At 61.2% G+C, this 226848-nt stretch carries 215 protein-coding genes and 1 pseudogene (2 of these 216 running past the window's edge); 88 read left to right on the forward strand and 128 right to left on the reverse strand.

Translation table 11 applies throughout. The features are described 5' to 3' along the window. The 3 genes in view from A7317_RS06105 to plsB are tightly spaced (at most 51 nt apart) and all read right to left on the reverse strand, a layout consistent with a single transcriptional unit that may run on beyond the window. On the reverse strand, positions 1 to 356 hold the 5' portion of the coding sequence (locus tag A7317_RS06105) for a DUF4197 domain-containing protein (RefSeq protein ID WP_024073809.1). The gene continues 334 nt to the left of window position 1, outside the view; the window shows 356 of its 690 coding nt (coding positions 1-356); the start codon lies at positions 354 to 356; its stop codon lies off the left edge, out of view. A 25-nt stretch (positions 357 to 381) separates the two neighbouring features. Continuing rightward, on the reverse strand, positions 382 to 783 hold the full coding sequence (locus tag A7317_RS06110) for a YbaY family lipoprotein (protein ID WP_069075382.1): 402 nt from the start codon (positions 781 to 783) through the stop codon (positions 382 to 384). Between the two features lie 51 nt (positions 784 to 834). Beyond that, positions 835 to 3354, reverse strand: a complete 2520-nt coding sequence (plsB, locus tag A7317_RS06115) for a glycerol-3-phosphate 1-O-acyltransferase PlsB (protein WP_024073811.1) — start codon at positions 3352 to 3354, stop codon at positions 835 to 837. A gap of 180 nt (positions 3355 to 3534) precedes the next feature. On the opposite strand from plsB, the gene A7317_RS06120 reads away from it, so the two are divergent. After that, entirely contained in the window at positions 3535 to 3744 is a 210-nt protein-coding gene (locus tag A7317_RS06120) for a cold-shock protein (RefSeq protein ID WP_024073812.1), read from the forward strand. 81 nt (positions 3745 to 3825) lie between these two features. Here A7317_RS06120 and A7317_RS06125 read toward each other — a convergent pair whose 3' ends face one another. The 4 genes from A7317_RS06125 to A7317_RS06140 all read right to left on the reverse strand — a co-directional run bounded on the left by A7317_RS06125 (position 3826) and on the right by A7317_RS06140 (position 9050). Further along, positions 3826 to 4203, reverse strand: coding sequence for a hypothetical protein (locus A7317_RS06125; RefSeq protein ID WP_024073813.1), 378 nt, complete (start codon positions 4201 to 4203; stop codon positions 3826 to 3828). 54 nt (positions 4204 to 4257) lie between these two features. After that, positions 4258 to 5067, reverse strand: a complete 810-nt coding sequence (locus tag A7317_RS06130) for a putative RNA methyltransferase (RefSeq protein ID WP_024073814.1) — start codon at positions 5065 to 5067, stop codon at positions 4258 to 4260. Beyond that, complete coding sequence (gene dapE, locus A7317_RS06135; RefSeq protein WP_024073815.1) at positions 5067 to 6218, reverse strand: succinyl-diaminopimelate desuccinylase; 1152 nt, start codon at positions 6216 to 6218, stop codon at positions 5067 to 5069. Before dapE ends, A7317_RS06130 begins: the two co-directional genes overlap by 1 nt. Before the next feature lie 240 nt (positions 6219 to 6458). Then, entirely contained in the window at positions 6459 to 9050 is a 2592-nt protein-coding gene (locus tag A7317_RS06140; protein WP_024073816.1) for a glycosyltransferase, read from the reverse strand. A 218-nt stretch (positions 9051 to 9268) separates the two neighbouring features. On the opposite strand from A7317_RS06140, the gene tcdA reads away from it, so the two are divergent. From tcdA to pdeM, 11 genes are all read left to right on the forward strand, one after another. Continuing rightward, on the forward strand, positions 9269 to 10078 hold the full coding sequence (gene tcdA, locus A7317_RS06145) for a tRNA cyclic N6-threonylcarbamoyladenosine(37) synthase TcdA (protein WP_069081314.1): 810 nt from the start codon (positions 9269 to 9271) through the stop codon (positions 10076 to 10078). A gap of 549 nt (positions 10079 to 10627) precedes the next feature. Continuing rightward, entirely contained in the window at positions 10628 to 13069 is a 2442-nt protein-coding gene (locus tag A7317_RS06150; protein WP_069075383.1) for a penicillin acylase family protein, read from the forward strand. A gap of 135 nt (positions 13070 to 13204) precedes the next feature. Continuing rightward, a complete protein-coding gene (locus A7317_RS06155) occupies positions 13205 to 14209 on the forward strand; it encodes a ligase-associated DNA damage response exonuclease (protein ID WP_069075384.1) in 1005 nt (334 codons plus the stop codon). Next, on the forward strand, positions 14206 to 15840 hold the full coding sequence (locus A7317_RS06160) for an ATP-dependent DNA ligase (protein ID WP_024073858.1): 1635 nt from the start codon (positions 14206 to 14208) through the stop codon (positions 15838 to 15840). The genes A7317_RS06155 and A7317_RS06160 overlap by 4 nt, the downstream gene beginning before the upstream one ends. Positions 15841 to 16085: 245 nt before the next feature. Then, positions 16086 to 16865, forward strand: coding sequence for a transporter substrate-binding domain-containing protein (locus A7317_RS06165; RefSeq protein WP_024073857.1), 780 nt, complete (start codon positions 16086 to 16088; stop codon positions 16863 to 16865). Positions 16866 to 16922: 57 nt separating this feature from the next. Next, a complete protein-coding gene (locus A7317_RS06170) occupies positions 16923 to 17651 on the forward strand; it encodes an ABC transporter permease (RefSeq protein ID WP_024073856.1) in 729 nt (242 codons plus the stop codon). Further along, complete coding sequence (locus A7317_RS06175) at positions 17648 to 18358, forward strand: ABC transporter permease (protein ID WP_024073855.1); 711 nt, start codon at positions 17648 to 17650, stop codon at positions 18356 to 18358. Before A7317_RS06170 ends, A7317_RS06175 begins: the two co-directional genes overlap by 4 nt. A 9-nt stretch (positions 18359 to 18367) precedes the next feature. Further along, positions 18368 to 19486, forward strand: a complete 1119-nt coding sequence (locus tag A7317_RS06180; RefSeq protein WP_069075385.1) for a succinylglutamate desuccinylase/aspartoacylase family protein — start codon at positions 18368 to 18370, stop codon at positions 19484 to 19486. Positions 19487 to 19499: 13 nt separating this feature from the next. Continuing rightward, positions 19500 to 20264 carry an ABC transporter ATP-binding protein gene (locus A7317_RS06185; RefSeq protein ID WP_024073853.1) on the forward strand — a complete coding sequence of 255 codons (765 nt, stop codon included), beginning with the start codon at positions 19500 to 19502 and terminating at the stop codon, positions 20262 to 20264. 58 nt (positions 20265 to 20322) lie between these two features. After that, positions 20323 to 22803, forward strand: coding sequence for a ligase-associated DNA damage response DEXH box helicase (locus A7317_RS06190; RefSeq protein WP_069075386.1), 2481 nt, complete (start codon positions 20323 to 20325; stop codon positions 22801 to 22803). Then, positions 22803 to 23453, forward strand: coding sequence for a ligase-associated DNA damage response endonuclease PdeM (gene pdeM, locus A7317_RS06195; protein WP_024073851.1), 651 nt, complete (start codon positions 22803 to 22805; stop codon positions 23451 to 23453). The genes A7317_RS06190 and pdeM overlap by 1 nt, the downstream gene beginning before the upstream one ends. 3 nt (positions 23454 to 23456) lie before the next feature. Here the strand turns inward: pdeM and A7317_RS06200 are convergent, their stop codons facing one another. Together A7317_RS06200 and dcd are read right to left on the reverse strand one after the other, a co-directional pair. Next, the gene (locus A7317_RS06200) at positions 23457 to 23654 is read right to left on the reverse strand and encodes a hypothetical protein (protein WP_024073850.1); all 198 of its coding nucleotides are present in this window, start codon (positions 23652 to 23654) and stop codon (positions 23457 to 23459) included. A 107-nt stretch (positions 23655 to 23761) separates the two neighbouring features. After that, the gene (gene dcd, locus A7317_RS06205) at positions 23762 to 24328 is read right to left on the reverse strand and encodes a dCTP deaminase (protein WP_003189215.1); all 567 of its coding nucleotides are present in this window, start codon (positions 24326 to 24328) and stop codon (positions 23762 to 23764) included. A 388-nt stretch (positions 24329 to 24716) separates the two neighbouring features. On the opposite strand from dcd, the gene A7317_RS06210 reads away from it, so the two are divergent. Continuing rightward, complete coding sequence (locus tag A7317_RS06210; protein ID WP_002554837.1) at positions 24717 to 24926, forward strand: cold-shock protein; 210 nt, start codon at positions 24717 to 24719, stop codon at positions 24924 to 24926. Between the two features lie 209 nt (positions 24927 to 25135). Here the strand turns inward: A7317_RS06210 and rpoS are convergent, their stop codons facing one another. From rpoS to A7317_RS06250, 8 genes are all read right to left on the reverse strand, one after another. Next, a complete protein-coding gene (gene rpoS, locus A7317_RS06215) occupies positions 25136 to 26140 on the reverse strand; it encodes an RNA polymerase sigma factor RpoS (RefSeq protein WP_024073849.1) in 1005 nt (334 codons plus the stop codon). A 106-nt stretch (positions 26141 to 26246) separates the two neighbouring features. Then, the gene (locus tag A7317_RS06220; RefSeq protein ID WP_024073848.1) at positions 26247 to 27083 is read right to left on the reverse strand and encodes a peptidoglycan DD-metalloendopeptidase family protein; all 837 of its coding nucleotides are present in this window, start codon (positions 27081 to 27083) and stop codon (positions 26247 to 26249) included. A gap of 208 nt (positions 27084 to 27291) precedes the next feature. Then, on the reverse strand, positions 27292 to 27927 hold the full coding sequence (locus A7317_RS06225; protein ID WP_169850588.1) for a protein-L-isoaspartate(D-aspartate) O-methyltransferase: 636 nt from the start codon (positions 27925 to 27927) through the stop codon (positions 27292 to 27294). Positions 27928 to 27968: 41 nt separating this feature from the next. Beyond that, positions 27969 to 28718, reverse strand: coding sequence for a 5'/3'-nucleotidase SurE (surE, locus tag A7317_RS06230; protein WP_024073847.1), 750 nt, complete (start codon positions 28716 to 28718; stop codon positions 27969 to 27971). Beyond that, entirely contained in the window at positions 28706 to 29764 is a 1059-nt protein-coding gene (gene truD / locus A7317_RS06235) for a tRNA pseudouridine(13) synthase TruD (RefSeq protein WP_069075387.1), read from the reverse strand. The genes surE and truD overlap by 13 nt, the downstream gene beginning before the upstream one ends. Beyond that, on the reverse strand, positions 29761 to 30234 hold the full coding sequence (ispF, locus tag A7317_RS06240) for a 2-C-methyl-D-erythritol 2,4-cyclodiphosphate synthase (protein ID WP_024073845.1): 474 nt from the start codon (positions 30232 to 30234) through the stop codon (positions 29761 to 29763). The genes truD and ispF overlap by 4 nt, the downstream gene beginning before the upstream one ends. 54 nt (positions 30235 to 30288) lie before the next feature. Then, the gene (fghA, locus tag A7317_RS06245) at positions 30289 to 31134 is read right to left on the reverse strand and encodes an S-formylglutathione hydrolase (protein WP_069075388.1); all 846 of its coding nucleotides are present in this window, start codon (positions 31132 to 31134) and stop codon (positions 30289 to 30291) included. A gap of 8 nt (positions 31135 to 31142) precedes the next feature. Further along, positions 31143 to 32255 (reverse strand): S-(hydroxymethyl)glutathione dehydrogenase/class III alcohol dehydrogenase, encoded by a 1113-nt coding sequence (locus tag A7317_RS06250; RefSeq protein ID WP_017137160.1) that lies wholly within the window; start codon positions 32253 to 32255, stop codon positions 31143 to 31145. 109 nt (positions 32256 to 32364) lie between these two features. Between A7317_RS06250 and A7317_RS06255 the strand changes: the two genes are divergently transcribed. Further along, the gene (locus tag A7317_RS06255) at positions 32365 to 33267 is read left to right on the forward strand and encodes a LysR substrate-binding domain-containing protein (RefSeq protein WP_069075389.1); all 903 of its coding nucleotides are present in this window, start codon (positions 32365 to 32367) and stop codon (positions 33265 to 33267) included. 103 nt (positions 33268 to 33370) lie between these two features. On the opposite strand, the gene ispD is transcribed toward A7317_RS06255, so the two are convergent. From ispD to rpsB, 23 genes are all read right to left on the reverse strand, one after another. Next, on the reverse strand, positions 33371 to 34081 hold the full coding sequence (ispD, locus tag A7317_RS06260) for a 2-C-methyl-D-erythritol 4-phosphate cytidylyltransferase (protein WP_024073842.1): 711 nt from the start codon (positions 34079 to 34081) through the stop codon (positions 33371 to 33373). Next, entirely contained in the window at positions 34078 to 34356 is a 279-nt protein-coding gene (gene ftsB / locus A7317_RS06265; protein ID WP_003172294.1) for a cell division protein FtsB, read from the reverse strand. The genes ispD and ftsB overlap by 4 nt, the downstream gene beginning before the upstream one ends. Before the next feature lie 171 nt (positions 34357 to 34527). After that, entirely contained in the window at positions 34528 to 35817 is a 1290-nt protein-coding gene (eno, locus tag A7317_RS06270) for a phosphopyruvate hydratase (RefSeq protein ID WP_024073841.1), read from the reverse strand. 152 nt (positions 35818 to 35969) lie between these two features. Continuing rightward, positions 35970 to 36815: a 3-deoxy-8-phosphooctulonate synthase gene (gene kdsA / locus A7317_RS06275; RefSeq protein ID WP_024073840.1), complete on the reverse strand. Its 846-nt coding sequence runs from the start codon at positions 36813 to 36815 to the stop codon at positions 35970 to 35972. A 5-nt stretch (positions 36816 to 36820) separates the two neighbouring features. Next, the gene (locus A7317_RS06280; RefSeq protein WP_024073839.1) at positions 36821 to 38452 is read right to left on the reverse strand and encodes a CTP synthase; all 1632 of its coding nucleotides are present in this window, start codon (positions 38450 to 38452) and stop codon (positions 36821 to 36823) included. A 273-nt stretch (positions 38453 to 38725) separates the two neighbouring features. Next, on the reverse strand, positions 38726 to 40045 hold the full coding sequence (gene tilS, locus A7317_RS06285) for a tRNA lysidine(34) synthetase TilS (protein WP_069075390.1): 1320 nt from the start codon (positions 40043 to 40045) through the stop codon (positions 38726 to 38728). 162 nt (positions 40046 to 40207) lie between these two features. After that, a complete protein-coding gene (gene accA / locus A7317_RS06290) occupies positions 40208 to 41155 on the reverse strand; it encodes an acetyl-CoA carboxylase carboxyl transferase subunit alpha (protein ID WP_024073837.1) in 948 nt (315 codons plus the stop codon). 148 nt (positions 41156 to 41303) lie between these two features. Continuing rightward, complete coding sequence (gene dnaE, locus A7317_RS06295) at positions 41304 to 44825, reverse strand: DNA polymerase III subunit alpha (RefSeq protein ID WP_069075391.1); 3522 nt, start codon at positions 44823 to 44825, stop codon at positions 41304 to 41306. Between the two features lie 77 nt (positions 44826 to 44902). After that, the gene (gene rnhB / locus A7317_RS06300; protein ID WP_024073835.1) at positions 44903 to 45535 is read right to left on the reverse strand and encodes a ribonuclease HII; all 633 of its coding nucleotides are present in this window, start codon (positions 45533 to 45535) and stop codon (positions 44903 to 44905) included. Next, on the reverse strand, positions 45532 to 46671 hold the full coding sequence (gene lpxB, locus A7317_RS06305) for a lipid-A-disaccharide synthase (RefSeq protein WP_024073834.1): 1140 nt from the start codon (positions 46669 to 46671) through the stop codon (positions 45532 to 45534). Before lpxB ends, rnhB begins: the two co-directional genes overlap by 4 nt. 2 nt (positions 46672 to 46673) lie before the next feature. After that, positions 46674 to 47450: an acyl-ACP--UDP-N-acetylglucosamine O-acyltransferase gene (gene lpxA, locus A7317_RS06310; RefSeq protein ID WP_024073833.1), complete on the reverse strand. Its 777-nt coding sequence runs from the start codon at positions 47448 to 47450 to the stop codon at positions 46674 to 46676. Next, the gene (gene fabZ, locus A7317_RS06315) at positions 47447 to 47887 is read right to left on the reverse strand and encodes a 3-hydroxyacyl-ACP dehydratase FabZ (protein ID WP_016976866.1); all 441 of its coding nucleotides are present in this window, start codon (positions 47885 to 47887) and stop codon (positions 47447 to 47449) included. The genes lpxA and fabZ overlap by 4 nt, the downstream gene beginning before the upstream one ends. Before the next feature lie 111 nt (positions 47888 to 47998). After that, positions 47999 to 49054 (reverse strand): UDP-3-O-(3-hydroxymyristoyl)glucosamine N-acyltransferase, encoded by a 1056-nt coding sequence (gene lpxD / locus A7317_RS06320; protein WP_024073832.1) that lies wholly within the window; start codon positions 49052 to 49054, stop codon positions 47999 to 48001. A gap of 3 nt (positions 49055 to 49057) precedes the next feature. After that, the gene (locus tag A7317_RS06325; protein WP_003219314.1) at positions 49058 to 49561 is read right to left on the reverse strand and encodes an OmpH family outer membrane protein; all 504 of its coding nucleotides are present in this window, start codon (positions 49559 to 49561) and stop codon (positions 49058 to 49060) included. 45 nt (positions 49562 to 49606) lie between these two features. Further along, a complete protein-coding gene (bamA, locus tag A7317_RS06330) occupies positions 49607 to 51994 on the reverse strand; it encodes an outer membrane protein assembly factor BamA (RefSeq protein ID WP_024073831.1) in 2388 nt (795 codons plus the stop codon). A 74-nt stretch (positions 51995 to 52068) separates the two neighbouring features. Beyond that, positions 52069 to 53421 (reverse strand): sigma E protease regulator RseP, encoded by a 1353-nt coding sequence (gene rseP / locus A7317_RS06335; RefSeq protein WP_024073830.1) that lies wholly within the window; start codon positions 53419 to 53421, stop codon positions 52069 to 52071. A gap of 53 nt (positions 53422 to 53474) precedes the next feature. Beyond that, positions 53475 to 54665, reverse strand: coding sequence for a 1-deoxy-D-xylulose-5-phosphate reductoisomerase (gene ispC, locus A7317_RS06340; RefSeq protein WP_024073829.1), 1191 nt, complete (start codon positions 54663 to 54665; stop codon positions 53475 to 53477). After that, positions 54662 to 55468: a phosphatidate cytidylyltransferase gene (locus A7317_RS06345; protein ID WP_024073828.1), complete on the reverse strand. Its 807-nt coding sequence runs from the start codon at positions 55466 to 55468 to the stop codon at positions 54662 to 54664. Before A7317_RS06345 ends, ispC begins: the two co-directional genes overlap by 4 nt. After that, positions 55469 to 56224: a polyprenyl diphosphate synthase gene (gene uppS, locus A7317_RS06350; RefSeq protein WP_024073827.1), complete on the reverse strand. Its 756-nt coding sequence runs from the start codon at positions 56222 to 56224 to the stop codon at positions 55469 to 55471. A 17-nt stretch (positions 56225 to 56241) separates the two neighbouring features. Next, entirely contained in the window at positions 56242 to 56799 is a 558-nt protein-coding gene (frr, locus tag A7317_RS06355) for a ribosome recycling factor (protein ID WP_024073826.1), read from the reverse strand. Continuing rightward, the gene (gene pyrH, locus A7317_RS06360) at positions 56796 to 57539 is read right to left on the reverse strand and encodes a UMP kinase (RefSeq protein WP_003189161.1); all 744 of its coding nucleotides are present in this window, start codon (positions 57537 to 57539) and stop codon (positions 56796 to 56798) included. The genes frr and pyrH overlap by 4 nt, the downstream gene beginning before the upstream one ends. A gap of 210 nt (positions 57540 to 57749) precedes the next feature. Next, entirely contained in the window at positions 57750 to 58613 is an 864-nt protein-coding gene (tsf, locus tag A7317_RS06365; protein ID WP_024073825.1) for a translation elongation factor Ts, read from the reverse strand. Between the two features lie 191 nt (positions 58614 to 58804). Continuing rightward, entirely contained in the window at positions 58805 to 59542 is a 738-nt protein-coding gene (gene rpsB / locus A7317_RS06370; protein ID WP_003219330.1) for a 30S ribosomal protein S2, read from the reverse strand. Between the two features lie 386 nt (positions 59543 to 59928). Between rpsB and map the strand changes: the two genes are divergently transcribed. The 3 genes from map to dapC all read left to right on the forward strand — a co-directional run bounded on the left by map (position 59929) and on the right by dapC (position 64734). Beyond that, positions 59929 to 60723, forward strand: coding sequence for a type I methionyl aminopeptidase (map, locus tag A7317_RS06375; protein ID WP_024073824.1), 795 nt, complete (start codon positions 59929 to 59931; stop codon positions 60721 to 60723). Positions 60724 to 60787: 64 nt separating this feature from the next. Then, the gene (locus A7317_RS06380; protein ID WP_024073823.1) at positions 60788 to 63490 is read left to right on the forward strand and encodes a [protein-PII] uridylyltransferase; all 2703 of its coding nucleotides are present in this window, start codon (positions 60788 to 60790) and stop codon (positions 63488 to 63490) included. Between the two features lie 44 nt (positions 63491 to 63534). Continuing rightward, the gene (gene dapC, locus A7317_RS06385; RefSeq protein ID WP_069075392.1) at positions 63535 to 64734 is read left to right on the forward strand and encodes a succinyldiaminopimelate transaminase; all 1200 of its coding nucleotides are present in this window, start codon (positions 63535 to 63537) and stop codon (positions 64732 to 64734) included. Positions 64735 to 64746: 12 nt separating this feature from the next. Here dapC and A7317_RS06390 read toward each other — a convergent pair whose 3' ends face one another. Continuing rightward, complete coding sequence (locus A7317_RS06390; RefSeq protein ID WP_069075393.1) at positions 64747 to 66390, reverse strand: Na+/H+ antiporter; 1644 nt, start codon at positions 66388 to 66390, stop codon at positions 64747 to 64749. Positions 66391 to 66657: 267 nt separating this feature from the next. On the opposite strand from A7317_RS06390, the gene A7317_RS06395 reads away from it, so the two are divergent. The 6 genes from A7317_RS06395 (at position 66658) to A7317_RS06420 (ending at position 71529) form a co-directional block, all read left to right on the forward strand. After that, positions 66658 to 66966 (forward strand): arsenate reductase, encoded by a 309-nt coding sequence (locus A7317_RS06395; protein ID WP_229999207.1) that lies wholly within the window; start codon positions 66658 to 66660, stop codon positions 66964 to 66966. A gap of 32 nt (positions 66967 to 66998) precedes the next feature. After that, positions 66999 to 68033, forward strand: coding sequence for a 2,3,4,5-tetrahydropyridine-2,6-dicarboxylate N-succinyltransferase (gene dapD / locus A7317_RS06400; protein WP_024073820.1), 1035 nt, complete (start codon positions 66999 to 67001; stop codon positions 68031 to 68033). A gap of 68 nt (positions 68034 to 68101) precedes the next feature. Next, a complete protein-coding gene (locus tag A7317_RS06405; RefSeq protein WP_069075394.1) occupies positions 68102 to 69307 on the forward strand; it encodes an aminotransferase class V-fold PLP-dependent enzyme in 1206 nt (401 codons plus the stop codon). Then, positions 69304 to 69717, forward strand: a complete 414-nt coding sequence (locus tag A7317_RS06410; RefSeq protein ID WP_069075395.1) for a SufE family protein — start codon at positions 69304 to 69306, stop codon at positions 69715 to 69717. The genes A7317_RS06405 and A7317_RS06410 overlap by 4 nt, the downstream gene beginning before the upstream one ends. Positions 69718 to 70165: 448 nt before the next feature. Continuing rightward, positions 70166 to 70705, forward strand: a complete 540-nt coding sequence (locus A7317_RS06415; RefSeq protein WP_069075396.1) for a kinase inhibitor — start codon at positions 70166 to 70168, stop codon at positions 70703 to 70705. A 5-nt stretch (positions 70706 to 70710) separates the two neighbouring features. Beyond that, complete coding sequence (locus A7317_RS06420) at positions 70711 to 71529, forward strand: helix-turn-helix transcriptional regulator (RefSeq protein ID WP_069075397.1); 819 nt, start codon at positions 70711 to 70713, stop codon at positions 71527 to 71529. Between the two features lie 226 nt (positions 71530 to 71755). On the opposite strand, the gene A7317_RS06425 is transcribed toward A7317_RS06420, so the two are convergent. The 5 genes from A7317_RS06425 to A7317_RS06440 form a co-directional block, all read right to left on the reverse strand. Then, positions 71756 to 72400: a glutathione S-transferase N-terminal domain-containing protein gene (locus A7317_RS06425; RefSeq protein WP_069075398.1), complete on the reverse strand. Its 645-nt coding sequence runs from the start codon at positions 72398 to 72400 to the stop codon at positions 71756 to 71758. A gap of 361 nt (positions 72401 to 72761) precedes the next feature. Continuing rightward, complete coding sequence (locus tag A7317_RS29840) at positions 72762 to 72962, reverse strand: SEC-C metal-binding domain-containing protein (protein WP_003189235.1); 201 nt, start codon at positions 72960 to 72962, stop codon at positions 72762 to 72764. Beyond that, on the reverse strand, positions 72959 to 73441 hold the full coding sequence (locus tag A7317_RS06430; RefSeq protein WP_024073865.1) for an LEA type 2 family protein: 483 nt from the start codon (positions 73439 to 73441) through the stop codon (positions 72959 to 72961). Before A7317_RS06430 ends, A7317_RS29840 begins: the two co-directional genes overlap by 4 nt. 20 nt (positions 73442 to 73461) lie before the next feature. After that, positions 73462 to 73932 (reverse strand): YchJ family protein, encoded by a 471-nt coding sequence (locus tag A7317_RS06435; protein WP_024073866.1) that lies wholly within the window; start codon positions 73930 to 73932, stop codon positions 73462 to 73464. 4 nt (positions 73933 to 73936) lie between these two features. Continuing rightward, a complete protein-coding gene (locus tag A7317_RS06440) occupies positions 73937 to 74434 on the reverse strand; it encodes a DUF6231 family protein (RefSeq protein ID WP_024073867.1) in 498 nt (165 codons plus the stop codon). A 188-nt stretch (positions 74435 to 74622) separates the two neighbouring features. On the opposite strand from A7317_RS06440, the gene A7317_RS06445 reads away from it, so the two are divergent. Both A7317_RS06445 and A7317_RS06450 read left to right on the forward strand, forming a co-directional pair. Further along, on the forward strand, positions 74623 to 75318 hold the full coding sequence (locus A7317_RS06445; protein ID WP_069075399.1) for an OmpA family protein: 696 nt from the start codon (positions 74623 to 74625) through the stop codon (positions 75316 to 75318). Between the two features lie 157 nt (positions 75319 to 75475). Further along, complete coding sequence (locus tag A7317_RS06450; protein ID WP_041160858.1) at positions 75476 to 76234, forward strand: hypothetical protein; 759 nt, start codon at positions 75476 to 75478, stop codon at positions 76232 to 76234. Between the two features lie 68 nt (positions 76235 to 76302). On the opposite strand, the gene A7317_RS06455 is transcribed toward A7317_RS06450, so the two are convergent. Then, positions 76303 to 76767 (reverse strand): CopD family protein, encoded by a 465-nt coding sequence (locus tag A7317_RS06455; RefSeq protein ID WP_024073870.1) that lies wholly within the window; start codon positions 76765 to 76767, stop codon positions 76303 to 76305. A 99-nt stretch (positions 76768 to 76866) separates the two neighbouring features. Here A7317_RS06455 and dinG point away from each other — a divergent pair, with 99 nt between their 5' ends. The 5 genes from dinG (at position 76867) to pdxH (ending at position 84618) form a co-directional block, all read left to right on the forward strand. Continuing rightward, positions 76867 to 79011, forward strand: coding sequence for an ATP-dependent DNA helicase DinG (gene dinG, locus A7317_RS06460; RefSeq protein ID WP_024073871.1), 2145 nt, complete (start codon positions 76867 to 76869; stop codon positions 79009 to 79011). Positions 79012 to 79109: 98 nt separating this feature from the next. After that, positions 79110 to 81404 carry a beta-galactosidase gene (locus tag A7317_RS06465; protein ID WP_024073872.1) on the forward strand — a complete coding sequence of 765 codons (2295 nt, stop codon included), beginning with the start codon at positions 79110 to 79112 and terminating at the stop codon, positions 81402 to 81404. Positions 81405 to 81486: 82 nt separating this feature from the next. Further along, entirely contained in the window at positions 81487 to 82632 is a 1146-nt protein-coding gene (locus A7317_RS06470; RefSeq protein WP_024073873.1) for an EstA family serine hydrolase, read from the forward strand. Between the two features lie 144 nt (positions 82633 to 82776). Continuing rightward, a complete protein-coding gene (locus tag A7317_RS06475) occupies positions 82777 to 83943 on the forward strand; it encodes an OmpA family protein (RefSeq protein WP_081329158.1) in 1167 nt (388 codons plus the stop codon). Between the two features lie 27 nt (positions 83944 to 83970). Then, positions 83971 to 84618, forward strand: a complete 648-nt coding sequence (gene pdxH, locus A7317_RS06480; RefSeq protein WP_024073875.1) for a pyridoxamine 5'-phosphate oxidase — start codon at positions 83971 to 83973, stop codon at positions 84616 to 84618. A gap of 54 nt (positions 84619 to 84672) precedes the next feature. Here the strand turns inward: pdxH and A7317_RS06485 are convergent, their stop codons facing one another. Beyond that, positions 84673 to 84915, reverse strand: a complete 243-nt coding sequence (locus A7317_RS06485) for a hypothetical protein (protein ID WP_024073876.1) — start codon at positions 84913 to 84915, stop codon at positions 84673 to 84675. Between the two features lie 157 nt (positions 84916 to 85072). On the opposite strand from A7317_RS06485, the gene A7317_RS06490 reads away from it, so the two are divergent. Continuing rightward, on the forward strand, positions 85073 to 85537 hold the full coding sequence (locus tag A7317_RS06490; RefSeq protein WP_003189251.1) for a glycine zipper 2TM domain-containing protein: 465 nt from the start codon (positions 85073 to 85075) through the stop codon (positions 85535 to 85537). Between the two features lie 159 nt (positions 85538 to 85696). On the opposite strand, the gene nhaA is transcribed toward A7317_RS06490, so the two are convergent. Next, entirely contained in the window at positions 85697 to 86872 is a 1176-nt protein-coding gene (gene nhaA / locus A7317_RS06495; RefSeq protein ID WP_024073877.1) for a Na+/H+ antiporter NhaA, read from the reverse strand. Between the two features lie 217 nt (positions 86873 to 87089). On the opposite strand from nhaA, the gene A7317_RS06500 reads away from it, so the two are divergent. Then, on the forward strand, positions 87090 to 88184 hold the full coding sequence (locus A7317_RS06500) for a PLP-dependent cysteine synthase family protein (RefSeq protein ID WP_069075401.1): 1095 nt from the start codon (positions 87090 to 87092) through the stop codon (positions 88182 to 88184). Between the two features lie 267 nt (positions 88185 to 88451). Here A7317_RS06500 and A7317_RS06505 read toward each other — a convergent pair whose 3' ends face one another. The 3 genes from A7317_RS06505 to A7317_RS06515 all read right to left on the reverse strand — a co-directional run bounded on the left by A7317_RS06505 (position 88452) and on the right by A7317_RS06515 (position 91539). Beyond that, complete coding sequence (locus tag A7317_RS06505) at positions 88452 to 90065, reverse strand: NAD(P)/FAD-dependent oxidoreductase (RefSeq protein ID WP_069075402.1); 1614 nt, start codon at positions 90063 to 90065, stop codon at positions 88452 to 88454. Positions 90066 to 90171: 106 nt separating this feature from the next. Continuing rightward, complete coding sequence (locus A7317_RS06510) at positions 90172 to 90843, reverse strand: COG3650 family protein (RefSeq protein ID WP_024073880.1); 672 nt, start codon at positions 90841 to 90843, stop codon at positions 90172 to 90174. A 96-nt stretch (positions 90844 to 90939) separates the two neighbouring features. Then, positions 90940 to 91539: a short chain dehydrogenase gene (locus tag A7317_RS06515; protein ID WP_069075403.1), complete on the reverse strand. Its 600-nt coding sequence runs from the start codon at positions 91537 to 91539 to the stop codon at positions 90940 to 90942. Positions 91540 to 91643: 104 nt separating this feature from the next. Between A7317_RS06515 and A7317_RS06520 the strand changes: the two genes are divergently transcribed. Then, positions 91644 to 92552 (forward strand): LysR family transcriptional regulator, encoded by a 909-nt coding sequence (locus tag A7317_RS06520; protein WP_069075404.1) that lies wholly within the window; start codon positions 91644 to 91646, stop codon positions 92550 to 92552. On the opposite strand, the gene A7317_RS06525 is transcribed toward A7317_RS06520, so the two are convergent. The 9 genes from A7317_RS06525 to A7317_RS06565 all read right to left on the reverse strand — a co-directional run bounded on the left by A7317_RS06525 (position 92549) and on the right by A7317_RS06565 (position 100232). Next, positions 92549 to 93034: a DoxX family protein gene (locus A7317_RS06525; RefSeq protein ID WP_069075405.1), complete on the reverse strand. Its 486-nt coding sequence runs from the start codon at positions 93032 to 93034 to the stop codon at positions 92549 to 92551. The two genes, A7317_RS06520 and A7317_RS06525, sit on opposite strands and share 4 nt — an antisense overlap. After that, entirely contained in the window at positions 93031 to 93807 is a 777-nt protein-coding gene (locus A7317_RS06530; protein ID WP_069075406.1) for a DNA-binding domain-containing protein, read from the reverse strand. The genes A7317_RS06525 and A7317_RS06530 overlap by 4 nt, the downstream gene beginning before the upstream one ends. Then, on the reverse strand, positions 93804 to 94682 hold the full coding sequence (locus tag A7317_RS06535) for a DUF692 domain-containing protein (RefSeq protein ID WP_024073885.1): 879 nt from the start codon (positions 94680 to 94682) through the stop codon (positions 93804 to 93806). Before A7317_RS06535 ends, A7317_RS06530 begins: the two co-directional genes overlap by 4 nt. Positions 94683 to 94704: 22 nt before the next feature. Then, entirely contained in the window at positions 94705 to 95001 is a 297-nt protein-coding gene (locus tag A7317_RS06540; protein ID WP_024073886.1) for a DUF2282 domain-containing protein, read from the reverse strand. Between the two features lie 234 nt (positions 95002 to 95235). Then, on the reverse strand, positions 95236 to 95937 hold the full coding sequence (locus A7317_RS31355; protein ID WP_017844798.1) for an ABC transporter ATP-binding protein: 702 nt from the start codon (positions 95935 to 95937) through the stop codon (positions 95236 to 95238). 1 nt (position 95938) lies between these two features. Beyond that, the gene (livG, locus tag A7317_RS06550) at positions 95939 to 96706 is read right to left on the reverse strand and encodes a high-affinity branched-chain amino acid ABC transporter ATP-binding protein LivG (protein ID WP_016975067.1); all 768 of its coding nucleotides are present in this window, start codon (positions 96704 to 96706) and stop codon (positions 95939 to 95941) included. Further along, complete coding sequence (locus A7317_RS06555; RefSeq protein ID WP_024073887.1) at positions 96703 to 97956, reverse strand: high-affinity branched-chain amino acid ABC transporter permease LivM; 1254 nt, start codon at positions 97954 to 97956, stop codon at positions 96703 to 96705. Before A7317_RS06555 ends, livG begins: the two co-directional genes overlap by 4 nt. Continuing rightward, positions 97953 to 98876 (reverse strand): high-affinity branched-chain amino acid ABC transporter permease LivH, encoded by a 924-nt coding sequence (livH, locus tag A7317_RS06560; RefSeq protein ID WP_003172375.1) that lies wholly within the window; start codon positions 98874 to 98876, stop codon positions 97953 to 97955. The genes A7317_RS06555 and livH overlap by 4 nt, the downstream gene beginning before the upstream one ends. 228 nt (positions 98877 to 99104) lie before the next feature. After that, entirely contained in the window at positions 99105 to 100232 is a 1128-nt protein-coding gene (locus tag A7317_RS06565; protein WP_024073888.1) for a branched-chain amino acid ABC transporter substrate-binding protein, read from the reverse strand. A 340-nt stretch (positions 100233 to 100572) separates the two neighbouring features. Between A7317_RS06565 and A7317_RS06570 the strand changes: the two genes are divergently transcribed. Continuing rightward, on the forward strand, positions 100573 to 100875 hold the full coding sequence (locus tag A7317_RS06570) for a DUF2288 domain-containing protein (protein ID WP_024073889.1): 303 nt from the start codon (positions 100573 to 100575) through the stop codon (positions 100873 to 100875). Between the two features lie 221 nt (positions 100876 to 101096). Here A7317_RS06570 and A7317_RS06575 read toward each other — a convergent pair whose 3' ends face one another. The 3 genes from A7317_RS06575 to A7317_RS06590 all read right to left on the reverse strand — a co-directional run bounded on the left by A7317_RS06575 (position 101097) and on the right by A7317_RS06590 (position 106250). Then, positions 101097 to 103274, reverse strand: coding sequence for a hypothetical protein (locus tag A7317_RS06575; protein WP_069075407.1), 2178 nt, complete (start codon positions 103272 to 103274; stop codon positions 101097 to 101099). A 204-nt stretch (positions 103275 to 103478) separates the two neighbouring features. Beyond that, entirely contained in the window at positions 103479 to 105743 is a 2265-nt protein-coding gene (locus A7317_RS06585) for a putative bifunctional diguanylate cyclase/phosphodiesterase (protein WP_069075409.1), read from the reverse strand. 138 nt (positions 105744 to 105881) lie between these two features. After that, positions 105882 to 106250: a YkgJ family cysteine cluster protein gene (locus A7317_RS06590; RefSeq protein ID WP_024073893.1), complete on the reverse strand. Its 369-nt coding sequence runs from the start codon at positions 106248 to 106250 to the stop codon at positions 105882 to 105884. Between the two features lie 253 nt (positions 106251 to 106503). Between A7317_RS06590 and A7317_RS06595 the strand changes: the two genes are divergently transcribed. Next, on the forward strand, positions 106504 to 107850 hold the full coding sequence (locus A7317_RS06595) for a spinster family MFS transporter (protein ID WP_069075410.1): 1347 nt from the start codon (positions 106504 to 106506) through the stop codon (positions 107848 to 107850). A 171-nt stretch (positions 107851 to 108021) separates the two neighbouring features. On the opposite strand, the gene rapA is transcribed toward A7317_RS06595, so the two are convergent. Then, a complete protein-coding gene (gene rapA, locus A7317_RS06600) occupies positions 108022 to 110868 on the reverse strand; it encodes an RNA polymerase-associated protein RapA (RefSeq protein WP_024073895.1) in 2847 nt (948 codons plus the stop codon). 218 nt (positions 110869 to 111086) lie between these two features. On the opposite strand from rapA, the gene A7317_RS06605 reads away from it, so the two are divergent. Continuing rightward, positions 111087 to 111428, forward strand: a complete 342-nt coding sequence (locus tag A7317_RS06605; RefSeq protein WP_024073896.1) for a hypothetical protein — start codon at positions 111087 to 111089, stop codon at positions 111426 to 111428. Here A7317_RS06605 and A7317_RS06610 read toward each other — a convergent pair. The 3 genes from A7317_RS06610 to A7317_RS06620 all read right to left on the reverse strand — a co-directional run bounded on the left by A7317_RS06610 (position 111425) and on the right by A7317_RS06620 (position 114036). Further along, positions 111425 to 112606 (reverse strand): aminotransferase class V-fold PLP-dependent enzyme, encoded by a 1182-nt coding sequence (locus A7317_RS06610; RefSeq protein WP_069075411.1) that lies wholly within the window; start codon positions 112604 to 112606, stop codon positions 111425 to 111427. The genes A7317_RS06605 and A7317_RS06610 overlap by 4 nt on opposite strands. Beyond that, entirely contained in the window at positions 112603 to 113073 is a 471-nt protein-coding gene (locus A7317_RS06615) for a RidA family protein (protein WP_069075412.1), read from the reverse strand. Before A7317_RS06615 ends, A7317_RS06610 begins: the two co-directional genes overlap by 4 nt. A gap of 90 nt (positions 113074 to 113163) precedes the next feature. Then, positions 113164 to 114036, reverse strand: coding sequence for a LysR substrate-binding domain-containing protein (locus A7317_RS06620; protein WP_024073899.1), 873 nt, complete (start codon positions 114034 to 114036; stop codon positions 113164 to 113166). Positions 114037 to 114167: 131 nt separating this feature from the next. Here A7317_RS06620 and A7317_RS30810 point away from each other — a divergent pair, with 131 nt between their 5' ends. Together A7317_RS30810 and ccoM are read left to right on the forward strand one after the other, a co-directional pair. Next, positions 114168 to 114329: a hypothetical protein gene (locus tag A7317_RS30810; protein WP_017844811.1), complete on the forward strand. Its 162-nt coding sequence runs from the start codon at positions 114168 to 114170 to the stop codon at positions 114327 to 114329. Positions 114330 to 114472: 143 nt separating this feature from the next. After that, positions 114473 to 114589, forward strand: a complete 117-nt coding sequence (gene ccoM, locus A7317_RS31360; RefSeq protein WP_024073900.1) for a cytochrome c oxidase subunit CcoM — start codon at positions 114473 to 114475, stop codon at positions 114587 to 114589. Between the two features lie 187 nt (positions 114590 to 114776). Here ccoM and A7317_RS06625 read toward each other — a convergent pair whose 3' ends face one another. Beyond that, on the reverse strand, positions 114777 to 116252 hold the full coding sequence (locus A7317_RS06625) for an inorganic phosphate transporter (RefSeq protein WP_069075413.1): 1476 nt from the start codon (positions 116250 to 116252) through the stop codon (positions 114777 to 114779). Positions 116253 to 116584: 332 nt separating this feature from the next. After that, positions 116585 to 116785, reverse strand: coding sequence for a hypothetical protein (locus A7317_RS06630; RefSeq protein ID WP_003172389.1), 201 nt, complete (start codon positions 116783 to 116785; stop codon positions 116585 to 116587). Between the two features lie 525 nt (positions 116786 to 117310). Here A7317_RS06630 and pcaR point away from each other — a divergent pair. From pcaR to pcaC, 11 genes are all read left to right on the forward strand, one after another. Further along, entirely contained in the window at positions 117311 to 118153 is an 843-nt protein-coding gene (gene pcaR / locus A7317_RS06640) for a pca regulon transcriptional regulator PcaR (protein WP_024073903.1), read from the forward strand. 141 nt (positions 118154 to 118294) lie between these two features. Further along, positions 118295 to 119635, forward strand: a complete 1341-nt coding sequence (locus tag A7317_RS06645; protein ID WP_069075415.1) for an MFS transporter — start codon at positions 118295 to 118297, stop codon at positions 119633 to 119635. Positions 119636 to 119901: 266 nt separating this feature from the next. Beyond that, positions 119902 to 120759, forward strand: a complete 858-nt coding sequence (locus A7317_RS06650) for a CoA transferase subunit A (protein ID WP_024073905.1) — start codon at positions 119902 to 119904, stop codon at positions 120757 to 120759. Beyond that, positions 120759 to 121538, forward strand: a complete 780-nt coding sequence (locus A7317_RS06655; protein WP_069075416.1) for a CoA-transferase subunit beta — start codon at positions 120759 to 120761, stop codon at positions 121536 to 121538. Before A7317_RS06650 ends, A7317_RS06655 begins: the two co-directional genes overlap by 1 nt. Then, positions 121535 to 122740 carry a 3-oxoadipyl-CoA thiolase gene (pcaF, locus tag A7317_RS06660; protein WP_172831375.1) on the forward strand — a complete coding sequence of 402 codons (1206 nt, stop codon included), beginning with the start codon at positions 121535 to 121537 and terminating at the stop codon, positions 122738 to 122740. Before A7317_RS06655 ends, pcaF begins: the two co-directional genes overlap by 4 nt. A 17-nt stretch (positions 122741 to 122757) precedes the next feature. Continuing rightward, positions 122758 to 123462 (forward strand): protocatechuate 3,4-dioxygenase subunit beta, encoded by a 705-nt coding sequence (gene pcaH, locus A7317_RS06665; RefSeq protein WP_069075418.1) that lies wholly within the window; start codon positions 122758 to 122760, stop codon positions 123460 to 123462. Position 123463: 1 nt separating this feature from the next. Continuing rightward, entirely contained in the window at positions 123464 to 124030 is a 567-nt protein-coding gene (gene pcaG / locus A7317_RS06670) for a protocatechuate 3,4-dioxygenase subunit alpha (RefSeq protein WP_024073909.1), read from the forward strand. Between the two features lie 187 nt (positions 124031 to 124217). Beyond that, the gene (locus A7317_RS06675; protein WP_069075419.1) at positions 124218 to 125513 is read left to right on the forward strand and encodes an MFS family transporter; all 1296 of its coding nucleotides are present in this window, start codon (positions 124218 to 124220) and stop codon (positions 125511 to 125513) included. A 10-nt stretch (positions 125514 to 125523) separates the two neighbouring features. Beyond that, on the forward strand, positions 125524 to 126888 hold the full coding sequence (locus A7317_RS06680; protein ID WP_069075420.1) for a 3-carboxy-cis,cis-muconate cycloisomerase: 1365 nt from the start codon (positions 125524 to 125526) through the stop codon (positions 126886 to 126888). A gap of 10 nt (positions 126889 to 126898) precedes the next feature. Beyond that, entirely contained in the window at positions 126899 to 127690 is a 792-nt protein-coding gene (gene pcaD / locus A7317_RS06685) for a 3-oxoadipate enol-lactonase (RefSeq protein WP_024073912.1), read from the forward strand. Positions 127691 to 127804: 114 nt separating this feature from the next. Further along, positions 127805 to 128197, forward strand: a complete 393-nt coding sequence (gene pcaC, locus A7317_RS06690; RefSeq protein ID WP_024073913.1) for a 4-carboxymuconolactone decarboxylase — start codon at positions 127805 to 127807, stop codon at positions 128195 to 128197. On the opposite strand, the gene A7317_RS06695 is transcribed toward pcaC, so the two are convergent. The 7 genes from A7317_RS06695 to A7317_RS06725 form a co-directional block, all read right to left on the reverse strand. Next, positions 128198 to 129097, reverse strand: coding sequence for a polysaccharide deacetylase family protein (locus tag A7317_RS06695; RefSeq protein ID WP_024073914.1), 900 nt, complete (start codon positions 129095 to 129097; stop codon positions 128198 to 128200). Positions 129098 to 129181: 84 nt separating this feature from the next. Continuing rightward, the gene (locus tag A7317_RS06700; RefSeq protein ID WP_024073915.1) at positions 129182 to 130432 is read right to left on the reverse strand and encodes an OprD family porin; all 1251 of its coding nucleotides are present in this window, start codon (positions 130430 to 130432) and stop codon (positions 129182 to 129184) included. A gap of 143 nt (positions 130433 to 130575) precedes the next feature. Continuing rightward, positions 130576 to 132189 carry a J domain-containing protein gene (locus tag A7317_RS06705; protein WP_069075421.1) on the reverse strand — a complete coding sequence of 538 codons (1614 nt, stop codon included), beginning with the start codon at positions 132187 to 132189 and terminating at the stop codon, positions 130576 to 130578. Positions 132190 to 132199: 10 nt separating this feature from the next. Next, positions 132200 to 133897 (reverse strand): molecular chaperone HscC, encoded by a 1698-nt coding sequence (locus tag A7317_RS06710; protein WP_069075422.1) that lies wholly within the window; start codon positions 133895 to 133897, stop codon positions 132200 to 132202. Between the two features lie 236 nt (positions 133898 to 134133). After that, complete coding sequence (adeC, locus tag A7317_RS06715; RefSeq protein WP_024073918.1) at positions 134134 to 135591, reverse strand: AdeC/AdeK/OprM family multidrug efflux complex outer membrane factor; 1458 nt, start codon at positions 135589 to 135591, stop codon at positions 134134 to 134136. After that, positions 135588 to 138749, reverse strand: a complete 3162-nt coding sequence (locus tag A7317_RS06720) for an efflux RND transporter permease subunit (protein ID WP_024073919.1) — start codon at positions 138747 to 138749, stop codon at positions 135588 to 135590. The genes adeC and A7317_RS06720 overlap by 4 nt, the downstream gene beginning before the upstream one ends. 3 nt (positions 138750 to 138752) lie before the next feature. Next, complete coding sequence (locus A7317_RS06725) at positions 138753 to 139898, reverse strand: efflux RND transporter periplasmic adaptor subunit (protein WP_024073920.1); 1146 nt, start codon at positions 139896 to 139898, stop codon at positions 138753 to 138755. A gap of 287 nt (positions 139899 to 140185) precedes the next feature. On the opposite strand from A7317_RS06725, the gene A7317_RS06730 reads away from it, so the two are divergent. Beyond that, a complete protein-coding gene (locus tag A7317_RS06730; RefSeq protein ID WP_024073921.1) occupies positions 140186 to 140818 on the forward strand; it encodes a TetR family transcriptional regulator in 633 nt (210 codons plus the stop codon). Positions 140819 to 141123: 305 nt separating this feature from the next. Here the strand turns inward: A7317_RS06730 and A7317_RS06735 are convergent, their stop codons facing one another. From A7317_RS06735 to A7317_RS06745, 3 genes are read right to left on the reverse strand one after another with little or no spacing between them, the layout of a single operon-like run. Continuing rightward, positions 141124 to 142179 carry an alkene reductase gene (locus tag A7317_RS06735; RefSeq protein WP_024073922.1) on the reverse strand — a complete coding sequence of 352 codons (1056 nt, stop codon included), beginning with the start codon at positions 142177 to 142179 and terminating at the stop codon, positions 141124 to 141126. Between the two features lie 28 nt (positions 142180 to 142207). Next, a complete protein-coding gene (locus tag A7317_RS06740) occupies positions 142208 to 143374 on the reverse strand; it encodes an MFS transporter (RefSeq protein ID WP_069075423.1) in 1167 nt (388 codons plus the stop codon). A gap of 13 nt (positions 143375 to 143387) precedes the next feature. Further along, positions 143388 to 143726: an ArsR/SmtB family transcription factor gene (locus A7317_RS06745; RefSeq protein ID WP_024073924.1), complete on the reverse strand. Its 339-nt coding sequence runs from the start codon at positions 143724 to 143726 to the stop codon at positions 143388 to 143390. 154 nt (positions 143727 to 143880) lie between these two features. On the opposite strand from A7317_RS06745, the gene A7317_RS06750 reads away from it, so the two are divergent. Next, on the forward strand, positions 143881 to 144465 hold the full coding sequence (locus A7317_RS06750; protein WP_024073925.1) for an ACP phosphodiesterase: 585 nt from the start codon (positions 143881 to 143883) through the stop codon (positions 144463 to 144465). A gap of 109 nt (positions 144466 to 144574) precedes the next feature. On the opposite strand, the gene A7317_RS06755 is transcribed toward A7317_RS06750, so the two are convergent. Both A7317_RS06755 and olsB read right to left on the reverse strand, forming a co-directional pair. Then, on the reverse strand, positions 144575 to 145366 hold the full coding sequence (locus A7317_RS06755; RefSeq protein WP_041160860.1) for a lysophospholipid acyltransferase family protein: 792 nt from the start codon (positions 145364 to 145366) through the stop codon (positions 144575 to 144577). Beyond that, positions 145366 to 146121, reverse strand: coding sequence for an L-ornithine N(alpha)-acyltransferase (olsB, locus tag A7317_RS06760; protein ID WP_024073928.1), 756 nt, complete (start codon positions 146119 to 146121; stop codon positions 145366 to 145368). Before olsB ends, A7317_RS06755 begins: the two co-directional genes overlap by 1 nt. Before the next feature lie 185 nt (positions 146122 to 146306). On the opposite strand from olsB, the gene A7317_RS06765 reads away from it, so the two are divergent. From A7317_RS06765 to A7317_RS06780, 4 genes are all read left to right on the forward strand, one after another. Further along, positions 146307 to 147389 carry a serine hydrolase domain-containing protein gene (locus A7317_RS06765; protein ID WP_024073929.1) on the forward strand — a complete coding sequence of 361 codons (1083 nt, stop codon included), beginning with the start codon at positions 146307 to 146309 and terminating at the stop codon, positions 147387 to 147389. After that, positions 147386 to 147700: an amidase gene (locus A7317_RS06770; protein ID WP_069075424.1), complete on the forward strand. Its 315-nt coding sequence runs from the start codon at positions 147386 to 147388 to the stop codon at positions 147698 to 147700. Before A7317_RS06765 ends, A7317_RS06770 begins: the two co-directional genes overlap by 4 nt. A 99-nt stretch (positions 147701 to 147799) precedes the next feature. Then, positions 147800 to 148390: a YceI family protein gene (locus A7317_RS06775; protein ID WP_069075425.1), complete on the forward strand. Its 591-nt coding sequence runs from the start codon at positions 147800 to 147802 to the stop codon at positions 148388 to 148390. A gap of 1 nt (position 148391) precedes the next feature. After that, the gene (locus A7317_RS06780; protein WP_024073932.1) at positions 148392 to 149549 is read left to right on the forward strand and encodes a phospholipase D-like domain-containing protein; all 1158 of its coding nucleotides are present in this window, start codon (positions 148392 to 148394) and stop codon (positions 149547 to 149549) included. Positions 149550 to 149677: 128 nt separating this feature from the next. Here the strand turns inward: A7317_RS06780 and bglX are convergent, their stop codons facing one another. Further along, complete coding sequence (gene bglX / locus A7317_RS06785; RefSeq protein WP_069075426.1) at positions 149678 to 151969, reverse strand: beta-glucosidase BglX; 2292 nt, start codon at positions 151967 to 151969, stop codon at positions 149678 to 149680. Positions 151970 to 152207: 238 nt separating this feature from the next. On the opposite strand from bglX, the gene A7317_RS06790 reads away from it, so the two are divergent. The 4 genes from A7317_RS06790 to A7317_RS06805 all read left to right on the forward strand — a co-directional run bounded on the left by A7317_RS06790 (position 152208) and on the right by A7317_RS06805 (position 155588). Then, positions 152208 to 152819, forward strand: a complete 612-nt coding sequence (locus tag A7317_RS06790; RefSeq protein ID WP_041160861.1) for a LemA family protein — start codon at positions 152208 to 152210, stop codon at positions 152817 to 152819. Positions 152820 to 152837: 18 nt separating this feature from the next. Continuing rightward, positions 152838 to 153563, forward strand: coding sequence for a TPM domain-containing protein (locus A7317_RS06795; protein ID WP_069075427.1), 726 nt, complete (start codon positions 152838 to 152840; stop codon positions 153561 to 153563). Positions 153564 to 153594: 31 nt separating this feature from the next. Continuing rightward, on the forward strand, positions 153595 to 154212 hold the full coding sequence (locus A7317_RS06800) for a TPM domain-containing protein (protein ID WP_024073936.1): 618 nt from the start codon (positions 153595 to 153597) through the stop codon (positions 154210 to 154212). A 158-nt stretch (positions 154213 to 154370) separates the two neighbouring features. Further along, positions 154371 to 155588, forward strand: coding sequence for a class I SAM-dependent methyltransferase (locus A7317_RS06805; protein ID WP_069075428.1), 1218 nt, complete (start codon positions 154371 to 154373; stop codon positions 155586 to 155588). A gap of 78 nt (positions 155589 to 155666) precedes the next feature. On the opposite strand, the gene A7317_RS06810 is transcribed toward A7317_RS06805, so the two are convergent. The 6 genes from A7317_RS06810 to A7317_RS06835 all read right to left on the reverse strand — a co-directional run bounded on the left by A7317_RS06810 (position 155667) and on the right by A7317_RS06835 (position 163391). Next, positions 155667 to 156581 carry a DMT family transporter gene (locus tag A7317_RS06810; RefSeq protein WP_069075429.1) on the reverse strand — a complete coding sequence of 305 codons (915 nt, stop codon included), beginning with the start codon at positions 156579 to 156581 and terminating at the stop codon, positions 155667 to 155669. A gap of 458 nt (positions 156582 to 157039) precedes the next feature. Next, a complete protein-coding gene (locus tag A7317_RS06815) occupies positions 157040 to 159598 on the reverse strand; it encodes a TonB-dependent receptor (RefSeq protein WP_069075430.1) in 2559 nt (852 codons plus the stop codon). Positions 159599 to 159722: 124 nt separating this feature from the next. Further along, complete coding sequence (locus tag A7317_RS06820; RefSeq protein WP_069075431.1) at positions 159723 to 160691, reverse strand: FecR family protein; 969 nt, start codon at positions 160689 to 160691, stop codon at positions 159723 to 159725. Next, positions 160688 to 161227, reverse strand: a complete 540-nt coding sequence (locus A7317_RS06825) for an RNA polymerase sigma factor (RefSeq protein ID WP_024073941.1) — start codon at positions 161225 to 161227, stop codon at positions 160688 to 160690. The genes A7317_RS06820 and A7317_RS06825 overlap by 4 nt, the downstream gene beginning before the upstream one ends. A 481-nt stretch (positions 161228 to 161708) precedes the next feature. Continuing rightward, a complete protein-coding gene (locus tag A7317_RS06830; RefSeq protein ID WP_069075432.1) occupies positions 161709 to 162581 on the reverse strand; it encodes a dihydrodipicolinate synthase family protein in 873 nt (290 codons plus the stop codon). 27 nt (positions 162582 to 162608) lie between these two features. Then, positions 162609 to 163391, reverse strand: coding sequence for an aldolase (locus A7317_RS06835; protein ID WP_069075433.1), 783 nt, complete (start codon positions 163389 to 163391; stop codon positions 162609 to 162611). Positions 163392 to 163550: 159 nt separating this feature from the next. Here A7317_RS06835 and A7317_RS06840 point away from each other — a divergent pair, with 159 nt between their 5' ends. Further along, complete coding sequence (locus tag A7317_RS06840; protein WP_069075434.1) at positions 163551 to 164078, forward strand: helix-turn-helix domain-containing protein; 528 nt, start codon at positions 163551 to 163553, stop codon at positions 164076 to 164078. A gap of 63 nt (positions 164079 to 164141) precedes the next feature. On the opposite strand, the gene A7317_RS06845 is transcribed toward A7317_RS06840, so the two are convergent. Further along, positions 164142 to 165158 carry a DUF4917 family protein gene (locus A7317_RS06845; protein WP_069075435.1) on the reverse strand — a complete coding sequence of 339 codons (1017 nt, stop codon included), beginning with the start codon at positions 165156 to 165158 and terminating at the stop codon, positions 164142 to 164144. Between the two features lie 123 nt (positions 165159 to 165281). On the opposite strand from A7317_RS06845, the gene yiaY reads away from it, so the two are divergent. Then, complete coding sequence (yiaY, locus tag A7317_RS06850; RefSeq protein ID WP_024073946.1) at positions 165282 to 166430, forward strand: L-threonine dehydrogenase; 1149 nt, start codon at positions 165282 to 165284, stop codon at positions 166428 to 166430. A gap of 350 nt (positions 166431 to 166780) precedes the next feature. Here yiaY and cysK read toward each other — a convergent pair whose 3' ends face one another. Beyond that, positions 166781 to 167755, reverse strand: a complete 975-nt coding sequence (gene cysK / locus A7317_RS06855; protein WP_024074066.1) for a cysteine synthase A — start codon at positions 167753 to 167755, stop codon at positions 166781 to 166783. A gap of 126 nt (positions 167756 to 167881) precedes the next feature. Between cysK and A7317_RS06860 the strand changes: the two genes are divergently transcribed. From A7317_RS06860 to A7317_RS06870, 3 genes are all read left to right on the forward strand, one after another. Continuing rightward, on the forward strand, positions 167882 to 168958 hold the full coding sequence (locus A7317_RS06860; RefSeq protein WP_024074065.1) for a DUF748 domain-containing protein: 1077 nt from the start codon (positions 167882 to 167884) through the stop codon (positions 168956 to 168958). Positions 168959 to 169075: 117 nt separating this feature from the next. Next, a complete protein-coding gene (locus A7317_RS06865; RefSeq protein ID WP_003210690.1) occupies positions 169076 to 169921 on the forward strand; it encodes an AAA family ATPase in 846 nt (281 codons plus the stop codon). Continuing rightward, the gene (locus A7317_RS06870; RefSeq protein ID WP_069075436.1) at positions 169921 to 171099 is read left to right on the forward strand and encodes a vWA domain-containing protein; all 1179 of its coding nucleotides are present in this window, start codon (positions 169921 to 169923) and stop codon (positions 171097 to 171099) included. Before A7317_RS06865 ends, A7317_RS06870 begins: the two co-directional genes overlap by 1 nt. Before the next feature lie 36 nt (positions 171100 to 171135). On the opposite strand, the gene A7317_RS06875 is transcribed toward A7317_RS06870, so the two are convergent. The 4 genes from A7317_RS06875 to A7317_RS06890 form a co-directional block, all read right to left on the reverse strand. Continuing rightward, the gene (locus A7317_RS06875) at positions 171136 to 171675 is read right to left on the reverse strand and encodes a hypothetical protein (RefSeq protein ID WP_069075437.1); all 540 of its coding nucleotides are present in this window, start codon (positions 171673 to 171675) and stop codon (positions 171136 to 171138) included. 120 nt (positions 171676 to 171795) lie between these two features. Next, positions 171796 to 172704: a biotin-dependent carboxyltransferase family protein gene (locus tag A7317_RS06880; RefSeq protein ID WP_069075438.1), complete on the reverse strand. Its 909-nt coding sequence runs from the start codon at positions 172702 to 172704 to the stop codon at positions 171796 to 171798. Continuing rightward, on the reverse strand, positions 172701 to 173405 hold the full coding sequence (locus tag A7317_RS06885; protein WP_024074061.1) for a 5-oxoprolinase subunit B family protein: 705 nt from the start codon (positions 173403 to 173405) through the stop codon (positions 172701 to 172703). The genes A7317_RS06880 and A7317_RS06885 overlap by 4 nt, the downstream gene beginning before the upstream one ends. Next, the gene (locus A7317_RS06890) at positions 173402 to 174142 is read right to left on the reverse strand and encodes a 5-oxoprolinase subunit PxpA (protein ID WP_024074060.1); all 741 of its coding nucleotides are present in this window, start codon (positions 174140 to 174142) and stop codon (positions 173402 to 173404) included. The genes A7317_RS06885 and A7317_RS06890 overlap by 4 nt, the downstream gene beginning before the upstream one ends. A 175-nt stretch (positions 174143 to 174317) precedes the next feature. Between A7317_RS06890 and A7317_RS06895 the strand changes: the two genes are divergently transcribed. Then, positions 174318 to 175232: a LysR family transcriptional regulator gene (locus tag A7317_RS06895; RefSeq protein ID WP_024074059.1), complete on the forward strand. Its 915-nt coding sequence runs from the start codon at positions 174318 to 174320 to the stop codon at positions 175230 to 175232. Positions 175233 to 175353: 121 nt separating this feature from the next. Here the strand turns inward: A7317_RS06895 and A7317_RS06900 are convergent, their stop codons facing one another. From A7317_RS06900 to A7317_RS06910, 3 genes are read right to left on the reverse strand one after another with little or no spacing between them, the layout of a single operon-like run. Further along, positions 175354 to 175896: a DUF2937 family protein gene (locus A7317_RS06900; protein ID WP_024074058.1), complete on the reverse strand. Its 543-nt coding sequence runs from the start codon at positions 175894 to 175896 to the stop codon at positions 175354 to 175356. A gap of 11 nt (positions 175897 to 175907) precedes the next feature. After that, positions 175908 to 176684, reverse strand: coding sequence for a class II glutamine amidotransferase (locus A7317_RS06905; RefSeq protein WP_024074057.1), 777 nt, complete (start codon positions 176682 to 176684; stop codon positions 175908 to 175910). 30 nt (positions 176685 to 176714) lie between these two features. Then, the gene (locus A7317_RS06910; RefSeq protein ID WP_024074056.1) at positions 176715 to 177251 is read right to left on the reverse strand and encodes a hypothetical protein; all 537 of its coding nucleotides are present in this window, start codon (positions 177249 to 177251) and stop codon (positions 176715 to 176717) included. A 21-nt stretch (positions 177252 to 177272) separates the two neighbouring features. Here A7317_RS06910 and A7317_RS06915 point away from each other — a divergent pair, with 21 nt between their 5' ends. Together A7317_RS06915 and A7317_RS06920 are read left to right on the forward strand one after the other, a co-directional pair. Beyond that, on the forward strand, positions 177273 to 179327 hold the full coding sequence (locus A7317_RS06915) for a S9 family peptidase (protein ID WP_069075439.1): 2055 nt from the start codon (positions 177273 to 177275) through the stop codon (positions 179325 to 179327). 66 nt (positions 179328 to 179393) lie between these two features. Then, positions 179394 to 179867: a cyclic nucleotide-binding domain-containing protein gene (locus A7317_RS06920; RefSeq protein WP_024074054.1), complete on the forward strand. Its 474-nt coding sequence runs from the start codon at positions 179394 to 179396 to the stop codon at positions 179865 to 179867. Here A7317_RS06920 and A7317_RS06925 read toward each other — a convergent pair. Further along, positions 179864 to 180142: a hypothetical protein gene (locus tag A7317_RS06925; RefSeq protein WP_041160864.1), complete on the reverse strand. Its 279-nt coding sequence runs from the start codon at positions 180140 to 180142 to the stop codon at positions 179864 to 179866. The two genes, A7317_RS06920 and A7317_RS06925, sit on opposite strands and share 4 nt — an antisense overlap. A gap of 78 nt (positions 180143 to 180220) precedes the next feature. Here A7317_RS06925 and A7317_RS06930 point away from each other — a divergent pair, with 78 nt between their 5' ends. After that, positions 180221 to 180907: a spermidine synthase gene (locus tag A7317_RS06930; RefSeq protein ID WP_024074052.1), complete on the forward strand. Its 687-nt coding sequence runs from the start codon at positions 180221 to 180223 to the stop codon at positions 180905 to 180907. 71 nt (positions 180908 to 180978) lie between these two features. Here A7317_RS06930 and A7317_RS06935 read toward each other — a convergent pair whose 3' ends face one another. Continuing rightward, entirely contained in the window at positions 180979 to 181899 is a 921-nt protein-coding gene (locus tag A7317_RS06935) for a ParB/Srx family N-terminal domain-containing protein (protein WP_069075440.1), read from the reverse strand. Between the two features lie 151 nt (positions 181900 to 182050). Between A7317_RS06935 and A7317_RS06940 the strand changes: the two genes are divergently transcribed. From A7317_RS06940 to A7317_RS06950, 3 genes are all read left to right on the forward strand, one after another. Beyond that, the gene (locus A7317_RS06940; protein WP_003210675.1) at positions 182051 to 182425 is read left to right on the forward strand and encodes a YajD family HNH nuclease; all 375 of its coding nucleotides are present in this window, start codon (positions 182051 to 182053) and stop codon (positions 182423 to 182425) included. 293 nt (positions 182426 to 182718) lie between these two features. Beyond that, the gene (locus tag A7317_RS06945; protein WP_003210674.1) at positions 182719 to 183186 is read left to right on the forward strand and encodes an RNA methyltransferase; all 468 of its coding nucleotides are present in this window, start codon (positions 182719 to 182721) and stop codon (positions 183184 to 183186) included. 68 nt (positions 183187 to 183254) lie between these two features. Beyond that, complete coding sequence (locus A7317_RS06950) at positions 183255 to 183605, forward strand: YgaP family membrane protein (RefSeq protein ID WP_024074050.1); 351 nt, start codon at positions 183255 to 183257, stop codon at positions 183603 to 183605. An 86-nt stretch (positions 183606 to 183691) separates the two neighbouring features. Here A7317_RS06950 and A7317_RS06955 read toward each other — a convergent pair whose 3' ends face one another. Next, positions 183692 to 184912, reverse strand: a complete 1221-nt coding sequence (locus tag A7317_RS06955; RefSeq protein WP_069075441.1) for a hypothetical protein — start codon at positions 184910 to 184912, stop codon at positions 183692 to 183694. Between the two features lie 13 nt (positions 184913 to 184925). Continuing rightward, positions 184926 to 185375 (reverse strand): YcgN family cysteine cluster protein, encoded by a 450-nt coding sequence (locus A7317_RS06960; protein WP_024074048.1) that lies wholly within the window; start codon positions 185373 to 185375, stop codon positions 184926 to 184928. 289 nt (positions 185376 to 185664) lie between these two features. On the opposite strand from A7317_RS06960, the gene A7317_RS06965 reads away from it, so the two are divergent. After that, positions 185665 to 186258 carry a nitroreductase family protein gene (locus tag A7317_RS06965; protein ID WP_069075442.1) on the forward strand — a complete coding sequence of 198 codons (594 nt, stop codon included), beginning with the start codon at positions 185665 to 185667 and terminating at the stop codon, positions 186256 to 186258. 48 nt (positions 186259 to 186306) lie between these two features. Here A7317_RS06965 and A7317_RS06970 read toward each other — a convergent pair whose 3' ends face one another. From A7317_RS06970 to A7317_RS06990, 5 genes are all read right to left on the reverse strand, one after another. Beyond that, the gene (locus A7317_RS06970) at positions 186307 to 187239 is read right to left on the reverse strand and encodes a D-2-hydroxyacid dehydrogenase (RefSeq protein ID WP_069075443.1); all 933 of its coding nucleotides are present in this window, start codon (positions 187237 to 187239) and stop codon (positions 186307 to 186309) included. Positions 187240 to 187346: 107 nt separating this feature from the next. Then, entirely contained in the window at positions 187347 to 187640 is a 294-nt protein-coding gene (locus A7317_RS06975; protein WP_024074045.1) for a YcgL domain-containing protein, read from the reverse strand. Then, a complete protein-coding gene (gene rnd, locus A7317_RS06980; RefSeq protein WP_069075444.1) occupies positions 187637 to 188770 on the reverse strand; it encodes a ribonuclease D in 1134 nt (377 codons plus the stop codon). Before rnd ends, A7317_RS06975 begins: the two co-directional genes overlap by 4 nt. Positions 188771 to 188892: 122 nt before the next feature. Beyond that, positions 188893 to 189492, reverse strand: coding sequence for a class I SAM-dependent methyltransferase (locus tag A7317_RS06985; protein ID WP_024074043.1), 600 nt, complete (start codon positions 189490 to 189492; stop codon positions 188893 to 188895). A 101-nt stretch (positions 189493 to 189593) separates the two neighbouring features. Further along, positions 189594 to 190964: a glutamine synthetase family protein gene (locus A7317_RS06990; protein WP_069075445.1), complete on the reverse strand. Its 1371-nt coding sequence runs from the start codon at positions 190962 to 190964 to the stop codon at positions 189594 to 189596. Between the two features lie 491 nt (positions 190965 to 191455). Between A7317_RS06990 and A7317_RS06995 the strand changes: the two genes are divergently transcribed. Beyond that, complete coding sequence (locus tag A7317_RS06995; RefSeq protein ID WP_024074041.1) at positions 191456 to 192229, forward strand: transporter substrate-binding domain-containing protein; 774 nt, start codon at positions 191456 to 191458, stop codon at positions 192227 to 192229. Between the two features lie 50 nt (positions 192230 to 192279). Next, positions 192280 to 193119: a cache domain-containing protein gene (locus A7317_RS07000; RefSeq protein ID WP_024074040.1), complete on the forward strand. Its 840-nt coding sequence runs from the start codon at positions 192280 to 192282 to the stop codon at positions 193117 to 193119. A gap of 324 nt (positions 193120 to 193443) precedes the next feature. On the opposite strand, the gene A7317_RS07005 is transcribed toward A7317_RS07000, so the two are convergent. Both A7317_RS07005 and pobA read right to left on the reverse strand, forming a co-directional pair. Continuing rightward, positions 193444 to 194961 (reverse strand): MDR family MFS transporter, encoded by a 1518-nt coding sequence (locus A7317_RS07005; RefSeq protein WP_069075446.1) that lies wholly within the window; start codon positions 194959 to 194961, stop codon positions 193444 to 193446. Positions 194962 to 195027: 66 nt separating this feature from the next. Then, the gene (gene pobA, locus A7317_RS07010) at positions 195028 to 196212 is read right to left on the reverse strand and encodes a 4-hydroxybenzoate 3-monooxygenase (protein WP_172831376.1); all 1185 of its coding nucleotides are present in this window, start codon (positions 196210 to 196212) and stop codon (positions 195028 to 195030) included. Between the two features lie 189 nt (positions 196213 to 196401). On the opposite strand from pobA, the gene A7317_RS07015 reads away from it, so the two are divergent. Beyond that, complete coding sequence (locus A7317_RS07015; protein ID WP_024074037.1) at positions 196402 to 197289, forward strand: helix-turn-helix domain-containing protein; 888 nt, start codon at positions 196402 to 196404, stop codon at positions 197287 to 197289. 74 nt (positions 197290 to 197363) lie between these two features. On the opposite strand, the gene A7317_RS30815 is transcribed toward A7317_RS07015, so the two are convergent. Both A7317_RS30815 and A7317_RS07020 read right to left on the reverse strand, forming a co-directional pair. After that, entirely contained in the window at positions 197364 to 197540 is a 177-nt protein-coding gene (locus A7317_RS30815) for a hypothetical protein (protein WP_168232272.1), read from the reverse strand. Positions 197541 to 197640: 100 nt separating this feature from the next. Then, positions 197641 to 198546 (reverse strand): LysR family transcriptional regulator, encoded by a 906-nt coding sequence (locus tag A7317_RS07020; protein ID WP_024074035.1) that lies wholly within the window; start codon positions 198544 to 198546, stop codon positions 197641 to 197643. A 104-nt stretch (positions 198547 to 198650) separates the two neighbouring features. On the opposite strand from A7317_RS07020, the gene A7317_RS07025 reads away from it, so the two are divergent. Further along, positions 198651 to 199517: an MBL fold metallo-hydrolase gene (locus A7317_RS07025; RefSeq protein ID WP_024074034.1), complete on the forward strand. Its 867-nt coding sequence runs from the start codon at positions 198651 to 198653 to the stop codon at positions 199515 to 199517. Between the two features lie 34 nt (positions 199518 to 199551). Next, positions 199552 to 200166, forward strand: a complete 615-nt coding sequence (locus tag A7317_RS07030) for an NAD(P)-dependent oxidoreductase (protein WP_069075447.1) — start codon at positions 199552 to 199554, stop codon at positions 200164 to 200166. A 53-nt stretch (positions 200167 to 200219) separates the two neighbouring features. Here A7317_RS07030 and A7317_RS07035 read toward each other — a convergent pair whose 3' ends face one another. Next, entirely contained in the window at positions 200220 to 201098 is an 879-nt protein-coding gene (locus tag A7317_RS07035; protein WP_024074032.1) for a LysR substrate-binding domain-containing protein, read from the reverse strand. Positions 201099 to 201209: 111 nt separating this feature from the next. Between A7317_RS07035 and A7317_RS07040 the strand changes: the two genes are divergently transcribed. The 4 genes from A7317_RS07040 (at position 201210) to A7317_RS07055 (ending at position 206888) form a co-directional block, all read left to right on the forward strand. Then, positions 201210 to 202835 (forward strand): 5-guanidino-2-oxopentanoate decarboxylase, encoded by a 1626-nt coding sequence (locus tag A7317_RS07040; protein WP_069075448.1) that lies wholly within the window; start codon positions 201210 to 201212, stop codon positions 202833 to 202835. After that, a complete protein-coding gene (locus tag A7317_RS07045) occupies positions 202832 to 204274 on the forward strand; it encodes an aldehyde dehydrogenase family protein (protein ID WP_069075449.1) in 1443 nt (480 codons plus the stop codon). The genes A7317_RS07040 and A7317_RS07045 overlap by 4 nt, the downstream gene beginning before the upstream one ends. Positions 204275 to 204627: 353 nt before the next feature. Then, positions 204628 to 205815 (forward strand): cyanate transporter, encoded by a 1188-nt coding sequence (locus tag A7317_RS07050; protein ID WP_024074029.1) that lies wholly within the window; start codon positions 204628 to 204630, stop codon positions 205813 to 205815. Positions 205816 to 205952: 137 nt separating this feature from the next. Then, complete coding sequence (locus tag A7317_RS07055; protein WP_041161118.1) at positions 205953 to 206888, forward strand: LysR family transcriptional regulator; 936 nt, start codon at positions 205953 to 205955, stop codon at positions 206886 to 206888. Positions 206889 to 206903: 15 nt separating this feature from the next. Here the strand turns inward: A7317_RS07055 and A7317_RS07060 are convergent, their stop codons facing one another. Next, positions 206904 to 207266, reverse strand: a complete 363-nt coding sequence (locus A7317_RS07060; RefSeq protein ID WP_024074027.1) for a 5-carboxymethyl-2-hydroxymuconate Delta-isomerase — start codon at positions 207264 to 207266, stop codon at positions 206904 to 206906. 55 nt (positions 207267 to 207321) lie between these two features. After that, positions 207322 to 208245 carry a LysR substrate-binding domain-containing protein gene (locus A7317_RS07065; protein WP_024074026.1) on the reverse strand — a complete coding sequence of 308 codons (924 nt, stop codon included), beginning with the start codon at positions 208243 to 208245 and terminating at the stop codon, positions 207322 to 207324. 59 nt (positions 208246 to 208304) lie between these two features. On the opposite strand from A7317_RS07065, the gene A7317_RS07070 reads away from it, so the two are divergent. Beyond that, complete coding sequence (locus A7317_RS07070) at positions 208305 to 208550, forward strand: hypothetical protein (RefSeq protein ID WP_069075450.1); 246 nt, start codon at positions 208305 to 208307, stop codon at positions 208548 to 208550. On the opposite strand, the gene A7317_RS07075 is transcribed toward A7317_RS07070, so the two are convergent. The 6 genes from A7317_RS07075 to A7317_RS07100 form a co-directional block, all read right to left on the reverse strand. Continuing rightward, the gene (locus tag A7317_RS07075) at positions 208505 to 209830 is read right to left on the reverse strand and encodes an MFS transporter (RefSeq protein WP_024074025.1); all 1326 of its coding nucleotides are present in this window, start codon (positions 209828 to 209830) and stop codon (positions 208505 to 208507) included. The two genes, A7317_RS07070 and A7317_RS07075, sit on opposite strands and share 46 nt — an antisense overlap. Before the next feature lie 56 nt (positions 209831 to 209886). Continuing rightward, positions 209887 to 211209, reverse strand: a complete 1323-nt coding sequence (locus A7317_RS07080) for an MFS transporter (protein ID WP_024074024.1) — start codon at positions 211207 to 211209, stop codon at positions 209887 to 209889. 74 nt (positions 211210 to 211283) lie between these two features. Then, entirely contained in the window at positions 211284 to 212162 is an 879-nt protein-coding gene (locus A7317_RS07085) for an SMP-30/gluconolactonase/LRE family protein (RefSeq protein WP_069075451.1), read from the reverse strand. Positions 212163 to 212364: 202 nt separating this feature from the next. Further along, entirely contained in the window at positions 212365 to 213297 is a 933-nt protein-coding gene (locus A7317_RS07090; RefSeq protein WP_024074022.1) for a 3-keto-5-aminohexanoate cleavage protein, read from the reverse strand. A 79-nt stretch (positions 213298 to 213376) separates the two neighbouring features. Then, positions 213377 to 214165: an SDR family oxidoreductase gene (locus A7317_RS07095; protein WP_069075452.1), complete on the reverse strand. Its 789-nt coding sequence runs from the start codon at positions 214163 to 214165 to the stop codon at positions 213377 to 213379. Continuing rightward, complete coding sequence (locus A7317_RS07100; RefSeq protein ID WP_069075453.1) at positions 214162 to 214884, reverse strand: GntR family transcriptional regulator; 723 nt, start codon at positions 214882 to 214884, stop codon at positions 214162 to 214164. Before A7317_RS07100 ends, A7317_RS07095 begins: the two co-directional genes overlap by 4 nt. Before the next feature lie 133 nt (positions 214885 to 215017). On the opposite strand from A7317_RS07100, the gene A7317_RS07105 reads away from it, so the two are divergent. Beyond that, positions 215018 to 215584, forward strand: a complete 567-nt coding sequence (locus A7317_RS07105) for a hypothetical protein (RefSeq protein WP_069075454.1) — start codon at positions 215018 to 215020, stop codon at positions 215582 to 215584. Here the strand turns inward: A7317_RS07105 and A7317_RS30820 are convergent, their stop codons facing one another. After that, complete coding sequence (locus tag A7317_RS30820; protein ID WP_168232276.1) at positions 215585 to 215728, reverse strand: hypothetical protein; 144 nt, start codon at positions 215726 to 215728, stop codon at positions 215585 to 215587. It abuts the gene before it with no gap. Between the two features lie 197 nt (positions 215729 to 215925). On the opposite strand from A7317_RS30820, the gene A7317_RS07115 reads away from it, so the two are divergent. Together A7317_RS07115 and A7317_RS07120 are read left to right on the forward strand one after the other, a co-directional pair. Next, entirely contained in the window at positions 215926 to 217230 is a 1305-nt protein-coding gene (locus tag A7317_RS07115; RefSeq protein ID WP_024074017.1) for an MFS transporter, read from the forward strand. Then, positions 217230 to 217988, forward strand: a complete 759-nt coding sequence (locus tag A7317_RS07120) for a substrate-binding domain-containing protein (RefSeq protein WP_069075456.1) — start codon at positions 217230 to 217232, stop codon at positions 217986 to 217988. The genes A7317_RS07115 and A7317_RS07120 overlap by 1 nt, the downstream gene beginning before the upstream one ends. Here the strand turns inward: A7317_RS07120 and A7317_RS07125 are convergent. Next, positions 217980 to 218882, reverse strand: coding sequence for a LysR family transcriptional regulator (locus A7317_RS07125; RefSeq protein WP_024074015.1), 903 nt, complete (start codon positions 218880 to 218882; stop codon positions 217980 to 217982). The two genes, A7317_RS07120 and A7317_RS07125, sit on opposite strands and share 9 nt — an antisense overlap. A 268-nt stretch (positions 218883 to 219150) precedes the next feature. Here A7317_RS07125 and A7317_RS07130 point away from each other — a divergent pair, with 268 nt between their 5' ends. Next, positions 219151 to 219363, forward strand: coding sequence for a cold-shock protein (locus tag A7317_RS07130; RefSeq protein ID WP_024074014.1), 213 nt, complete (start codon positions 219151 to 219153; stop codon positions 219361 to 219363). Positions 219364 to 219433: 70 nt separating this feature from the next. Further along, positions 219434 to 219643 carry a cold-shock protein gene (locus A7317_RS07135; protein WP_024074013.1) on the forward strand — a complete coding sequence of 70 codons (210 nt, stop codon included), beginning with the start codon at positions 219434 to 219436 and terminating at the stop codon, positions 219641 to 219643. Between the two features lie 36 nt (positions 219644 to 219679). Here A7317_RS07135 and A7317_RS31455 read toward each other — a convergent pair whose 3' ends face one another. The 5 genes and pseudogenes from A7317_RS31455 to A7317_RS07155 form a co-directional block, all read right to left on the reverse strand. After that, complete coding sequence (locus tag A7317_RS31455) at positions 219680 to 220543, reverse strand: methyl-accepting chemotaxis protein (RefSeq protein ID WP_370531108.1); 864 nt, start codon at positions 220541 to 220543, stop codon at positions 219680 to 219682. Next, a pseudogene (locus A7317_RS31460) lies at positions 220538 to 221305 on the reverse strand (MCP four helix bundle domain-containing protein); the annotation flags it as partial. The pseudogene A7317_RS31460 and the gene A7317_RS31455, both read right to left, overlap by 6 nt. A gap of 185 nt (positions 221306 to 221490) precedes the next feature. Beyond that, positions 221491 to 222516 (reverse strand): histone deacetylase family protein, encoded by a 1026-nt coding sequence (locus A7317_RS07145; protein WP_069075458.1) that lies wholly within the window; start codon positions 222514 to 222516, stop codon positions 221491 to 221493. A 68-nt stretch (positions 222517 to 222584) separates the two neighbouring features. Further along, complete coding sequence (locus tag A7317_RS07150) at positions 222585 to 223814, reverse strand: Zn-dependent hydrolase (protein ID WP_024074010.1); 1230 nt, start codon at positions 223812 to 223814, stop codon at positions 222585 to 222587. A 13-nt stretch (positions 223815 to 223827) separates the two neighbouring features. Further along, complete coding sequence (locus tag A7317_RS07155) at positions 223828 to 225147, reverse strand: MFS transporter (RefSeq protein WP_024074009.1); 1320 nt, start codon at positions 225145 to 225147, stop codon at positions 223828 to 223830. Between the two features lie 158 nt (positions 225148 to 225305). On the opposite strand from A7317_RS07155, the gene A7317_RS07160 reads away from it, so the two are divergent. After that, on the forward strand, positions 225306 to 226280 hold the full coding sequence (locus A7317_RS07160) for a LysR family transcriptional regulator (protein ID WP_069075459.1): 975 nt from the start codon (positions 225306 to 225308) through the stop codon (positions 226278 to 226280). On the opposite strand, the gene A7317_RS07165 is transcribed toward A7317_RS07160, so the two are convergent. Continuing rightward, positions 226269 to 226848, reverse strand: partial view of an anti-sigma factor family protein gene (locus A7317_RS07165; RefSeq protein WP_069075460.1) — the 3' portion only. Its footprint extends 188 nt past the window's final position; the window shows 580 of its 768 coding nt (coding positions 189-768); the start codon falls outside the window, past its right edge; its stop codon occupies positions 226269 to 226271. The two genes, A7317_RS07160 and A7317_RS07165, sit on opposite strands and share 12 nt — an antisense overlap.

A 226848-nucleotide genomic window follows, 5' to 3' on the forward strand; every position in this document is an offset into this window, starting at 1 on the left:
CTCATGTTTTTCACGGCGTTCACCAGGATCGGCTGGGCTTGGGTCACGGCCGTTTCAGCCGCTTTGTTCATGCTGTCTTCCAGTTGAGTGACCTGATCACCCAGCCCGAACATTTTCAGCTTGTCGGCGACTTTGCCCAGCTTGCCCGGCAAGCCGATCTTCACTTCGGGGTTGTTGCTGAAGCCACCGGGCACGCCCAGCTGTTTCACGGCAATCTGTGCGCCTTGGGTCAGTGCGTCCTTGAGGCCGCCGCTGGCGTCGCCCTGGGACAGGCTGCCAAGGTCCAAGGCCATGGCGTTGGCGCCGAGCAGCAGGCCGGCGCACAGGGCAGTGAGGCGAAGGGAGTTACGGAGCATGGGCGCTTCCTTATGTTCGATGAATTCAGTGAGCGACCGCGTCAACCCGCAGGCGCAGCGGTTGTGGGGCCTGGCCGTTGAGCTGCACGGCGTGCCGTTCGGTGGTGATAAACAGTAGCTTGCCATCCAGTTCGATGCGAGCGCTGAGCGAATAACTGTGGCCGGGCTTGACCTGGGCGGGGTCGTAGCTCAGGTGAAACGGCAACGGCACCTGGCCTTTGACCGGGCCTTTTTGCTCGGCCAGGGTCACGGCGGGCGCATCCGCCAGGGACGCGTCCTGCAGGCTGACACTCAAGGTCGCGGTCGGCGGCAGGGCGATGCGTTGCAGGTAGAAGACCTCGCCGTCGAGGCTGGCCTTGGGCGCAGGGTGCATGGATTGGCAGGCTCCGAGCAGGGCGGTGAGGCCCAGGAGAATGATTTTTTTCATGGTGCGGCTCCTTGTAAGCGGCACCGGAATCCTTCCGGCACCTTATTCAATCTAGCGGCTTTCTTCAGGCTTGAGCGGGGCAGGTTCGACTGGCGCCTCCCCAGCACCATCCACGCGATGCAAGGCCACCTGGCGGATCGACAAGCGAATTTCGGCCGGCAGCACGCGCTTGGCGGCGCCTTCAGCCAGTTCGCCGAGCAGGTCGTGATAGCTCAATTTGCCGGCTTCATCGCGGCGCAGCACATCTTGCTCCAGCAGCGTCTGGATAAAATGTCGGAAAAGGCTCTTGTCGAAGAACTCCGGAGCATTGAGGCCATGCAGGATCGACAAGCGCTGGGCCATGATCGTGCACAGGTCTTCCAGCTCTTCGGCGCTGATACTGTTCTGGCCACTGTTGAGCAACAGCGAGATCGCCATGTAGAAGCGTTGCAGGGTCTGGGCGATGCTCTTGGACAGCAGCGTCAGCAATACAAAGTGCCGTGAACTCGGTGCCGGGCGCAGGTATACGTCGTTTTCGAAGCGCAGCAGCCCTTGCTCGATGAACGCTTCCAGCCACTGGTCGATCACCGTATCCAACTCTTCCAGCGACCAGCGGATAAACAGCTCCGATTGCAGGTACGGATACAGCGCGTGGGTGTAGCGCAGGATCTGCTCGCGGCTCATGCGCGAACTGCTCTGGAAGAAGCTCGCCAGCAGCGCCGGCAGGGCGAAGATGTGCAGTACGTTGTTGCGGTAGTAGGTCATCAGGACAGCATTCTGCTCGTCCAGGTACAGGATTTTGCCCAGGGCATCGCTCTGTTCCGACAACAGGTCCATGTCCTTGACGTGCTTGATCAGCGCCATGCCGTCGCCTTCGGGCAGCGTGGTATGGGGCGAGTAGGGCACGCGGCGCAACAGCGCCAGGTACAGGTCCAACTGACGGGCCATGGCCTGTTCGTCCAGGGCCAGGCGCGTGGTGGACAGCAACGCCAGGGCCACCAGGTTCACCGGGTTGACTGCCGCGGCTTCGTTCAAATGCCGCGCTACCTGTTCGCCGAGGCGGTTGGTGGTTTCGTTGAGCCACGCCGGCTTGTAGTTCGGGCCGAGCTCCTGGGCGCGCCAGTCGGGTTGCTCGGCATCGAGGAATTCCGCCAGCTTGATCGGCTCGCCAAAGTTGACCGCGACTTGGCCAAAACGCTGCTTGAGCGCGCCGACCACTTTGAAAATATCGAAGATCGATTCTTTCTTTTTGCTCGCGCCACGCAGTTCGCCGAGGTAAGTGCGGCCTTCGAGTACGCGCTCATAGCCGATATACACCGGCACGAACACAATCGGCATGCGCGAGGAGCGCAGGAAGCTGCGCAGGGTGATTGCCAGCATGCCGGTTTTCGGTTGCAGCATGCGCCCGGTGCGCGAGCGCCCGCCTTCGACGAAGTACTCCACCGGGAAGCCCTTGGTGAACAGGGTGTGCAGGTATTCGTTGAACACCGAGGTGTACAGCGGGTTGCCCTTGAAGGTGCGGCGCATGAAAAACGCACCGCCACGGCGCAGCAGGCTGCCGATCACCGGCATGTTCAGGTTGATCCCGGCGGCGATGTGCGGCGGGGTCAGGCCGTTCTTGAACAGCAGGTAGGACAGCAGCAGGTAGTCGATATGGCTGCGGTGGCATGGGACATAGATAACTTCGTAGCCCTGGGCAACTTTTTGCACGCCTTCGATGTTATTGACCTTGATGCCGTCGTAGATCTTGTTCCAGAACCAACTCAGCACCACTTCCAGGAAGCGGATCGCGGTGTAGGTGTAGTCCGAGGCAATCTCGTTGCCATAGCGCAACGCCTGGGCCTTGGCCTTTTCGGGGCTGATCTTTTCGCGCTCGGCTTCGTCGGCGATGGCTTGGCGCACCAGCGGCATATTCACCAGGCCCTTCACCAGGTTGCGGCGGTGGGACAGGTCGGGGCCGATGACAGCGGTTTTCAGGTTACGAAAGTGCACACGCAGGATGCGCTGGGCCATTCGCACGGTGCGTTCGTGACCTTTATTGTGCTCGATCAATTCACGCAGGTTGATGGGCGCGGAGAATTGCACGCGGGTCTTGCGCCCGAGGATCAGGATGCTCAACAAACGACGCAGACGCCCGGTGACCGCCCAACTGTCGGCAAACAGCAGTTTCCACGGGCTGGACTCGCTCTCGGGTGACTGCCCCCAGAACACGCTGACCGGAATGATTTGTGCATTCTCTTCGGCGTGCGCGGTGAGGGTGTCGACCAGGCGGGTCAGGGTTGGCGGCGCGCCGCGCTTGTCCTGGCGGCCGAGCCAATCGGGCTCGGGCGTGAGGTAGAAGAATGCCGCGGGCTCCATCAGCGGGCCCACCGACACCGGCAACACCGGGCGCGGCAGGCCGGCCTTGGTGCACTCGGCGTCGACTACGGCCAGTTCGGTCAGGGAGGGCGATTGCAGGACATAGAACACCGGTCGGCTGCGGTCGAGGTTAAGGGTTAGGGACGACTGGTTGATCGTCTCCGAGCGAACCCAGAGGTACAGCAGTCGGCGCAAGGTGCCAAACACCAGACGGCGGAACGGGGAGCGGGTCATAGGCGAGCTGCTTCAAGTGGGAAAAACCGAGCAGGTGCTCGGGCGGGTAGTGTGCCGTATTCGCCGAAAATCGGCAAAAAAGCAGCGATGTAAACTTGAGTTGATCGTTTTTGAGCCTGTCTTATACTCGGCAGTTCAACGCGACCGACTCAACAATAACAATCAAGTGGGGGTGAACAGATGGCAACGCGTGAAACCGGTAATGTGAAGTGGTTCAACGACGCCAAGGGCTATGGCTTTATCCAGCGTGAAGATGGCAAGGATGTGTTTGTGCACTACCGCGCCATTCGTGGCGAGGGCCATCGTTCCCTGGCCGAGGGCCAGCAGGTGGAATACGCCGTGGTGAGCGGCGAGAAGGGCTTGCAGGCAGAGGATGTGGTCGGTTTGTAATGCGGATTTGTTACACCGCAGGACCCATGTGGGAGGGGGCAAGCCCCCTCCCACATGTTGATTGTGGTTTACCGCTCAGGCTCAGGCAGTTTTCCAGGTGATCTGCTCTTCACCGTCTGTGCTGATGCGAATCCAGGTGTCGGCGCTTTCCTCACCTTCCTCCTCGACCCAGCTCCCTGGCGCGCAGCGCACTTCCACATTCAGCGCAGCAAACGCAGCGCGGGCGCAGGCAATGTCGTCTTCCCACGGCGTCTGGTCACTTTCCAGATACAGGCTGTTCCACTTGCCTACGGCTTTCGGCAGCCAGGTCACGGGCACGTTGCCGGCCTTGCACTTGTAGGTCTGACCCTTCTGCACCCAGTCGCTGCACGGGCCGAGGGCGGCGCCCAGCCAGGCGGCAATGGCCTTGTGGTCGACGTCGGCGTCCTTCAGGTAAATCTCGATATCGGGTTGGCGCATGGATGTTCCTCGTTGCGGGATTCGAAAATCCATTCGCGGATGTTTAAAAGTCGGTTATTGAAGCACGAAATAATCGTAACGCATCGATACGGTGACCCGCAGCGGTTCGACGGCCTCAATCACCTCGCTACGGCGCTCGGCACTGGCGCGCCAGCCGTGGGGCGTCATGGCCAGCAGGTTAGCGCGGTCCTTGGGCTCAGCCAGGCTAAGGGTGAACTCCAGGGTCTCGCTGTGCGCCAGGCTCATGCCGTCCGGTACCAGGGCCAGGTGCTTGTCGTCGGTGTATTCGCGCACTTCGTCGTACAGACGCTCGCGCAGTTCCATCAGGTGGCCGCGGGTGGGGCCGACTTTCATCAAGCCGCCGCCGGGGCTGAGCAGGCGTTTGGCCTCTTGCCAGTCCAACGGGCTGAACACACTGGCGAGAAACTGGCAGCTGGCATCGGCCAAGGGTACGCGGGCCATGCTGGCGATCAACCAGGTCAGCGCCGGGTTGCGCTTGCACGCACGCTTGACCGCTTCCTTGGAGATATCCAGGGCGTAGCCGTCGGCGTGGGGCAGGGCGTCGGCGATCTGTGCGGTGTAGTAACCCTCGCCACAGCCGATATCCACCCAGCGTTGCGGCGCGCGTTCGGCGGCCAGTTCGGCCAGGCGCTTGGCCACCGGGGCGTAGTGCCCGGCGTTGAGGAAGTCGCGGCGCGCCTCGACCATCGCCAGGTTATCGCCCGGGTCGCGGCTGTTCTTGTGCTGCACCGGCAACAGGTTCAGATAACCCTGGCGCGCACGGTCAAAACGGTGCCCGGCGGGGCACGCCACGCCATTGTCCACCGCGTTGAGCGGTGCGCTGCAAATGGGGCAGGCCAGCATCAGGCGAGCAACTTGATCAGGGTCTGGTAGTAGATTTCGGTGAGCACGTCGAGGTCGCTGGCCAGGATGCGTTCGTTGACCTGGTGGATCGTCGCGTTCACCGGGCCCAGTTCGACCACCTGGGTACCCAGCGTGGCGATGAACCGTCCATCGGAGGTCCCGCCGCTGGTGGACGCCTGGGTCTCACGGCCGGTGATCGCCTTGATGCTCGCCGACACGGCGTCGAGCAGCGCGCCTGGCTCGGTGAGGAACGGCAGGCCCGACAGCGCCCATTCCACATGCCAGTCCAGGCCATGCTTGTCGAGAATCGCCGCGACCCGTTGTTGCAGGCCTTCGACGGTGGATTCGGTGGAGAAGCGGAAATTGAACACCGCCGTCAGGTCACCCGGGATCACGTTGGTGGCGCCAGTGCCGGAGTTGAGGTTGGAGATCTGGAAGCTGGTCGGCGGAAAGAAGGCGTTGCCGTTGTCCCAATGCTCGGCGGCCAGTTCAGCCAGGGCTGGCGCGGCCAGGTGAATCGGGTTCTTTGCCAGGTGCGGGTAGGCCACGTGGCCTTGTACGCCGCGCACGGTCAGGGTGGCGCCGAGGGAGCCGCGACGGCCGTTCTTGACCACGTCGCCCACCAGAGCAGTGCTCGACGGTTCGCCGACGATGCACCAGTCCAGGCGTTCCTTGCGTGCCGCCAGGCGCTCGATCACGGCCTTGGTTCCGTGGTGCGCCGGGCCTTCTTCATCGCTGGTGATCAGGAAGGCGACCGAGCCCTTGTGGTCCGGGTAGTCCTTCACAAAGCGCTCGGAGGCAACCAGCATCGCGGCCAGGCTGCCTTTCATATCCGCCGCGCCGCGCCCGCAGAGCATGCCGTTTTCGTCGATCAGTGCGTCGAACGGGTCGTTTTGCCACGCCTGTACCGGGCCGGTCGGCACCACGTCGGTGTGGCCGGCAAAGCACAATACCGGGCCGTCATGCTTGCCGTGGGTGGCCCAGAAGTTGTCCACGTCTTCGATGCGCATCGGCTCCAGCGCAAAACCGGCGTCGCCCAGGCGCTGCATCATCAGCTTCTGGCAATCGGCGTCGATCGGCGTCACCGAGGGGCGACGGATCAGGTCGATGGCAAGTTGAAGGGTCGGCGAAAGATCGGCATGGGCCGTCATGGTAAAACTCCGGAAAGCGTGTAATGGGCGCAGGACGTAGGGTGGCGCAGATTCAGTGTGGGAGGGGGCTTGCCCCCGATGGCTGAGTGTCAGTCACTGCATCTGTTGACTGGCCCACCGCCATCGGGGGCAAGCCCCCTCCCACACAAAGCATTGGCCAAGGCCAAGACTCATAAAACGGCCGTTATCTTATAGCAAAACGGCGGCCAGAGGCCGCCGTTTAGTGCATTGCGCAAGTTTTTACGCGACGGTGACAGGCTCCACCTTCGGCGCCGGTTTCGGCAGCGACGACAGGAACGCCATGATCAATGCCGCCACGTACGGCAGCGATTGCACCAGCAGCATCACCACCCAGAAACGCATGTCATTGCTCGGCAGGCCCTGCACCAGGTAGATCCCCAGCGCCGCGCCCCACAACAGCAGCATGATGAACATTTCTTCGCGCGCTTCGGAAATCGCGACCCAAAAGCCGTGGTTATCCGCGTTTTTCGGTGTGCGAAAGAACGGAATGCTGGTGGTGAAGAAGCCATACAACACCGCCTTGGCGATGGTGTGGGACAACGCCAGGCCAGCCAGCGCGGCGCAGAACGCATCCTTGAGGTTCACCCCTACCGCACGGCGATACAGGAAAATGATCTTGCCAACCTTGAACACAAACAACGCCAACGGCGGGATCGCGAAAATCAACAGCGGCGGGTCGACCCGCGTCGGCACGATGATCATCGCCGCCGACCACAACAGTGCGCCGACGGTGAAGAAGATATTCATGCCATCTGCCACCCACGGCAACCAGCCCGCGAGGAAGTGGTAGCGCTGGCCACGGGTCAGCTCAGTGTCCTTGCCGCGCAACAGGCTGGCGGTGTGACGCTTGATGATCTGGATCGCGCCATAGGCCCAGCGGAAGCGCTGTTTCTTGAAGTCGATAAAGGTATCCGGCATCAGGCCCTTGCCGTAGCTGTCGTGGTAGTACGCCGCCGACAGGCCTTTCTCGAATACCCGCAGGCCCAGTTCGGCGTCTTCGCAGATGCACCAGTCGGCCCAGCCCAGTTCTTCGAGCACCGAGCGTCGGGTCATGGTCATGGTGCCGTGCTGGATGATCGCGTCGCGGTCGTTACGGGTGACCATGCCGATATGGAAGAAGCCTTTGTACTCGGCGTAGCAGAGCTTCTTGAAGGTGCTTTCGTTCTGGTCGCGGTAATCCTGCGGCGACTGCACCACGGCGATTTTCGGGTCAGCGAAGTGCGGCACCATGTGCTTGAGCCAGTTCGGCGACACGCAGTAGTCCGAGTCGATCACGGCGATCACTTCGGCATCCTTGGCGGTGTGCGGGATCAGGTAGTTCAGCGCGCCGCCCTTGAAGCCGGCCAGTGGGGCCACGTGGAAGAACTTGAAGCGCGGGCCGAGGGTGGCGCAATAGTCGCGCACCGGTTCCCACACGGCCGGGTCCTTGGTGTTGTTGTCGATGATCAGGACTTCGTAGTCCGGGTAATCGAGGGCGGCCAGGGCGTCGAGGGTCTGTTTGACCATATCCGGCGGCTCGTTGTAGCACGGCACATGGATCGACACTTTCGGGCGGTAGTCCGAATCCCCCACTACCGGCAGGAATTCACGCCGACGCTTGTGGGTCCATACCGCTTCCGCCAACTCGTGGGCTTCGGTCAGCAACACGATGAACACGCCCAGCGCGCCCAGGGCCAACAAGATGCCGACGGTCACGCTGAACCAGGTGCTGTATTGCTGGCTGTAGTCGTAGCCGATCCACACCAATACCGAACCGCAGAGGAACGCGATAAAGGTCAGGAAGGTGCGGCCACGCTGGCGCAGGGCCGAGCCGTCGATCATCAATAGGGTCAGGGACAGCAGTGCAAGCACCACCGATCCGATCGCCAGGACGCGCCATTGCGGGATCGCAACTACCGGCCCTTCGAAGTTGAACTTCTGCTGGCGCGCGGCGTTGTACACGCCCCAGTAAGCGCCGGCCGAACCTTCGTCGCTGACTTTCCAAGGCTGGTCGAAAGCCTCGATCACGAAGTAGTTATAGCCCTGGCGGTTCAGCTTGTTCACCAGCGTACGCAGGTAAATCGCCTGGTCTGCCGGGGACGATTCATTACCTCCGCGCATACGGCCGTTGCTTGGCCAGCCAACTTCCGACAATAGCAGCGGTTTTTTCGGGAACAATTTCTTCAGATCCCTGGCGCGGTCGAGTACGTACTGGCCGGCCTTGTCCATCGGGATGTATTCCCAGAACGGCAGGATGTGCGCTGCAATCAGGTCGACGTGCTTGGCCAGTTGCGGGTTCTTTTCCCAGATATGCCATTGCTCGGAAGTGGTCACCGGTACTTTTACGGCGGCGCGCACCCGATCCAGCAGCACAATCAGCGCCTCGGGGGTGATCTCTTCACGGAACAACGCTTCGTTACCCACGACAACCCGCACGACGCTGCGCGAGCTGTTGGCGATCTCGATAGCCCGCTGGATTTCACGCTCGTTGCGTTCCAGGTCCGGGCTGATCCAGATCCCCAGGGTTACCCGCAGGCCGAACTCTTCCGCCAGCTTGGGGATGTCCCCCAGGGTGCCGTCGACCGAGTAGGTACGGATGTTGTCCGTCAGCTTGCTCATGATCTCCAGATCGCGACGCATCTGGTCGTCGGTCGGGTATTGGTCTTTCTGCGGGTACTGGCCTTGTTGAAACGGCGAGTAAGAAAAACCGGAGATCTGTTCAGGCCAGTTGGGGGTAGTGACCGGGCGGTTGATCAGCGCCCAGAAGCCGGTGAATAGCGCTGCAATTGCCAGCACCACCACCAGGTTGAGTCCAAATTTACGCGATGACATGGCGATTTCGGGTTCCAAAGGGTGTGGAACGAAAAGAGGTGTCGGCCTGCGCCGAACGGCGCGCATCCTACACCGGCGTCTCACTGAGCGTATAGCGGACAGCGAAAAGCCGGACGTTAGTCCGCGAATGTTCACCTAAGTTCTTTACTTGTAGCTTGAAGCTTAGAACTTGTCGCGGTGTGGCCCTATAATGCGCGCCGGTTTTTGGGGTAATGGTCATGAGCACAGAAGATCCGCGGTTTGCAGGCGTCGCCCGTTTGTATGGCATTGAAGGCCTGGACCGCTTGAAGGCGGCCCATGTGGCGATCGTCGGCGTCGGCGGTGTCGGCTCTTGGGCGGCGGAAGCCATCGCCCGTTGCGGCGTAGGGGAGATATCGCTGTTCGACCTGGACGATGTCTGCGTCAGCAACAGCAATCGCCAGTTGCACGCTCTCGACAGTACCGTGGGCAAGCCCAAGGTCGAGGTCATGGCCGAGCGCCTGCGCGGCATCAACCCGGACTGCACCGTGCATGCGGTAGCAGACTTCGTGACCCGTGACACCATGGCCGAGTACATCACGCCGAACATTGATTGCGTGATCGACTGCATCGACGCGGTCAACGCCAAGGCCGCACTGATTGCCTGGTGCAAGCGCCGCAAGATCCAGATCATCACTACCGGTGGCGCCGGCGGGCAGATCGACCCGACGCTGATCCAGGTGTGCGACTTGAACCGTACCTTCAACGATCCCCTGGCCTCGAAAGTGCGCTCGACCCTGCGCCGTGACTATGGTTTCTCGCGTACCGTGACTCGTCATTACAGCGTGCCGTGCGTGTTTTCCACCGAGCAACTGCGCTATCCGAAGCCGGACGGCAGCATTTGTTTGCAGAAGAGCTTTGTCGGTGATGGCGTGAAACTGGACTGCGCCGGCGGGTTTGGCGCGGTGATGATGGTGACCGCGACCTTCGGCATGGTCGCGGCGACCAAGGCGGTGGACAAGATCGTGGCCGGGGTGCGTAGGCCCTCGGAGCGGGTCAAACCCAGCTGAATCTCAGAACTTTACACCGCTCAAAATGTGGGAGGGGCGGTGCGACGATTCGACTTGCCCCCGATGAGCATGGGTATCTACGCAACTTTTCAGCCCCTGACAAATCTCCCTGTGGCGAGCGGGCTTGTCCCGCGTTGGGCTGCGAAGCAGCCCCAAAACCAGTTAGCCGTCCTGGGCCAGGGATGGCCCATGACGGCGGCCCACGGATTCAAGCCTGCGTTCGGGCACACCGAGCCTAGGCGAGGTGCCGAGTGGTGGGGCAAGAGCCCTTTTGGTTACTTTTGGGGCTCTTTTCCAAAAGTGACCCGCTGTAAGAGCGGAACCCTAAGTCGCCGTTACCGCAGCAATGGATATGTCCCCATTCCCCCAACATCCTGGTCGGCCCAGAGGCCGCCATCGGGTGCAAGTCGAATCGTCACACCGCCCCTCCCACATTTGATTTGAACAGACTCAAGATCTGACGCTTTCCCCAAACTCCCGCTTGCGTCGTATCGCCGCGCTCACTAACGTAGCGCCTTTACTGACGCTACCCCCCGCAGGAGCTTTGCCATGGCCTCGCCAGCCCTCTCACATTTTCTTCCCCGGTTCGGCGTTGCCGCGGCAGTGGCCAGTGCCTTGGGCCTGGCCGGTTGCCAGCTCCAGAGCACCCAGGACACCCTGCCCCCCGTTGCCGGCGTGCAGCCGCTCAAGGGCCTCGCGCAGAACGTTTCGATACGCCGCAATGCCCAGGGCATGCCGCTGATTGAAAGCAACACCTTCCACGACGCACTGTTCAGCCTCGGCTATGTACACGCCAGCGACCGGATCACCCAGATGGTCACGCTGCGCCTGCTGGCCCAAGGCCGCCTGGCGGAAATGTCCGGTGCAGACGTGCTGGATGTCGACCGCTTCATGCGCGCGGTCAACCTCAAGAAAAGTGCGGGCGAGCTGTATAACGCCTCGTCGCCGCGCCTCAAGCGTTTCTTTGAAGTGTATGCCCGTGGCGTCAACGCCTACCTGTTCCGCTACCGCGACAAGCTGCCGCCGGACCTGGCCCAGACCGGCTACAAGCCCGAGTACTGGAAACCGGAAGATTCGGCGCTGTTGTTCTGCCTGCTGAATTTCAGCGAGGCAACCAACCTGCAGGAAGAACTGGCGTCCCTGGTACTCGCCCAGAAAGTCGGCGCCGACAAGCTCGCCTGGCTCACCCCAAGCGCACCGGATGAACCGATCCCCCTGGCCGAAGCGGAGAAGCTCAAGGGCGTGAACCTCAGCCAGATCACCGGCCTGGCCGGGCTGGACACGGTCAGCCAGCAATTGAGCACACTCAATTCCCTGGCGGTGACGACTTCAAGCAACTGGGCCATCGGCCCGCAACGCAGCCGCAGCGGTAAAAGCCTGCTGGCCAACGACCTCGCGGCCCAGCCGCAAGCGCCTTCGCCGTGGAACTACGTGCAGATCCGCGCCCCGAAATACCAGGCGGTCGGCGCCTCGATCGCCGGTCTGCCAACTCTGTTGTCGGGGTTCAACGGCAAAGTCGCGTGGAGCATGAGCGCCGTCAAGGGCGACACCCAGGACCTGTTCCTGGAGAAGGTCAAACGCCAAGGCAGCGCGCTGTACTACGAGAACAACGGCAAATGGCTACCGGCTGGGGTGCGTAACGAAACCTTCTTCATCAAGGGCCAACGTTCGATTCGCGAAGTGGTGTACGAAACCCGCCACGGCGCCCTGCTTAACAGCAGCCAGGCACTGACCAGTGGTTTTGGCCTGGCCTTGCAAACCGCCGACTTCAAGGACGACAAAAGCCTGGACGCGTTCTTCGACCTGTCCCGTGCACAAAATGCCGGCAAAGCCTCGGACGCGACCCGCGAGATTCGCGCCATCGCCTTGAACATGGTGTTCGCCGACGCCAGCAACATTGGCTGGCAGGTCACTGGCCGCTTCCCCAACCGTCGCGAAGGCGAAGGCCTGTTGCCCTCGCCGGGCTGGGATGCGCGCTTCGACTGGGACGGTTACGCCGACGCCATGCTGCACCCGTACGACCAGGATCCGGCCCAGGGCTGGATCGGCACCGCCAACCAGCGCACCGCGCCGCGTGGCTATGGCATGCAATTGTCGAACTCGTGGGATGCGCCGGAGCGCAGCGAGCGCCTGGCGCAACTGGCCAATGCCGGCAAGCATGACAGCCGCAGCATGATTGCCATGCAATACGACCAGACCACCACGTTCGCCGCCAAGCTCAAGAACATGTTCCAGGCACCGGGCATGGCCCAGCCCCTGAAACAGGCGATCGATGCATTGCCAGCCGCTGAACAGGCCAAGGCGCGGGAAGCGCTGAATCGCCTGATGGCCTTTGACGGTCGCCTGGCCCCCACCTCCACCGACGCGGCGATCTACGAGCTGTTCCTGCAGGAAAGCAGCAAACAGATCTTCCTCGACGAACTCGGCCCGGAAAACAGCGCAAGCTGGAAAGCCTTTGTCAGTAACGCCAGCTTGTCCTACGCCGCCCAGGCCGACCACCTGCTGGGCCGCGAAGACAGCCCGTTCTGGGATGACGTGCGCACCGCGCAAAAAGAAGACAAACCGGCGATCCTCGCCCGCAGCCTGGCCGCCGCGATCACGGCCGGCGACAGCCAGTTGGGTAGTGATCACAAGGCCTGGCAATGGGGCAAGCTGCACAGCACCACCTGGAAAAACACCAGCGGCCAAGTGATTCGCGGACCACTGGCGTCCGGTGGCGACCACACCACCTTGAACCCGGCACCGTACAGCTGGGGCCAGGATTTCAACACCACCCAGGTGCCGGCATTGCGCATGATCGTCGATTTCGGCCAGGCGGAACCGATGATGGGCCAGGGTGGCATTGGCCAGTCCGGCAACCCCGCCAGCCCCCACTACGCCAACGGCATCGACGCCGCGCTCAAGGCGCAATACCTGAGCTTCCCGATGCAGCCGCAGAACTTCGATAAGGTGTACGGGAAGGCCAGGTTGACCCTGACCCCAGGCAAGTAAACGCTTCAAAATGTGGGAGGGGCGGTGCGACGATGCGACTTGCCCCCTCCCACATTTGCCCCCCATGCATTCAGATAGAACTTCTGCGCTGCCCCCTGCCTCCTACTGATAAGCCCATTGCCCCCGGCACGCCCCATGGACCTTGTCATCGCCCGGCCCGAAGGCCTCTACTGCCCCGCCGGTGATTTCTACATCGACCCGTGGCGCCCGGTGGAACGCTCGGTCATTACCCACGCCCACGGCGACCACGCCCGAACCGGTAACCAGCACTACCTCGCCGCAGGTCCCGGCGAAGGTATCCTGCGCTCGCGCCTGGGCCAGGACATCAACCTGCAAACCCTGGCCTATGGCGAGCCACTGGTGCATCACGGCGTCACCTTGAGCTTCCACCCGGCCGGGCATGTGCTTGGGTCCGCCCAGGTACGCCTGGAATACCAGGGCGAAGTCTGGGTGGCGTCCGGTGACTATAAAGTCGAACCCGATGGCACCTGCGCGCCATTCGAGCCAGTGCGCTGCCACACCTTTATCACCGAATCCACTTTTGGCCTGCCGATCTACCGCTGGCAGCCCCAGGCGCAGATCTTTGCCGGCATCAATGATTGGTGGCAGGCCAATATCGCGGCCGGCAAGGCCAGCGTGTTGTTCTGTTATTCCTTCGGCAAGGCCCAACGCATCCTGCACGGCATCGACGCCAGCATCGGTCCGATCCTCAGCCACGGCGCAGTCGAACCGCTGAACCGGGTGTACCGCGAAGCCGGTATCTACATTCCCGAAACCCTTTACGCCGGCGACTTCAAAAAGACCGACCCGTTGCTGCGCCAAGCCCTGATCATCGCGCCGCCCTCCGCCGGCGGCAGTAGCTGGATACGCCGTTTTAGCGAATACAGCGATGCCTTCGCCAGCGGTTGGATGCGCCTGCGTGGTACACGGCGGCGGCGCGGGGTGGACCGGGGTTTTGTGCTGTCGGACCACGCCGACTGGCCCGGACTGTTGTGGGCCATTGAACAAACCGGCGCCGAACGGGTAATGGTCACCCATGGCTCCGTCGGCGTTCTGGTGCGCCACCTGCGGGAAAAAGGCCTGGACGCCCAGAGCTTCAGCACCGAATACGGAGATGACGAAGAAGAGACCACGCCATGAAAGCCTTTGCCGAGCTGTACGCCAACCTCGACGCCACCACCTCCAGCAACGCCAAGCTTGCCGCATTACAAGCCTACTTCCTGCAGGCCCCGCCCGAAGACGCCGCGTGGGCGGTGTATTTCCTGTCCGGCGGGCGTCCTCGGCAATTGGTACCCACCCGCCTGCTGCGAGACATGGCCACCGAAGCCTCAGGGATCGCCCCGTGGCTGTTTGAGGAAAGCTACCAATCGGTGGGTGACCTGGCCGAGACGATTTCGCTGTTATTGCCAGAATCGGCCTACACCTCCCATGACGGCCTGGCGGTGTGGATCGAAGAAAAGCTCCTGCCGCTGCGTGGCCTGTCGCCCCAGGACCTGGCCGAACGCTTACCCGCGTTGTGGGCGCAACTGGATCAACCGAGCCTGATGGTGTGCGTCAAGTTGATCACCGGCAGCTTTCGCGTGGGGGTGTCCAAGTTGCTGGTCACCCGCGCCCTCGCCGCCCTGGCTGATCTGGACAGCAAGCGCGTGGCCCAGCGCCTGGTGGGCTACACCGACCTGTCCAACCGGCCGACGGCCGAAGGCTACCTCAAGCTGATCGCCGCCGAATCGTCCGACGAACATGCCCAACGGGGCGGACAGCCCTATCCGTTTTTTCTCGCCCACGGACTGTCTCAGCCGGTCGAGCAATTCGACACCCTGCTCGGTTCGCCCGCCGACTGGCAGGTGGAATGGAAGTGGGACGGCATTCGCGCGCAACTGGTCAAGCGTGAGGGCCGCCTGTGGATCTGGTCCCGGGGTGAAGAACTGGTGACCGAGCGTTTTCCCGAACTGCACAGCCTGGCCAGCGGCCTGCCCGATGGCACGGTGATCGATGGTGAGATCGTGGTGTGGAAGGACGCGGTGCAACCGTTCGCGCTGCTGCAACAGCGCATTGGCCGCAAGACCTTGAGCAAAAAAGTGCTCGACGATGCTCCGGTCGCGGTCCTGGCCTACGACCTGCTGGAGCATCAGGGCGACGACTGGCGCAACCAACCCCAGGCGGCACGCCGCACCCAACTTGAACGGCTGATTACCCAGTGCAACCAACCCGTGCTGCTGGCATCGCCCTTGCTGACGGGTACCACCTGGCAGGACCTCGCCCAGCAACGCGAAGCCTCCCGCCAGCTTGGGGTGGAAGGCATGATGCTCAAGGCGCGCGAAGGCCTGTACGGAGTAGGCCGCACCAAGGACATGGGCGTGTGGTGGAAGTGGAAAGTCGACCCGTTCAGCGTCGATGCGGTGTTGATCTATGCCCAGCGCGGCCATGGTCGACGCGCCAGCCTGTACAGCGACTACACCTTTGCAGTATGGGACGGCCCGGCCGGCAGCGAACGCACCTTGGTACCGTTCGCCAAGGCGTATTCAGGATTGACCGATGAAGAAATGCGCAAGGTCGACGCCATCGTGCGCAAGACCACTGTGGAGAAGTTCGGCCCGGTCAGCAGCGTAACGCCAAGCATGGTGTTCGAGTTGGGGTTCGAAGGCATTGCCCTGTCCAAGCGGCATAAGAGCGGGATAGCAGTGCGGTTCCCGCGGATGTTGCGCTGGCGCCAGGACAAGGCGGTGGATGAGGCGGATAACCTTGCCACCCTGCAGGACTTACTGGCCTGACGCAGAACACCTGTGGGAGCTAGCGGCCACCCACAATGGGATCTGCAAATGTTCCGAAATGGTGCGCTCAGTTTTCAATGCCCATTTTCGGGCATCTCCTATACTTATAACTCCCTCTTCCCACCTTTTAAAACGATCATTCGGAACTATGGTGCAGAAATTGCTACTTGTGATCCGTCTGACACCGTTCAGTAACAGTCCTAAACGCGCCACAAGCGCTTATCTTGGTTTCCAGGGATTACATAATGAAAAAAGCATTGCTGACCCTTTCTGCACTGGCTCTGTGCATGGCCGCCGGTACCGCGCTGGCCAAGGAATACAAGGAACTGCGTTTTGGTGTCGATCCTTCCTACGCGCCGTTCGAGTCCAAAGCTGCCGACGGCAGCCTGGTGGGCTTCGATATCGACCTGGGTAACGCGATCTGCGCCGAACTGAAAGTGAAGTGCAAGTGGGTCGAAAGTGATTTCGACGGCATGATTCCGGGCCTCAAAGCCAACAAGTTCGACGGTGTGATTTCCTCGATGACCGTCACCGAGGCCCGTATGAAGGCCATCGACTTCTCCAACGAGCTGTTCTCCGGCCCGACTTCGCTGGTCTTCAAGAAAGGCGCCGGCTACTCGACACCAGAGTCGCTCAAAGGCAAATCCGTGGGCTACGAGCAAGGCACCATCCAGGAAGCCTACGCCAAGGCCGTGCTGGATAAAGCCGGTGTAACCACCAAGGCCTACGCCAATCAGGACCAGGTTTACGCCGACCTGACCTCCGGTCGCCTCGACGCGTCCGTGCAGGACATGCTGCAAGCCGAACTGGGCTTCCTGAAGTCACCAGCCGGGGCGGGCTACGAAGTCAGCGCAGCCATCGATGACCCGTTGCTGCCGTCGAAAACCGCGGTCGGTATCAAAAAAGGTAACACTGAACTGAAGGCCCTTTTGGATAAAGGTATCAAAGCGTTACACGATGATGGCACCTACGCCACCATCCAGAAGAAACACTTTGGCGATCTGAACCTGTACAGCGGCAAATAATGCCTGGGGCGCCCCTTCGTTGAAGGGGCGCTTTTTTATCGCCATAGGTCCTGATTTATGTTCGAAGATCTGTTGCAAACCCTCGGGCTGAGCGCATTCAGCTTGAAGGGTTTCGGCCCGCTGTTGCTGCAAGGCACCTGGATGACCCTGAAGCTATCGGTGCTGTCGTTGGCCGTCAGCGTGTTGCTGGGCTTGCTCGGTGCCAGTGCCAAACTCTCCAGCCTGCCCTTCCTGCGCATCCCCGCCCAGCTCTACACCACCCTGATTCGCGGTGTACCCGACCTGGTCCTGATGCTGCTGATTTTCTACAGCCTGCAAACCTGGCTGACCGGTCTTACCGACTTCATGGAATGGGAATACATCGAGATCGACCCTTTCAGCGCCGGGGTGATCACCCTGGGCTTTATCTACGGTGCCTACTTCACCGAGACGTTTCGCGGTGCGATCCTCGCCGTCCCCCGCGGCCAATTGGAAGCCGCCACGGCTTATGGCCTCAAGCGCGGGCAACGTTTCCGCTATGTGACCTTCCCGCAGATGATGCGCTTTGCCCTGCCGGGTATCGGTAATAACTGGATGGTGATGCTCAAGGCCACCGCGCTGGTGTCGATCATCGGCCTGGCCGACCTGGTCAAGGCTGCCCAGGATGCCGGCAAGAGCACCTATCAACTGTTTTACTTCCTGGTGCTCGCTGCGCTGATCTACTTGCTGATCACCAGCGCATCGAACTTTGTCCTGCGTCGTCTTGAACGTCGCTACTCCGCAGGCTCACGGGAGGCCGTGCGATGATCGAACTCTTGCAGCAATACTGGCGCCCCTTCCTTTACAGCGACGGCCAGCACATTACCGGCCTGGCCATGACCATGTGGCTGCTCAGCGCCTCGCTGGTCATCGGCTTCCTGGTGTCGATCCCGCTGTCCATCGCCCGGGTATCGCGCAACCCGCTGGTGCGCTGGCCGGTGCAGTTCTATACCTACCTGTTTCGGGGCACGCCGCTGTATATCCAACTGCTGATTTGCTACACCGGCATCTACAGCATTGCCGCCGTGCGCGCGCAACCGGTCCTCGATGCGTTCTTTCGCGATGCAATGAACTGCACCGTCCTGGCCTTTGCCCTCAACACCTGCGCCTACACCACGGAGATCTTCGCCGGGGCGATCCGCAGCATGGCCCACGGCGAAGTCGAAGCGGCCAAGGCTTATGGCCTCAGCGGCTGGAAGCTGTACGCCTATGTGATCATGCCGTCAGCGTTGCGTCGCTCGCTGCCCTACTACAGCAACGAAGTGATCCTGATGTTGCACTCGACCACAGTGGCCTTTACCGCGACGATCCCGGACATCCTGAAAGTCGCGCGGGACGCCAACTCGGCCACCTTCATGACCTTTCAATCTTTCGGCATCGCTGCGCTGATCTACCTGACCGTGACCTTTGCCCTGGTCGGTCTGTTTCGTCTGGCGGAGCGCCGCTGGCTGGCGTTTCTCGGGCCGAGTCACTAAGGAGCCTTCATGCGTCATCAGATTCATGAGCTGATCGCGCCAGTACCCGGCACGGCGCGGCAGATTCACAGCTTTCATTTCGGCCCGGAGCAGGCCGAAGGCAAGATCTACATTCAGTCGTCGCTGCATGCCGACGAGCTGCCAGGCATGCTGGTGGCCTGGCACCTCAAGGTGCGCCTGGCGCAGCTGGCGGCGGCCGGCCGCTTGCGCAGCGAAGTCGTACTGGTGCCCATCGCCAACCCGGTGGGCCTGGAACAAGTGCTGATGGATATCCCGTTGGGCCGTTATGAACTGGAAAGCGGGCAGAACTTCAATCGCCTGTTCGTCGATCTCAGCGAAGACGTGGGCAACCAGGTCGAGGCCTTGCTGGGCGATGACCCGCGGCACAACGTCGAACTGATCCGCACTGCGCTGTCCACCGCGTTGGCCGCGCAAAACGCCGAGACCCAATTGCAATCCCAGCGCCTCGCGCTGCAACGCCTGGCCTGCGATGCGGACATGGTGCTGGACCTGCATTGCGACTTCGAAGCCGTGGCACACCTGTACACCACGCCAGAAGCCTGGCCACGGGTGGAGCCGCTGGCGCGCTATATCGGCTCAGAAGCCAATTTGCTGGCCACTGACTCCGGCGGACAGTCCTTCGATGAGTGTTTCACCCTGGTGTGGTGGCAGTTGCAGCAACGCTTTGGCGAACGCTTCCCGATTCCCATGGGCAGCTTTTCGGTGACGGTCGAGTTGCGCGGCCAAGGTGACGTCAACCACGGCCTGGCCCGCCTCGATTGCCAGGCGATCATCGACTACCTGATTCACTTCGGTGCGATCGACGGCGACGTCGCCCCGCTGCCCGACCTGCCCTACCCGGCCACGCCGCTGGCGGGCGTCGAGCCTGTGGCGACGCCGGTGGGCGGCTTGCTGGTGTTCAGTGCCTTGCCGGGCGAATACCTGGAGGCCGGGCAACTGATTGCCGAAATCATCGACCCCATCACTGACCGCGTAACGCCGGTGCACTGCCAGCAGGCCGGCCTGCTTTACGCCCGTTCGCTGCGACGCATGGCCACTGCGGGGATGGTCATCGGCCATGTCGCAGGCTCAGAGGCCTACCGCAGCGGCTACCTACTTTCGCCTTGAGGATGCATGCCCCATGTACAAACTGACCGTTGAAGGCCTGCATAAAAGCTATGGCGACAATGAAGTGCTCAAAGGTGTCTCGCTCAAGGCCAAGACCGGTGACGTGATCAGCCTGATCGGCGCCAGCGGCTCGGGCAAGAGCACCTTCCTGCGCTGCATCAACTTTCTGGAAACCCCCAACGACGGCGCCATGACCCTCGATGGCAAGCAAATCCGCATGGTCAGCGACCGCCACGGCATGCGCGTGGCCGACGATGCTGAGCTGCAACGCCTGCGCACGCGGCTGGCAATGGTGTTCCAACACTTCAACCTGTGGAGCCATATGAGCGTGCTGGAGAACATCACCATGGCCCCGCGCCGGGTGCTGGGTTGCAGCAAGAAGGACGCCGAAGACCGCGCCCGCCGCTACCTGGACAAAGTCGGCCTGCCGGCGCGCGTGGCCGATCAATACCCGGCGTTCCTCTCCGGCGGCCAGCAACAGCGGGTAGCGATCGCCCGTGCGCTGGCGATGGAGCCGGAGGTGATGCTGTTCGACGAACCCACCTCGGCCCTCGACCCCGAGCTGGTGGGCGAAGTGCTGAAGGTGATCCAGGGCCTGGCCGAGGAAGGCCGCACCATGATCATGGTCACCCACGAGATGAGCTTTGCGCGCAAGGTGTCGAGCCAGGTGCTGTTCCTGCACAAGGGCCTGGTGGAGGAGGAAGGCGCCCCGGAGGATGTGCTGGGCAATCCAAAGAGTGAGCGCCTGCAGCAGTTCTTGAGTGGCAATTTGAAGTAAACCTTTGCGATGCCTGGAGGGTCTGTGGAAATAGACCCTCCGGAATATCAGCCGCCGCATGGCAAAACCCATCGACTTCGCCAAGAAATGGTTTGCCGCCAAAGGCTGGAAGCCGTTCGACTTTCAAAAACACGTGTGGGCGGCGGTCAAGCATGGGCAGTCGGGGCTGCTGCATGCCAGCACCGGTGCCGGTAAAACCTACGCCCTGTGGTTTGCCGCGCTCAATCGCTTCGCCATCACCCGCCCGCCAACCAACGGCAAGCGCAAAGCCCCGGCTGAACCGTTGACGGTGTTGTGGATCACGCCCATGCGCGCCCTGGCCGCCGACACGGCGCGTGCCCTGGAAGCACCGCTGGAGGCGTTGCAGATTCCCTGGAGCGTTGGCCTGCGCACCGGCGACACCAGCAGCAACGAGCGCGCGCGCCAAACGCGGCGTCAGCCCACCGCCCTGGTCACCACCCCGGAAAGCCTGACCCTCATGCTGGCGCGCGCCGACAGCGAGGCGAGCCTGGCGCAGTTGCGCCTGGTGGTGGTGGACGAATGGCATGAATTGATCGGCAACAAGCGCGGCGTGCAGTTGCAACTCGCGTTGGCACGGTTGCGGCGCTGGCACCCTGAGCTGATGGTATGGGGGATTTCAGCGACCCTGGGCAACCAGGCCCACGCCTTGGAGGTCTTGGTCCCACAAGGCGGTGGCATCAACGTCCAGGGGCAAACCAGCAAGCCCTTGCAGGTCGACACCTTGCTGCCGCCCGTCGCTGAGCGCTTCCCCTGGGCCGGGCATATTGGCTTGAAGATGCTGCCGCAGGTGGTGGCCGAGGTAGATGCCTGCAGCAGTTGCCTGGTGTTTACCAATACGCGGGCGCAGTCAGAAATCTGGTATCAGGCCATTCTGGATGCGCGTCCGAATTGGGCCGGTTTGATTGCCCTGCACCACGGCTCGCTAGCACGGGAAACCCGAGACTGGGTGGAGCGCGCGCTGAAAGATGGGCAACTCAAGGCCGTGGTGTGCACGTCGAGCCTGGACCTGGGCGTGGATTTCCTGCCGGTGGAGCGCGTGTTGCAGATTGGCTCCGCCAAAGGCGTCGCGCGCCTGATGCAGCGCGCCGGACGCTCGGGGCATGCGCCAGGGCGACCATCACGGGTGACACTGGTGCCGACCCATACCCTGGAATTGGTAGAAGCGGCAGCGGCCCAGGATGCGATTGCCCAGCGACGCATCGAAGCGCGCGAATCGCCGTACAAACCATTGGATGTCCTCGTACAGCACCTGGTGAGCATGGCCCTGGGCGGTGGTTTTACGCCCGACGCGCTGCTGGCGGAAGTCCGCGGGGCCTGGGCCTATCGCGACCTCACGGACGCCGATTGGGCGTGGGCACTGGGGTTTGTTCGCCATGGCGGCCTATCGCTGACCGCCTACCCGGATTACCGCCGTGTCGAGCCGGACGAGCACGGTATCTGGCGCGTCCCGGATGCCCGGCTGGCGCGTCGTCACCGCATGAGCGTAGGTACCATCGTCAGCGACGCCAGTATCCAGCTGAAGTTCTGGAGCAAGGGCGGCGGCGGCAAGCACTTGGGCAGTGTCGAGGAAGGTTTTATCGCGCGGCTCAAGCCGGGTGATGGCTTCCTGTTTGCCGGGCGCTTGCTGGAGCTGGTGCGCGTGGAAAACATGACCGCCTATGTGCGCCGCGGCACCGCGAAAAAAGCCGCTGTGCCACGCTGGAATGGCGGGCGCATGCCGCTCTCCAATGAGCTGGCGCAGGCCGTCGTCGAGCGTTTTGATGCGGCGGCACAGGGCCACTTCCAAGGCCCGGAGATGCAGGCGGTGCGCCCCCTGCTGCAGACACAGTTGCGCTGGTCCGGGCTGCCGACCCGTGAGCATCTGCTGGCCGAAGCCCTCAGGTCGCGGGAGGGGTGGCACCTGTTTCTTTACCCGTTTGCCGGGCGTCAGGTGCACCTGGGATTGGCAAGCTTGCTGGCGTGGCGGGTCAGCCAAGAGCAGGCTGTGACGTTTTCGATTGCCGTCAATGATTACGGGCTGGAGCTATTGAGCGCCACTGAAGTGGATTGGCCATTGAGGCTGAACGAAGCATTACTGAGCCCCGCGGACTTACTGACGGACGTTATCGCCAGCCTGAACGCCGGGGAACTGGCTCTGCGCCGCTTTCGCGAAATCGCGCGCATCGCCGGGCTGGTATTCGCAGGTTACCCCGGCGCGCCGAAAAGCACGCGCCAGGTCCAGGCTTCCAGTGGTTTGTTTTTTGAAGTGTTCAAGCAATATGACCCGCAAAACCTGCTGCTGGCCCAGGCTGGGGAAGAAGTCCTGCGTGATGAGTTGGATATTCGCCGACTCGAAGAAACGTTGCTTCATCTGTCGGCGCTGAAACTGGACCTGCACCTGATCGAACGGCCTACGCCGCTGGCCTTTCCCCTGCTGGTGGAACGGATGCGCGAGAGCCTGAGTTCGGAAAAACTCTCGGAGCGCATTGCGCGGATGGTCAGGGACCTGGAAAAAGTCGCGGATAACGGGAAGCGCTGATGGTTTGCTCGGTGACACTTGAGGGAGAAGAACTGTGGTTGCTGGCGGACAGGGCTGTCTTTTGGCCTGCACACCGGTGCCTGTTAATTGCCGATGCGCATTTCGGCAAAGCCTCAGCCTATCGCAGCCTGGGGCAGCCGGTACCGCAGGGAACCACCACCGAGAACCTGCGGCGCCTGGATCGACTGCTATCAACACTACCGTGCGTGCAAGTAATCTTTCTTGGCGATTTCCTGCACGGCCCCGGATCCCACGCCAGTGGCACGCTGGAGGCGCTGAGGGCATGGCGCGTGCGCCATGCGGGTATGAGCCTGACGTTGATTCGTGGCAATCACGACAAACGCGCCGGCGACCCGCCAGCCGACCTGGGAATGGAGGTGGTCCCCGAGCCGTTGCTGATGGGTCCGTTCGCCCTGCAACACGAACCGCACGCCCACCCCAGCCACCACGTGTTGGCTGGGCATGTGCATCCGGTGTATCGCTTGCGCGGCAAGGGCCGCCAGAGTCTGCGCCTGCCGTGCTTCCAGCTTGGCGCACGCGTCAGCCTGCTGCCGGCATTTGGCGCGTTTACCGGTGGCTTTGCAGTGGAACGGGCGAATGACCGCCGAACATTTGTTATCGGCGATCATGAGGTCTGGCCAGTCGGTTAGATCTCAGGCAACTGGCGCGGGTGGTGGCTCGTCCGGCAGTGTCGGTTCACCGGGTTCGCTGGGCTGCGGGTAATCCGGATCGGGTTGACCGGGGATGCCGCCCGCATAAGCAGGATCGGCCATCAGGGACCAGGCCAGAACGCCAATCTGGTTGGGTTCAAGCCGGGCAAGTTCGGCGCTGATTCGCGGATTGATCTTCATAAGGTACTCCTCAAGCGTGGCTCGGTACGTTTTGCACGTACCGAGGCAGTACACCCAATAGAGTCACTTCCCTCAGACTAATTCCCTAGACGTGTAAGACCTTTCGATCAAGCGCGTGGCAAGGTGACGCCGCGCTGGCCCTGGTACTTGCCGGCGCGGTCTTTGTAGGACACTTCACAGGCCTCGTCAGACTGCAGGAACAGCATCTGCGCCACGCCTTCGTTGGCGTAGATCTTCGCAGGCAGGGTGGTGGTGTTGGAGAACTCCAGGGTCACGTGGCCTTCCCACTCTGGCTCAAGTGGCGTCACGTTTACGATAATGCCGCAGCGAGCGTAGGTACTTTTACCCAGGCAAATGGTCAGCACGTCGCGGGGAATACGGAAGAACTCCACGGTGCGCGCCAGGGCGAAGGAGTTTGGCGGGATGATGCATACGTCGCTCTTGACGTCGACAAAGCTCTTTTCGTCGAAGTTCTTCGGATCGACGATCGCCGAATTGATATTGGTGAACACCTTGAACTCATCGGCGCAGCGCACATCGTAGCCGTAGCTGGACACACCGTACGAAATCACGCGCTCATCGCCTTCACCGCGAATCTGGCGCTCAACGAACGGTTCGATCATGCCGTGCTCTTGCGCCATGCGGCGAATCCACTTGTCCGATTTGATGCTCATGGCGGTGTCCTGAATAGCGAGGTGGAAAAATTCTGTGGGGCATCTTACCGGGGCCGGCGTTGGGGTTCAAAGGGCGCAGGTTTTTTGTTGATGAATGTGCGCCCTGCAATAAGCCGCAACCCGCGGGGCCGGCGCCCGGCGTACCGCATCAGGCGACTGTAAATACCACCGCCAGTCACGAAAATAGAGAAACCTTCGGAAATACCATTGGCACGTTCCGGAAAAAGGGTTAAGGTGGCGCCACTGTGCTGCTTGTGTCACTGAGAATCTCTACACGATATGTTGAATTTCGATCCAACCATCTCCAAGAATTTTTCCTGCTCTTTGCACTCAGTCTCGGCCAGGGCTTTTCCTGAGTCGCAGTTAACTTTGTCCAAGGAGATACACCATGTCTAATCGCCAAACTGGTACCGTTAAGTGGTTCAACGATGAAAAAGGCTTCGGCTTCATCACTCCACAATCCGGTGACGACCTGTTCGTTCACTTCAAAGCTATCCAATCCGACGGCTTCAAAAGCCTGAAAGAAGGCCAACAGGTTTCTTTCATCGCTACCCGCGGTCAGAAAGGCATGCAAGCTGAAGAAGTTCAAGTTATCTAACTTGTACTGACTTAGTCGAAAGAACCCCGCCCTTAAAAGCGGGGTTTTTTTATGCCTGGGATTTGGTACTGGTGCCAACCTGATGCCTGGCACAAAAAAATGTGGGAGGGGGCTTGCCCCGATTGCAGTGTGCCAGTCAATCCAGAGTTGACCGAACCATCGCCATCGGGGCAAGCCCCTTCCCACATTCAAGCATTCAAGCTGCGTCGTTACTGAAACAACGACTCACTCGACAAGCCATTTTTCTCCAGGATCTCACGCAGGCGCTTGAGCCCTTCCACCTGGATCTGCCGCACCCGCTCACGGGTCAGGCCGATCTCCAGGCCTACGTCCTCCAGGGTACTGCTCTCATGACCACGCAGGCCGAAGCGACGTATCACCACTTCACGCTGCTTGTCCGTGAGCTCAGAGAGCCACTGGTCAATGCTTTGGGAAAGATCATCGTCCTGCAACAGTTCGCAAGGATCTGTCGGACGATCATCCGTCAGGGTATCCAGCAGGGTTTTATCCGAATCCGGACCCAGCGAGACATCGACCGAAGACACGCGCTCGTTAAGTCCGAGCATACGCTTGACCTCCCCTACCGGCTTCTCCAGCAGGTTGGCGATTTCTTCGGGTGAAGGTTCATGATCGAGTTTTTGTGTGAGCTCACGCGCCGCCCGAAGGTAGACGTTGAGCTCCTTGACCACGTGGATCGGCAACCGGATCGTTCGGGTCTGATTCATGATCGCCCGTTCGATGGTCTGACGAATCCACCAGGTGGCGTAGGTCGAAAAGCGGAAGCCCCGCTCAGGGTCGAACTTCTCCACGGCCCGGATCAAGCCCAGGTTGCCCTCCTCGATCAGGTCCAACAGGGACAGTCCACGATTGACGTAGCGTCGGGCGATTTTCACCACCAGACGCAGGTTGCTTTCAATCATGCGCTTGCGCCCAGCCGGATCACCCTTTTGCGACAAGCGCGCAAAATGGACTTCTTCTTCGGGAGTCAGCAAAGGGGAAAAGCCGATTTCATTGAGATACAGCTGGGTGGCGTCTAGCGCCCGCGTGTAGTCAATGTACTTGTGTTGCTTTAACGCAGCGGAGTTCTTGGATTTGGTGCGAACTGAAGGTACAGCAGGTCCCTCATTCGACATCGATTCCGTAGCGATGCCGGTCTCCATAAGGAGAACCTCATCGTCGATGTCAAACTCCGGCGCTTCTTTACTGAGAGCCATTGTTATAGTCCTTTGGTGAGTTCGACCTCAAGCTCAAGCGGCGCCTTTATCCTTGGCAACGCTGGAGCCTGTTCCTTCTACGTGAGGGAACAGGCTGTGCAACATATCAACGACGGGGTAGGAATTGCAGCGGATCTACAGGCTTCCCTTGACGGCGAATCTCAAAGTGCAGTTTCACCCGGTCCGTACCAGTTGATCCCATTTCGGCAATTGTCTGTCCGACTTTGACCTGCTGCCCCTCCCGAACCAACAGCCTGCGGTTGTGACCGTAGGCACTGACGTAGGTATCGCTGTGCTTGATGATGACCAGCTCGCCGTAGCCCCGTAAACCACTCCCGGCGTACACCACTGTCCCATCAGACGCAGCTAAAACAGGCTGTCCCAAATCCCCGGCGATATCAATGCCTTTATTCAAACTACCGTTTGAAGAGAATTTTCCAATTAACACTCCGTTTGAGGGCCATCCCCAACCGGTCGGCGCAGGCCCCGCAGGCGGCAACGGCGCGGGCGCCGGCTTGCTCGCAACTGTAGGCGTGGCGCTGCCTGCAGGCCGAGTGATGATCGTGGTTTTGCTCGAAGACGACGGCGAGGATCCGGAGCTTGTCACAACTGTCGTAGGCGTTGAACCGGTGCGTCCATCGAAACGAATGGTCTGACCCGGATGTATCGTGTAGGGCACAGGGATGTTGTTGCGGGCGGCAAGCGCCTTGTAATCCCAGCCGTAGCGAAAGGCGATCGAGAACATCGTGTCCCCCTTTCGTACTACATACTGACCAGTGGTAACCGTCGGTTTTTGCGGCACCGCGTTATTACGGTCTACCACGCGCGCGCCACCGGATGGCGCGCTCGAGCAGGCTGCCAATAAGGAACTAAAGACAAGGCCAAGCACCAGTCGCTGAAAGCTTGTTTTACTCATACGCTGCGCAAGACCTGTGAGACTCACCCGCCGCTCCCTTTATGGTGGCTGAACATGAACGCCTGTATCAGGCTGGAAATATGACGCAAGTATAACTGGGCATTGGCTTTTTACCGGCACACGACCGAAACGAAAAACGCATCATGTTTAAGGCCGCTGCCGATGATGTTGACTCAATAGACCCCGCCGTAAGACACATCCCCGCCAACAGAATTCACTGCTCGCGCACAAATGATCAGGCCAGCGGGCCATTGAGCAGCGGCACAAAACGTACCGCCCCGAGCACATGCCGGGAGAAGCCTTCGTCCTCACGGATAATGAGCATCAATTGTTGCACTTCGCCGGAACCCACCGGGATCACCAAGCGGCCGCCAGGAGCCAGCTGGTCGAGCAACGCCTGCGGCACATCCGTGGCCACCGCCGTGACGATAATGCCGTTGTAAGGCGCCAGCGCCGGCCAACCTTCCCAGCCATCGCCCCAGCGGAACACCACATTGCGCAGGTTGAGTTCCACCAGGCGCTCCTTGGCGCGATCCTGCAACACCTTGATCCGCTCCACCGAGAAGACGCGCTCCACCAACTGTGACAGCACGGCCGTCTGGTAGCCGGAGCCGGTGCCGATCTCCAGCACCTTGTCCAGCGGGCCCGCCGCCAGCAACAGTTCGCTCATGCGCGCGACCATGTACGGCTGGGAGATCGTCTGGTTATGGCCGATCGGCAGCGCCGTGTCTTCATAAGCACGATGGGCCAGGGCTTCATCGACAAACAGGTGCCGAGGCGTGCGCCGGATCACTTCGAGTACCTGGGCGTTGGACAAGCCCTCTTCGTACAGACGCTGGATCAAACGCTCACGAGTACGCTGGGAAGTCATCCCGATGCCACGACGCAGCAGGTCGTCTTGTTCACGAGCCATCAGCGCAGGCCCTCCAGCCAGCCATCGAGACTACTGAAGGCATCACTGAAGGTGCGATCGAGTTGCAACGGGGTAATCGAGACATAGCCTTGCATCACCGCATGAAAGTCCGTGCCGGGGCCGCCATCTTCGGCGTCGCCTGCGGCGGCGATCCAGTACCCCTCCTTGCCACGCGGGTCGACCACTTTCAACGGCGCCGCCGCGCGGGCGCGGTGACCCAGGCGCGTCAGCTGGATGCCGCGAATATGCTCGAGGGGCAGGTTGGGAATATTGACGTTGAGCACCGTACGCGGTGGCAAGTCCAGGGAGCCGTGGGCTTCCACCAGTTTGCGCGCGAAATAGGCCGCGGTCGGCAAATTGCTCAGTTGGCGCGAGGCCAACGAGAACGCGAACGAGGTACGCCCGAGGAAGCGGCCTTCAAGGGCCGCCGCCACGGTACCGGAATACAGCACGTCGTCGCCCAGGTTCGCACCGAGGTTGATGCCCGACACAACCAGGTCAGGCTCTTGTTCCAACAGGCTGTTGATGGCCAGGTGCACGCAGTCGGTGGGGGTACCGTTCACGCTGATAAAGCCATTGGCCAGGATCTGCGGGTGCAGCGGACGATCGAGCGTCAGCGAACTGCTGGCGCCACTCTTGTCCTGGTCCGGGGCGACCACCACGCACTCGGCATAATCCACCAGCGCAGCATGAAGCGCGGCAAGACCGGGTGCGGTGGCACCGTCATCGTTTGATATCAGAATACGCATGGGCTGTCCGTCTGCCCCACCGGCACCAGATCAACAAGCTCGCGCACCAAGACAGTGGCGAAGCATCCGGCCGGCAGGACGAATTCCAATTGCAGAATGTCAGGCCCGGGATAATGCCACGTCAACCCGCCAATGGGCAGTCGCAGAATGCGACGTTCCTGGCTCATGCCGGCATTCACCAGCCAATCGCGCAGGTCGGGTTCACTGGCGGCGACGGCCTGTTCCAGTTCATGGGTTGCGCCGGTCGTCGGTGAGTCACCCTCGCCCCACTGTGGCCCTGTCGGGTGCAGGTCGAGGATCGCCAGGCGCGGGTCGCTGCATTCAGCCTCCCCCGCCGGGAAAAAACTGCGACTGTCGGTAAAGGCCAGCAAATCACCCACCTGGGCGCGTTGCCAGGAGCCATCCGCGACACGGGCAGCCAACACTTTGTTGAACAGGAAACTGCGCGCAGTGGACAGCAGGCGCGAACGCACATTGCGCTGCTCCGGCAAGGCCTTGCGGACCGCCCACTCACGCGCGTCCACCACATTGCCCCCGTTGTGGCCAAACCGTTGCGCACCGAAATAGTTGGGAATGCCGTGCTGGGCGATCAGTTGCAAGCGTGCGTCGATAGCCGCATGATCACCTGCCAACTGCGTCAGGCGCAGGGTAAAGCCGTTGGCCGAATGCGCACCGCGTTGCAGCTTGCGTTTATGGCGAGCGGTTTTCAGGATCTTGAGGGTGTCGTTTTCCGCCGCGCTCATATCCGGATCAGCCTTGCCCGGCAACTGCACGCTGAACCATTGGCGGGTGAGCGCCTGGCGATCCTTGAGCCCGGCGTAGCTGACGGTACGCAACGGGACGCCAGCGGCCTTGGCGATACGCCGTGCAGCTTCTTCAGTATTGAGGCCGCGTTTCTCCACCCACAACCACAGGTGTTCGCCCTCGCCGGTCAATGGGATATCCAGCACTTCGTCGACCTGGAAATCTTCGGCCGTCGCCTTCAGTACCGCGCGGCCCAAGGCCTCGCCGTAGGCCCGTGGGCCCAGCAGTTGCAGGTCATTCATGCGCGCAGCAACAAGGCGACGGAGTGCACCGCAATGCCCTCTTCACGACCGGTAAACCCGAGCTTCTCGGTGGTGGTGGCTTTCACGTTCACTTGATCCAGTTCAATGTGCAGATCCGCAGCAATCAGTGCGCGCATCGCTTCAATATGGGGGGCCATTTTTGGCGCCTGGGCGACGATGGTGTTATCGACGTTGCCGACCTTCCAGCCCTTGGCATGGATCAGTCCGACCACATGGCGCAACAGGACACGGCTGTCCGCGCCCTTGAACGTCGGGTCGGTGTCCGGAAAATGCTTGCCGATATCACCCAGTGCAGCCGCGCCGAGCAAAGCATCGCTCAAGGCATGCAGCACGACATCGCCGTCGGAATGAGCCAGCAACCCATGGTGATGTGCGATGCGCACGCCGCCCAGGGTGATGAAATCGCCTTCAGCGAAACGGTGCACATCATAGCCGTGGCCAATACGCATAAAAAAACGCCCCGATTTAATTCAGGGCGTGATTCTACCTACTTTTGCCTCACATTAACCGAGCAAAGCACGACCATGATGTCGCAAATGATCTTCGATGAAGCTGGCGATAAAGAAGTAGCTGTGGTCATAGCCAGGCTGCAGGCGTAGTTCTAGCGGGTGGCTGGCCGCTTTCGCCGCCTGCAGCAAGGCCTCAGGCTTGAGCTGCACCTCGAGGAAGTCGTCGCGGTCGCCCTGGTCAACCAGCAGAGGCAGCTTTTCCGAGGCTTCGCTGATCAGTGCGCAGGCATCCCATTCCCGCCACTTGGAGCGCTCTTCGCCCAGGTAGCGGGAAAAGGCTTTCTGACCCCACGGGCAATCCATTGGGTTGTTGATCGGCGAAAACGCCGACACCGAGAGGTACCGCCCAGGGTTGCGCAAGGCGCACACCAGCGCACCGTGGCCACCCATGGAGTGACCGCTGATCCCGCGCTTGCCCGAAGCCGGGAAATGCGCTTCAACCAATGCGGGCAATTCCTGCACCACGTAGTCATGCATCCGATAGTGCTTGGCCCAGGGTTCCTGGGTGGCATTCAGATAGAAGCCGGCGCCCAGGCCGAAATCCCAGGCGTTGTCCGGATCACCCGGCACCCCAGGGCCACGAGGGCTGGTGTCGGGCGCAACGATGATCAGCCCCAGCTCGGCCGCCATGCGCTGGGCGCCGGCTTTCTGCATGAAGTTCTCATCGGTGCAGGTCAATCCGGACAGCCAATACAGCACCGGCAGCTTGCCGCCCTGCTCCGCCTGCGGCGGCAGGTAGACGGCGAAGGTCATGTCGCAACCGAGCACGTCGGAGTGATGCTTATAGCGTTTATGCCAGCCACCGAAGCTTTTCTGGCACGACAGGTTTTCCAGACTCATGGCCGACCTCAGAAGTGGATGACGGTACGAATACTCTTGCCTTCATGCATCAGGTCAAACGCTTTGTTGATGTCTTCCAGGCCCATGGTATGGGTGATGAACGTGTCCAGCGGGATCTCGCCGGTCTGCGCCATTTCCACGTAGCTTGGCAATTCCGTCCGGCCGCGCACGCCACCGAAGGCCGAACCGCGCCAGACGCGCCCGGTCACCAGCTGGAATGGACGCGTGGAAATTTCCTGGCCGGCGCCGGCCACGCCGATGATCACCGACTCGCCCCAGCCTTTGTGGCAGCACTCAAGGGCGGCACGCATCAGCTGTACGTTGCCGATGCACTCAAAGGAAAAGTCCACGCCACCGTCCGTCAAATCGACAATCACGTCCTGGATCGGGCGGTCATAGTCTTTCGGGTTGATGCAGTCGGTGGCGCCCAATTGCTTGGCGATTTCGAATTTGGCGGGGTTGATGTCGATGGCAATGATACGACCGGCCTTGGCCTTTACCGCACCAATCACCGCTGACAGGCCAATACCGCCCAGGCCGAAAATGGCCACGGTGTCGCCCGGCTTGACCTTGGCGGTGTTGATCACCGCGCCAATGCCGGTGGTGACGCCGCAACCGAGCAGGCAAACTTTTTCCAGCGGTGCTTCTTTAGGAATCTTGGCCACGGAAATTTCCGGCAGCACGGTGTACTCCGAGAAGGTCGAGGTGCCCATGTAGTGGAAAATCGGCTGGCCCTTGTAGGAAAAACGCGTGGTGCCATCGGGCATCAGGCCCTTGCCCTGGGTCGAACGGATGGCCTGGCACAGGTTGGTCTTGCCCGAGAGGCAGAATTTGCATTTGCCGCATTCCGGGGTGTACAGCGGGATCACGTGATCGCCGACCGCGACCGAGGTGACGCCCTCGCCGATGGCTTCAACCACCGCGCCACCTTCGTGCCCCAGGATCGACGGGAAAATGCCTTCAGGGTCAGCCCCCGACAGGGTGTAGGCATCGGTATGGCAAACGCCGGACGCGACCACGCGCAACAGCACTTCGCCGGCCTTGGGCATGGCGACATCCACTTCAACGATCTCAAGGGGTTTCTTGGCTTCGAAGGCCACGGCGGCACGGGACTTGATCATCCGGGTTTCTCCTGGGAGTTAAAAACTTAGACGGTGAGTGTAAAACATGCTCCGCTGATTAATAATCCAAGCGAAAGCAAAACTTTATTGCTGTACAGGGACAATCACCATGCTGGAGAACCGCTGGGAAGGCATCGATGAGTTCGTCGCCGTCGCTGAATGCAGCCAATTCACTGCGGCAGCCGAGCGACTGGGGGTGTCCTCGTCCCATATCAGCCGGCAAGTGGCGCGCCTGGAAGAACGCCTGCAAACGCGGTTGCTGTATCGCAGCACGCGCAAGGTCACCCTGACCGAAGCCGGCCAGACCTTCCTGCAACATTGCCAGCGCTTGCAGGACGGTCGCGAAGAAGCCCTGCGCGCGGTCGGCGACCTGGGTAGCGAACCCAAGGGCATGCTGCGCATGACGTGCGCCGTGGCCTATGGCGAACGCTTTATCGTGCCGCTGGTGACACGGTTCATGGCGCTCTATCCGCAACTGCGGGTGGATATCGAATTGAGCAATCGGCAACTGGACCTGGTGCACGAAGGCCTTGACCTGGCGATCCGCCTGGGACGCCTGCAAGACTCACGCATGGTCGCCAGCCGGCTGGCCCCGAGGCGTATGTACCTGTGCGCGTCGCCGTCTTACCTGGCGCGGTATGGTCGGCCACATAGCCTGTCGGAATTGAGTCGGCATAACTGCCTGATTGGCAGCTCGGATATCTGGCAACTGGCCCAGGATGGGCGGGAATTTTCCCAACGCGTGCAGGGCAACTGGCGCTGCAACAGTGGCCAGGCAGTGCTGGATGCGGCGCTGCAAGGGGCGGGGCTGTGCCAACTGCCGGATTATTACGTGCTGGAGCATCTGCACAGCGGCGCGCTGGTGTCGTTGCTGGAGGCGCATCAACCGCCGAATACGGCGGTGTGGGCGCTGTATCCACAGCAGCGGCATTTGTCGCCGAAGGTCAGGAAGCTGGTGGATTTCTTGAAGGAGGGGCTGGCCGAGCGGCCGGAGTACAGCGTAGAGGCTTAGCAAAACCCTGTAGGAGCGAGCTTGCTCGCGAAAATCCTGAGAGCGCCGCGTTAATCCAGGCATCCTGCGTTATCGTTGACGTTTTTCGCGAGCAAGCTCGCTCCTACAGTGAACGATTCACCCACCGCAACCGCAGCCACTCCAGGTCTTCCGGCCGGGTCACCTTGATATTGTCCGAGCGCCCTTCGATCAGGCGCGGCGCCTGGCCGGACCATTCCATGGCCGAGGCTTCGTCGGTGATCAGCGCATCGGCGACCAGGCTGTCAGCCAACGCACGGTGCAAGGCCCCCAGACGGAACATCTGTGGCGTATAGGCTTGCCAGATCAGGCTACGGTCGACGGTTTCCACCACACGGCCGTGCTTATCCACGCGCTTGAGGGTGTCGCGGGCTGGCACGGCGAGTAAGCCACCCACCGGGTCGTCCGCGAGCTCGCCCAGCAGTTTGTCGAGATCATCACGGCTCAGGTTGGGCCGCGCGGCATCGTGCACCAGTACCCAATCGTCATCGCTGGCACCCAAGGCATTGAGGTGCAGCAGTGCATTGAGTACCGAACCCGAGCGCTCAGAGCCACCGTCCGCGCGATGAATACGCGGGTCGGCGGCACACGCCAGGTTGGGCCAATAAGGGTCATCAACAGCAAGACTGACCACCAGGCCCTTGAGCGATGGGTGGTCGAGGAAACAGCCAAGGCTGTGTTCGAGAATAGTGCGCCCGCCCAATTGCAGATATTGCTTGGGACGGTCCGCGGCCATACGGGCACCGACGCCCGCGGCAGGAATCACGGCCCAGAAGGCCGGCAAGCGGTTGTTCATTGGGCCAACTGGTAGAGGGTTTCGCCCTCCTTGACCATGCCCAATTCATGACGAGCCCGCTCTTCAACGGTCTCCGTGCCTTTTTTCAGCTCAAGCACTTCGGCATCGAGCACGCGATTACGCTCCAGCAGGCGTTCATTTTCGGCGTGCTGGTCGGCAATTTGCTGGGTCAGGTCTTTTACCTGCGCAAAGCTGCCATTACCCACCCATAGGCGGTACTGCAGGCCAGCCAGCAACAAGAGCAAGACGAGGAACAACCAATTGGGACTGCGCATCGAATATCGGGTATCCAGTGAAAAAAGACCGCCATGCAAAACTTTTACAGCAACTGATAGCACGAAGCCTGGAAGAACCAGGCTTGTGCTTGATAGCCACCAGATTAGCGTTGAAATTCACACTGTCGTGATCTTTCCGACGCAACCCGACGACTTTTTACCATTTACTGATCAGCCGCGAAACTCACCGCGACCGTTGTACTTGGCTTTACCTGCCAGTTGCTCTTCGATACGCAGCAATTGGTTGTACTTGGACACGCGGTCGGAACGGCACAGGGAACCGGTCTTGATCTGGCCCGCCGAGGTGCCCACGGCCAGGTCGGCAATGGTCGAGTCTTCGGTTTCGCCGGAGCGGTGGGAGATCACGGCGGTGTAGCCCGCAGCCTTGGCCATCTGGATGGCTTCCAGGGTTTCGGTCAGGGTGCCGATCTGGTTGAACTTGATCAGGATCGAGTTGGCGATCTTCTTGTCGATGCCTTCTTTCAGGATCTTGGTGTTGGTCACGAACAGGTCGTCGCCCACCAGCTGGATTTTCTCGCCGATCTTGTCGGTGAGGATTTTCCAGCCATCCCAGTCGGACTCGTCCAGGCCGTCTTCGATCGAGATGATCGGGTAGCGTTGGGTCAGGCCCTTCAGGTATTCAGCGAAACCTTCGGAGTTGAACACCTGGCCTTCGCCGGACAGGTTGTACTTGCCGTCTTCATAGAACTCGCTGGCCGCGCAGTCCAGGGCCAGGGTCACGTCGGTGCCCAGCTTGTAGCCTGCGTTGGCCACGGCTTCGGAGATCACTTTGAGTGCATCTTCGTTGGACGCCAGGTTCGGTGCGAAACCACCTTCGTCACCCACCGCCGTGCTCAGGCCACGGGCCTTCAGTACAGCCTTGAGGTGATGGAAAATCTCGGTGCCCATGCGCAGGCCTTCGGAGAAGGTCTTGGCGCCAACCGGCTGCACCATGAATTCCTGGATATCAACGTTGTTATCCGCGTGCTCGCCGCCGTTGATGATGTTCATCATCGGCACCGGCATGGAGTACACGCCTGGAGTACCGTTGAGGTTGGCGATGTGGGCGTACAACGGCAGGTCCTGGTCCTGGGCGGCGGCCTTGGCAGCGGCCAGGGACACGGCGAGGATGGCGTTGGCGCCCAGGCTGCCTTTGTTTTCAGTGCCGTCGAGCTTGATCATCGCGTGGTCCAGGGCTTTCTGGTCCAGCGGGTCCTTGCCCAGCAACAGGTCACGGATCGGGCCGTTGATGTTGGCTACCGCTTTCAGTACACCTTTGCCCAGGTAACGGCTCTTGTCGCCATCACGCAGTTCCAGCGCTTCGCGCGAACCGGTGGAAGCACCGGACGGCGCGCAGGCGCTGCCGATGATGCCGTTATCGAGAAGCACGTCGGCTTCGACGGTGGGGTTGCCACGGGAGTCGAGAACTTCACGACCTTTGATGTCGACGATTTTTGCCATTGTTGTAAACACTCCAAAGTTGACGAAAACGCTCTATACCGCTCGATTTAACTTGTCGCGCACATTGCAATACTTGGAACAAACTTGCCAGTAATAGTGCCCTATCGGGCCTCATCGCGAGCAAGCTCGGCTCCTACACGGAGAAATGGCGCTTACGCGGTCTCTACCGTCGGAAAACTCTTGACCAGTTCGTCCAACTGCTTGAGTTGGGCCAGGAATGGCTCCAGCTTGTCCAGGCGCAGGGCGCAGGGGCCGTCGCACTTGGCGTTGTCCGGGTCCGGGTGGGCTTCCAGGAACAGCCCGGCCAGGGACTGGCTGATGCCCGCCTTGGCCAGGTCCAATACCTGGGCACGACGCCCACCCGCGGAATCGGCGCGGCCACCTGGCATTTGCAGCGCATGGGTCACGTCGAAGAACACCGGGTATTCAAACTGTTTCATGATGCCGAAACCGAGCATGTCCACCACGAGGTTGTTGTAGCCGAAGCTCGAACCGCGCTCACAGAGGATCAACTGGTCGTTACCTGCTTCCACGCACTTGTTCAGGATGTGTTTCATCTCCTGAGGCGCGAGGAACTGGGCTTTCTTGATATTGATCACAGCGCCGGTCCTGGCCATGGCGACCACGAGGTCGGTCTGGCGCGACAGGAAGGCCGGCAACTGGATGATGTCACACACCTCGGCGACCACGGCAGCCTGTTCAGGCTCGTGGACGTCGGTGATGATCGGCACGCCGAAGGCTTGCTTGATGTCCTGGAAGATCCGCATGCCTTCTTCAAGGCCCGGGCCCCGGTAGGAGGTCACGGACGAGCGGTTGGCCTTGTCGAAGCTGGCCTTGAACACGTAAGGGATACCCAGTTTCTGGGTCACCTTTACGTACTCTTCACAGACCTGCATCGCCATGTCGCGGCTTTCCAGCACGTTCATGCCGCCGAACAGCACCATGGGCTTGTCGTTGGCAATCTCGATATCGCCAACGCGAATGATCTTCTGGGCCATCAGGTTTACGCCTTCTTCTGATGTTGCGTCAGTGCTGCTTTGACGAAACCGCTGAACAACGGGTGACCGTCGCGCGGTGTCGAGGTGAACTCAGGGTGGAACTGGCAGGCCACGAACCACGGATGATCCGGCGCCTCGACCACTTCAACCAGCTTGCCATCACCCGAGCGACCGGAGATTTTCAGGCCGGCGGCTTTGATCTGCGGCAGCAGGTTGTTGTTCACTTCGTAGCGATGACGGTGACGCTCGACGATCACATCCTTGCCGTAGCAGTCGTGAACCAACGAACCCGCTTCCAGCAGGCAGTCCTGTGCGCCAAGGCGCATGGTGCCGCCCAGGTCGGAGGTTTCGGTACGGGTTTCAACGGCGCCGGTGGCGTCTTCCCACTCGGTGATCAGACCCACGACCGGGTGGCCGCTGGAGTGATCGAACTCAGTGGAGTTGGCGTCCTTCCAGCCCAGCACGTTACGGGCGAACTCGATAACGGCCACCTGCATGCCCAGGCAGATCCCCAGGTACGGCACCTTGTTCTCACGGGCGTACTGCACGGCGGTGATCTTGCCTTCCACGCCACGCAGGCCGAAACCACCGGGAACGAGGATCGCATCAACGCCTTCGAGCAGCGCGGTGCCTTGGTTCTCGATGTCTTCGGAATCGATATAGCGCAGGTTGACCTTGGTACGGTTGCTGATGCCGGCGTGGCTCATCGCTTCGATCAGCGACTTGTAAGCATCCAGCAGCTCCATGTACTTACCGACCATGGCGATGGTGACTTCGTGCTCAGGGTTGAGCTTGGCGTCGACCACGGCTTCCCACTCGGACAGGTCCGCACCGCTGCATTGCAGGCCGAAACGTTCGACCACAAAATCGTCCAGGCCCTGGGAATGCAGGATGCCTGGGATCTTGTAGATGGTGTCGGCGTCTTCCAGGGCAATCACCGCACGTTCTTCAACGTTGGTGAACTGCGCGATCTTGCGACGCGAGGAGATATCGATCGGGTGATCGGAGCGGCACACCAGCACGTCCGGCTGCAAGCCGATGGAACGCAGTTCCTTGACCGAGTGCTGGGTTGGCTTGGTTTTGGTCTCGCCCGCGGTGGCGATGTACGGCACCAGGGTCAGGTGCATCAGCATCGCGCGCTTGGCGCCGACTTCGAAACGCAACTGGCGGATGGCTTCGAGGAACGGTTGGGATTCGATGTCACCCACGGTGCCACCGATCTCGACCATCGCCACGTCGGCATCGCCCGCACCCTTGATGATACGGCGCTTGATTTCGTCGGTGATGTGCGGGATCACCTGGATGGTTGCACCCAGGTAGTCACCACGACGCTCCTTGCGCAGCACGTGTTCGTAGACACGGCCGGTGGTGAAGTTGTTGTTCTGGGTCATGGTCGTGCGGATGAACCGCTCGTAGTGGCCCAGGTCCAGGTCGGTCTCGGCGCCGTCGTGGGTGACGAACACTTCACCGTGCTGGAACGGGCTCATGGTGCCCGGGTCAACGTTGATGTATGGGTCCAGCTTGAGCATGGTGACCTTAAGTCCCCGCGCCTCCAGGATGGCCGCCAATGAAGCGGAGGCAATGCCTTTCCCCAATGAAGAAACAACACCGCCCGTGACGAATATGTAGCGCGTCATGAAAAACCCTAGAAGTCTGCGTTAAAGCGGTCCGAGCCGCCGGGGAAAGCGAAGGAAGGCCGAAGCCCCCGATCACCTGCATTAATCACAGTGCACCTTTCAAAAAAACCGCCGCGTGGTGACAGACCAGCAATGAAACACCGGTACGTTGATCGCTACACATTTTTTGGAATCGCCCAGCAAAGACTGCTTGGTAATCGGCAACTGCTGCGATTCAGGCGAATCCACAGAAGTTGTATCAAGAAGGGAGCGTAGTCTACCGGAAAGGCTCTATCAGCTCAAACCTTGATCGCAGGTCTGTGGCATCCAGTGCAATTGCCAGCTATCACTCGGTACTGGCCAGAGCCCCGCGAGGCTGGGCACACCCAGCAATTGCTCGCCCTGGTACAGCAGCGGCAATCTGCCACGGACAAAGCCTGGCAGCCCGCTTTCGTTAAGCAGACGCTTCAAGTCACGCCGGCCACGCCCCGGCACCTCAAGCATTTCACCGCCGCGGCGATAACGGACCTCCAGAGGACCGTCGGGCGCCTTGCCGATAAATTCCAGCCGCCCATTGCCGGGTAACACCAGCGGGTTTTGCGGCAGCGACCAGCTCACCGATGCGTCGGAAAAATCCGACCAAGTGGAGGGCAGCCACCAAATGCGCTCGCCGCAACGGTGTAATTCACCGTCGGCCAGGCGCCAAAGGGGCTGAGCGTCGGCCTTGGCATCTCGCAGAGAGAACCAACTTGCCCAGTGGTCGCTGTCTGGCAAGCGCGTCAGCGGTGTCAGCCAGTGGCGCAGGGCATTGCGCTGGCGGGCATCGGAAAGTTCGCGCAGTGGGCCGAGGTCCAATGACGGCAAAACCAGCCAAGGAAACGCTGAAGGCTGATCGGCGGCTCGCAGATCCATGCAGGCCAACTCGCCCAGCAACGCCTGGGCTTCACTGAGGTGTTCGGCCGTGCGGGCCAGATTGGAGACGGCTTGAGGCCAACGTTCGGTCAGCGTTGGGATCACGCGGTGACGCAGGTAATTACGGGAGAAGCGTGGGTCGGCGTTGGAAGGATCGTCAATCCACTTGAGCTGATGATCACTGGCATAGGCTTCCAACTCGGCGCGCGAGACATCCAGCAATGGCCGCGCCAGATAACCACCTGCCAACGGGCGATGCGCAGGCATTGCGGCAAGCCCTCGCACCCCCGCGCCGCGCAGCAGGCGAAACAGCAGCGTTTCGGCTTGATCATCGCGATGTTGGCCGGTGAGTACCACCTCCCCCACCCCAGTCACCTCGGTAAACGCCTGGTAACGCGCCTCACGGGCGGCACGCTCAAGGCTGGCGCCGGACTGCACCTGCACGCGCATGACCCGCAAGGGTACGCCCAGGCTGTCGCACACCGACTGGCAATGAATTGGCCAGGCGTCGGCGACAGCCTGCAGGCCATGGTGGACATGGATAGCATTGAGGGGCGGCAATGTTTCGGATTTTGCCAGGGTGGCCAAAAGGTGCAGCAGGACAGTGGAATCAAGGCCACCGGAGAATGCGATATGCCAGGCCGGAGCGTTGCGCCAGGGTGCCAGGGCTTGCAAGAGTCTGGCGGGCAGAGCCGGCTTCATAACAGGTTACCGCCTCTGATCTGGAATACATTCGCCAAGCATACACAAAGCAAATGTGGGAGAGGGCTTGCCCCGATAGCGGTGAGTCAGTCACTGGCTACATTGACTGACACTCTGCAATCGGAGGCAAGCCCCCTCCCACATGTTGGTATTGCGGCGGTCTTAGAGACCGTAGCTCATCAAACGCTCGTAACGACGGGCCAGCAGCGCTTCGTTATCCAGCTTCTTGAGCATCGCCAGTTGCGAGCCCAGCTCGGCGCGGATGGTCGCGGCAGCGGCAACTGGGTCACGGTGAGCACCGCCCAATGGCTCGGCGATCACTTTGTCGACAATCCCCAGGCCCTTGAGGCGATCAGCGGTAATGCCCATCGCTTCAGCGGCGTCCGGCGCTTTCTCGGCGGTTTTCCACAGGATCGACGCGCAACCTTCTGGCGAGATCACCGCGTAGGTCGAATATTGCAGCATGTTCAGCTGATCGCAGACACCAATGGCCAGCGCACCGCCGGAACCGCCTTCACCAATCACAGTGGCAATGATCGGGGTTTTCAGGCGGGCCATGACCCGCAGGTTCCAGGCGATCGCTTCACTCTGGTTGCGCTCTTCAGCGTCAATACCCGGGTAGGCACCCGGGGTGTCGATGAAGGTCAGGATCGGCATCTTGAAGCGTTCAGCCATCTCCATCAGGCGGCAGGCCTTGCGGTAGCCCTCCGGACGCGGCATACCGAAGTTGCGACGCACTTTCTCGCGCACTTCACGGCCTTTCTGGTGACCGATCACCATCACCGGCTGGCCGTCCAGGCGGGCGATACCGCCCACGATGGCCGCGTCGTCGGAGAAGTGGCGGTCGCCATGCAGCTCGTCGAATTCGGTAAAGATGTGCTGAATGTAGTCCAGGGTGTAGGGACGGCGCGGGTGGCGGGCCAGGCGCGCGATCTGCCAGCTGGTCAGCTTGCCGAAGATGTCTTCGGTGAGCGTGCTGCTCTTGTCTTGCAGGCGAGCGATCTCATCGCCGATATTCAGCGAATTGTCATTGCCGACCAGGCGCAGTTCTTCGATCTTGGCTTGCAGGTCAGCGATCGGCTGTTCGAAATCAAGAAAATTCGGGTTCATAAGCGTCCGTCTTGGGTCGACGGCCAAGGGGTGCCTGGCCAGCCGGTTATCTATTCGCGCCCTACCTTAAGGGAGAGGCGCGTCTAGGTCGAGATTAAATGTTTCGTCAATCAGGCTCATTGCCAGCAACTGGCTATCTACCGAGCCATCAACGGTATTGGAGGAAGACGTTGTCTCGCCCAAACTGGTCACGCAAAGCTTGAATCAAGCCATCAGCGGGATCAATTCGCCAGGTCTCGCCGAACTGCAACATCGCCTTCGCGTCGTTACCGGTGTACTCCATGGTCACCGGGCACGCGCCACGGTGACGTTTTAGCAGGTCACCCAACCAGCGTAGCTGATCGCCCTTGAGAGCCTCGGTTTTCACCTTCAGGCGCAGGCTTTCGGCCAGGTTGGTGCGCGCATCCTCCATGCTCATCACCCGCTTGATCCGCAGGCGCAGGCCACCGGAGAAGTCGTCGTTGCTGACCTCCCCTTCCACCACCACCATGGCGTCGGTCTGCAACAGCGACTGGGCGGAGTGGAAGGCATCGGCAAACAGCGACGCTTCAATCCGGCCCGAGCGGTCGTCGAGGGTGATAAAGCCCATCTTGTCGCCCTTTTTATTTTTCATCACGCGCAGCGCGATGATCATGCCGGCGACGGTCTGGGTGTCGCGCGCCGGTTTCAGGTCGATGATGCGCTGACGGGCGAAACGACGGATTTCACCTTCGTATTCGTCAATCGGGTGACCGGTCAAGTACAGGCCCAGGGTGTCTTTTTCACCCTTGAGGCGCTCCTTGAGGGTCAGCTCCTTGGCCTTGCGATGGTTGGCATAGACATCCGCGTCTTCTTCGACGAACAGCCCGCCAAACAGGTCGGCGTGGCCGCTGTCGTGGGTACGGGCGGTCTGCTCGGCGGCCTTGATCGCTTCTTCCATGGCGGTCAACAGCACCGCGCGGTTACGGTCGATATTGGCCTGGTAGGCCTTCGGCTCATCATGGAAGTACGGCCCAAGACGGTCGAGTGCGCCGCTGCGGATCAAGCCATCGAGGGTACGTTTATTGATGCGCTTGAGGTCGACCCGGGCACAGAAGTCGAACAGGTCCTTGAACGGGCCGTCTTGGCGCGCTTCGGTAATGGCTTCCACCGGGCCTTCGCCGACGCCCTTGATCGCGCCCAGGCCATAGATGATACGGCCCTCGTCGTTGACCGTGAACTTGAACTCCGAGGCGTTCACGTCCGGCGCGTCGAGACGCAGCTTCATGGTGCGCACTTCCTCGATCAAGGTCACGACCTTGTCGGTGTTGTGCATATCCGCCGAGAGTACCGCCGCCATGAAGGGCGCCGGGTAGTGGGCTTTCAGCCAGGCGGTCTGGTATGAGACCAGGCCGTAGGCGGCGGAGTGGGATTTGTTAAAACCGTAACCGGCGAATTTTTCCACCAGGTCGAAGATGTTACCGGCCAGGTCCGCGTCGATATTGTTGGTGGCGCAACCTTCAATGAAACCACCGCGCTGCTTGGCCATTTCCTCGGGTTTTTTCTTACCCATGGCGCGACGCAGCATGTCCGCACCACCCAGGGTGTAGCCGGCCATCACCTGGGCGATCTGCATCACCTGTTCCTGATACAGGATGATGCCGTACGTCGGCGCCAATACCGGCTTGAGGCCTTCGTACTGGTAGTCGGAGTGCGGGTAGGCCAGTTCGGCGCGACCGTGCTTACGGTTGATGAAGTCGTCCACCATGCCCGATTGCAGCGGGCCCGGACGGAACAGGGCGACCAGTGCGATCAAGTCTTCCAGGCAGTCGGGCTTGAGCTTTTTGATCAGCTCCTTCATGCCACGGGATTCCAGCTGGAATACCGCCGTGGTTTCGGCTTTTTGCAGCAGTGAATAGGTCGGTTTGTCGTCCAGCGGGATAAACGCGATATCCAGCGGTTCTTCACCGACCTTGGCACGGTCACGGTTGATGGTCTTGAGCGCCCAGTCGATGATCGTCAGCGTTCGCAGGCCGAGGAAGTCGAACTTCACCAGGCCGGCAGCCTCGACGTCGTCCTTGTCGAACTGGGTGACCAGGCCGCCGCCTTCTTCATCGCAATAGATCGGCGAAAAGTCGGTCAGCTTGGTCGGTGCGATCACCACACCACCGGCGTGCTTACCGACGTTACGGACGACGCCTTCGAGCTTGCGCGCCATTTCCCAGATTTCGGCAGCCTCTTCATCGACCTTGATGAAGTCGCGCAGGATTTCTTCCTGTTCGTAGGCTTTTTCCAGGGTCATGCCGACTTCGAACGGGATCATCTTGGACAGGCGATCCGCCAGGCCGTAGGACTTGCCCTGTACCCGCGCAACGTCGCGGATTACCGCCTTGGCGGCCATCGAACCGAAGGTGATGATCTGGCTGACCGCGTTGCGGCCGTATTTTTCGGCCACGTACTCGATCACACGGTCGCGACCGTCCATGCAGAAGTCGACGTCGAAGTCGGGCATGGAGACCCGTTCCGGGTTGAGGAACCGCTCGAACAGCAGGTCATACTCCAACGGATCGAGGTCGGTGATCTTCTGCACATAGGCCACCAGCGAGCCGGCACCTGACCCCCGGCCCGGACCTACCGGCACGCCGTTGTTCTTGGCCCACTGGATAAAGTCCATCACGATCAGGAAGTAACCGGGGAACCCCATCTGGATGATGATATCCAGCTCGAAATTCAGGCGGTCGACGTAGACCTGGCGCTTGGCTTCGTAATCTTCGGTGGTGTCCTTGGGCAACAGGACCGAGAGCCGCTCCTCAAGCCCATCGAACGAGACTTTGCGGAAGTATTCGTCGATGGTCATGCCATCGGGAATCGGGAAGTTGGGCAGGAAGTGCTTGCCCAGCTTCACCTCGATATTGCAGCGCTTGGCAATCTCGACGGAGTTTTCCAGGGCCTCGGGCAGGTCGCTGAACAGCTCGGCCATTTCCTCGGCGCTCTTGAGGTACTGCTCTTCGCTGTAGTTCTTCGAGCGACGCGGGTCATCCAGGGCCCGGCCTTCACCGATGCACACACGGGTTTCGTGGGCTTCGAAATCTTCCTTCTTGATAAAGCGCACATCGTTGGTCGCCACCAACGGTGCACCCAGCTTGTCGGCCAGCGCCACGGCGGCGTGCAGATGCTCTTCATCGTTGGGACGGTTGGTACGCTGGACTTCCAGGTAGAAACGGTCGGGGAAGACAGCCATCCACTCGCGGGCCAGCACTTCAGCTTCCTGCGGGTTGCCGCCAAGCAGCGCGATACCGATTTCGCCCTCTTTGGCCGCCGAGAGCATGATCAAGCCCTCGCTGGCTTCGGCTACCCACTCACGCTCGATGATGATCGAGCCGTTGCGCTGACCGTCGATAAAGCCGCGGGAGATCAATTCGGTGAGGTTGCGATAACCCACGCCATTCATCGCCAACAGGCTGATGCGGCTCAGGGGGTTATCCGGGTCTTTGTTGGACAGCCACAGGTCGGCGCCGCAGATCGGCTTGATACCAGCGCCCATGGCGTTCTTGTAGAACTTGACCAGGGAGCACATGTTGTTCTGATCGGTAACCGCCACCGCGGGCATATTCATGCCCACCAGGGTTTTGACCAGGGGTTTGATCCGTACCAGGCCGTCGACCAGGGAGTATTCAGTGTGCAGGCGCAGGTGAACGAATGAAGCCGGCATAGTGATCCTGTCCAGAAACTTAGAAACAACAAGGCCCGGGATTGTACCGGGCCTGGGCAAAAACATCAGCCTCGCGACTAAACCTCGCTGGGGCTCTCGCGCAGCTCGTAGGCCTGGCGCACCGGGGCGAACGAGCGCCGGTGGATCGGGGTGGGACCGAGGCGAGCCAGGGCTTCCAGATGAACGGGGGTCGGGTAGCCTTTATGACCACCGATGCCATAACCGGGGTAGATCAATTCGAACGCGGCCATTTCACGGTCGCGGCTGACCTTGGCCAGGATCGAAGCTGCGGCAATCGCCGGCACCTTGCTATCCCCCTTGACCACCGCTTCGGCCGGCATCGCCAGTTTCGGGCAGCGGTTGCCGTCGATCATCGCCAGTTTGGGCGTGATATGCAGGCCCTCGACAGCGCGCTGCATGGCCAGCATGGTGGCGTGGAGGATATTCAGTTCGTCGATCTCTTCGACTTCGGCCCGGGCAATATGCCAGCTCAAGGCTTTTTCACAGATCTCGTCGTAGAGTTTTTCACGGCGCGCTTCGGTGAGCTTTTTCGAATCGTTGAGACCCAGGATCGGGCGACTCGGATCTAGGATCACCGCCGCGGTGACCACCGCGCCACACAGCGGGCCACGCCCGACTTCATCAACGCCAGCCACCAGCGCATGGGCTTCGGCAACCAGACTGAAATCCAGGCCCATTTGCGTGCTCATAAGGCTTCCTGTTGTTGGCCAATCAAGGTCAGCACGGCATCAGCCGCCTGGTTCGAAGCATCACGGCGCAGGGTGCGGTGGATGTCATCGAAACCACGGGTCTGCTCTTCGCCGCCGTCGATCAAGGGTAGTAGCGTTTGTGCCAACGCCTCGGGCGTTGCATCGTCCTGCAACAACTCCGGCACCAACAGGCGCTGGGCCAGGAGGTTGGGCAAGGAGATATAGGGGCTCTTGACCATGCGCTTGAGAATCCAATAGGTCAGCGGCGCCAGGCGATAGGCCACGACCATCGGACGCTTGTAGAGCAAGGCTTCCAGGGTCGCGGTGCCCGAGGCAATCAGCACCGCGTCACACGCCGCAAGGGCCAGGTGCGACTGGCCGTCAAGCAGCGTCAGCGGCAGGTTGCGCCCCTCCAGCAGTGTTTCGATCTGCGCACGACGTTGCGGGCTGGCACACGGCAATACGAAGCGTATGCCAGGCTTCAGCGCCTGAAGGCGCTCGGCCGCATCGAAAAACACACTGGCCAGGCGACCGACTTCGCCACCGCGACTGCCGGGCATCAAGGCAACGAGCGGACCGTCGGCCAAGCCCAGTTCGGCACGCGCTGCGGCGCGATCTGCCTGCAGGGGGATGGTATCGGCCAACGTGTGGCCAACAAACCGTACCGGCACGCCCTTCTCTTCGTAGAACCTGGCTTCGAACGGTAGCAAGGTCAACATCAGGTCGCAGCCTTCACGGATCTTCAGTACACGTTTCTGCCGCCACGCCCACACCGACGGACTGACGTAATGCACGGTCTTGATCCCGGCCTGACGCAGCTTGAGTTCGATATTGAGGGTGAAGTCCGGTGCATCGATACCGATAAAGACGTCGGGCTTTTCTTCGATCAGCGTCTGAATCAACAGCTTGCGTCGAGCCAGCAGCTCGCGCAGACGGCCCAGCACTTCCACCAGCCCCATGACCGACAGGCGCTCCATGGGGAAGTATGACGTGAGCCCTTCGGCCTGCATCAGCGGGCCTCCCACACCGATGAACTCCACCGCTGGATGCTGGGCCTTCAACGCCCGCATAAGGCCCGCACCCAGGATGTCGCCGGAAGCTTCTCCGGCGACCAACGCAATACGCAGATTGGCCATGATCAGCGGGTAATGCCGCGAGTCGACGCCTGGATCGAGTCACGGAACACCGCGACTTCCGGGAATAACGCAGCCGGCTCGGTCAGTTCATTCAAGGCCTGTTCGACCGTCAACCCCTGGCGGTAAACCACCTTGTAGGCGCGGCGCAGGGCGTGGATCGCCTCCTCGCTGAAACCACGACGGCGCATGCCTTCGAAGTTCATGCTGCGGGCTTCGGCCGGGTTGCCGAAGACCGTGACGAATGCCGGGACGTCCTTGCCGATGGCTGTGCCCATACCGGAAAAGCTGTGGGCGCCGATATGGCAGTACTGATGCACCAGGGTGAAGCCGGACAGGATCGCCCAGTCATCAACATGCACATGGCCCGCCAACGCAGTGTTGTTGACCAGGATGCAGTGGTTGCCGATAACGCTGTCATGGCCGATGTGGGCATAGGCCATGACCAGGTTGTGATCACCCAGCGTGGTTTCGGCACGATCCTGCACGGTGCCACGGTGAATGGTCACGCCTTCACGGATGATGTTGTGATCACCGATTACCAGGCGCGTCTCTTCACCTTTGTACTTCATGTCCGGGGTGTCTTCGCCTACCGAGGAGAACTGGTAGATGCGATTGTGTTTGCCAATGCGGGTCGGACCTTTGAGGATCACGTGCGGCCCGATGACAGTCCCCTCGCCGATTTCCACACCTGCGCCGATGATCGACCAGGGGCCGACCTCAACGTCGGCGGCCAGAACGGCCGACGGATCGATGATTGCGCGAGGGTCAATCAAACTCATAGTTTGCGTTCCGCACAGATGATCTCTGCGGAGCACACCGGCTTGCCATCCACCGAGGCCTGGCATTCGAACTTCCAGATCTGGCGCTTGCAGCTGATGAACTTGGCTTCCAGGATCAGCTGGTCACCCGGGGTGACGGGGTTGCGGAAACGCAACTTGTCGGAGCCCACGAAATAGTAAAGCGTGCCGTCGGCAGGCTTGAGGTCGAGCATTTTAAAACCAAGGATACCGGCAGCCTGGGCCATTGCTTCGATGATCAACACGCCGGGCATGATCGGATGCGCGGGAAAGTGACCATTGAAGAATGGTTCGTTGATGCTGACATTCTTGTAGGCACGAATGCGCTTTTCCTCAATGTTCAGGTCCACTACACGGTCCACCAGCAGGAACGGGTAACGGTGAGGCAGGTATTCGCGAATCTCGTTGATGTCCATCATTTCGGGGGGAAGCCTGTAATAAAGATTGGGGGCGAGCGAACTAAACGCACGCCCCGCTAGCAAATCAAGGAGGCAGTCTAGCGGCTGTGCACACTTGATATGGAAATGGTATCAGCCTTCTGATGAAGCATTACCGCCAGGGGTCACGTCCCCAACACGCTTTTCCAGCTGCTTGAGGCGTCGAGCCATGTCGTCGAGCTGCCTCAAACGTGCTGCACTCTTGCGCCATTCAGCCGCAGGCTGCATGGCAGTACCGGAAGAATAGGCACCGGGCTCGGTAATCGAGTGGGTGACCATGGTCATGCCGGTGATGAAGACGTTGTCGCAAATATCGATATGCCCTACCAGCCCTACACCACCCGCGAGCATGCAATGCTTACCGATCTTGGTGCTGCCGGAAATCCCCACGCAGGCTGCCATGGCGGTGTGATCGCCAATCTGCACGTTGTGGGCAATCTGGATCTGGTTGTCGAGCTTCACGCCGTTACCGATCACGGTATCGGCCAGGGCCCCGCGATCGACAGCCGTGTTGACGCCGATTTCCACGTCATCGCCAATCAATACACCGCCAACCTGGGCAATCTTGTGCCAGACACCTTTGGCGTTGGCAAAACCAAAACCTTCGCCACCGATCACGGCGCCCGACTGGATCACTACGCGCTGCCCGATACGCACATCGTGGTACAGGGTAACGCGCGGAGCCAACCAGCCATCGGCGCCGATTTCGCAGCGTGCACCGATAAAGCAGTGTGCGCCGACCGTCACACCGGCAGCGATGCGTGCACCACTCTCGATCACTGCAAACGCGCCAATACTGGCGGCAGGGTCGACTTGGGCATCATCGGCGATCACCGCCGACGGATGGATACCGCCAGCGGCCTTGGGCTTCGGATCGAACAGATGCGATGCTTTCGCGTACGACAGGTATGGGTCGGCTACTACCAGCGCATCCCCGGCATAACCCTCGGCGTCAGCGGCCTTCAGCAACACGGCTGCGGCCTGGCAGTCGACCAGGTATTTACGGTATTGGGGATTTGCGAGGAAGCTCAACTGAGCTGGGCCAGCCTCCTGCAAGGTGGCTAGCCCAGTGATTTCTTTCTCCGGGGAGCCACGCAAGGTAGCTCCCAGGAACTCGGCCAACTCGCCGAGCTTGATAGTCGCGGTCATGGCTTACTTCAGCTGATTCATGCGCTCGATCACCTGGCGGGTGATGTCGTATTGAGGCTTGACGTCAATCACGGCGCCACGCTCGAACACCAGGTCAAAGGCACCTTTCTTGATAACTTCTTCCACGGCGCTGTCGAGCTTGGGCTTGAGCTGCTTGAGCATTTCGCGGTCGGCAACAGCCTTGGCTTCGTTCAGCTCCTTGGACTGGAACTGGTAGTCACGAGCCTTTTGCTTGAATTCAAGCTCCAGACGCTCGCGCTCGCCTTGCTGCATTTTGTCACCGCCGGCTACCAGACGATCCTGGATGCCCTTGGCGCTGCTTTCCAGCGTTTTCAGCTTGGTCAGTTGCGGACCGAATTTTTTCTCTGCATCCACTGCGTACTTCTTGGCCGCATCGGATTCCAGGAGGGCCATCTGATAGTTCAGGACGGCAATTTTCATTTCGGCGAAGGCCGGGGTGGCTACCAGCACAGTTGCCAGCAGAACCAATTGAGTCAACTTACGCACGATGTACTCCTACAGAATCCGTTGTCGTTATCTTGGGTCAGACGCTTAGAACGTCTGGCCGAGGGAGAATTGGAAAATCTGGGTTTCAGCGTTATCCGGTTTCTTGATCGGCATGGCCAGAGCAAAGCTCAACGGACCAAGCGCAGTCACCCATGTCACGCCGACACCCACGGAGCTCGCCATGTTACTCAGGCTCACATCGTTACATTGGGTGTTGGACTTCACGCCCGTTGGGTTGGTGACCTGCTCGCACTTGGAATCGAACACGTTACCCACATCCCAGAAAACCGAAGTACGCAGGGACCGCTGATCTTTGACGAACGGCAGAGGGAAGAGAATTTCCGCACCACCCTGGATCAACACGTTACCACCGAATGGCAGCGCACTAGTATCGGTGTCCGCCACGGTTCCGGTGTTACCGGTCACGGCAGCGCCACGGCTCGGGGTACCACGCGGGCCCAGTGTGCTGTCCTTGAAGCCACGCACCGAGTTGAAACCACCGGCATAGTAGTTCTCATAGAACGGCAGGCCGTTGGTCGAACCATAGCCGTCGCCATAACCCAGCTCAGTGTGCAGGCGCATGGTGTAGTTATCGCTCAGCGGCTGGAACAACTGGCCACGGTAGTCGAGCTTGAAAAACGAGAGGTCGCTGCCAGGCGTAGTGGTTTCCAGGGTCAGGCTCTGGGAGTGACCTCGGGTTGCCAGTACACCTTTGTTCAGGGTCGACTCGGACCAGCCGGCAGAGGCCTTGAAGTTCAGGAACTTATCGCCTTCACGACGGGTAAAGTCAAAGATCTCATCCACGGTGTACACACCGGTCTTGATCTCATCCTGCTGCGCGGTAAGGCCGAAGGTCAGGCGCGAGGTCTCGCTGATCGGGTAGCCGATGTTGACACCCGCCCCCAGGCTGTCGATCGCATAGCTTGCTACGTTAACGTCGAGGTCTTTGTAGTCGGTGGTGCGATAGAAGGCGTTGTAGCCCAGGCTCACACCGTCAGCTGTCCAGTAGGGGTCGACATAACCGAAGTTATAGCGGCTCTGGTATTCGCTTCGGGTCAGGCCAATGGAAACCTTGTTACCGGTACCGAGGAAGTTGTTCTGGGTGATCGAACCGCCCAGGATCAGACCGGCACTCTGAGCAAAACCGACACTGGCGGTAATCGAGCCCGATGCTTGTTCCTCTACGGCGTAGTTCACGTCAACCTGGTCGTCTACACCCGGTACGGCCGGGGTTTCAACGTTCACTTCCTTGAAGAAGCCCAGGCGCTCAAGACGGGTCTTGGACTGGTCGATCAGGTAAGTCGACGCCCAGCCACCTTCCATCTGGCGCATTTCACGACGCAGCACTTCGTCCGCTGACTTGGTATTGCCACGGAAGTTGATGCGGTTCACATAGGCACGCTTGCCCGGGTCGACCACGAAGGTGATATCCACGGTGTGGTCATCATCGTGCGGGGTCGGTACACCGTTGACGTTGGCGAAGGTATAGCCTTCGTTACCCAGGCGACGGGTGATCAGCTCGGAGGTGGTGGTCATCAGCTTGCGCGAGAACACCTGGTCCTTCTGCACCAGCAACAGCGCCTTGACCTGGTCTTCAGGCACTTTCAAGTCGCCGCTGAGCTTGACGTCACGAACCTTGTACTTCTCGCCTTCGTTGACGTTGACTGTGATGTAGACGTGCTTCTTGTCCGGGGTGATGGACACCTGGGTCGAAGCGATATCCATGTTGATATAGCCGCGGTCCAGGTAGTAGGAGCGCAGGCGTTCCAGGTCACCGGAGAGTTTTTCACGAGCGTACTTGTCGTCGTTCTTGAAGAACGACAACCAGTTGGTGGTCTTGAGTTCGAACAGGTCGATCAGGTCTTCATCAGCGAACTTGGTGTTACCCACCACGTTGATGTGCTGAATGGCCGCCACGGTGCCTTCGTTGATGTTGACCTTCAGGCCCACACGGTTACGAGGCTGCGGGATCACTTCGGTTTCAACGGTTGCGGAGTAGCGACCCTGGGCAACGTACTGGCGTTGCAGCTCGTTACGCACACCTTCAAGCGTCGCGCGCTGGAAGATCTCGCCCTCGGCCAGGCCGGATTGCTTGAGGCCCTTCATCAGGTCTTCAGTGGAGATCGCCTTGTTGCCTTCGATCTCGATACTGGCGACGGAGGGTCGCTCGACGACGGTGATGACCAGGACGTTGCCTTCGCGACCCAGTTGGATGTCTTGAAAGAACCCGGTTTTGAACAGCGCACGAGTGGATTCCACCAGGCGACGGTCATCAGCCTGTTCCCCGACGTTCAACGGCAAGGCACCAAAGACGCTACCCGCGGAAACCCGCTGGAGGCCGTTGACGCGAATATCGGAGATGGTGAAGGACTCGGCGTGAACTTCGGCGATCATCAATACGGTGAGAACCGCAGTTAGCAGCAGACGTTTCATGAAGTCCTTTCTTATTCCAACTGGCAATAAACAAACTGCCGCAAAATGCGGCAGATTCGCAATTCAGCGAAGCGTTACAGACGTCCCAGATCGTTGACCAAGGCTAACAACATCACCCCGACCACCAAACTGATACCAATCTGTATCCCCCAACCCTGCACCCGATCCGACAAGGGGCGACCACGCGCCCACTCGACCAGATAAAACAACAGATGCCCCCCATCCAATACCGGAATGGGCAGCAAATTCAGAACCCCAAGACTAATACTCAGATAAGCCAGGAAATTCAGGAAATCCGCGACACCCGACTGGGCAGAAGCGCCCGCCACTTTAGCAATGGTTATCGGCCCACTCAAGTTTTTTACCGAGAGCTCGCCGAACAACATTTTCTTGAGGGACTCGAGGGTCAGCACACTCATGGTCCAAGTACGTTTTGCACCCTCGCCAATCGCGGCCACTGGCCCGAAACTGACCTCGCGCACCATCGATGGCGGCCAGTCCGGACTTTTCACGCCGGCACCGAGGTAACCCCCGGCCGCCTTGGCTTCGCCCCGCACCGCCAGGGTGACAGGGACGTCGATTTGAGCACCATCGCGCTCAATTTTCAGCACAATTTTGGTATCAGGGCGTACACGTACCAGGTCGACCACTTGCTGCCATTCACCCAGCGCCTGACCATCAAGGGCCAACAGGCGATCACCGGTTTTCAGACCTGCGGCCTGGGCGGGACCTTTCGGGTCCAGCTCGGCCAGGACCGGCGGCAAGGCCGGGCGCCAGGGTCGAATCCCCAGGGACTTGATCGGATCCGGCTCGTCGGCCCCCTTGAGCCAATGGTCCAGGGCCAGCTCACGCGGGGACTCGGCAGTGGAATCCTGCTCGCGTACCACCACCTTGACGGTGCCGCTCTCACCCAAGCGACGCACCAGCTGCAAATTGACCGCGCCCCAACCAGTGGTCGGCTCGCCATCAATGGAAACTATTTCCTGCCCGGCGACCAATCCAGCCTTGGCGGCGATGCTGTCCGACTCAACCGCACCGATGACCGGGCGAATCTGCTCGCTACCGAGCATGGCCAGGACCCAGAAGAACACCATGGCCAGCAGGAAATTGGCGATCGGGCCAGCAGCGACAATCGCAATACGCTGACGAACCGTCTTGCGATTGAAGGATTGATCGAGCTGATCCGCCGGCACTTCGCCTTCGCGCTCATCGAGCATCTTGACGTAGCCACCCAGGGGGATCGCCGCAATCACGAATTCGGTGCCACGGCGGTCGTGCCAGCGCAGCAGCGGCATGCCGAAACCAACGGAAAAGCGCAGTACCTTGACGCCGCAACGACGCGCCACCCAGAAGTGGCCGAATTCGTGGAAGGTAACCAGCACACCCAGAGCAACCAGGGTGCCGACAATCATGTAAAGCGCACTCATCTAATTTCTCCGCATTCCAATCCAGTGCCTGAAGGCTAAAACGCGCCCAAAGACTAACGCGCGTTGCGGTTCAACCATTGTTCGGCCAGGGTCCGGGCCTTGGTATCCGCCTCGAACACTGCCCCCAAATCATTCACTGCCACCACGGGTTCAAGACTTAGAACATCCTCGATGATACTCGCGATCTGCGGAAAGCGGATGCGCCGTTCGAGAAACGCCGCCACCGCAACTTCATTGGCCGCATTGAGCATTGCCGGTGCGCTGTTACCCGCCTCGGCCGCCAGCCGCGCCAAACGCAGGCAGGGAAAGCGCTGCTCGTCCGGCGCCTCGAAGTCCAGGCGGGCAATAGCGAACAGGTCCAGAGGCGCGACACCCGAGTCGATACGCTCCGGCCAAGCCAGGGCGTTGGCGATCGGCGTACGCATATCGGGGTTGCCCAACTGCGCCAATACTGAACCGTCCACGTAGTCGACCAGGGAATGAATCACACTTTGCGGGTGAATCACCACCTCGACCTGCTCAGGCCGCGCGTCGAACAGCCAGCATGCCTCGATCAACTCCAGGCCTTTGTTCATCATGCTCGCCGAGTCGACGGAAATTTTGCGCCCCATGGACCAGTTCGGATGGGCGCAAGCCTGGTCCGGAGAGACATGCTCCAGCTCAGTCAACGGCGTCTGCCGGAAAGGACCACCCGAGGCCGTCAGCAAGATCCGACGCACGCCGACCTGGCTCAAGCCGCGAGCAAAGTCGCCCGGCATGCATTGGAAGATCGCGTTGTGCTCACTGTCGAGGGGCAGCAGCACCGCCCCGCTCTTACGCACCGCTTGCATAAACAATGCGCCGGACATCACCAGCGCTTCTTTATTAGCCAGCAGGATCTTCTTGCCGGCGTCGACAGCCGCCAGGGTCGGGCGCAAGCCAGCAGCGCCGACGATAGCAGCGACAACGGTATCCACCTCGGCATCGGCCGAGACCTGGCACAAACCTTCCTCCCCCACCAGCACCTGGGTAGCCAAACCCGCGGCGCGCAGATCATCCTGCAAACCCCGCGCAGCCGTAGCCTCGGGTACGACGGCAAAGCGCGGCGCATGGCGCACGCACAGGGCCAGCAACTCACTCAAGCGGCTGAAGCCGGTCAGCGCGAAGACTTGATAGCGCTCCGGGTGACGAGCAATCACGTCCAGGGCGCTCAACCCTACCGAACCGGTCGCGCCCAGCACGGTGACCTGTTGCAGGCGGCTCACGAGGCGCTCATCCACAACAGCACGGCAAAGATCGGGATCGCGGCCGTGAGGCTGTCGATGCGATCCAGCACGCCACCATGACCCGGCAACAGGTTGCTGCTGTCCTTGATCCCGGCCTGGCGCTTGAACATGCTTTCAGTGAGGTCACCCACCACCGAGATGAATACGACAATGGCCGTACCCAGCAGGGCCAGGAAGACTTCCTTCATCGACCATTCGCGCACGACACCAACAACAAGCGTGATCACCAGTGTCAACGCCAGGCCGCCATACACGCCTTCCCAGCTTTTGCCCGGGCTGACGGCGGGTGCCAGCTTGCGCTTGCCAAAGGCCCGGCCGGAAAAGTAGGCGCCAATATCAGCCCCCCAGACCAGCACCATTACCGCGAGGATCAGCTCATTACCAATCGGGTAGCGCTTGATCTCCACCAGCCCTTGCCAGGCCGGCAGCAGGATCAGCAAGCCAATCACCAATTTGCAGGCGACACTGGACCACTGGGCACTGGTGCGCGGATAGGTCAGCACCAGGAACGTCGCCAGCGCCCACCACAATACCGCCGCCCCCAATACCCAGGGCGCGATGTCCGGCAGGATGTACATCAGGAACAGCAACAGCGCTACCACCGCCGCATAGACCAGGCGTGGCAACTGCGTACTGAACCCTGCCAGGCGCGCCCATTCCCAGGCCCCGAGAATTACAACCAAGCCAATAAACAGCGCAAAGCCGGAACCGTCGAGCAGGAAAAATCCACACAAGGCAATCGGCAGCAGGATCAGTGCTGTGATGATTCGTTGTTTAAGCATTTAAACCCGGGCTCCAGCTTCGATCTGCTCGCTCGTTTTACCGAAGCGACGCTGACGGGAAGCGAAATCGGCCAGCGCTTTACGCATGGCATCGTGTTTGAAGTCCGGCCAGAACAGGTCGGAGAAGTACAACTCGGTGTAGGCCAATTGCCACAATAGAAAGTTACTGATGCGGTGCTCACCACCGGTGCGGATACACAGGTCCGGCAACGGCAGGTCGCCGGTCACCAGACAGGTTTGCAACAGTTCGGGCGTGATGTCGTCCGGGCGCAGATGGCCGGCCTGCACTTCGCGAGCCAGCCGCTGCGCAGCCTGGGCGATATCCCACTGGCCGCCATAGTTGGCGGCGATCTGCAATACAAAGCGGTCGCTGCCAGCCGTGATCGCCTCGGCTTCGCGCATGGCGGCCTGCAAATCCGGATGGAATCGCGAACGATCACCGATGATGCGCAGGCTGATCTTATTGTCGTTGAGACGCTTGGCCTCACGACGCAAGGCCTTGAAGAACAGGTCCATCAGGGCACTGACTTCCTCGGCAGGCCGCTGCCAGTTTTCACTGGAGAAGGCGAACAGGGTCAACACTTCGACCTTGGCCTCGGCACACACCTCAATCACCGCCCGCACCGCATCGACACCCGCTTTATGCCCGGCGACACCAGGCAGAAAGCGTTTCTTCGCCCAGCGATTATTCCCATCCATGATGATCGCGACATGGCGCGGCACCACAGAGGGCACAGTCTGCTTGGTCTTTTCCATGAAGGCGTCCTGACCCCTTATACGGCCATCAGGTCCTTTTCTTTTTCTTCGGTAGCCTTGGTAATCTGGGCCTCGGCTTCTTTAGTCAGCTTGTCGATATCGGCAATAGCGCGACGTTCTTCGTCTTCGCTGATTTCCTTGTCCTTGACCAGCTTCTTCAGGTCACCCAACGCATCACGACGGATGTTGCGCACGGCAACACGCGCGTCTTCAGCAGCACTGCGCGCCTGCTTGGTGAAGCCCTTGCGGGTTTCTTCGGTCAGTGCCGGCATGGAGATCAGCAACAACTCGCCCAGGTTGGTCGGGTTGAGGTTCAGGCCGGCACTTTGGATGGCTTTGTCGACAGCAGCGAGCATGTTGCGCTCGAAAGCCACGACTTGCAGGGTGCGCGAATCTTTTACGGTTACGTTGGCCACACCGCTCAGGGGGGTGTCGGCGCCGTAATACGGCACCATCACGCTACCCAGGATGCTCGGGTGCGCCTTGCCGGTACGAATCTGGCCGAATGCGTGGCTCAGAGACTCCAGGGATTTCTGCATACGCGCTTGGGCGTCTTTCTTGATGTCATTGATCATTGTTGGCCTTCCTCGATCAGAGTCCCTTCCGCGCCGCCGTGTACGATATTCAGCAGGGCGCCGGGCTTGTTCATGTTAAATACGCGCAGCGGCATCTTATGGTCGCGGCACAGGCAAATAGCCGTCAGGTCCATCACGCCCAGCTTGCGATCCAGCACTTCATCGTAGGTCAGATGATCGAACTTCTCGGCATGCGGGTCTTTGAATGGGTCTGCGGTGTATACGCCATCCACCTTGGTGGCCTTGAGCACTACGTCAGCATCGATTTCGATGGCGCGCAAGCAAGCAGCCGAATCCGTGGTAAAGAATGGATTGCCAGTACCGGCGGCGAAGATCACCACTTCCTTGGAGTTCAAGTGACGCATGGCTTTGCGGCGATCATAGTGATCGGTCACACCAACCATGGAAATAGCCGACATCACGATTGCCGAGATATTGGCACGCTCCAGGGCGTCGCGCATGGCCAGGGCGTTCATCACAGTGGCCAGCATGCCCATGTGGTCACCCGTGACCCGATCCATACCGGCCGCACTCAGTGCCGCGCCGCGGAACAGGTTACCACCCCCGATCACCAGGCCGACCTGGACACCGATGCCGACCAGTTGGCCGACTTCCAGCGCCATGCGATCGAGCACCTTGGGATCGATCCCGAACTCTTCCGAGCCCATCAGGGCCTCGCCGCTAAGCTTGAGTAGAATGCGTTTATAGCGAGCCTGATAACCACTGCCCTGCTGAGCCATTGCGAATCTCTCCTGCGGCGTATTTTTAAAAATTCTTGGCGAGCCGTTTACGGCTTGCGTTCACTCTAGCTGGACGCTATCACAGCGCCATCGGATCACGGCTTTGTAAGCCAGTTCCGAGGGGAAGCCAAATAAAATTAGCCTTCCCATTTGAAAAGAGGCTGCGCGCGTGAGCGGGCAGCCTCTTTCGGGCGACAGTTGGAACCTGTCTTATTGCTTGGCGGCAGCCAGCTGGGCAGCAACTTCTTCAGCGAAGTTGTCGACCGGCTTCTCGATGCCTTCGCCTACTTTGAAGTAAGTGAAGGAAACGATTTCAGCACCGGCTTTCTTGGCCAGCTCGCCAACCTTGATTTCAGGGTTCTTGACGAACGCCTGCTCAACCAGGCTTGCTTCAGCCAGGAACTTGCTGATACGGCCTTTGATCATGTTTTCAACGATGTTCTCTGGCTTGCCAGCGATTTTGTCAGCGTTGAGGCTCAGGAACACAGCTTTTTCGCGCTCGATTGCGTCAGCAGACACTTCCGATGGCAGCAGGAACTCAGGATTGCTGGCCGCTACGTGCATAGCGATGTCTTTGGCCAGCTCAACAGTGCCGCCCTTCAGAACAACAGCTACACCGATCTTGTTGCCGTGCAGGTAACCACCAACAACATCACCTTCAACGCGAACCAGGCGACGAATGTTGACGTTTTCGCCAACCTTGCCGACCAGTACCAGACGGTCTGCTTCTTGAGCTTCGATCAGCGGAGCGGCGTCAGTCAGTTTGTCGGCGAACGCTTTCTCAACGCTGGCAGCAACAAATGCCTTGAAGTCGTCCTGCAGGGCCAGGAAGTCAGTCTGCGAGTTCACTTCCAGCAGGACTGCGGATTTACCGTCTTCCTTCAGGGCGATAGCGCCTTCAGCAGCAACGTTGCCTGCTTTCTTGGCAGCCTTGATGGCGCCGGAAGCACGCATGTCATCAATGGCTTTTTCGATGTCGCCGCCGGCCTTGGTCAAGGCCTTTTTGCAATCCATCATGCCTTCGCCGGTACGCTCACGCAGTTCTTTGACCAACGCTGCAGTAATCTCTGCCATTTCAAAATCCTCTTGGATAGGTTTTCAACCATTCCACCCGATCAAACGGGCGATCAATTCTTCCCGAATCTCCCTTGTAGGCCGCTGCACGTTACAGATGATGTAGCTGCGCTGCCGACAAATGGTTTTCGAGGTGGCAAAAAGGGGGCCAAGCCCCCTTTTTGCTTACTGAGTCAACGCCAGGGCGTCAATTACTCAGCTGCGGCTACCGGAGCTTCTTCAACGAACTGCTCGGTGCCACCAGCAACGTGGTTGCGACCACGGATAACAGCGTCAGCCATCGAACCCATGTACAGCTGGATAGCGCGGATGGCGTCATCGTTGCCTGGGATGATGTAGTCAACGCCTTCCGGGCTGCTGTTGGTATCGACTACGCCGATAACAGGGATGCCCAGCTTGTTGGCTTCGGTGATCGCGATGCGCTCGTGATCAACGTCGATAACGAACAGTGCGTCAGGCAGACCGCCCATGTCCTTGATACCACCCAGGGAACGATCGAGCTTTTCCAGGTCGCGAGTGCGCATCAGCGCCTCTTTCTTGGTCAGCTTGGCGAAAGTACCGTCTTCGGCTTGCACTTCAAGGTCACGCAGACGCTTGATGGAAGCACGGATGGTTTTGAAGTTGGTCAGCATGCCGCCCAACCAGCGGTGATCGACGTACGGCGAACCGCAACGTGCTGCTTCTTCAGCAACGATCTTGCCAGCGGAACGCTTGGTGCCAACGAACAGAATCTTGTTTTTGCCCTGGGCCAGGCGCTCTACGAAAGTCAGCGCTTCGTTGAACATTGGCAGGGTTTTTTCAAGGTTGATGATGTGGATCTTGTTACGCGCGCCGAAAATGTACTTACCCATTTTCGGGTTCCAGTAACGGGTCTGGTGACCGAAGTGCACACCGGCCTTCAGCATATCGCGCATGTTGACTTGGGACATGATAGTTCCTTAATAAGTCGGGTTTGGCCTCCACGTATCCCAATGACCAACCAGCGGCATCAAGGCCTCCGGCACCCAGGTCATCGTGTCGACACGTGTGTGGATTTAAGCTTTGCGGGGTATCCCCGGAAAGCGGCGCATTTTATACCACAGCAAGGGCGAAAACGAAACCCGCAATCACATTTGCCAACGACGTCTTTTGCGCAAGCCTTTGAATAGAGCCAATATAGCCCCACCTTATAGAGAGAACCGATCACCAGACGCTCATGATTTGCCACCCGCGTCTGGTAGAATCGCGTTTTTTGGGCTTGTGCGAATTCTGTAACCTTTTGTCGCACGCCCGCAAACCGTATTGATTTCAGCGCGTCGCGCTAGAGAGAGCCTGTATGACCGTCACTTTGAAAACCGCCGAAGACATCGCAGGCATGCGCGTTGCCGGCAAACTGGCTGCCGACGTGCTGGAAATGATCGCCGAACACGTCAAGCCAGGCGTCACTACTGAAGCGCTGGACCGTATCTGCCACGACTATATCGTCAACGTGCAAAAGGCCATCCCTGCGCCGCTGAACTACAAGGGCTTCCCCAAGTCGATCTGCACCTCGATCAACCACGTGGTATGCCACGGGATTCCCGGCGATAAGCCGTTGAAAGACGGGGACACCCTGAACATCGACGTCACCGTGATCAAGGATGGCTACCACGGCGACACCAGCCGCATGTTCCACGTCGGCACCGTACCGGTCTGGGCTGAGCGCCTGTCCCAGGTCACCCAGGAATGCATGTACAAGGCCATCGAGATCGTCAAGCCTGGCTGCCGCCTGGGCGACATCGGTGAAGTGATCCAGAAGCACGCGGAAAAGAACGGTTTCTCGGTCGTCCGCGAATTCTGCGGCCACGGTATCGGCAAGGTGTTCCACGAAGAACCGCAGATCCTGCACTACGGCCGCGCCGGCACCGGCATGGAACTCAAGGCAGGCATGACCTTCACCATCGAGCCGATGATCAACCAGGGCAAGGCCGACACCAAGGTTCTGGGCGACGGCTGGACCGCCATCACCAAGGACCGCAAGCTCTCGGCCCAGTGGGAACACACCCTGCTGGTCACCGACACCGGCTACGAAATCTTCACCCTGCGTGCGGACGACACGATCCCACGCATTTCGGGTGCGGCTTCGGCGTAACGGCTGCCCAGGTTTTCCCCCACTGTGTTCTGACTGACTGATAGATAGAAAGGAAAGCCGATCAATGCCCCAGGTGGATCCCGAACTCTTCGACCGTGGCCAGTTCCAGGCCGAACTGGCGCTGAAGGCGAGCCCTATCGCCGCCTTCAAGAAGGCTATCCGCCAGGCCCGCGAGGTGCTCGACGAGCGCTTTCGCAGCGGCCGGGACATTCGCCGGCTGATCGAGGACCGCGCCTGGTTCATCGATAACATCCTGCAAAAGGCCTGGGAACAGTTCACCTGGAGCGAAGACGCCGATATCGCCCTGGTCGCGGTCGGCGGCTATGGCCGTGGTGAACTGCACCCCTACTCCGACATCGATTTGCTGATCCTGCTGGACAGTGCCGATCATGAGATCTTTCGCGATTCCATCGAGCGTTTTCTGACGCTGTTGTGGGATATCGGCCTTGAGGTCGGCCAGAGCGTGCGCTCGGTCGACGAATGCGCCGAAGAAGCCCGTGCCGACCTGACCGTCATCACCAACCTGATGGAAAGCCGCACCATCGCCGGCCCCGAGCGCCTGCGCCAGCGCATGCTCGAAGTCACGAGCACCGCACACATGTGGCCCAGCAAGGATTTCTTCCTGGCCAAGCGTGCCGAGCAGAAAGCCCGGCACCACAAGTACAACGACACCGAATACAACCTGGAACCCAACGTCAAAGGCTCGCCGGGCGGGCTGCGGGACATCCAGACCATCCTGTGGGTCGCCCGCCGCCAGTACGGCACCCTGAACCTGCGCGCCCTGGCCGGCGAGGGTTTTCTGGTGGAAAGCGAAAACGCCCTGCTGGCCTCGTCCCAGGAATTCCTGTGGAAAGTGCGCTACGCCCTGCACATGCTCGCCGGGCGCTCCGAAGACCGCCTGCTGTTCGACCACCAGCGGTCCATCGCCACCCTGCTCGGTTTTGAAGGCGAAGACGCGAAGACCAGCATCGAAAGCTTCATGCAGCAGTACTACCGGGTGGTCATGAGCATTGCCCAGCTCAGCGACCTGATCATCCAGCACTTCGAAGAAGTGATCCTGGCCCCGGAAGACGAAGCACCGCCGCAGCCGATCAACGCGCGTTTCCAGCTGCACGACGGCTATATCGAGGCGCGTAGCGACAACGTGTTCCGCCGCACCCCGTTCGCCATGCTGGAAATCTTCGTGCTGATGGCCCAGCAGCCGGAAATCAAAGGCGTGCGTGCCGATACGATCCGCCTGTTGCGGGAAAACCGTCACCTGATCGACGATGATTTTCGCAATGACATCCGCAACACCAGCCTGTTTATCGAACTGTTCAAATGCAAGATCGGCATCCACCGCAACCTGCGGCGGATGAACCGCTACGGGATCCTCGGGCGTTACCTGCCGGAGTTCGGTTTTATCGTCGGGCAGATGCAGCACGACCTCTTCCACATCTACACGGTGGACGCCCACACCCTGAACCTGATCAAGCACCTGCGTAAGTTGCAGTACACCCAGGTCTCAGAAAAATTCCCGCTGGCCAGCAAGCTCATGGCCAAGCTGCCCAAGCCCGAGCTGATCTACCTGGCCGGCCTGTATCACGACATTGGCAAAGGCCGGCATGGCGATCACTCGGAAATCGGTGCGGTTGACGCCGAGGCCTTCTGCCAGCGCCATCAGTTGCCGTTGTGGGACAGCCGCCTGATTGTCTGGCTGGTGCAGAACCACCTGATAATGTCGACCACCGCCCAGCGCAAGGACTTATCCGACCCGCAGGTGATCCACGATTTCGCACAGATCGTCGGCGATGAAACCCGCCTCGACTACCTGTACGTACTGACCGTCTCCGATATCAACGCCACCAACCCGACGCTGTGGAACTCCTGGCGCGCCAGCCTGTTGCGCCAACTCTACACCGAGACCAAGCGCGCCCTGCGTCGCGGCCTGGAAAACCCGGTGGACCGCGAAGAACAGATCCGCCGTACCCAAAGCGCGGCCTTGGATATCCTGGTGCGCGGCGGCAACGACCCGGACGACGTCGAACAGCTCTGGTCGCAACTGGGTGATGATTATTTCCTGCGCCACACTGCCGGCGATGTGGCCTGGCACAGCGACGCCATCCTCCAGCAACCCGCCGATGGCGGCCCGCTGGTCTTGATCAAAGAAACCACCCAGCGCGAATTCGAGGGCGGCACGCAGATCTTCATCTACGCGCCCGACCAGCACGACTTCTTCGCCGTGACCGTGGCCGCCATGGACCAGCTCAACCTGAACATCCATGACGCCCGTGTGATCACCTCCAGCAGCCAGTTCACCCTCGACACCTACATCGTGCTCGACACCGAAGGCGAGTCGATTGGCGACAACCCGGCGCGGGTCAAAAAGATTCGCGAAGGGCTCACTGAAGCGCTGCGCAACCCGGATGACTACCCGACCATCATCCAGCGCCGGGTACCTCGCCAGCTCAAGCATTTTGCCTTCGCCCCCCAGGTGACCATCTCCAACGATGCACAGCGCCCGGTGACCGTGCTGGAGCTCAGCGCGCCGGACCGTCCGGGCCTGTTGGCACGGATCGGCGGCATCTTTTTGGAGTTCGACCTGTCGTTGCAGAATGCCAAGATTGCGACCCTGGGCGAGCGCGTGGAAGACGTGTTCTTCATCACCGACGCCGATAACCAGCCGCTGTCCGACCCGGAGCTGTGCCGTCGCCTGCAGGACGCGATCGTCCAGCAGCTGAGCGTGACCCAGGAACCCGGTGTCGAACTGACACGACTGACCATTTAATCAGCGCCGCCCCCAGTTTTTAACGCCTTGCACGAGATCCACCGATGAACAACGCCCTGAACCAGCTGCAGCCCTACCCGTTCGAGAAACTGCGCGCCCTGCTCGGCAGCGTCACGCCCAACCCAAGCAAACGCCCGATCGCGCTGTCCATCGGCGAACCGAAGCATAAATCCCCGGAATTCGTGGCCAAGGCGCTGGCAGATAACCTCGACCAGATGGCGGTCTACCCAACCACCCTGGGCCTCCCGGCATTGCGCGAGGCCATCGGTGCCTGGTGCGAACGTCGCTTCAATGTACCCAAGGGCTGGCTCGACCCGGCGCGCAATATCCTGCCGGTCAACGGCACCCGCGAAGCACTGTTCGCCTTCACCCAGACCGTGGTCAACCGCGGCGACGATGCCCTGGTGGTCAGCCCCAACCCGTTCTATCAGATCTACGAAGGCGCCGCGTTCCTGGCCGGGGCCAAGCCGCACTACCTGCCATGCCTGGATGCGAACGGTTTCAACCCGGATTTCGACGCCGTGTCGCCGGACATCTGGAAACGCTGCCAGATCCTGTTCCTGTGCTCCCCCGGCAACCCGACCGGCGCGCTGATCCCGGTTGAAACCCTGAAAAAACTGATCGCGCTGGCCGACGAGTATGACTTCGTCATTGCCGCCGACGAATGCTACAGCGAGCTCTACTTCGACGAACAAACCCCGCCGCCAGGCCTGCTCAGCGCCTGCGTGGAACTGGGCCGCGAGGACTTCAAGCGTTGCGTGGTGTTCCACAGCCTGTCCAAACGCTCCAACCTGCCAGGCCTGCGCTCCGGCTTTGTCGCCGGCGACGCCGATATCCTCAAGGCATTCCTGCTTTACCGCACCTACCACGGCTGTGCAATGCCGGTGCAGACCCAATTGGCCAGCATTGCCGCCTGGCACGACGAAGCTCACGTAAAAGCCAACCGTGACCTGTACCGCGAGAAATTCGACGCGGTGCTGGCAATCCTCAAGCCGGTACTGGACGTGCAAAGCCCGGACGGTGGTTTCTACCTGTGGCCGAACGTGGAAGGCGACGATGCTGCATTCTGCCGCGACCTGTTCGTGGAAGAACACGTCACCGTGGTGCCGGGCTCGTACCTGTCACGCGAAGTGGATGGCTTCAACCCCGGCGCCGGCCGTGTGCGCCTGGCACTGGTTGCGCCATTGGCCGAGTGCGTGGAAGCGGCCGAGCGGATTCGGGATTTCATTCAGCGTCGCCGGTAAGCCCCTCACGGGTCATTTCACTTGACCCAGGTTTGCCTCACTCATATCCAGACCCGCCAATACCTCCCTCAAGACGTCATCACCAATCTGGTGATGACGGCTCAAGCTGTACAACTCCAAGCGCTGCGCACGCAGCGCCTTGAGCCGAAGCTTGCGCTCAAGCAGATCCATTTGCTGAGCGAGCGCCTGGGCCTCGGCCGAATCGTTGAACACCTCCAATTGATGACGGTATTCCGACATCAACCGCGCCTTGAGTTCAGTGGCGAGCGCGGCCTGGGCGGCATCCTGGGTTTCGGTTTCAGAGGGTTCATCTGCCTCCAGGGCATGGATGGCCGCGACGGCGGTTTTTTTCCAGGCCTCACGCACTTCGTTGTGGCGCTTTTCATCCGGGCTCTTTTCGATGCCGCGCAGCAACAGCGGCAAGGCGATGCAGGCGGCGATCAGCGAGAGCAGGATCACCCCGGCGGCGATGAAAATCAGCAGGTCACGCTCCGGGAAGTCCTGCCCCGGCGCCAACAGCAAAGGCACCGACATCACACCGGCCAAGGTCACCGCCCCGCGCACACCGCCGATGGTCAACAGCCAACAGGAACGGGCAGTAGGCACCAACGTCAGCTCGCTTTTCCCCCGTAGCCGCCGCAACAGGCCCGACAGCCGCCATATGCTCTGTACCCAGATAAATCGCAACACCAGCAGCACCAGGAAAATCGCGATCACGTCCAGGCAGCGGTACAACAACGTCGGCCAGAGCGTGGCTTCATGGCTTACCACGGCCTTGATGATGTCTGGCAGTTGCAGGCCGAGCAGCAGGAAGATCAGGCCGTTGAAGGCAAATTCCAGCAACGACCATACACTGCGGTTGAGCAAGCGCGTGCTGGTCTGGCGCGGCAGCAGATCAAGCCAGCTTTGCATCATGCCCGCCGCCACCGCCGACAAAATCCCCGAAGCCCCCAAGCGTTCGGCCAGCACATACGCGGCAAACGGTAGCAGCAGCATGAAAACCACGTGGGTGGCCGGATCATCCCAACCGCGGGCGATCATCCAGGCGCGCAATCGGCCAACCAGCCAGCTCAACGCCACCCCGACCGCCAGCCCACCCATGGCCACCAGGACAAAGGTGAGGCTGGCATCCGCCAGTGAAAACACGCCGGTCAACGCTGCCGCCAGGGCGAACTTGAAGGTCACCAGGCCCGAGGCATCATTCATCAGCGCCTCGCCCTGGAGCATATGCATCAGGGGTGTAGGTAAACGGTTCTGGGAAATGGCCGACACCGCCACGGCGTCCGTCGGCGACAACACCGCCGCCAGGGCGAAGGCCACCGGCAACGGAATCGCAGGCAACAGCCAGTGAATGAAGTAGCCAGCACCGACCACGGTGAACAGCACCAGCCCCACCGCCAACGTCAGGATCGGGCCGCGCAGGCGCCACAACTCACGCTTGGGCATGCGCCAGCCATCCGAGAACAACAACGGTGGCAGGAACAGAAACAGGAACAACTCCGGGTCCAGCGCCACATGCAGCCCCAGCGTGGGCCAGGCCAGCAAGGCACCCGCCGCAATCTGCACCAGGGGTAACGGCAGCGGGATGATGCGCCCCACCAGACGCGAAACGCTGACCAGCATCAGCAGGATAAGAACGGTGTAGGCGGTTTGCATAACGCGGGTTTCCCGGACGATCGACTTGCAACGACACACATCAGGCAACAACTGGCCGTTGAAGTGCCATATTACCTGGGTATGTTACCCACCTATGCTGCGTGCTGGCTTTTGCACAATAGTCGCACGGTGCTGACGAGCGGCACCCAAAGCCGCTGGTCGTGGCATAATCCGTGACCTTTCAGTTTCATTTGTCCAAAAGGGGGCAATTCCTTGACCGCTTCAAGCAAAACGTTGCACCTTTTCGGCATCAAAGCCTGCGACACCATGAAAAAGGCGCGCACCTGGCTCGATGAGCACGGTGTCAGCTATGAGTTCCACGACTACAAAACGGCCGGCATCGATCGCGAACACTTGACCCAATGGTGCAACGAGCACGGTTGGCAGGTGGTTTTGAACCGTGCGGGCACCACCTTTCGCAAACTCGAAGACGAACGCAAAGCCGATCTCGATCAGTCGAAAGCCATTGAACTGATGCTCGCACAACCCTCGATGATCAAGCGCCCGGTGCTTGATCTCGGTGACAGAACCCTGATTGGCTTCAAGCCAGATAGTTATTCGGCGGCCCTCAAGTAGGCCAGCCCTTCCATTTTTGTAGAGGTAACAGCATGTCCAATTCCCTGTTCAGCCTGGGCTTCGGCGTCGGCACTCAGAACCGCCAAGGTGCTTGGCTGGAAGTGTTTTACGCACAACCCTTGCTCAACCCATCGGCTGAAATCGTTGCCGCCATCGCGCCGATCCTTGGCTACAGCGAAGGCAACCAGGCGATCACCTTCACCGTCGCCCAGGCCCTGCAACTGGCGGATGCGCTCAAAGGCGTCGATGCCACCCAGGCAGCCTTGCTGAGCCGCCTGGCGGAAAGCCACAACCCGCTGGTCGCCACCGTGCTGGCCGAAGACGCCGCGTTGACCTCCACGCCTGAGGCCTACCTCAAGCTGCACCTGCTGTCCCATCGCCTGGTCAAGCCTCACGGCCTGAGCCTGGCCGGTGTGTTCCCACAGTTGCCGAACGTGGCCTGGACCAGCCAGGGCGCAATCGACATCAATGAACTGGCCGAACGCCAGTTGGAAGCGCGCCTGCGCGGCGAAGTGCTGGAAGTGTTCTCGGTGGACAAGTTCCCGAAAATGACCGACTACGTAGTGCCGAGCGGCGTGCGTATCGCTGACGCCGCGCGTATCCGCCTGGGCGCCTATGTGGGCGAAGGCACCACCGTGATGCACGAAGGTTTCGTCAACTTCAATGCCGGCACCGAAGGCCCGGGCATGATCGAAGGCCGTGTGTCGGCGGGTGTGTTCGTCGGCAAGGGTTCGGACCTGGGCGGCGGTTGCTCCACCATGGGCACCCTGTCGGGCGGCGGCAATATCGTGATCAAGGTCGGCGAAGGCTGCCTGATCGGCGCCAACGCCGGTATCGGTATCCCGTTGGGCGACCGTAATACCGTGGAATCTGGCCTGTACGTGACCGCCGGCACCAAGGTTGCGCTGCTCGACGAGAAGAACCAACTGGTCAAGGTGGTCAAGGCGCGCGAACTGGCCGGCCAACCGGACCTGCTGTTCCGCCGTAACTCCGAGACCGGTGCCGTGGAATGCAAAACCCACAAATCGGCCATCGAACTGAACGAAGCGCTGCACGCTCACAACTAAGCAGCCACTCGATGCCACTAGCGGGCCGCGCCTTCGAGGCGCGGTTCGCTTATACGAGTCTTGACCCCATGCTTGTGCCCTCTCCCTGGCGCGCCGACTTTCCGGCCATCGCCACCCTGCAACGGCAAGACCAGACCTATCTGGATAACGCCGCCACCACGCAAAAACCTCAAGCCCTGCTGGATGCCATCGGCCATTACTACGTCAATGGCGCTGCCAACGTGCACCGTGCCCAGCATTTGCCGGGGGCCCATGCAACACAGGCGTTCGAGGACAGCCGCAGCAAGGTCGCGCAATGGCTGAATGCAGGCGACAGCGGGCAAATTATCTTTACCCACGGCGCAACCTCTGCGCTGAACCTCCTGGCCTATGGCCTTGAGCACTTATTCAACGCGGGCGATGAAATTGTCATCAGCGCCCTGGAACACCACGCCAACCTGCTGCCCTGGCAGCAGTTGGCCAAACGCCGCGCGCTCACACTGTTGGTATTGCCGCTGGGCGATGATGGCGTGATTGACCTTGAAGCCGCCGCCGCACTGATCGGCCCGCGCACGCGACTGCTGGCGGTGAGCCAGTTATCCAACGTCCTCGGTGCCTGGCAGCCGCTGGAAACCCTGCTACCGCTGGCCCGCGCCCACGGTGCCCTTACGGTGGTGGACGGGGCACAGGGCATCGTCCATGGCCGGCATGATGTGCAGGCCCTGGGTTGCGACTTCTATGTATTTTCCAGCCACAAGCTGTATGGCCCGGATGGCGTCGGCGTGCTGTATGGCCGCAACGAAGCCCTGCATCACCTGCGCCACTGGCAATTCGGCGGCGAAATGGTGCAACAGGCCGACTACCACAGCGCCAGCTTTCGCCCTGCCCCGTTGGGTTTCGAGGCCGGAACCCCGCCGATTGCCGGCGTGATTGGCCTGGGCGCGACCCTGGACTACCTGAACTCCCTGGATCTGCCGGCGGTGGTCGCCCATGAAGCGGCCCTGCATGACTACCTGCTGCGCGGGCTGAAAGCTCGCAACGGCGTACGCGTACTGGGAGCGCCACAGGTGGCGTTGGTCAGCTTTGTAGTCGAAGGCGTGCACAACGCCGACCTTGCCCACCTGCTGACTGAGCAAGGCATTGCAGTGCGCGCCGGCCATCATTGCGCAATGCCGCTGCTCAAGGCGATGCATTTGTCGGGAGCGATCCGTGTATCCCTGGCGCTGTATAACGACTCCGATGACCTGGAACGCTTCTTTGAAGCCCTGGACCAGGCGCTGGATATGTTGCGGTGAGCCTGCCAGTGGATGCGCTGGCTGCGCTGGAAGCCTTCCAGTCTGTCGGCAGCTGGGAACAACGCGCGCGAATGTTGATGCAGTGGGGTGAACGTCTGCCCGCATTGGCGAATGAAGATAAGGTCGATGCCAACCTGGTGCAGGGCTGTGAGAGCCTGGTGTGGTTGGTGGGGCGCCTGGAGCAGGGTCATTGGCAATTCGCCGCGAGCAGCGATGCGCGGATGATTCGTGGCTTGGTGGCGTTGCTGCTGGCGCGGGTCAACGGATTATCGACGGCTGAATTGCAGGCGGTCGACTTGCCCGACTGGTTCAATCAGTTGGGGCTTTCCCGCCAGTTGTCGCCGTCGCGCAGCAATGGTCTGAATGCTGTCTTGCAGCGCATGCGCGAACTCAGCCATACACACAACTGAATGTGGGAGGGGGCTTGCCCCCGATGAGCATGGGTATCTACACAACTTTGGCTCAACGCTGAACGCGCGGCAGATAGGGCTGTTGTGGCGAGCGGGCTTGTCCCGCGTTGGGCTGCGAAGCAGCCCCAGTCAAGAAGAACGCGGTGTATCAGACACTCTGTAGAGGCTGGTTTTGGGGCTGCTGCGCAGGTCCTGCCGGGTTACCCACGGATTCAAGCCTGCGTTCGGCCAGCGTGGTTTAACGGGGCGCCTAAGATCAAGATCAAGATCAAAAGCCAAAGCCAAAGCCAAAGCCAAAGCCAAAGCCAAAGCCAGAGCCAGAGCCAGAGCCAAAGCCAGAGCCTGAGCTATTGAGCATTTCGGCACTGTTATCGAGCGTTTCGGCACAGTAACCACGCTTTGCTCAACCTAGAATCGAGCTTCACTTTAGGACTCAGATGGAGTCGCGATGAAAATCAGATTAATCCTGCCTGCACTTTCCATGGCAGTGACATTCAGTGGATACGCTGCCGATTTCGTACTGACCAGCCGGGATATTGCTGACAATCGTCCGCTGACCAGTCGCGAAGTGTTCCAGGGCTTCGGGTGCGAAGGTGGCAACACGTCTCCTGAGCTTTCCTGGAAAGACGCCCCTGCGGGGACTAAAAGCTACGCGATCACTGTTTACGATCCCGATGCACCCACCGGTAGCGGTTGGTGGCATTGGACGGTGGTTAACCTGCCAGCTTCCACCCATAGCTTGCCAAGAGGTGTAGGGGCGAACTTGCCCGCAGGTGCCGTACAAGGGCGAACCGATTATGGCCAGCCGGGGTTCGGTGGCGCTTGCCCACCTGTCGGAGATAAACCCCATCGCTATCAATTCACCGTATGGGCATTGAAAGCCGATAAGCTACCGCTCGACAACCAGGCCAGCGGAGCCTTGGTAGGTTACATGCTCAACGCCAACGTCCTGGCCAAAGCGACCATTACTTCAACGTACGGACGTTAAGAACGATGCGCCCTTGTGACGGCATACAGCACCGGGAAAACATTATCGATGCATGTGTCATACGGGCGCGACAACCCCTCACCTTGCCAAGGGTGCCGGTGTTCGTGACCACCTTGTGTCGAGTGCGGCAGGGGGAAAAACTGTTGCAATGGGATGACCGGGAGATGCGCGCGGGGCCTCAGCATCTGATTCTGATGCCGGCCGGGCGCGAGCTTGGTATCTCCAACTTTCCTGGCCCTCACGGTCACTACATCGCCGATGCGGTGACCTTTCCCGTCTCGACATTACGTAACTTCAGCACCCGATATAGCCAGCAGATTGTGAGCGGTCGCGGTGCACTGAAGACCGATCTCTGCGTTCCTCTGGACAGGCACACAACCCAGGCATGGGAGCAGTTGTTGGCCGCCATCAATGGGAACGCCCCACAGGCACTATGCACACATTATGGGGAAGCGGTTCTTCTGAGCCTATGCCTTGGCGGCCAGGTCGGGCCTCTGCTGATGGGGCGCAACGATCCACTGTGTGAACGTGTGCAGCAACTGGTAATGGCCAGGCCGGAGAGAGACTGGACGGTCGCGAGCATCGCACAACACATGAACCTGGGTATGTCGACATTGCGCCGCCAACTGGCGAAAGAGGGTAATAGTTTCAGGAATATTTTGGAGGGCGTTCGACTGTCGGCAGCATTGCAACGGTTGCAAACGACTTCTCGCCCGATCGGTGAAATTGCCGGCGCCTGCGGTTATGCCTCGGCCTCACGTTTTGCTGTGCGCTTTCGCTCACACTATGGCCTGTCACCGCGTGAATTGCGGGCGGCGATTTGAGCATTTTCCTTCCCCTGCTTCGTACAGCCCGCCAATCGAGTGAAGCGCCTGCTCAGCTTGCCGTTCCAACTGCACCGATTCGTTGCCAGGGCAATCCAAGTACCCGTGCCTGAAGTGGCAAAACTTTGTAGCAGCTTACCGTCGGCTGCTACAAAGCTTTCGTGGATACCCATGGTTATCCGGGGCAGGCCCCCACATGTGACCGGGTGGGTTTCAAGAATAATGCTCAGGACTTGGGCGGGTTGACCTTTTGCACCAGTTCGTAAGTGCGCAGGGTTGCCGGGCGTTCCTTGATACTGTTGAACCAGCGATGAACGTGTGGGAAATCTTCCAACCGCTGGCTCTGCCACTTGTGGGAAACGATCCAGGGGTAAATGGCCATGTCGGCAATGCTGTAGGCCTCACCCGCCACGAACGGACGATCCGCCAGGCGTCGATCCAGTACCCCATACAAACGCGCGGTTTCATCCACATAACGCTTGATCGCGTAGGGGAGCTTCTCCGGTGCAAATTGGCTGAAGTGATGGTTCTGGCCCGCCATCGGCCCCAACCCGCCCATTTGCCAGAACAGCCATTGCAGTACTTCCTGGCGACCGCGCAGGTCCTGGGGAATGAACTGGCCGGTTTTTTCCGCGAGGTACAGCAGGATTGCACCGGATTCAAACAGTGAAATCGGCGCGCCGCCGTCGTTCGGGTTCTGGTCGACGATGGCCGGGATGCGGTTGTTGGGAGCGATCTTCAGGAAGTCAGGCTTGAACTGGTCGCCCTGGCCGATGTTGATCGGGTGCACCTTGTAGGGCAGCCCGGCTTCTTCCAGGAACAGCGATACTTTGTGACCGTTAGGGGTGGTCCAGTAATACAGGTCGATCATGAAGCTCTCCAAATGAGCGAATGCCTGCATGTATAGGTGATGATCGACGGGTCATAATTCAATGAAACATTTACGTCTAAGGTTAGAAGCCTTTCAGGCTGCGCTGTCTGCCCACGCCCGCAGTGGCGGTTGCGCGTAGCACACCATAGCCTTCGGCTGAAAGCGTGGGGGCGCCTCCATTGCCTGGGCACATGGGGGGGAGCTTGATTCGTCGGGAGACGGGGGGAGGGGGTTGCAGTGCCAGCGCAAGTCCTGGACTTGGAGCGCCGTCAAGCATGTGGGAGTTTTGCTGCCCCTCGCAGGGAGTGACTCTCTAAAGCCACCAGGACAGTTGCTCCCACATTTGGGGCTACCGCGCGGCTTACGCCCCGTGGCACTTCTTGAATTTTTTCTCACTGCCGCATGGGCACGGATCGTTGCGACCAACGTCCTTCAACGCATTGCGCACTGGCTCCTGGTGAGCGTGGCCGCAGTTCGGGCCGTGGACATGGCCGTGGTCGTGATCATGATGATCGTGATCGTGGTTGCAGTCAGGACCATGGACATGGGGTTGCTGAGTCATCGATGTCGCTCCGGAATAAAATCGCCGGGTATTATCTCGCCATTGTGGGCCACCTGCACGTCATACTCGATGAATAATCCGGTTTTCAGCTCGCCGTCCAGGCGATAAGGCACGGGCTGGTCGGGTTTTTTCAGCATCTGCACCACATCGCGTATCTGCGGCCATAGGTTGGTGCGCACCGACACCTTGAAGAACGCGTGGCCGCGCGGCGGTACGGTGAGCCACTCATTGGACTCGCCCTCGGTCAGCACAAAGTCGCCCAGGGTGACCTTGTAGATCAGGCCGCGCACGGTCAGGTCTGCGTCGTCGCGGTTGTCCACGCGGAAATACAGCTTGAATTTCTGCTCAAGCAACTTGGCCCGTACCACCTCCACTTTCACCAGGGAGACGTGGGGCGGCGGCGAGTCGTCTTCAAACCAGGAGGCGCAGCCCGTCAGAGTGAGGGTCAACGCCAGCATTAAGCTGTACATCCGGTGCATGGCGCTGTCCTGTCATGGGGTTAGAGGTAGCTGGCGCAGCACTTCTTGAACTTCTGCCCGCTGCCGCACGGGCAGGCATCATTGCGCCCGGCCTTCACGTCCACGGTCGGGTCGATGAAGTACCAGCGCCCCTCATTCTGTACGAAAGAAGACTGCTCGCGGTGGCTATGTTCGCCGGTGCTGTCATGCCAGCGCGCGGTAAACGTCACAAAGGCGTGCTCCGGCTGGCCGCCGAATACCTCGGAGCTTTCGACCTCAAGGCCCAGCCAGGTGCTCTGCAAGCTCCAGGCACTGATGGCGTCGCGGTCCAGGCCGGCCTGTTGCGCAGGCAATGTGGTGCTCACCAGGTAGTCGACCAGGCCCAGCACGTAGGCGCTGTAGCGCGAGCGCATCAGGGCGCTCGCGCAGGGCGCCGGGTGGCCAGCGTGATAATGGCCGCAGCAGGCATCCAGCAGGTTACCGCTGCCGCAGGGACATATGGATGTACTCATCGGGTTACCACCAATACTTTCCGAAGTTTTCCGGGTTGGCCCAGAAGCGTGCGTTGAGCCAGTCCGGCACCTGTTTATAGTCAAGCAGATCATAGGTGAACAACGTCAGGACCTGATCAAGGCGCTGGAAGCGCTCGCCGGCCTGCAGGGCCAGGGAGAAAAAGTCGGTGTCCTTCCAGTCGCAGGCGGCCAGGTCTACCAGTACCGCGATGCGGCTTGCGTTGAGGTTACGAATGCCGCCAAGCAAGGTCAGTCCTTGAGGTTTTGACAGGTGCTCCAGGCAGTCGACCACCAGTGCCAGGTCAAAACGCTGCGCTGCCAGTTCCGCGGGCAATGCCCCAGGCTGTGCGATGAACACCTGGGTGTCTGGGTGCGCCGCCTCAAAGGCCTCCAGTGCCGGGAATTGGCTGGAGCCCAACAGCAGCAGGCGTTTGGGCTGGTGCAGATCGAGCAAAGCGGCCAGCGCTTGCTGGGGCGTACGGGAAGAAATACCAGCGGTCATCAGAGATCCTCACATCATGACCCTAGAGACTAGCGCGGCTGAGCGTGCGGGCCTAGAGCGGGCGGTAGCGAAAAGTCCTACAAGTGCGGCGATCCTCAATGAATACGGGGCGTGGCGTAGTGGCGCAGTTGAAAAGAGCCGTCTTTACTCCACCCATCGGCCCCCGCCGATCCCTCAGGAGAAATCAGATGAGCATCATGCGGACAGTTCTACCTTTGGTTCTGCTAACCGGAGTATTGACAGGTTGCGCAGGCTTGCAAAAAACCGATTGGCCCACCTGTGCCGCTGCCGGCGGCGTGACCGGCGCGGCGATTGGCGCGACGGAAAGCTCGGCCTACGCCGGTTATGGCGCATTGCTGGTCGGCGGCATGGCCGGCGCGTATTGCTGGGTTCATGGCGACGCGGATGAAGACGGCGATGGCGTGCCGGACAGCCGTGACAAGTGCCCGGGTACTCCGAAGGGCGTGCAGGTCGACGCCAATGGCTGCCCACCTGCGCCGCCAGCGGCGGTGGTAGAGGAAGTGGTGGTGGTCAAGGAAGAAACCATCGTGATTCGCGATGTGCACTTCCAGTTCGACTCGGCCAAATTGACGGCTGCGGACAAGACCAAGCTCGACACCATCGCCACTCGCCTGAAAAAGGAGGCCCCAAGTGCCCAACTGCGGGTCAGCGGCCATACCGACAGCGTCGGCAAAGACGCCTACAACCAGAAACTCTCGGAAAAACGCGCGCGCTCGGTCACCGACTACCTGATCAGTGCCGGCGTGCCTCGCAGCAACTTTGTGTCCGTGACCGGCGCGGGTGAAAGCCACCCGGTGGCCGACAACAAAACCGCTGAAGGCCGCGCATTGAACCGCCGCGTGGAAATCCAGATCAACCGCTGACAGCCCTTGCCCCTGTGGGATTCCACAGGGGCATTGTTGGCGATCTTCGTTGAAATCGCTCCTTTCTCAAGTTTTTTGATCCTTCACTGGCAAATCGCCTGTAGAAGTCGTTACTGTGCGCCCAAAGAAAAATTTGAAAACACTCAGGAGCCCCATGATGCGTAAGGTTTTTCTGTTGGCCCTGTTGGTCAGCCCCGTTGCCCTGGCCCAGAGCGTCAGTGTTGAAACCAATTCGTTGATGCGCCTGCCTTCCAGCACCAGCGTGTTGCAACTGGAGCGCCTGGACGTGGCGGATTACGGCACCTTGCTGATCCCGGCCACGATCAGCCAGGTCACGGTGGATCAACTGCACCTGGGCCGTGAGGCGCGCATTACCATCGCGCCGGGCAACACAGGGTTGCAGTTGCAAGTGCGCCAGGCGCAGTTGGAACACGGCAGCCAGATCACCTCGCGCGGTGCCCCTGGCACCCATGAAAAACCGGCCAAGGCCGGGCGCGACCTGACCTTGCGTATCAATGCACTGGCCGCTGAAACATTGTCGGTGGATGCCCGTGGCGGCGCGGGTGCACAAGGGTATGCCGGCCTGGATGGCGCCAACGGTGAAGACCCGGGTTGTACCTGGGGTTCGGCCGGGCGGGGGGCCAATGGAGATAATGGCGGCGACGGCCTTCCCGGTGCAGCGGGAGCGCAAGTACGCCTCGAGCTGCCGCAGGACTTTCCGAGCGAGCGGATCAAGGTCTGGGTCGATGGTGGCCCGGGCGGCTTGGCCGGTACGGCGGGTAAACCTGGCAAGGGCGGGCAATCCAAAGGCTGCCTGGTGTACCGCGCTGATGGCGGCGAAAAAGGCCGCCCAGGTTTGGAAGGCCAGCCGGGGCCAGCTGGGCCTGCGGGCTCTGTGACCATCCAACGACTTTGAGTCGTCGGGTCTGACGCCCTCGGGAGCACGTCGCACCGACCTGCTCCCGAGCCAGGTTGAAGGTCGCCTCAGAACATCGGCCGCGCCGAAGCAATCGCCACCAGCAACAACCCCACGATCAAATTGATCCCTACCAACTTGCGAATCTGCCCCAGCGCCGCCGCGCCCGCCGGCCAGTCTTCAGCCGCTACCGCCGTGCGCAGTTCCGGGAACTTCAACGCCTGGATGCGGATAAACAGCGCGGTCATCACCACATACAAGCCCATCATCACCTGCACATAGCGCGGTGCGGTCTCGAACCCGCTGAAGCGCAGGTGCAGCAGGCCAACGCCGCTGATCGGCAAAACCAGCACCGCCACCCAGACCCACACGAAAAAACGTTGAAACACATTTGCCCACAACTTGAGTCGGGCAGGGCCCTCAAGGGCCGCCACAGCGGCGGGGCGCAGGATCATCCAGGCGAAAAACATGCCGCCGACCCAGATCAGGGCGGCCAATACATGCAGGGTGTAGACGAGGCTGAAGACGGTCATTGTGGTACTCCGTTCTGCGCGGGATTAATTAGCGGGGTATGATAGCGGCCGATTCGAACCACTGAAAATTTATCCAGCGTTTTTTGCGCCCGACTATCCATGATCAGCACTGAACTCAAAACCACGATCCAGGGCGCCTATACGCGTTTTCTCGAAGCCAAGAGCTTGAAACCGCGCTATGGCCAACGCCTGATGATCGCCGAAGTGGCCAAGGTCCTCGGGGATATCGACACCGACGACGAAGGTCGCCGCGAAGGTGAGCCTGCGGTCGTGGCCGTCGAAGCCGGCACCGGTACCGGCAAGACCGTGGCCTACAGCCTGGCCGCGATCCCGACCGCCAAGGCCGCCGGCAAGCGCCTGGTGATCGCCACCGCCACCGTCGCCCTGCAGGAGCAGATTGTCTACAAAGACCTGCCCGACCTGATGCGCAACAGCGGCCTGAACTTCACCTTCGCCCTGGCCAAGGGGCGTGGCCGCTATATGTGCCTGTCCAAGCTCGACGTGCTGTTGCAGGAAGGCCATGCGCAAACCGCCACGGCGTCGCTGTTTGAAGAAGAAGGCTTCAAGATCGAGGTTGATGAAGTCAGCCAGAAGCTGTTTACCAGCATGATCGAGAAATTGGCTGGCAATAAATGGGACGGCGACCGCGACAGCTGGCCCACCGCCCTGGAAGATGCCGATTGGGCGCGCCTGACCACCGACCATAGCCAGTGCACCAACCGCCATTGCCCGAACTTCGGCCAGTGCGCCTTCTATAAGGCACGGGAAGGCATGGGCAAGGTCGATGTGATCGTCACCAACCACGACATGGTCCTGGCCGACCTGGCCCTGGGCGGCGGCGCTGTACTGCCGGACCCACGCGACACGCTCTACGTCTTCGACGAAGGCCACCACCTGCCCGATAAGGCCATCGGCCACTTCGCCCACTACACGCGCCTGCGCTCCACCGCCGACTGGCTGGAGACCACCGCCAAGAACCTCACCAAGTTGCTCGCCCAGCACCCCTTGCCCGGCGACCTGGGCAAGCTGATCGAACAGGTGCCGGAGCTGGCGCGCGAGATCAAAACCCAGCAGCAGTTCATGTTCAGCGCCTGTGAACAGGTGGCCGACTTTAAACCTGGCGAAGACGTGGAGGGCCGAGAGCGCCCGCGCCATCGTTTTGTGGGTGGGCTGATCCCCGAGCACATGCGCGAAATGGGCGTTGAGCTCAAGAAAGGCTTTTCGCGCCTGACCGACCTGTTCACCCGCCTGACCGACCTGCTCAAGGAGGGCATGGACGGCGAGGTGAATATCGGCATCGCCAGCAACCAGGCCGAGGAATGGTACCCGCTGTTCGGTAGCCTGCTGTCCCGTTCCCAGGGCAACTGGGAGTTGTGGACCGCGTTTACCGCCGAAGACCCGGAAGACAACCCGCCCATGGCGCGTTGGCTGACCCTGTCGGAAAGCGGCGCGCTGTTCGATATCGAGGTCAATGCCAGCCCGATCCTGGCTGCCGAAATGCTGCGCCGCAACTTGTGGAATGTCGCGTATGGCTGCCTGGTAACCTCGGCCACGCTGACCGCCCTGGGCACCTTCGACCGCTTCCGCATGCGCGCCGGCCTGCCGAAAAAGGCGGTGACTGCTGTGGTGCCGAGCCCGTTTCATCATGCCGACGCCGGCGTGCTGCGCGTGCCCGACCTCAAGGCCGACCCTCGGGATGCGCCGGCTCACACGGCCGCCATCATCCGTGACCTGCCGTCCCTGGTGGAAGGTTCACGCGGCACCCTGGTATTGTTTTCCTCACGCAAACAGATGCAGGACGTGTTCGATGGCCTCGACCGTGACTGGCGCAAGCAAGTGTTTATCCAGGGCAACCTGTCCAAGCAGGAAACCCTGAACAAGCACAAGGCGCGGGTCGATGGCGGGGATTCCAGCGTGCTGTTCGGCCTGGCCAGTTTTGCCGAAGGCGTGGACTTGCCCGGTGCCTACTGTGAGCACGTGGTCATCGCCAAGATTCCGTTCTCGGTGCCGGATGACCCGGTCGAGGCTGCCTTGGCCGAGTGGATCGAGGCGCGGGGCGGCAACCCGTTCATGGAAATCTCGGTACCGGATGCTTCACTGAAGCTGGTGCAGGCCTGCGGGCGCTTGCTGCGTACCGAAGAAGACCGCGGCACCATCACGTTGCTCGATCGGCGCTTGGTTACCCAGCGCTATGGCAAAGCCATCCTGAATGCGTTGCCGCCATTCAGGCGCGAAATTTCTTAAGCCACCGTGGGCGAATTCGCCCACTTCGTGGTCTATCTCACTGCTATCGCTTTATGTCATCAGGCCATTCACCGGCCGTTTGGGAGAACCTTGCTCGTATGATTCGCACGCTGCCCGCCCTTTTTGCCCTGCTGTTCGCCGCGCCCTTGATGGCCGCGCCCAGCGGGCAACAAACATTGTTCAACTTCGTCCGGCCTGCCGATGTGGTCAAGGTGGCGACCCAGGACGCCAGCCTGCCGCAATACAACGCCGAACAAACCCCGGAAGGCGAGGTGCTGCGCCGCATCACGTTCAACCCGGCCGCCGAACCGAGCCTGGTGCTGAGCCCGCAAAGCGGCGTGTGGGACTGGTCGCAGTCCGGCGCCATGAGCCTGCGTATCCAGAGTGCCATGGACTGGGCGTTGACCCTGTACGTCAAGGTGCAGAGCAACGACGGCAAGACCCTGGTCAGTCGCATCGACCTGCCTGCGGGCCCGGCCCAGACCCTGCTGGTTCCGTTGCAAGCCAACTCGCCGCTGAGCCAGGGCATGAAGGCGGGCCCGCCGATGCCGATCACCGTCGACGGCCAGCGCGTGTTGCTGGCCAGCAGCGCCGGGGAGATCGACCGCAGCCAGGTGGTCTCGGTGACCCTGTCGATGATCAAGCCCAATGTTGCGCAAAGCATCCTGCTGGAGCGCTTCGGCGTGCAGGACAGCGAGCCAGCGTTCAAGGCTGCCTACAGCAACCTGGTGGACGCCTATGGTCAATCCACGCGTGCGCGCTGGCCGGAAAAGGTCAGCAGCGACGAACAACTCAAGGCCGCCGCTGCCAAGGAGCAGCAACAGCTCAAGACGTGGCTGGCCGAGCGGGATAAGTCCGCACTGGATCAATACGGCGGTTGGAACAAAGGGCCGGCGTTCGATGCCAGCGGCTTTTTCCGCACCGAGAAACGTGACGGTCGCTGGTACCTGGTGACGCCGGAAGGCCACCCGTTCTACTCCCTGGGCGTGAACACCGTGGCGTCGGATAACAACCAGACCTACGTGGCGGGGCGTGAATGGATGTTCGGGGCGTTGCCCCAGGCTGGTGAACCCTTCGACAAGTACTATGGCAGCAGCGATCATCGCACCGGCAATGGCGCAGGCGAAGGCCGCAGCTTTGCGGCGGGGCGCTGGTACGATTTCTACCGCGCCAACCTGCAGCGTACCTACGACACTGATGGTTACGACCAGAAGCGCTGGATCAGCCACACCCTCGACCGCCTGCAGGCCTGGGGCTTCAACACCATCGGCAACTGGAGCGCGGCGGACCTGGCCACCGCCGACCGCGTACCGTACACCTTGCCGCTATCGATCGTCGGCGATTACGCCAGCATCAGCACCGGTACCGATTGGTGGGGCGGCATGCCCGACCCGTTCGACCCTCGCTTCGCCATGGCCACTGAGCGCGCCGTAGCCATCGCTGCCCGCGATCACCGCGATGACCCGTGGCTGATCGGCTTCTTTGCCGACAACGAACTGGCCTGGGCCGGCCCCGGTGATGATCCCAAGTCACGCTATGCCCTGGCCTATGGCACGTTGCGCATGACCACCGACGTCCCGGCCAAACGTGCGTTCCTCAAGCAATTGCGCGACAAGTACCGCAATGAAGAAGGCCTCTCCAGGGCCTGGGGTATCCACCTGGCGGGCTGGGAGTTGATGGAAGACCCAGGCTTCGAACCGCCGATGCCGAGTCCTGAGCACCCAGAAATCGAAGCCGACTTCAAATATTTCCAGAAAACCTTCGCCGACACCTATTTCAAGACCATTTCCGATTCGTTGAAGTGGCATGCCCCCAACCAGTTGCTGCTGGGTGGCCGTTACGCCGTGAGTACGCCGGAAGCCGTGGCCTCCTGTGCGCAGTATTGCGACGTGTTGAGCTTCAACATGTACACGCTCAAGCCTCAGGACGGTTATGACTTCGCTGCGTTGCGCGCATTGGACAAGCCCGTGTTGATCACCGAATTCAACTTCGGCTCTGCAGACCGTGGCCCGTTCTGGGGCGGTGTGACGCAGTTGGCCAGGGAAGAAGACCGGGGGGCGGCGTATGCGACCTTCCTCAAGCAGGCCATGGCCGAGCCGTCGATCGTCGGCGTGCATTGGTTCCAGTACCTGGACCAACCGGTTACCGGTCGCCTGCTGGACGGTGAAAACGGCCACTTCGGCTTGGTTGGCATTACCGATATCCCATTCCAGGGGTTTGTCGACAGCGTGCGCAAGAGCAACCTGGCGGCGGTCGACCAACTGGGCAAGGAAGCCGAAAAGGCCAAGGCGGCCAGTGCAGTGCATGAGCACGAAGGCGGTAACGCGCATGATGGCAAAGGTGCGGGGCAGGGCGCTGGGCACGCCGGCGGGCACTCTGGAAATGGTCATTGATTCAGTGGTGACGGGTTCACAAATCCTACAAGGGCTGGAACAATGTCAGCCACTTTTTATGGCGTTTTCCGAGGGGGCTTAGGTGCAGGTTCAGGGTCATTACGAACTTCAGTTCGAAGCGGTACGTGAAGCGTTCGCCGCCTTGTTCGATGACCCGCAGGAGCGTGGTGCCGGGCTTTGCATCCAGATCGGCGGGGAAACGGTAGTCGACCTGTGGGCCGGTACCGCCGACAAGGATGGTGCCGAGGCCTGGCACAGCGACACCCTCGTCAACCTGTTCTCGTGCACCAAGACGTTTACTGCGGTCACGGCCCTGCAATTGGTCGCCGAAGGCAAACTGAAGCTGGATGCGCCAGTGGCCGATTATTGGCCGGCGTTTGCGGCGGCGGGGAAGGAAACCATCACCCTGCGCCAGTTGCTCTGCCACCAGGCCGGATTGCCGGCGATCCGCGAAATGCTGCCCGCCGAAGCGCTATACGACTGGCAACGCATGGTCGACACCCTGGCGGCCGAAGCGCCGTGGTGGACACCGGGCCAAGGCCATGGCTACGAGGCAATCACCTATGGTTGGCTGGTCGGCGAATTGCTGCGCCGTGCCGACGGGCGCGGCCCGGGTGAATCCATCGTGGCGCGGGTTGCGCGGCCGTTGGGATTGGACTTCCATGTAGGGCTGGCGGATGAAGAGTTTTATCGCGTGGCTCATATAGCGCGCAGTAAAGGCAATATGGGCGATGAAGCCGCACAACGTTTACTGCAAGTAATGATGCGTGAACCGAACGCCATGACGACGCGGGCATTTGCCAACCCACCTTCTATTCTGACCAGCACCAATAAACCCGAATGGCGACGCATGCAGCAGCCGGCGGCAAATGGTCACGGTAATGCGCGCAGCCTGGCGGGTTTTTATAGCGGTTTGTTGGACGGTAGTTTGCTGGAAAGCGACATGCTCGAACAATTGACTCGTGAACACAGTATTGGGCCGGATAAAACCTTATTGACTCAGACCCGTTTTGGCCTGGGCTGCATGTTGGATCAACCGCAGTTGCCCAATGCAACCTTCGGCCTTGGCCCGCGTGCGTTTGGGCACCCTGGCGCGGGTGGTTCGGTGGGGTTTGCCGACCCTGAACATGATGTTGCGTTCGGTTTTGTGACTAATACGTTGGGGCCGTATGTACTTATGGACCCTCGTGCGCAGAAGTTGGTCGGAATATTGGCCGGTTGTCTGTAAACCCCTTGCTGTTTCACGTTTTTTTGTTACAAATGCAAGTATAAGAAGACGCTGAGCGAAATGTTGTAACTTTAATGTTCTGGAAGCGTCTGTTTAACGGGTCATCCAGACCCCCCGGTTTTTTTCTCATTTTGTGGATATCTCATGTTATCGAACAAGTCCTTGGCACTGGCGCTGTGCCTCACTATTACTGGTTGCGCACAAACTCCACAAAATGATGCCGAAGGGGGGCATTGGTGGTCATTTGGATCTGATAAGGCTGCCACCAAGGACGCAGTGAGCCAAACCGACGCCAAGCCGGACGCTAAACCTGCCGCTGGCGCCAAGCCTGCTGCCCCGGTCGCTGCTGCTGCTGCCCCAGCTCCAGCCCCAGCCCCAGCGCCGGTTGCCAAGGCTGACACCGGCTCCAGCTGGTGGCCGTTCTCCTCCAAGAGTGCCGACGAAAAGGCCGCCGATGCCAAGGCTGACCTGACGGCCGACCTCAAGGCCGCGACGCCGGCACCCGCCGCCGCGCCAGCTGTCGCCAAGAATGACACCGAAACCCACTGGTGGTGGCCGTTCGAAAGCAAGCCCAAGCCACTGGCCAAGGTCGACGTGACCAACGTACCGATGCCCGACCCGAAAATCACCCAGGCCTGGCTGGACGACTATGAACCGCGCCTGCGCGCCGCTATCAAGGACAGCAACCTGCAACTGGAGCGCCGCGATAACGTATTGGTGGTGATTGCCCCGGTAGACGGCTCCTACAACCCGAAACGCCCGGCGATGTTGTTGCCGGTTACCCTGGGCCCGTTCACCCGCGTTGCCAAGGCTGTTGAAGCCGATCCGAAAACCGCCGTACTGGTGCTGGGCCACGTGGATGCCACCGGTTCCGCTCCGGCCAGCCAGGCGTTGACCAAGGAGCGCGCGCAGTCCATCGCTTCGATTTTCAGCCTCAGCGGCCTGAAGCAAGACCGCTTGATGCTGCGTGGCATGGGCGACCTTATGCCGCGTGCCGCCAACGACAGCAATCAGGGGCGTGCGCTGAATCGTCGCATGGAAATCATGTTCACTCAGCGTACAACGATGTTGGCCTTGCTGAGTAAGTACAACTCCGGCAAGACGCCACCTGTCGCTGAAATGGTTGCCGTGCAGGATGTTCCAGCGCCGGCACCGGCTGCCAAGACTGCGGCGAAAAAGGCGCCTGTCGCCAAGAAAGCCGCCGCCAAGCCAGCTGCCAAAAAGGCCCCAGCCAAGCCGGCTGCGAAGAAACCGGCTCCGGCCAAAGCCAAGGCTGCTACGCCGGCGGCGAACGACCAGGCGAAAAACTGATCCGTTGAACCAGAAGGATAAAGTCGCATGACCCAGGCACTGGCCGATATGCGCCGTGACTACACACGGGACGGTTTGAGCGAGGCCCAGGCCCCGGATGAGCCGTTTGCCTTGTTTCACCAGTGGTTTGCCGATGCGGTGAAAACCGAGCAGCCACCGGTGGAGGCCAATGCCATGACCCTGGCCACGGTAGACCAGGACGGTCGTCCGCACTGTCGCATCCTGTTGCTCAAGGGCCTGGATGCACAGGGCTTTACCTTCTTTACCAACTATCAGAGCGCCAAGGGCGAACAGCTCGCGGCGCGGCCGTTCGCGGCCATGACCTTTTTCTGGCCGACCCTGGAGCGCCAGGTGCGCATTGAAGGGCGGGTCGTCAAGGTGACGCCCGAAGAGTCGGACGCCTATTACCAGGTCCGCCCCCTGGGCAGTCGCCTGGGCGCGTGGGCTTCCCCGCAGAGCCAGGTCATTCGTGATCGCGAGGCGCTGCAGGAACTGCTCAAGGCTACCGAACAGCGTTTCAGCGACACCCAGCCCGACTGCCCCGAGCACTGGGGTGGCTACCGTTTGCTGCCCGAGCGTATTGAGTTCTGGCAAGGCCGCGCCAGCCGCCTGCATGACCGCCTGAACTATCGCCTGCAAGGCGCGGACTGGACCCGCGAGCGCCTGGCGCCCTGAGCGGCACCTTTCGTCATCTCTCCTGAATCAAGCCGATCACACCGAAGTCTCTGTTCAAGAGTCTTCGGGCGTGTAGTGCTGTGCGGCGTTCTTTAGCCAGAGCGGCAGGTCGTTCCGCTTGATCTTCAAGGCCCGGGCCTTCTCTAGCTGTTGCAGCATAAAGGCGCGCTTGTGCAGGTCGTTGCCCGCCAGGGACAGCGCCAGGTCGCGGTCTATCCAACGCCTGATGCGCACGTACAACCAACCATGGAAGTACAGACCAGCGGCGGTAATGACTACAATGATGAAATAATCCATGAAGTTCCTGGTTATGTTGAGCGTGCTACCGTTCGTCGGTATTTTGGGTACTGGCAGTCTGTACTCAGGCTGAATGAAAGCAATTTTCTGCCGGGCTTGCCGTGACAGGCGTCAAGCTGCAGCGTCTAATGAATACCTGTCCTTTGGAGTTGATGCTATGCGTAAGTCCGTTTTACTGGTTGCCTGCTTTACCACCCTGTCGCTGCTGCTGGGTGGCTGCGCTTCGAGTCTGACCGGCGACTCGTACTCCCGTGACGAAGCGCGTCGTGTGCAGACCGTTCGCATGGGGACCATTGAATCCCTGCGTCCGGTGAAAATCGAAGGCACCAAGACCCCAATCGGCGGCGCAGCGGGTGCAGTCATCGGCGGTGTCGGCGGCAGCGCCATCGGCGGCGGCCGTGGCAGTATCGTTACCGCAGTCATCGGCGCCGTTGCTGGCGGCCTGCTGGGTTCGGCCACTGAAGAAGGCCTGACCCGTACCCAGGGCGTGGAAATCACCGTTCGTGAAGACGACGGCAGCATGCGCGCCTACGTACAGGCCGTGCAGGAAAATGAAATCTTCCGCATCGGCGACCGCGTGCGCATCATGACCGTTGATGGCACCAGCCGCGTGACTCGCTAAACGTCAGTCGTAGAAACACAAAACCCCAACCGGGTGACTGGTTGGGGTTTTTTTATGGGGGCGGCCAGTGCGCGGCTGGCGTTGTGTCTGTCCAGGTACGCACGACCTGTGACGAGGGAGCAAGCTCCCTCGCTACAATGATGCGCGTCGCCGAACCTCTCAGGCCTTCTTGCGACTTGCCATCGCCGTCACGCCATACCCAATACATGCCGCCAATATCGACCCGGTCAGGATCCCCATTCGATCTTCCCCGGCAAACTCGCTGGCGCCCGGCACAAAGGCCAGTGAGCCGACAAACAGGCTCATGGTGAAGCCGATACCGCACAGGATCGCCACGCCAAATACCTGGCCCCAGTTGGCACCGCTGGGCAGGGCAGCGAGGCCGGTCTTGATGGCCAGCCAGGTGAGGCCGAACACGCCGATGGTCTTGCCGATCAGCAGGCCTAGGGCGATGCCCATGGGCACATGGTGGGTAAAGCTTTCCAGGCTGACGCCGTTGAGGGACACGCCGGCGTTGGCGAAGGCGAACAGCGGCAGGATGCCGTAGGCCACCCATGGGTGAAGCGCGTGTTCCAGGGTCAGCAGCGGCGAAGGTTCGGCATTCTTGGTACGCATCGGGATGCAGAACGCCAATGTCACGCCGGCCAAGGTGGCATGCACGCCACTTTTCAGCACGCACACCCATAGGATCAACCCGATGATCAGGTAAGGCGCGAGCTTGATCACACCTAGGCGGTTCATGGCAATCAAGGCGATCAAGCACATCCCCGCGCCGGCCAGGGCGGCACCGGAGAGGTCGGCGGAATAGAACACGGCAATCACGATGATCGCGCCAAGGTCGTCAATAATTGCCAGGGTCATCAGGAACAGCTTCAGCGACACCGGCACACGCTTGCCCAGCAGGGCCAGCACGCCCAATGCGAAAGCGATGTCGGTGGCCATGGGGATGGCCCAGCCGGAGAGCGCCGCCGGGTAATCCTTGTTGATCGCCCAGTAGATCAGCGCCGGTACCACCATGCCGCCGATGGCCGCAGCGCCCGGCAGGACCACTTGCGATGGCTTGGACAAGTGGCCGTCCAGCAGCTCGCGCTTGACCTCCAGGCCGATCAGCAGGAAAAACAAGGCCATCAGGCCGTCGTTGATCCACAACAGCGCGGGCTTGGCGATGTTCAACGCGCCAATCTGGGCCACCACCGGTACCTCGAGAAAGGCCCCGTAGAGGTGGGACAGCGGTGAGTTGTTGATGATCAGCGCCAAGGCGGCCGCCGCGATCAATAACAGACCGCTGGCGGCTTCCAGCTGGAAGAAACGGGTAAAAGTGCTACGCAGAGCCAAGGGGTGCTCTCCAATCCAGATTCAATAGGTGGGTACCCTAACCCGTACTGTTAGTTGTTAAAACAAAAGTTATATTCTTATTTGTTATAAGGGATGGGGTACCCTGGCATTGCGCCAAAGCCTAGCAATTGTGTGTCCAATTGAGTCGTCACTGTATCTGTGTGCAGTGTAGGAAACATCCTAAGATTGGGGCTGAAATTCTTAGAGATCTTCCCTTATGAGTGACCATCGTCCCTGGGCCCGCGAAGCCATTCGCATCATTGAAGCGGACTTCCAGCGCAGCGCTGACACGCACTTGATACCTCTGCCGCTGCCGGGCTTTCCGGGTATCGAGTTGTACTTCAAGGACGAGTCCAGCCATCCCACCGGGAGCCTGAAGCATCGCCTGGCCCGCTCGCTGTTTCTGTATGCGCTGTGCAATGGCTGGCTGAAGCCGGGAGCACCGGTGATCGAAGCATCCAGCGGTTCGACGGCGATTTCGGAAGCCTACTTTGCGCGCCTGCTCGGCCTGCCGTTTATTGCGGTGATGCCTGCCACCACCTCCCAGGAAAAGATCGCCCAGATCGCTTTCTATGGTGGCAAGAGCCATCTGGTACAGGATCCGACGCAGATCTATGCCGAGTCCGAACGCCTGGCGAAGGAAAGTGGTGGTCACTTCATGGACCAGTTCACCTACGCCGAGCGCGCGACCGATTGGCGGGCAAACAACAACATCGCCGAGTCGATCTTCCAGCAGCTGCGCTTTGAGCGACATCCGGAACCGAGCTGGCTGATTTCCAGCCCCGGCACTGGCGGTACCACTGCGACCCTAGGGCGCTACGTGCGCTATCGCCAGCATTGCACCCGCGTATTGTGTGCCGATGCCGAGCGCTCGGTGTTTTTTGACTACTACCTCAGCGGTGACGCCGGCCTGCGCCTGGACTGCGGCTCGCGGATCGAAGGGATTGGTCGCCCACGGGTCGAGGCGTCGTTCCTGCCCAAGGTGATTGATGCGATGGTCAAGGTGCCGGACGCACTGTCGTTGGCGGCCATGCATTACCTGGCCGAGCGTTTGGGGCGGCGGGTCGGGGGTTCCAGCGGGACCAACCTGATTGGCGCATTGGTGGCGGCGCAGCAGATGAAGGCGGCAGGGGAGTCAGGTTCGATCGTGGCGATCTTGTGTGATGGGGGCGAGCGCTATGCCACCACCTATTACGACCAGGCGTGGCTGCTGGGGCAGGGATATGAATTGGATGGCTTGATTACGGCCGTTGCGGCCAGTGTGGAGCGGGGCGAGCTGTTGCCGGCCAACATCCTGCGCGCAAATATCTGATCCGACGCAAAGCCTGATGTGGGAGGGGGTAGGTCCCTCCGGCATGAAATAACTTATTGATTATTAAGGATTAAATATTTACTTTGATGACCGGTTTTTTGTGGTGATCGGGATTGTTGTGGGGGGCGGGTTTGTTGTGGGGGCTGGCTTGGTGTGGCGGGGCTGGCCCCAACGCGGGGCAAGCCCGCTCGCCACAACAAGCCAGCCCCCCACAACAAGCCCCTTGCCACAGGGGCCAGTTTGCTAGAGGTCGTGGGTGCGGTGTTCTCAGGCTTCGATGCCGAGCATATCCCGCGCCAACGCCTCGGCAATCCGAATCCCATCAACCCCTGCCGACAGAATCCCGCCCGCATAGCCAGCGCCTTCACCGGCCGGGAACAGGCCTTTGACGTTCAAGCTCTGCATCGATTCGTTACGGGTAATCCGCAGCGGCGATGAGGTGCGGGTCTCGATGCCGGTCAGGACTGCATCGTGCAGCGAATAGCCCTTGATCTGCTTTTCAAAGGCTGGCAACGCTTCGCGGATCGCTTCGATGGCGAAGTCCGGCAAGGCCATGGCCAGGTCGCCCAGGCGCACGCCTGGCTTGTAGGAGGGTTCCACACTGCCAAGCGTGGTGGACGGCTTGCCAGCGATGAAATCACCCACCAGTTGTGCCGGTGCCTCGTAGTTGCTGCCGCCCAGGATGTAGGCGTGGGACTCCAGGCGCTCCTGCAACTCGATACCGGCCAGCGGGCCACCGGGGTAGTCCACCTCCGGCGTGATACCGACGACGATGCCGGAGTTGGCATTGCGCTCGTTACGCGAGTACTGGCTCATGCCATTGGTGACCACGCGATTCGGCTCGGAGGTGGCGGCCACCACCGTACCCCCCGGGCACATGCAGAAGCTGTAGACCGAGCGGCCGTTCCTGGCGTGGTGCACCAGTTTGTAGTCGGCGGCGCCGAGTTTCGGATGCCCGGCGTATTTGCCCAGGCGTGCGGCGTCGATCAACGATTGCGGGTGTTCGATACGGAAGCCGACCGAGAACGGCTTGGCCTCCATATACACGCCCCGGTCATGCAGCATGCGGAAGGTGTCACGGGCGCTGTGGCCAAGGGCGAGAATCACATGCTTGGACAGGATCTGTTCGCCGCCATCGATGACCACCCCGTTCAGCTGGCCGTCTTCGATCAGCACGTCGGTGACCCGCTGTTCGAAGCGCACCTCACCGCCAAGGGCAATGATCTGCTCACGCATGTTTTCCACGACGCCGGTCAGGCGGAAGGTGCCGATATGCGGCTTGCTGACATAGAGGATTTCTTCCGGGGCACCGGCCTTGACGAACTCGTGCAGTACCTTGCGACCGTGGAATTTCGGGTCCTTGATCTGGCTGTAGAGCTTGCCATCGGAAAAGGTCCCGGCGCCGCCTTCGCCGAACTGCACGTTGGACTCAGGGTTGAGCACGCTTTTACGCCACAGACCCCAGGTGTCCTTGGTGCGTTGGCGCACTTCCTTGCCGCGTTCGAGGATGATCGGCTTGAAGCCCATCTGCGCCAGCAACAGCCCGGCGAAGATACCGCACGGGCCGAAGCCGACGACGATAGGACGCTCGCTCAAGCCTTCCGGCGCACGGCCCACCACCTTGTAGCTGACGTCCGGCGCCGGGTTGACGTTGCGGTCATCGGCGAACTTGAGCAGCAGGGCTGCTTCGCCCTTTACGTTCAGGTCGATGGTGTAGATGAAGCACAGCTCCGACGATTTCTTGCGGGCGTCGTAGCTGCGCTTGAACAGGGTGAAATCGAGCAGGTCATCACTGGCGATGCCCAGGCGCTGCACGATGGCGGGCCGCAGGTCTTCTTCGGGATGGTCGATGGGCAGCTTGAGTTCGGTGATTCGTAACATGACAGGATCCGGTGTGCGGCGTTTGGTGGGGCCGGCGGTTTTGCAAACCGGCGATTATAAGCCCCAACCGAGGTTTCCCGTCATGTTAAAACAGCGCAGGCGCCAATCAATCGTCGCGCGAACCGCCGAAAGCCGCGCAGCCGCGCTGCACTTGACCGTTGATCCGCAATTCGGCGGTCATGTGTTGCAGGCTGCCGCTGACGCTGTCGATACAGCGTTGCGGGGCGACCCACAGTTCGATGTGTTGGTTATTGGCTTCGGTCATCAGGTTGAAACGGCCGTCCCCCAATTGCTCTTCGACATAAGGCACCGCGAGAGGCGGCTGGCCTTCGCGCTCCAGCACCATGCCCTTGGCCGTGACGTTCATTGCCCAGGCCGGCTTATGGCCGTTTGCCCGCAGGATCATGCGCTTGAAGTCCGGGTCGTTGCAGGCCGATGTCGAGCGCTCGACGCGATACAACTGTTGCAGGTCCACCGAGCCCTGGGTGCCGCTGGCGACGCCGGAGAACTTGCCGCGCAAATCGGCAAACAGTGCGCCTTGCTGGCCGGCCAGGGAAGCGGCTTCCTGCAGGACACTGGTGCCGCCGGTGTCGTTGACGACGTAATCGCGTTGGTCGTTGCAAGGCTTGAACAGCAGTTTGCCGCCGACGGCGGTCAATTCGCCCTGCATACGGGTCAGCCCGGCGGTAGAGGGCTTGGCGGGCTCGCTTTCGAACATCTGGCAGGCGGCAAACAGGGGGAGCAAGGCAAATAAAGCAAAGGTACGGGCGGCACGCATTATCGGGTCTCCTGACAAGTGCCGCCACGTTACGCAGGCTGGCGATGCATCACAAGCCCGCGGCCCAGGTTCAGGCAATTCTTACAACGTGCCGATTCAGCCCACGATAAAGGTTTGGCCGGTCTGTAACCCTTCAACGCTTTTCGCGTAGGCCAACGCCACATCCGCGCCCGGCGCCGGTTTATAGCCACGGAAATACGGCGCGTAGCTGCCCATGGCTTCCAGCAGTACGGTCGGGCTGACGGAATTGATGCGCAGGCCCCGCGGCAACTCGATGGCTGCCGCTTTGACAAAGGCGTCGATGGCACCGTTGACCAGCGCCGCCGAGGCGCCCGTGCGGATCGGATCGCGGTTGAGAATGCCGCTGGTAAAGGTGAATGAGGCGCCATCGTTGGCGTACTCGCGGCCGATCAGCAGCAGGTTGACCTGCCCCATCAGCTTGTCGCGCAGGCCCAGTTCAAAATCGGTTTCGCTCATCTCGCCCAGCGCTGCAAAGGTGACGCTGCCTGCGGCACATACCAGGGCGTCGAACTTGCCGGTCTGTTTGAACAGCGCGCGGATCGAGGCGCTGTCGCTGATGTCCACCCGGAAGTCACCGCTGTTGCGACCGATGCTGATCACCTCGTGTCGCTGCGCCAGCTCTGCCTTGATTGCTGAGCCGACCGTGCCGCTGGCACCAATCAATAGGATTTTCATCGTGCGGTTCCTCCAGGGGGTAAGTGAAGGTTCAGTCTAGGCTGGCTTTTGAGGTGGATAAACGTGCTAATAGGCAACCTTTGGTTTTCAAATGGAAACAATCCATGAGTGAGATGGATGACCTGGCCGCCTTTGCGGCGTTGATCGAGGCCGGCAGTTTCACCGTGGCGGCGGAGCAGTTGGGTTGCAGCAAGGGGCAACTGTCCAAGCGCATCAGCCAGTTGGAAGCGCAGTTTGCGGTGATATTGCTGCACCGCACCACGCGCAAGCTGAGCCTCACTGCCGCCGGCGCAGCGTTGTTGCCCCAGGCCCAGGCATTAGTGGTACAGGTGGATCGCGCCCGCCAGGCGCTGGCCCGGCTCAAGGACGATCTGTCGGGGCCTGTGCGTATGACGGTGCCGGTGTCGTTGGGCGAAACGTTCTTCGATGGCCTGTTATTGGAGTTTTCCAAGCAGTACCCACAGGTGCAGATTGAGCTGGAACTCAACAATAGCTACCGGGATTTGGCGCGGGACGGTTTTGACCTGGGCGTGCGCTCGGGGGCGATCGAACATGAGCGCCTGGTGGCCAAGCCGCTGCTGGCCTGGCATGAGATGACCTGCGCGAGCCCGGCCTACCTGGAGCAGCACGGCGAACCCCTGACCCCGGCGGACCTGGCCGCGCACAGCTGTTTGCTCAACAGTCACTACAGTGGCCGTGAAGAGTGGTTGTACCACCAGCAGCACGAATTGCTGCGGGTCCGCGTGAGCGGCACCTTTGCCTCCAATCATTACAACCTGCTGAAAAAGGCCGCACTGGTGGGGGCCGGTATCGCCCGCCTGCCGTCCTATGTATTACCCGCGGAACTGGCTGACGGCCGATTGCGCTGGCTCCTGCGCGATTATCAGACACGCAGCCTGCCGATGTACCTGGTCCACCCCTACCAAGGTGGCCTGCCACGCCGAACCCAGGTCTTGGCCGACTACCTGGTGGACTGGTTCAAGCGCAGTGGCGAGGCCCTGGATCGCCTCTAGCGATAGCGACGGGCGACCAGGTGATCGATGGACAGTCTGCCTGGCCCTTTGGCGACCAACAGTAGCAGCAGCGCGAGCCAGGTGCCGTGGGTGGGGTAGGCGTCGGGGTAGACGAACAGTTGGATGGTCAGGGTCATGCCGATCAGGGCCAGGGCCGAGAAGCGTGTGGCGAACCCGACCAGGATCAGCACCGGGAAGAAGTGCTCGGCAAATGCCGCCAGATGCGCCGCCACTTCCGGCGACAACAGGGGCAGTGCGTATTCAGTGCGAAACAGCGGCAATGTCGAGGCTGCCAGTTTCGGTGCACCGAATTGAAAAGTGCCGCTGACCAGGTCAATGGCAAAGCCTTCGACCTTGGTTTGCCCCGACTTCCAGAACACCGCTGCTATGGAGAAACGCGCGATAAAGGCGATCAGGCTGTAGGGGATTTGTTCGAACAGATGGACGGCCTGTTTGATCAGGCGCGCAGCGCTGGTGTTCATGGCGATACCTTGTGTTCTATGTGCAGGTGAGTGATGGCCTGGTGGCTGATCAGCAGCGACAGGCATTGGTGCAGGTCGAATTCGGCCGAGGCATCGAGGGCCTCTGCCACGGCCCTTTGCAGTCCTGTGCCGTGCTGCAGGCTGTTGATAAATGCCACCGAGCCGCTGTCGATGGCGAAGACCTTGACCTCCAGCCCTTGGCGCAGGACCAGGGCGCTTTGGGCATGCCAGGGGTTCAAGGAGGCGATGGCGCCCTCGGCCTGGTGCGCCGCCCATACCGCCACGACGGCGTAGGGGGAGGTCAACGTGGAGACGGACGGGTGCAGTTGCAGGCGTAACTGCCCCAGGTCTGTTCGTCCCTGCAGTTGCCCGATAACTGCCTGTGAGTCCAACGGTTCGGTGTCTGCCGCGTGATAAGCGCGAACCCGCAGGCGTTCCAGTCGCGCGATATCCGCCAGGTAAGGCACGCTCGCCGCAGGTTCGAAACCCTCGATAAAACCGGCCAGTGTGCCGCCATATTCGCTGATCAGCGGACTGTCGGGAGGGCATGCCTGGACGTAGAGGCCCGCCATGGCACGGAAAAAAGCATCGCCCACCAGTTGCGCCGTCACCGGATACGCGGTGGCCAATGCCTGGATCAATGAGCTGTGGACGTTGTTGCGATACACCGCAAAACGGCTGCCCGGGTCGGCGCCGTTGCTGCTGAACAGGCCGTCAGGGCAGGCAGGCTCAGGTGCCAGCAGGGCGGTGGTGAATGCATCGTGGAGGCTCATGGGGTCACCTGCGACAGATGCCATTGGGCCTGTTGCGCTTCAGCCATCAGCCTGTTGAAGGCCGGTACCTGGTGGTCCCGCTCGATCAACGTGGCGACCGGGCCGGTGCGTGCCAGTACCTGTTCGTACAACTGCCAAACGGCGTTATCGATGGGAGCGCCGTGATCATCGATCAGCAGTCGGTCACCCAGGCTGTCGGTGTCTTCGGCAAAACCGGCCAGGTGAATCTCGCCAACCGCCTGCAAGGGCAGGGCGTCGATATAGGCTTGCGGGTCCCGTTGATGGTTGATGCACGACACGTAGGCGTTGTTGACGTCGAGCAGCAGGCCGCAACCGGTGCGGCGGATGATTTCGCTGATGAAGTCCGTCTCGTCCAGGGTTGAGCGCTGGAACTGCAGGTAGGTCGACGGATTCTCCAGCAACATCGGGCGCTTGAGCGCACTTTGCACGTGGTCCACGTGTTCGCACACCCTGTTCAAGGTCGCGACGTCGTAGGCCAGGGGCAGCAGGTCATTGAGAAACACCGGACCGTGGCTGGACCAGGCCAGGTGTTCGGAGAACGAGTGGGGTTGATAGCGTTCGATCAGTTTGGCCAACCGCGCCAGGTGTTCACGGTTGAGTGGGCTTTCGCCGCCAATGGACAGACCCACGCCATGCAGCGACAACGGGTAACGCTCGCGGATCAGGCCCAGGTAGTGATGAAAAGGACCGCCGGCCACCATGTAGTTTTCGGCGTGTACTTCAAAAAAACCGATATCGGGAGAGGTCTCGAGCACTTCGATGAAATGCTCGTTTTTCAGCCCCAGCCCGACCCGCGGCGGAAGGCCGGGCACCTGAGCCAGTGAGACCGTTTGCAAGGATGAAAGCGTCATCATCAGTACTCAGGCTGGGCGGGGATCAGGACTTGGCGGTGAAGGCGGCTTCCTGGCCGAAACCGGTCGGCGAGGTGGAGCTGGGGGTTTGGGTGCAGGTACCGGCGGGGACCAGTTTCCAGGCGTTGGCCTGGTCCTTGGTTTTTGAAGTGCCGGCGCAGGAAGTACCGGCGCCGGCGGCGCAATCGTTCTTGCCGGCTTCGGCGACGCCGAAGCATTTCTGCATGTCGTCGGCAGCGTGGGCGGTGGTGGTCAGGGCAGACAGGCTCAAGGCCGAGCCCAGGGCGAGGACGAGGGTAGCGGCGGACAGTTTGGTCGTCATGGTGGATCTCCAGCAGTAGGTTGAGGAGCGGGCTTGAATGCCTGCTTGCACCACTAGAGACGGGAGGGCGATGTTCGTTACAAGGCCAGAGGAAATAATTTCAAACACTGCAAAAAAATGTGGGAGGGGCGGTGCGACGATTCGACTTGCTCCCGATGGCGGCACATCAGTCACATTCTCTGTGCCTGACACACTGCTATCGGGAGCAAGCCCCTCCCACATTGCAACCGGGTGTTAACCGCCCAGGTACGCCTCGCGAACCTTCGGATCGGTCAGCAACTGTTCACCCGTGCCTTGCATCACTACCCGACCGTTTTCCAGCACATAGGCGCGGTCAGCGATTTTCAGCGCCTGGTTGGCGTTCTGTTCCACCAGGAACACCGTCACTCCGTCCTTGCGCAGCTGTTCGATGATGTCGAAGATCTGCTGGATGATGATCGGGGCCAGGCCGAGGGAGGGCTCGTCGAGCAGCAACAGCTTGGGTTTGCTCATCAGCGCCCGGCCGATGGCAAGCATTTGCTGCTCGCCGCCGGACATGGTGCCGCCACGCTGGCTGAAACGCTCCTTGAGCCGGGGGAACAGGTGCAGCACCTTGTCCATCTGCTCCTGGTAGTCGCCCTTGTCGGTAAAGAACCCGCCCATGGCCAGGTTTTCCTCCACGGTCAGGCGCGAAAACACCCGTCGGCCTTCCGGCACCACGGCAATGCTCTTGCGCATGATGTGTGACGACTGCTGGCCCACCAGTTCCTCACCCATGTAGCGGATGCTGCCGCTATGGGCCTGGGGCGAACCGCACAGGGTCATCAGCAAGGTCGACTTGCCAGCACCGTTGGCGCCGATCAGCGTCACGATCTCACCCTGTCGCACTTCCACGTTGACGCTGTGCAGGGCCTGGATCTTGCCGTAGAAAGTGGAAACGTTTTCGAATTGCAGCATTTTACGCTTCCCCCAGATAGGCTTTGATCACTTCAGGATTGTCGCGGATCTGCTCCGGCGTCCCGTCGGCCAGGGGCGTGCCCTGGTTGATCACCACGATATGGTCGGAAATGCTCATGACCAGTTTCATGTCGTGTTCGATCAACAGCACCGTGGCGTTGTTTTCCTCACGCAACACGCTGATCAGCGCCTTGAGGTCTTCGGTTTCCTTGGGGTTCAGGCCGGCGGCCGGTTCGTCGAGCATGAGGATCCGCGGGCGGGTCATCATGCAGCGGGCGATTTCCAGGCGACGTTGCTGACCATAGGCCAGGGTGCCGGCAGGCCGGTTGGCGAACTCGGTGAGGTTGACCTTGTCCAGCCAGTACTCGGCGTACTCCATGGCCTCGCGCTCGCTCTTGCGGAACGCCGGGGTCTTGAACAGGCCTGCGAAGAAGTTGGTGTTCAGGTGACGGTGCTGGGCGATCAACAGGTTCTCGACCGCCGTCATGTCCTTGAACAACCGCACGTTCTGGAACGTGCGCACCACACCCTTGCGGGCAATTTCGTGACCGGCCAGGCCCTGGATCGGCTGGCCGTCCAGTAGGATGCTGCCACCACTGGGCTTGTAGAAGCCGGTGAGGCAGTTGAACACCGTGGTCTTGCCGGCACCGTTGGGGCCGATCAACGCCACGACCTGTTTCTCTTTCACGGTCAGGGCGACGCCATTGACCGCCAGCAAGCCGCCGAAGCGCATGCTCAAGTTTTCGACTTTCAGGATCTCGCGGCTCATTTGCGCAGCTCCATGTGTGGACGTTGCATGGGCAGCAGACCCTGAGGGCGCCAGATCATCATCAGCACCATCAAGGCGCCGAACATCAACATGCGGTATTCGCTGAACTCACGCATCATTTCCGGCAGCAGGATCATCACGATCGCGGCCAGGATCACGCCCAACTGCGAGCCCATGCCACCCAATACCACGATGGCGAGGATGATCGCCGACTCGATAAAGGTGAATGACTCCGGGGTCACCAGGCCTTGGCGAGCGGCGAAGAAACTGCCGGCGAAACCGGCGAATGCAGCGCCCAGGGTGAACGCGGAGAGCTTGATGATGGTTGGGTTCAGGCCCAGGGCACGACAGGCGATTTCATCTTCGCGCAGGGCTTCCCAGGCGCGGCCGATCGGCATGCGCAGCAGGCGGTTGATCACGAACAGCGCAGCCAGGGCCAGCAACAGGGCAACCAGGTACAGGAATACCACCTTGCTCACCGGGTTGTAGTCGATCCCGAAGTACTCATGGAAGGTCTGCATGCCTTCGGCGGCGGTACGGTCGAACGACAACCCGAAGAACGTTGGCTTGGGGATGCTGCTGATACCGTTGGGGCCACCGGTGATGTCGGTGAGGTTACGCAGGAACAGACGGATGATTTCCCCGAAACCCAGGGTCACGATGGCCAGGTAGTCACCGCGCAGGCGCAACACCGGGAAACCCAGCAGGAAGCCGAACGTCGCGGCCGCCATGCCGGCCAGGGGCAGGCAGATCCAGAAGCTCCAGCCCAGGTAGTGCGACAGCAGCGCGTAGGTGTAGGCACCCACGGCATAGAAGCCTACATAACCCAGGTCGAGCAGGCCGGCGAGCCCCACCACGATATTCAGGCCCAGGCCCAGCAACACGTAGATCAGGATCAGCGTGGCGATGTCGACCGCACCGCGTGAACCGAAGAACGGCCAGATCAACGCGGCCACGATCAGGCCGATGATGATGTAGCGCTGGGTGCGCGGCAGGGTGAGGAACTGGCTGACCTTGGGTGAAACCAACGGGCCACGGTTGCCTTTGAACAGGGCGCCGACTTGCTGGGTAAACAGCACGCGCAGGAACATCAGCACCGAGCACAGGGCGATGATGGTCAGGGTCACGGGGCCAGTGCCATGCACTTCCAGGTTGATGCCGACAATGCTCAGCTTGAGGCCGAGTACCGGAAAGGCAACCGCCCATACCAACAAGGCGCTGAAAAACGCCGATTTAAGATATCTGCTCATACTTTCTCAACCTCCGGACGGCCCAGGATGCCGGTCGGACGGAACAACAGCACCAGAACCAACAGGCCGAACGCCACGACGTCCTTGTACTGGTCGCCGAAGATATCGGCGCCAAACGCTTCGGCCACACCCAGCACCAGGCCACCGAGCATCGCGCCCGGGATACTGCCGATGCCGCCCAGGACCGCCGCGGTGAAGGCCTTGAGGCCCACCAGGAAACCGGCGTTGGGGTTGATCACGCCGTACTGCATGCTCAGCAACACGGCCGCGACAGCTGCCAGCGCGGCACCGATCACGAAGGTCAGGGCAATGATGTTGTTGGTGTTGATGCCCAGCAGGTTGGCCATCTTGATGTCTTCGGCACAGGCCCGGCAGGCGCGCCCCAGACGGGAGCGAGAGATGAACAGGGTCAGGCCCAGCATGGCCACCAGGGTGACCACGAAGACCAGGATCTGCATGTAGGAAATCAGGACTTCTTCCGCGCCACCCGGGCCGAAGGAGAAGCTCCCCGGGATCAGGTTGGGGATGGATTTATCCTTGGAGTCCTGGGACAGCAATACGGTGTTTTGCAGGAAAATCGACATGCCGATGGCGGAAATCAACGGGATCAAACGGTTGCTGCCCCGCAAGGGACGGTAGGCGACCCGCTCGATACTGTAGCCATAGGCACTGGTTACGACGATCGACGCAAGGAATGCAGCGGTCATCAACAGCGGCAGTGAGTGGATACCCATCATGGCCAGCCCGGCAAGGGCGATGAAGGCCACGTAGGAGCCAATCATGTATACCTCGCCATGGGCGAAGTTGATCATTCCAATGATGCCGTAAACCATTGTGTAGCCAATGGCTATCAAGGCATAGGTGCTGCCAATGGTCAGGCCATTAACCAGCTGTTGGAAAAAATGATAGATCTCAGGCATTACAACGCTCCTAAAAACCCGATACGCATTTCACTGGTGGAGTCATGTTCCGGCCCTGTGCTGTGTTCTGTGAGCACATTTGCACAAAGCGTTTGCCAGCGAACCGCTGGTGACGGTTTTAAGATTTTCAGGTGAGCCAGCGCCCGGATCGCGGGTGACAGGCCCATAAACCTCGTAAAACAAAGCCCACTGCTCTCACAGTGGGCTTGTTGACCAGTAACGCCTGGCTTACTGAGGGGAAACTTCGGTTTTTGGTTTACCGAAGTGCCATTCGTAGACCACGAACTTGAAGTCCTTCAGGTCGCCCTTGGCGTCGAAGCTCAGGTCGCCGGTAGGGGTCTTGAAGGTGCCCGCGTGGATGGCGGCTGCCACTTTGGCGGTGTCTTCGCTCTTCGCGGCAGCGATACCGCCAGCGATGACTTCAACAGCGGAGTAGGCCGGGAACACGAATGGGCCACTCGGGTCCTGCTTCTTCTCGGTGAACTTCTCGACGATGGCTTTGTTGGCCGGGTCGGCGTCGAAGGATTTCGGCAGGGTGACCAGCAGGCCTTCGGAGGCGCCTTGGGCGATTTGCGAGATGGAGTCGTTGCCGACGCCTTCTGGGCCCATGAACTTGGCGTTCAGGCCTTTTTCCTTGGACTGGCGCAGGATCAGGCCCAGCTCTGGGTGGTAGCCGCCGTAGTAGACGAAGTCGACGTTGGCTTGCTTGAGCTTCTGGATGATCGAGGAGAAGTCTTTGTCGCCGGCGTTCAGGCCTTCGAAGACGGCAACTTTTACGCCTTTCTTCTCGAGGGTCTGTTTGACGGCGGTGGCGATGCCTTCACCGTATTGCTGCTTGTCGTGCAGCACGGCAACGATTTTCGGCTTCACGTGGTCGGCGATGTAGTTGCCAGCCGCTGGGCCTTGGGCGCTGTCCAGGCCGATGGTGCGGAAGATCAGCTTGTAGCCACGGGCGGTGATTTCCGGGCTGGTGGCAGCCGGGGTAATCATGATCACGCCTTCATCTTCATAGATGTCGGACGCTGGTTGAGTGGAGCTGGAGCAAAGGTGGCCGACCACGAACTTGACGCCGTCGTTGACCACTTTGTTGGCTACGGCAACGGCTTGTTTAGGGTCGCAGGCGTCGTCGTATTCCTTGGCTTCCAGCAATTTGCCGTCTACACCGCCTTTGGCGTTGATGTCTTCGATGGCTTGTTTGGCGCCCATGAACTGCATGTCGCCGTACTGGGTCACAGGGCCGGTTTTAGGGCCGGCAATACCGATCTTGATGGTGTCAGCTGCGAACGAATGGCCGGCAACCCCAGCCAGGACCATAGCGGCAAACAGTTTGGAAATCTGCTTAGTAGCCTTATTCATAGTGCTCCACTCTTACTGTTGTATTTTTTATAGTTCTAGCGGCCTTGTGAGCTGCTGAACCGGATCAGATATCTCGGATATCCCCCCGGCAGTGCCCTGGCAACTGTACCGGTACAGTGTAGAGCGCCGGTTGATCGCTTGAAAAGCTGGCTGCTGGGGGCAAAACCCGGACGTGTCGCTTAAATGAAAGAAAAAGACAGAATTGCGGCGGGGTGATGCCAGAGTCTCGGGCAATCCTTGGCTTTCCTGACAGTTTCAATCGTTGACTCATTTGCAACTGGGTTTTTCTACAAGAGCCGCGACGTTATGATTGCGCCGATTTTTACTCAGGTGAACTCCCATGACGCAAGAACCTAGCACCCTCTATGCCAAGCTGCTCGGTGAAACCGCCGAAATTTCCTGGAAGGAGCTTGAACCGTTCTTTGCCAAGGGTGCCCTATTGTGGGTCGACGCCAGCGTGGATTTGATCGAGGCGGCCGAAGGCATGGCCGAGGATAATCGTGACAAAGTCGCTGCCTGGCTGGCCTCGGGGAGCCTGGGCGAGGTGTCTGCGACGCGGGCACTGGACCTGGTGGAACGTGATCCGAGCCTGTGGGCCGTGGTGGTATCGCCGTGGATTCTGATCCAGGAAAGGGCGGCGTAAGAAAAGGTTGCACTGAAAAGGTGCATCTTTTGTGCCCGCCTAAGTGTGTAGCGGAGTAACCGCCGGGCCGGTGATGGCATCTTGCCGTAGAGAAAGGTCACAGGTGAGGGTGACGTGCGCGTCATGGGAACAGTTTTGCGGGGGCTGAAACGCCGTAGGAATTGTTTCCGGGTGTGAGTCGATCAGGGTGGCGAGGGAGCAGGCTCCCTCGCCACACCAGCCTAGCCCGTCTTGCCGGTATGGTTATTCAGCGAGATCACCTTGGTCTTGCCGATCCGGTGACGGTAGATCTCACGCAAATACTTGATCGCCTTCTTCACGCAATCCCGTGACAGGCGAATGTCATTGATCGAGACAAACTTGTCTTTGTCATTGATCAGCTCCCGGTACTTCTTCTCGTACATCGGCTTGATCGCGTACCAGTTGGTATCGAGGATCTTCGCCGGGTTTTCAAACTCGTTGAGCAGTTGATCGATCCGGTCTTCGTCGAAATCCTCGTGGATGATGAAGTCCAGGATCGAGTTGTCCAGCGTGTCATCGAAACGGTACGGGTTACGCGCAAAGCAGCGTTTGATAAACGCCACGATCAGCGTCAGGAAGTCATCCGACAGGCACGGGCTCTTGGCGATCAGGGTGGTCAGCGACAGGTTCGCCGAGGCGCCGATTACCAGTGCGTAGCGTTTCAGGGTGGTGTTGGGGAACAGGCTGTTGAGGTGGGTCTTGAGCCGGTTCAGGTCCATGTAGGACAGCTTGTAGTCCTTGGGCAGCGAGACGATGGACACCACCGACGAGCAGTTCTTGAAGAAGTGCAGGTCATGCAGCGCCGCCGCGTCGTAGCCGGAGTTCTTGTACTGCTCCAAGGAGGCCTTGTAGCGCTTGGACTCGATCGGCAGCAGGCTGATGCCTTCGATGGCCTGGGTGACCTTGTTGAAGTGCGGCAGGTCGATCGAGCGGAAGAACAGGTCGTCGATGTTCAGGCGCTGCGGCTCTTTTTCGAAGACCTTGAACTTGTCATTCGACGGCGCCGGCGTTTCCGGGACCACCGATTCGGCGTAGGCAATCGCCACCGGCCCGGCCAGGCTCATGAACAGGTCGTTGGCGTCGAGGCGGATAGTCTCGCCAATGTCGATGCCGGCACGACGGAAGTAGTTCTGGTCGTAGTCGGTGGTCACCGCCTGGGCGGTCAGGATGTTGAAGATCTGCTGGGAGATGTACTGGTTGGCGTGTTTTTCCATGGCATTGACGTCAATGTTCTGGATATTGCCGTCGTCGCTCTCTTCAGCGTAACGCATGATGTCGTTGGAGATCAGCATCATCGCGTTCCAAGGGCGAATACGCCCCTTCACACTGGCTTCGCTGCTGTCTTCATTGTCGAAGTTGTATGAGAAGTCCCATTCTTCCGACAGGTACTTGCACAGCAGTCGCCCAGCGTTGATATGCAGCGCCTCGGACATTTCGCTGCGGTGGTCGGAAATATTCGGCAGCACACAGATGCCGCTGGTGAAGATCGGCTCGAAGACAAAGGCGTGGCCGCTCTTGCTGTCGTGTTCGTCGGCAGGCTTGGTGTCGAACGTCTTGTTCATGTACGAGTGTTGCTGGGCCAGGCCGAATTCGGACGCCATGCCCGAGCCGGTACCGCCGCCGGCACTGAAGATCGAGAAGTACAGGCGCGATTGGTTGGCCTTGATGCCACAGGAGTCGATGAGGTACGAGTGGATCATCTTCCAATCGGGGCTGGAAAAGCGCTGGGTGTCTTTATTAAGGATGATCTTGGCCAGGTATTGGCCAAGGATCGGCGCGTTACCGGCGCCACCGGCATGGACTTCCGAGAGGTCCATGATTTTCATCTTGCTGTAGTCGCGCAGAAAGCCGCTTTTCTCGCCCTTGCGTGAGAAACGGATGCGCCCGGCGATGTCCTTGTCCAAGTCACCCAGCATCACCAGCGGCTCCACCAGGAACACGGGTTTGCTGGCCTTGCCGCCGCCCAGGCGCAGGTTGTTGCGGATCCATTGGGCCGGGCTGTAGCCCTTGTCGAGGGTTTTATCTTCGGTACTGAATTCGTTCAGGTAGAACTTGCGCGCGTTGTACACCAGTTCCGCCACGTCCAATGCGATGTTCGAACCGCAGCGGCCCAGGCCGATCAGGCACACCGACGGGAATTCCTGCTCGCTGTGTGGCTCGCCGTCGCCTTCCAGGTGGGGTGGCCGCGGGAACACCATGTCGCGCAGGCCATCGAGGTTATCGAGGATGCGGTCGGTATTGGTTTCGGTGAAGTACAAGTATTGCTGGGCGGCCAGCGGGCGGGCGCTGCTCAATGACTTTGAGCCTGGGTTTTTTTCCGCAGGGGCTGTCGGCAACACGTCGGAGACCACGGTGGCAGGGTTATTTTTAGAAGTCATTGGGCGCCATGTACCTGGACGGACGGCTGAAAAATATCAAATAGCCATCAATGAATGAGAGTTCGCGACTTTGCAGTGCGTCCTTATCCGGTGTAGTCGGGTTTAACCCTAGTTTTTTAAGGGAAATCCTGGCCGGACTCTGATTAATCGGCCGTTTGTCGGCGTTCTTTAGGTAAGTGATGGCGAATTGCCAAAGAATCGGCGTCATCGGATTGGCCTGATGACCGAGGTGGAGCCGGTACGAGCGGTGGCGGGATCCTTCGGCGATGGCGTGTCCTTGGCGCCGGCCACACTGAAGGGGGAGAGCGGAGTGCGCCTGTGGATACCTTGGATGACCCCGATGATATCGCGGGCAGGCACCGCCGGACTCAGCAGGTAGCCTTGGATGAAGTCACAGCCATGCTTGAGCAGCAGTTCGAATTGCGCCTGGGTTTCCACCCCTTCGGTCACGACCTGCAGGTGCAGGGTGTGGGCCATGCCGATAATGGCCTGGACGATTTCGATATCGGCGTTGGACTTGGGGATGTCCTGGATGAACGAGCGGTCAATCTTCAAGGTGTTGAGCGGCAGGCGCTTGAGATAGGCGAGGGAAGAATAGCCGGTGCCGAAGTCATCGATGGCCAGGGACACACCCAGGGAGCGGATCTGTCGCAACAGTGCCAGGGTGCTGCTGATATTGCCCATCAATGCATTTTCGGTGACTTCCAGTTCCAGGCGGTTGGCGGCGATCCCGCTGAACCGCAGGGCATCTTCGATTTCATCGGCCAGCTCATCACGTGTCAGGTTCAAGGCTGAGCAGTTCACGGCCATGGTCAGCTCGGCGTAACCCTTGTCCGACAACAGGCTCAAGTCGTGGCAGGCCTGGCGCAGTACCCAGTGGTCCAGTTCGGCAATCAGCCCGTTGCTTTCGGCAATGCCGATAAAGCGCTCGGGTGTCAGCAAACCGTGTTGTGGGTGCTGCCAGCGTACCAAGGCTTCCAGGCGGGTGACCTTGCCCCGTTTCATGTCGAAAATCGGTTGGTAGAACAGCACCAGTTCGTTGCGGGCACGCAGGGCAGCGCGCAACTGTTCTTCCAGTTGCAGTTCGAGGAAGGCGCGGGTCTTCAGGTTGGAGCTGAAGAAGTTCAGGCTGTTACGGCCTGAATCCTTGGATTGGTACAGCGCCAGGTCGGCGGTTTTCAGCAGTTCTTCGCAGGTCAGTCCGTCGTCGGGAAACAGGCTGATACCGATGCTGGTGGTCATCACCATGCGCCTGCCGGCGAGTTCGACGGGCTCTTTCATTTTTTGCATGATGCGCTGGGCCAAATGCTGCGCTTCGTCGCGGTGGTGGATGTTGATGAGGATGCAGAACTCATCGCCGCCAAACCGCGCGACCACATCGGCGTGGCTGCGCACCGAGCTCTTGATATGCCCGGCCAGTACGCTGAGCAACTGGTCGCCCGCGTCATGCCCGAGGCTGTCATTGATGCGCTTGAAATGGTCGATATCGAGGAAAATTACCGCCAACATGCCGTCGTGAGCGGTTTTTTCCGCGAGTTTCTCCGCGAAAATCTGATTGAAGCCGCGGCGATTGAGCAGGCTGGTCAGCGCATCGTAATGGGCCACCTGTTGCAGCGAGGCGCGGGCCTGGTCCAGTTCGTCGAGCAGGGCGTTGACCCGGCGCAGGTCACGTTCCTTGTGTTGCAACTTCTTGTCCGCCAGGGCCGCGCTGATGCTGCTACCAATCACCAGCAGTGTGATCACCGCCACTGACAAGCCCAATTGGATGGGGTTATTGTCCAGCGGCAACGAAAGGTCGGCCCCGGCGGGTACCAGCATTTGCATGGCCGCCATGCCGGTGAAATGCATGCTCAGGATACCGGTGCCCAGCATCAGGCTGGCGGCGTATTTGAGCAGTTGATGGAAGGTGCCCATGCCATTGCGCAGGCAGATCGACAGCAGCAACGCCGCGAGGCTCGCGGCAATGGCGATCCCTACCGAAGCCATGAACAGTCCCGGTTTGAAGTACAACTTGGCCTCGGAATCCATGGCCGACATGCCCACGTAGTGCATCAGCGCGATGCCCAGGCCCATCCAGACCGATGCCAGCAGGTACTGGTGAAGGCGCAGTTGCGCGTGACTGAGGGTTTGCATGGCGAACAGCGAGGCGATCAGGGCGATCACCAACGAGGCGAACGTCATGATCAGTTCGTAATGAATGGCAATGGGCGCCTGGAACGCCAGCATGCTGATGTAATGGGTAGACCAGATACCGCCCGCCAGGCAACCCGCGCCCAGCCAGCGCCAGTGGCGGCGGGCGGTGGGGTCTTCGACATGGCTGACACGTTCTGCCATGTCCAAGGTGCCGAAACCGGCCGCACAGGCGACCAGGTAGGCCAACAGCACCAGAAAGGGGTTATGGCTGCAATTGAGTAGTAGGTGCCCGTTCCCTGGAAGATCGATAAAAAAGTGCAGACCCAGCCATTCCATAGCGTGTCCCGTCATAGCGTCTCGTCACTGCCTACGGCGATGACCTATGAGGTCGAGTATAGAAGCCTCGCGGAATTTGCCATCAATAATGGCACTTTGCTTTGAATGATTTTGGCATGCCGTCCATAGCGTTTGATGCTAAGCGCTGATGGGCAACTCCAGCTCGAAGGGCGGTGCCTCCAGTGGTGCCAGACCAAACGCGGCGCGGGCGGCGTCGCAATCGAGGTTTTGCACGCCTTGGTTCCACGACGAATCGAACTCACGGCACACGCTGGAGCGCTGCTCGTAGATCGTGCAACGGGTGGCCTGGCCCACTTCGCCCTCAAGGCTGCAGCAGCGTGCGGGTTTCTGGTCGGTACCGATCATCGCCACGCGCGTGGGGTTGATCTGGACCACCAGGTCATCGGGCACGGTGCCTCCTGACGAGGCGCACTCCCCCCAGAAGAAAGACACACGAAAGTGTGAACAACAGGCACCGCAATTCAGACACGGACTGGCTTCGGACATGGGCGTCATCGATTAGAAAGGGAAGTGGGGTTGTGACAGGAAGGCTCGCCATTCTAATCGTGCCGTGGCCATTGGGAAGAGGGGAGCGCGCTTATATTTTCCGTAGGGAAAGTCCCGTAGTTCCGGGTGAAATCATGCCCTATCAGCTTTACGAATCATTACAGACAACCGTGACGTGTCTGACTATGTTGCAGGGACCTGAGCAGGATGCATCGGGCATCGCAGCTCTCATAACAATAAAAGAGACGGACCCATGCAGAACTCGACCCAAGCGGAGAATGCCTGGCGCATTCTGTTCCTGCTGTTCCTCGCCAACCTGTTCAATTTCTTCGACCGCACCATTCCTGCGATCATCATCGAGCCGATCCGCATGGAATGGCACCTGAGCGACTTTCAGCTCGGCATCATCGGCACCGCCTTCACCATCGTCTACGCCATTGCCGGCCTGCCGCTCGGGCGCCTGGCCGACACCGGTTCACGCAGCAAACTCATGGGCTGGGGCCTGTTCGCCTGGAGTGGGCTGACGGCGATCAATGGCATGGTCGGCAGTTTTTGGACCTTCCTGCTGGTGCGCATGGGCATCGGTATCGGCGAAGCCAGTTATGCGCCGGCGGCCAACTCGCTGATTGGTGACCTGTTCCCGGCCCACCGCCGCGCACGGGCCATGGGGATCTTCATGCTGGGCCTGCCCTTGGGCCTGCTGCTGGCGTTCTTTACCATTGGCGCGATGGTCAAGGCGTTCGACAGTTGGCGTGCGCCGTTCTTTATCGCGGCGGTGCCGGGGCTGATCCTGGCGGTGTTCATGTTCTATATCAAGGAGCCCAAGCGCGGCGCGGCAGAAACCGTGCAGGTCTCCCAGGAACGCGTCGACCGCCCGATCCGCCGCGTGTTGGCGGTGCCGACCTTCCTCTGGCTGGTGCTGGCCGGGCTGTGCTTCAACTTCGCCACCTATGCCTGTAACTCATTCCTGGTGCCGATGCTGCAGCGCTATTTCCTCATGCCATTGCAGGAAGCGGCCGTTGCCACAGGGGTGATTGTCGGCGTCACCGGCTTGGTGGGCCTGACCTTGGGCGGCTGGATTGCCGACAAGATCCATCAGCGCATTGCCAATGGTCGCCTGCTGTTTGCCGCGTTCAGTTTGATCATCTCCACCGTCACCACCGCCTGGGCCTTGCATGCCGGGCGTATTGAAATCGGTGTGTTCGTCGCACTGTTCAGCGTGGGCTGGCTGTTTGCCTACAACTTCTATACCTGCGTGTACACGGCGATCCAGGACGTGGTCGAACCGCGCCTGCGGGCCACGGCGATGGCGCTGTTTTTCGCTGGGTTGTACCTGCTGGGCGGCGGCATGGGGCCGATTGTGGTGGGGGGCTTGTCCGATCACTTTGCGCATTCGGCGATGTATGCGGCGGGGGCTGAGCAGATGACTGAGGCTTACAAAGCGGTGGGGTTGCATGACGCCATGTATCTGATCCCGGTGGCGCTGTTCCTGACCATGCTGTTTCTGTTCCAGGCCTCGCGCAGTTTTGTGCGCGATGCCAAGCGGATGAAGGAGGGGTTGGCGGCGGTGGAGGTGCCGGCTGCTGCTGCGACGGCGTGAAACCGTGGTGACTCTATCGGGGGCAAGCCCCCTCCCACATTGATCAGTCAACTCGGTCAACTGTGGGAGGGGGCTTGCCCCCGATGAGGCCCGCAAAGCCAAAGCTGTTCTCAAGTGAATAAAAAAGGCCCGCATTGCGCGGGCCTTCTATTTAGCAGGGCAGGGCAGCAATCAACCTGCCACCAACACCCGAATCGCTTCCAGTCGCAGCGCCGCCTTGTCGAGCATGGCCAGGCCTTGTTCGCGTTGCTGGCGCAGGGCAACCAGTTCGCTGTCACGCACGGTCGGGTTGACCGCTTGCAACGCGGTCAGGCGCGCCAGTTCTTCGTCGGTGTCCGCTGCCAGGCGGCGCTTGGCCTCGGCCACACGCTCGGCGTGGCGCGGGGTGATTTTCTCTTCACCGGCATTGATGCGTGGTGTGAGTTGGTCGCGCTGGGCCTGGACGAACTTGTTGGCGCTGGCTCGTGGCACGCTTTCGAGCTGGTCGTTCAGGGTTTCGAACGAGACGCGACCGGACAGGTCATTGCCGTTGGCGTCCAGCAGGCAGCGCAGCGCGGCCGGTGGCAGGTAGCGGCCCAGTTGCAGCGAGCGCGGGGCAACCACTTCGCTGACGTAGAGCAGCTCCAGCAGTACGGTGCCCGGCTTGAGCGCCTTGTTCTTGATCAGCGCCACGGCGGTGTTGCCCATGGAGCCGGACAGCACCAGGTCCATGCCGCCCTGCACCATCGGATGTTCCCAGGTGATGAATTGCATGTCTTCGCGTGACAGCGCCTGGTTGCGATCGTAGGTGATGGTCACGCCTTCGTCGTCGCCCAGGGGGAAGCTGGCGTCGAGCATTTTTTCGCTGGGCTTGAGGATCAGCGCGTTTTCCGAATGGTCTTCGCTGTCGATGCCGAACGCGTCGAACAGGGTTTCCATGTAGATCGGCAGGGCGAACTGGTCGTCTTGCTCAAGAATGGCCTCCACCAACGCATCGCCTTCACCCGCACCGCCGGAGTTGAGCTCCAGCAAGCGGTCGCGGCCGGTATGCAGTTCCTGCTCCAGGCGCTCGCGTTCGGCACGGGCCTCGTCGACCAGGGATTGCCATTCGCCATCGTCGGCGTTTTCCAGCAGCGGCAGCAGGCGCGGGCCGAACTGATGCTGCAAGGCGTTGCCGGTCGGGCAGGTGTTGAGGAAGGCGTTCAGTGCTTCGTGGTACCACTGGAACAGGCGCTCTTGCGGGCTGGTTTCCAGGTAGGGCACGTGCAACTCGATCACATGCTTCTGGCCGATCCGGTCCAGGCGGCCGATGCGCTGTTCGAGCAGGTCGGGGTGGGACGGCAGGTCGAACAGCACCAGGTGGTGGGAGAACTGGAAGTTGCGGCCTTCACTGCCGATCTCCGAGCAGATCAGCACCTGGGCGCCAAACTCTTCATCGGCGAAGTAGGCGGCGGCACGGTCACGCTCGAGGATGTTCATGCCCTCGTGGAACACCGTGGCCGGGATGCCGGAGCGCACACGCAGGGCGTCTTCCAGGTCCATGGCGGTTTCGGCGTGGGCGCAGATCACCAGGACCTTGGTGCGCTTGAGCATTTTCAGTTGGTCGATCAGCCACTCGACCCGTGGGTCGAAACGCCACCAGCGGTTTTCTTCCTCGACGTCCGGCTGCGACTGGAAGCTGACTTCCGGGTACAGCTCGGCGTGTTCGCCCAGTGGCAATTCGAGGTATTCGTCCGGGTTCGGCAGCGGGTAGGCGTGCAGCTTGCGCTCCGGGAAACCTTGTACGGCGGCGCGGGTGTTGCGGAACAACACGCGACCGGTGCCGTGGCGGTCGAGCAACTCGCGCACCAGGCGCGCGCTGGCTTCGGTGTCGCCATCGTTGACGGCGGTCAGCAGCGCTTCGCCTTCATTGCCGAGGAACCCCTGGATAGTCGTGTGCGCGGCCGGGGAGAGGCGGCCCTTGTCGAGCAGCTCCTGCACGGCTTCGGCCACCGGGCGATAGTTCTCGCTCTCGGCGCGGAAGGCCTGCAGGTCGTGGAAACGGTTCGGGTCGAGCAGGCGCAGGCGCGCGAAGTGGCTGTCCTGGCCCAGTTGTTCCGGGGTGGCGGTGAGCAGCAGCACACCGGGAATCACTTCGGCCAGTTGCTCGACCAGGCTGTATTCCGGGCTGGCCTTGTCTTCATGCCACACCAGGTGGTGGGCTTCGTCGACTACCAGCAGGTCCCAGCCGGCGGCGAACAGCGCGTCCTGGGCTTTCTCGTCGTCCACCAGCCACTCAAGGGCGACCAGGGCCAGTTGGGTGTCTTCGAACGGGTTGGCGGCATCGCTTTCGATAAAGCGTTCTTCGTCGAACAGCGCAACCTGCAGGTTGAAGCGGCGGCGCATTTCCACCAGCCACTGGTGCTGCAGGTTTTCCGGGACCAGGATCAGCACACGGTTGGCGCGGCCGGACAGCAGTTGGCGATGGATCACCAGGCCGGCTTCGATGGTCTTGCCCAGGCCCACTTCGTCGGCCAGCAGTACCCGCGGCGCGATACGGTCGGCGACTTCGCGGGCGATGTGCAATTGGTGGGCAATCGGCTGTGCACGTACGCCACCCAAGCCCCACAGGGAGGATTGCAGCTGGCGGCTGGTGTGTTCCAGGGTGTGGTAGCGCAGCGAGAACCAGGCCAGTGGGTCGATCTGCCCGGCGAACAGGCGATCGCTGGCCAGACGGAACTGGATGAAGTTCGACAGCTGGGTCTCCGGCAGGGTGACCTGTTCGTTGTGCCCATTGAGGCCGTGGTAGACCAGCAGGCCGTCGACGTCGTCGACTTCTTGCACGGTCATTTTCCAGCCTTCGAAATGGGTGATGCTGTCGCCCGGCGAGAACCTCACGCGGGTGAGGGGCGCATTCCGTAGCGCATACTGGCGCGTATCGCCAGTGGCCGGATAGAGCACGGTCAACAAGCGGCCGTCCTGTGCCAGAACGGTGCCTAACCCCAGCTCTGCTTCGCTGTCACTAATCCAGCGTTGCCCCGGTTGATACTGCTGCGCCATGCTGCCTGACTCCCGCCGTGAAAAAGCCGACTATCTTAACGGAACAAGGCCCTCATCCAAAGGACTCTGACAAAAACTACTGCGTTTGCACGGTGGTCCGCTGCTGAATCGACGGGTGGCGGGCACTTGCGAGTGTCGACTGGGTCACAGGTTGGCGTGCTTGAGCTCAAGTCGCCCTGCAACCCGCCGACAGCCTGTTGATCAGGAGAATAATCACTATGCTGCCACCCATGCTGCCCGTCAGTGTTGTGCCGGTCACGTCACAACTCGACCCGGTGCGCCAGAAGCCGGACATCCCGCCCGTGGTGCCCGTGCAGGCGGGCTCGAACGAAAGCACCATCGACCTGAAAAAGGGCGATGCCGAGCAGTCGACCTTTTTGCTGCGCGAAGAACAGCGCCGCCAGCAAGAGCAGCAAAAGCGCCGGCGTGAAGCCGACGCGGACGCGGAGCAGCACCTGGCCATTCCTGGTGATGTGCTCAACGCCGACAACACCGTACCGGTGGTGCCGCTGATTGAAGACGCGCCGCGCCAGGGGCTGTGGGTGGACGTCGAGGTTTAATCGCGCAACTCGCGCAAGGCTGTCAGCAGCACCTCGATATCGTGGTCGTTGTTGAAGGGGCTGACGGAGATGCGCGCGATGCTGCTCAGGCCGCGCGCCTGCATATCCAGCGGGGTGTAGGCCACACTGTTGGCGCCGATGTTGATTCGCTTCAATCCCAGCCGCCGCTTGAGTTCGAAGGCGTCCCAGCCGGCGAGGTTGAAGGCGATCAAGCCTGAGTGCGTAGCGCCCAAGTCATGCAAAGAAATGCCCGGTATCTGGCGCAGTGCTTCACGGATCCGCGCGCTGGTCTGCCTGACGCGTTCCCAGGCCCGCTCGATCCCCAGTCGATTGATCTCCTGCAGTGCGTTACCCAGCCCCGCCAACAAGGCGGCGGACACTTCGCTGGTTTCAAAGCGCCGGGCGTCGTTACGCAAGTCGTAGCCGTTGGCGTTCCAGGGGGCCGAGAACACATCGCGCTGGGCCGGGTTCAGGTGCTGGAGAAACGCCGGCCGCACATACAGCAGCGCCGTGCCGCGCGGCCCGCGCAGGTGCTTGCGGCCGGCCGATTTGAGCACATCGCAGTGCAGCGCCTGCACATCTACCGGTACCTGACCGACAGCTTGACCCGCGTCGACAAAGTAGGGAATGCCATGGCGTCTGGCGACGGCGCCGATGGCTTGGGCGGGATTGATCAGGCCGCCATTGGCCGGGAGCCAGGTCAGGTCGATCAGCTTCACGTTTTTATCGATCGTCGCTTCCAGGGCCAGCGGGCAGACCGCGCCGGTTTCATCGCAGGGGATGACCTCGACCCGTGCGCCGGCGTGCACCGCCAGTTCCATGCTCGCCAGGTTACCGCCCCATTCGTGGCGGCCCACCAAAATGCGCTCGCCCGGCTGCCAAGGGCCGAGTGCCTGGAACGCCATGCTCCAGGCCGTCGAGCCGCTGCTGGCAAAGGCAATCGACGAGGCGGGCGCATTGAGCAATTGCCCGGCGGCGCGGCGGGCTTGCTCTATCAGGGCCGCACCGTGTTCGCCGGCTTCCATGGGGCCGTCGCGAGCTTCACGCTGTAATTGTTCGATGATGGCATCGAGGGTTGCCTGGCTGGGTAAGGACGCGCCGGCGTGATTGAAATGCACGATGCCGGATAGGCAGCCAGGGGTGTTGTCCCGCAGTTGCTGGACTTCAAGCGGGCTCACGGTTGCAACTCGAAAATGGCGTCCACTTCCACCGCCACGCCGGCGGGCAGGCTGGAAACGCCGACGGCGGTGCGTACATGCCGGCCTTTTTCGCCAAGGGCATTGACCAGCAGGTTGGATGCGCCGTTGGCGACGCCACTCTGCTGCTTGAAGTCGGCGCTGCTGGCGATAAACACACCCAGGCGCACTATGCGCACCAGGCGCGACAGGTCGTCTTCCAGCGCCGCGCTCAATTGCCCCAGCAGGCCCAGCGCCGCCAGTTCTGCCGCCTGGGCGCCTTCCTCATCGCTGAGGGATTCGCCCAGCCGGCCCACATAGGCAGGTTTGCCCTCCACCAGAGGAATCTGTCCGGAGATGAACAGCTGGTTGTGGCTGATGACATGATTGATGTAGTTGGCCGCCGGTTGGCTGGGGGAAGGCAGCGTCAAGCCAAGGGCGTGCACACATTGGCGGATGGAAGTGCTCATGTTGAATCCTCTTGGGTCGGGAGGATTCAGCATGGTGGCCGTGGTGTTCGGCGACAAACGGATAGATCTCATGGGACGTATCGAAATAACTCACGCGTCGGTGCAGGCTTGCTGCAACCACTCGCTGAAACAGCGGGCGGCCTCATTGGCAGGGCCCTGGGGGGTAATCAGCCAGTAACCGATCGCGCTGTGATAGGGCGGCCAGTCGAACGCCTCCACCAGGCTGCCGTCCTGGAGCCTGCGCTCGATCAAACGGTGACGCCCCATGGCGATGCCCTGGCCGGACACGGCGGCTTCGACCACGATGTTGTAGTCGTGCAGCATCACGCGGGGGTGTTGATCGAGGTCGACTCGATAATGCGCGGACCAATCCGTCCATTCGAATGGCCGGTGCGAGGTGGCCATCAGCAAGGGACCGTGATGCAGTTGGCTGGCTTTGAATGCCGGGCTGCATACCGGTGAGAGTATTTCAGGCATCAGCCGTATGGCCTGCACGTCGGGCCAATCGCCCTTGCCGTAACGGATGGCCAGGTCGATCGTTGTTCCGTCTACGTTCGCCAATTGAATCGCTGGCAACAGTTCCACCTGGATATGCGGGTAACGGTTGAGAAACCCGGCCAGGCGCGGTGCCAGCCATAAGGTGGCAAAGGATGCGAGCAGGCCAATGCGCAACACTGTGGCGCCAGGGGCGACCCGTTGGGTGCGGGTGGCGGCCGCGATGGCATCGAGGGCGGGGCGGATTTCGTCGTAATAACGCTGGCCGTCGGCTGTCAGGTCGATCGCGCGGGTACGCCGGATAAACAGCGGCTTGCCCAGGTGCTGTTCGAGTTTTTGCACCTGGTGGCTCAAGGCGCTCTGGGTGACCGACAACTCATTGGCCGCCTTGATAAAACTCAAGTGCCGTGCCACCGCTTCAAAGGCGCGCAGGGCGAGCAATGGGGGAAGGTCCTTGAACAGTGCCACCTGGGGGGCCTCCGGGTGCGGGCTTAAAGTGCCGATTTTGGGCGATGCCTCGCCTTTTGTCGCTCGCTGATTTGCCGCCGGACGGGGGAGGCCGCATTATTGAGGCACTCCCGCCATAACGTAGCCAAGCCATGAGTGATGACGACAAGCTGATCGACCTGAATGCCGAACGTGCCAAACGTGTGCATGACCTCAATGACAAACGCCTGAATGAAGTGCGCCAGGCATTTGAACAGGCGATGCCCTTGGGGAAAGTTAAGAAAAAGCCGAAGAACAAACCGAAAAAGCGTTGAAAGGGCCTGCATTTATTGATGCAGGTCAGTTATTACCCTTCTTTACACCCCGTTGAGGGCGACATTGATCCTCGTCAATTTTCCAGAGTGCCTTCTCCATTAACTTAGCCCTATCGCAACAGGGCAAGTGCAGGAGGCCGGTCATGTTTTTCGATAATGTGGTGTTCGCCGGGGTGCTGACTGTAAGCCTCATGGTGATGTTTTTTGTAGGGTTTGGATTTTTTATCTGGAAAGACGCACATAAGCGTAAAAAACCATAAGTTTTTCCGGATTACATGAGCACGCAAGGCATTTTGGGCGACTTCGGTCGCCCTTTTTTTTGCCTGCGATTTAATCAACACCCCATTTGAACTGAGTCCGGTGGCGCAGCAGTTTAAGGACGGGACACACGCATAAAAAAAGGTGCGACCCTCGCAGGTCGCACCTTTATTTTTTGCGGGTTGGCTATCAGCTACCCAATGCCTTGGACGCCAACCAGAACAACCCGGCCGACAGGCCTACGGTGGCTGGCAGGGTCAACACCCAGGCCATCAGGATGGTCTTTACGGTACCGCCTTGCAGGCCGCTCTTGTTGGCAACCATGGTACCGGCGACACCGGAAGACAGTACGTGCGTGGTCGAAACCGGCAGGCTGAAGATGTTGGCCAGGCCGATCATGCTGGCGGTGGTGATCTGCGCCGACATGCCCTGGGCGTAGGTCATGCCCTGCTTGCCGATCTTCTCACCGATGGTCAGTACCACACGCTTCCAACCCACCATGGTGCCGAGGCCCAATGCCAGGGCGACCGCGAGGATTACCCAGAACGGCGCGTACTCGGTCGTGGCGGTCAGGTCTTTGCGCAGCTTGTCGAGGTCGGACTTCTCACGCGCATCCAGGCCCGGCAGCTTGCCGACTTTCTTCGCGGTGTCATCCAGGCATAGCAGGTAGCGACGTACCTCAATGCGCTGGTCGGCATTCAGCGCGTGGTAATCGGAAACGCCTTTCAAGGTGTCCACGAGCGCGTTGATGGTCGGCTCGGTCTGCTGCGGGTTGCAGCGGAACTTGCCCGGCAAGTCATCCTTCACGCTTTTCCCCAAGGCCAGGAACTCGCCCAGGGTTTCGTGGTTGCGCTGGTAGAACTGATTCAAGTGCACGGTGGCGTCGCGGGTGCGCTCGATCTGGTAGGTGGTGCTGCCCAGGTCGAGGACGAACTGTGCCGGTACGATGCCGATCAGCACCAGCATGATCAAGCCGATACCTTTCTGCCCATCGTTGGAGCCGTGCACGAAACTCACGGCCATGGCGGAAATCACCAGGACCAGGCGGTTCCAGAACGGCGGGTGTTTCTTGTCGTCGAGCTTGCGGCGCTGGTCCGGGGTCTTGTGCATCTTCGACAGCGGGCGCCACCACTTCAGGCCGAGCAGCACCAGGGCGGCAACCAGGAAGCCGGCCATCGGCGAGAACACCAGGGACGCGCCGATATCGATCGCTTTCTGCCAGTTCACCCCGTCAGCCAGGGGAATGTCATTGATCAGGGCGTTGGCCAGGCCGACACCAAGGATCGAACCGATCAGGGTGTGGGAGCTGGAGGCGGGGATACCGAAGTACCAGGTGCCCAGGTTCCAGGTGATCGCCGCCGCCAATAAAGAGAAGACCATCGCCAAACCATGGCCGGTGTTCACATTGATCAGCAACTCCACCGGCAGCAAGTGCACGATGGCGTAGGCGACACCGACACCACCGAGCAACACGCCGAGGAAGTTGAACACCCCGGAGAAGAACACGGCCAGGTGCGGCGGCATGGCTTTGGTATAGATGACTGTGGCCACCGCATTAGCGGTGTCATGAAAGCCATTGATGAACTCGAAGGCGAGGACAAAGGCCAGGGCGAGCAACAGGCTCACGAGAACCCAAGCATCCAGTCCGCTGAATAAATCGATCATGAAGGTTTTCTGACCCGGTCGTAAGGGGGCGCGATTATGCCAGAAAACCTCGGTAATCGATGCACTAGCTGCTCATTGGTAACAATCTTCATTGAAAAAACACGGGCAAAAGGTGCTCATCCCAGGCTTTTCGGGGCTTTGGCAAGTCTTTGATTTATAAAGCGCACAGCTGAAAAGGTGCGGTTTTGTCACCTTATCGTCATGTCTGAAACATTTGTACGAAATTTCCCTGGGGCGGCAGGGTGCTGAGCCGTGGAGGCTCATGCAAGGTGCCCTCCGCCGGCAATAAGCCGGCAGAGACAGCAAGACCCTGAGGACTCGAACCGAAGTGCTTATGGCTCTTCGGCCTTGAGTTCCTGTTCAATCTTTTGGATTTCCTGGGCAAAGGCCTGATCGAGCAGACTGGCTCGTTTGCGCCATGGCTTGCGTTCTGGCTCAGGCTGGGCGGCGTAGGTGGTGACTTCCCCGCCGTAAACGTCCTTGTAACGTTGCTCCTGGCGCTCAAGTTCCGCGCGCAGTTCATCTTTCGTCACAGTGCTACCTAATTGAGTTGAGTTTAATTACCGTGCAGCGGTGGAGCTGAAAATTGCCCTCGGCGTATTTCAATGTTGAACAGTCAAACTGTTCAAGTTTGAATAATTGACCAAAGGTGACTTCGTTAAACCGGTAGTGATAACCGGCGACGCGTTCCGCATGCACCGCCTGCGAGCTCCGATCCCGATAGTGATACCGGGCTGACCTCTGCACAGGTTGCATTATAGCGGCGCATTTGAATAACTCTATCACCATAAAGTTAAAAAACGTCAACTTGCTGTGAGAGTTTTGTTACATGTACGCGTCAGTATTTCGCTGGAAAACCGGCGCCATCATTTTTGCGCTCTTGTAAAAGTTGTCGCGGCCTGTCCGATATTTCTCTACGTCCAGGTTGATTGCGATAATCGAATGATCGTCCGATAATCGCCCAATGTTGTTGGCCCAAGCTTGTGCCTCGCGTCTGGCACGGCTTTCAATAGTGACCAACCCTTCCAGCGGTTGAAAATAAGAGAAAGGATCCGGAAATGAACGATCAATTGCGCAACTCCTTCGCGTCAGCGGCGCCGCCGATCGTGGCTTCGCCCGCCAAGCGCATCCAGGCGTTTACCGGTGATCCAGACTTCATGACCTCCCTGGCCCGTGGCCTGGCCGTGGTGCAAGCGTTTCAGGAGCGCAAGCGGCACCTCACCATCGCCCAGATCAGTCACCGCACCGAAATCCCCCGCGCCGCCGTGCGACGTTGCCTGCACACCCTGATCAAGCTCGGCTACGCCACCACCGATGGGCGTACTTATTCGCTGCTGCCCAAAGTCCTGACCCTGGGTCATGCCTATTTGTCCTCCACGCCCCTGGCGGTCTCTGCGCAACCTTACCTGGACCGTATGAGCGAGCAGCTTCACGAAGCCTGCAACATGGCGACCCTTGAGGGCGACGACATCCTCTATATAGCCCGTTCCGCCACGACCCAGCGCCTGATTTCCGTGGACCTGTCGGTGGGCGGGCGCTTGCCGGCATATTGCACGTCCATGGGCCGCATCCTGCTTGCCGCGTTGGATGACGCCTCGCTGCAGGACTACCTCGACCACGCCGACCTGCAAACCAAGACCAGCCGCACCCTGACCACCCCCGAAGCCTTGCTCGAATGCCTGCAACAAGTACGGCAGCAGGGCTGGTGCATCGTCGACCAGGAGCTGGAGCAGGGCCTGCGCTCCATCGCCGTACCGGTGTACGACGCCTCGGGCCAGGTATTGGCCGCGTTGAACGTCAGTACCCACGCCGGGCGGGTCAGCCGCAGCGAGTTGGAGCAGCGCTTCCTGCCGAGCATGCTCAGCGCCAGCCGCGAGTTGAGTGCGCAATTGTTTGCTTAAGCTGTTCGGTGACCGCACAGATCCCGGTTTGATGAATTGACGGTGTTTCCCCTGGCTTATTACTGTGCGGCAGCGCTCTAGCGCCACAATAATAACGACGACCCCAGGTCGTCAGCCCGCCATCGGTGTGGAATAAAAACAATGAATCAACCTTCTGTCGGCACCACACTGGACGTCCAGGCCTTTATCAATGCCCAACCCTTGTCACGTTATCAGTGGCGCGTGGTGATCCTGTGTTTCCTGATTGTCTTCCTCGATGGCCTCGACACGGCTGCCATGGGGTTTATCGCGCCTGCATTGTCCCAGGACTGGGGCATCGACCGCGCCAGTCTCGGTCCGGTGATGAGTGCCGCATTGATCGGCATGGTGTTCGGCGCCTTGGGCTCCGGGCCACTGGCTGACCGCTTCGGGCGCAAAGTGGTGCTGGTGGGGGCCGTGCTGGTGTTTGGCGCCTTCAGTCTGGCCTCGGCCTACAGCACCGATGTCGATCAATTACTGGTGCTGCGCTTCCTGACCGGGCTGGGCCTGGGGGCCGGCATGCCGAACGCCACGACCCTGCTCTCGGAATACACCCCGGAGCGCCATAAATCGCTGCTGGTCACCAGCATGTTCTGCGGCTTCAACCTGGGCATGGCCGGCGGCGGGTTTATCTCCGCCAAGCTGATTCCGGCATTCGGCTGGCATAGCCTGTTGATGATCGGCGGAATCTTGCCGTTGATCCTGGCGCTGGTGCTACTGGTGTGGCTGCCGGAATCGGCGCGTTACCTGGTGGTGCGCAATCGCGGCACCGACAAGGTGCGCAAGACCCTGTCACCCATTGAACCCAGCCTTGTCGCCCAGGCCATGGCCTTCAGTGTCCCCGAGCAAAAAACCGTCAAGGCGCGCAACGTGTTTGCGGTGATCTTCTCCGGCACCTACAGCGCTGGCACCTTGTTGCTGTGGCTCACCTATTTCATGGGCCTGGTGATCGTGTACCTGCTGACCAGTTGGCTGCCGACCCTGATGCGCGACAGCGGCGCCAGCATGGAACAGGCAGCGTTTATCGGTGCGTTGTTCCAGTTTGGTGGTGTATTGAGCGCGGTGGGCGTGGGCTGGGCGATGGACCGCTTCAATCCCCACAAGGTCATTGGCACTTTCTACTTGCTGGCCGGAGTGTTTGCCTACGCGGTAGGGCAGAGCCTGGGCAATATCACGTTGCTCGCGACCCTGGTGCTGATCGCCGGGATGTGCGTCAACGGCGCGCAGTCGGCAATGCCGTCCCTGGCTGCGCGCTTCTACCCGACCCAGGGCCGCGCCACCGGTGTGTCCTGGATGCTCGGCATCGGCCGCTTCGGTGCGATCCTCGGTGCCTGGATGGGCGCCACCTTGCTGGGCCTGGGCTGGAATTTCGAGCAGGTACTCACGGCGCTGGTGATCCCGGCGGCATTGGCCACGGCTGCGGTGGTGATCAAGGGCATGGTCAGCCACGCCGACGCAACCTGAGGCCTGGCACGCTCAAATGTGGGAGTGGGCTTGCCCAGGCAGCAGTGGGGCGGCCAATACATCGGGTGGCGGATACACCGCTCTTTGGGGCAAGCCTCCTCCCACATTGACCGCGTTTGGCTGAATGATTAGCGAGGTAACAATCTGTTCGATAATCGAACGCTGAGTCGATTATCGGATTGTTTGGCCCATTTCCCCGGCTTAATCTTCAAGCACTTCGGCGCCACCTCAGCGCCTTTTACGATCAACACCGGGAGCCCAACCCCATGGCTGAAATTCTCACCTTGCGTGATGCGGTCAAGCGCTTCGTGAATGACGGCGATACCGTCGCCCTCGAAGGCTTTACCCATCTGATCCCTACGGCGGCAGGTCATGAAATCATTCGTCAGGGCAAGAAAGACCTGACGCTGGTACGCATGACGCCTGACCTGATCTATGACCAGTTGATCGGTGCCGGCTGCGCACGCAAGTTGATTTTCTCCTGGGGTGGCAACCCCGGCGTGGGGTCCTTGCACCGCCTGCGTGACGCGGTCGAGAAGCAATGGCCGCAGCCGCTGGAAATCGAAGAACACAGCCACGCCGACCTGGCCAATGCCTACGTCGCCGGTGCCTCTGGCCTGCCGTTCGCGGTACTGCGCGCCTACGCCGGTTCCGACCTGCCCAAGGTCAACCCGCTGATCAAGACCGTCACCTGCCCCTTTACTGGCGAAGTGCTGGCGGCGGTGCCATCGGTGCGTCCGGACATCACCGTGATCCACGCGCAAAAGGCTGACCGCAAGGGCAACGTATTGCTCTGGGGCATTCTCGGCGTGCAGAAGGAAGCGGCCCTGGCCGCCAAGCGCTGCATCGTCACCGTGGAAGAGATCGTCGACGACTTGAACGCGCCGATGAACAGCTGCGTGTTGCCGACCTGGGCCCTGACCGCGGTGTGCCATGTGCCCGGTGGTGCGCATCCGTCCTACGCCCACGGCTACAACGAGCGTGACAACCGTTTCTACCAAGCGTGGGATCCAATCGCCCGCGATCGTGGGACCTTTACCGCCTGGATCGATGAATACATCCATGGCACTGCCGACTTCAGTGAATTCCAGACCAAGCTGGCTACCGCGCAGGAGGCCAAGTAATGGCTTACTCGACCAACGAAATGATGACCGTCGCCGCCGCCCGCCGCCTCAAGAACGGCTCGGTATGCTTTGTGGGCATCGGCCTGCCATCCAAGGCGGCCAACCTGGCGCGCCTGACCTCGTCGCCGGACGTGGTGCTGATCTACGAGTCCGGTCCGATTGGCGCCAAGCCCAGCGTACTGCCCCTGTCTATCGGTGATGGCGAGCTGGCGGAAACCGCTGACACGGTCGTGCCGACCGGTGAGATTTTCCGCTACTGGCTGCAAGGTGGGCGCATTGACGTGGGCTTTCTCGGTGCAGCCCAGGTCGACCGCTTCGGCAATATCAACACCACCGTGGTCGGTGACTACCACCAGCCTAAGGTACGCCTGCCGGGTGCCGGTGGCGCGCCGGAAATCGCCGGCTCGGCCAAGAGCGTGCTGATCATCCTCAAGCAGTCGTCGCGTTCGTTTGTCGACAAGTTGGACTTCATCACCTCCGTCGGCCACGGCGAAGGCGGCGATTCGCGCAAACGCCTGGGCCTGCCGGGTGCCGGCCCCGTCGGAATTATCACCGACCTGTGCATCATGGAGCCGGAAGAGGGCACCCATGAGTTCGTGGTCACTGCACTGCACCCTGGCGTTACCCGCGAGCAAGTGGTGGCGGCCACCGGTTGGGCCATCCGCTTTGCCGACCGGGTGGATACCACCGAGGAACCCACCGAGGTCGAACTGACCGCGCTGCGTGATCTGGAAACTCGCACCGCCGCCGCCCACGGCCAAGCACCGGGAGAAGCCTGATGCGTGACGTCTTTATCTGTGATGCGATTCGTACCCCTATCGGCCGGTTTGGCGGGGGCTTGGCCACGGTGCGTGCCGATGACCTGGCGGCGCTGCCGATCAAGGCACTGATCGAACGCAACCCTTCGGTGGACTGGAGCGCGGTCGACGAAGTATTCCTCGGCTGCGCCAACCAGGCGGGTGAGGATAATCGCAACGTCGCACGTATGGCGCTATTGCTGGCGGGCCTGCCTTCAAGCATTCCCGGTGTGACCCTCAATCGGCTGTGCGCCTCGGGCATGGATGCGATCGGCACCGCGTTTCGTGCGATTGCCAGCGGTGAAATGGAGTTGGCGATTGCCGGCGGCGTCGAGTCGATGTCCCGTGCGCCCTTCGTGATGGGCAAGGCCGATGCAGCGTTCTCGCGCAGCATGAAGCTGGAAGACACCACCATTGGCTGGCGCTTTATCAACCCATTGATGAAGGCCCAGTACGGTGTCGACGCGATGCCGCAGACCGCCGATAACGTCGCCGATGATTACCACGTGTCCCGCGCCGACCAGGACGCCTTTGCCCTGCGCAGCCAGCAACGTACCGCTGCCGCCCAGGCGGCCGGGTACTTCGCTGAAGAAATCGTGCCGGTGCGGGTCGCCCATAAAAAAGGCGAAACCGTGGTCGATCAGGATGAGCACCCACGCGCAGACACCACCCTGGAAACCCTGGCGCGGCTCAAACCGGTGAACGGCCCGGACAAGACCGTCACCGCCGGTAATGCTTCTGGCGTCAACGACGGTGCCGCCGCGCTGATCCTGGCGTCCGCCGATGCGGTGAAAAAACATGGCCTCACTGCCCGCGCTCGTGTATTGGGCATGGCCAGTGCCGGTGTCGCGCCACGGGTCATGGGCATCGGTCCGGTGCCGGCGGTGCGCAAACTGGTGGAACGCCTGGGCCTGGCGGTTACCGACTTTGACGTGATCGAACTCAACGAAGCCTTCGCCAGCCAAGGCCTGGCGGTGCTGCGTGAATTGGGCATCGCTGACGACGCGCCCCAGGTCAACCCGAACGGCGGCGCTATCGCCCTCGGCCATCCCCTGGGCATGAGCGGTGCACGGTTGGTGTTGACGGCTTTGCACCAGTTGGAAAAAACCGGTGGCCACAAAGGCCTGGCGACTATGTGTGTGGGCGTCGGCCAAGGCTTGGCCCTGGCGATTGAACGCATCTAATAAGAGAGGACAGCTCCATGACTGATAAGCCCGGTTACCGGCGCCCGCAAGCGGGCACCCAACCTGAGTACCTGCACCCGCCCTACCAGTCGACGAACCTGCGTTCGCCGTCCAAGCCGTTGGTGTTCCTGCCCCATTCGCTGTCGGAAATCACCGGCCCGACCATCGGCGCCGAGCGAGTCAGCGAGAAGGATAACGACCTCACCGCCCAACACGACGGCGAGCCCCTGGGTGAACGCATCATCATTCACGGTCGCGTGCTGGATGAAAACGGCCTGCCGGTGCCGGGCATCCTCGTGGAGATCTGGCAAGCCAACGCTGCCGGTCGCTACAACCACAAGCGCGACCTGCACGACGCGCCGCTGGATCCGAACTTCACCGGCACCGGGCGCACGGTTACCGACGCCGACGGCTGGTACCAGTTCCAGACCATCAAGCCCGGCGCCTACCCATGGGGTAACCACCACAATGCGTGGCGCCCTGCGCATATCCACTTTTCGCTGTTCGGGCCGAGCGTGCTGACGCGCCTGGTCACGCAGATGTATTTCCCCGGCGACCCGCTGCTGGAATACGACCCGATCTACAACTGCGTGCCGGACACCAGCGCCAAAGAGCGCCTGATCGCGCGTTTCGATCTGGAAAAAACCATTCCTTCCTATGCCCTCGGCTACCGCTGGGACATCGTCCTGCGTGGCCGTGATGCCACGCCGATGGAGAAATGAGATGACACTCAATGCGACCACGTCCCACACCGTCGGGCCGTATTACCACATTGGCCTGACCTGGCTGAATCGCGAAGCCCTGGCCAACGCCGACACCCTCGGCGAACGCGTGGCGATCAGCGGGCAGGTGGTGGACGGCAACGGTGATGTCGTCAACGACGCCATGCTCGAAGTCTGGCAGGCCAATGCCGCCGGCAAATACGACCACCCGGAAGACGAGCAGGACAAGGCTGTCGATCCCAACTTCGAAGGTTTTGGCCGCGTACCGGTGGACGCCGAAGGGCGGTTCCGCTTTACCACCATCAAGCCGGGCAGTGTGCCGGGGCTGAAAGGCACCACCCAGGCGCCGCACCTGGTGGTACTGGTGTTTGCCCGTGGCCTGGTGAAGCATTTGCTGACGCGGATCTATTTTGACGGCGAGGCGTTGAACGGGGATGACCCGTTGCTGGCCTGTGTGCCTGCCGAGCGGCGGGGTACCTTGATTGCCAAGACCGATGCGGACGGCGTGTATCAGTGGAATGTGATTTTGCAAGGGACAGATAAGGAAACGGTGTTTTTCGATTATTGAGTCGCTTGTCAGGCCCCATTGGGGGCAAGCCTCCTCCCACATTTTGATCGCGCTGCCTATCAAATGTGGGAGGGGGCTTGCCCCCGATAGGGCCGGTTCAGGCACTGAGTACTCAAATGTCTGCTTGCGGAACATGGTTGTTGCAAAGTATGTCTAGGCTATAACCGTTCCCACTGAGTGAAAAAACATGACAACAACGACAAGTCACTACACCGGAGAAGAACGCAGCAAACGGATCTTTGCCATCGTCGGCGCTTCCTCCGGCAACCTCGTCGAATGGTTCGACTTCTACGTCTACGCCTTCTGTGCCATTTACTTTGCCCCTGCGTTTTTCCCCTCGGACGACCCTACGGTCCAACTGCTCAACACCGCTGGCGTATTCGCCGCCGGGTTCCTGATGCGACCCATCGGCGGCTGGCTGTTTGGCCGGGTTGCCGATAAGCACGGGCGCAAGAATTCGATGATGATCTCGGTGCTGATGATGTGCGCCGGCTCCCTGGTCATCGCCTTCCTGCCCACCTACAAGGATATCGGCGCCTGGGCGCCGGCCTTGCTGCTGGTGGCGCGGCTGTTCCAAGGCTTGTCGGTGGGGGGTGAATATGGCACCACCGCAACCTACATGAGTGAAGTCGCGCTCAAGGGCCAGCGTGGGTTCTTCGCCTCCTTCCAGTACGTGACCCTGATCGGTGGGCAACTGCTGGCGGTGTCGGTGGTGGTGATCCTGCAACAGATCCTCAGCGAAGAGGAACTGCGCGCCTGGGGCTGGCGCATTCCGTTCGTGATTGGCGCCATCGCGGCGGTGATCTCCCTGCTGCTGCGTCGCAGCCTGAAAGAAACCACCAGCAAAGAAATGCGTGAAGACAAGGACGCCGGCAGCATTGCCGCGCTGTTCCGTGACCACAAGGCCGCGTTTATCACCGTGCTCGGCTACACCGCCGGCGGTTCGCTGATTTTCTACACCTTTACCACCTACATGCAGAAGTACCTGGTGAACACTGCCGGGATGCACGCCAAGACCGCCAGCTACATCATGACCGGCGCGCTGTTCCTGTACATGTGCATGCAGCCGCTGTTCGGCATGCTGGCTGACAAGATCGGCCGGCGTAACTCGATGCTGTGGTTCGGCGCCCTGGGGACCCTGTGCACGGTGCCGATCCTGCTCAGCCTGAAAACCATCAGCAGCCCGTTCCTGGCGTTTGTATTGATCACCCTGGCCTTGGCCATCGTCAGTTTCTACACCTCCATCAGCGGCCTGGTGAAAGCCGAAATGTTCCCGCCACAAGTGCGCGCCCTCGGCGTGGGCCTGGCCTATGCGGTGGCCAACGCGATCTTCGGCGGCTCGGCGGAATACGTAGCCTTGGGCCTCAAATCCATGGGCATGGAAAACACCTTCTATTGGTACGTCACCGGCATGATGGCGGTGGCGTTCCTGTTCAGCCTGCGCTTGCCAAAACAGGCGGCGTACCTGCACCACGATCTGTAAGGGACGAGTTATGACACTGCGCACGAGCAACCAATTGTTCGACGCTTACTTCACCGCCGACAGCATGGCCGAGGTGTTCTGCGACCAGGGACGCTTGCAGGGCATGCTGGATTTCGAAGCCGGGTTGGCGCGGGCCGAGGCCCGGGTTGGGTTGATCCCGCAGGCCGCCGTGGCGCCGATTGCCCAGGCGTGCCTGGCATCGCTGTATGACGTGGATGCCCTTGGGGTGGCGATTGCCACCGCGGGTAATTCGGCGATTCCCTTGGTGAAGGCACTGGGCAAGTTGATTGCCGCTGAAGACCCGAGTGCCGAGCGTTATGTGCACCTGGGGGCGACCAGCCAGGACGTGATGGACACCGGCCTGGTTTTGCAGTTGCGGCGCGCGGTGGCACTGATCGAAGCGGACTTGGCGCGCTTGGGCGACGTTCTCGCCGCCCAGGCGCAGCGTTATGCCGCCACACCGCTGGCCGGGCGTACCTGGCTGCAGCACGCGACGCCGGTCACCCTGGGCATGAAGATCGCCGGTTGGCTGGGCGCGGTGACGCGCAGTCGCCAGCGCCTCACGCAACTCAAGCCACGCCTGCTGGTGCTGCAGTTCGGCGGCGCCTCGGGCACCTTGGCCGCGCTCGGCGTCCAGGCCATGCCGGTAGCCGAGGCCCTGGCCGCCGAATTGCAACTGAGCTTGCCGGAGCAACCCTGGCACACCCAGCGTGATCGCCTGGTGGAACTGGCCAGCGTGCTCGGTTTGATCGCCGGCAGCCTCGGCAAGTTGGGACGGGATCTCAGCCTGCTGATGCAGACCGAAGCGGCGGAAGTGTTCGAGCCATCGGCACCGGGCAAAGGTGGCTCGTCAACCATGCCCCACAAACGCAACCCGGTGGGCGCCGCTGTGCTGATCAGCGCCGCTACCCGCGTGCCCGGCCTGGTGGCGACGATGTTCAGTGCCATGCCCCAGGAGCACGAACGCAGCCTGGGCTTGTGGCACGCCGAATGGGAAACCCTGCCGGAAATATGCCGACTGGTCTCCGGCGCCTTGCAACAGGCGTTACTGGTGAGCGAAGGCTTGGAAGTCGACCCCGAGCGCATGACGCACAACCTCGACCTGACCCAGGGCCTGGTGCTGGCCGAAGCCGTCAGCATCGTATTGGCCCAACGCCTGGGCCGCGATACCGCGCACCATCTGTTGGAGCAATGCTGCAAGCGCGCCGTTGCAGAAGGTCGCCACCTGCGTGCGGTACTGGCGGACGAAGCGCAGGTCACTGCCGAACTCTCGGCGGCTGAACTGGACCGCCTGCTCGACCCGGCGCATTACCTGGGCCAGGCCCATACCTGGGTCAGCCGCGCTGTCACCGAACACTTTGCATTGACTGCCTGAGGAGGCCACTGTGGCATTTGTACAACTCGCCGAAGGCGAACTGCATTACCAACTGGACGGGCCTATCGACGCACCGGTACTGGTGCTGTCCAACTCACTGGGCACCGACCTGCACATGTGGGACATCCAGATCCCGGCCTTTACCCAGCATTTTCGCGTACTGCGTTTTGACACCCGCGGGCATGGCAAATCGCTGGTCACCGAGGGGCCCTACAGCATCGAGCAGCTTGGCCACGATGTGATCGCGCTGCTGGATGCGCTGGATATTCAGCGCGCTCATTTTTGCGGGCTATCCATGGGTGGCCTGATCGGCCAATGGCTGGGGATTAACGCAGGCGAGCGTTTGCAGCGCCTGGTGGTGTGCAACACCGCTGCCAGCATCGGCACGCCGGAGATCTGGAACCCACGGATCGAGATGGTCCTGCGCGACGGCGCGGCAGCCATGGTGGCCTTGCGCGATGCATCGATTGCACGCTGGTTCACCGCCGATTTTGCGACGGCCAACCCGCACCAGGCCAAGCAGATCACCGATATGCTTGCCGCGACTTCGCCCCAAGGTTACGCGGCCAACTGTGCCGCCGTGCGTGATGCGGATTTCCGTGAGCAGTTGTCGAAGATCAAGGCGCCCACCCTGGTGATTGCCGGTACCGAAGATGCCGTCACCCCACCGGCCGGTGGTCACTTTATCCAGCACCATGTGCAGGGCGCCGAGTACGCCGAGTTCTACGCCGCGCACCTGTCCAATGTGCAGGCCGGCGCTGCATTCAGTGACCGGGTGATCAAATTCCTGCTGGCCCGCTGAGGCCGCTGTTGTGGCGAGCGGCTTGTTGTGGCGAGCGCGCTTCCTGTGGCGAGCGGGGCAAGCCCGCTCGCCACAGGTGATCGAGTTGAAATCTAATTGAACCAGGAGTTTTTTGTGGACGAGAAACAACGTTATGCCGATGGCCTGCAAGTGCGCCGCGAAGTATTGGGCGATGCGCATGTCGACCGCAGCCTCAACGCCCTGACTGAGTTCAACAGCGAGTTCCAGGAAATGATCACCCGCCACGCCTGGGGTGATATCTGGACCCGCCCCGGCCTGCCACGGCATACCCGCAGCCTGATCACTATCGCCATGCTGATCGGCATGAACCGCAGTGAAGAACTCAAGCTGCACCTGCGCGCCGCCGCCAGCAACGGGGTAACCCGTGCCGAGATCAAGGAAGTGCTGATGCAGAGCGCGATCTACTGTGGGATTCCGGCAGCGAATGCCACGTTTCACCTGGCGGAGTCTGTATGGGATGAGCTGGGTGTCGAGTCGCGGGAGTGATCAGTGGGCGTCGGCATCCCATACCCAATTCCATACGCCCGGCAGATGCACCGGTTCGTTCACATCCTTGACCGTACGCGCCAGCGCCGCGCGTTCCAGCACGGCATGGTCGGTGTAGAACGGTTCGGCGGCGGTCTTGATACCGTTGATCCGCGCGCTGTCCATCAGGATCTGCAGGTACTCCTGCAGATGCCGCGCGGTGTAGCGGTTGATGTCGTGGAAGGTCACGACCACCGGTATCACGCCGTCCACCGTTGGCAGTTCGCCCAGGGCAATACGTTCGCGCACCACTGACAGTTGCCGGTACAGGTTGGCGCGGCGCCGTGGGCTGGCGTTGAAGCCCCAGATCTTGCCGTCGTTGGCGCTCAAGTCGGTCAACAGCACCTGCATGCCATGGCGCTGGTAGGCGGCATAGGTGCGTCGGTCGTAGTTCCAGAATGGTGGGCGGACCAGGGTCGGCGGCGTGCCGGTGATCGCGGCGATGTCGGCTGCGCCCTGGCTGAGGGTGCGTTCCAGCTCTGCATCGCTCAGCCAGCGATGGTTGGTGTGAAAAGCCGTGGCCGTGTGGAACGCCAGGACATGGCCACCCGCGTATTCACGCTCCATGGTCTTGCGGCCCCGCGCACTGCCACCGGAGCGGGCCGCTTCGGTCTGCAGGAAGAACACCGCCTTGATGCCCGGTAACACCGGGTTGTTTGCCAGGTCAGCCAACACTGAACGGCTCGGGTTGTTGTAGCCCGAGGCGCTGGGCCCGTCATCGAAGGTCAGCAGGAAGCGGATCGGCGCCTGGGCTTGCAGGCGCTGTTCGGTCTGCGGTGTCAGGGCGATGGGCGCACTGATGCAGCCGCCGAGGCTCAAGGCCAGGCTCAGTAGGAGGGAAGCGAGGACGAAGGATTTCATGGTGTGGGCTGGCTCGTCTGGAGGCCGCCATTGAGTGAACTCAGTGGCGGCAGGCGCGCACCATACCGTAAGTACGGCGCCGGTTTACAGCAGACTTATCGGGTAGCTGACGATCAACCGGTTTTCATCGAATTCGTTGTTGCTGTAGTCGCGGCGCATGCTGGAATTGCGCAAGCGCATATTGAGGTTTTTCAACGCGCCGCTCTGCACGGTATAGCCCAGTTCGGTCTCGCGGCCCCATTCCTTGCCGTCGGTGATCGTGCCGGTGTGTACGTTGCTGCCGCTGATATAGCGGTTCATCAGGGTCAGGCCGGGCACGCCGAGGGCGGCGAAGTTGTAGTCGTGACGTACTTGCCAGGACTTCTCTTGGGCGTTGTCGTAGCTGGAGTTGTAGCTGTCGTTGGCCAGGGTGCCGCCGCTGGTGCCGTTGACGCGCATCCACGCGCTGTTGCCGGTGAGTTTTTGCAGGCCGACGTAGAAGGTGTTGCCGCCGTACTTGGCGGAGAACAGACCGGACCAGGTTTTGTTGTCCAGGTCGCCTGCGCGAGCGCTGCCGTCGTCCTTGCCATAGAAGAACCCGAGGTTGGCGCCGAGGGTCCAGTCGCCAATGGGCTGGCTGTGGATCAGGTTGACGAACTGCTGGCTGTAGATGTCCTTGAGCTGGGCGTTCCACAGGCCGATCTGGGTGCGTTTGTCATTGAACAGGTATTCGCCGCCCTGGAAGTTGAAGCGGTCCGAGGTGAACGCGGCTTTGCCGAACATCGACATGTCGCTCATGCTGCTGTCGTCACGCGGGCTGTTGGCGCGGAACTGGCCGCCGTAGAGGGTCAGGCCGTCGATCTCTTTGGAGGTGATCTGCCCGCCACGCAGGGTTTGCGGCAGCGAGCGGCCGTCGTCGGCGCGCAGGATCGGCAGCACCGGCATCCACTCGCCGACCTTCAGTTCGGTCTTGGACATACGCGCCTTGAACGCCACGCCCAGACGCCCGAATTCATCCGCAGGGCGGCCATCGTGGTCCAGCGGCAACAGCTGGGTGCCACCCGTACCGCGTCCGCCATCGAGCTTGAGCGAGTACAAGCCCAGCACATCCACGCCAAACCCTACGGTGCCCTGGGTGAACCCGGATTTGGCGTCGAGAATGAAACTCTGCGTCCACTCCTGTGCACCGCCCTGGGCCTTTGTAGGGTTGGTGTAATTGCGGTTGAAGAAGAAGTTGCGCAGGTTGAGGTTGGCATTGGCGTCTTCCAGGAAACCGTGCTCTTCGGCGGCGACGGGAAGGGCAAGGCTGGCGACAGCGGTAGCCAGCAACAGCTGGCGAGGGTGAAAAGTGCTCATGGCGTTGGACCTGTTGTTATTGGGGGTTATGCAGGTGGCGGCCATGGTGCGGGGCGTTGTGGGGGCGATGAAAGTGGGGCTGGGCGGGTTTTGGGCGATGATCGAACGCAAGTTGCCGGGCGCTGGGGCCCGGCATTTGCGGGTTATCGTTTGGGCAGGTCGAAGTGGGTCCAGGGCACCGCCGGCAGGTAGTGTTGCGCCGCGACGATCAGCGCCACCATCACCACCAGGAACACCACTTGCAGGGGGCTCCAGAAGGCCCAGTGCAAACCGTTCAGCCACGGGTAGCCTTCGCTGAATTTCTGGCTCATCTGACCGATACGCGTCTTGTGCAACAGGTTGATCAGGACCATGCCCGCGTAGGTGAACATGCCCAGCACGCCGAGCATCAAGCCGCAGGCCACCAGCATGATCGCCTGCGGTACCCCGTGGCGAATGACCAGCCAGTAGTCATTGGGGTTGATTCGCTTGGGGATCAGGTACTGGCTCAGCCACACATCCAGAACCCGATAGGTTGAACTCATCCCGGCCCACATTTGGGTGACGCGAAAGCCAACGGCCGCCGGCACGAACGCCATCAGCATGAAAATGACCAGCGACATCCCGTCCATTCTGTCTGGCTTAGCGTGGGCGATGCTCAGGCCAAGCCCCAGGGCGAAGATGGCCCACAGCCGGATAAACACCTGGGTGTAGATCGGCCGGGGCACGAATTTACGCCAGAAGAACAGATCGCTGTGGGGCAGTCGTTCAGCCAACTGCGGGTAACGCCAGGTCAATACTTGCGCCAGGTGCTGGCAGGCGTTCCATTCGTTTTCGCCAAAGCCGTCGATCATGCGTTTGTGTTGCGTGGCCGACATGGGCGTCAGCAGTAGACGCGCCGCCAACGCATCCGGGGATGTGCGCCGCAGATCCTGAGCCTTGTCCTGCAGGTTGGCAAAGAAACTTTCCTGCTCGCAACGCGACACCAATTCGCGCCACATCCACGCCGGTTCCGGGTACACGCCTTTCTCGTCGTCCCAACCGAATGCCTGGCACACGCGCTCGAACAGCGGCACGCTCCATTGGGTGTCATGCAGCAGGTGCAGGACGATGCGCTGCCACTGCTGTTGCAGGTCGAACACCCGTAGCCAGGGCTGGTTGGTGTATTGAGTGAGCTGGGTGATGAACTCGCGCTCGGCCTTTTGCTCCAGCAGTTCCTGCAGGGTGCGGCGGTAGTCTTGCAGCAGCTCGCCGGTCAGCGCTTCGTATTGCCACGGGGTCATGGCCACCTGCTGCCAGGGGGTCAGCCATTCCAGGTGTTGCACGGCCCAACCGACGATGGCACTGCGTTCGCCCGGTGCTTCGAAACAATGGCGCAACAGCCCGGCCTGGAATGCATCGGTGCAGCCCTGTTGCCGAGCCTGCGCCCAGCGTTCATCGAGGTTGTGCGCGTTAAGGCCGCCAAACAATGCCTGCGCCGCGTCCGGTGTGGGGGCTTCGAGGGGCGCGGGGCTGACGGGGCTGACGTCCATCAGTTCGGCCAGGTCGTTCAGGTTTCCGTAGACCGCTTCGGCTACGGGCGCCTGGACGCGTTCTTCCCCTTCGTTATCAGCCCGCCAGCGTGCTTCACTCAACGCGTGTTCATAGGCTTCGCGCAGGCGCTGGAAGCCTTGGGCATCGTCGTCCGGGCGGCAGCTTTTGAGCAGCCGCGCATAACTGCGCTTGATGCTGCGCTCGTCGGCGTCATCCGGCAGTTGCAGTACGTTCCAGCAATCCATCGGTATTCCCTCAGCGCCAGAACCCGTTGTCGAGTTGCTCAAGTTGACGGGTCAGTTCGCTGCGGGCATCGCGGATGCGGCGTTCGTCCTGGGTGTCAAGTACCTGCTGGAACTGCGCCGCCCAATGCCCGAGCTGTTCGCGCAGTTCGCCGAGGTTTTCCTGGTAGAGCCGTTCGAGGCGGGCGACGAGCACGGTGTTGACCTGCTGGTCGCGTGGGTGAACCTTCAATTGCGCCAGGGCTTGCAGGCGTTGCTGGATCTCCTGCGGGCTGAGCACGCCGGGGTTGTTCTCGATCACCAGCGAATGCTGCTCGCCGGTCAGCGGGATATTCACCTGGGCTTCCAGCAGGCCGTTGTTGTCGTAGGTGAAGCGCACGTCCAGGGAGACCTCGCCGGCCTTGCGCTTGGGCACAGGAATATCCAGTTGGCCCAGCTCGATGTTGTCTTTGACCAGGCGGCTTTCGCCCTGGTAGATCTTCAGCAGCACGTGGGTCTGGTCATCGCGCAGGGTGACCACGTTTTTGACCCGGCTGACCGGCACGCTGCTGTTGCGTTCGATCAATGGCAGGTAATGGCCGCTTTCGATATAGCCGCCGTACTGGTTCGAGATTTCGATGCCCAGGGTGTAGGGGCACACGTCGGTCAGCACCACTTCTTCGAGGGCGGCGGAGCGCGCCTTGAGCGCGGCCTGGATCGCCGCGCCGTGGGCCACCACCTGGTCGGGATCGAGGCTGATGGAAGGGAAGCGCCCGAACAGGCCAGCGGCGAGCTTACGTACCAGGGGCATGCGCGTGGTACCGCCCACCAGCAGGATTTCATCCAGGTCGCCGACCCGGATCCGCGCGTCGCGCAGGGCGCGTTCGATCGGTGCGCGCAGGCGTTCCAGCAGTGGCGTGTAGAGCTTGGCCAGTTCCTGCTGGGTGATGGTCTTCACCCATTGCTGGCCGTCGACGCGCAGGGCGAATTCGGCGCTGTCATCCTGGCCCAGGGCTTTGCGCACGCGCTCGGCTTCGCGGCGCAGGGCTTGCAGCACAGTGCTGGTGGGCGGGAAACCCGTGGCGTTACGTTGGCTGTCGACAAAGTGTTCGAGCAACAGGGTGTCGAAGTCTTCGCCACCGAGGAAGTTGTCGCCGGCGCTGGCGCGTACTTCCATCACCCCGTCGAACAGCTCGATGATCGACACGTCGAAAGTGCCGCCGCCCAGGTCGAAGACCAGGAACGAGGTTTCTTTATCACGTTGATGCAGGCCGTAGGCCAAGGCCGCGGCGGTCGGTTCGTTGATCAGTTTTTCAACGTTGAGCCCCGCCAGTTCACCGGCGATGCGCGTGGCCTTGCGTTGGCCGTCGCTGAAGTAGGCGGGCACGCTGATCACCGCGTCGGTGACGGTTTGGCCGTAGGTGCGCTCGATGTCTTCCTTGAGGCTTTTGAGCACCAGCGCCGAGAGTTCTTCGGGGCGGAACGAGCGGTCGCCCAGGCGCACTTCGGTGGCGCTGCCCATGTAGCGCTTGAACAACGAGGTCGTCAGGTGCGGGTGGGTGTGCAGGCGCTCTTTGGCGGCCTGGCCTACCAGGACACGGCCTTGGTCGTCCAGCCCGACCACGCTTGGGGTCAGCAACTGGCCCAGGGCATTGGGCACCATTTCGGCGGTATCACCGCGCCAGACTGCAGCGAGACTGTTAGTGGTCCCCAGGTCGATTCCTACGATCATTACGACAAGCTCCCTCTGTGGTCTGTAAGAATCTGTGACAGATTTTACCCTGAAAGGTTGAGCGGAAAGCAAGGCGGGAGAGCGTGGTGACGAACGCGATTATTGTGCTGGGCGGGCTTGTTGTGGCGAGCCCGCTCGCCACAAAAACAGTCCGGTCATAGCACGCAAGCACCGATGACCAGGCATAAAAAAACCGCTTCCTGCGAGGGAAGCGGTTTTGTTTTACAGCGCTGCTATCAGAACAACTTCAGCTTCGGCGCTTCTTCTTTCAACGGCTCGTTCTTCGCCGTCTGCTCGTTCCAACCACCGCCGAGGGCCTTGTACAGGTTGACCTCGCTGGTCAGTTGCGCAAGGCGATCGGTGATCAGCGATTGTTCGGCGCTGAACAGTTGGCGCTGAGCGTCGAGGAACGTCAGGTTGCTGTCGACACCGATGCGGTAGCGACGCTCGGCCAGGCGGTAGTAATCCTGGTTGGCCGCGACGAAGCCGCGTTGGGCATCCAGTTGCTGCTTGTAGGTCTCACGTGCGGCGAGGCCGTCGGAGACTTCCTGGAAGCCGGTCTGGATCGCCTTCTCGTAGTTGGCCACGTTGATCTCTTTCTGGATCTTCGAGTAGTCCAGGCTTGCGCGCAGGCTACCGGCGTTGAAGATCGGGATGTTGATCTGCGGAGCAAACGACCAGGTACCCGAACCGCCCTTGAACAGGCCGCCCAGGGTCGGGCTTGCGGTACCGGCGCTGGCGGTCAGGCTGATGCTTGGGAAGAACGCTGCACGGGCCGCGCCGATATTGGCGTTAGCCGCCTTGAGGTTGTACTCGGCCTGCACAATGTCGGGACGACGTTGCAACAGGTCCGAAGGCAAACCAGCCGGCACTTCGCTGAGCAGGTCATCCGACAGCGGCTTGCTGGCGAGATTCGCTGGCAGCCCGGTGCCCAGCAGCAGGGTCAGGCTGTTTTCGTCCTGGGCCACCTGGCGGGTGTAGCGTGCCAGTGCCACCCGGGCGTTTTCCACCGAGGTCCGCGCCTGGCTCAGGTCGAGAGCCGAGGCCACGCCAACTTCGTTGCTGCGCGAGGTGAGCTTGAAGCTCTGCTCGTATGCGCCCAGGGTGTCCTGGGTGAGCTTGAGCAGTTCCTTGTCGGCCTGCCAGGTCAGGTAGGCGTTGGCCACGCTGGCCACCAGGCTGATCTGGGTACTGCGCCGTGCCTCTTCGGTGGCGAAGTACTTTTGCAGGGCTTCTTCGCTCAGGCTGCGTACGCGACCGAACAGGTCCAGCTCATAGGAACTGATCCCGAGGCCGGCCGAGTACTGGCTGGCGATAGTCGCTTCGCCGCTCTGCGACAGCTTGGCCGGGGTGCGCGAACGGCTGCCGCTGCCTGTAGCCGACACAGCGGGGAACAGATCAGCACGCTGGATCTGGTACTGCGCGGCATAGGCGTCGATGTTCAGGGCCGCGACACGCAGGTCACGGTTGTTCACCAGTGCGGTCTGGATCAGCTGTTGCAGGGCAGGGTCATGGAAAAACTGCTTCCAGCCCTGCTCGGCAGCGGCCTGGCCCGGCGCCTGGGCCGACGAATACGCCGGCCCTTGTGGGAACTGAGCTGCCACCGGCGCTTCGGGGCGCTGGTAGTCAGGGATCAGCGAGCAGCCACTGAGCACGAATGCCGTGACCGCCAGGGAAAGTAGCGACTTGCTCATTGGCCAGCCTCTTTAGGGGTTTCAGTAGTAACAGTCTTTTTACGCTCGCCAGCAGCGGACACGGTTGCGAAGAACAGTGGCACCCAGAAGATCGCGAGCACAGTTGCGGTGATCATACCGCCAATTACGCCGGTACCGATTGCATGCTGGCTGCCCGAACCCGCGCCCGTGGACACGGCCAGCGGCAGTACGCCGAGCATGAACGCCATGGACGTCATGATAATCGGGCGCAGACGCATGCGGGACGCTTCGATGGCAGCCTCGACGATACCTTTGCCCTGCTCATGAAGTTCCTTGGCGAACTCCACGATCAGGATGGCGTTTTTCGCCGCCAGGCCCACCGTTACCAGCAAGCCCACCTGGAAGAACACGTCGTTGGACAGGCCGCGCAGGCTGGTGGCGATCAGAGCACCGATGACACCCAGCGGTACCACCAGAATCACCGCGATCGGGATCGACCAGCTTTCGTACAGTGCCGCGAGGCACAGGAACACTACCAGCAGCGACAGCGCATACAACGCAGGTGCCTGGGAGCCGGACAAACGTTCTTCATACGACAACCCGGTCCACGAATAACCAACACCCGCTGGCAGGTCCTTGGCGATACGCTCGACTTCCGCCATCGCGTCACCGGTACTGTAGCCCGGTGCCGGAGTACCGAGGATTTCCATCGCCGCTACACCGTTGTATCGCGAGAGCTTCGGCGAACCGAAGATCCACTTGCCCGACGAGATGGACGACAGCGGCACCATCTTCCCGGAGGTGCTGCGCACGTACCATTTGTCCAGGTCTTCCGGGGACATACGGCTGGCGGCATCGCCCTGTACATACACCTTCTTCACACGACCACGGTCGATGAAGTCGTTGATGTAGCTGCCCCCCAAGGCAATTGCCAAGGTCTGCTGGATGTCTGCCAGGCTGATGCCCTGGGCACTGGCTTTCTCGTCATCGACGCTCAGCTCGTACTGCGGCTCATCGTTCACGCCGTTGGGACGCACGCCTGCGAGGATCTTGCTTTGGGCGGCCGCACCGAGGAACTGGTTACGCGCTGCCATCAGCTTGTCGTGGCCGACGCCACCCTGGTCTTGCAGGAACACGTCGAAACCGGTGGCGTTACCCAATTCCAGAACCGAAGGCGGCACGATGGCAAATACCATGGCGTCCTTGAAGGCACCGAAGAAATAGCCCTGGGCACGTTTGGCCACTTCAAACACCGACTGGGTCGCGTCACGCTCGTCCCACGGCTTGAGCATCACGAAGGCGAGGCCCGAACTCTGGCCACGGCCGGCGAAGTTGAAGCCGTTTACGGTAAATACCGACTTCACGGCCTTGCCTTCGCCTGGCTCGCCTTCCTTGTCGTTCAGCAGGAAGGCACGCATATCGTCGATGACTTTTTGTGTGCGTTCAGCCGAAGAGCCGACGGGGGTCTGCACCTGGGCGAAGATCACACCCTGGTCTTCATCGGGCAGGAACGCACTTGGGATACGGGTGAACATCCAGATCATGCCCAGCAGGATCAGCGCATACACCAGGAACGCTGGAACCTTGTGCTTGATCATGGAACCGACGCCGCGCTCGTACTTCTGTACGCCGCTATCGAAGGTGCGGTTGAACCAGCCAAAAAAGCCGCGCTTGGGTTGGCCGTGCTTTTCCGGATCGATCGGCTTGAGCATGGTGGCGCACAAGGCCGGGGTGAAGATCAGGGCAACCAGTACCGACAACGCCATGGCCGAAACGATGGTGATGGAGAACTGTTTGTAGATCACACCGGTGGAGCCGCCGAAGAACGCCATCGGCAACAGGACCGCCGACAGTACCAGGGCAATACCCACCAGGGCGCCCTGGATCTGGCCCATGGATTTGACCGTCGCCTCCTTCGGCGACAGGTGCTCCTCGGCCATGACCCGCTCGACGTTTTCGACCACCACGATGGCATCGTCCACCAGCAGGCCGATGGCCAGGATCATGCCGAACATGGTCAGGGTGTTGATGGTGAAGCCGAATGCCGCGAGGATCCCGAAGGTACCCAGCAGCACCACCGGTACGGTCATGGTGGTGATGATGGTGGCGCGGAAGTTCTGCAGGAACAGGAACATCACCAGGAACACCAGCACGATCGCTTCGACCAAGGTGTCAACCACACCGGAGATCGACTCGGTTACGACCGGCGTGGTGTCATAAGGCACCACGGCCTTCATGCCAGGCGGGAAGAACGGTTCCAGCGATGCCACGGTGGCGCGGATGGCCTTGCCAGTGTCCAGGGCGTTAGCACCCGCCGCCAGCTTGATTGCCATGCCGGATGCCGGCTTGCCGTTGAACTGCGCACTGATGCTGTAGTTCTGGCCGCCCAGTTCGATACGGGCAACGTCGCCCAGGCGAACCTGCGAGCCGTCGGCGTTCACCTTCATCAGGATCTTGGCGAACTCATCTGCACTTTGCAGGCGTGTCTTGCCAATGATGGTGGCGTTCAGCTGGGTGCCGGGCAGGGCGGGCAGGCCACCCAATTGGCCAGTGGCAACCTGGACGTTCTGGGCCTGGATGGCGTTGCTGACATCCACCGGCGTGAGCTGGTAGTTGTTCAGCTTGGCCGGGTCGAGCCAGATACGCATGGCGTACTGCGAACCGAAGACCTGGAAGTCACCTACACCCGCAGTCCGGGAAATCGGGTCCTGGATGTTGGACACGATGTAGTTGGACAGGTCGTCCTTGGTCATGCTGCCGTCTTCCGACACCAGGCCGATCACCATCAGGAAGTTCTTCACTGACTTGGTTACGCGGATACCCTGTTGCTGCACTTCTTGCGGCAGCAGTGGGGTCGCCAGGTTCAGCTTGTTCTGCACCTGGACCTGGGCGATGTCCGGGTTGGTACCCTGGTTGAACGTCGCAGTGATGGTCATGCTGCCGTCGGAGTTACTGTCCGAGGCGACATAACGCAGGTTGTCGATACCGTTGAGCTGTTGTTCGATGACCTGCACCACGGTGTCCTGCACGGTTTGTGCAGACGCGCCTGGGTAGGTCACCTGGATGTCGATGGCGGTTGGCGCAATGGCCGGGTACTGGTTGATGGGCAGCTTCAGGATCGAAAGTGCCCCGACCAGCATGATCACCAGGGCAATTACCCAGGCGAAAATGGGACGGTCGATAAAAAATTTCGACATGGATTACTCCCCTTTGCCAGCAGCGGCAGCAGGAGCAGCGGTGCCAGCGGGCTGGGCGTTGCCGGCGTCCTTGACCTTGACTTCGATGCCCGGCTTGATGAATTGCAGGCCTTCGGTGATCACACGGTCACCGGCGTTCAAGCCTTTTTCCACCAGCCAGTAGGCACCCGTCGTACGGTTGGCCACCAGTTCACGTTGCTCGACCTTGTTGTCGGCATTGACGATCAGCGCTGTCGGGGTGCCCTTGAGGTCGCGGGTCACGCCTTGCTGCGGCGCCAGGATGGCCTTGCTGTTCACGCCGGCTTGCAACTGGGCATGTACGAACATGCCCGGCAGCAGGGTGTGGTCAGGGTTGGGGAACACCGCGCGCAGGGTCACCGAGCCGGTGGTCTGGTCGACCGACACTTCGGAGAACTCCAATTTACCGTCCAGGCCGTAGCTGCTGCCGTCTTCCAGGGTCAGTTTGACCTTGGCGGCGTTGGCGCCGGCTTTCTCCAACTGGCCGCTTTCCAGGTCGCGGCGCAGTTTCAGCATTTCAGCCGAGGACTGTGTGACGTCGACATAGATCGGGTCCAGTTGCTGGATCACGGCCATGGCATCGGCCTGGCCATTGCTGACCAGCGCGCCCTCGGTCACCGAGGAACGGCCAATACGCCCGGAAATCGGCGCGAACACCTTGGTGTAGCGCACGTTGATCTGGGCGGTTTGAACGTTTGCTTCGGCGGTCATGCGGTTGGCGACAGCGGTGTCGTATTCCTGACGGCTGACGGCTTGTTCGTCGACCAATTGCTTGTAGCGATCCGAGATCGACTTGGTCTGCGTCAGGCTGGCTTGTGCGCTTTTAAGGGTGGCCTCATAGACCGAGGGATCGATCTGATAAAGCTGCTGGCCTTCTTTCACATCCCCGCCTTCCTTGAACAGGCGCTTGAGGATGATGCCACTGACCTGAGGGCGAACTTCCGCGATGCGGTAGGCGGTGGTGCGGCCTGGCAGCTCGGACGTCAGGGTGAAGGCTTGCGGTTGAAGGGTGACCACGCCGACCTGAGGAATTTGAGCGGGCGGAGCCGCCTCTTCCTTTTTACATCCGCTGAGCAGCGATGCCAGGGCGACGGCAGTGACCAGAGCGGTAACAGCTGGCTTAAGTTGCATGAAGATCCTCGGGTCAGGCGCGCAGGGTGCGCACAAGAAGTGTGGAAGGGTAAAAAACAGGTTGTGAGTAGATAAGTAGCTTGCTACGCAATATACTTACGTTCATGGTTGTTTGTAAACTCTTGACAGGTTTCGCGCAATGTTGACAAAGCAACGCCCAAAGCCTCGATTCTAGTACGTTCGGCGCCCATGACGGTGTCGTCCCACAATTTATTCAGATGATCGTTACCGCCTATTAAAGCCGCGTTACCGATAGTCTCAAGTATCCCGATTGAGGTTTTACTGCCATGGTTCGTCGCACCAAAGAGGAAGCTCAGGAAACGCGCAACCAGATTCTCCAAGCCGCCGAGCATGCCTTTTACGAGCGCGGTGTTGCGCGGACCACGCTGGCGGATATCGCGGCGTTGGCCGGGGTGACGCGGGGCGCCATCTATTGGCATTTCAGCAATAAGGCCGATTTGTTGCAGGCGATGCTGGAAACCCTGCACGAGCCCCTGGATGAATTGGCGCGCGCCAGTGAAAGCGAGGATGAGGTTGACCCGTTGGGGTGCATGCGCAAGTTGCTGATTCATCTGTTTCATCAAGTGGTTCTGGACCCGAAAACCCGACGCATCAATGAGATTTTGTTTCATAAGTGCGAATTCACCGATGAAATGTGTGACATGCGCCGCCAACGCCAGACCCACACCCTCGAATGCAACCTGCGCATCGGCCTGACACTGCGTAACGCGGTGAACCGCGGGCAACTTCCGGAAAACCTCGACACTGTCCGAGGGGCAGTGTGCCTGCATGCCTACATCGACGGGCTGCTCTGGCAATGGCTGCTGGTGCCTGACAGCTACGCGTTGCATCAGGAGGCAGAGCGTTGGGCCGACATAGGGTTGGATATGCTGCGCCTGAGCCCTAACCTGCGCAATTAAGACAAAATGTGTAATTGCGTCAGATTGTGTCAACAGTAAAGCCTAAGGACAGTCAATCGTCCTTCTGCCTGATTGATGGAGTGACTTTATATACGGGCTGGCGGGCGGTTGATAGGTAGCCGCCTAAGTATTTTGTAGCGATTTTGTTTCGGTTCTGTGAAGCAATGTAGCCAGAACCTGCACGCAGCCAACAATGAGGGAGGGGGCTTGCCCCGATGGCAGTGGTTCAGTCAACACATACTGTGACTGACGCACCGCCATCGGGGGCAAGCCCCCTCCCTCATTTGGTCTTAGGTTTCGGCCGATTACAGCGGCAGGGTCGGGTAGTCGATGTAACCAACTGGCCCTTTGCCGTAGAAGGTTTCCGGGTGCGCTTCGTTCAACGGCGCATCGGCCTTCAGGCGAGCCGGCAGGTCCGGGTTGGCAATGAACGGTATGCCGAAGGCCACCGCATCCGCCTTGCCCGAGGCCAGCCAGGCATTAGCGCTGTCCTTGGTGAAACGTTCGTTGGCGATATAGGGGCCGCCGAAGGCTTTTTTCAGTTGCGGGCCGAGGCTGTCGGCACCTTCCTTTTCACGCGAGCAGATAAAGGCAATGCCTCGCTTGCCCAGTTCGCTGGCGACGTAGGTAAAGGTTTCCGCCAAGTTGTCGTCACCCATGTCATGGGCGTCGGCGCGGGGTGCCAGGTGCACGCCCACACGGCCGGGGCCCCAGACTTCGATGGCGGCATCGGTCACTTCCAGCAACAGCCGTGCGCGGTTTTCCAGGGAGCCGCCGTATTGATCGGTGCGCTTGTTGGTGCTGCTTTGCAGGAACTGGTCGAGCAGGTAGCCGTTGGCGCCATGGATTTCCACGCCGTCGAAGCCGGCGGCCTTGGCGTTCTCGGCCCCGGTGCGATAGGCGTCGACGATGTCGGCGATTTCAGCGGTTTCCAGCGCGCGTGGCGTCGGGTAGTCGGCCAGTGGGCGCACCAGGCTGACGTGGCCTTTAGGCTGGATGGCGCTCGGGGCCACCGGGGTCTCACCGTTCAGGTAGGACTCATGGGAGATGCGGCCAACGTGCCACAGTTGCAGGAAGATCTTGCCGCCCGCGCCGTGCACCGCCTTGGTCACATTGGCCCAGCCGCGCACCTGGTCGTTGGACCAGATGCCCGGGGTGTCCGGGTAGCCCACGCCCAGCGGCGTCACGGAGGTGGCTTCGCTGAGGATCAGCCCGGCGGAAGCCCGTTGCACGTAGTACTCGGCCATCAGCGCGTTGGGTACGCGGCCGGCATCGGCACGGCAGCGGGTCAGCGGCGCCATGATGATGCGGTTCGACAGTTCCAGGTCGCCCAGTTTGATCGGATCGAAAATAGTCGTCATGGGATAACACCCTTCTGTTTGAAGTTGATCAGTTGGTCGCAGGGGCCAGGTCGGCATCGCCGCTCTGACGGAAAGTAATCAGGGTTACCAGCAGGGCCAGGATCGCCAGGGCCGCAGCCGCCAAGGGCACGCTGGTCAGGCCGAAACCATTGGCAATCACGCTGCCGCCGACCCAGGCGCCGAGGGCGTTGCCGATGTTGAAGGCGCCGATGTTCAGGGTGGACACCAGGTTCGGTGCGGCCTTGCCGAAGGTCACCACGTTGATCTGCAGCGCAGGTACGGCGGCAAATGAAGCGGTGGCCCACAGGAACAGGGTGATCTCGGTCGGGATCACGGCGACGCTGGTCCAGGTCAGTGCGGTGGAGACCACCGCCATGCTGATGAATACGCCAATCAGGGTGGCCGCCAGGCGTTTGTCCGCCAGCTTGCCGCCGATGATGTTGCCCACGGTGAGGCCCAGGCCGATCAGCAGCAGGGTCCAGGTCACGCCCTTGGGCGATACGCCGGTGACATCACCAAGCAGTGGTGCCACGTAAGTGAAAAGGGTGAACATCGACGCGGCGAACAGTGCCGTCATGCTCAGCGACAGCCAGATGCCAGCCCCTTTGAGGGCGGCCAGTTCGGCGCGCATGTCGAGTTTTTCTTCGTCCCGCTTGGCCGGCAGGAAACGGATCAGGCCGATCAAGGCGATCACGCCAATGACGGTCACCGCCCAGAAGGTCGAGCGCCAGCCGGCTTGCTGGCCCAGGGCGGTACCCAATGGCACACCGAGTACGTTGGCCAGGGTCAGGCCGGTGAACATCAAGGCGACGGCCGAAGCGCGTTTGTTGGCCGGCACCAGGTTGGCCGCCACCACCGAACCGATACCAAAGAACGCACCGTGGCACAGCGCGGTGACCACACGGGCAAACATCAGCACGTTGTAGTCACTGGCCAGGGCGCAAAGCAGGTTGCCGATAATGAAGATGCCCATCAACGCTACCAGGGCGGCCTTGCGTGGCAGCTTGGCGGTCGCCAGTGCCATGAACGGTGCGCCGATCGCCACGCCCAGGGCGTAGCCGGTGACCAGCCAGCCGGCACCGGGAATCGACACACCCAGGTCCGCCGCCACATCGGGCAACAGGCCCATGATGACGAACTCGGTGGTGCCGATGGCGAAGGCGCTCAGGGCCAGGATGAGGAGCGAGAGGGGCATTTGGGTTTCCTTGTTAAAGCGGTGCGCGCATTTCAGAACTGACTTCAGGGCTGAGTTCAGTAACGAGTGCCGCGAGAAAAGCCTGGATGGTTTCCTCGTTGCGTTTGAAAAAGTGCCACTGCCCGGCCTTCTGGCTGCTGATCAATCCCGCCCGTTGCAAGGTGGCCAGGTGGGCCGACACGGTGGACTGGGACAAACCGCAACGCTGGTCGATCTGGCCGGCGCAGATACCGTATTCGTGGTTGTGCAGTTGCTCGGGGAACTGCACTTTCGGGTCTTTGAGCCAGGTGAGAATGTCTCGTCGTACTGGGTGTGCCAGGGCTTTTATTATTTCGTCGAGGTCAATGGACATGGCAGTTGCTCGGTTTCGTAAAGCGTTATATCGCGATGAGGCGAACTTTAAATCGATACATTCCGATATACCAATATGATTTCGGTCTTAGCCAAGACTGAATCGGTATATCGGGTTATAACGATACGTGGGTCGCAGTGATAGACTGCGCACCATGAATTATCTCGCACATCTGCACCTGGGCGGCCAACTTCCTGCTCAACTGCTGGGCAGTCTGTATGGCGACTTTGTCAAAGGCCGCCTGCAAGGCCAGTTCAGCCCGCCCATCGAAGCGGCGATCCAGTTGCATCGCTCGATCGACCGCTTTACCGACAGCCACCCGTTGGTCGGCGAGGCGTTGTCGCGCTTCAGCCTGACCCGCCGACGCTACGCCGGGATCGTCCTCGATGTGTTTTTCGATCACTGCCTGGCGCGGGATTGGGCGCTGTATGCCGAGCAGCCCCTGGAGCGCTTCACCTCGCAGGTGTACCGCGTGCTCGCGGCCGAACCGCAATTGCCGGGACGGTTGGCGCAGATTGCACCCTTTATGGCGGCGGATGATTGGCTCGGTTCGTACCGGGAGTTCGCGATGATGGAGCCGGTGTTGCGCGGGATTTCGCGGCGGCTCACGCAGCCTGATGAGCTGGGGCATGCGATGCAGGAATTGCGGATTCTGTATGAGCCGCTGAGCAAAGACTTCAGTGCGTTCTACCCGGAGCTACAGGCGTTCGCACAACGCCAACTGAATACCGGGATCTAAATGTGGGAGGGGGCTTGCCCCCGATAGCGGTGGTTCAGCCAATGAATCTGTTGACTGACACACTGCCATCGGGGGCAAGCCCCCTCCCACATTGTTGCCCGTGCCCGCTTCAGGCCGCGAAGGCCGGCCGAACCGCAATCTGTTCTGTTTCCGGCAGGGCCCCAAACAATGCCTTCTGCACCGCCTGCTGCGCCTGGAACGCCAGCGCCGCGCGTTCCTGCCCGGCGCAGGCAATCGGCTTGAGCACATGGATCTCCACGTCGCCCTGGTCATTGCCGAACAGGCGCATCAGGTGCGAGAGCAAATCATCATCGCCAATAAACGGTGCCAGCGGGTCCACTTGCCCGTCGCGCAGATAACGGATCGCCACCGGTTGCAGCGATACATCGGCATCGATCGCACTGGCCAGCAAGCGCCCGTGAAAGGTACGCAGGCTGCGCCCGTCGGTGGTGGTGCCTTCGGGGAACATAAGCAGCGGGTGCTGTTGCTCCAGGTGGCGGGTCATTTGCTTGCGGATCAACTGGCTGTCGCCCGAACCGCGACGGATAAATAAGCTACCGGCCTTCGCCGCCAACCAGCCGGCCACCGGCCAGGTGCGCACTTCGGCCTTGGACAAAAACGACATCGGCGTGACCATGCCCAGCAGCGGGATATCGGTCCACGACACGTGATTGCTCACCCACAGCATCGGTGTCTGCGGCAACTCGCCGTGCACCGTCACCCGAAAGGGCAGGGCATTGGTCAATCGCGCCATAAAGAACCGCGACCAACGTTGGCGCCGCACCATCGAGTTAGCCACGCCCAGGCGCTCGAACACACCAAACACACTGGCCATGCTCAAGCCCAGCGCCACCACCAGCAGCACGCGGGCGATGCGCCCGTACACGCGCAGGCGGCGCATCACATGGCCGCCTTGAAGTGGCGTGCGTAACGCGGGCACAGTTCATCGCGCTTGAGCAGGATAAACACGTCGGCCACTTGGAAATCCTCATCCCAGCACGGCTCGCCGCAGATCTTCGCACCCAGGCGCATATAGGCCTTGAGCAGCGGTGGCATTTCCGCGATCACGTTGGACGGCAGATCCAGCGCCGGCAGAGGTTTTTTCGGCTCGGCGCGCAGATGTTCGTTGCACAGGTAGCGTTCGCGCAGGCGTTGCATGATGGCGTGGGCCTGGATGCCGCCGTCGTGCATCGGGATGCTCGCACACCCCATCAGGTAGCTGTAGCCGCCCTGGTTAAGCACCTCGGCCAACTCGCCCCATAACACGGCGATGGTGCCGCCGTTGCGGTAGGCGGGGTCGACACAGGTGCGACCGATTTCCAGGATCGGGCCCTGTAAATGCAGGAGGCCATGCAGGCTGAATTCTTCTTCGCTGTAGAACCGACCCAGGCTGCTGGCGGCCTGGTGGTCGAGTAAACGGGTGGTGGCGACCAGTCGACCGCTGTTCAAATCCCGCACGCCGATGTGGCTGCAGTGAACATCATAGTCATCCATGTCCAGCCCCAATTCCGCGCCTTTCAGCTTGGCGTTGAATTCGCCGCTGAACACGTTGAACCGCAGGGCCTGGGCTTCCTGCAAGGCCTTTGCGCCAACCAGGCGTTCGGCTTGCAGACGGCGTTCATTGCCGGTGTCGCTGATGCGGGCGATCTGAGTCATGGCGAATCTCCGAGTGCCAGCCACCTTTCGGCCGGTCGACTTGTTTGTCCAAACTCAGGCTATGTAGGCTCGGTGTCATCTCCATGAAGTTCCGGTGACGCTTAGATGACAGCCCTCCGTGTCGCCAATCTGTCATCGGCCTCGGCTAGGCTCGCGGGCTTGAACGCCCCCTTGAGTTTGTGTCCATGGTCCGAGGCCTGTTGTGCGTTGCCCTGCTGTCAGTCACCGTTACTGCCCATGCTGAAACCTGGCCTGACAAGGAGTGGGCCAAGGCCCCGCCGCTCTCCGGTCCTGCTGTCGATGCCTTGAATGCCTATGCATTCCCCGCGCGTGACGACACCCATCGCCAAGGTATTCGAACCGACGCGCTGCTGGTGATTCGCGATGGCGCAGTCGTCTATGAGCGCTACGCCGAACCCACCACCGCGAGCACGCCGCACTTGACCTGGTCGGTCAGCAAAAGCCTGATGGCGACGGTGCTCGGCGTGGCCTATGGCGAAAAACGCTTCAAGTTGACTGACCCGGTGGCGCGCTTCTATCCGCCAATGAAACAGCACCCGACGGTCAGCATGGCCGACCTGCTGCACTGGGCCTCGGGCCTGGATTGGCAGGAAGACTACGAGTTCGCCCCGCTGAAATCCTCGGTCGTCGCGATGCTCTATACCCGTGGCCGCGCCGACATGGCGGAATTCACCGCCGGCATGGACGCCGCCAGTGCACCGGGCCGGGTCTTCCGTTACTCCAGCGGCGACAGCAACCTATTGTCCGCGGCCCTCAAAGGGATGCTCGGCCACAAGGCCTACATGAGTTACCCCTGGGATGCGTTGTTCAAGCCGTTGGGTATTCACAACGCCACCTGGGAAACCGATGCCGACGAAACCTTTGTCGCCTCGTCCTACGCCTACCTCACCGCGCGCGACCTGGCGCGCGTCGGCCTGCTGATGGCGCGCGACGGCCGCTGGGGCGATCAACAATTGCTGCCCGAAGACTGGGTTGCTTTCAACCGTAAACCTTTCGACCCATACAAGGCCGGCCAGGACGAAGCCGTCCCCGGCGGCCATTGGTGGCTTAATCGCGAAGTGCAGGGCGCTGCCCGACCCTGGCCCGATGCCCCCGCCGATACCTTCGCCGCCCTCGGGCACTGGGGGCAGGCGCTGTATGTGATGCCGGATGAGCACCTGGTGATCGTGCGCTATGGCGATGATCGCGACGGCAGCTATCGCCATAACGAACTGCTCAAGCGCGTGCTTGCGGCGGTGCAACCATGATTCGTCGTCGGCCGTTCACCAGCCTTTTTCTCGTGCTGTTGCTTGCCCTGTTGGGCTGGGTCTGGCACGAGCGCGTCAACCTGCAAGCCTTCCCCGACATCATCGCGGCGTATACGGCCAAGGAGTACTGCTCGTGCCGGTATGTGGCGGACAATCCAGCCGAGTATTGCCGGGGGTATGTGAAGCAGTACGTGCCGATCAGTGCGTTCACCGATGACCCGAAGCGCAGTGAAGTCACCGCCAGTGGATTGGGGCGTACCCATACCGCCAGATGGTTGGGCGAACACCAGGGGTGCCGCCTCATCCCCTGAAACGTCATACCCGATGTGGGGGCGGCTGTGTCAGTTACATTGCGCCCGGCAGGCGGCACAGTTAAGGTTCGTTCAGGTTTTTCGCCCCACGAGTCCTTAATGTTCAACGCGTCTGTCATCAAACCCCTGGCCTTCGCCGTGCTGGCCGCTGCCGCAGTGCCTGCCCATGCCGACTGGTACCTGGATAACGAATCCTCACGCCTGTCGTTCGTCACCACCAAAAACACCGAGATCGCCGAGGTGCAGCGCTTCCTGGTGCTGCACGGCAAGGTCGACAGCAAGGGCGCTGCGCAATTGGAGGTGGAGCTGGAATCGGTCAGCAGTGGCATCCCGCTGCGTGATGAGCGCATGCGCAATCAACTGTTCGAGATCAAGACCTTCCCTGAAGCGCTGATCAGTGCGCAGATCAACCTGCAACCCATCAATGACCTGGCCCCTGGCGCGCAATTGGAATTGCGCCTGCCCATGAGCGTCACGTTGCATGGCAAGACCCAGACCTACAACGCCGAGCTGCTGGCCACGCGCCTGGATGACCGGCGTTTCCAGGTGGTCACCCTGGAACCGTTGGTGTTGCACGCCGAGGATTTCGACCTGGCACCCGGTGTGGCGGCATTGCGCAAGGTGGCTGGGCTCAAGTCGATCAGTTTGTCGGTGCCGGTGGGTGCGGTGCTGATCTTTACGGCGCGCTGACGTGAGCGGCGCAGTGTTCCCGTGGCGCAGCGCCAACCGGTTCGAGTTGTTGATCGACGGCCCGCAGTTTTTTCCGCAGATGCTGGTGGGCATTGCCCGGGCAGAGCGTCAGGTGGAGCTGGAGCTGTACCTGGTGGAAGCCGGGGCCTGCGCCGAAGCCATGGTGCAGGCGCTGGTGTTGGCGGCTGGGCGTGGCGTGCGGGTGCGTTGCTTGTTTGATGATTACGGCAGCCTGGCGTTTACCCTCGGGTTGCGCAAACGCTTGACGGATGCCGGGGTGGAACTGCGCTTTTACAATCGCTTGAGCTGGCGGCGCTGGATGCGCAACCTGTATCGCGACCACCGCAAGCTGTTGCTGATCGACCAGCAAATCGCCGTGGTCGGCGGCACGGGCGTGACCGATGAATTCTGGACCCCAGGGCAAGACACCGCTGACTGGCATGAAGTGATGGTGCAGATCAGCGGGCCGCTGGTGCTGGATTGGCAGGCGTTGTTCGACCGGCAATGGCACGCGAACAGCGCGCGCCGGGAGTGGAAGCCCGCCACTCATTTCGGTTTGCCGCGCCTGCCCAAGGTGCCCGCGACGGGGCCAGGCCTGGGGCGCGTGGCGTATGCCGATGCGCGCCAGCACCGCGACATCCTGCAATCGTTGATTCGCGCCTTGAACAGCGGCAAGCACCGCATCTGGTTGGCCACCCCGTACTTCCTGCCCACCTGGGGGGTACGCCGTGCCTTGCGCCGAGCGGCGGGACGCGGGGTCGATGTGCGTCTGCTGCTCACCGGGCCACGCACCGATCACCCCTCCGTACGCTATGCCGGGCACCGTTATTACCCGCGCCTGCTGCGCTCGGGTGTGCAGATATTCGAGTACCAGCCGTGCTTCCTGCACCTGAAGATGGTGTTGGTGGATGACTGGGTCAGCATCGGCTCATGCAATTTCGACCACTGGAACCTGCGCTTCAACCTGGAAGCCAACCTGGAAGCGTTGGACCCTGAGTTGACGCGGGACGTGGTGGACAGCTTCGAGCGGGATTTTACCCAGAGCCAGGCGGTGAGCCTGGAAGCGTGGAAATCGCGGCCGTTGTGGCGGCGGGTGAAGCAGCGGGTGTGGGGCTGGATTGATCGCTTGGTGGTGAACGTGCTGGATCGGCGCGGCTAGCAAGAACACTGAGATCAAATGGGGGAGGGGGCTTGCCCCCGATAGCGGTGATTCAGCGACAGATCTGCTGGCTGATACACCGAAATCGGGGGCAAGCCCCCTCCCACATTTTTTGACCGTGTCAGGTGTCAGAGCAGTTCGAAGGTCTGCTGCTGCACATCCTGGGAATCCAGCCCGATCTGGACATTGAACTCGCCCGGCTCCGCTGCGAACTTGAGCTGGGTGTTGTAGAACTTCAGGTCTTCCTCGGTGATGGTGAAGTGCAGCGTGCGCTCTTCACCGGCCTTGAGCATGATTTTCTGGAAGTTCTTCAGCTCCTTGATCGGGCGGATCATTGAGCCGGCCACGTCCTGGATATACAACTGCACCACGGTTTCGCCGTCCACCTTGCCGGTGTTGGTCACGGTGACACTGGCGTCGAGCTTGCCGGTCTTGTTCAGGGTGGTGGAAGACAGCGCCATGTCCGAGAGGCTGAACGTGGTGTAGCTCAGGCCATAACCGAACGGGAACAGGGGCCCAGTGGTGTCATCGAAGTACTGCGAGGTGTAGTTGCCCGGCTTGCCTGGGGTGAAGGGCCGGCCAATGGTCAGGTGGTTGTAGTAGGTCGGAATCTGCCCCACCGAACGTGGGAAGGTGATCGGCAGCTTGCCCGACGGGTTGTAGTCACCGAACAGCACGTCGGCGATGGCATTGCCGCCCTCGGTGCCGGCGAACCAGGTTTCCAGGATCGCGTCGGCTTGCTGGTTCTCTTCGAGAATCGACAGCGGGCGGCCGTTCATCAGTACCAGCACCAATGGCTTGCCGGTGGCCTTGAGCGCCTTGATCAGGTCGCGCTGGCTTTGCGGGATATTCAGGTCGGTGCGGCTCGACGATTCGTGGGACATGCCACGGGATTCACCCACGGCGGCGACCACCACATCGGCATCCTTGGCGGCCTTGACCGCTTCATCGATCATCACCTGGGCAGGGCGCGTGTCATCCACCACTTCCGGGGCATCGAAATTGAGGAAGTTGAGGTAGTCGACCACGGCCTTGTCATTGGTGATGTTGGCGCCACGGGCATAGATGATCTTGCCTTTTTCGCCGATCACCGCGTTGAGGCCGTCGAGCAGGGTCACCGATTGTGCCGGCTTACCGGCGGCGGCCCAGCTGCCCATCATGTCGATGGGCGCCTTGGCCAATGGACCCACCAGGGCAATGGTCGCGGATTTCTTCAGCGGCAGGGTACCGTTCTGGTTCTTCAGCAAGACCATGCTGCGGCGCGCCACGTCACGCGCTTCGGCGCGGTGCAGGCGGCTTTCGGCATAGGTGTCGGCCGGGTCGTCCTCGGCCTTGCCGATACGCAGGTACGGGTCTTTGAACAGGCCCATGTCGTACTTGGCGCCAAGCACCTCGCGCACGGCGTTGTCGATGTCGCTTTGCTCGATCTCACCGGACTTGAGCAGCCCTGGCAATTCCTTGCCGTACAGCGAGTCGTTCATGCTCATGTCGATGCCGGCCTTGATCGCCAGCTTGGCGGCTTCACGCCCGTCCTTGGCCACGCCGTGCTTGATCAGCTCGAAGATCGCACCGTGGTCGCTGACGGCCAGGCCCTTGAAGCCCCAGTCCTTGCGCAACAGGTCGTTCATCAGCCAGGTGTTGGCGGTGGCGGGTACGCCGTTGATCGAGTTGAGCGCCACCATCACGCCGCCGGAACCGGCCTTGATCGCCGCGTGGTACGGGGGCAGGTAGTCCTGGTACATCTTGACCGGGCTCATGTCGACCACGTTGTAGTCGCGCCCGCCTTCCACGGCGCCATACAGGGCGAAGTGCTTGACGCTGGCCATGATGCTGTCGGCATTCGCGGGGCTGGTGCCCTGGAATGCCTTGACCATCACTTCGGCGATGCGCGAGACCAGGTAGGTGTCTTCGCCGAAGCCTTCGGAGGTACGGCCCCAGCGCGGGTCGCGGGAGATGTCGACCATCGGCGCGAAGGTGATGTCCAGGCTGTCGGCGGCGGCTTCCTGGGCGGCAATGCGCCCGGACCGGCCGATGGCGTCCATGTCCCAGCTGGAGGCCAGGGCCAGGCTGATCGGGAAGATCGTGCGGTGGCCGTGGATCACGTCATAGGCGAAAAACATCGGGATCTTCAACCGGCTGCGCATGGCCGCGTCCTGCATCGGACGGTTTTCCGGGCGCGTGATGGAGTTGAACGTGCCACCGATGCGGCCGGCGGCAATTTCCTTGCGGATCAGCTCACGGGGCATTTCGGGGCCGATGCTGATCAGGCGCAATTGGCCGATTTTTTCATCGAGGGTCATCTGCTTGAGCAGGTCGCTGACGAAGGCGTCCTTGTCTTTAAGCGCAGCAGGCTTTGTTTCTGCCCAGACGGGGTGGGTGGCCAGAGCGGCAACAAGGCCGAGCAAACACAGCTTCTTCATGAATATCCTTTTTCGGCTCACTGCACAGCGCTAGCGCTGATCGGCCAAAATGTGGGGAGCGTCTATTGTTGTTCGGGTGTTGTTCAGATAAATGCAGCACACTCTGAACTCTTTTTCGCGCTGGGCATCTTTGTAGCTGATTGGCTCGATGCATTCCAGTGGTGGCGGATTATGCCCCAAGCGCGCGGTTTATAGGGTTAGTCGTCAAATTCCATCAAGATTGGCCAGGAGAAACACCATGCAAGCAGCACAAGGTTACCGCTGGGGCTTGAAAGCCGCGGCGTTGTTATTGATCAGCAGCGTGCTGAGCGGTTGCGGTATCAATACCATTCCGACCCTGGATGAGCAGGCCAAGGCGGCCTGGGGCCAGGTGCAGAACCAGTATCAACGGCGTGCCGACTTGATCCCCAACCTGGTGGAAGTGGTCAAGGGCTATGCCACCCATGAGCAGGACACCCTCACTGCGGTGATTGAGGCGCGGGCCAAGGCCACCTCGATCCAGGTGGATGCCAGTACCCTGGATAACCCGGAAAAACTCAAGCAGTTCCAGCAAGCCCAGGACGGTTTGAGCAGTGCGCTCAGCCGCTTGATGGTGGTGTCCGAGCGCTACCCAGACCTGAAGGCCAACCAGAACTTCCTGGCCCTGCAATCCCAGTTGGAAGGCACGGAAAACCGTATCGCCGTGGCGCGTCGCGACTTTATCCAGGCGGTGCAGGCCTACAACACCGAGATCCGCACCTTCCCTGGCCGCCTGTGGCACAGCGTGATGTACAGCGACCTGCCGATCCGCGCCACGTTTGAAGCCACCAGTGCCGATGCCGATAAAGCGCCGCAAGTGAAGTTCAAATAAGGCTGCATTGAGGTGTCGATGCGTTTATTACGGATAGGCCTGGCGCTGTGGTTGCTGGCATGCGTCGCTTCGGCCCAGGCGGCGTTGACCTTCCCGGCACTGACCGGGCGGGTGGTGGATAACGCCCAGATGCTCGACCCGGCGACGCGCCAGCAATTGACCGAGCAGTTGCAGGCGCTGGAGCAAACCACCGGCGACCAGATCGTGGTGGTCACGGTGCCCGACCTGCAAGGCGTGCCCATTGAGGACTACGGTTACCAATTGGGCCGCCAGTGGGGTATTGGCCAGAAGGGCAAGGACAACGGCGCGTTGTTGATCGTTGCCCGCGATGAGCGCAAGTTACGCATCGAAGTCGGTTACGGCCTGGAAGGTACGCTGACCGATGCGCAGTCCTGGGTGATCATCAACCAGGTGATCACGCCCAAGTTCAAGGCCGGCAATTTCAGCCAGGGTATCAGCGACGGCGTAGCCGCCATGATCCAGGTGGTGGGCGGTCAGCCACTGGCAGTGCCGGCCCATGTGGCGGATGCCAACTTTGCCAAGGATAATCCCGGGTTTTCCATCGGCTTGTTTGTCCTGCTGATCGGCGTGTTGTGGTTGTGCAATCGCCTGGGCCTGCCGGTGGGGGCGATCCTGCTCGCGATCCTCAGCAGCAGTGGACGCGGCGGTGGGGGCGGTGGCGGTGGGGGTTTCCGAGGCGGCGGTGGTGGCTTCGGCGGCGGCGGCGCGTCGGGCGGCTGGTAATGACAATAACTAGAAAAGAGCATCTACAACCATGGCATTACTGACTGAACACGAGCAGCGCCAGGTCGCCGAAGCGATCGCCCGGGTCGAAAAAACCACCGACGCCGAACTGGTGACCGTGCTGGCTGCCCGTGCCGACGATTACGCCTATATCCCATTGCTGTGGGCCAGCCTGATCGCGTTGGTGGTGCCGGGTGTGGTGCATTACCTGTCGGGCTACCTGACCATGTACACCTTGCTGCTGGCGCAATGGGCGACGTTCATCGTGCTGTGCCTGGTGTTTCGCCTGCCCAAGGTCACCACGCGCCTGATCCCGCGTTCGGTGCGCCATTGGCGCGCGTCGAACCTGGCGCGCCGGCAGTTCCTGGAGCAGAACCTGCACCACACGCTGGGCAGCACCGGGGTGCTGATTTTTGTCAGCGAGGCCGAGCGTTATGTGGAAATCCTGGTGGACGATGGCATCTCCAGCCGTTTGGATGACAGCCATTGGGAGGGGATCGTCAAGGCGTTTACCCAGCAGGTCAAACAGGGGCAGACGCTGGCTGGGTTTATTGCTTGTATCGAGGCGTGTGGCGAGTTGCTCAAGGTGCATGTGCCGGTGACTCAGACACGTAATGAACTGCCCAACCGCCTGGTCGTGCTCGAATAGAACATCCAACACTGGAGATCAAATGTGGGGGAGGGCTTGCCCCTCCCACATTGGGTCCCAAGTGGTCAGGCGCAGTACCGTTGATCAAATAACCCCGTGCCCTAAACCCCCATCCCCCCTAAAATGCCCGGCATTCCCTGCCCGAGGCGTTTTTGTTCATGTCCGTTACCGCTCAACCTGCCCGCCCTGCGCCGGATCATCATGCCCAGTTCATCGAACTGCTGAGCGCAAGCCTTCAGCACGACGCTTTTATCAAGCTGGTGCTGGCCAAGTACGTGGGTGAGGACGCCGAGCTGCAACGGCTGATCATCAAGCCGGTGACGGTCAAGGAACAGCCGTGCCTGTCCTTCGTATACCGCTACAAGACCCGCGACATCACCAAGAACTTCCCGGTGGCCGATGGCGTGGCGGCGATTGCCGAGCTGTTGCCGGCTTCGTTCAAGAACGCTCACTTGCTGGCACTGACCGACGAAGCCCAGCTCGAATACAGCAAAAAGAACAAAAGCTCGCTGTTCAAAAGCAAACCCCAGCAATTGCGCGAAGCGCCGTCGGCCGAGCATAACCGCGAGAAGCATCGTTTCCTCGAGTTGAGCCGACCGTTCCTCTTCGACCTGGGCGTGACCGACGCCAAGCACGCGCTGATCCCGTCGATGTCGCGCAAGTGGAAGCAGATCAACAAGTTCATCGAAGTGTTCAGCCATGCGCTGACCTCGTCACCGCTGCGGCTGGACGGGCCGGTGCGCGTCGCTGATTTCGGTTCGGGCAAGGGTTACCTGACGTTCGCCATCCATGACTACTTGCGCAACACGCTCAATGTCGAGGCTGAGGTCACTGGCGTTGAATTGCGCGAAGACATGGTGACCTTGTGCAACACCGCCGCTGCGCGCCTGGACCACCCAGGGCTGGTGTTCAAGTGCGGTGACGTGCGCAGCGTGGCACCGAGCGAGCTGGACGTCATGATCGCCCTGCACGCCTGCGACATCGCCACGGATTACGCCATCCACACCGGTATTCGTTCCGGTGCGTCGATCATCATGTGCTCGCCGTGCTGCCACAAACAGATTCGCCTGCAGATCCAGAGCCCGGTGCTGTTAAAGCCTATGCTGCAATACGGGTTGCACCTGGGCCAGCAGGCGGAAATGGTCACCGACAGCCTGCGCGCCTTGTTCCTTGAAGCCTGTGGTTATGAGACCAAGGTGTTCGAGTTCATCTCCCTGGAACACACCAACAAGAACAAGATGATCCTGGCGATCAAGCGTGCGGAGCCGGTGGACAACGCGCAGTTGCTGGAGAGAATCCAGGAGTTGAAGGCGTTCTATCACATCTCCGAACACTGCCTGGAAACCCTGCTGCGCGCGGATGGCTACCTGATCTGACCGCCGCCCCCTGTAGGAGCGAGCTTGCTCGCGAAAAGCCTGAGAGCACCGCAGGCTTTCAGGTTTCCCGCGTTATCGTTAGCGACCTTCGCGAGCAAGCTCGCTCCTACAGGGGGCTGGCGCAGCCTGCACCGCGGTCTTGCGCCCGAGCATCACCGTGACGATGACCCCACAGGCAAACACCCAGGTAATCGGCTCGATATGTTCACCAAAGAACAACGCCGAAAATGCAATGGTGAAGAAGATCTGCAGCAGCTGAATCTGGCTGACCCGCGCAATGCCGCCCATGGCCAACCCGGCGTACCAGGCAAAGAATCCCAGGAACTGCGAGAACAGCGACACATAGCCGAACGCCCACCAGGTGCGCATCGAAATCGCGCCCTGGTGCTGCGCCGCCAGGTACCACACCGGGCCGATCAGCACCGGGGTCGACAGTACCAGCGCCCAGCAGATGACCTGCCACCCGCCCATCTCCTTGGCCAGCCGACCGCCTTCGGCATAACCCAGGCCGCCCACCGCAATGGCGCCGAGCATCAACAGATCGCCGGCTTGAATGCTGCCGGCACCGGTAATCAGCGCATAGCTCAATACCAACGCGCTGCCCAGTGCGGCGCAGGCCCAGAAGGCTTTCGACGGCCGCTCATGGGACAGCCACGCTGCATACAAGGCCACGCACAGTGGTTGCAGGCCGTTGACCAGCGCGCCATGGGAGGCCGGTAACGTTTGCATGGCCCAGGCTGACAGCACCGGGAAACCGAGGATCACGCCTGCGATCACCAGGCACAAACCGCGCACCTGGCGCCAGGTTGGCCAACGCTCGCGGCGCCACAGCAACAGCGCCGCCGCCGGAATCGCCGCGAACAACGCACGGCCCAGGCCGTTGAGCAACGGGTGGATTTCCTGCACCACGATGCGGGTGAAGGGCAGGGTCAGGCTGAAGATGATGACGCCCAGCAGGCCGAGGGCCATGCCGGTGTTTTCGCGCGAGCTCATGGGGAGAACCGAAATCTAGAGGGCTTCAAGGGAAGCCCATCTAGCCACAACCCCCGGCGATTGCGGGCCTACAGCTGGGTGCGGATTTATCCGTACAGTTGCTGTTGTGTGGGCGCTGTCGAGTTTCAGTGAGTCTGCGATGGGCGCACCGCAGACTTACTGATAAACCGCGTCGCCTGTATCGCGGGCAAGCCCTAATGCCAGTCAGTTAAGAGATAGAGCGGGCAAACAGGTCACCTGTGGAAGAGATGGAACGGGCAAACAGGTCACCTGTGGCGAGCGGGCTTGCCCCGCGTTGGGCTGCGAAGCGGCCCCAAAACCAGGCACCGCGGTGTGTCAGTTAAAAACACATCGCCTGTAATGGGGCTGCTCCGCAGCCCAACGCGGGGCAAGCCCGCTCGCCACAACAAGCCCGCTCGCCACAACAGGCCCGCTCTCCACAGTTGCAGTGCCAGTCTTCAGAAGAAACGTGTGACGCTGATCTTGGCATCGCGCCCTTTGGTGTAGGCACGATCACCGCTCAGCGCCGGACGGAAGTTGTTGTTGAACAGGTTGTCCACGGTGAAGTTCACCTCGGTGCCTTTCAGGTAAGCCTGTTGCGGTGCCCATTTCGCGAACAGGCCCTGGGTGTTGTAGCGCTTATTGCCATACTGGTCGTAGAACAAGTCGCCGACACTGCTGCCGGGGCCGCCGGAGTATTTGTCGCTGGGCAGGCGAGTGGTTGCGCCGATGAACTGCCCCGTCCACCCCACCTGGGCATCCCAGGCCGGGATGTGGGTCCCCACCAGCAGCACCCACTTGGTCGGCGGAATATCGCGGGCCGCCACATCCGGGCCCCAAGGGTTGGTATAGGCACCCTCGTGTTGGCCGGTGGCATAGGCGAACGATGCCGAGCCGAACAGGTAGGTGGAGTTATAGATCGTTTCGAACTCGAAGCCCTTGATGGTCAGCGCGCCGATATTGCGGTAGTTGGACATCGCCCCCGGTGGGCAAGCGTTGGCAATTGTGCCGCCGTTGATGGCCTGGTTCTGGCAGCCCACGCCCGTGGCCTTGAAGATTTCGTCTTCGACTTTGTTGTGGAACAGAGTGGTGCGCAGTTGCAGGTTGTCATCCTGGGCGATCAGGTTGTCGAAGCGGGTGATGTTACCCAGGGTGATCGAGGTGATGCGCTCCGGGTCGAGGTCGACGCTGGTGGCTGTGCGGTTGCCCAGGCCCTGCACTTCGTATTGCTCGTCGATCACTGGCGCCCGCCAGGTCTGGCTCCAGTTGGCGAACAGGCCGACGTTCGGGGTCACCGTCCAGAACAACGCCAGGCGCGGCGACCAGCCGGTGTAGGTGCGATCGCTGTAGTCATGGCCGACGGCGGGGTCGGGGTTGCTGTAGTACGGTGCATCGTTGGCCTCGCCGCGATTGCGTACATGGTCGTAGCGCAGCGACGGGGTGATCGTCACATCGCCCAGGGTCACCGCGTCCTGGATGAAGAAACTGTTGGTATCCACCTTGCCGTGGGGCATGAAGCCCGGTTGAAAGTGCCCATAGTTGTAGCGTGGCGTGTTGTAGGTGGTGCCTGGCATCCACATCTCGGTTTCGCGGATGTGCTTGCGCAACTGCCCACCGATAGTCACCGCATGCTGCAACGGCCCGGTGTCAAACAGGCTGACGTTACGGATGTCGAGGTTCTTGTCGGTGTAGGACGTGTCCATCTTGCGCCCACCCGTGGCCAACTGGAAAAACGCCGTGGCGTCGCGCTCGTCAGTCTGCTCGGTGTTGGACTGAGAGTACTTGACGGTCAAGTCCACCAGCGGGTTGTCCAAGGGTTGGTATTCATACTTGCCCGACCAGGTGGTGTCGACGGTGTCGCGGTGTGCCAGAAAGCGCTTCAACGCGCCTTCGTAGCCGTAGCGGTTGATGTTGGCCTGGGTCGGCGGTGTCGGGTAGCTCGCGGCGGAAAAGGGTGTCCAGCGATTGCTGTGGGAACGCGAGTACGACAGGCCGAGACTGTGTTCATCGGTGAAGTGGGCATTGACCTTGAACAGCTTGCCGTCCACGTCCTGGGCGGTGTTAGGCAGGCGTTGGGGGTTGATCGGGTACTGGTTGTTCTCATTGGGCAGCTTGGCGGCCACCTTCATGTCACCACCGTCGCGTTGGGTCAGGTAAGCCAGCGCATCGAACCGGCCATCGTCGGTGCGGCCATACACGGCGCTGCTATAGACCTGTTCATGGTCGTTGCTGGAGTAACCGTACTTGAGCATCGCACCGCTGTTGCGACCGTCCTTGAGCAAGTCCGGGGCGTCCTTGGTGGTCATGTTGACCGTGCCGCCAAAACCGCCGTTGCCGGTAAACGGCGAATTGGGGCCTTTCTCGACCTCGATGCTTTTGATCAGCTCGGGTTCGATAAATACCGTGCCTTGCTGGTAGCGCTCGAAGCCGCTCTTGGTGGCACCGTCGACGGTCATCGGTACATCCTCGGCATCGCCGAAACCACGGATGTTGATGGTCTGGCCACCGGGTTTCAGCGAGCCACCCTGGCTGACCCCAGGCAGGGTCTGCAGCAGGCTGGGGATGTTATTGGCTTGGTAGCGGTCGATGTCGGCCTGGCTCAGGGTGGAGCGGTTCACGGTGCTGGAGTCGACTTCATTGCCCGTGCCGATCACGCTCAAGGTGTCCAGCTGGATCGCGCCGCTCTGGGTAGTCTTGCCCGCATCGGGGCGTACGACGTAGGTAGTGCCGACCTTGATCAAGGTGAATTCACCAGGGGCCAGCAGGGTGCGGATCGCCACTTCCGGGGTGAAGTCACCATTGAGGGCCTGTGCCTGCACGTTCTTGAGCAGTGTTTCATCGAACAGCAGCTGGATCTTCGTCTGCTGCGCCACCTCGCTCAGTGACGTGGCCAGCGACTGGGCCGGCAGGTGCAGCGTGAACGACTCGGCCTGGGCCGTGAGGCTGAACGCCAGGCAGGTGGCAAGCAGGGTCGGTTGAAGCAACAGGTGCGAAGCGTGGCAAGGCGCGCGAAACATGAAATCCCCCGGGTGGCCAAATAGCCAAAAAGGTGTGCGTATCAAACACAGTCGGGAGGAAGACGGGGCAGGCTAAAAAAACCACACGTGCAAATGCAAAATATTCTCAAGTACGGTTTTTGTATTATTTGCTCGGCTCAATGCTTATCACGCCATCGGCTGAAGCCATGACTTTTACCGGCAGCAGGGCGGGCAGGGCATTGAGTAAGGCGTCTGGATCATTCACATCGAGATTGCCCGAGACCTTCAGGTGTGCCACTGCATTGCTCACCTGCAACGGTGCCTGCGGGCGGTAAAGGCTCAGTTCATCGATCAGGCTGGCCAGCTCGCGGTTGCGGAACGACAGGTGTCCACTGCGCCAGTCGGCCACGTCTTCGGACGTGAGGGGTTGTTGCTGCACGGTGCCCTTGGCGTAGTGGTAGATGGCGCGTTGCTGGGCGCCGAGCAAGGTGACGGCGTTTTTGGCGTCCGGCTCGAAGGCGACCTGGCCATGGGCGACGCTGACCACCAGTTGCTGCGGGCTGCGGCGCACATCAAAAGCCGTGCCCACCACCCGCACATTTGCTTCGCCGGCTTGTACGAACAACGGCCGTTCCTTGTCAGCAGCGACCTCGATATACAACTGGCCCTTGTCCAAGTGGATGATGCGTTGGTGAGCGGTGAAGTCGACGCGCAGGCGGGTGTTGGCATTCACATACAAGGTGCTGCCATCGGGCAGGTCCAGGGTACGCACGCCCTTGGCGTGGGCCGCGACCTGGCTGTGATACAACTCGCGCGGTGCACCCAGATGCGTGGCCAGTACGGCACAGAGCACGGCGGCGGCGGCGGCCAGGGCCGGGCGCCAGAAGGCTGGTTTGCGCGGGGGCAGCGCCACGGGTTTGCTCCGTTGCTGCAACTGGGCGAGGTCCGCCCACAGCTGCTCGAATTCGGCATAGGCGCGGGCGTGGGCCGGCACGGCTTGCCAGGCGGCAAAAGCCTTGCGGTCGGCGCGCCCCGCATCGCTACGGTTGCGTGCAAACCAACTGGCGGCTTGGGCATCGATGGCGTCGCTCGCTTCGATGTCCAGGGCGTCGATGTCGCTCAGGCGGTTCATTCGGGCTGCTCCGTGCCGAGGTCGGGTTGAAGGCGTCGCTTGCAATGCAGCAGGGCAAAGGCGATGTGCTTTTCCACCATGCTGGTCGAAATGCCCATGCGCTCGGCGATCTGTACCTGGCTCAGGCCTTCGAAGCGGTGCAGCATAAGGGCTTCTCGCCTGCGCGGCGAGAGCTCGGCGAGGACTTCTTTCAACTGTTCCAGGCGTTGCAGGCGTTGTGCGGCGACCATGGGGTCGTTCTGCTCGTCAATGACCGGCTCGGCATCCTTTTCGGCCTGATCGGCGTGGACGGTTTGTCGTACCTTCTGTTTGCGCCAATGATCGCGCAGCAGGTTGCGCGCCATCTGGAACAGAAACGCCCGTGGCTGCTCGACCTTGGCGCGGTCGCGGTAGTCCAGCCACTGAGTAAAGACATCCTGGGTCATGTCGGCCGCGTCGCTGGCGTTGTCCGTGCGTTTGCGCAGGAAATACAGAATGTCTGCATAAAACCCGCGAAAGGCATCGGCCGACAACGGGTCGGGCTTGGGACGAGACATGGATATCCTTCTTGACGAAGCACGACGTGGAAAAGTCGCGAATTCTATCGAGAATCATTATCATTTGTCTCTATTTAAAATGTGGGAGGGGGCTTGTCAGTCAGTTGAGGAGGAACACTGTAACTGTAACTGTAACTGTAACTGTAACTGTAACTGTAACTGTAACTGTAACTGTAACTGTAACTGTGACGAGCGAGCTTGTTGTGGTGAGCGCGCTTGTCGTGGCGAGCGGGCCTGTTGTGGCGAGCGGGCTTGTTGTGACGAGCGGGCCTGTTGTGGCGAGCGGGCTTGCCCCGCGTTGGGCTGCGCAGCAGCCCCAATAAGGCCCCCGAGTTTATCCAGGCATATTGAATCGCCAGGTTTTGGGGCTGCTGCGCAGCCCAACGCGGGGCAAGCCCGCTCGCCACAGGTTACGGTTTGCTCGTTCTATCTCTTAATTGACTGGCACTGGGTCAAGCCCCTCCCACATTGGATCGCGGCGTCAGCGCAGCAATGTTTTCAGCTGTTCGATTCCGGCCTCGCCCAACGGGAATACCGGCAAGCGGGGATCACCCACCTCCAACCCGGTCAAGCGCAACCCGGCCTTGATCGTCGCCGGCAACCCGCCCTTGAGGATGAACTCCAGCAACGGCAACTGCCGATAAAACAGTTCGCGCGCCTTGCCCAGGTCATTGGCCAACACTGCCGCATACAAATCCAGGTTCAGTTGCGGGATCAGGTTTGGCGCCGCCGTGCACCAACCCTTGGCCCCGGCCGTGAAGGCTTCCAGTGCCAACGGGTTGCAGCCGTTGTAGAACGGCACGTCGCTGCGCTGGTGCAACTGGTGCATGCGCTGAATATCCCCGGTGCTCTCCTTGACCATGGTGACGTTGGCGACCTGTTTGATAATGCGCAGGATCAAGTCCACCGACATGTCCGTGCCGCTGGTAGCCGGGTTGTTGTAGAGCATGATCGGCAAACCGATGCTGTCGCCAATCGTGGCGTAGTGGGCGAGGATTTCCGCCTCGCTGAGTTTCCAGTACGAGGCCGGCAGCACCATCACCACATCGGCGCCATGGGCCTCGGCGTAACGCGCGCGGCGTACGGCCTTGGCGGTGGTCAGGTCGGACACGCTGACAATCGTGGGCACGCGCCTGGCGACTTTTTGCAGGCTGTAGGCGCTGACTTCGTCCCACTCGGCCTCGCTCAGATAAGCGCCTTCACCGGTGCTGCCCAAAGGCGCGATGGCATGCACGCCGCTGGCGATCAAGCGGTCGATGGAGCGGCCCAGGGCGTCGAGGTCAATGCGTTGGCCGTCGGTGCTGAATGGGGTGATGGTGTAGCCGATGATGCCGTGAATGGTTGGGCTGGACATGGGAGGTCTCCGGTCGAAAAAGGGCAATCAATTCAGGCAGTCGGCGTGCTTGCGCAGGTTCTGCCGGGCGTAGTAATTGAACGCAGCGCCATGACGCTTGGGCTTTGAGATCCAGTCATGGGCCTCGCGTCCCAATGCCGGCAGGATCGGCTTGAGGGTGCCGGCGGCCATCGCCAGCAATTGCAACTTGGCCGCACGCTCGATCAACTGCGCGATCACGCAGGCTTCCTCGATATTTGCCCCGGTCGACAACTGGCCGTGGTGCGAAAGCAAAATCGCGCGCTTGTCACCCAGTGCCGTGGTGATGATTTCCCCTTCTTCATTGCCCACCGGCACCCCTGGCCAGGCTTCCAGGAACGCGCAGTCCTCGTACAGCGGGCACAAGTCCATATGGGATACCTGCAGCGGCACTTCCAGCATCGACAGGGCGGCGATGTGCGTCGGGTGGGTGTGAATGATGCAGTTCACATCCGGCCTTCCACGGTAGACCCAGGTGTGAAAACGGTTGGCCGGGTTGGGGATGCCGTGGCCTTCCAGCACCTCGAGGTCTTCGTTGACCAGCAGCAGGTTGCTCGCGGTGATTTCGTCAAAGCCCAGGCCCAGTTGCTGGGTGTAATAGGTGCCAGGCGTGGGCCCGCGCGCGGTGATCTGCCCGGCCAGGCCGGAGTCGTGGCCGTATTCGAAGAGGATGCGACATGTGAGCGCCAGCTTTTGCCGGTCGGTCCACGTATTATCCGCCAGGGTGTTTTGCATCTGGATCAGCGCTTGCTTGACCAGTTGGTCTTTGGGGAGTGCTAATGTCTTGGCCATATCGGTGTCCTTTGGGTGGTTCAATGGACGTCGGATTTGCTGGTCCCCCGCTGCTCGCAAGGTCGTTGGGTGAGGCAAATGACACTAAAGATGCTATATGACACTTTGTGTCATTGGCAAGCACAGCTCTTCGCTTTCTGCATGGATTAACCGCAGCGCATGTCTATCCGTTTGAAATTATTGAGAAAAAAACTCGGCGTGACGTTGGAAAACCTGGCCGAAAAATCCGGGATGACCAAGAGTTATCTGTCGAAAGTCGAGCGCGGGCTCAACACACCGTCGATTGCCGCTGCGTTGAAACTGGCCAAAGCGTTGAACGTGAAAGTGGAAGAACTGTTCAGCGAAGACAGCGTCAGTCTCGACAGTTACAGCCTGGTGCGCAGCCATGAGCGGCCCGACACCGCGCCGGGTTACGCGGTGCTGGCCCATCAGGTCAGTGAACGCAGCCTGTTGCCTTTCATCATTTACCCGCCGGCGGAGTTCACCGACAAGACCTTCAAGGAACACGTGGGGGAGGAATTCCTGTTCGTGCATGAAGGCCAGGTGGAAGTGGACTTCATGAATGAACGGGTGATCCTGGAGCGGGGCGATGCCCTGCATTTCAATGCACAGAAGCCCCATCGGCTTCGCTCGGTGGGGGATGTGCAGGCGCAGTTGTTGGTGGTGGTGCACAGCGCTGAAGAGTGACCGCGCTGACGGCTTTAAAGGCGATCAATGTGGGCGGGGGGCCAGCTCCGTCCCATAGGTTGCTCAGCGTTCCACCGGTACCGACAGTGCTGGATGACCCAACGGATGCGTGCGCGCCGCAAAAAACTTCAGTTCCACGCCGCTGCCGTCAAACAACTCCGAATACCGCCGCTTCTGCTGGCGAATGAACCCGTCGCTACGTCCCGACACCGAGATCGCCAGAGTGGTCGGGCTGGCCTGGCGAATCGCATCCACCAGGTGTTTATCCTGCGGCCCCAGGTCGTGGCCGAAGATGCACAGCGCGCCGGCATGGGTGAGCAACTGCTCATAGCAGAACGACAGGTAATCCGAACTGCGGATGGTCTTGAGCTTCTCCTGCACCTTGCCTTCGCTGACAAACAACGGCACATCGTCCAGGGTCTTGATCGTGTTGTTGATCGCGAAACTGCTGAGCAGGGTGCTGTCGGTGCTCGGCAATTTGCGCGCGGTGCCGTCGAGGTTGCGCACCAGGTGCAGGCCGCCGTGCAGGTAGAGAATGCGTGGTGCATCGGTGCGGGTATTGCGCAGGTCGAAGCTGGCGTCGGCGCTGCGGAACAGGTCGTCGATGCCCGGCGTGTGCAGGATCGCCCAGTAGTTGAGCAGGTCGTAGTTGCTGGTGAAGACCGTGGGGTAGCTGGCCAGCTCGGCGTTGATCGTCGCCAGCGTCGACGGCTGCACCAGGCGCCATGGGATGTGCACGGCGTGGATGGTGTTGATCAGCGCTTCCTTGATTGCGTAATAGCGATTGCGCGGCGCCGCCGAGCTGACGGCCAGGGCCTTGTTGACCCGGCTGGTGGTTTTCAAGGCGCCCAGGGCCTGTTCGAAGCTGCGGGTTTGCAGGGCGTCGAACACACTCAGCTCGGATTGGCTCAGGGGTTTTTCTTCGACGGTGCGGGCGTTTTCGAACAACGAGTCGTAGGCAAAGTCCTCCCAAATCGCCCGGCTGGCGCCGTTGCCGATCAGAATCCCACTGAAGTCGATGGTGCTGCGCAGCGCGCTCCAGTCTTCAAGGTGGGCGTCAATATCCTGGAAATCCTTCATCGCGGTGGGTCTACTCGAAATCGGCTGGACGCAGACTTTATCATGAGCGAGGGTTGATCCTGGTCAAGGTGCACCATGCGCTCTCAGTGGATTCTGTCGGCATAACGCCTCTGAGGATTCGCCATGAGCAGTACCTTCTTCATTCCCGCCGTCAACATCATGGGCACTGATTGCCTCGACGAAGCGATGGTTGCCATCCGCAACTACGGTTTTCGCAAGGCCCTGATCGTCACCGACGCCGGCTTGGCCAAGGCCGGCGTGGCCAGCATGATCGCCGAGAAACTGGCGATGCAGGACATCGACTCGGTCATCTACGATGGCGCCAAGCCCAACCCCAATGTGGAAAACGTCGAGAAAGGCCTGGCGCTGTTGCAGCAAAGTGCCTGCGATTTTGTCGTGTCCCTGGGCGGCGGTTCGCCCCATGACTGCGCCAAGGGTATCGCCCTGTGCGCCACCAACGGCGGGCATATCGGCGACTATGAAGGGGTCGACCAATCCAGCAAGCCGCAACTGCCACTGGTGGCCATCAACACCACCGCCGGCACCGCCAGCGAGATGACCCGGTTCTGCATCATCACCGACGAAACCCGCCACGTGAAAATGGCCATCGTCGACCGCAACGTCACGCCGCTGCTGTCGGTCAACGACCCCTCGCTGATGGTCGGCATGCCCAAGGGGCTTACCGCCGCCACCGGCATGGATGCGTTGACCCACGCCATCGAAGCCTACGTATCCACGGCCGCCACGCCGATCACCGACGCCTGCGCGATCAAGGCCATCGAGCTGATCAGCGCCAACCTGCGCCTGGCCGTACGCGACGGTACTGACAAAGCCGCGCGGGAAAACATGGCGTATGCCCAGTTCCTCGCCGGCATGGCCTTCAACAATGCTTCCCTGGGGTTCGTGCATGCCATGGCTCACCAACTGGGCGGCCTGTACGACCTGCCCCACGGCGTGTGCAACGCGGTGTTGCTGCCCCATGTGCAAAGCTTCAATGCCAGCGTCAGCGCCAAGCGCCTGAGCGATGTCGGCCGTGCACTGGGCGCGGACATCAAGGGGGGCTGTGCGGAAGAGGGCGCCCAGGCTGCCATTGCCGCGATTCGTACATTGGCCCTGGACGTCGAAATCCCAGCGGGCCTGCGTGAGCTGGGGGCCAAGTTGCAGGATATCCCGCTGCTGGCGGCCAATGCATTGAAGGATGCCTGTGGGCTGACCAACCCACGACGGGCTGATCAGCGTCAGATCGAGGAGATCTTCCGCAGCGCATTCTGATCCTTGCTGTGGCGAGCGGGCTTGCCCTTTGGGCAAGCCCTAATGCCGTTCAGTTAAGCGGACATCGCCTTCTGTAGGAGCGAGCTTGCTCGCGAAAAACGTCAACGATAACGCGTGTTTCCTGAATGAACGCGGCGTGGCTTGCCCCGCGTTGGGGCGCGAAGCGGCCCCATTACAGGCGATGTGTTTTTAACTGACACACCGCGGTGCGTGGTTTTGGGGCTGCTACGCAGCCCAACGCGGGGCAAGCCCGCTCGCCACAACAAGCCTGCTCGCCGCAACAGGCCCGCTCGCCGCAACAAGCCTGCTCATCCCACAATAAACCCATCTACTTGCCACAGGCGATCACATCAAGCCTGGTTTTCCTGGTCGGTAAACAAATCGCTGAACAGCATGCTCGACAGGTAGCGCTCACCGGAGTCCGGCAGGATCACCACGATGGTCTTGCCCTGCATTTCCGGTTTTTCCGCCAGGCGCACGGCCACGGCCATGGCCGCGCCGCAGGAAATACCGCACAGGATGCCCTCTTCCTGCATCAGGCGCAGGGCCATGGCCTTGGATTCCTCATCGGTCACCAGTTCCACACGGTCAACCATCGACAGGTCGAGGTTTTTCGGCACGAACCCGGCGCCGATGCCCTGGATCTTGTGCGGGCTGGGCTTGATCTCTTCACCGGCCAGCGCCTGCGTGATCACCGGCGACACCATGGGTTCGACGGCCACCGACAGGATCGGCTTGCCCGCGATGTTCTTGATGTAACGCGACACACCGGTAATGGTGCCGCCCGTCCCCACCCCCGCCACCAATACATCCACGGCGCCATCGGTGTCGTTCCAGATTTCCGGGCCGGTGGTTTTCTCGTGGATCGCCGGGTTGGCCGGGTTGTCGAACTGGGCCGGCATAAAGTAGCTGGCCGGGTCGCTGGCGAGGATTTCGCCGGCTTTCTCAATCGCGCCCTTCATGCCCTTGGCCGGTTCGGTCAACACCAGTTCGGCACCGAGGGCCTTGAGCACTTTGCGCCGCTCGATGCTCATGGACGCTGGCATGGTCAACACCAACTTATAGCCACGGGCCGCGGCGACGAAGGCCAGGCCAATACCGGTATTGCCGGAAGTCGGTTCGACAATGGTCATGCCCGGCTTGAGTTTGCCGGTACTTTCGGCGTCCCAGATCATGTTTGCGCCAATGCGGCACTTCACCGAATAACCTGGGTTACGCCCTTCGATCTTGGCCAGGATGGTCACGCCACGCGGTGCGATACGGTTGATCTGAACCAGGGGCGTGTTACCGATGGAGTGCGCGTTGTCTGCAAAAATGCGGCTCATGGCGGGTCCTATTGGGCGATTTCAAGAAAGGTTCCAAGGGTATGCCTCGTGCCGCCAAGCGTCCAGTCAGAGGAACGTTGCGCGTGTCCCAACAGTCCATCTCCTACCCGCAAGGAGAACTGCCCCATGAAACGTCGCTACAGCTGGCCACTCTGGACCATTGCCGGATTACTGGTGGTCCTGGTCGCCGTGAGCATCGCGCTGCCCTATCTGGTGCGTAACTACCTGAATGACAAGCTCGCCGACATGGGCGATTACCGCGGCCAGGTTACCGACGTGGACCTCGCGCTGTGGCGTGGCGCGTACAGGATCAACGGCCTTGAGATCATCAAGGTCGACGGCAAGGTGCCCGTCCCGTTCGTCAAGGCGCCGCTGATCGACCTGGCAGTAAGCTGGCACTCTCTTTGGTACGACCACGCGGTGGTGGCCAAAGTGCTGTTTATCCAGCCCGAAGTGAACTTCGTCGACGGCGGCGCCAACAAGCAAGCCTCCCAGACCGGTAAAGGCACCGACTGGCGCGAGCAGCTGAGTAAGTTGGCCCCCATCACCCTCGATGAGGTGCGTATTGAGGACGGCAAGATCGCCTTCCACAACTTCAGTTCCAAACCCGTGGTGAAGATCGACGCGACCGACGTCAACGCCAGCTTCTACAACCTGACCAATGTGGTGAACGTCAAAGGCCGGCGCGACGCGCGGTTCGACGGCAAGGCCCTGCTGCAAGGCCAGGCCCCGCTGGAAGCCACCGCCACCTTCGACCCGCTGAGCAATTTCGAGAATTTCGAGTTTCGCTTTCGCGCCAGGGACTTGCAGCTCAAGCGCATGAATGACTTCGCCTCGGCCTATGGCAAGTTCGACTTCAAGGCCGGTACCGGGGATGTGGTGATCGAGGCCCAGGCGGAAAAAGGCCAATTGACCGGGTACATCAAGCCGCTGCTGCGTGATGTAGAGGTCTTCGACTGGCAGCAGGATGTGGAGAACAAGGACAAGAACATCTTTCGTTCGATCTGGGAGGCCGTGGTGGGCACCAGCGAGACCGTGCTGAAGAACCAGGCGAAGAACCAGTTCGCCACCCGCGTGGAACTCAGTGGCAGCGTGCATCAGCAAAATGTCAGCGCGTTCTCTGCATTTTTGGCGATTTTGCGTAACGGTTTTATCCAAGCATTCAATGCGCGCTATGAACAGCCCAAGCCCAGTGCTGACTGAACCACGCGCCTAATGGATGTGTGACCCGCCATTCAGAGACTGAATAACCCGTCTGCGTTCACAGTCGCCGGGGCCGCGCGGTATAGTCCGGGCATTGATGAATTCGAGGAATGACCGATGAAGTTCGAAGGCACCCAGGCCTACGTTGCCACCGATGACCTGAAACTGGCCGTCAACGCTGCCATCACCCTGGAGCGCCCGTTGCTGGTCAAGGGCGAGCCGGGCACCGGCAAGACCATGCTCGCCGAGCAACTGGCCGAATCCTTCGGTGCCAAGCTGATCACCTGGCACATCAAGTCCACCACCAAGGCCCACCAGGGCCTGTATGAGTACGACGCGGTCAGCCGGCTGCGCGACTCGCAATTGGGCGTGGACAAGGTGCACGACGTGCGCAACTACCTGAAGAAGGGCAAGCTCTGGGAAGCCTTCGAGTCCGAAGAGCGGGTGATCCTGCTGATCGATGAAATCGACAAGGCCGACATCGAGTTCCCCAACGACCTGCTGCAAGAACTCGACAAGATGGAGTTCTACGTCTACGAAATCGACGAGACCATCAAGGCCAAGAAACGCCCGATCATCATCATTACCTCCAACAACGAAAAAGAGCTGCCGGACGCGTTCCTGCGCCGCTGCTTCTTCCACTACATCGCCTTCCCCGACCGCACCACCCTGCAAAAGATCGTCGACGTGCACTACCCCGACATCAAGAAAGACCTGGTCAGCGAAGCGCTGGACGTGTTCTTCGACGTGCGCAAAGTACCGGGCCTGAAGAAAAAGCCCTCCACCTCCGAACTGGTGGACTGGCTCAAGTTGTTGATGGCCGACAATATCGGCGAAGCGGTGCTGCGCGAGCGCGACCCGACCAAGGCCATCCCGCCCCTGGCCGGTGCCTTGGTCAAGAACGAGCAAGACGTGCAGTTGCTGGAACGTCTGGCGTTCATGAGCCGTCGCGGTAATCGCTAATGTTGCTCAACCTGTTCAACGAGATGCGTGCCGCCAAGGTGCCGGTGTCGGTGCGCGAGCTGCTCGACCTGATCAACGCGCTCAAGCAGCGCGTGACCTTCGCCGACATGGACGAGTTTTACTACTTGGCCCGGGCGATCCTGGTGAAGGACGAGCGGCACTTCGACAAGTTCGACCGCGCCTTCAGCGCCTATTTCAACGGCCTGGAAAAGCTCGACGACCACCTGCAGGCGCTGATCCCCGAAGACTGGCTGCACAAGGAATTCGAGCGCTCGCTGAGCGACGAAGAACGCGCGCAGATCCAGTCCCTGGGCGGCCTGGACAAGCTGATCGAAGCGTTCAAGAAACGCCTGGAAGAACAGAAGGAACGTCACGCAGGCGGTAACAAGTGGATCGGCACCGGCGGTACCAGCCCGTTCGGCTCCGGCGGCTACAACCCTGAAGGCATTCGCGTCGGCGACGCTGGCAAGCGCCAGGGCAAGGCGGTAAAAGTCTGGGATCAGCGCGAGTACAAGAACCTCGACGATCAGGTCGAGTTGGGTACGCGCAATATCAAGATCGCCCTGCGCCGCCTGCGCAAGTTCGCGCGCCAGGGCGCTGCCGAAGAGCTGGATATCGACGGTACCATCGACCACACCGCCCGCGATGCCGGGCTGCTGAATATCCAGATGCGCCCGGAACGGCGTAACACCATCAAGCTATTGTTGCTGTTCGATATCGGCGGCTCGATGGATGCCCACGTAAAAATCTGCGAAGAACTGTTCTCGGCGTGCAAGACCGAGTTCAAGCACCTGGAGTATTTCTACTTCCACAACTTCGTGTACGAGTCGGTGTGGAAGAACAACCAGCGCCGCACGTCGGAACGCACCTCCACCCAGGATCTGCTGCACAAGTATGGCGCCGACTACAAAGTGATCTTTATCGGCGATGCGTCGATGGCACCGTATGAAATTACCCAGGCCGGCGGCAGCGTCGAACACTGGAATGAAGAGCCGGGGTATGTGTGGATGCAGCGCTTCATGGCCAAGTACAAGAAGCTGATCTGGATTAACCCGTATCCCAAGGATACGTGGGGTTATACGGCATCGACGGGGATTGTGCGGGAGCTGGTCGAGGATCAGATGTATCCGCTCACCTTGCGCGGGCTGGAAGAAGGGATGCGGTTTTTGTCGAAGTAGCCGCAACCTGTAGCCCTCGAAGCTACAGGTTTGCTTTCAGCAGCGCTCGGCGTCGATCCAACCGAACTTCAGAAACAGCGCGGAAAACTGTTTGAGCAATTCAGCATCCTTGTGGGTGACCTTGCCGTCATTATTGACATCCTGATTGATCGAAACACTGCCTAGGCCATTGTCGTCCCCGTAAATCGCCGCGGTGTAGACAATGCTTTCATCCGTAGGTGCGCCCTCGCCCTGGTGAAAGTGCAGACGCACGGTGTCGGGTATGCCGTTGCCGCCAAAGTCGCGGGCAAACACCTTTAAGTATTTGTCGAAAGGTGCGTCGAGGCTGAACCAATTGAACTCAACAAACAATTGGGCCAGTTCAATTGCCAGTGCCCGGTCGACGGCATCGATGACGCCATCCTGGTTCACATCATCGGCAATCACCCAATCCAGCTGCCCGTCATCGGTAATATCGAAGGCCGTGGCCTGCCGGACGAGAGTCGGGGTGTGGGTATCATCATGAAACTCCAGACTGACCACATCGGGCACATCATTATCGAGGACATCCTGTGCATAGATTTTCAAGTAGCGCATGTTGGAACCCTAGTGAATGAAGCACTAAGACTTCCACATGCACCCACTCGAACCAAGACGGCAATGCCCATCAGGCATGTGAGACTAATCCTGACCGTCATTCGGGCGCCATAACAGCGCTCAAATGAACCGGCGTAAAAAATCCACCTGCTGCCGATGCGCCGTTTCCTGCACCACCGGCGCCAGCCTCACCTTCTCCCCCGGCAGGCACTGCGCCAGGCGCGCCAACGCCAGTGGCGTCAACGCGCCCAGGCGCGGATAGCCGCCGATCGTCTGCCGATCATTGAGCAACACAATCGGCTGCCCATCCGGCGGCACCTGGATCGCGCCCAACGGAATCCCTTCGGAAATCAGTGACGGCCCCTGGTACTGCAACGGCGTGCCCAGCAAGCGCATGCCCATGCGGTCGGCGCGACTGTCCAGAGTCCAGTCGGTATTGAAGGCATCAAACAGGCTCTGGCCGCTGAACTGACCGATTTGGGCGCCGACGATCACATCCAGCGGCGCCTTGGCTGGCAACGCCGGCGTGCTCAGCACTTTCATCGCTGCGCCGGTACCGGAATAGGCCAACCGCGCGCCTTCGGCCAACGCCTCGCCAAAGCCGTTCAAGCCACCCAGTTCCTCCCGTACCACGGTGGCGCAACTGCCCAGCACATCCGGCGCATCAAACCCACCCGGTGCAGCCAGGTAAGCCCGCGCGCCGCTGAACGGTTGGGTAAAGCGCAAACGCTGACCCTTTTGCAGGATAAAACTGCGCCCAGGGCTGATCGCACGCTCATCGATGTAGGCGCCCAAGTCCGCGCCGGCCAAGGCCAGCAAGCAATATTCCTCGGCCTGTACGGTAAAGCCGCCGAGGGTAATTTCCACCACCGGCGCATCCAGCGCATTGTCCAGCAGCCAATTGGCCCAGGACATCGACACCCAATCCAGCGCACCGCCCTGGGTCACGCCCAAGTGGCGCACGCCAAAACGTCCGGCGTCCTGCAACAGGCACAGCGGGGTGCTGGCCTCGATGATCAAGCGGCTCATGCCTGCGCCTCCAACGGCGTGTCATCGCCACCCAGGTTGATAAACTCGGCGTGGCTGACGGCGGCAAAACGCACCGTGTCGCCCGGTTGCATCAGGCTGTAGCCGTCGCGCTCGCGGTCAAACAACTTGGCCGGGGTGCGGCCAATCAGGTTCCAACCACCAGGGGAGACCACCGGATAGGCGGCGGTTTGCCGTTCGGCAATGCCCACGCTGCCGGCCGCCACGCGTTTGCGCGGGGTGTTGAGACGCGCAGTGGCGAGGGCTTCGTCCACCAAGCCCATAAAGGCAAAACCGGGAGCGAAGCCGAGGGCAAATACCTGGTATTCGTGGGCACTGTGGCGGCGGATGACATCCTCCACCGAAAGGCCGCTGCGCCGGCTGAGCAAGCTCAGCTCAGGCCCGACGCTCAGGTCATACCACACCGGCAGCACATGGCACTGGCCACTGCCCTGGGCCTGGGGTTGCAGGTCGGTCAGCGCCTGGTCGATCAATCCCCGTGCTTGCGCCGGGCTCAACGCAGTGAGGTCGTAATGCACCATCAAGGTGGTGTAGGACGGCACCAGATCCACCAGCGCCGTGCCAAAACCGCTGCGCAAGCGCTGGGTAGCGGCGAGCATCCACGGCATGTTGGCTTCGGCAATCACCTCGAACAGACGCACCATCAGGCAGTCGATCGCCACCACTTCAATCCGTGGCTTCATGCTGACTTCAATGCCTCGCGGATGCGCTGCACGGCGGCGATCGAACTGGCGTTGTCACCGTGCACACATAGGGTGTTGGCCTGCAAGACCAACGGGCTGCCGTCGCTGGCGGTCAGGGGTTCGCCACGGGAGAGGGTCAAGGATTGCTGGACGATGACCTCCGGATCGTGGTGCACCGCACCCGGCAATTGACGCGAAACCAGATGGCCGTTGGGATCGTAGGCACGGTCAGCGAAGGCCTCGAACCACAGGATCACCCCATATTCGTCACCCAGTGCCTGGGCCGCGCTGTTGTCGCGGGTGGCCAGCAGCATCAGCGGCAGGTCGCCGTAGGCGGCCACGGCCTGGATCACTGCACGCAACTGCGCCGGGTTGGCCATCATGTCGTTGTACATCGCGCCATGGGGTTTGACGTAACTGACACGCCCGCCCTGGGCGCGGCAGATGCCCTCCAGCGCGCCGATCTGGTAGTGCAACAGGTCCTGGATTTCCTGGGGGGTGTAGGCCATGGAACGGCGGCCGAAACCTTGCAGGTCCTGGTACGCCGGGTGCGCGCCGACCTGTACGCCGTGTTTGAGGGCCAGGCTGACGGTCTTGCGCATGATGCTCGGGTCGCCGGCATGAAAACCGCAAGCCACGTTGGCGCAATCGATGAACGGCATGACCTCGGCATCCAGACCCAGGGTCCAGTTGCCAAAGCTTTCGCCGATGTCGCAGTTCAATAGCAGGCGGCTCACGGTGGTTGCTCCTGTAGGCTTTGTTTTTTTGTAGTGTGGGATTTTTTACACAGAACTCGCAACTTGTCCTGATACCCCAACGACGCTTATCGTGGAATGGCTCGATTTTTGGCGTTTGCCCGGTGCGGCGTCCAACTAATAAAAACCGATCCATGCATAAGAAAAAGTTGATCCCATGAATTTGAAGTTCCTCGAAACCTTCGTCTGGGTGGCCAAGCTCAAGAGTTTTCGCCTGACCGCCGAGAAGCTGTTCACCACCCAGGCCTCGATTTCCAGCCGCATTGCGGTGCTGGAGAGCGAACTGGGGGTGAAGCTGTTTCTGCGTGATTCGCGGGGCGTGAGCCTGACCCCGGAAGGCTTGAAGGTGCTCGATTATGCCGAGCAGATGATGGTGACCATGCAGGGCCTGAAGCAGTCCCTGGAGACCACCAGCAGCAAGGTCGGGCGCATCCGTATCGGCGCGATGGACACGGTGATCCACACCTGGCTGAGCCCATTGGTCGCCGAATTGATGGACCAGTTCCCGCGGGTGGAAATCGAATTGATCGCCGATACCGCGCTCAACCTCAGCGATCAGCTGCAAAAAGGCTTCCTCGACCTGATCCTGCAAACTGACCTGCTCCGCCTGGAGACCGTGCGCAGCCTGGAACTGGCCAGCCACCCCATGGCCTGGATCGTCGCCAGCCAATCGATCTACAACCGCGACTACGCGTCCCTCGCCGAACTGGCCCAGGAACGCATCATCACCTACTCGAAAAACTCCCACCCCCATCAGGACGTGCTCAGCCTGATGCAGGCCAATGGCGTTGCCGCGCCACGGATGAACTGTGTGAATTCGGTGTCGGCGATTACCCGCCTGCTGCGCGATGGCTTCGGGATTGGCGCACTGCCCCCCGTGCTGGTCATCGAAGAACTGGCACGCGGTGAATTGGTGATGTTGCCCATGGCGCAGAAACTGCCGAACTTGCAGGTGGTGGTGTCGTGGCGCGTGGGGGTGGAGTTGGTGGAGGAAATTGTGGGGTTGTGCCAGAAGGTGGTGGCCAGGTATGCCGAAGAGGTTGGCGAAGAGCGGATGGTGCTCAGCAACTGAAGGAACCCAATCCAATGTGGGAGGGGGCTTGCCCCCGATAGCAGTGTGTCAGTCAATACATCAGTGACTGAACCACCGCCATCGGGGGCAAGCCCCCTCCCACAATTGACCCAGGTGTTGGTTAGAGACCTTTCAGGTCCCGCTCTTCAATCGGCCGGCTCTGACGCAGGCGCTTGCCGCCCAACACCACCCAGTCGATCAAGCGGAACAGGCATTCCAGGCCAAACGACAGCAACATCGCCCCACCCAGGCCCCAGCCCATGGCCTCGGGGGTCAGCAGGATCTGGTAGCTGTAGCCGTTCCAGGTTTCCAGGCGAATATCCGGGTCGGCGGCCACCGCCACTTGCAGGGCGCGGATGTACCACGGGCCTTGCATGGCCTGGAATTGCTTGTCCAACGCCACCTGGCGATCGAGCATCGCCCCCAGGCTCTTGGCATCGCTCTGGAACACCGGGTCGTCGCTGGCGCGGTAGTGGGCCACCAGGGCCTGCAGGTCGCCATTGAAGAACTGCTGCGCAGTGGACTCAAACCCGCGCAGGCCGGTCTGGGCCTCGATCAGGTGGGCTTCGACGCGCTTGGCGTAGTCGTTGATAAACCCCGGCACTTGCACACCGACCAACAAGCCAATGGCAAACAGCACCAGTCGCAAATAGCTGAGCAACATAATCGATGTCCCTACTCGGTAATGCCCTGGCTGACGCATTCACCGCGTCGCCACAGGCTCCATTGGCCCGGTTCGTAGCGGGTCCAGTTTTCGTTGTCGGTCAGCGGCTCGGTGGCAATCACCGTGACCACATCATTGGGGGTGGTTTCGGCCTGAAAATCGACAATCACGTCGACATCTTTCAGGCGTGCCGGGCCAAACGGGGCGCGCCGGGTGATCTGCGCCAGTTTGGTCGAGCAGTAGCAGAACAACCAGTCGCCATCGCTGAGCAGGCAGTTGAACACGCCTTTGCTGCGGTATTCGGCGCAGGCGGCGATCAGGTCCGGCAGCATCTGCTCAATATCGACTGGCTCCGGGAATGCCTCGCGTACGCGGTTAAGCAGGTCGCAGAACGCCGCCTCGCTATCGGTATCACCCACCGGGCGGTAGAACGTGGCGCGCGGGTTGAAGTCCGCCAACTGGCCATTATGGGCGAAACACCAGTTACGCCCCCACAGTTCACGCACGAACGGGTGGGTGTTGGCCAGGCTCACCTTGCCGACGTTGGCCTGGCGGATATGGCCGATCACCACTTCACTCTTGATGGGATAACGCTGCACCAGCAGCGCGACTTCCGATTCGCTGCTGGCGGCCGGGTCCTGGAACAGGCGCAGGCCACGGCCTTCGTAGAAGGCAATGCCCCAACCGTCGCGATGGGGCCCGGTACGCCCGCCGCGCTGCATCAGCCCGGTAAAGCTGAATACGATATCGGTGGGGACGTTGGCACTCATGCCCAATAATTCACACATGCCAGGGCTCTCGCTGCAGGGCGGACTACGTTAAAGGCGCGGTTCGACCCGCATACCGCTCACCGGCGCCGGGCGACGGAACGGTTCATCGTCTTCGTCTTCCGGCTCGGCAGCCAAGGCGGCATCGACCGCGGCCTTGCGCTCACGGCGGGCCTTGGCGGCACGCTCGATGGGCCAACGGATCAACACGATGACGATATACACGCCAAAGGCGATCATCGTGTACATGAACAGATCGGAGACAGCCCGCCAGGCGTTATTGCCGACCTTGAGCACCAGGTCCATGGCGGTGATGGCCACGGCCGGGGCGAACTGGGTCTTGACCGGATCGACGATGGTCGGGCTGAACAGCAGCACCGCCATCAGCAATTGCAGCGGCTCGCGCAACCAACGCCAGATCCAGCGGGTCATGCGCCACCACACCAACAGGCAGCCCAAAGCGGCGAAGGCGTAAAGGCCCCAAGCGGTCAGATAGTCGTTCTCGGTCATGGTGTCCATGGCAACGTAGGCAAACAGGCGGCTATGATAACGGCTTTTGCGTGTCGCGGCTGCAATGGCTGCCACCATCCGCCAGACAGAGAGTGATCCATGCCTTCATCGACCCACATCACTGCCGCCCCGATTGCCCGCAAAGCCCCAGGCCAGGACCCGTACGCCTGGCTGCAAGAGCGTGACAGCGCTGAAGTGCTCGATTACCTCAAGGCCGAAAACGCCTGGCTGGAAGCCCAACTCGCCGACCAGCAGGCCCTGCGCGAAACCCTGTTCGAGGAGATCAAGGGGCGCATCCTCGAAACCGACCTGTCGCTGCCCTCCCCTTGGGGCCCGTACCTGTACTACACACGCACCACCGCCGGTGACGAATATGCCCGCCACTACCGCTGCCGCCGCCCGGCCGACGACAGCAACCAGGTGGACGCCAGCAGCGAAGAGCTGCTGCTGGACCCCAACGCCCTGGCCAACGGTGGCTTCTTCTCCCTCGGCGCGTTCAGCATCAGCCCCGACCACCAGCGCCTGGCCTACAGCCTCGACACCAATGGCGAAGAGATCTACACCCTGTACGTGAAGGAATTGGCCACCGACAAAGTCAGCGAACTGGCGTTCGACAACTGCGACGGCAGCATGACCTGGGCCAATGACAGCCTGACCCTGTTCTTCGGCGAGCTGGATGACACCCACCGCCCACATAAGCTGTATCGCTACCGCCTGGATGGTACGGCCGCGCAGGAAGTGTTCCATGAGCCCGACGGGCGTTTCTTCCTGCACTGCTACCGCTCCAGCTCAGAGCGCCAGTTGCTGCTGGCCCTGGGCAGCAAGACCACCAGCGAAATCTGGGCCCTGGACGCCAACCAGCCGCACCTGGACTTCACCTGCCTGGCACCACGGGTCGAGGACCATGAATACGATGTCGACCACGGCCAACTGAATGGCGCGTGGACCTGGTTTATCCGCAGCAACCGTGATGGCATCAACTACGCCCTGTTTGTGGCGACCGACATTGGCGACGTGCCAACCGAGGATGAGTGGCAGAACCTGATCCCCCACAGCGACGAGGTGATGCTCGACGGCGTCAGCCTGAACGCCTACGCCATGACCCTGAGCCTGCGCATCGGCGGCCTGCCGGTGATCGAAGTGCACCCCCAAGGTGTGCCGGCCTATCGCGTGGAATTACCCGACGCCGCCTACAGCCTCTACGTCCAGAACAGCCTGGAATTCGTCAGCGACAAGATCCGCCTGCGCTATGAAGCCCTGAACCGCCCGGCCCAGGTCCGCCAGTTGGAACTGGCCAGCGGCGCGCAGCAGGTGCTCAAGGAAACCCCGGTACTCGGCGTGTTCAACGCCGATGACTACGTCAGCCGGCGCCTGTGGGCCACCTCCGCCGATGGCACCCAGGTGCCGATCAGCCTGGTGGTCAAGCGCGACCAACTCGGCAAGCCGACGCCGTTGTACCTGTATGGTTACGGCGCCTACGGCCAGAGCCTCGACCCGTGGTTCTCCCACGCCCGCCTGAGCCTGCTGGACCGTGGCGTGGCGTTCGCCATTGCCCATGTGCGCGGCGGCGGCGAGCTGGGTGAAGCCTGGTATCGCAACGGCAAGCAGGAACATAAGCAGAACACCTTCAGCGACTTTATTGCCTGTGCCGAACACCTGATCGCCGAGGGCCTGACCACCGCCCAGCAACTGGTGATCAGCGGCGGCAGTGCCGGTGGCCTGTTGATCGGCGCGGTACTCAACCAACGCCCCGAGCTGTTCCAGGCGGCGATTGCCGAAGTGCCGTTCGTCGACGTGCTCAATACCATGCTCAACCCGGAACTGCCGTTGACCATCACCGAGTACGACGAGTGGGGCAACCCCGAGGAGCCCGAGGTGTACGCACGCATCAAGGCCTACGCGCCGTACGAAAACGTCAGCGCCCAGGCCTACCCGGCCACGCTGGTGATCGCTGGCTACAACGACAGCCGCGTGCAGTACTGGGAAGCGGCCAAGTGGGTGGCGAAGCTGCGGGCGACCGCCACCTCCGACAACCTGCTGCTGCTCAAGACCGAACTGGGCGCCGGCCACGGCGGGATGAGCGGTCGCTACCAGGGAATTCGTGACGTAGCACTCGAATATGCATTTGTATTCAAGGTGCTGGGGCTGGTGTAAGGAACTTCGCGGAGCGGTCCTGTCTGAACACAGGACCGCCACCTTTGATGGACCAAGATTGCAGCCATGGCACTACCGACGCTAATGAACACCGAAATCCGCGACATGCTCATGGACTGCGGCCTGTTCGACCCGTTGTTGCCGGAAGACTTTCACGTCGCCGCCGGCTACTTCAATATCAGCAGCATTGCCGAGGGCGAGGTGATTTTCCTCGAGGGCGATGCTGGCACCTTCATGTGCATCCTCCACAGTGGCCAGGTGGCGGTACAGAAAACCAACCACAATGGCCAACGCCTGACCATCGCCACCCTGCGCAGTGGCCGGGCCTTCGGTGAAATGGCGGTGCTCGACGGCGAGCGACGTTCCGCCAGCTGCGTGGCCGCCAGCGACTGCGTCTTGTTGAGCCTGGGCAAGGACGCCCTGGAAAAGATGCTCAATGAAACGCCCCGTGTGGCGGCAAAGATCATCCGCGCAATCGCCATCGCGTTGTCCAAGCGCCTGCGCATGGCTGATGGGCAATTACTGTCCCAACAGTTTTAACCGCCGGGCGACTTCGGCTTGCTGTCATTCTGCTGCAAGCCGGGCACCGTCTGGTCCTTCGGCGGCGTCGGCAATACGATCGGCGCCAAGGCGGGGGAGCCGTTGGTCTTGGGCACGGCCGGCGGGGTGACTTGCGGGTACAACGTCGGCGTCGGGGTGCCCGGTGCGCCTGGGGTTGGCGCTGGCGCGACCGGTACGGTTTGTAACTCCTGAGCCTGCGCCGCACCCAATGCGAGCGCGCTCAACACAATGACCGTTAGAATGCTGCACTTCATCGATGGCTCCATGGCCTGACCGGAATGTCGTAAGGCTACTCCCAACCGCGCAAGAATGCCCTTCCCAATGAGATTTCCATGAAACGTTTCGTTCTGCTCGACACCACCCCGATCCCCGATAACGGCGGTGCCTTGTGCCTGTTCGAGTACGGTGAAGATTTTGTCATCAAGATCCAGGGCGGTGACGGCGGCCAGTTGATGAACACGCGCATGCACGGTTCCGAAGACGCCCTGGCGGAAATTCCCTGCCGCAAAGTCGCCGGCCGCCCCGGTTCGCGGGTATTGATTGGCGGCCTGGGCATGGGCTTCACCCTGGCGTCGGCGCTCAAGCATTTGGGCAAGACCGCCGAGGTGGTGGTGGCTGAACTGGTGCCGGGCGTCGTGGAGTGGAACCGCGGGCCCTTGGGGGAAAAAGCCGGGCGCCCGCTGCTCGACCCGCGCACGCTGATTCGCCTGGAAGACGTGGCCAAGGTGCTGCAGGCCGAGCCCCAGGGCTTTGACGCGATCATGCTCGATGTGGACAACGGCCCCGAAGGCCTCACGCAAAAAGCCAACAGCTGGCTTTACTCCGCCGGTGGCTTGGCGGCCTGCGCCAAGGCCCTGCGGCCCAAGGGCGTGTTGGCCGTATGGTCGGCCAGTGCCGACAAGCTGTTCAGCGACAAACTGCGCAAGGCCGGTTTCAAGGCCGAGGAAGTGCAGGTGTTCGCCCATGGCAACAAGGGCACCCGGCACACCATCTGGATTGCGGAAAAGCTCAAGGGCTGAGCACCATTAACCAAACGCTGAAAATCCAATGTGGGAGGGGGCTTGCCCCCTCCCACATTTTTGATCCCCGATCAGTGGTGGGATTTGCGGTAATCGATCACATACGGCACTTTTTTGTCGAAGGTCTTCTCCAGCTCATCGCGGTCCAACTGGGGCATGCCGCCCAGTTGATGGGCGGTAAAGCCGCTATCCCCCACCTGTGAACCCGGCGCCAGGCTGACCATGCGCTTGGCCACCGCTTCGATGGCATCCTTGTAGCCGCCTTTCTTGTTCAGGTTGTACTGGCCCAGGTCCACCTGCGTGCGCAGCCAGTTACCCCAATAGAACTCCAGGAACTCCGGCGCGATCTCCCCAGCATCCGGCTTGCCATAGGCGGCCTTGCGGGTGAAATACACCAGGCTGCGGAAGGTGTCGTCCTGCAGGTTCTTGAACCCCAGGTGCGCCGGCAGTTGCTCCGGTGGCAGGGTCTGGCCTTGGTTGTCCTTGAGCCAGACCTTGCGGGCCGCTTCCATGCGCTGCCAGAAGCTCGCCATGTTCGGGCTGTTGCTGAAGTCGTCGGTGACCTTGACCCACATCTTCAAGCGCGGGCCGCCGCCGGGCACTTCCCACAAGGTGGTGAAACTGTGGTGACCGTCGGTCAGGTACAGCTGCCCGGCTGGGCCGACCACCACGGTTTTCATGTCCTCGGGATGGGTGCCCACCGGGTCCTTGCAGGTGAAGCTGTCGGGCTGGTGCAGGTCAGCCTTGCCGGGCACCTTGTCGGCCTCGCCCTGGCCATTGGTTTCGCAGTACTCATCGAAGACCTTGGCGGGCTTGTCGGCAAACAGCCCCAGGCTGTAGTAGATCTGGTCGAACCCCACCACGGCCTGGGTGGGGTGCAACTGGTCGAGGGCCACCTCGATCACCTGGCCGGGCTTGGGCGTGGAGAACGCCTGGGCTTGCGCCGTGAGGGCGCAGAGTAGAAGTGCAACTGTCCATGTAGGTAAACGCATAGGTTTCAGATCCTTATGAATTGAGTGAACCGATACTACAAACGATCGCCGGCGCCAGGCTGTACGGTTGCTGAAAAAGCCAGCGGTCATTTGCCCCGCAAGCGGCTAGAATCAACGCTATCCGTGACCCACCAAACAGCCAGGAGCCATGATGAGCTCGACCAACCCGCCCTCCCACACCGCCAAGCTGGACCGCATCCTTGCCGATGCCCAACGCGACCGGGAAATGGGCTACCGCGACAAAGCCCTGAAAATGTACCCCCACGTGTGCGGCCGTTGCGCCCGTGAGTTCGCCGGCAAACGCTTGAGTGAACTGACCGTACACCACCGTAACCACAATCATGATGACAATCCCCAGGACGGCTCCAACTGGGAACTGCTCTGCCTGTATTGCCACGACAACGAACACTCGCGCTACACCGACCAGCAGTACTTCGGCGAAGGCTCCACCAGCAGCCCGACGATTGCCAAGGCCACGCACAACCCGTTTGCGGCGTTGGCGGGGTTGATGAAGAAAGACGACTGAAATCCTTGTGGTGAGCAGGCTTGTTGTGGCGGGCACAGCGCTATCTATTTGTGGCGAGCGGGCTTGCCCCGCGTTGGGCTGCGCAGCAGCCCCAAAACCAGCCGCTCCTGCAATATCTGATACACCGCATTTTGCTTTATTGGGGCTGCTGCGCAGCCCAACGCGGGGCAAGCCCGCTCGCCACAACAAACCTGCTCACCACAGTAGGCCTGCTCACCACAGAAAGCCTGCTCGGCCCAAAGTCGTCGCCATTGCCCGTATAATCGCCGCTTTTATCCAAGGCACCCTTCCCCGTGGGCAATAAACGCTACAGCTGCATCGGTCTGTATAACCCAAAATCCCCCGAAAACGTCGGCTCGGTGATGCGTGCCGCCGGCTGCTACGGCGTGGCCTCGGTGTTCTACACCGGCAAGCGTTACGAGCGCGCCCGGGATTTCATCACCGACACCAAGAAGGTCCACCACGACATTCCGTTGATCGGTATCGATGATCTGAAGAAGATCCTGCCGCTCGGTTGCATCCCCGTCGCCGTCGAGCTGGTGGAGGGCGCCCGCCCGCTGCCCGAATACACCCACCCAGACCGCGCGCTGTATATCTTCGGCCCGGAAGACGGCTCGCTGGATAAAGAGATTCGCGACTGGTGCGAAGACGTGATCTACATCCCGACCACCGGCTGCATGAACCTCGCCGCCACTGTTAACGTGGTGCTCTACGACCGCCTGGCCAAGGGCAATAACACCCGCTCGGGGCCCAAGTACTGATTTTTCGGGAACATCCGCCGCCTGCAAACAGTCAGCTGCATATCACTAGCCCTTGTTGGAGACAGATCATGAGCGACAGCAAATCCCTGCGACCCATCATCGAACACACCCCTTTTGAAACCCGCCCCACACAGAACGTGCATGGCTGGGAACGCATCGGCTCGGTGGCGGGTGGCGTGATAATGGTTGGCAAAGGCCTGCGTCGTGGCGGGATTTTCGGGCTGATTCAGGTGGCCATTGGGGGTGTGGCACTGACCCGTGGTTTTACCGGACACAGCACGCTCAAGGACAAGCTGGAACAAGGTCGCCAGGAAATGAACAGCGTACGCACCAAGATCGAACGCGCCGGTGCAGAGCTGAAAAACCTCAAGACCAAGGCCGAAGTGGCGGCTGAGAAGGCTACAAAGACCGCTGGGTGATCCAAGCCTTCGGTATGGTGGGGATCCAAATAAATATGGGAGGGGCTTGCCCCCTCCCACATGTTGCTTGGTGCATGGCTCGGATTTCAGCGTAACAACTTGCTGTCGAGCACCACCGACGATTCGCCGATGATGCTCTCGGCCAACTGCACAAACTCCGCGGTAGTGATGCTGTTCGCACGCATCACCGCCTGGGCCAGGTCATCGAGGGAACGCTTGTTGTGGGTTTTCACGCGGATCTCGCGGTCCAGCTCCTGCATCACCACCACGGCCCGCGCCACAATCGCTCCGCTGACGTGCTCGCCGCGCAGGCTGGTGACGTCCTTGCCTTCCTTGGCCAGCCTGGCCTGTATCGCCGCATACCGTTCATCGGTGATGCCTCCGGCACGGCGCACCAGTTCAATGGCGTAGTACTCTCCCAGGCCTTCGCTGATCCAGTCACTGGTGTCATGGTCGTTGAAACGGCCAATCGCCTGCACCACTTCGCGGATCAACGGGCTGCTGCCATTCTCGCTGACCAACGGCGTGCGGCTGTTGAGGTAGATCGAGTCGCGCGAAGAGAACACACCCCGGCGCATCGGGTCGCCGGCGCCGACCACCAGGAGCTTGGCGGGATGGCGTGGAAAGGCGGCTTCCACTTGCGGCCAGACGAAGGTCAGCAGCGTCAGCACATCCATGCGGCGCATGGCCTGGCCCTTGGGCGAGGCCACTGTGACTTCGGTTTCGCCCAGGCGCACACGGCGGCTGCCCAGGTTGCCGGCGAGCATCCAGCCAGTGGGGCGGTCGAACAGGCGTGAAACGTTGTCAATGCGGAACTTGTTCTTGCCAATGCGCGGCCAGGCGGTTTCGACGCTCTTCCAGCCGGCCGGCAGCTCGAACGCCAGGCGCGACACCAGCTCGACGCCATCCTGCTGGTCAAGCCGTGCAGTGGGCACCAGGTCTTCACCGCGAAACAGCGCCCAGCTCGGCGTCATCCGTGTGTCATACAGGCCCGGCTTGCGTGCGTGGGTGAGGCGTACGCGGTAGGTCAGGCTGGCCTTGTCGGCGCTGGGCTGCCACACGCCACGGTGGCCACTGACTTTCCATTGCCCATCGGCCTTGAAGTCGCTGTAGTCGCCGTCATGGCCCAGGTCGAAGTTCAGGCTGCGCACCGCCGAACCCTGGGACAGGCTCACGCGGACTTCGGCCTGATCGCTCAGGGGCAGCAGCTTGACGTGATAATCCAGGTCGACTTTCTTCGCGCACCACGCCGGCATGCTCAGCGTCAGCAACACCAGGCTTGTCGCCAGCTTGGTTCCCACGGTCATACACACTCCTTTTTCAGCCGGCGCGGAAGATCAGGTAATCCTCCCAGTCATCTTCGGGCACGCTGCCTTCGCTGAGCATGCGCCCCGACTGGGAAATGCGTTCGTGGTGCACGGCGTCGCGGTCGCCGCAGACCAGGTGGTGCCACAGCGGCAGGTCCTTGCGCTCGCTGACCAGGCGATAGCCGCAGGTGGGCGGCAACCATTTGAACTGGTCAGCCTGGCCCGGGGTGAGCTGGATGCAGTCAGGCACCGAGTCGCGGCGGTTGGGATAGTCGGTGCACTGGCAGGTTTTCAGGTCCAGCAGTTTGCAGGCGATGCGCGTGTAATAGACGCTGTTGTCGTCTTCGTCCTCAAGCTTTTGCAGGCAGCACAGGCCACAGCCGTCGCACAACGACTCCCACTCCTCTTGGTCGAGCTGCTCAAGGGTTTTGCGTATCCAGAAGGGTTCGACTTTGGCGGCCATGGCTCTACATCAGTATCGGAATGTGAAAAGGCCGCCAGTCTAGTGCCCATGGCCCCCGCGGCCAAGCGCTTACGACTGGCGGTGTTGCAAGACTTGTCAGCGACTATTCATCGCAGTAGCTTTGTGGGCCGCAAAGGCCCCGTGTCGTGAGCCATAAATGCGTGACCGCATTGCCCCGATGCCCTATGGAGCCTTGAAAAAACCTTCGCCGAGCGCATCGGTGCGCCGTTTTTTTGAATCTGCGCCTGCCTGTCCAACCGTACCCCATCATCGTCGTCAGGAACTGTTCATGAGCACAAACCCACGCGTTGCCGATTACCCGATCCACACCCAGTTCACCGAACGCTGGTCGCCGCGCGCCTTTACCGGTGAAAGCATCCCGCAGGAAACCTTGCTGAGTTTCTTCGAAGCCGCCCGCTGGGCGCCGTCGGCCTACAACTCGCAGCCATGGCGCTTTCTCTATGCGCGTCGTGACACGCCGGACTGGGAGCGTTTCCTCGGCCTGCTGAACGAATTCAACCGTGGCTGGGCACAACATGCGTCGGCCCTGGTGATCATCGCCTCAAAGACCGACTTCATCGCCCCCGGCGCCACGGAAGAAACCCCAGCGCTGTGGCACACCTTCGACACCGGCTCGGCCTGGGGCCACCTGGCGCTGCAAGCCAGCCTCAGCGGCTGGTACACCCACGGCATGGCCGGCTTCGATCAGGAGCTGACCCGCAGAGAGCTGAAGATTCCTGAGGGTTACGCACTGCATGCGGCGGTAGCCGTGGGCAAGCTGGGCGACAAGTCGACCCTGCCTGAGTACCTGCAAGGCCGTGAAGTGCCGAGCCCGCGCAAGCCGTTGAGCGAGCTGGTATCGGAAGGTGACTTCAGCCTCTGAAACTGTGGGAGGGGGCTTGCCCCCTCCCACATTCTTTCCCGCGTCAGGTCAGTAACCGCGCTCGAAATCCACTTCGCCGCGCAAGGCCTGCTTGGTCTGATACGCGCGCACGTTCTGCACGAACAGATCCACCATCATCCGTGGCGAGGTTGGCGCCGAGCTGTGCCCGGTCAACAGCAGGCCCCAGGCGGTCCAGAACGGGTGGCGTTGCGGCAGCGGTTCCTGGCGGCAGACGTCGATGACCGCGCCGGCCAGGTGCCCTTCCTTCAAGGCCTCGACCAGGTCGGCATCGACCACGGCCACACCGCGCCCGACATTGATAAACAAAGCGGTCGGCTTGAATTGCTTGAACAGTGCCGCGTCGTAGAGGTCATGGGTATTGGGCGTGTTGGGCAGCAGGTTGATCACATAATCCGCCTCCCCCACCAGGCGGCCCAACTGATCAGGCCCGGCCACTTCGATAAACGGCGCCTGTTCCCGAGCGGTGCTGGCGACGCCGTACAGCTTGACGCCAAACGGCACCAGGAACTCGGCCACGCGCTGGCCGATATCACCGGTGCCGACGATCAGCGCCGTGCGCCCCGCCAGGCTCTGGCCCATGCGGTTGTCCCACTTGCGCTCGACCTGGCTGACCAGGCGCGCCAGCACTTCGCGTTCATGGCCGAGCATGTAGGTGAGGACGAACTCCGCCATGACCTGGCCGAAAATGCCCACGGCGCGGGTCAGGCGATAGTCGCGCGGCAAGCCATCGGCCAGCAGCGGCGTAATGCCGGCCCAGGTCGACTGCAGCCACTGCGGGTGATGGCCTTGGCGCAGCAGGGTCGCCAGCAGGTCCGGCTGGCCCAGCCACACCGGGCAGTCGGCGGCCAGGCGCGACAGTTCGGCCGAATCGCCGCTGGTCAACACCTCAAGGTCAGGGGCCGCTTCGCTCAGCAACTGGGCGTAGAGCGGGTGATCCTGTTCAGCAATCAGAACACGCATGGTTCAAACCTTTCAAAAACAGTGCAGACGGCCGCCCGCTTCCCTACGGCCACCGCCCACTCATACGATTGCGTTGAATACGGTGCCCTGGACAGGGCACTGACCGATCACATCGGATCGTTGCGTCGCAACAGCTCTTCGGGCAAGTGCTCGATGTACTCGTCCTCGGCCGGCGGCATTTGCAGGTGGTAGCCCTGCTTGTCGAGGTTTTCCAGCACGACAATGATGTCTTCGCGCGACAGCTTGCGCTCCGGCGTCAGCACCATGTCGAAGGCGTGGTGCGGCTTGCCGAACGCAACCATCAACGGCTCCGGCACGCGCTCCAGAGCGTCGCTTTTCAGCACGTAGAGGTACATGCCGTCTTTTTTCAAGCTGCGATAGATGGAGCAGATACGTTTCAAGGCTGTTCTCCGGCAGTGGCCAGGCTGTCGAGCAGCGCCTGGCCCATCAACTCGCGGCGCCAGCCACGCAGCGAGTCTGGCAGTTTATAAGGCCCATCGGGGTAGCCACTTTTGACCAGGGCTTCGAGGGTTTTCTTGCGCAGCATCAGTTCCGGCGCCATGTCCAGGCGCTCGGCGAACGCCTGGCCGAGGGCGCGCAGTTCCTTGATCAGCGTGGCGGCGTCCACCGGCAGCGGTTCAGCCACGGCGGGCGGCCATTGGTCCATGGGCACGCTGCCGGCACGCTTGATCAGGTCCAGCAGGAACTGGCCGTCCTGACGCACGGTGCGCGGGTGCATGTCTTCGATTTTGCCCAGCGCGGCGAGGTTATCCGGCTGGGATTTGGCCAGGGGCCACAACGAGTGTTCGCGGATGATGCGGTTGCGTGGCAGGTCGCGGGCACGCGCTTGCTGCTCGCGCCAGGCACACAGCTCGCGCAATACGGCGAGTTGGGCACGGGACAATTTCCACGCCAGCTTGGCCTCGCGGTACACCTCGTACGGGTCGACTTCGCGGCGCAGGTTGGCCACCAGCTCGGCGCCGTCTTCCAGGACCCAGGCGTATTTGTCATCCGACAGTTGCGGGCGCAGGCGGATGTAGACCTCGGCCAGGTGCACCGCGTCTTCGGCGGCGTAGCTCACCTGGGTCTCGGACAAGGGGCGTTGCAGCCAGTCCGAGCGGGTCTCGCCCTTGGGCAGGTCGATGTCGAGCACGGCTTGCACCAGGCGCGAATAGCCCATGGAGAACCCGAGGTTCAGGTACGCCGCGGCCAATTGGGTGTCGAACAACGGCACCGGCAGGCTGCCGGTCAGGCGCAGCAACACTTCCAGGTCTTCGCTGCACGCGTGGACCACCTTGATCACCGCCGGGTTTTCCAGCAAGGCCGCCAGGGGTTGCCAATTGTCGATGGTCAGGGGGTCGATCAGGTAAGCACGCTGGCCATCGCCAATCTGGATCAGCCCGGCAATGGGATAAAAGGTATCGACCCGCATGAATTCGGTGTCGAGGGCGACGAATGGCAACTGCTGCCATTCGGCGCAATGCTGGCCGAGGCTATCGTTGTCGCAGATCCAGTGAATATCGATGGCCACACGGCTCTCCCTTGAAGAATGGCGCGCAGTATATATCGCGAAGGGGACTTGCGAGCACCCGCAGTGCACACGCAACCATGAAAACTCCGACAGGACGTGAAGAATAGTCCGACAGAATCGAATTATCCTTTCTTGCGCAGTACGTAGACCCGCCACAGGCTTGAGCCCGGCAGGAACTCCTGGTAGCTCAGGACTTTAAAGCCGGCCTCGCGGAACTCGCCCTCCACACGGTCACGGGAGGCCACTGACACGATCACCGTATCGCGACTGACCCGATGAAACTCGCTCAGCAATGCCAGGCGCGCTTCGCTGTTGGGTACATGGCGAAACAATTCCAGGCAGAAAATGCAATCCACCGCATTTGCCGACAACCCGATGGAAAACGCCGAACCCTGGAAGGTCTTGACCCGCTTGAGCAACGACGCCGGGTGATGGGTGCAGGCATGGTCGAGCATGCCCTGGGAGTTGTCCGAAGCCAGGATCACCCGGTTGACGTGCTCGGCCAGCACCGGCCAGAACCGCCCCGAGCCACAGGCCAGGTCAAGGATCAGGCCGGGCTCGCCAGCGACTTTCAGCGCCTGGCGCACCAACCACTGGTCGCGCCATGATGCCAGGCGCCGACGCAGCCCGGGCGGGCGCGTGTCGCCGCAGACCCTGGCATGCTCACGGTCGCAGCGTTCGGCGTATTCAATCTCGATCGAAGAAAGGGGTTGTGACGACATCACAGGCTCATATGAGTGAAACAGTAGTGAACGACCTTGATTCGCAGCTTACCCATCGCAACGTGAAAAAAAGGTCGAAGGCGCCACTACCGTCAATCCGGTCAGGCCTGATGCAGATACCAGCGCCAATCCTGCTCTCCCACCTCCCCCATGAACTGCCGGTACTCGGCGCGCTTCACCGCCAGGTACACCCCCAGAAACTCACGGCCAAACGCCTCCTGGGCCCAGCTTGAGCCTTCGAGTGCGCGCAGGGTGGTGAGCCAGTCGGTGGGTAGCAATTCCTGGGCCTGGGCGTAGCCGTTGCCTTCCACCGGGGCGCCGGGGTCGCGTTGTTCGCGGAGGCCACGGTGAATGCCAGCCAGGATCGCGGCAGCGGCCAGGTAGGGGTTGGCGTCGGCGCCGCAAATGCGGTGTTCGATATGCCGGGAGTGAGCCGGGCCGCCGGGGACGCGCAGGCTGACGGTGCGGTTATCCACGCCCCAGGTGGCGGCCAGGGGGGCATAGCTGTTGGTCTGGAAGCGGCGATAGGAGTTGGCGTTGGGGCAAAACATCAGCAGCGAATCGAGCAAGGTGCTGAGCATGCCGCCCACGGCGTGGCGCAGCAGCGGCGTACCGTCGGCGGCATCGCTGGCGAACAGGTTGTTGCCGTCGGCGTCGGCCAGGCTGACGTGCATGTGCATGCCGGTGCCCGCCAGGTCGTCGAATGGCTTGGCCATGAAGCAGGCCGTCATGCCGTGCTGATGGGCCACGCCCTTGACCAGGCGTTTGTAGCGCACCGCCTCGTCCATCGCTTGCAGGGCGTCGTAGCGATGCTCCAGGGTGATCTCCACCTGGCCCGGGGCGTATTCGGAAATCGCCGTGCGTGCCGGAATGCCTTGCAGCTTGCAAGCGCTGTAGAGGTCGGCCAGAAACGGTTCGATCTGCTCCAGCTCGCGCAGGCCGTAGACCTGGGTCGAGCGCGGCCGACCGCCATCCACATCCCGTGCAGGCTGCGGGCGGCCGTGGCTGTCGGGTTTCTGGTCGAGCAGGTAGAACTCCAGCTCTGCGGCCATCACCGGGTAGTAGCCGTCGGCCTTGAGCCCGTCGATCACCCTGGCCAGCAAATGCCGGGGGTCGGCCACGGTCGCGGGCAAACCTTCGGTGGGGTGCATGCTGACTTGCACCGCCGCCGTGGGAATCAGACGCCAGGGCATGGGTTGCAGACTGCCGCTGATCGGGTAGGCGCGACAGTCGATATCGCCGACGTCCCACACCAGGCCGGAATTTTCCACGTCATCGCCGTTGATGGTCAGGCCCAGGATCGTGCTGGGCAACGGGCGACCGCTTTCATACACCGCCAGCAGTTCGTCGCGATGCAATAACTTGCCGCGCGGCACACCGTTGTTGTCGAGGATAAACAGCTCGAACATCTCGATGTCCGGATGCTGTTCAAGGAAAGACTGGGCTTCGTGCAGGCAGGCAAACACACTCATGGGGTTTCTCATACGGTTGCGTCAGGCAGGCGCACGGGCGCCGCCGGGCAGATGCGCACACATGTGCGTCATCCATGGGGAGGGTCAGCGTAGGAGAGGGGTATCTGGTGGGCGCGCATGTCGGCAGTGGAACAGGGCCCAGAAAGCCAGTTCGGAGGGTAACGCCTCGACATCGGTCGGACCGCTCGGCGCACACGCGCCAGGCAAGGTCTCGAGGTAAGTGTCGGGGGAACCGTCCATGGGTGAATCACAGTGAGGGAGATGCCCGGCAGCGTCACATGCCTGCACAGGCGGTTAAATTCAGGCTTGACGGAGTTTGGTTGCGCGTTGGCTAAACATTCGCCCCCCTGCTGCGCGTCGCCCTGGAAGAGCGAGCTTGCCCGCGAAGGTCGTTAACGATCACGCCAGTAGCCAGGCTAAACTCAGCGCCCTTGAGTTCTTCGCGAGCCAGCTCGCGCCTACAAAAAAACGCCCCCGAGGACAAAGATCGCATGAAAGCTTCTCTAGCCCTGTGTGTACTGGCAAGCGTGACGACCAGCGCCCTGGCCGACACCCCCTCCTCGCGCCTCGACGACGTGCTCCAGCGCGGCACGCTGACCGTCTGCACCACCGGCGACTACAAGCCCTACACCTCATTGCGTGCCGATGGCGGGTATGAAGGCATTGATATCGCCATGGCCGAATCCCTGGCCAAGAGCCTCAATGCGCAGATCAAGTGGGTGCCTACCACCTGGAAAACCTTGATGCCGGACTTCCTCGCCCAACGTTGCGACATCGCCGTGGGTGGCATTTCGGTGTCGCTGGAACGCCAGAAAAAGGCCTTCTTCAGCCAGGCGCTCGGCGTAGACGGCAAGATTCCGCTGGTGCGCTGCGCGGACGTGCAGCGCTACCAGACCGTCGAGCAGATCAACCAACCCCAGGTCAGGGTGATCGAACCGGCAGGCGGCACCAACGAAGTGTTCGCCCGCGCCCACCTGGGCCAGGCGCAGATACGCCTGCATGACAACGTGACGATCTTCGACGAACTGCTCGCGGGCAAGGCTGACGTGATGATCACCGACGCCAGCGAAGCGCGTTACCAGCAGAAGCTCAAGCCCGGACTGTGCGCGGTCAACCCCGAGCGGCAGATGCAGTACAGCGAGAAAGCCTTCCTGCTGCCCCGCGATGATGTGGCGTGGAAGAGTTACGTCGACCAGTGGTTGCACCTGAGCGTGGCCACCGGGGTCTACGATGGCATCGTCAATCAATGGCTGGCGGCGCCCTGAGCCACAGCCGTCTAAGCTGTGGTCACATCAATAAGAATGAGGGATGGGTCATGAAGGGACTGCTGCGCATCACCTGGCTGCTGCTGTTGGGTATGAGCCAGGTGCACGCCACCACCACTCAGGATGAAGACGCGCATGCCGCCAAGGCCCTGCTGGAAAAAGCCTTGGCTTACTACCAGAGCAATGGCGACAAGGCCTTCGCAGCCTTCAGCCGCCAGGGTGAGTTTGTCGACCATGACCGCTACGTGTTCGTGGTCGACACCCAAGGCGTATTGCTGGCCAGCGGCGGGCCCTCCTCGGCCTTGATCGGTCGCGATGTGTCCGAGGTGCTGGGGCCGGATTTGCGCCAGTCGTTCAAGGACGCGCTCAAGGTGCCGGAAGGCCAGGGTATCCAGCAGGCCGACTACCGCTGGCAGAACTGGAACGACGGCAAGGTCGAGCACAAGCACGTGTTTTACCAACGCGTGGGCGAACGCATCGTGGCGGTGGGTTACTACCTGCCGCGGGCCACGCCGGAACAGGCCCGGGCCCTGCGGGACAAGGCAGTGACGGCGCTGGTCAAGGATGAAGCCGGCACGCTCAAGGCGATCAACTCGTTGCAGGGTGGCTTCCTGCAAGATGATCTCTACGTGTTCGTCGTGGACCTGAACACCCAGCGTTATGTCGCCCATGGCACCAACCTGCGACTGATCAACACCGACTTCAGCAAGATCAAGGACCCGGATGGCAAGCCGGTGGGCGAGCCGATCCTGAAGATGATGGCGGAGCAGGGCCAGGGTGAATACAAATACCGCTGGAAGAATCCGGTGACCAATAAGGTCGAACACAAGCATGCGTATGTGCGCAAGACCGGGCATTTCATGGTGGCGGTGGGTTACTACAGCCCCTGAGGGGACTTGGAATGCGATTCGCTGTAAGAAGTCCCGCTTGCCCCCTGTGGCTGTGGCAAGCGGGCTTGTTGTGGCGAGCGGGCTTGCCCCGCGTTGGGCTGCGAAGCAGCCCCAATACAGCAGAATGCGGTGTATCAGATATTGCCGGGGTGGTTGGTTTTGGGGCTGCTGCGCAGCCCAACGCGGGGCAAGCCCGCTCGCCACAACAAGCCCGCTGGCCACAACAACCCACTCACCACAAAAATCCGGCCGTTCAGGGAAAACTTTTAAGTCTTAATAAGAACTGACTTACCAGCTCCCACCCTTTTAACCACGCCCCGTCAGTCATTTAGCCTTGTCTTCACGACCACGCAACACCCGGTTCGGCATCGCAATCGCCGCCGCCAACCCCAGCAGCGACACCGCCGCACTGACCATCAGCAAATGCCGAAACGTCACGGCCAAGTCGCCGCGCAGGGCATCCTGCGCCGGGCCTGGAGCGGCGTTCAGGCCATCGAGCAGCACGTTGCCGGAGCTGCCCTCGACCATCAGCGCGCCACTGGCCAGGTGAGCGAAGCTCGAGTCCTGCAGCAGCGCCAGCAACAGCGCCGACATGCAGGCCACCCCCACCGCGCCTCCCAGGGAACGGAACAGGTTGGTGGTGCTGGTGGCAACACCGATATCATGCTGTTCCACCGAGTTCTGCGCCCCCACCAACGAGGTGGGGAACTGCATGCCCCCGGCGATCCCGCACAACAGCATGAACAGCGCTGTCACCCCCACCGCCTGGGGCGCGCTGAAAGCCATGCCGAGAATCGCCAAGGGGCTCAGCAACGCGCCGCTGACGATCATCGGTTTATAGCGGCCGGTCACCGAGGTCATGCGCCCGGCACAGTAGGCGCCTATCGGTAAGCCGATCGCCAGCGGCAGCAAGTGCAGGGCCGCGCTGTCAGCACCGGAACCGGTCACCGTCTGGAACCGCAGCGGCATCAGCACCGTCAGGGAAATGGCCTGGAAGCTGGTGAAGAAAATCGTGCACCAGCACAGCACCGCGCTGCGGTTGGCAAACAGGTGCATCGGCAGCAATGGCTCTGGCGCGCGGCGCTCATGCCAGACAAACACGCTCAACGCCAGCAGTGCACACGCCAGCAACCCCAGCACATCATCATCGCGCCACGGATGGCCTTGGCCGATTTCGGTGATGCCCAGCAACAACGCGGTCAAGCCGATGATCATCAGCACGGTGCCAAGGTAATCGATGATCGGCTTGCGTTGCGGCGACGGCAGCCCCACCAGGGTGCGATGGGCCACGTACCAGGCGCCGGCGCCCAAGGGCAGGTTGATCAGGAACACCCAACGCCACGACAGGTACTCCGTCATGTAGCCGCCCAACACCGGCCCGGCCACGCTGGCCACCGCGTACATGCTGCTGAAATAGCCCTGGTAGCGCCCGCGCTCGCGTGGCGGGATGATGTCGCCGATGATCGCCTGGCTCACCGAAATCATCCCGCCGGCGCCAATGCCCTGGAGAATCCGCGCCAGCACCAGTTGCTCCATGCTTTGCGCCATGCCGCAGAACAGCGACGCCAGCGTGAACAACCCCATGCCGATCAGCATCATCGGCCGACGCCCGTACAGGTCGCCGAGCTTGCCGTAGATCGGCACCGCCACGGTCATTGCCACCATGTAGCCGGAAATCACCCAGGCCAGCAGGTCAACGTCGTGGAACCGCGCGGAGATGGCCGGCATGGACACGGCGACAATGGTCTGGTCCAGGGCACCGAGGAAAATCGCCATCATCAACGAGACGAGAACACTGCGCACGGCGGGAACGGAGGGAGCGGGCTGATTGAGCTGGGTCACGGCAGAACCTTCGAGCAAGCCCCGCGGGAAAAGGCGGCCCGCGGGAATGCTGGATACGATAGCAGGCTATTCGATAGCTTCGTAAGGAAGTCCGACGTAATTTTCGGCGATGGTTCTGCGACCGGCTTGTGAACTGCTGAAGTAGGCCAGCTCGCTCTCGGCAATGCGCTGGCTGAACCCGTCCGCCTCGGGAAACTGATGCAGCATGGAGGTCATCCACCAGGAAAACCGCTCGGCCTTCCACACCCGCCGCAGGCAGATTGCCGAGTAGTTTTCCAGCAACTCCACCCGCCCCTCGCCATACACCTTGAGCAAAATGCGATACAGCGTGCTCACATCGCTCGCCGCCAGGTTCAGGCCCTTGGCCCCGGTGGGCGGCACGATATGGGCCGCGTCCCCGAGCAAGAACAGGCGTCCGTATTGCATCGGTTCCACCACGAAACTGCGCAGCGGCGCGATACTTTTCTCGATCGATGGCCCGGTCACCAACTGCTCGGCCAGGTGACTGGGCAGGCGGGTCTTGAGTTCATCCCAGAAACGCTCGTCCGACCATTCACCCAGGGGCTCGTCGGCGGGCACTTGCAGGTAATACCGGCTACGCGTCGGTGAGCGCATGCTGCACAGGGCAAAGCCGCGTGGATGCTTGGCGTACACCAGTTCAGCATGTACCGGCGGCGTATCGGCCAGGATACCCAGCCAGCCAAAGGGATAGACCCGCTCGAACACCTTCAACGATTCGGCCGGGATCGATTGGCGGGCGATGCCATGGTAGCCATCGCACCCGGCGATGTAATCGCACTCCAGGCGGAACGTCTCGCCCTGATGCTCGAAGGTCAGCCAGGGTCGATCACTTTTGAGGTCATGGGGCTGGACGTCACGGGCTTCGTAGAGGGTGATGGCACCGCCAGCGGCACGCGCTTCCATCAGGTCGCGGGTGACTTCGGTCTGGCCGTAGATCATCACCGACTGGCCGCCGGTGAGCGCCTTGAGGTCGATGTGGGTAAGCTGGCCATCAAGCGCCAGTTCGAAGCCATCATGGACCAACCCTTCGGCGTCCATTCGCTGGCTCACACCCGCCTCGCGCAGCAGGTCGACCATACCTTGTTCCAGCACCCCCGCACGGATGCGGCCCTGCACATAATCGGCGCTCTGGCGCTCAAGGATGAGGGTTTGGATACCGGCGTTATGCAGCAGTTGACCGAGTAGCAGTCCGGAGGGACCGGCGCCAATAATGGCGACTTGGGTTTTCAACGTTTTCATTATTTTTATGGCCCGCCAGCTTCACCCGAACGGATCAGGTGAAAGAGTTGTCATTGGTCTTGCTGCGAACATTTTTCACTTGAGTGCCCGCTATAAGAAGGTGAAAACTGCGTCAAAGTCTGCGCTTTTTGCCAATCGGTGCGATTACCGAACCACTATCCTGAGTATCGGATTGAAACCATGACCAAACCTGCCAGTTCCGCGATTCCGGTCTTCAAGCTTTACGGGGAAAGCCAGCAATGGCCGACGCCTGATTTGTTGCACTGCGAAACCATTTCTCGGCGCAGTCGGGAATACCAGTGGGAAATCCAGCCCCACCGGCATGCGGATCTGTGCCAGTTGCTGTACGTGCACCAAGGCCAGGCGCAACTGGAAATCGAAGGCCAGCGCACCACGCTCAACGAAGCGACCTTGCAGGTGCTGCCACCGCTGTGTGTGCATGGGTTTCGCTTTGCCGAAGACGTGAAAGGTTACGTGGTGACTTTGGCGGCGCCGCTGGTCAGCCACCTGCAAGCGCAACTGGGCGCGGCGGTGGACGGCTTGCAGATCCTGGGCAATTACCCGGCCAGCGAGGACAGCGACTACCTCAACAACCTGTTCGCCCGCCTGCAGGACGAATATGCCGATGAACAACCGGCCCGGGACATGATGATGCACGCCCTGGTCAGCGTGCTGCTGGTATGGATCAGTCGCCAGGCCATCCAGCGCCGCCACCCACGGGCACCACGGGGGCGTGAATACTTTCGGCGCTTTACCCAGTTGGTGGAGCAGCACTACCGCGAGCACCCGAAGATCGAAGACCTGGCTCACAAGCTGGGGATATCGGTCTCACACTTGAACGGCACCTGTCGGGAATTGGGCGGGCAGCCCGCGTTGCAGATCATGCATGACCGCCAATTGCTGGAGGCCAAGCGCCTGTTGACCTACACCAGCATGACGATCAATGAGATGTCGGAGGTATTGGGTTTTTCCGACCCGACCAACTTCTCCCGGCTGTTTCGCCGGCGTGTCGGGTTTTCGCCCAAGGCGTTTCGCGAGCAGCTCAAGTCCGAAACGGCACACACCTGACGCTGGCAGCTGGCTCGCTTACGCTGGGGGCGCGAAGCGTCCCCAATAACAGCCAGCCACACCGACTGCGCTTTTCAACGCAAGGCGCTGAAGCTACCGGTGTGCGGAACGCATTGATCCTGATGGCAACTGATCGCAAAGCTCGGCTGCATACGGGTTTGCTCGACGCGGTAGGCGGCAGTCCCGTACAGCGCCGTGGCCAATGCGCTGAGGGTAAAAATCATCAGGTATTTTCTGGTTTTTATGGTCATGGCCCTCACCTCTGAACAACATTGGAAGGTGCTGTTTAAAGCATAGGCCAGCCAGGGCAAGTTGCCATTATTGGACGCCATTCAACCGGCTGATGTTGCGTCAGAGCCCCTTGTCCCACGAAGGCTCTTCCGGAAACCTCTGCACCAGGAAATCCAGGAGGCTGCGCAACGCCGAGGGCATGTGTTTGCGCGAGGCATATACCGCGTAGATGTTCAGGTGTCGCGGTTCGGCCTCGGGCAACAGGCGTACCAGCTCGCCACGGCGGATATGATCGCCAGCCAGGTAGCTGGGCAACATCGCCACCCCCGCCCCGGCCAGCGTCACGCGTAACAACGTGCTGGCTTCGTTGGCGGTGATAGTGCCGTGCACCGGCACCGATACATGTTCGCCGTGTTCTTCGAAATGCCACAGGCTTTTGCCGAAGTACGAGTGGGTCAGGCAGTTGTGCCGGGCCAGGTCCTCGACTTTCTGCGGGGCCGGATGTTCGCGCAGATACGCCGGCGTGGCGCACACCACAGAACGGCAGATGGTCAGGCGCCGAGCGATCAGGTTGGGGTCCAGGTCATTGCTGGTGCGAATGGCCAGGTCGATGCGCTCGTCCACCAGGTTCACCGTGCGGTCGAGCATCTGCAGGTCGACGGTCACCAACGGGTAGCGCTGGACGTACTCGGCGATCGCTTCGGCCAGTTGCGCCTGGCCGAACGAGGTGCTCACACTCAGGCGCAGCAGGCCCCGGGGCGCGTCATCCGGCTCGCTGACGGCGGCCTGCATGTCGCTGCACAGTTCCAACAGCTGTCGGCAGCGCGGCAGGGTTTCACTCCCGGCCGCCGTCAGGCTGAGCTTGCGTGTGGTGCGGTGCAGCAAGCGCGCGCCGATCCAGTCTTCGAGTTCGGCCAGGTAGCGCGACACCACCGGGCGCGACAGGTCCAGATGGTCGGCCGCGGCAGACTGGCTGCCCAAATCCACCACCGTGACAAACACGCGCATTGCTTGAAGACGATCCATGATTTGCCCGATTTTAGAAACAAACTATGTCCCAGCATCGCATTTTTTGTTGGGTTTGGTGCAACTAAGCTCTGTGCATCCTTTACCGATGACTGGACTGCCCGATGCTCTCGACCCTCAAGCGCTTGACCCTGACCACCGCCGCCCTGGCCTTCGCCGCCCATGCTGCGGCGGCCGACCTGAGCCTCGACGTGTACAACCCCGGCGAGGCGGCGATCTTCCCCGTCAGCTCGGTGCTGGTCAGCGGTGCGAAAGACGCGATTCTCGTCGACGCGCAATTCGGCAAGGGCCAGGCCGAACAACTGGTGCAGAAAATCCGCGCCAGCGGCAAACACCTGACCACCATCTATATCAGCCATGGCGACCCGGACTACTACTTCGGCCTTGACACCCTGACCGCCGCGTTCCCCGACGCCCAGGTGGTCGCGCCACAACCGGTGGTCGACCATATCAACGCCACCGTGGCCGGCAAGCTGGCATTCTGGGGCCCGAAAATGGGCGCCGACAAGCCAGGCAAAACCGTCGTGCCGCAGGTGTTGAAAGGCCATAGCCTGAGCCTTGAAGGGCAGTCACTGCAGGTCATCGGCCTGGACGGCCCGCAGCCGGATCGCAGCTTTGTCTGGATTCCGTCGATCAAGGCCGTGGTCGGCGGTGTGGTCGTCGCCGACAACATCCACCTGTGGATGGCGGACACCCAAAGCGCACAATCCCACCAGGATTGGCTGGCCACCCTGCAACGCATCGAAGACCTGAAACCGCGCACGGTGATTCCGGGGCACTTCCTGGGTAACCCGTCGCTGAAGTCGGTGGCCTTCACCGCCGACTACATCAAGGCCTTCGACGCCGAGACTGCCAAGGCCAAGGATTCCGCCGCGCTGATCGCGGCGATGAAAAAGCGTTACCCGACCCTCGCCGACGAAAGCTCGCTGGACCTGAGCGCCAAGGTCGCCAAGGGCGAAATGAAGTGGTGAAGCGTTTCAAACCTTAACCGTACTGGAGAACGTCATGAGCAAGATCGCAATCATTGGAGCCACCGGCCGCGCCGGTAGCCAACTGCTGGAAGAAGCACTGCGTCGTGGGCACAGCGTCATCGCCCTGGCGCGCAACATCGACAAGCTGGCCGTGCGCCCTGGCGTCACAGTCAAACAAGTCGATGCACTGGATGCCGAAGCCTTGCAACAGGCCATCACGGGCAGCGACGTGGTCATCAGCGCGGCTCACTTCGCCACCCTGCCCGCCAGCGCCGTGATCGAGCCGGTGAAGAAAGCCGGGGTAAAACGCTTGCTGGTGGTGGGCGGTGCGGGTTCGCTGCTGTTGCCGGGTGGCGGTCGAGTGATCGACAGCGAGGGCTTCCCTGCCGAATACAAAGCCGAAGCCAGTGCCGGTGCGGCGTTCCTCGACGTGCTGCGCCAGGAAAAAGAGCTGGATTGGACGTTCCTGTCGCCGTCGGCCTTGTTCGATGGCACCGAACGCACCGGTAAATTCCGCCTGGGCCAGGACGACTTGCTGGTGAGCAGTGAGGGTACAAGCTCAATCAGCTTTGCCGACTACGCCATCGCGATGATTGACGAAGTGGAAACACCGAAGCACTCGCGCCAGCGCTTTACCGTCGGTTACTGAGACAACTCGGTCAAGGAATGTGGGAGGGGGCAAGCCCCCTCCCACATTGCCCTTCAGTGTTCTGGAAATTGTGCCTGGCTCACCAACCAATCCATCAGCGCCTCGAGCCCGGCCGACGGCACCGTTCCCGGTGGATACACCAGGTAATACCCCTTCCCCGTCGGCACCCGCAGTTCAAACGGCATCACCAACCGCCCCGCCTTGAGATCCTCGCCCATCAACGCACTGTCGCCCATCGCAACCCCGGAGCCCTGCGAGGCAACATTCATCGCCAAATCCAACGTCTCGAAATGATGCCCCTGGCTCAAATTGCTCAACCGTGTGTCCGCCGCCTTGAGCCACCTCGCCCAATCGCGCTCATCCCGCGTGGGGTGCAGCAACACCTGTTGCTGTAAATCCGCCGGGGTGTGCAAACCGGCGAGCAGCGCCGGTGCGCAGACCGGGGTGAGTTGCTCATCGAACAAATGCCGCGCTTCGGCCGATTGCTCGGCGATGGGCGCGTAGATCACCGCCGCATCGAATCGCTCCCGGCGAAAATCCACGGTGTAAGCCACGGTGGTGGTGAGCTCCACCGGCACATCCGGGCGCTCCCGTTGCCATTGCATCAAGCGCGGCAACAGCCAGCGCATCACGCAGGTGGACGCCTTGAGTTGCAGGGTCGCGCGGCGGCTGCCGATCTGCTCCACCGCATCCCCCAGCAGGCCAAACACCTGTTGCGCGCGCAGCGACCATTCGCGACCTTCGTCGGTCAGGCTCAGGCCGCGTGCCTGGCGCAGGAACAGCGCATAACCCAGGTGGCTTTCCAGCCCGGCGACCTGTCGGCTCACCGCGCCCTGGGTGATGTGCAGTTGCTCGGCAGCACGGGTGAAATTGCAGCACTGTGCAGTGACCCAGAAGGTATGCAACGCGGGCAGCGGCGGGAGGCGTTTCATAAGGGCTGAGCCATGACGTGGGGACATGGCTAGTATGACTTTTTATCGATTGTTACCGCTACGGGCCAACCGTTCCAATACCGCCTCGAATCCCCGACAAGAGCGACATCAATGGCGACCTGCGGCGAAGTATTGGTCCACCTCCTGGAACGCTACGGCGTAGAACAGGTGTTTGGTATCCCCGGCGTACATACCGTGGAGCTGTACCGCGGCCTGGCCCGCTCCAGCATCCGCCACGTGACCCCGCGTCATGAGCAAGGTGCCGGCTTTATGGCCGACGGTTATGCGCGCACCCGCGGCAAGCCGGGAGTGTGTTTCATCATCACCGGCCCCGGCATGACCAATATCACCACGGCCATGGGCCAGGCCTATGCCGACTCGATCCCGATGCTGGTGATTTCCAGCGTGCAATCGCGCAGCCAATTGGGCGGCGGGCGCGGCAAACTGCATGAACTGCCGAACCAGGGCGCAATGATGGCCGGCGTGGCGGCGTTCTCCCATACCCTGATGTCGGCGGCAGAATTGCCCGCGGTACTGGCGCGCGCGTTTGCACTGTTCCAGGCCGCTCGGCCGCGCCCGGTGCATATCGAAATTCCGTTGGATGTGTTGGTGGAAAACGCCGATGCGCTGCTGGGCACCGCGCCAGTCAGCATCGCGCGTGCCGGTGCGGCGCCGGCGGCGATCCGGCAGATGAGCCAGTTGCTCGCCGCCGCCCAACGCCCGTTGATCCTGGCCGGTGGTGGCGCCATCGATGCCGCCCCGGCATTGACCCGCCTGGCCGAAACCCTCGGCGCACCGGTCGCCCTGACGATCAACGCCAAGGGCATGCTGCCCGGCGCCCACCCGTTGTTGATCGGTTCCACGCAAAGCCTGGTGGCCACCCGCGCCCTGGTTGCCGAAGCCGATGTTGTGCTGGCCATCGGCACGGAGCTGGCGGAGACCGACTATGACGTCACCTTCGCCGGCGGCTTCGAGATCCCCGGCGCATTGCTGCGCATCGATATCGACCCCGACCAGACCGTGCGCAACTACCCGCCCCAGGTGGCCCTGGTGGCCGACGCACACATCGCCGCCGACGCCTTGCTGGCCGAACTCAACCGCCAACCCCTGCCGCATCGCCGCAACGACTGGGGCGCTCAACGCGTGACGCGGCTGTGGGCCGACCTGACGCCGACCTGGGACGCCGCCACCCGCGCGCAAAGCGTGTTTCTCAACACGGTCCTGCAAGCGCTGCCCGGCGCGGTGATCGTGGGTGACTCCACCCAACCGGTGTACAGCGGCAACCTGACCCTGAACCCCGACCACCCACGCCGCTGGTTCAATTCGTCCACCGGCTACGGCACCTTGGGCTACGCCCTCCCCGCCGCCATCGGCGCCTGGCTGGGGCGTGGCGATGGGCAGCCGGTGGTGTGCCTGATCGGCGACGGCGGGCTGCAATTCAGCCTGTCGGAACTGGCCAGCGCGGTGGAAGCGCGCACGCCGATTATCGTGCTGCTGTGGAATAACCAGGGCTATGAAGAAATCAAGAAATACATGCTCAACCGTGACATCGAGCCGGTCGGCGTAGACATCTACACCCCGGACTTCGTCGCCGTGGCCAAGGGGCTGGGCTGTGCCGCCGAACGCATCCAAGGCCCCGCCTCGCTGCGCATGGCCTTGCGCGCCGCGGCTGATCGCGAGGGGCCGACACTGATTGAAATCGACCAAGGGCTGTGGATGAACGAGGTGGCGGTATGAGTGCGGTATTGAACGGTGTGTATATCGATGGGGCGTGGCGCGCGGGCCATGAGGTGCTGGAGGTGATCAACCCGGCCACCGAGGCCTGCCTGGCGCAGGTCAGCGTGGGTGACGCGCGCGCCGTGACCCAGGCGGTCGACGCCGCCAGCGCGGCGTTTATCGACTGGGCGAAAACCACCGGGCGCGAGCGCGGCGCCCTGTTGCGCAAGGTCGCCCAGGGTGTCAGCGAGCAACGTGAACCCCTGATGCAGTTGCAGTCGAGCAACAACGGCAAGCCCCTGTTTGAAGCGGGGATCGATGTGGACGACGTGATCGCCACCTTCGAGTATTACGCCACTGTCGCCGAAGGGATGGATGCCGCGCAGGACTGTCCGGTGGCGTTGCCCAGCGATGCCTTCAGCGCCCGCCTGCGCCGCGAACCGTGCGGCGTGGTGGGGCTGATCGTGCCGTGGAATTTCCCGATGGTCACCACCGCCTGGAAACTCGCACCAGCCCTCGCCGCCGGCTGCTGCGTGGTGCTCAAGCCGTCGGAAGTCACCCCCTTGGCGGAGTTGCAACTGGCGCGAATCATTGCCGCCGCCGGCTTCCCTGCGGGTGTGTTCAACCTGGTCTGCGGCACCGGTTTGGCCGTGGGCGCGCCGCTGGCAGCAGACCGTCGCGTGGCCAAGATTTCCTTCACCGGCAGCAACGCCGTGGGCGTGCAGGTGATGCAACGCGCCGCCGAAACCATCAAGGGTGTGAGCCTGGAGTTGGGCGGTAAGTCCTCATTGCTGGTGCTGGCGGATGCCGACCTCGACCTGGCGGTGGAACTGGCCTGTGGCGGTGGTTTTTTCAACGCAGGGCAGATGTGTTCGGCCACCAGTCGCGTGCTGGTGGCGGACAGCCTGGCGGATGAATTCCTGCAACGTTTGCAGGCTCGGGCTGACAGCATTCGCGTGGCCGACCCGTTTGCCGAGGACGTGGAAATGGGCGCGCTGATCAACCGTGCGCAGTATCAGCGGGTGCTGGGGCATATCCAGCGCGGCGTTGAGGCTGGCGCGCGCTTGTTGTGTGGCGGTGAACGCCCGGCGAATCTGGCGAAGGGCTACTTCATTCGCCCGACGGTGTTTACCGACGTGCCATTGGACAGTGCGTTGTGGAACGAAGAAATCTTCGGCCCGGTGCTGTGTGTACGACCTTTTGCCACTGAGCAAGAGGCCATTGCCCTGGCCAACGACAGCGAGTTCGGCCTGGTGGCCAGCGTGGTCAGCCGTAGCGTCGAGACCACCGAGCGCGTGGCGAATGCCTTGCAGGCCGGGATGGTGTGGATCAACGCCCCGCAGGTGATCTTCCCGCAAACCGCGTGGGGTGGTTACAAGCAGAGCAGTATCGGCCGTGAGCTGGGCCCGTGGGGGCTGGCGACGTTTCAGGAGATCAAGCATGTGATTCGGTCTCACTGACGGCGCAGAGCAAACGGCAGCCCCTGTGGCGAGCGGGCTGTTGTGGCAAGCGAGCTTATTGTGGCGAGCGGGCTTGCCCCGCGTTGGGCTGCGCAGCAGCCCCAATACAGCAGAATGCGGTGTATCAGACGTTGCAGGGGCGGCTGGTTTTGGGGCTGCTGCGCAGCCCAACGCGGGGCAAGCCCGCTCGCCACAGGGGTTGCAGCGCTATGTCAAACAGGTAGTGGGCCTCTCACATTTTGATTGGCGGTGTGTCCGTTAACTGCAATTTTTAGATAGCCCCAGCGACTTTCTCATTTGCCCCCCTCCCCCATGCGTGGCCTGATTCGCCCTTGTTCCCACAAGGCAGGCCCATGGAAAACGTTCAGGCAAAACCCACCACCGCCGTTTGGCTGATGATCAGCGTGGTACTCGTCGCCCTTAACCTGCGCCCATCGATGGCCGCCGTGGGGCCGTTGTTGTCGTCGATTCGCGGCGAGGTGCCGTTGAGCTTCAGCAGTGCGGCGTTGCTGACCATGTTGCCGGTCATGGCCATGGGCCTGGCGATGTTTTTCGGCATGGGCCTGGCCAAGCGTTTTGGCGAGCATCGCAGCATTGTGCTGTCGCTGCTGGTGATTGGGTTGGCGACGGTGTCGCGGCTGTTCCTGGATTCGGCGCTCGAACTGATCGTCAGCGCCATCGCTGCCGGCGTGGGTATCGCGATGATCCAGGCGTTGATGCCGGCGCTGATCAAGTCGCGGTTCAGTGACAACGTTTCGCTGTTCATGGGCCTGTACGTCACCGCCATCATGGGCGGCGCGGCGCTGGCGGCGTCGTTCTCGCCGTTCGTGCAGGTACACACCGGCAGCTGGCGTATCGGCCTGGCCATCTGGGCGCTGCTCGCGCTGGTGGCCGTGGTGTTCTGGTGTGGGCAGCGCTCGGGCCTGGCGCCGTTGCCCCAGGCCAGCGGCGGCCCGCAGGAATCATTTTTCGGCAATGGTCGCGCCTGGTTGCTGGCGGTCTTTTTTGGCCTGGGCACCGCGTCCTACACCTGCGTGCTGGCGTGGTTGGCGCCGTACTACGTGGAGCAAGGCTGGAGTGAACAGCACGCCGGGTTGCTGCTGGGGTTCCTGACCGCCATGGAGGTGGTGTCCGGCCTGGTCACCCCGGCCATCGCCAACCGTCGCCAGGACAAACGCGGGGTGGTGGCCGTGTTGCTGGTGCTGATCATCCTCGGTTTCTGCGGCTTGATCATCAGCCCGCAACACCTCAGCCTGCTGTGGCCGTGCCTGCTGGGCCTGGGCATTGGCGGGCTGTTCCCGATGAGCCTGATCCTGTCGTTGGACCACCTCGACAACCCCCGCCGCGCCGGCGGCCTCACCGCGTTTGTGCAAGGCATTGGCTACCTGATCGCCGGCCTGTCCCCCCTGATCGCCGGAATGATCCGCGATCAACTGGGCAGCTTCGAATGGGCCTGGTGGTCGCTGACGGCAGTGATCGTGGTGATGCTGCTGATCGTCACGCGCTTCAACCCCAAGCAGTACGCACAACATATTCGCTGAGGTCGTGTTGCAAACAGTATTTGTCCCACACGAAATATAGAAACGACCTACAGAGCTTTCTATTGGTACGTCCGTTCCGTTAAGCTTTTGCCCTCGTCGCGCGCTGCCACAGTGCCAAGGCTTACCGGATGGAATGGATGCTAAACAGTAACTTGCTCAGAAAGCTTGATATGCAGGACTTGATGGTGTTTATCGCCGTCTACGACCAGAGCAGCGTTACCGAGGTGTCAGAAACGCTGTTCGTCAGCCAGTCCACCGTGAGCTACAGCTTGAAAAAGCTGCGCACCAGCTTCGAAGACGAGCTGTTTATCAACACGCGGGCGGGCATGCGTCCGACGTACAAGGCCACCACCATGTACGGCCATGTGCAGAAGATCCTCGAGAGCATCAACCTGTGCCACGCCGGTGGCCAGGCCTTCGACCCGACGCAGAAGGCGGTGACCTTCAATGTCTGTGCCCCGGAATATTTCGAACAACTGATCCTGCCGCGCCTGTTGAAAAACTTCGACCAGGCCGACCTGCCGGTGATCGTCAATGTGCAGAAGCTGGAAGCCGATATCCCCGCCGATGACCTGCGCGAAGGCCGCCTCGACCTGGTGATCTGCTTCGGCCCGCACTTTCATCGCGCCCACAAGGACTTCAAGACCCAGATGCTGCTGGAGGACGACCTGGTGTGCGTTTTCGACAAATGCGCGGCGCCCCGGGAGTCGACGTTCAGCCTGCAATCCTTCGTCGAACGACGCCATGTGTTCCCCACGCCGTGGACCTCCGACACCAACATGATCGACGGCTGGCTGGCGCGCCAGGCCCACAAGCGCCAGGTGATCGCCCGGGCCAACAGCTACAGCGCCGCCTTGAAGATGATCACCGGCACCGACTTTATCGTCACCCTGCCGCGCCGCGTGCAGAAGCTGCTGGCACAGCCGGAGGTGTTCGGCCATTGCGAGGCGCCCAACGGGTTGCCGGGGTTCACCCTGGATATGCAATGGAATGAAAGCAGTGGGCAGGACAGCGCCAATACCTGGTTCAGGGAACAGGTGGTGAAGGTGTGCGCGGACCAGGGATTACTCTAACCCCCTGTGGGGGGGTTAGCCGATAGCGACTTTGCTGTAGGAATCGCGATCCATGTCGACCAGCTGCACGCTGAGCTGAACCTGTATATCCGCCGGCCAGTCGCCCAGATCCTGCAATGCGGTCAGCAGGCTTTGCGACAATTGCTGCTTGACCTGCGGCGACCGCCCGCTGAGCAGCGACAGCTTCACCGCGACGAAACCGCGCGGGCTGAGGGAGGTACCCACCTGAAAACTCTCGACCTTCACGGCGCGGCTTTTGATATCGAACTCGGAACCGAACTGCCCGGACGCCATCAGCACATTGTTGAGCCGCAACAGGGTCTTCTCGACGGCCAGGTTGGTCAGGTTGGCGGTGTATTCCAGGTTCAGGTGTGGCATGGATGACTCCGAGTCATTCGTAGGAAGGTTCGTAGATATACCACGGATAAAAGCCTCAGGCCTTCTTCCCCAGGCCGCGATCACTCATGAACGCCTCCAGCCGCGAACGCACCCAACGCTCGGCCGGGTCGGTGTCCACATGGCTGAGCCAGACCATGGACAAGTCCAGGGTCGGCGTCTCGAACGGGAACGGCTCACAGAACAGGTTGCCGGACACGGCCATGGCTTCGGCGGTGTAGTCCGGCAGGCTGGCGATCAGGTCAGTACCGGCCAGCAGTGCAGGCAGCGCGCTGTATTGCGGCACCGACAGCACCACATGGCGCTTGCGGCCGATTTCCGCCAGCCACTCATCGGCGAACCCCGACACGTTGGCGGTGTGGGACACCAGCACATGGGGCCGCGCGCAATATTCATCGAGGGTCAGCGGCCTGTCAGAAGCGTCGGCACGCAGCAGGCGTGGGCGGATATGGCGCAGCAGCTTGCGCTTGGCGTTGGCCGGCAGGCCACGGGTCTGGGTGATGCCGACGGTGATATCGCCGGAGGCCAGCAGGTCGGGGATACGCCAGTAGTCCACGTGCTGCACCACGAACACCACCATCGGCGCTTCCTGGCGCAAGGCACGCAGCAACGGCGGCAACAGGCCGAACTCCACATCATCGGACAGGCCGATGCGAAAGGTCATGGTGCTGATGGATGGGTCGAAATCATGGGTCAGGCTCAGGGCCGAAGACAGTGAATCCAGGGCCGGTGACAGATGCTGGATGATCTCCTCGGCGCGGGCCGTGGGCTCCATGCGGTGGCCGACACGAATGAACAGGGGGTCGTTGAACAAGGTCCGCAGACGGTTAAGCGCCGAACTGATGGTCGGCTGGCCGAGAAACAGCTTCTCCGCCACCCTCGTCACATTGCGCTCGAGCATCAGTGCTTCGAAGACCACCATCAGGTTGATGTCGGCCTTGCGTAATTCATTGCGATTCATCGGCGCCTGCCCTTTCCCCACGACAAGCCGCAGTTTAGAAAGCTCGAGGAGCTGCGTCTATGCGCGCACTGTTCATCCTGGGGCTTTGGGACTATAAATCAGCAGTCCAGGGTCACAGGAATACTGTCGTGCTGTTCATTTTCGCCTTAAGCGTCCTGGTCAGCGGGGTTTTGCTGTGGGCCATCAAGTTCATCGCCCACCCCACTGCCAGGACATTGCTGCGCGTGTTCGTCGGTTTATGCCTGGCAGCCGTGGTGGCTTACCTGGTACTCGCTTCGGGGTTTCCGACCTCATTGCTCGTCTGATACACCTCCTGGCCCTGACGCAAACGCAGCGCAGCCAGCGCGGCGACCACCAGCACCACGGCGATCACCTTCAAACCGTTCATCGCGTTGCCGGTACTCATCTCGATCGCCCCCATCACCGAAGGCCCGACAAACCCGCCCAGCAGGCCACAGGCATTGACGAACCCGAGGCCACCGGCCAGCGCCACGCCCTTGAGCCGCGACGCCGGGTAGAGAAACACGATCGACTGCACCACGAAAAACATCACCGCCGACAGGCAGAAGCCCAACAGGCTGAAGACCGGCCCCGACACCGACGCAATGCCCAGGCCCAGCGCCATGGTCAGCAACCCCGTGACCAACAGTCGACGACAACGCCCCGGCGTGGTGGCAAACCGCGGGATCAGTACCGCGCCGAGTGCCGCCGCGATCCACGGCAACGAGGTCAGCAGGCCGACGCTCATGGTGCTCAGTTCACCGTATTTACTGATGATGCTCGGCAGGAAAAAGATCACGGTGTAGACGGTGATCTGATGGCAAAAATACACAAAGATCGCCAGCAGGATTTGTGGGGTCAGCCAGTTTTTCAACGAGTGCCCGCCTTCGCCGGCGCCCTCTTCCGTTTCTTGGGCAATACGCTGTTCGATCCCGCGCGCCTCGTCCGCCGTCAACCACGGGGCCTTGCTCGGACGGTCCGGCAACTTGCGCCATACCACCCAGGCAAATGCCACCGCCGGTAAGCCTTCGAGCAGGAACATCCACTGCCAGCCGTGCCAGCCGAGCAGGCCGTCCATGCGCATCAACGCCGCGCCCACCGGGCCGCCGATGATGTTGGCAAAGCACACGCCGAGCAGGAAATAGCCAGTGGCCCGCGCCCGCTGTTCACGGTTGAACCAGTACGTCAGATAGAGCATGACGCCGGGAAACAAACCGGCTTCGGCGATGCCCAGCAGCAGGCGCAACACGTAGAACGAGGTCTCGCCCTGCACAAACGCCATGGCCGCCGAGATCAGGCCCCAGGTCACCATGATGCGGGCGATCCAGAACCGCGCGCCGACTTTGTGCATGATCAGGTTGCTGGGGATTTCCGACAGGGCATACGTGAGGAAAAACAGCCCCGCCCCCAGCCCGTAGGCCGCGGCGGAAATGCCCAGGTCGACGTCCAGGTGGTGCTTGGCCAGGGCGATGTTGGTGCGGTCGAGGAAACTCAGGATGTAGGCGATGATCAGCAAGGGCATCAGCTTGGCGAACATCAGCTTGTTCAGCGCCTGCGGTTCGCGGGCCGGGGTGGCGGTAGTCATCGGGCAGTTCCTCCTGGCGCCCCGCCAGCCTGGCTGGGGGGCGCATCAATGTTGTTCTAGGGTTGAAGTTGCACGGCCATGGCCCGCGGGCGATGGGAAAACAGTTGCAGCACAGCACCGCCCAGGGCGCAGCCGGCCATCACGAAGAAACACACGGTGTAGCCATGCAAGGTGGTCCAGCCGCCGCCCATGGCGATCAGGCTGCCCATCAGCACCGGCGCCAGGCCACCGCCGATAAACATCGCCGTGGTGATGATGCCGTTGGCGGTGGAGGTTGCCGACGACTCGGCCGAGTCACAGGCCACTGCGTAGTAGATCGGCCACACCGCGTTGGCCACCAGGCCGAACAGCAGTTGCACGACGATGATCAGGGTCAGGGTGTTGGCGAAGTAAAACGCGCCGACACTCGCCGCCATCCACAGCCCGCAGATGATCAGGGTGGTACGGCGGCCGATGATGTCCGACAGCGACGGCCACACCAGTTGCCCGAGAATGCCGGTGAGCGTGAACACCACGCTCATCCCCGCCGACTCCGCCAGCGACAGCCCGGCGATGTTGTAGAGGTAGGCCGGCAGCACGATGTTGACGCCCATGTACACCACCTGCGTGAGCATCGTGTTACCCGCCGTCAGGGCGATGTTGCGATTGCGCAAGGTGGCGACAAAGGTGCGCCAGGCATCACCCTTGATCTGGCTGGCCGGGGTGTTGTCCGGTGGGGTCATGCCTTTGGCGGCGATGTCGACGTACAGCGCGGTGATGCGCTCGGCAGTGGAATATCGCGCCCAAAAGATCATCAGCGGCAGCGCGACCACGAAAGCGAAGAAGAACACGTAGCGCCAGTTGTCCTCGCCAAACACCGTGATGACAAAGCTGGCGACGATGCCACTGAGCATCGCGCCGATCGGGTAACCGGTGTGGTGCGCGCCCAGGGCAAACCCGCGCCGCTCCACCGGCCACCATTCGGCGGTGTTGCTCACGCCGACCGGCTCGCCCCAGCCGGCGCCAAGGTTGACGCCGACACGCAGGGCGATAAACGTCGCGAGGTTGCCGCTCAAGGCTTTGAAGCCCGACAGAAACGAAATCGCCGTGTAGCCGAGCACCAACGGCACCTGGAACCGCGCACGTTTCCAACCACCGCCGTAGCGGTCGCTCCACATCGAACCGGGGATATCCAGCAAGGCCAGCGCGAGCATGACCACCGTGGCCACGGTGCCCCACTGATCAGCCGACAAATCGAAATGCTTGGAGATGGTCGGCCCCAGCCGCAACACGATCTCACGGTCGTAGGCGTTGAGGATCCAGATCATCCAGCAGACCAGCAGCGACACCCAGGAATGCCGGTGAATGCTGCGCAGCGACGCTTTTTTTAAAGTTGCCATGGGCCTCTCCAGGCGCGCGAGGGCGCGCACTGACACAAGGTTGCGGAAGGAAGGTGCCTGGTTGAAAAAACGCGCTAGCTGGCGAACCTTCGCTCGGCTATTCCTTGCACGCCCAGCCCGCTGATCGCGAACAACGCACCGCGCTGCTGACCGTCGGCCGGAAAACGCGGCAGCGGCGGCCTGGCCATGGAGGTCACGAACAGGGTGTCCAGGTTCGGCCCGCCGAAGGTCAGGCTGGTGACCTTTTTCACCGGCATCGGGATCACCCGATCGACCTGCCCATCAGGGGTGTAGCGCACCAGTTGCCCGGCATAGACCAGCGCCTGCCACAGGCAGCCTTCGGCATCCACGGTGCAGCCGTCGGCCGCGCCGCCAGCGGCGGTATCGACCTTGGCGAAGGTGCGTCGGTTGCTCACGGCGCCGCTGGCGAGGTCGTAGTCATACGCCCAGATCTCGCCGGACCAGGTGTCGCAGAAGTAGAAGGTTTCGCCGGACGGGCTCCAGCACGGACCATTGGACACGATGATGCCCTCGTCCAGGGTGTGCAGGCTCAGGTCGGGGTCGAGGCGATAGAGCTTGGCGCTGGGGCTGTCTTCCAGGGTGTCCATGGAGCCGAAGACAAAGCGGCCCTGGCGGTCGACCTTGCCGTCGTTGAGGCGGTTGTTCGGCAGGTGCGGTTCCGGGTCCTGGATCAGGGCCAGTTCGCCACTGGCCAGGTCCAGGCTGTGCACGCCGTTTTGCAGGGCAACGATGGCCGCCTCGCCGGTATGGCGCAGGGCCATGGAGCCGATCTTCTGGCCCACGTCCCAGGCCCGCAGTTCGCGGCCGTCTTCGGTGCAGCGCAGGATGCGGCCGTCGGCGCTGTCGATCCAGTACAGCCGTTGTTGTTCGACGTCCCACACCGGGCCTTCGCCCAGGGTGGTCTTGACGTCCACAAGCACTTCGATACGCATGGTGTGATCCCCTTATTGTTGTTGTGCGGGATGCAGGCCACGCCCAGATGGGTAACCCCTTGTAGGAGCGAGCTTACTCGCGAAAAACGTCAACGATAACGCGTGCTGCCTGGTGTAACGCGGTGTCTTGGCGTTTTTCGCGAGCAAGCTCGCTCCTACAGTGGATCGGTGAATATCACCGGGGCGCGACCTCAGTTGTGGGTTAGAAGTTGACCTGGTCACGCCCCTTGAGCCCGAGGATTTCCCGTGCTTCATCCGGCGTGGCGACGCGATGGCCGAGGGCTTCGATCACCGTGCGAATGCGCCGCACCTGGTCGGCATTCGACGCCGCCAACTTGCCCGGGCCGTCCCACAACGAATCCTCCAGGCCGACACGGGCGTTACTGCCCATGGACAGGCCCATGGTCGCCAGCGGAATTTGCCCACGCCCGGCACCGAGGATCGACCACACGTAGTCATCGCCAAACAGGCGGTCGGCGGTGCGCCGCATGTGCGCCAGGTCTTCGGGGTGACCACCGATGCCGCCCCGCAGGCCGAACACCGACTGGATAAACAACGGCGGCTTGAGCAGGCCCCGCTCCAGGAAGTGCGCGGCGGTGTAGAGGTGGCCGATGTCGTAGCACTCGATCTCGAAACGGGTGCGGTTCTCGGCGCACGAATTGAGGATATGGGCGATGTCGCGGAAGGTATTGCGAAAGATCCGGTCGTCACTTTCTTCGAGGTACGGGCGTTCCCAGTCGTGCTTGAACTCGGTAAAGCGGTTGAGCATTTCGTACAGGCCGAAGTTCATCGAGCCCATGTTCAGCGAGGCCAGTTCCGGCTTGAACTGCATCACCGGTTGCAGGCGTTCTTCCACGCCCATGGTGGGCGCGCCACCCGTGGTGATGTTGATCACCACGTCGCTGGCGGCCTTGATGTGCGGCAGGAATTCAGCGAACAGCGCCGGGTCCTGGCTGGGGCGACCGTCAAGCGGGTCGCGGGCATGCAGGTGGACAATGGCCGCACCCGCTTGGGCGGCACCGATGGCGGCGGCGGCGATTTCCTGGGCAGTGATCGGCAAATGCGGCGACATCGACGGCGTATGAATGGCGCCGGTGACGGCGCAGGTAATGATCACAGGGCGATTTTTGGGCATGACGATTCTCCGACTTTTATTCTTATGAAAAAAAATCCCGGTGCAGCGGTGGGTTCTTCCTTGGCGAAGCGCGTGCGGCTTACAGGTACTCGACGTTACCGTCGACGCTGATCGCTTGGCCGGTCACGTTGCGGGCGGCGGGCGAACAGAGAAACAAGGCCATGGCCGCGACGTCTTCGGCGGTGACCATGCGCTTGAGGGAAATCTTGTTGAGGTACTCCTGGCGCATCTCGGCTTCCGGCACGCCGACCTGTTCGGCACGGGCGCGAATCACACCGTCCATGCGCGGGCCTTCGACGATGCCAGGCAGCAAGGCGTTGACGCGGATATCACTCTCGCCCAACTCCGAGGCCAGGGATTTCATCAGGCCGACAATCGCCCATTTGGTCGCCGCATACGGCGTGCGCCATGCGTAGCCCAGGCGCCCCGCCACCGAGGCGATATGCAACAGGTGGCCGTGGGAGGATTCCTTGAGCATCGGCACCGCGTGGTGGGCAAACCGATATTGCGCAGTCAGGTTGATGTTGATGGTGGCTTGCCATTCGGCGTCGCTGATCGCATCGATCCCGCCGGTGGGCCCGGCGATCCCGGCATTGTTGACCAGCACATCCAGGCCGCCGAATTGCTCGCGCTGCACCGTGAACACGGCTTCGATCTGCGCGGCCTCGCTGACGTCGGCACGCGTGGCGACGGTGCCTGGGTATTTATCGCGAAAGGCCGCCAGGGCCGGTTCGCTGACATCACACACATGCACCTGGGCGCCGGCTTCGAGGTACGCCGCCGCCACGACTTCACCGATGCCGGCAGCCCCGCCGGAAATCAACACACGTAACCCAGGATAGGGCTGCAACCGTTGTAGGACACTCATGCCCGTTTACCTCCTGAAGCAGACGACCGCGAACGGTCGTTCTTGACGAGCAGGCGCGCCAGGGAGTCGGCGGCCTGCATGATGTCATCGGTCACCGCCGCGCGGGCACCGGCGCCATCGCGGGCAGCCAGGGCCTCAACGATGCGCGTATGCGCCTCCATCGAGCGTTGCAGGTGAGCTTTATCGGGGGCGACCAGGGCAAAGCAGGGGCCCATGTGCAGCCAGAAGTTTTCCACGGCGGCCATGGTCAATTCGGCCTGGGCCACAGCGTAGATGCGCCGGTGGAACGCGAAGTTGGTCCACAGGTAGCGCGACACGTCGACTTCATCGGCGGCGTGCTGCATCTGCTCGCACAGGTCGGTGATTTCGTCGAGGTCAGCCTTTTGCAGGAGCAACACGGCCTTTTCCGCCAGCAGCCCTTCGAGGGCGACCCGCGCATCGCGAATTTCGCGCAGGCGTTCGACCGTCATCATGCGTACGCGCAGACGGGAGGTTTCCGTGACTTCAAAGGCGTTTTCGGCACTGAGGCGTTGCAGCGCTTCGCGCACTGGCATGGGGCTGGAGCCAAGCGCTTCGGCCAGGCCACGGATGGTGAGTTTCTGGCCAGGCTGGAAACGGCCACTCATCAAGGCTTCGCGGATCTGGCGATAGACCTGGTCTTGCAAGGTATCGCGGGACACCTGGCGCAGGGTGGGCAGGAGAAGCGGACCATCTGTCATGAGGCAAACCTGTGTTGTCGTTCTTATGGCGACAATATGTGATCACAAATCAAATATGTCAAATAATTTCCCAAACCCACGACAGCACACTTGTCACAGAGTTGGCCCCTGTTGATCATGAATACCCTCTGGAATGGACGCTGACCCCCTGATGAAAATCCACTGCGTTGTGCTCCCGCTGCTGTTGGCCGGATGCACGGCCATGGCGCCCTATAAGGCACCGCTCGACGGCCCCCGAGCACAGGTCAAAAGTGAATTGAGCACCCACGACAGCTACAACGAAGGGCTGTCTGTCAGCGTTTCGACGGATCATGAGTGCCTGGAAGGCAGGGTGGGAACGCCGAGTCAGGAAACCGCATTATTTGCCGTGCACGGCACCACTTCGCGCCCCGACGGTTACGTGGACATCGCCGCCAACCAAGCGCTGCACCTGATCGTGTCGGGCCTGGCGAGCGCCGGGCGGCGCTGTGTGATCGAGTTCAACACTGAGTTCGCCGTCCAGGGGCGTTACCTGCTCAAAGGCGGGATTGCGGACACCGACAGCGGCTGGTGTCGGGTTGAGGTGATTAATGCCGATACCGGTGCCTCGCTGGTTAAATTCGAGACCCCGACCCAGGTAACACCTGCCCCCACGGAGCGCTATTCGTGGAGGCAGTTCATGGCCCATCAAGGTTGCTTTTTGCCCTCGATCGAACATTGATCAGGGCTTGAGCGGACGCTCCTGATCGCGCTCGGGCAGCTCCGTTCCATCGTTCGGATGCTTCCAGGTCTGGGGTTTTTCCTCTTCGTATCGCCGGGGTTGCTCACGCTCCGGTTGCTCTTGACGCTTCGGTTCATTACCCATAGCCACCTCCCATCCGTAAGAATTGGACACACCTGCAAGCATAGAACACGGCAGTCATTTGGGGCGGGCTCGCGGATTGATAATCTGCACGCATCAATACATCCAAATAACTCACTTATCATTTCTAAATGTGTCAGCCACTATCCGCGGTCTTAAGCGAAACAAGCACTTTAAAAGAACGCTGGAGACACAAAACCATGAATAGCCCTTCTCGGCCTGACGCCGCTCGCTCGAAAATTGGTGCGGTTTTCCGCGTGACTTCGGGCAACTTCCTCGAACAGTTCGACTTCTTTCTGTTCGGCTTCTATGCCACCTACATTGCTGCCGCGTTCTTTCCCGCCGCTAATGAGTTTGCGTCATTAATGATGACCTTCGCCGTGTTCGGCGCAGGCTTCCTGATGCGGCCATTGGGCGCGATCATTCTGGGCGCCTACATTGACGACGTCGGTCGCCGCAAAGGGTTGATCGTGACCCTGTCGATCATGGCCAGCGGCACGCTGCTGATCGTGTTGGTGCCCGGTTATCACAGCATTGGCCTGTGGGCCCCGTTGCTGGTACTGGTCGGCCGCCTGCTGCAAGGTTTCTCGGCCGGCGCGGAACTGGGCGGTGTGTCGGTGTACCTGTCCGAAATGGCCACGCCCGGCCGCAAGGGCTTCTACACCAGCTGGCAATCGGGCAGCCAACAGATCTCCATCGTGGTGGCCGCCGCATTGGGTTATGGCCTGAATGTGTGGATGGAACCGGCCGTGGTGGCCGATTGGGGCTGGCGTATCCCGTTCGCCTTCGGTTGCGTGATCATCCCGTTCATCTTCGTGCTGCGCCGCAACCTGGAGGAAACCGAAGAGTTCGCCAACCGCAAACATCGCCCCACCATGCGCGAAGTGTTGGCGACCCTGGCGAAGAACTGGACTGTGGTCATCGGCGGCATGCTGATGGTCGCCATGACCACCACGGCGTTCTACCTGATCACCGTGTACGCGCCGACCTTCGGCAAGACCGTGCTGCAACTGAGCACCTCCGATGCACTGCTGGTGACCTTGCTGGTGGCCGTGTCGAACTTTGTCTGGCTGCCCATCGGCGGCACCTTGAGCGACCGCTTTGGCCGCAAGCCGGTACTGGTCGCCATGACCGTGCTGACGGTTCTCACTGCTTACCCGGCGTTGTCCTACGTGGTCAACGCGCCAAGCTTTGCGCATATGTTGGAAGTCCTGCTGTGGTTCTCCTTCCTCTATGGCATGTACAACGGCGCAATGATCCCGGCGCTGACCGAAATCATGCCGGTGGAAGTGCGCGTGGCGGGCTTCTCCCTGGCCTATAGCCTGGCGACCGCACTCTTTGGCGGTTTCACTCCGGCGATTTCCACCTGGTTCATCCACCTCACCGAAGACAAGGCCTCCCCGGCCTACTGGATGATGTTTGCCGCGCTGTGCGCCTTGTGCTCGACCCTGGCGCTGTATCGCCGGGCCAACACCCGTGGGCAAGTGATGCAGGAGGCCGTGTGATGAAGACGCTATTCAAGACCCTGACGACCCTGGCCCTCGGCACCCTGGCACTGACGGCCCAGGCCGAAGAACTCAAGGTCATGACCTCGGGTGGCTTCACTGCGGCGTATAAATTGCTGGGCCCGCAATACGCCAAACAGAGCGGCGATACCCTCGACACGATCCTCGGCCCCTCGATGGGCAAGGCGCCGGAAGCGATTCCCAACCGCCTGGCCCGTGGCGAACACGCCGACGTGGTGATTATGGTCGGCTACGCCCTGGATGAGTTGATCAAGCAAGGCAAAGTCGACCCGGCGTCCCGCGTGGAATTGGCGGATTCGCGCATCGGCCTGGTGGTGAAAGAAGGCGCGGCGAAACCGGCGATTGGCACCGACGCCGAGCTCAAGGCCGTGCTGCTCAAGGCCAAGTCCATAGCGTATTCGGACAGCGCCAGCGGTGTGTATGTCGAGAAGGAGCTGTTCAAGAAACTCGGCATGCCCGCCAAGGGCAGCATGATCGAACGCATCCCGGTGGCCGAGAAGGTTGCCAAGGGTGAATACGAGGTGGGCTTGCAACAGGTCGCGGAACTGTTGCCGGTGCCGGGGGTGACTTACGTGGGCAAGATCCCGGAAGACGTGCAGTCGGTGACACGCTTTGCGGCGGGCATTCCGGTTAACGCCGAACACCCGGCCCAGGCCAAGGCACTGTTGCAGTACCTGGCCTCGCCCGAGGCACAACCGCTGGTGCAATCCACCGGCCTGGACTCGGTGTCACGCTGACCGAAACGGCATCTCCCGCACCAACCGCTCCAACTCCAGCGCCGCGGGCGGCAATGTCCGCCCGCGACGCTTGATCAAGCCCACGTTGCGCATCACCGGCGGCTCGACCAGCGGCACACTCACCAGAATCGGGTGTTCGCCCGCCGGCATGGCGATCGACGGCACCATCGCCACCCCCAGCCCCGCCTCTACCAAGCCGATCATCGTGGTCACGTGGTGTGTCTCGCAGACGCTCGGTTTTTTCACCCGCACGCCGTGCAAGGCCTGGTCCAGCAGGGCGCGGTTGCCCGACGTCTTGTCCACCGTGATGTAGTCGTGCTCGTAGGCCTCGGCCCAGGTCACGCTGTCGCGTCCGGCCAACGGGTGGTCCCGACGACACGCCAGTACATAGCGCTCCTGCATCAGCAACTCGAATTCCACTTCATCGGCCAGGCTGCCGCTGAAACTCACGCCAAAATCCGCCTCGCCACTCCCCACTGCGCTGCACACCTCACCGGCACTGGCGTCCAGCACCCGCAGGCGAATCTTCGGGTACAGCTTGTGGAACTCGGAAATCACGTGGGGCATGAAGTAATACGCCGTAGACGGCACGCAGGCGATGGTGACGTCGCCCATGCGCGTGGACGCCACGTTACTGATGCCCATCAGGGCAATGTCGAGGTCGTCGAGCATGCGCTCGACCTGAGGCAGGAATGCACGCCCGACCATGGTCAGGCTGACCCGGCGCGTGGTGCGTTCGAACAGCTTCACATCGAGGGCGGATTCAAGCTTTTCGATACGGCGGCTGAGGGCCGGCTGCGAAATCCGGATGGCCTCGGCGGCGGCGCGAAAACTGCCCTTGTCTACCACGGCGCGGAAGGCTTGGAGGTCGTTGAGGTCGAAATTGATGATCACGGAGGATGGCCAGTGGGAATCGGAATGCCGGCATTATCGTATGGGCGACGACAGGGCGCCATGCGCGAGCGGACGGCCGCCCGAACACTGCGGGTCTTCAGCATGAAACTGCGCAGTATGGCGCGCTTTGACGGCCTGAAAACCTGTCAGAAATGACAGTACCGTTGGTCTCGCGCCGTGTTGACGACTGGCAGGCGCGGGGCTTTTATTAAGTATGTCGCGTTGCATCGGCGCGCATCAGGACACAAGGGTTTAGAGGGTACGAACAATGAGCAACAGACAGAACGGCACGGTGAAGTGGTTCAACGATGAAAAAGGCTATGGGTTTATCACTCCGGATGATGGGCCCGACCTGTTCGTACACTTCAGGGCGATTGAAGGCACTGGATTCAAGTCATTGAAAGAAGGACAGAAAGTCAGCTTCGAAGCGGTGCAAGGGCAAAAAGGCATGCAGGCCGACAAAGTCCAAGTGGTCGGTTGATAAACCGTTGGATGACCGCTTCACCCCGCCCACCACGGGCCATGTATTGCACTGAAAAAGGAGAACGGCCATGTCCAGAACAACTCCACAGACTGCAATTTTCATCAGCAGCGAAACTGCCGTCCATGATACGCAAGACGTGTTCTTTCGTAGCAGCACCGCCCAGGGCGGTCGAGTGCTGCGCGAGGGGCAAATCGTCAGCTACGAATTGGAACGGGGGCCGGGGGGTGAGTGGCAAGCGGTCAATATAAAGATCGAGGAAGAACCGACGCTGAATTAGCGCCTTCCTGCCCGCCGCCACTCACGGCGCACGTCACTACAGCTGAAAGCGTGCCACCGCCTCGTTGAGGGCGACCGCCAACTGCGCCAATTCACGGCTCGACCCATTGATCTGCCCGGCGCCGGAAGACGACTGGGCAGACAGGTCGCGAATATTAACGATGTTGCGATCGACCTCCTTGGCCACCTGGGCCTGCTCCTCGGCGGCGCTGGCGATCACCAGGTTGCGCTGGTGAATCTGGTCGATGGAGTCGGTGATCTGGCTCAATGCACCACCGGCTCCTTCAGCCAGGGCCAATGTGTCAGTGGCGCGCTGGGTACTCGACTGCATCGATGTCAGTGCCTGGTCGGAACCCGTGCGCATCGCGGTGACCATCTGGTCGATTTCCAGGGTCGATTGCTGGGTACGGTGGGCCAGTGCGCGCACTTCGTCCGCCACCACCGCAAAACCACGCCCGGACTCACCGGCCCGCGCCGCTTCGATAGCGGCATTGAGGGCCAGCAGGTTGGTCTGCTCGGCGATGGAGCGAATCACGTCGAGCACCTTGCCGATATCCCGCGATTGCTCGGCGAGGTTCTGTACCAGGGTCGAGGTTTCGCCGATGTTGGTGCTCAGGGCTTCAATGGCGCTGACGGTTTCGCCCACTCGGTGCTGGCCCTCGCGCGCCGTTTCATTGGACAGGCGTGTGGATTCGGAGGTGGACACCGCATTGCGCGCCACCTCATCTGCGGCCGAGGTCATCTCGTTGACCGCCGTGGCGGCCTGCTCGATTTCAGCGGTTTGTTTTTGCAGGCTGCGGCTGCTTTGGTCGGTGATGCCATTGAGGTCGGTGGCGGAAGACGCCAACTGACCGGCCGACTGGCGAATCAGTTGCAAGGTCCCGCGCAGGCTGGCTTGCATGCTCTGGAGTGCCACGAGCAGGCGGGTCACTTCATCGTCGCCGGTCACCGCCACCGTTTGGGTCAGGTCGCCTCGGGCAACGTTTTCTGCGGTCCGCACTGCATGGCTCAGGGGGCCGACGATGCTGCGCGTCAGCAACCACGCCAGCGCCACGGTGCTCAACGCGGCCAGCAGCACAAAACCGAAGACCATCGTACGCGAACGGCCGTACTGCGCCTCAGCCGCCTGGCCCTGCTGGTTGATCTGCGCGTTGTAGTAGTCGGCCAGGGCGTTGAGTTGGGCTCCGGAGCCATCCACCACGGTTTTCATGTCCACCAGCAGCAACTTGTTGAGCTCGGCGCCCTGCTGCTGGTCGGCCAGGACAAACGACTGGGCCAGCCCCTGCTGGTATTGGCGCAGCGAGGCCTGGAACTGCTCATACAACGCGCGCACCTCGGGGGTGTCGATCACCGCGTTGAGGTCGGCCAGCCGCTTGGCCAGGTCCTGGCTACGAGTGTCCATCTGGCTGCGGTATTGCGGGATGCTCGCGGGGTTCGGGTCCAGCGCCATGCGCAAAGAAATCGTACGAATGCGCAGCATGATTTCGCGAATGTCCGCCACCAGGCGCATCTTGGGCACCAGTCCGCTTTCCACCTGCACCGCACTGGCACGAATGCTGGCCATGTTCGAGAGCGCGAAAAAACCCAACAGGGCGACGAGCAAGGCAATCAGGGCAAAACCCAAGCCCGCGCGACGGGCGATGGACAGGCTGCGAAGGGACATGTTTGGCGGCTCTCTTTTTAGGGATATGACATCGTATGAGAGCGTTTCGGCCTGCCGGGGCAGTACTTTAGCCCCACGAAAAAAAGTGTTGCCAACGAGTTCCACGTTGGTTGGCAACCCCTTAACGCCGGCGGGGCATGGAGCCCAGCAGGCGTTTCAGTTTCAGCTCCTGAAAAGTTGCCTGATTACATGCTCCAAGCCTGTGGGCCGTCGAAAAACGCCTGGGCATTACTGTCCAGCGTCTCCAGGTGATACCCCCCTTCCTGCACGATCACACAGGGCAACCCCAGCCCACGGATGCAGGCTCCCAACTGCGCAAACCCCTGGCGCGTCACCGCGACTTTGCTTTGCGGGTCGAGTTCGTAGATATCGAAGCCCAGGGACAACACCAGCACCTGCGCCGAGAAGTCTTTGACCGTCTTGAGCGCCCGCTCCAGTTGTGCAAAAAACACCGCCTCGCTGGCACCGTGCGCCATAGGCAGGTTGAGGTTGAAGCCTTCACCGGCGGCGTTGCCACGCTCTTCGGCGAAGCCGGCGACGCCGGGGTAGAAGTTGGTGGGGTCGCCGTGGATCGACACGTAGAGCACGTCGTCGCGGTCGTAGAAAATCTCCTGGATGCCCTGGCCGTGGTGCATGTCGGTGTCGAGGATGGCGACGCGCTGGAAGCCTTCGCGCAACGCCTGTGCCGCGACGGCCGCGTTATTGATGTAGCAGAAACCGCCTGCCGCATCGAAGCGCGCGTGATGACCTGGCGGGCGACACAGTGCATAGGCTGCGGGCGCCCCGTCGAGGATGGCCCTGGCGGCGGCGACGGCGCTTTGGGCTGACCAATACGCCGAGCGCCAGGTGAGTTCACCCACCGGGCAACTGCCGTCGGCCAGGTAGCGCGCAGCCTGGGCCAGGACGCCGCGCAGGGCGTTGGGCTCGCGCACGAAGATATTGGACATGACTTCGTCGCCCCAGTCCTCGGGGATTTCTTTCCAGAGCGCGTGGGCTTGCTGGAGGAAAGTCAGGTAAGACGCGCCGTGGACGGCCAGCAGGGGCTCAAGTCCATAATCCTGCGGTTGTTGAATATCGAAGCCAAGGGTTTGCGCGGCCAGCAGCAGGTTGCGGGCACGCTCGGGGACTTCATGCGGCGTGCGCATCTGGCCGCGGGAATAGTAGCTGCGCGGATGGTGCAGCAGCTGTTCGGGGTGGAAAAACGTACGCATAAGAGGCTCCTGGATGAACACTGCGCCCCTGTTTGAGCGGGACGGCGCCAGTCTTCAGGTATGAGTGGTCATGTGGCCTGGCCGGCGCGAGCCAACACGGCGTTAAGCAATACATCGGTGCCCTGGCGCACGTCTTCGGGCAATACATCTTCGGCTTCGTTGTGGCTGAGGCCGCCGACGCAGGGGATGAAGACCATTGCGGTGGGGCAATAGCGTGCCAGGTGAATCGCGTCGTGACCGGCGCCGCTGACGATCCGCTGCTGGCTGTAGCCCAAGGCGTCCACCGCGGCTTGCACGCAGGCCACGCATTGCGCATCGAACGGTGTCGCCGGGCTGATCCAGTGGGGGCTGATGGTGACGTCCAGCCCACGTTGCGCGGCGATGGCCTGCAACTGTTTGTGCACCTGCTGTTCCATGGCATCAAGGTCGGTGTCGCGGTGATGGCGCAGATCGACGCTAAAATGCAGCAGCCCGGGGATGGTGTTACGGGAGGATTTGGCGATGCTCAATTCACCAACGGTCGTCAGGCCCTCGGGAGCGAAATCCTTGGCCAGGCTTTCCAGCGCCTGGATCATTTGCGCAGCGCCATACAGCGCGTCCTTGCGCAGCGGCATCGGCGTCGTGCCAGCGTGCGCCGCCATGCCGGTGACGCGCACATCGAGCCAGCGAATCGCCTGGCCACCAGTGACCACGCCGATGCTCTTGGCGTTGTCTTCCAGGATCGGGCCTTGCTCGATATGCGCTTCGAAATACGCATCCACCGCACCACCTGACGCGCGCTCACCGTGGTAGCCGATGGCGCGCAAGGCCTCGGCCACACTGATGCCATCCACGTCGACACTGGCCAGGGCCTTGTCCAACGCCAGGGCGCCAGTGAAGACCGCCGAGCCAAGCATCGCCGGGGTAAACCGGGCGCCCTCCTCGTTGGTCCATACGGCGATTTCCAACGGTTTACGCGTTTGAATACCGTGGTCGTCAAGGCTGCGGATCACTTCCAGGCCAGCCAGCACACCGTAGACACCGTCGAAACGCCCGCCCTCCGGCTGAGTGTCGAGGTGGCTGCCCATCATCACCGGGGCGGCGTCCTCCTCCGTCCCGGCGCGGCGGGCGAACAGGTTGCCGATGGCATCCACGCTCAAGGTCAGCCCCGCCGCAGTGCACCAGTGGCTGAACAGCTCGCGACCGGCCTGGTCCTCAGCGCTCAAGGCCAGGCGGCAACTGCCGCCGCGTGCGGTCGCACCCACTTCAGCCATGGCCATCAGGCTGGCCCACAGGCGCGGGCCATTAATCTTCAACATTACCCATCTCCCCTCAGACACTTGGGGCCATTTCGAGACGGTGGGCGGTGGCGTGGCGGCGCGATAACGCCAATACGCACACCAGCGAGACCGCCGCGATCAGGCTGTAAAACACCGCCATCGGCCACCATTGGCCCTGGTAGGCATGGGCCAGCCAGGTGCCAATCAATGGCGTCAGACCACCGGCCAGCGCACCGCACACCTGATAGGCCAGGGAAATCGCGGTATAGCGCACACGGGTTTCAAACAGGCCGCTGACAAAGCCGGCGATGACCGCATAAAACGAGGCCATGCACACCACGGCCAGGGCGATGCCGAGGATGATCAACGGCGCCTGGCCGCTGCTCACCAGCACGAACATCGGGTACGGCGAAGCCATCGCCAGTACCGTCATCGCGCAGAGAAACCGCGTGGCGCCGACCTTCTCCGCCACCCAGGCCGCCAGCGGCTGGACACAGAACTGGATGATGGCAACGAAGAACAAACACTCCAGAATCAACGAGCGCGGTAAGCCCAGTTGCTGAGTGCTGTAGGCAATCATGAACGTGTTGGTGAAATACACGCCGGCGATGCCCAGGGTGTTGGCGCCAATGCACAGCAACAACGGGCGCCACGCGGTTTTCAGCACTTCGATCACCGGGGCCTGGTCGGGCTTGATCGCCCGGGCCTTTTGCGCCAGCGCCTGGTCTTCGAGGAACTCAGGGGATTCGTTTACGCCCAGGCGAATCGCCAGGCCCACGATCAGCAGCAAGGCACTGGCCAGGAACGGCAGGCGCCAGCCCCAACTGAGCAGGTCTTCTTCCGGCAAACGCGTCACCGCGCTGAACGCCAGCAGCGACAGGATCAACCCTGCCGGGCTGCCCAGTTGGGCAAAGGACGCGAAGAAGTTCCGCCGCCCTTTGGGCGCATGCTCACCGGCCATCAGCACCGCACCGCCCCACTCGCCACCGACGGCAATACCTTGCACGATGCGCAGCAGGACCAGCATGACCGGCGCCGCGACGCCGATCTGCGCGTAAGTTGGCAGCAGCCCGATACACACGGTGACCACGCCCATCATGACCAGGGTGATCACCAGGGATTTCTTGCGGCCAATGCGGTCGCCGATATGCCCGAACACGATGCCGCCCAACGGCCGCGCGAAAAAGCCCACGGCAAAAGTGCCGAACGCAGCCATGGTGCTGAACAATTTGTCTTCGGAAGGGAAAAACAGCTGACCGAACACCAACGCCGCGGCGGTGGCATAGATGTAGAAGTCGTACCACTCGATCATGGTGCCGATAAAAGCGGCGGCCGCAGCACGGCGAGGCTGGGGCGAAGCGGAAGGCTTCATGGGGCGGGCTCCTTTGGTTATTTTTTTGGCAGGAGAAAGGTCGAACGCATGCGCTCTGATGGCGCTTGTCAGGGGTGATTTATCGTCGCGGGGCTATGATTAGTCAATTTTCTATTTATTATTCCAATTATAAATCCTGCTTATTATTGAGCCGCGCCATGTCCGAACCCCGTCGCGATATTCACCCCCTGCTCAACGACCGCCTGGACTGGAACCTGCTGCGCACCTTCCGCGTGATCGGCCAGGAACTGAGCATCAGCCGCGCCGCCGCCCGCCTGCATTTGACCCAACCGGCGATCAGCCAGGCCCTCAAGCGCCTGGAAGAACAACTCGACTGCCAACTCATCGCCCGCCGTGGCCCGCGCTTCGTACTGACCGAGGCCGGTGAACAGATCTTCGCCATTGCCGGCGAGATGTACGGCCAGGTCTCGCAGATGAGCAACGCCCTGCAGAAACCTGGCGATGAAGTGATCGGCAAGGTGCGTTTGCTGATGATCAGTCGGATCAACTCGGACCTTTTCGATGAGTTTCTCGCGGACTTTCATCGTGAACATCCACGGGTCGACCTGGAAGTCGAGGTGATGCGCAGCTCCGACATCGTCGCCGCCCTGCTGGAAAAAACCGCCACCCTGGGCCTGAGCCTCAACCGTCGACCACAGCCACGGCTGGAGCAGCATCTGTTCCTGCGCCAGCGCTACGCGTTCTTTTGCGGACAGCACCATGCCCTGTTCGGACGCAGCGGATTGGCAGAGGGGGATTTGCAGTCGGAGAACTTCGTGAGTTTCACCAGTGATCAAATCGGCGGGATGCTATCGCCGCTGACGATCTTTCGTGATCAGCAGGGCTTCAGCGGGCGGATCGTGGCGTCGTCGTCCAGCCTGGAAGAGGTACGCCGCCTGGTGATCGCCGGGTTTGGTTTGGGCTGCCTGCCGGTTCACGTGGTGGCGGAAGATGTGAAGAACGGGCTGCTGTGGCGGCTGCCGCCGGATGAGGGGATTGCCGATGTGGATATCCACTTGCTGTGGCATCGGGAGCAGAAGATGAGTCGAGCGGAAAGGGTGTTCATTGAGTCGCTGTTGGGGCGGTTGGCGAGTGCAGCAGACGATGCCGGCTCACCGGGTTCAAGCTATTAACGTCCGTTCGACGCGGCTGGCCATGTTCTGCAAATCCTCGAATGTGTTTCTCCCGATCAACATGAAGCCGTGGGACAGGCTGGCCCAATACACCACATTCATGCCTCGGCGCTGCTCGGTAGCGACGGGCTGCGCGCCCTTTTGGCTGGCGGTGATACACAGTGCCAATGGACCATGGCGCGGATCCAGGTAGGTCAATTGGCCGATCACTACGCCTTCATAGTCGAGGATCTGCGCACGCCGGAACTCGGCGCCGGGCAGAGTTACCGCCTCTGGAGATAACGGCAGCCCCAATTGTGCCCCCACGCCATTGAGTTGGGCGATGTGAGAGGCGCGATCAGCGCTGAGGTTTTCCAGGGTCTGCGGTGTGTACAGGGCCATGTATTCGGCAACCGAGGCACGCCAGCCTTGAGCGGATTGCGCGCGAGGCCAACTGATGAACAGGCGGTCGGCAACTGCGCCTGCCACGGCAAAACCGGCGGCTACGGCCAGGAAGCGACGTCGACTCAGCGCTGGGGCTTGTGCCGCTGGCAAGGCGTTGAGCATTGCCTGCATCCGCGCGGTAGGT

The sequence above is a fragment of the Pseudomonas fluorescens genome (assembly GCF_001708445.1).
GTDB classification, from domain to species: Bacteria; Pseudomonadota; Gammaproteobacteria; order Pseudomonadales; family Pseudomonadaceae; genus Aquipseudomonas; species Aquipseudomonas gorinensis.

Excerpts from the sequence above, each read along its gene's own strand:
- A7317_RS30820 (WP_168232276.1), bottom strand. The coding sequence starts at position 215,728 with ATGGGTAATGAACCGAAGCGTCAAGAGCAACCGGAGCGTGAGCAACCC.
- A7317_RS06905 (WP_024074057.1), bottom strand. The coding sequence starts at position 176,684 with ATGTGTGAATTATTGGGCATGAGTGCCAACGTCCCCACCGATATCGTA.
- A7317_RS06250 (WP_017137160.1), bottom strand. The coding sequence starts at position 32,255 with ATGATCAAGTCCCGTGCCGCCGTGGCCTTCGAAGCCAAGAAACCCCTT.
- A7317_RS06420 (WP_069075397.1), top strand. The coding sequence starts at position 70,711 with ATGCGCCCTTGTGACGGCATACAGCACCGGGAAAACATTATCGATGCA.
- A7317_RS06750 (WP_024073925.1), top strand. The coding sequence starts at position 143,881 with ATGAATTATCTCGCACATCTGCACCTGGGCGGCCAACTTCCTGCTCAA.
- A7317_RS06805 (WP_069075428.1), top strand. The coding sequence starts at position 154,371 with ATGTCCGTTACCGCTCAACCTGCCCGCCCTGCGCCGGATCATCATGCC.
- A7317_RS06155 (WP_069075384.1), top strand. The coding sequence starts at position 13,205 with ATGGACCTTGTCATCGCCCGGCCCGAAGGCCTCTACTGCCCCGCCGGT.
- A7317_RS07000 (WP_024074040.1), top strand. The coding sequence starts at position 192,280 with ATGAAGGGACTGCTGCGCATCACCTGGCTGCTGCTGTTGGGTATGAGC.
- A7317_RS06910 (WP_024074056.1), bottom strand. The coding sequence starts at position 177,251 with ATGGTGGCAGCCATTGCAGCCGCGACACGCAAAAGCCGTTATCATAGC.
- A7317_RS31355 (WP_017844798.1), bottom strand. The coding sequence starts at position 95,937 with ATGCTGCAATTCGAAAACGTTTCCACTTTCTACGGCAAGATCCAGGCC.
- A7317_RS06440 (WP_024073867.1), bottom strand. The coding sequence starts at position 74,434 with ATGACCGCTGGTATTTCTTCCCGTACGCCCCAGCAAGCGCTGGCCGCT.
- A7317_RS06555 (WP_024073887.1), bottom strand. The coding sequence starts at position 97,956 with ATGAGCAGATATCTTAAATCGGCGTTTTTCAGCGCCTTGTTGGTATGG.
- tilS (WP_069075390.1), bottom strand. The coding sequence starts at position 40,045 with ATGAAGCCGGCTCTGCCCGCCAGACTCTTGCAAGCCCTGGCACCCTGG.
- A7317_RS06415 (WP_069075396.1), top strand. The coding sequence starts at position 70,166 with ATGAAAATCAGATTAATCCTGCCTGCACTTTCCATGGCAGTGACATTC.
- map (WP_024073824.1), top strand. The coding sequence starts at position 59,929 with ATGACCGTCACTTTGAAAACCGCCGAAGACATCGCAGGCATGCGCGTT.
- A7317_RS06605 (WP_024073896.1), top strand. The coding sequence starts at position 111,087 with ATGCTGCCACCCATGCTGCCCGTCAGTGTTGTGCCGGTCACGTCACAA.
- pdeM (WP_024073851.1), top strand. The coding sequence starts at position 22,803 with ATGGTTTGCTCGGTGACACTTGAGGGAGAAGAACTGTGGTTGCTGGCG.
- rnhB (WP_024073835.1), bottom strand. The coding sequence starts at position 45,535 with ATGAGCACGCAAATGGGCCTGGATTTCAGTCTGGTTGCCGAAGCCCAT.
- A7317_RS06915 (WP_069075439.1), top strand. The coding sequence starts at position 177,273 with ATGCCTTCATCGACCCACATCACTGCCGCCCCGATTGCCCGCAAAGCC.
- A7317_RS06120 (WP_024073812.1), top strand. The coding sequence starts at position 3,535 with ATGGCAACGCGTGAAACCGGTAATGTGAAGTGGTTCAACGACGCCAAG.
- A7317_RS06825 (WP_024073941.1), bottom strand. The coding sequence starts at position 161,227 with ATGTCTCGTCCCAAGCCCGACCCGTTGTCGGCCGATGCCTTTCGCGGG.
- A7317_RS07025 (WP_024074034.1), top strand. The coding sequence starts at position 198,651 with ATGCTCTCGACCCTCAAGCGCTTGACCCTGACCACCGCCGCCCTGGCC.
- A7317_RS06585 (WP_069075409.1), bottom strand. The coding sequence starts at position 105,743 with ATGGAATGGCTGGGTCTGCACTTTTTTATCGATCTTCCAGGGAACGGG.
- A7317_RS06765 (WP_024073929.1), top strand. The coding sequence starts at position 146,307 with ATGGTCCGAGGCCTGTTGTGCGTTGCCCTGCTGTCAGTCACCGTTACT.
- A7317_RS06745 (WP_024073924.1), bottom strand. The coding sequence starts at position 143,726 with ATGTCCATTGACCTCGACGAAATAATAAAAGCCCTGGCACACCCAGTA.
- A7317_RS06985 (WP_024074043.1), bottom strand. The coding sequence starts at position 189,492 with ATGTCGTCACAACCCCTTTCTTCGATCGAGATTGAATACGCCGAACGC.
- A7317_RS06390 (WP_069075393.1), bottom strand. The coding sequence starts at position 66,390 with ATGCAAACCGCCTACACCGTTCTTATCCTGCTGATGCTGGTCAGCGTT.
- A7317_RS06860 (WP_024074065.1), top strand. The coding sequence starts at position 167,882 with ATGAAACGTCGCTACAGCTGGCCACTCTGGACCATTGCCGGATTACTG.
- A7317_RS06185 (WP_024073853.1), top strand. The coding sequence starts at position 19,500 with ATGTACAAACTGACCGTTGAAGGCCTGCATAAAAGCTATGGCGACAAT.
- A7317_RS06965 (WP_069075442.1), top strand. The coding sequence starts at position 185,665 with ATGAGCACAAACCCACGCGTTGCCGATTACCCGATCCACACCCAGTTC.
- A7317_RS07135 (WP_024074013.1), top strand. The coding sequence starts at position 219,434 with ATGTCCAGAACAACTCCACAGACTGCAATTTTCATCAGCAGCGAAACT.
- kdsA (WP_024073840.1), bottom strand. The coding sequence starts at position 36,815 with ATGGCCCAGAAGATCATTCGCGTTGGCGATATCGAGATTGCCAACGAC.
- plsB (WP_024073811.1), bottom strand. The coding sequence starts at position 3,354 with ATGACCCGCTCCCCGTTCCGCCGTCTGGTGTTTGGCACCTTGCGCCGA.
- A7317_RS07095 (WP_069075452.1), bottom strand. The coding sequence starts at position 214,165 with ATGAGTGTCCTACAACGGTTGCAGCCCTATCCTGGGTTACGTGTGTTG.
- dapC (WP_069075392.1), top strand. The coding sequence starts at position 63,535 with ATGAACAACGCCCTGAACCAGCTGCAGCCCTACCCGTTCGAGAAACTG.
- A7317_RS07130 (WP_024074014.1), top strand. The coding sequence starts at position 219,151 with ATGAGCAACAGACAGAACGGCACGGTGAAGTGGTTCAACGATGAAAAA.
- A7317_RS07120 (WP_069075456.1), top strand. The coding sequence starts at position 217,230 with ATGAAGACGCTATTCAAGACCCTGACGACCCTGGCCCTCGGCACCCTG.
- A7317_RS06165 (WP_024073857.1), top strand. The coding sequence starts at position 16,086 with ATGAAAAAAGCATTGCTGACCCTTTCTGCACTGGCTCTGTGCATGGCC.
- A7317_RS07155 (WP_024074009.1), bottom strand. The coding sequence starts at position 225,147 with ATGAAGCCTTCCGCTTCGCCCCAGCCTCGCCGTGCTGCGGCCGCCGCT.
- A7317_RS06465 (WP_024073872.1), top strand. The coding sequence starts at position 79,110 with ATGATTCGCACGCTGCCCGCCCTTTTTGCCCTGCTGTTCGCCGCGCCC.
- A7317_RS06655 (WP_069075416.1), top strand. The coding sequence starts at position 120,759 with ATGGCTTACTCGACCAACGAAATGATGACCGTCGCCGCCGCCCGCCGC.
- A7317_RS07040 (WP_069075448.1), top strand. The coding sequence starts at position 201,210 with ATGGCGACCTGCGGCGAAGTATTGGTCCACCTCCTGGAACGCTACGGC.
- adeC (WP_024073918.1), bottom strand. The coding sequence starts at position 135,591 with ATGAGCAAGTCGCTACTTTCCCTGGCGGTCACGGCATTCGTGCTCAGT.
- A7317_RS06920 (WP_024074054.1), top strand. The coding sequence starts at position 179,394 with ATGGCACTACCGACGCTAATGAACACCGAAATCCGCGACATGCTCATG.
- A7317_RS06675 (WP_069075419.1), top strand. The coding sequence starts at position 124,218 with ATGACAACAACGACAAGTCACTACACCGGAGAAGAACGCAGCAAACGG.
- A7317_RS06795 (WP_069075427.1), top strand. The coding sequence starts at position 152,838 with ATGCGTTTATTACGGATAGGCCTGGCGCTGTGGTTGCTGGCATGCGTC.
- A7317_RS06535 (WP_024073885.1), bottom strand. The coding sequence starts at position 94,682 with ATGATGACGCTTTCATCCTTGCAAACGGTCTCACTGGCTCAGGTGCCC.
- A7317_RS06960 (WP_024074048.1), bottom strand. The coding sequence starts at position 185,375 with ATGGCCGCCAAAGTCGAACCCTTCTGGATACGCAAAACCCTTGAGCAG.
- A7317_RS30815 (WP_168232272.1), bottom strand. The coding sequence starts at position 197,540 with ATGACCATAAAAACCAGAAAATACCTGATGATTTTTACCCTCAGCGCA.
- frr (WP_024073826.1), bottom strand. The coding sequence starts at position 56,799 with ATGATCAATGACATCAAGAAAGACGCCCAAGCGCGTATGCAGAAATCC.
- A7317_RS06885 (WP_024074061.1), bottom strand. The coding sequence starts at position 173,405 with ATGAAGCCACGGATTGAAGTGGTGGCGATCGACTGCCTGATGGTGCGT.
- A7317_RS06210 (WP_002554837.1), top strand. The coding sequence starts at position 24,717 with ATGTCTAATCGCCAAACTGGTACCGTTAAGTGGTTCAACGATGAAAAA.
- A7317_RS07045 (WP_069075449.1), top strand. The coding sequence starts at position 202,832 with ATGAGTGCGGTATTGAACGGTGTGTATATCGATGGGGCGTGGCGCGCG.
- A7317_RS06740 (WP_069075423.1), bottom strand. The coding sequence starts at position 143,374 with ATGCCCCTCTCGCTCCTCATCCTGGCCCTGAGCGCCTTCGCCATCGGC.
- A7317_RS06575 (WP_069075407.1), bottom strand. The coding sequence starts at position 103,274 with ATGACTTCTAAAAATAACCCTGCCACCGTGGTCTCCGACGTGTTGCCG.
- A7317_RS06800 (WP_024073936.1), top strand. The coding sequence starts at position 153,595 with ATGGCATTACTGACTGAACACGAGCAGCGCCAGGTCGCCGAAGCGATC.
- A7317_RS07015 (WP_024074037.1), top strand. The coding sequence starts at position 196,402 with ATGACCAAACCTGCCAGTTCCGCGATTCCGGTCTTCAAGCTTTACGGG.
- A7317_RS06650 (WP_024073905.1), top strand. The coding sequence starts at position 119,902 with ATGGCTGAAATTCTCACCTTGCGTGATGCGGTCAAGCGCTTCGTGAAT.
- A7317_RS06345 (WP_024073828.1), bottom strand. The coding sequence starts at position 55,468 with ATGCTTAAACAACGAATCATCACAGCACTGATCCTGCTGCCGATTGCC.
- rapA (WP_024073895.1), bottom strand. The coding sequence starts at position 110,868 with ATGGCGCAGCAGTATCAACCGGGGCAACGCTGGATTAGTGACAGCGAA.
- dapD (WP_024073820.1), top strand. The coding sequence starts at position 66,999 with ATGTCCAATTCCCTGTTCAGCCTGGGCTTCGGCGTCGGCACTCAGAAC.
- A7317_RS06490 (WP_003189251.1), top strand. The coding sequence starts at position 85,073 with ATGCGTAAGTCCGTTTTACTGGTTGCCTGCTTTACCACCCTGTCGCTG.
- A7317_RS06125 (WP_024073813.1), bottom strand. The coding sequence starts at position 4,203 with ATGCGCCAACCCGATATCGAGATTTACCTGAAGGACGCCGACGTCGAC.
- A7317_RS07075 (WP_024074025.1), bottom strand. The coding sequence starts at position 209,830 with ATGACTACCGCCACCCCGGCCCGCGAACCGCAGGCGCTGAACAAGCTG.
- A7317_RS07085 (WP_069075451.1), bottom strand. The coding sequence starts at position 212,162 with ATGCGTATCGAAGTGCTTGTGGACGTCAAGACCACCCTGGGCGAAGGC.
- A7317_RS06595 (WP_069075410.1), top strand. The coding sequence starts at position 106,504 with ATGCAGAACTCGACCCAAGCGGAGAATGCCTGGCGCATTCTGTTCCTG.
- A7317_RS07050 (WP_024074029.1), top strand. The coding sequence starts at position 204,628 with ATGGAAAACGTTCAGGCAAAACCCACCACCGCCGTTTGGCTGATGATC.
- A7317_RS07100 (WP_069075453.1), bottom strand. The coding sequence starts at position 214,884 with ATGACAGATGGTCCGCTTCTCCTGCCCACCCTGCGCCAGGTGTCCCGC.
- A7317_RS06810 (WP_069075429.1), bottom strand. The coding sequence starts at position 156,581 with ATGAGCTCGCGCGAAAACACCGGCATGGCCCTCGGCCTGCTGGGCGTC.
- dcd (WP_003189215.1), bottom strand. The coding sequence starts at position 24,328 with ATGAGCATCAAATCGGACAAGTGGATTCGCCGCATGGCGCAAGAGCAC.
- A7317_RS06175 (WP_024073855.1), top strand. The coding sequence starts at position 17,648 with ATGATCGAACTCTTGCAGCAATACTGGCGCCCCTTCCTTTACAGCGAC.
- A7317_RS06720 (WP_024073919.1), bottom strand. The coding sequence starts at position 138,749 with ATGTCGAAATTTTTTATCGACCGTCCCATTTTCGCCTGGGTAATTGCC.
- A7317_RS06570 (WP_024073889.1), top strand. The coding sequence starts at position 100,573 with ATGACGCAAGAACCTAGCACCCTCTATGCCAAGCTGCTCGGTGAAACC.
- A7317_RS06865 (WP_003210690.1), top strand. The coding sequence starts at position 169,076 with ATGAAGTTCGAAGGCACCCAGGCCTACGTTGCCACCGATGACCTGAAA.
- A7317_RS07065 (WP_024074026.1), bottom strand. The coding sequence starts at position 208,245 with ATGAATCGCAATGAATTACGCAAGGCCGACATCAACCTGATGGTGGTC.
- lpxA (WP_024073833.1), bottom strand. The coding sequence starts at position 47,450 with ATGAGTTTGATTGACCCTCGCGCAATCATCGATCCGTCGGCCGTTCTG.
- pdxH (WP_024073875.1), top strand. The coding sequence starts at position 83,971 with ATGACCCAGGCACTGGCCGATATGCGCCGTGACTACACACGGGACGGT.
- A7317_RS06840 (WP_069075434.1), top strand. The coding sequence starts at position 163,551 with ATGTCTATCCGTTTGAAATTATTGAGAAAAAAACTCGGCGTGACGTTG.
- A7317_RS06395 (WP_229999207.1), top strand. The coding sequence starts at position 66,658 with ATGAAAAAGGCGCGCACCTGGCTCGATGAGCACGGTGTCAGCTATGAG.
- lpxD (WP_024073832.1), bottom strand. The coding sequence starts at position 49,054 with ATGACCGCGACTATCAAGCTCGGCGAGTTGGCCGAGTTCCTGGGAGCT.
- A7317_RS06710 (WP_069075422.1), bottom strand. The coding sequence starts at position 133,897 with ATGATCGTAGGAATCGACCTGGGGACCACTAACAGTCTCGCTGCAGTC.
- A7317_RS06830 (WP_069075432.1), bottom strand. The coding sequence starts at position 162,581 with ATGTCCAGCCCAACCATTCACGGCATCATCGGCTACACCATCACCCCA.
- A7317_RS06540 (WP_024073886.1), bottom strand. The coding sequence starts at position 95,001 with ATGACGACCAAACTGTCCGCCGCTACCCTCGTCCTCGCCCTGGGCTCG.
- A7317_RS06820 (WP_069075431.1), bottom strand. The coding sequence starts at position 160,691 with ATGAACCGCCTGAGCGACATCGACGCCCTGGACATCGAAGCGAGCGAC.
- A7317_RS06520 (WP_069075404.1), top strand. The coding sequence starts at position 91,644 with ATGAGTGAGATGGATGACCTGGCCGCCTTTGCGGCGTTGATCGAGGCC.
- A7317_RS06970 (WP_069075443.1), bottom strand. The coding sequence starts at position 187,239 with ATGCGTGTTCTGATTGCTGAACAGGATCACCCGCTCTACGCCCAGTTG.
- A7317_RS06930 (WP_024074052.1), top strand. The coding sequence starts at position 180,221 with ATGAAACGTTTCGTTCTGCTCGACACCACCCCGATCCCCGATAACGGC.
- rseP (WP_024073830.1), bottom strand. The coding sequence starts at position 53,421 with ATGAGTGCGCTTTACATGATTGTCGGCACCCTGGTTGCTCTGGGTGTG.
- A7317_RS06775 (WP_069075425.1), top strand. The coding sequence starts at position 147,800 with ATGTTCAACGCGTCTGTCATCAAACCCCTGGCCTTCGCCGTGCTGGCC.
- olsB (WP_024073928.1), bottom strand. The coding sequence starts at position 146,121 with ATGACTCAGATCGCCCGCATCAGCGACACCGGCAATGAACGCCGTCTG.
- livH (WP_003172375.1), bottom strand. The coding sequence starts at position 98,876 with ATGCCTGAGATCTATCATTTTTTCCAACAGCTGGTTAATGGCCTGACC.
- A7317_RS06280 (WP_024073839.1), bottom strand. The coding sequence starts at position 38,452 with ATGACGCGCTACATATTCGTCACGGGCGGTGTTGTTTCTTCATTGGGG.
- bamA (WP_024073831.1), bottom strand. The coding sequence starts at position 51,994 with ATGAAACGTCTGCTGCTAACTGCGGTTCTCACCGTATTGATGATCGCC.
- A7317_RS07020 (WP_024074035.1), bottom strand. The coding sequence starts at position 198,546 with ATGGATCGTCTTCAAGCAATGCGCGTGTTTGTCACGGTGGTGGATTTG.
- A7317_RS06150 (WP_069075383.1), top strand. The coding sequence starts at position 10,628 with ATGGCCTCGCCAGCCCTCTCACATTTTCTTCCCCGGTTCGGCGTTGCC.
- A7317_RS07160 (WP_069075459.1), top strand. The coding sequence starts at position 225,306 with ATGTCCGAACCCCGTCGCGATATTCACCCCCTGCTCAACGACCGCCTG.
- A7317_RS06200 (WP_024073850.1), bottom strand. The coding sequence starts at position 23,654 with ATGAAGATCAATCCGCGAATCAGCGCCGAACTTGCCCGGCTTGAACCC.
- A7317_RS06770 (WP_069075424.1), top strand. The coding sequence starts at position 147,386 with ATGATTCGTCGTCGGCCGTTCACCAGCCTTTTTCTCGTGCTGTTGCTT.
- A7317_RS06925 (WP_041160864.1), bottom strand. The coding sequence starts at position 180,142 with ATGAAGTGCAGCATTCTAACGGTCATTGTGTTGAGCGCGCTCGCATTG.
- A7317_RS06815 (WP_069075430.1), bottom strand. The coding sequence starts at position 159,598 with ATGTTTCGCGCGCCTTGCCACGCTTCGCACCTGTTGCTTCAACCGACC.
- A7317_RS06940 (WP_003210675.1), top strand. The coding sequence starts at position 182,051 with ATGAGCTCGACCAACCCGCCCTCCCACACCGCCAAGCTGGACCGCATC.
- livG (WP_016975067.1), bottom strand. The coding sequence starts at position 96,706 with ATGAGCCGCGAGATCCTGAAAGTCGAAAACTTGAGCATGCGCTTCGGC.
- A7317_RS06110 (WP_069075382.1), bottom strand. The coding sequence starts at position 783 with ATGAAAAAAATCATTCTCCTGGGCCTCACCGCCCTGCTCGGAGCCTGC.
- A7317_RS07145 (WP_069075458.1), bottom strand. The coding sequence starts at position 222,516 with ATGCGTACGTTTTTCCACCCCGAACAGCTGCTGCACCATCCGCGCAGC.
- A7317_RS06950 (WP_024074050.1), top strand. The coding sequence starts at position 183,255 with ATGAGCGACAGCAAATCCCTGCGACCCATCATCGAACACACCCCTTTT.
- A7317_RS06445 (WP_069075399.1), top strand. The coding sequence starts at position 74,623 with ATGAGCATCATGCGGACAGTTCTACCTTTGGTTCTGCTAACCGGAGTA.
- A7317_RS07115 (WP_024074017.1), top strand. The coding sequence starts at position 215,926 with ATGAATAGCCCTTCTCGGCCTGACGCCGCTCGCTCGAAAATTGGTGCG.
- A7317_RS06190 (WP_069075386.1), top strand. The coding sequence starts at position 20,323 with ATGGCAAAACCCATCGACTTCGCCAAGAAATGGTTTGCCGCCAAAGGC.
- A7317_RS06735 (WP_024073922.1), bottom strand. The coding sequence starts at position 142,179 with ATGACGACTATTTTCGATCCGATCAAACTGGGCGACCTGGAACTGTCG.
- A7317_RS07090 (WP_024074022.1), bottom strand. The coding sequence starts at position 213,297 with ATGCCCAAAAATCGCCCTGTGATCATTACCTGCGCCGTCACCGGCGCC.
- A7317_RS06680 (WP_069075420.1), top strand. The coding sequence starts at position 125,524 with ATGACACTGCGCACGAGCAACCAATTGTTCGACGCTTACTTCACCGCC.
- A7317_RS06615 (WP_069075412.1), bottom strand. The coding sequence starts at position 113,073 with ATGAGCACTTCCATCCGCCAATGTGTGCACGCCCTTGGCTTGACGCTG.
- accA (WP_024073837.1), bottom strand. The coding sequence starts at position 41,155 with ATGAACCCGAATTTTCTTGATTTCGAACAGCCGATCGCTGACCTGCAA.
- A7317_RS06995 (WP_024074041.1), top strand. The coding sequence starts at position 191,456 with ATGAAAGCTTCTCTAGCCCTGTGTGTACTGGCAAGCGTGACGACCAGC.
- A7317_RS07105 (WP_069075454.1), top strand. The coding sequence starts at position 215,018 with ATGGACGCTGACCCCCTGATGAAAATCCACTGCGTTGTGCTCCCGCTG.
- A7317_RS06455 (WP_024073870.1), bottom strand. The coding sequence starts at position 76,767 with ATGACCGTCTTCAGCCTCGTCTACACCCTGCATGTATTGGCCGCCCTG.
- A7317_RS06430 (WP_024073865.1), bottom strand. The coding sequence starts at position 73,441 with ATGCACCGGATGTACAGCTTAATGCTGGCGTTGACCCTCACTCTGACG.
- A7317_RS06180 (WP_069075385.1), top strand. The coding sequence starts at position 18,368 with ATGCGTCATCAGATTCATGAGCTGATCGCGCCAGTACCCGGCACGGCG.
- A7317_RS06705 (WP_069075421.1), bottom strand. The coding sequence starts at position 132,189 with ATGGATTGCTGGAACGTACTGCAACTGCCGGATGACGCCGACGAGCGC.
- A7317_RS06510 (WP_024073880.1), bottom strand. The coding sequence starts at position 90,843 with ATGCGTGCCGCCCGTACCTTTGCTTTATTTGCCTTGCTCCCCCTGTTT.
- A7317_RS07150 (WP_024074010.1), bottom strand. The coding sequence starts at position 223,814 with ATGTTGAAGATTAATGGCCCGCGCCTGTGGGCCAGCCTGATGGCCATG.
- surE (WP_024073847.1), bottom strand. The coding sequence starts at position 28,718 with ATGCGTATTCTGATATCAAACGATGACGGTGCCACCGCACCCGGTCTT.
- A7317_RS30810 (WP_017844811.1), top strand. The coding sequence starts at position 114,168 with ATGAGTGATGACGACAAGCTGATCGACCTGAATGCCGAACGTGCCAAA.
- A7317_RS06845 (WP_069075435.1), bottom strand. The coding sequence starts at position 165,158 with ATGAAGGATTTCCAGGATATTGACGCCCACCTTGAAGACTGGAGCGCG.
- A7317_RS06485 (WP_024073876.1), bottom strand. The coding sequence starts at position 84,915 with ATGGATTATTTCATCATTGTAGTCATTACCGCCGCTGGTCTGTACTTC.
- A7317_RS07070 (WP_069075450.1), top strand. The coding sequence starts at position 208,305 with ATGCGCGCACTGTTCATCCTGGGGCTTTGGGACTATAAATCAGCAGTC.
- ccoM (WP_024073900.1), top strand. The coding sequence starts at position 114,473 with ATGTTTTTCGATAATGTGGTGTTCGCCGGGGTGCTGACTGTAAGCCTC.
- dinG (WP_024073871.1), top strand. The coding sequence starts at position 76,867 with ATGATCAGCACTGAACTCAAAACCACGATCCAGGGCGCCTATACGCGT.
- tsf (WP_024073825.1), bottom strand. The coding sequence starts at position 58,613 with ATGGCAGAGATTACTGCAGCGTTGGTCAAAGAACTGCGTGAGCGTACC.
- fghA (WP_069075388.1), bottom strand. The coding sequence starts at position 31,134 with ATGAGTCTGGAAAACCTGTCGTGCCAGAAAAGCTTCGGTGGCTGGCAT.
- A7317_RS06515 (WP_069075403.1), bottom strand. The coding sequence starts at position 91,539 with ATGAAAATCCTATTGATTGGTGCCAGCGGCACGGTCGGCTCAGCAATC.
- A7317_RS07035 (WP_024074032.1), bottom strand. The coding sequence starts at position 201,098 with ATGAAACGCCTCCCGCCGCTGCCCGCGTTGCATACCTTCTGGGTCACT.
- A7317_RS07030 (WP_069075447.1), top strand. The coding sequence starts at position 199,552 with ATGAGCAAGATCGCAATCATTGGAGCCACCGGCCGCGCCGGTAGCCAA.
- A7317_RS06900 (WP_024074058.1), bottom strand. The coding sequence starts at position 175,896 with ATGTTGCTCAGCTATTTGCGACTGGTGCTGTTTGCCATTGGCTTGTTG.
- pcaG (WP_024073909.1), top strand. The coding sequence starts at position 123,464 with ATGACACTCAATGCGACCACGTCCCACACCGTCGGGCCGTATTACCAC.
- A7317_RS06695 (WP_024073914.1), bottom strand. The coding sequence starts at position 129,097 with ATGAAATCCTTCGTCCTCGCTTCCCTCCTACTGAGCCTGGCCTTGAGC.
- A7317_RS06645 (WP_069075415.1), top strand. The coding sequence starts at position 118,295 with ATGAATCAACCTTCTGTCGGCACCACACTGGACGTCCAGGCCTTTATC.
- A7317_RS06425 (WP_069075398.1), bottom strand. The coding sequence starts at position 72,400 with ATGATCGACCTGTATTACTGGACCACCCCTAACGGTCACAAAGTATCG.
- A7317_RS06435 (WP_024073866.1), bottom strand. The coding sequence starts at position 73,932 with ATGAGTACATCCATATGTCCCTGCGGCAGCGGTAACCTGCTGGATGCC.
- A7317_RS06870 (WP_069075436.1), top strand. The coding sequence starts at position 169,921 with ATGTTGCTCAACCTGTTCAACGAGATGCGTGCCGCCAAGGTGCCGGTG.
- A7317_RS06700 (WP_024073915.1), bottom strand. The coding sequence starts at position 130,432 with ATGAGCACTTTTCACCCTCGCCAGCTGTTGCTGGCTACCGCTGTCGCC.
- A7317_RS06500 (WP_069075401.1), top strand. The coding sequence starts at position 87,090 with ATGAGTGACCATCGTCCCTGGGCCCGCGAAGCCATTCGCATCATTGAA.
- cysK (WP_024074066.1), bottom strand. The coding sequence starts at position 167,755 with ATGAGCCGCATTTTTGCAGACAACGCGCACTCCATCGGTAACACGCCC.
- pcaR (WP_024073903.1), top strand. The coding sequence starts at position 117,311 with ATGAACGATCAATTGCGCAACTCCTTCGCGTCAGCGGCGCCGCCGATC.
- A7317_RS06405 (WP_069075394.1), top strand. The coding sequence starts at position 68,102 with ATGCTTGTGCCCTCTCCCTGGCGCGCCGACTTTCCGGCCATCGCCACC.
- eno (WP_024073841.1), bottom strand. The coding sequence starts at position 35,817 with ATGGCAAAAATCGTCGACATCAAAGGTCGTGAAGTTCTCGACTCCCGT.
- rpoS (WP_024073849.1), bottom strand. The coding sequence starts at position 26,140 with ATGGCTCTCAGTAAAGAAGCGCCGGAGTTTGACATCGACGATGAGGTT.
- A7317_RS29840 (WP_003189235.1), bottom strand. The coding sequence starts at position 72,962 with ATGACTCAGCAACCCCATGTCCATGGTCCTGACTGCAACCACGATCAC.
- truD (WP_069075387.1), bottom strand. The coding sequence starts at position 29,764 with ATGAATGACCTGCAACTGCTGGGCCCACGGGCCTACGGCGAGGCCTTG.
- pyrH (WP_003189161.1), bottom strand. The coding sequence starts at position 57,539 with ATGGCTCAGCAGGGCAGTGGTTATCAGGCTCGCTATAAACGCATTCTA.
- pcaH (WP_069075418.1), top strand. The coding sequence starts at position 122,758 with ATGACTGATAAGCCCGGTTACCGGCGCCCGCAAGCGGGCACCCAACCT.
- ispD (WP_024073842.1), bottom strand. The coding sequence starts at position 34,081 with ATGAACAACCGCTTGCCGGCCTTCTGGGCCGTGATTCCTGCCGCGGGC.
- A7317_RS07060 (WP_024074027.1), bottom strand. The coding sequence starts at position 207,266 with ATGCCACACCTGAACCTGGAATACACCGCCAACCTGACCAACCTGGCC.
- uppS (WP_024073827.1), bottom strand. The coding sequence starts at position 56,224 with ATGGAAAAGACCAAGCAGACTGTGCCCTCTGTGGTGCCGCGCCATGTC.
- A7317_RS06895 (WP_024074059.1), top strand. The coding sequence starts at position 174,318 with ATGAATTTGAAGTTCCTCGAAACCTTCGTCTGGGTGGCCAAGCTCAAG.
- A7317_RS06380 (WP_024073823.1), top strand. The coding sequence starts at position 60,788 with ATGCCCCAGGTGGATCCCGAACTCTTCGACCGTGGCCAGTTCCAGGCC.
- A7317_RS06730 (WP_024073921.1), top strand. The coding sequence starts at position 140,186 with ATGGTTCGTCGCACCAAAGAGGAAGCTCAGGAAACGCGCAACCAGATT.
- fabZ (WP_016976866.1), bottom strand. The coding sequence starts at position 47,887 with ATGATGGACATCAACGAGATTCGCGAATACCTGCCTCACCGTTACCCG.
- A7317_RS06790 (WP_041160861.1), top strand. The coding sequence starts at position 152,208 with ATGCAAGCAGCACAAGGTTACCGCTGGGGCTTGAAAGCCGCGGCGTTG.
- A7317_RS07080 (WP_024074024.1), bottom strand. The coding sequence starts at position 211,209 with ATGGCAACTTTAAAAAAAGCGTCGCTGCGCAGCATTCACCGGCATTCC.
- A7317_RS06565 (WP_024073888.1), bottom strand. The coding sequence starts at position 100,232 with ATGAATAAGGCTACTAAGCAGATTTCCAAACTGTTTGCCGCTATGGTC.
- A7317_RS06955 (WP_069075441.1), bottom strand. The coding sequence starts at position 184,912 with ATGACCGTGGGAACCAAGCTGGCGACAAGCCTGGTGTTGCTGACGCTG.
- A7317_RS06835 (WP_069075433.1), bottom strand. The coding sequence starts at position 163,391 with ATGGCCAAGACATTAGCACTCCCCAAAGACCAACTGGTCAAGCAAGCG.
- A7317_RS06935 (WP_069075440.1), bottom strand. The coding sequence starts at position 181,899 with ATGCGTTTACCTACATGGACAGTTGCACTTCTACTCTGCGCCCTCACG.
- A7317_RS31455 (WP_370531108.1), bottom strand. The coding sequence starts at position 220,543 with ATGCAAGCCAGCCTGCGCGGGACCTTGCAACTGATTCGCCAGTCGGCC.
- A7317_RS06225 (WP_169850588.1), bottom strand. The coding sequence starts at position 27,927 with ATGACTTCCCAGCGTACTCGTGAGCGTTTGATCCAGCGTCTGTACGAA.
- A7317_RS06880 (WP_069075438.1), bottom strand. The coding sequence starts at position 172,704 with ATGAGCCGCTTGATCATCGAGGCCAGCACCCCGCTGTGCCTGTTGCAG.
- tcdA (WP_069081314.1), top strand. The coding sequence starts at position 9,269 with ATGAGCACAGAAGATCCGCGGTTTGCAGGCGTCGCCCGTTTGTATGGC.
- A7317_RS06590 (WP_024073893.1), bottom strand. The coding sequence starts at position 106,250 with ATGTCCGAAGCCAGTCCGTGTCTGAATTGCGGTGCCTGTTGTTCACAC.
- bglX (WP_069075426.1), bottom strand. The coding sequence starts at position 151,969 with ATGAAGAAGCTGTGTTTGCTCGGCCTTGTTGCCGCTCTGGCCACCCAC.
- ispF (WP_024073845.1), bottom strand. The coding sequence starts at position 30,234 with ATGCGTATTGGCCACGGCTATGATGTGCACCGTTTCGCTGAAGGCGAT.
- A7317_RS06525 (WP_069075405.1), bottom strand. The coding sequence starts at position 93,034 with ATGAACACCAGCGCTGCGCGCCTGATCAAACAGGCCGTCCATCTGTTC.
- A7317_RS06140 (WP_024073816.1), bottom strand. The coding sequence starts at position 9,050 with ATGTCATCGCGTAAATTTGGACTCAACCTGGTGGTGGTGCTGGCAATT.
- A7317_RS06990 (WP_069075445.1), bottom strand. The coding sequence starts at position 190,964 with ATGAGTGTGTTTGCCTGCCTGCACGAAGCCCAGTCTTTCCTTGAACAG.
- rpsB (WP_003219330.1), bottom strand. The coding sequence starts at position 59,542 with ATGTCCCAAGTCAACATGCGCGATATGCTGAAGGCCGGTGTGCACTTC.
- A7317_RS06475 (WP_081329158.1), top strand. The coding sequence starts at position 82,777 with ATGTTATCGAACAAGTCCTTGGCACTGGCGCTGTGCCTCACTATTACT.
- yiaY (WP_024073946.1), top strand. The coding sequence starts at position 165,282 with ATGAGCAGTACCTTCTTCATTCCCGCCGTCAACATCATGGGCACTGAT.
- A7317_RS06755 (WP_041160860.1), bottom strand. The coding sequence starts at position 145,366 with ATGCGCCGCCTGCGCGTGTACGGGCGCATCGCCCGCGTGCTGCTGGTG.
- lpxB (WP_024073834.1), bottom strand. The coding sequence starts at position 46,671 with ATGGCCAATCTGCGTATTGCGTTGGTCGCCGGAGAAGCTTCCGGCGAC.
- dnaE (WP_069075391.1), bottom strand. The coding sequence starts at position 44,825 with ATGCCGGCTTCATTCGTTCACCTGCGCCTGCACACTGAATACTCCCTG.
- dapE (WP_024073815.1), bottom strand. The coding sequence starts at position 6,218 with ATGACGGCCCATGCCGATCTTTCGCCGACCCTTCAACTTGCCATCGAC.
- A7317_RS06530 (WP_069075406.1), bottom strand. The coding sequence starts at position 93,807 with ATGAGCCTCCACGATGCATTCACCACCGCCCTGCTGGCACCTGAGCCT.
- A7317_RS06130 (WP_024073814.1), bottom strand. The coding sequence starts at position 5,067 with ATGCTGGCCTGCCCCATTTGCAGCGCACCGCTCAACGCGGTGGACAAT.
- A7317_RS06255 (WP_069075389.1), top strand. The coding sequence starts at position 32,365 with ATGCTGGAGAACCGCTGGGAAGGCATCGATGAGTTCGTCGCCGTCGCT.
- A7317_RS07055 (WP_041161118.1), top strand. The coding sequence starts at position 205,953 with ATGCTAAACAGTAACTTGCTCAGAAAGCTTGATATGCAGGACTTGATG.
- A7317_RS06505 (WP_069075402.1), bottom strand. The coding sequence starts at position 90,065 with ATGTTACGAATCACCGAACTCAAGCTGCCCATCGACCATCCCGAAGAA.
- A7317_RS06160 (WP_024073858.1), top strand. The coding sequence starts at position 14,206 with ATGAAAGCCTTTGCCGAGCTGTACGCCAACCTCGACGCCACCACCTCC.
- ftsB (WP_003172294.1), bottom strand. The coding sequence starts at position 34,356 with ATGCGCAGTCCCAATTGGTTGTTCCTCGTCTTGCTCTTGTTGCTGGCT.
- A7317_RS06725 (WP_024073920.1), bottom strand. The coding sequence starts at position 139,898 with ATGCAACTTAAGCCAGCTGTTACCGCTCTGGTCACTGCCGTCGCCCTG.
- A7317_RS06450 (WP_041160858.1), top strand. The coding sequence starts at position 75,476 with ATGCGTAAGGTTTTTCTGTTGGCCCTGTTGGTCAGCCCCGTTGCCCTG.
- A7317_RS06875 (WP_069075437.1), bottom strand. The coding sequence starts at position 171,675 with ATGCGCTACTTGAAAATCTATGCACAGGATGTCCTCGATAATGATGTG.
- A7317_RS06170 (WP_024073856.1), top strand. The coding sequence starts at position 16,923 with ATGTTCGAAGATCTGTTGCAAACCCTCGGGCTGAGCGCATTCAGCTTG.
- A7317_RS06625 (WP_069075413.1), bottom strand. The coding sequence starts at position 116,252 with ATGATCGATTTATTCAGCGGACTGGATGCTTGGGTTCTCGTGAGCCTG.